The organism is Luteibacter sp. PvP120, from assembly GCF_054055715.1.
In genome coordinates this window covers 1-226,321 of the sequence record NZ_JBSRXP010000002.1, presented here as the reverse complement: position 1 = coordinate 226,321, position 226,321 = coordinate 1, and the positions used below count along the sequence as shown (strand labels likewise).

Below are 226,321 nucleotides of genomic sequence, written 5' to 3'. Positions count from 1 at the left end.
CCGACGCCCAAGCACTAGGCGCGGCATGGACCAGGGGAGTGAAACGACGGGGTCACCTGGCCCCGTCGCCGACGTGCGTCGCGTCGTCCTGTTCGACTTCGACGGCGTCATCGTGCGCCACCAGACGCTCGAGCTGTATTTCCGCGAGTGTCTTTCCGGCGCCGGTCGCTGGCGCCTGTTGCTCGGCCTGCCTTTGCTGCCCTTCGTTCCTTTGCTGCTGCCGACCGTGGCGGGCAGCCGCCTCCTCGGGCGCGTCTTCCTGCGCGTGGTGACCTTCGGCCGGCGGGAAGCCAGCTACCGTCGCCGGGTCGGTGCGTTCGCCAGGGTCTACGCGCGGCGCCCCGGCGTGTTCCTGCGCGATGCGGTGGCGACGTTGCGCCGGCACGTCGCCCTGGGCGACCGGGTCGTCATCGTCAGCGGCAACGACCTCACGATGGTCGAGTCCATCCTGGATGAGGTGAGTCTTGCTGGTTACGAACTGATCGCGTCGTCCACGCGCGGCGGCCCGCTGGGGGTGCACTTCACCGTGCACAACGTCGAAGGCATGAAGGTGCGCAATCTCGACAAGGCCGGCATCCCGCGGCCCTGGGCCCTGGCCTACAGCGATTCCCTGTCCGACCTGGCCATGCTGCGCGCCGCCGACAAGGCGGTGCTGGTCAATCCATCGCCCAAGATGGAGAGGAAGGCCCGCCGCGCCCTGGGCGATCGGCTGGACGTGCTGCACTGGTTCTGACCCACGTCCGGCCAGCGCCTCAGCGCAGGAAGTACGAGCCCAGCTGGTAGAGGCTGATACCCACGATCAGGCAACCCACCGCGACCATGACGTAACGGGGCGGCAGGTGCCTGACCAGCCACGCGGCGATCGGCGCGGCGATGACGCCGCCCGTGAGCAGGCCCAGCACGATGGGCCAGTGCTGCACGCCCATGTGGAAGATCAGCGTCGACGAGATGGCGATCGTCACCACGAACTCCGCCGCGTTCACCGTGCCGATGGTCTGCCGCACGTCCCCGCCCCTGGCCAGCAGCGTGGAGGTGGCGATCGGGCCCCAGCCACCCCCGCCGATGGCGTCGAGCAGCCCGGCGCAGAAGCCCAGGATGCCCTTGTGCCGGACCCGATGGCGCGAAACGGTGCGGCCCGTGGCGCGCACCAGCACCACCATCCCCAGGACCAGCAGGTAGGCATAGACGAAGGGCTTCAGCACGTCGCCGTCGACACTGGCCAGGAACCAGGCCCCCAGGATGCCGCCCACCACCCCGGGAATGGCCAGGCGGCGGAAGGTCTTCCAGTCCACGTTGCCGAAGAAGGCGTGGGCCCCGCCCGACACCCCGGTGGTGAACACTTCGGCCGTATGTACGGTGGCGCTCGCCACCGCCGGGGGCAGGCCGAGTGCGAGCAGCACGGCGTTGGACACGAGTCCATAGGCCATGCCCAGCGCGCCGTCGACCAGCTGGGCGAGCAGGCCGACGCCGGCGAAGATGAGGAACTGGCTCCAGTCCATGCGCCGTCGTTGTCGTGGATGGTGGGACACACCATAGCCCACCGACATGCGTGCCGGGAATGAAGGGGTTGCCCGTATCGCTTGCGTGCGACATCCCGCCGCCGCTAGCCTCGGCTTCCGACCCCTTGCGCGGATGCCCGATGTACCTCTCCTCCCTGCGTGAACTTGCGCTAGGCAGCCGGCTCAAGGCGCTCAGCGATCATTTCTACCAGGCGGTGGACGAGGTTTACCGGGCCTGTGACGCGGGCATCGAGTCGCGCTGGTTTCCGGTGCTGCGATTCCTGCGCGATGTCGGGCCCACCACCGTGACCGAAGTGGCCTCGGCCATCGGGCAGACCCATTCGGCGGTCAGTCAGCTGGCGGATCGACTGGTGGAGGCAGGCATGGTGGTTCGCCAGCGCGACCCGCGGGACGGCCGGCGCAGCGTGCTGGCGCTGACCGACGCGGGGGAGTCGGCGCTCGGTGCGTTGGGGCCGGTATGGCTATCCATTCGCCGCGGCATGGCGGCGTCCATGGGGGCCCGGGGGCTGGCGCTGCTGGAGGCGATCGACGGCTGCGAACAGGTCCTGGCCGAGCGTCCACTGGTCGCGGCTATCCTCGACCAGCGCGCGGCGCTGGCCAGCGAAACCGTGCGTATCGTTCCCTACGAGCCGGCGCTGGCACCGCATTTCCAGCGCCTCAACCAGCAGTGGCTGGAACGCCATTTCCGGGTCGAGGACGTCGACCGGGCCTTGTTCGCCGATCCGGAGGGGAAGGTGCTGGCCCGCGGCGGCACGATCCTGTTCGCGCTCTACGCCAGCGAAGTCATAGGCACCTGCGCCTTGCTGCACCATGGGGGCGGGGTCTACGAGCTGTCGAAAATGGGCGTGGACGAGAACTACCGAGGGCTGGGCGCGGGCCGCAAGCTGCTCGACGCGGCGATCGCCGACTACCGCGCCCGGGCGGGTACGGAACTGTTCCTGGAATCCAACAGCCGGCTGGCGAGGGCCCTGGGCATGTACCGGCGCGCCGGGTTCGAGTTGCAGCCGGCACTGCGTCCGGGCTCGCACTACGAGCGCGCGGACGTCCACATGATCTACCGGGGCGGCTGAGCCGCGCCCTGGGGCCTAGCGGGTGCCGCGCACCACGATGGTCTTGCCCGCCACGTCGATCATCCGCTCTTCCTCCAACTGCTTGAGCACGCGTCCCACCATTTCGCGCGAGCAACCCACGATCCGGCTGACCTCCTGGCGGGAGATGCGTATCTGCGTGCCGTCCGGGTGGGTCATGGCGTCCGGCTCCTGGCACAGGTCCAGCAGCGTGCGGGACACCCGGTTGGTCACGTCCATGAAGGCCATGCGGCTGACCTGGCGCGAGGTGCGCAGCAGGCGATGGGTCAGCTGGGAACCTATGGCGAACAGCAGCTTGGGGCATTCGGCGGCGAGCGGGCCCTCCAGTAGCTGGAACAGCCGCTCGTAACTGATCTCGGCCATCTCCACCGCGGTGCGGGTGCGCACCAGCGACTCGCGCTGGGCCTGCTCGACGAACAGGCCCATCTCGCCGATGAACTGCCCCCGGTTGATATAGGCCAGGATCAGCTCACGGCCTTCCTCGTCCTCGGTGCACACCGCCAGCGAGCCTTCGACCACGTAGTAGAGGGTGTTGGCCGGATCGCCCGGGCGGATGATCGCGGTCTTGCCGGGGTAGCGGCGACGATGGCATGCGTCCAGGAAGCGGCCCATCGCGATGGGGTCCGGCGCAAAGCCCGTCGGCGCTTGCGAACGTTCGAAAGCCTGTTGAAGCAAGTATTTGAGTTGGGCCACAGCTGATTCCGATGGGTCGCAATGGCATGGCAGCCCCGGATGAGTGTATGCCGACGGTTTTCCGTCAGGCGTCGCCTACTTGCCATGTGTCGGGACGATTATTGCAGACAACCGGGGCACAAAATCCACAAATTAAATCGATCCACCCCGGGCATGTTCAATTCCTGAGCTTCTTGCCTCATAATTTCACCCCCTCGGCGTAGGGACCCTTTGTCTTATGCCGTACACAAGCGCCGGGCAGAATGACGCCCCGTCGCTTACATCATCTGCGGGGACCCTAGCTGCTAACCCGCGTCTACTGCTGGCCGTTCCTCCCGGCCTCGGAGAGTCGCTGTGGTCAAACCGCTCCCCCGCCTTCGTCTGCAAGGTTTCAACAACCTCACCAAGGCGCTCAGCTTCAACATCTACGACATCTGCTACGCGGTGTCCGAACAGCAGCGACAGAATTACATCGAGTACATCGATGAGCAGTACGACGCCGATCGCCTGACCCAGATCCTCACGGATGTGGCCGAGATCATCGGCGCCAACATCCTGAACATCGCCCGCCAGGATTACGACCCGCAGGGCGCGTCGGTCACCATCCTGATCTCGGAAGAACCGGTGGTCGAGAAGCTGGGCCGCGACACCATCTCCGGTGCCGTCGTCGCCCACATGGACAAGAGCCACATCACCGTCCATACCTACCCGGAAACGCATCCGCACAACGGCATCGCGACGTTCCGCGCGGACATCGACGTCGCCACGTGCGGCGTCATCTCGCCGTTGAAGGCACTGAACTACCTGATCGACAGCTTCGAGTCGGACATCGTGATCGCCGATTACCGCGTGCGCGGCTTCACACGCGACGTGAAGGGCAAGAAGCACTTCATCGACCACAAGATCAATTCGGTGCAGGACTACCTCGCCAAGCACATCCGTCAGAAGTACGAGATGTTCGACGTGAACGTCTACCAGGAAAACATCTTCCACACCAAGATGCACATCAAGGATTTCGACCTCGACACTTACCTGTTCGAGGCCCAGGCCGACGATCTTTCCTTCAAGGAGCGCCAGCGCATCGAATCGCTGCTGCGCCGGGAAATCGAAGAGCTCTTCCACGGCCGCAACCTGATGTGATCCACGAAACCCCGCGAAAGCGGGGTTTTTTTTTGCCCGTCGTTTGTTCAGGCCGGCGCCGTCGCCCGGATGAAGTCGATGAAGGCGCGCAGGGGTGCGGGCACCAGGCGTCGTCCGGGGTAGTAGAGGAACGGTCCGGGGAATGACAGCCACCAGGGCGCCAGCACGGGTTCGAGCGCGCCGCTGTCCAGGTGCGGCCGCAGCCAGTCCTCGAACAGCATGACGATGCCCGTGCCGGCGATGGCCGCATCCACCGCGAGGTCGGCGGCACCGCCGATCCGGACCACCAGTGGGCCGGTCGGCTCGACCCAGACCGTCTCGCCGTCCTTTTCAAATTCCCAGGCGGGCATGTTGCCGCTGGCGAACCGCCCGCGCAGGCAGGCGTGCCCCAGCAGTTCGCGTGGGTGCGCCGGGCGGCCGTGGCGATCCAGGTACGCCGGCGAGGCGGCCGTGGCGAAGCGCTGGACCCGGGGGCCGATCGGTATCGCGATCATGTCCTGCTCCAGGCGCTCGTCGTAGCGGATACCGGCGTCGCAGCCGGCCGCGAGGACATCGACGAAGCTCTCGTCCGTGAGGACCTCGAGCCGGATATCCGGATAAGCCGCCAGGAAGGTTGGGACAAGGGCCGGCAGGACCAGCCGGGAGGCGCTCATGGGAACGTTCAGGCGCAGCGTGCCGGCTGGGCGGTCGCGGAAGCTGTTGACGACATCCAGCGCCTGTCCCACCTCGGCCAGGGCCGGCGCGAGGCGATCGAGCAGGCCGCGACCGGCCTCGGTCGGTGCCACGCTGCGCGTGGTGCGGTTCAGCAGGCGCACCCCGAGACGGGCCTCCAGCCGGCGGACCGCCTCGCTCAGGGCGGAGGCGCTGCCGCCGCTCAGGCGTGCCCCTTCGCGAAATCCGCCGGCCGTCGCGACAGTGACGAAGGCATGCAGGTCGCCGAGGTCCGCTTTCATGGTCATCTCCGATACGTTAATTGTGCGGAATGCGGGACGAGCCGTGCCGATTGTGCCCTCTTATCGGCTTATCCGTCGGTGCCTACGCTACGTACTCACTTAACCGGAGTTCTTCCATGACCACGATCCAGACGTCGGGCACCTTCCATTTCGGCGACCTTCCGGTCCATCGGCTGGGCTACGGGGCGATGCAGCTGGCCGGCCCGGGGGTGTTCGGCCCACCGAAGGACCGCGATGCCGCGTTGGCCGTGCTGCGTGCCGCCGTGGAACAGGGCGTGGACCATATCGACACCAGCGACTTCTACGGTCCGCATGTCACCAACCAGCTGATTCGCGAGGCCCTGCATCCGTACCGCGACGACCTGGTCATCGTGACCAAGATCGGCGCGCGCCGCGACGAGAAGGGCGGTTGGCTGCCCGCCTTCTCCCCGGGGGAGCTCACCGCCGCCGTGCACGACAACCTGCGCAACCTGGGCCGGGACGTGCTCGATGTGGTGAACCTCCGGGTGATGTTCGACACCCATGGCCCCGCGGAAGGGTCCATCGCGCCCATGCTGGAAACGGTGGCGGGCCTGCAGCAGCAGGGCCTGGTGCGGCACATCGGGCTGAGCAACATCACCCCGGCCCAGTTGGCCGAAGGCCGTGGCCTGTGCGACATCGTCTGCGTCCAGAACATGTACAACCTGGCCCAGCGCGCGGACGACGCGTTCATCGACGACCTGAAGGCGGCCGGTATCGCCTACGTGCCCTTCTTCCCGCTGGGCGGGTTCAGTCCACTGCAGTCGGATACGCTGAGCGGCATAGCCACGCGTCTGGGCGCAACGCCCATGCAGGTGGCCCTGGCGTGGTTGCTGCACCGCTCGCCGAACATCCTGTTGATCCCCGGCACGTCATCGGTCGCCCACCTGACCGAGAACCTGGCCGCCGCCGATCTCACGCTGGACGCCGATGTGCTGCGCGAACTGGATGCCGTGGGCAAGGCGGCCTGACCGGAGCCGCCTTCACGCACGCATGCCTAGGATGTCGGGCATGCGCGCGGTGCTGCTTTTCGTCCTCTTGCTGTCCGTCGTCGCCCTTGTCTGGACGAGGGGCTGGCGGCCGCCGGATCGTTACAACCCGTGGGCGCCGCTGGACCTCACTGCGCCACCGGATGTCTTTCTTCGCTACAAGCTGGATCGCCTCGGTGGCAACTCCGCGATGTGCCGGGCCGCCCTCCGGCATGCCGGCGCCGTCTTCGTTCCGCTGGTCGACCACGAGGAAGCCAGCGGCTGCGGCTGGAGCGATGCCGTGCGCGTGTCCGCCCTGGGCGAGGCGCGGCTGGGGTCGCCCGTCATGCTTACCTGCCCGTTAGCCGCCGCGATGGTGCTATTCGAGCGGAGGGCGCTACAACCGGGCGCCGGGGCGGCGTTCGGTTCGCCCGTGCGCGTGATCGAGCATGTGGGCAGCTACGCCTGCCGTAATGTCTATCACCGCAACGATGCGCCGCTGAGTCGCCACGCGCGGGCCGACGCGATCGATCTCACGGCGTTCCGCCTGGCCGATGGCCGGCGCATCGTCGTCGCGCGTGACTGGAGCGCCCCGCGCGAGGGGCTTTTCCTGCACGGGCTGCAGGCCGACGGTTGCGGTTATTTCGGCGCGTTGTTGGGGCCGGATTACAACGCCGCCCACCGCACGCACTTCCATGCGCAGGGAAGCGGCTACGGCGGTTGCCGCTAGATGCGGTAGGCCACGGTCTTCATCACGGCCGAGGCCGCCTGCATCAAACGGGGCAGGGGCCAGGGCAGCGCGATGCCGCCACGGGCCTGCGCCGCATCCGCGTGGCGCACCTCGTCTTCCTGCATGCGCGCGAGGATCGCCCGGGATCGTTCGTCCTGCGGCGGCAGGCGCGTGAGATGCTCGGCAAGATGCGCTTCCACCTGGCGTTCCGTTTCCACGACGAAACCCAGGCTGATCGGATCGCCGATGGCCGCGGCCGCGACACCGATCGCATAACTGCCCGCATACCACAGGGGATTGAGCAGGCTGGGGCGGCTGTCGAGCTGGCTGAGCCGCTCCGCACACCAGGCCAGGTGATCCGTTTCCTCGCGGGCGGCGTGCATCAGGTGTGCGCGGGTTTCGTCGGTGCGCGCCAGGGCGGCCTGGCCGACGTAGAGCGCCTGCGCGCACACCTCGCCCACATGGTTGATCCGCATCAGTCCGGCCGCGTGGCGGCGCTCCCTTTCCGACATCGGTGCCTCGGGCACGGTATCGCCGGGCGACGGACGCGCCGCTTCCGGCGAGCCCGCGACGGCCTCCATGGCGCGCTCCACACCGGCCAGCAGGCGATCGAGGGGGCTGAGCGTGCGAACGGACATGATCGAAAACTCCTGACGAAACGGGATACCTCACGTTACAATGCGCGGGTAACGGGAAAAGGTGAAGTCGCTGCGGCCGCTTGTCGCGCCAGTCGTCCTTTCGCTTCCCGAGGCTTGTGAAACGGGCCGTTCATCATGTTATGATTGTCGGCCCGAAGCTCACCTGCACGGTGGGCTTGCGCGATGAGGGAAAAGTCCGCTATTCTCTCGCGCCTTTGCTTTCACCGATTCCGTGTTCCGCCCATCAAGGCGGCAAACCAGGTATTTGAAATGAAAACGTTCACCGCCAAGCCGGAAAGCGTCAAGCGTGATTGGTTCGTGGTCGATGCCACGAACAAGACGCTCGGTCGTCTCTCGACCGAGATCGCGCGTCGCCTCCGCGGCAAGCACAAGCCCGAGTTCACCCCGCACGTCGATACCGGCGACTACATCGTCGTGATCAACGCCGAGAAGGTGGCCGTGACCGGTGCGAAGCTGGACGACAAGATGTACCACCGCTTCACCGGCTACGTCGGCAACCTGAAGACCACCAGTCTCAAGGATCTGCTCGCCACGCACCCGGAGCGAGTCATCGAAATCGCCGTCAAGGGCATGCTGCCGAAAAACCCGCTGGGTCGTGCCATGTACCGCAAGCTCAAGGTGTACGGCGGCGCCGAGCACCCGCATACCGCGCAGCTGCCCCAGGCGCTGGAAATCTAAGGAAACGACATGGCTACCCAGCAGAATTACGGTACCGGCCGCCGCAAGACCTCCGCCGCTCGCGTGTTCCTTCGCAAGGGCACCGGTGGTATTGTGGTCAACGGCAAGCCGCTTGATCAGTTCTTCGGTCGCGAGACCTCGCGCATGATTGTTCGTCAGCCGCTCGAACTTACCGAAAATGTCGATAAGTTTGATATCATGGTGACGGTGGCAGGCGGTGGCATTACGGGTCAGGCCGGTGCGATTCGTCTCGGCATCTCCCGCGCCCTCGTCGAATACGACGAAGCGCTGAAGTCGCCGCTGCGCAAGGCTGGTTTCATGACCCGCGACGCCCGTGAAGTCGAGCGTAAGAAGGTCGGTCTCCATAAGGCTCGTCGCGCCACGCAGTTCTCGAAGCGCTAATACCGCTTCAAAGTTCGACGCTTCAAGGTCAGAGCGCGTCGAAACCCGTTTTATTGGGAGATCGTCTAACGGTAGGACGACAGCCTCTGACGCTGTCTATCTAGGTTCGAATCCTAGTCTCCCAGCCAAACAAGAAAGGGCCCTGAGCAATCAGGGCCCTTTTCTTTTGTCTTGAGGATCGTTGCAGGCGTCGGTCGGACGATCCTCGGCGACACGCCGATCGTGGCACGCAATGATCGCCTCGGCGCGTCGGTGGAGTAGATCAGCGCGTGCGATGGCGCGTCGTGCGTCCATGACGGCCAGCCACGTGCAGAGCGTCAACGAAAGGATCGTCGAGCTCATGCACAGCAACAATGCGGCGCGCGCGGCTGATCGCGTGCGCGTGGATCGCGAATCATCCCTGCGGTCGGCCTCCGGGTGCCCTTCCCGGGCCCGCGCACGGTGCCTGGTGGCGATGGGACGCGTATAGGACAGCGTCACCGCAAAGCACGCCTGGTTCTGCAGCCAGCGCGCGGCATGTCGCGTTGCCATGGGACGGCATACGTGGGCGCCATCGAACAGCCACTGCCCTGTCCCGGCGCTTCCGCACCTCCGCGCCTGCCCGTCTGTGAGATCGGCGATCGGTGCGACGATGCGATAGCCGCGCTTGCGCACGGTAGCCACGTAGCGCGGTGCCCTCGCGTCGTCGCCCAGCCCCTTGCGCAGCATGGCGACCGCCTTGTGCACCGGATTGTCGCCATGGAATTCGCCGGGCCAGCAGCGATCGAGCAACCGGTCGATGCTGACGACATCGCCGGCAGCCTCGACCAGGCACAGGAGCACATCAAGATGCTTGGGCTCGAGTGACGTTCGCACCTCGCCGCGCTCCAGCACGGCCTGGCGCGGACGCACTGTCCAATCGCCCAACGTAAACGCATCGGTGGCGTCTCTAAGTGGTTTCATCGCTTGGTTGCGCCGATGACAACGGCCTTAACTCCTCGTCGACCATGGAAAAGTGGGGCTCGTAAGGTTTCCGGAAGGACAGGGCATGGCCGCGACGGCCACGCTCCGGCATTCCTCCCCCGGAAACATCCCCATGTCATCGATGTCCATGAATCCATGTGCCACCCAGTCGACACGCGCCCCGTCCATCCGTTTTCCTCCTGGCTCGGGTCCGGATGGACGTCTGAACGTCATTCTTGCGGACGAGCAGGCCGTCGTCCGCGAAGGTGTCGCCGCCTTGCTGACCAGGCACGCCGGCATCGCCATCGTCGGTAGCACCAGTGACGGCGACGAATGCGCGCGGCTCGGCATGCGCGACGACGCCGACCTCATCATCTTCGGCAGCCTGTCGGCAGGATCGCGTGGCATCGACGTCGTTCGTCGCATGGCCGCGTATCGGCCACGATTACGCATGCTGTGTCTCTCATCCCACGACGACGCGCCTTCAGTGCGCGCGGCGTTCGATGCGGGTGTGCACGGCTATGTGGCCAAGCGTTGTTCGTTCGCGGTGCTTGCCGAAGCCATCGAACACGTTTTTCGCTGCGGCTGTTACGTCAGTCCCGATATCGCGCATGTCCTCGTGGATGGTTTTCGTTCGCGATGCGGCATGCCGGATGCACGCGTCACCCGCCTCAGTGCACGCGAGCGCGAGGTGGCAAGGCTATATGCCGAAGGTCTCGGCACGCGCGAGATCGCTGCAAAGCTTCACCTCAGCATGAAGACGGTGGGCACGCATCGCGATCATGTGATGGAGAAGCTCGGCGTGCGTGGCATAGCAAGGCTGACGCGCTACGCCATTCGCGAGGGCCTGGTTGCGCTGGATGCGTGATCGATATCGTAGCCACCGTGCACCTAACTGCAAATCAGTGCGCGACCGATATGCGTGACGCGAGTGGTCGCGCATAGTTCACCCAACGGCAGACAACGCCAAGGAAAGCAAAGCATCATGGCCGATTTTCATCGATTCGCCCCCATTCTCTTCAAGCACGAAGGTGGTTACGTCAACGACCCGAACGATCCGGGCGGTGCCACGAACCGTGGCATCACGCTGGCGACATTCGCCCATTGCGCACGCGAGCTGCTGGGCATCGCTCCAACGATCGACGCCTTGCGCGAACTCACCGAGATGCAGGCGGCGACGATCTACAAGGCACTGTACTGGGACGCGATACGTGGTGACGAGTTCGCTTCGCAGCACCTCGCCAACATGGTGTGCGACTTCCAGGTCAACGCCGGAGCCGCTTCGGCGCGGCTGTTGCAACGCGTGCTCAACAGCCTCGGCGCGCAGCCGCGCCTGCATGTCGACGGCAGGGTGGGAAAAGCGACGATGAAGGCATTGCGGGAGGCGGATGCGCATCGTGTGCAGGCACTCTTCCAGGAAGGTCGTCGTGACTACTACCGCAACCTGGTGACGCTGCGGCCAAGCCTGGCGCGCTTCCTCAAGGGCTGGTTGCGTCGCGTGGATAGTTTCGACGTTGCCTCCGACACGACGCGGAGTGCCTGACCGATGCCCACGCAAACGCCATTACCCGGCCTGATCGAAGCCATGGCCAGTGCCGTCATCGACGCCCAGGATCGCATCGAGAAGCGGCAGATGGCTTACCTGGGCGACTATTTCGACGAGGACAACCGACCCAAGAGCATCGTGATCCGCATGCCGTCCATGCGTCCGGATGCGACAGAGGACGATGAAGACCTCTATCGCGCGCCATTGCTTCCCCTGGTATCCACGAACCTGCTGCGTATCAAGGATGTCGAGATCAGCTTCGATGTCGATATCGGCAGCCTCACCGACAGCGCCGCGGAGGCTGTATCCGAAGGCGACACCATCAAGGACGCGCTGGCCTGGGGGCGGCGTGGCGAGCGCAGGCGTCCCACCGTGCAGGTCGACACCACCATTCGTTCCAGCGAGCACAAGTCCGGCTCGGTGCACGTGGTGATGCGTGTGGAGGGTACCGATCCCACGGAAGGCACGGCGCGCCTCATGAACCACCTGGCACAGACCCAGGGCGTGTTCCAGACGTTCAGGTACGAGGAGTGATGCCACCCGCGTACCGGACCGTGATGCACATGGCGTGTGTCACGTCGTAAACCACAGAAAAGGAGCTTCACATGTCCGAAATGGTCAACATCGCCCAGCAATTCCAGGGCCTGCCGATGGGAGACCTCATCGGTGCGCCGCTAGGTGCCGCCTGCGACGCGCAGATCAAGCTCGCGCAGGCCACGGCGGACTTCATCCGCACCGTGGGTTTCCAGAAGAGCGCCGACGGCACCTCGGAAGAAACGCGTACCGCCGCGTTCCGCTTCAAGCGGCCGGTGATCAATCCCGACGGCACCAGCGGCGAGGAAGAAGTATCGATGGACGTGCCGCTGCTCTCCATCGTCAAGGTGCCCAACCTTGCGGTGAGCACGGTGGACATCACGTTCGACATGGAGGTGAAGTCGTCTTTCGCGGAAACCAATGAGAAGAAGAAAAACGCCGATTTCAGCGTGGAGACGGGGTTCAAGGTCGGTGCGTTCTCGCTGAACGCCAAGGTGGCCGGGTCGATGTCCTCGCACATGCAGAACACGCGTTCGTCGGACAACTCGGCCAAGTACCACCTCAACGTCAAAGCCGAGGACAAGGGTATGCCCGAAGGTCTGGCACGCGTGATGGACATCATGCAGACCGCGTGCGAGCCCCGGGTCAGGAGCCTGGCGCCGCCCGTCGCCGAGGGCAGGCAGGAACCGGCCACCGCCTGACGGTGACGTAGCGACCGCGACGCAGGGACGCGTCGCGGTTCATCACGCGAAGGAGTAACCATGTTCGATCTTTCCGACATCCGCTTCGTCAAGCGCATCGTCGTCGGCAGCAACAACCCGAGCCAGATGAGTACCGACGACCAGGTGGAAGAGGCAAGGGCGCTATTGAATCGCTGTCTGAGCGAGTCACCCAAGGGGAGCATCGTGGGCCTGGAAAAGAGTTTCACCATCCTGCAGATCGGCGAGCACCAGGTCGTGTTGCAGTGGATCTGCTACCACGTCGGGTTCACCCGAAAGCCCGTGTGGCTCGGCGACGAAAAGTAAATCAAAAGGAGGGAGGCGACATATGTCGATATCAATCAAAGGGCGCGTTGCGATGGCAATCGTCGCCGGTCTGTTCGTTTTCGATGCCGTGGCATCCGTTCCGCCACTCGCGAGCGGCACCATGTGGGCTGGCGTGGCGAACAGCACGAAAGGAAGGGCCATGCATGTGGTGGCGGGTTTCGATGGCGACTCGGTATCGCTTCGTTTCGGCGAGCCGGCGGCCTGCCGCATCGTTGCCACCCCGCTCGATGCGCATGCCGATGTCCACACCTTTCGTTTCAAGGTGTCGCAGAACGGCGGCGCGTTTTGCAGGCTGCTCTATCCGGGCGAGTTGACGCTTACGTCGTTGGCGACAGGATCGATCGGCGTGCGCTTCGATCGCGGCGAGATAGCCTGGAGCGGCACGCTGGAACGTGTCGGGGACCCATAAGGAGACGATGATGAGCATGGAAGGCATCGCAAGTCTGTGGTTGCTCATGGCGGCGGTGGGCGGCGCGATCATGCCGGTCGCGTTGTACGGCGGCAAGTCGCAGGGCAGGGCCATCGTTCGTGTGATCTGCGGCGCGATGCTCGCCGTGTTCCTGTCCCCTGCGCTCAACAAGCAGTACCTGCCCGATGCCGACCTCGACCTCAAGGCGGCCGTGGCATTCCTCGTCGGCTGCTTCGGCCTCAACGTGACGATCCTCGCGCAGAAGTTGCTGGATCAATATGGCGAAGCGGCAGCCAGTCGTTTTCTCGGTGGCATCTTCAAGGGAGCAGACAAGTGATCGTGGCACTCGTTCTCATCAACCTCATCTCGTGTTGCCTGATCGCGATCAGTGCCTTGTGGCTGGTCACCGATAGCACCAAGGCGAGAGGGGCTCGAATATGCTGCGGCATCATCTGCTGTGGTTCCCTGGTCAACGTGAACGCGTTGTGGGTGGCCTTCGCCAACATGCAACCCAGCCATCCCATGACGTGGCCGACCGAAGCCGTGCTCAATGTCGGGGCTGCGGTACTGCTCGGGCGCTGGGCTCTCAAGGGTTGGCTTGCACGCGCCACGGAGATCGAAACCACGCCTTGAGTGTTAAGAGACTCCAGCTGTGAGCGTATTCGGCAGCCGGCTCATGGCCGCCGGAAGCGTTGAGGGACAGTGGACGCGTCGGTCGTGGATGTCCCGCGACCGACGCGTTCCATCCAACCCCCAAAGGAGTCATCCATGTACAGCCATGTCCGTTCCACCCTTGCAGTTCTCGTGGTCGCCACGCTCGGTCTTGGCCTAGCCCATGCACAAAACCAGGCCCACGCCGCATCGTCGGGCCTCGGCCAGTCCTGGCCCGGCACCACCGACGTCAGCCTGAGTCCGAACTACCACGTCTACGTGTTCCAGCGCGGGACTACGCGCTACATCCAGGTCAACGACACCACGGGCAAGGTGCGGGGTGCCGTAGCCCGCACTCCCTATGCCCTGGTCGGTACGCCGGTCGGTTCGGATGCCACGAATGTGGCGACCCCGGACGAGCCGCTTCCGGTCGCCGCGAGCACATCTGGCGAGACGGTCTACAAGGATGAGACGGTGCAGGTATTCATCGCACCGCAGGCGGATGGAACCGTGCGGTTGATGGCGGCCCAGGCGGACTGCAAGAACGCATCGGAGTGCACATCCAAGGGCCCGTAACGATCAGAGGCGGTTTCAGCCGGTACGCGAACCCGCCCCCTGAATAGCCGGAACGTGGCTCGCCGCCAGGCGGCGAGCCACCCGGACGCCGAACAGCAGGGCGGTCGACAGCACGAAGGCAATCACCACCTGCGCGCGAATCATCGAAGGGTCCTGCAGTTCGAACGAGGTACTGGCCATGGCGGCGCTGGCCAGCAACCCCGTGATGGCCGTGCCGTGCCACCCGTGGCGCAGGGTCAGCGCAAGGATGGGAACAGCCATGGCGATACGTGCCACCTGCAGCCAGGCGCCTTCCGTCAACGAGGCGGCGACCATGGCGCCGACCAGGCATGGCACGGCGATCAACACCATGTCGCGCATGAGCGGGCTGGTCATCACGTCGCGGCAGTTCACCTTGTGTCCGGCATCGATCAGCCGCTCGCGCAGAGCGAGGATCGTAGGGGTCAGCGCCAGCGCACCGAGGTAGCATCCCAGCAGCCAGGCCAGGACGATCTGGGCAGTGAGATCGGGAGGGGGCGAGCCGTCGCCTGGCTTCACGGTCAGGTAGGCCACGATGTTGCCAGCGGTCACCGAAAGCGAACAAAGCAGCGTGGCGGTAAGGATCATGCCCATGTTGATCCTGCCGTCGGCGCGAAGCAGGGATGCCCGCCGCTGCACCCAGATCACGGCGGGCATGCACATGACGATCGGAGGAAACGAGTTGAGCACTGCCCACATCACGCCCAGCATGGAGGCGTGCAGCGCCGACATCTCGGCGATCGGCAAGAACTCGCCGACCGCCAGGGCCGGCCAGAAACGGCGGGGAACCAGCAGCAGGCACGCCAGACGCAGGCCAGCTGGGAGCATCCAGTGCGAGAACGAGACATTCCGGGTGAGCTCATAGCAGGCCGCATACGCGCCCGCCACGGCGATGCTACGCCCCCAGTCCAACGACTCCGTGTTGTTTGCTCTCACATCCGCCCCCACCAGCCTCCCGATTGGATCGATCGAAGTTGCCGGAAGCGGCACTTTCCACGATCCACGGTTCTAGTCTGAAGGGTTATCGGCGCCATCGCCATCGAATGGAGCGAAATTTGACAAATTTGCCGATTCGGCACGCGGAAGGCGCCCATCGCTACACTGGACCCATGATCGACGACGCGCATTTCACCCATGGATTGGCCGGCGACCAGCAGGTTCCCGACTGGCCGCCCCTGGCTGCAGACGAGGTCTCGTCGGTACTGGTGGGCTATCCGGCGCTGGGTGCGACGGGCCCCATCCTCTGGCACAGCCCACGTCCGCTGTCCGCGGCGGCCCGGGTCGCCACGGCGGGCGGCGAGGTCTTCGTCAAGCGGCATCACCGGCGGGTACGTGACGTCCTTACGCTGCGCGAGGAACATCGCTTCGCCGGGCATGTGCGCGCACGGGGCATACCCGTGCCGGCGGTGCTGGCCGACGCCGCGGGGCACTCCGCCGTCGCCCAGGGCGACTGGGTCTACGAGGTGCACCGATGCGCCACCGGCACGGACGTCTACCGCGATGCGTTCTCGTGGTCGCCCATCGGCGGCATCGCACACGCAAGGGTCGCCGGCGCCATGTTGGCCCGCCTGCACCTCGCCGCCGAGGGCTTCGACGCGCCCCAGCGGGGCACGCAGCTGCTGGTGGCCCGCGCGGACATCCTCGGCGCACGGGATGCGCTGGGTACGCTGGCGGCCCAGCTGCCGATGCGGCCGGCACTGGCGGCCTACCTGCACGAACGCGACTGGCGCAGCGAGATCGCGGCGGCCCTCCAGCCCTGGCAGGTGCGCTCTGCCGCCGGGATCGCCCGCCAGCCCCCCCTGTGGACACATGGCGACTGGCACGTGTCCAACCTGTGCTGGAGTGACGCCGGCGACGAGGCACGGATCACCGACGTGCTGGATTTCGGCCTCTGCGCACGCACCTTCGCCCTGTTCGACCTGGCCACCGCCATCGAGCGCAATGCCATCGCCTGGCTCGACCTGGGGCAGGAGGCGATCGCGCGTACCGACCTGGCGCTGGCCCTCGTGGAAGGTTACCGCTCCGTGCGGCCCCTCGGCGCGGACGACCTTGCCGTGCTCGCCGACGTGCTGCCGGTGGTCCACGTGGATTTCGCCCTCTCCGAAGTGGAGTATTTCGAAGGCGTCACGCGCCGCCGCGACCATGCCGACGTGGCTTACTACACGTTCCTCCTGGGTCATGCGCGGTGGTTCGCCGGCGATGAAGGGCAGGCGCTGCTCAAGGCCCTGCGCCACGCCGATCGTGCTTTCGTGGTTCAATAGGCGTTCTAGAAGCGGGGGTGCCGGGCGAATGCCGGGCTGAGAGAGTCCCTTGGAACCTGACCCGGTTAATACCGGCGTAGGGAGCTTGCTGCACCACGGACGTCCTTGCGGGCGGCGCGGTGCGCCGTCGCTTCGTTCCTGCCCACGAAGACGACGATGACCCTTGCCCGTACCCGCCTTGCCCTCGCCCTGATCGCGCTCGCCCCGTCGGCATGGGCGGCCGACGACACCGCGCCGCCCGCGCAGGCGCGCACCTTGCCCACAGTCGACGTGCACGCCAACACGGCGGACGGGTATCGCGCAGCGGATTCGCAGCTGGATACCTTCGGCAGCTTCGGCAGTGCCACGTTGCACGACACGCCAGCGGCCATCACCGTCATCACCCGCGCGCAGATCGACGATCGCCAGCCGCGTTCGCTGAGCGAACTGGTCCGCGGCGACGCCGCCATCAACGACAACTACGCGCCGGCCGGCTACTACCAGGACGTGTCCATCCGCGGTTTTCCGCTGGACCTTGCCACGGGTTTCCGCTTCAACGGCATGATCATGTCGGCGGAGCAGTTGCAGGCGCTGGAAGGCAAGGAGCGCGTGGAAGTGCTGAAGGGCCTCGGCGGCCTGGAGGCCGGCGTCGTCGAGCCGGGCGGGCTGATCAACTATGTCAGCAAGCGTCCGGCCGAGGTCCACACGCTGACGCTAGGCACCGACTCGCATGGTTCCGCGTACCAGGCACTCGACCTGGGTACATGGTTCACGCCCACGTTTGGCGTGCGCGTCAACGCCGCCAACGAAAAGACCCACGGCGTGGTCGAGCACACCGATGCCCGGCGCAGTTTCGTCTCGATCGGCGTGGACTGGAAGATCAGTGACCGGGCCACGTTGCTGCTGGATACCGACTACCAGACCAGCGGCGGTCGTTCGGTTTCCGGCTATCAGTTGCTGGGCGGTACCGATATCCCGCCGCAGCCGCATCGCACGCGGCTGCTGGGTTACCAGCCATGGCAGCGCCCGGTCGGCATCCATTCGAGCAATACGTCGCTTCGCTTCAATTACCGGTTCAGTGACACCTGGAACGCGCAGGTGTCGGCAGGACATAGCCATACGGCGATCGACGACAACGTCGCTTTCGCTTATGGCTGTTTTTACGCCGCGTCGTGCGCCTCGGGCGCCACGCCGGGTTATTTCTTCGCGCCCAACGGCGACTATGACGTCTACGACTTCCGCAGCCCCGACGACACGCGGCAGAACGACGAAGTGCGCGGCGTGGTCACGGGCAGTTTCGCCACGGGGGCGCTGGACCACGAGGTGAACCTGGGTGCCACGGCGTTCCGGCGTACCGTCGACCAGCGTCCCTACGTCTACGATTACGTGGGCACCGCCAACATCGACGATCCGGTGGTGCCCGTGTTCGATCCCTCGCCGAACCAGCCCGGCGCCTCGGTGCGCCGGCTGACCAGCTGGCAGCGCACGCTGTTCGCGATCGACCGGGTCCACCTGGGTGAGCAATGGCAGGTATTGGCTGGCGCGCGCCTGGTCCGGCTGGACGAGCGGGCGTATGACAGTGCCGGCGCCCTGGAGCGTGCCACCCGCCAGACGAAGACGCTGCCGCAGGCCGCCGTGCTGTGGCAGCCGACCGCACCGCTGACCACCTACGTAAGCTATGGCGAAGGCCTTTCGCTGGGCCGCGAGGCGCCGTACTGGACCTCCAACGGCGGCACGACGCTGGCGCCGCTGCATTCCCGCCAGGCGGAAGCCGGCATCAAGTACGCCGTGAACGATGCCCTGGACCTGCAGGCCGCGCTCTATCGCATTCGCCAGTCCTATCAGTTCGCGCGCCCCGACGGCACGGCGGAGGGCTTCACCTTCGTGCAGCAGGGGCAGGAGGTCCATACGGGCATCGAGATGAACCTGGCCGGCCGTGTCACCGATCGCCTGCGGATCACCGCCAGTGCCAACGTCATCCGCGCGCGCGCGGAAAACACCGGTGCACCCACCTACGAAGATCACCAGGTGGTCAACGTGCCGCGGTGGCGCACCGCCGTGTATGCCGATTACAGCCTGCCCTTCGCGCCCGGGCTCGCCGTCCTGGGCGGCTGGCGCTATGCCAGCAGCAACGTGGCCACGCCCGACGGTTCCACCCGGGTGCCGGCGTACCACGTGGTGGACGCCGGGTTGCGGTATACCACCGCCGTCGGCGGCCATGCGATGACCTGGCGCCTCAATGTCGACAACGTGTTCAACCGGTTCTACTGGCGTGACACGGGCACGTCCGGTGGCGATGCCTACCTGTTTCCCGGCCTGCCGCGCCTTGCGCGCCTGTCGGTGACGTATGAGCTTTGAGCTGTCGTGGTTCGAAGGTGCCGCTGCCCTGGTCAGCGCGGCGGCCGTGTGGCTGACCGCGCAGCGCCATCCCTGGTGCTGGCCCGTGGGACTGGTGTCCGTCGTTGCGTATGCGTGGATCTTCATCGACGCGAAGCTTTACTCGGACACGCTCCTGCAGGCGATCTTCGCGGCGTTGATCCTCTACGGCTGGCATCGCTGGCGTCGCCACCTGGACGACGACGGCCATGTGCGCGTCGCCGCGCTGGAGCCACGACGCGCCGCGCTGCACCTGGGGGTAGGCCTGGCGGCCGCGCTCGCGCTGGGCTACGCCATGCATCGCTGGACGGATGCGTCGCTTCCCTGGCTGGACGCCGGGCTGACCGCCTTCAGCCTCGTCGCACAGTGGTGGCAGGCACGTCGGCACGTGGCGGCCTGGTGGCTGTGGATCGTGGTCGACGTGATCTATGTGGGCGAATACGTGTACAAGGCCTTGCCTATCACGGCGGTGCTCTATGCCGCCTTCGTGGTGCTGGCGGTGATGGGCCTGCGCGCGTGGCGTCGCGTGCCCGTGGTCGGACCGGCGTCGGCAGCCTGAGCGGCCTCAGAGCTTGGGAATGCGGATGCGGCTGACCATCAGCGCACCGGATACGGCGAACATGAGCGACAGCGGATGCAACGTCAGCGTGGCCAGGCGCACGCTGCCCAGCCACAGCGCGTCGTGCAGTGCGCCGGCACCGGCCGCGGCGCAGAGTACCGCCACCAGCAGGATCGAGGTGGGGATGGGCGTGCCCTCGAAGTGGGTGACCTTGCCCTCGTCGTTGGCCAGTCCTTCCGCGGTGACGTTGTAACGGGCCAGGCGCGACACGCCGCAGCAGACGAACATGAGCAGAATGGCGCGGTCCAGGCCGCCCTGCATGCCGCAGCCGTAACCGATGACGGCGGGCGCGACGCCGAAGGAGATGACGTCGGCCAGCGAGTCCAGTTCACGGCCGAGCAACGATGCCCGCTGGCGCCAGCGGGCGATGCGCCCGTCGAGCACGTCGAACACCAGTGCCAGCAACACCAGTCCGCACGCCATGTACAGGTGCCACACACCGCCTTCCTGCAGGTAGGTCATGGTCGAGAACAGCGCGCCCACGCCGCTGGCTGCGTTGCCGAGCGTGAACCAGTCGGCCAGCGCGAAGTCGCGGATCATGGAGAACGGTCGCGGTTTCGGGTTCATCGGCAGGCTCGGGCGGGACGGGGCGCCAGTCTACAAGGGCCGGCGGTCGGCATGGCGTGCAGGCGGGTCGCAGGCGAAGACGCGCGATTTTTCAGAATCCTTCCATAGCCCGACGCGATATCGGCGGGCATGATGTTGCTGTCGCCGCCGGTGGCGCGGTGTGGCTCAAGGATTTGAGCCCGGCCGCCATCGGCGAACGTCAGCGGCCGGGCGTGGGACGCGTCCCGGCCGCTTCTTCCTTCAATGCCTGGGTGACGCACCCCAGTCGTTCGGGCCGAACTTCAGGTGAAGCACCGCATGCGTGGCGTCGTCACCCGGCGGCTTGTAATCCAGCGAGGTGCAGCCCGTCGCCAGCTGGCGCCTCGCCGCGGTCACCATGGTCTTGCTCATCTGTGTGGCGTACGTCGGTCCACCCGGTCGGGACATCGCGATGGCGATACCGAAGCCATCCGGGCTCACGCCGTCGGTGAAATCCGCCGGTGCGCGCTGGCCGCTGGGCAGGGCCACGATATCCATCTTTCGCCCGCAGCCGCCGACACTGACGATGTCCACGCCGTTGAGCAGGCTGCCGATGAATCCGTCCGCACGCTCGGCCAGGGAGTCGACCGCCTCCACCGTCGTGCTCAGCCGGATCTTGATGTAGTACAGCTTGCGATAGAACAGGTAGGCGCGCGAGGTGAGCATGTCCTGCTGTGCATCGAACACGATCGGCAGGAAGCGGCCCTGGAGTTTCCTGCCGCCCCCCAGTGCCGCCGTGTAGGGAGATTCGTCGCCCCACCACACGTTCCGGTAGATCTCCTGACGCTCCGCGTAGGCCACGGATTCGCGAAAATCGTCGGCGGCCTGCTTGAGCATTTTCGTCGTATCGCCTTCACCGGCGGGGTAGATGAAGACGTCGGCGATGATCCAGTCGGCATCGTCGAGGTGATAACGCAGCGATACACCGGCGGCGATGTCGCCCTCGTCCGCGTAGTTCTTCACGGCCATGAGGCTGGCGCCCGGGAGACGCTTGAGCGCGACGATCCAGGTGTCGTCGACGACACCGCGATGGCTCTGCGCATCGGGAAATACCATCGGTGGCGCCACGGGCGCCTCCTGCGCCATGGCACCGGATGCGCTTGCCAGGCCGAACACTACGGGAAACGCCTTCCACCGCCACATCGTCAAACCAACCCCTGAAAAATGGAACCCGATCCCCCTTGCGTGCACTATAGCCATCCGCCGGGCTCAGCGGGAGCGGGTGGATGCACGCAGGCGGCGGCGCAGGAATGCGAGTGTCAAGGCCTCCAGCTTGCGCGAGGCATGTGCCCCGGTCGGCGGCACATGCCGGTGCAGTTCGCCGTCCAGCCAACCCGCGAACACTTCCGGATGGATATACGAGGCGCGGCAGACCGCTGGCGTGTTGCCCAGTACCGCCGCCACCTGCTTGACCGCGCCGGCGAGGGTGGCGCGCAGTGCCGTGTCACCGCCTTTTTCGGGATGCGGCGTGCCGGCCAGCGTGGCCACCGCGTTCACCGTGCCGCCCCAGGTGCGGAAGTCCTTGGCGGTGAATTCGCCGCCGGTGACTTCGCGCAGGTAGTCGTTGACCATGCCGGAATCGACGGGCTGTCGGTGCCCCTCGTCGTCCAGGTACTGAAACAGGCGTTGCCCGGGCAATTCCTGCACCCGGCGCACCGCCTTGACCAGGCGCGGATCGTCCAGCTGAACATCGCGCCATTGCCCGCTCTTGCCGCGGAAATGGAAGTCGATACGGCCGCGGTGCACGGCGACATGGCGCGACAGCAAGGTGGTCAGGCCGAACGACTTGTTCTGCTTCGCATAGACATCGTTGCCGATGCGGATCATCGTTTCCTCTAGCAGGCTGACGATCAGGGCGAGCACCTTTTCCCGGGGCAGGCCGGGCAACGCCAGGTCCTTGCGCAGCCGCCGCCGCAGGGTGGGCAGCACCTTGCCGAACTCCAGGATGCGCTCGAACTTGCCGCGGTCGCGCACGTTGCGCCACTCCACGTGGTACCGGTACTGCTTGCGTGCCCGTGCGTCCCGTCCCGTGGCCTGCAGGTGCCCACGCTCGTCCGGGCAGATCCACACGCGGCTATACGCCGGCGGAATGGCCAGGGAGCGAATCCGGGTCAACACCTGCTCGTCGGTGATCCGTTTGCCGTTCGCGTCCAGGTAGGCGAACGCCCGGCCCCGCTTGCATCGCGTGATGCCCTGGTCGGTATCGCAGACGTAGACAAGGCCCGCCGCTTTCGCGTGGGCCTGTTCGGCGGAGACGACCACAAGGGCGTCGGAGGGCGGCTTTCGGGACATGGCCGGAGTGTGATCCGGCGGGCGATCAAGACCCGGTGAACGCGGCGTCAGCCCACGCGGCAGAACACCGCCTTGAGGTAACGGTTCTCCGGCACGTTGCTCGCCACCGGGTGATCCGCGCCGGCGCCATCCACGTGAAGGACCTGGATATCGCGGCCCGCGTTGAGGGCTACGCGACGGATCATCTCGAGGAAATCGTCCTCGCCGACCAGCCCGGTACACGAGCAGGTCAGCAGGATGCCGCCGGGGGCCAGCACATCCAGCGCCGTGCGGTTCATGGCGAAGTATTTCTTCAGCGCGTTGACCACCTGGTTGCGGTCGCGGGTGAGCTTGGGCGGATCGAGCACGATGGCGTCCCAGGTGTCGCCGCGGGCGATCGCGGCGCGCAGCCACTCGAACACGTCGCCCTGCTCGAAGCTGGCCTCGACATCGTTCATGCGGGCGTTCTCGCGTGCCACCTCGAGGATGGCGGCGTCCGCATCGACGCCGATGGCCGAGCGTGCGCCGGCCTTCATCGCGTGGACGGCAAAGCCGCCGGCGTTGCAGCACAGGTCCAGCACGCGGCGACCCTGGGCCAGCCGGGCGAAGCGCAGCCGGTTGTCGCGCTGGTCGGCGAAGAAGCCGGTCTTGTGGCCCAGCCCGGGTGCCGCGTGGAACGACAGGCCGTGCTCCTTCACGTCCACGGCGGCGGGGGCGTCATTGGAGCGTACGTCGAACGATTCCTGGCGCTGCACATGCTGCTCGGCGAACCAGTACAGCGAGGCATTGGGGAAGTGCCTCTGCAGCTCCGCATGGACGACCTCGCGGAAGCGCCACATGCCGGCGGCGAAATACTCCACCACGAGATGGTCGGCATAGCGGTCGACCACGAGGCCCGACAGGCCGTCGCCCTCGCTGTGCACCACGCGCCAGGCGTCGCTCACCTCGTCCAGGCGGAGCAGCCCGCGCCGCAGTTCCACGGCGCGCGCGATGCGTGCGGCGATCCAGCCCTCGTCGACGGCCTGGTCGGGATCCGTGGTGAGCAGGCGCAGGGCGACGCGGGCATGCCCGTTCCAGAAGCCGCGGCCGACGAAGCGGCCCTTCGCGTCGTGCACGTCGACGACGGTGCCGGGCGGCAGGCGATCGTCGGGCTTGACGATCTGGGCGGACCAGACCCACGGGTGGCCGGGCAGGCGGTCGGTCTTGAGGCGGATGACGGGCAGCGAGGACGTGTTCATCCGACCATGATAGCGGGGATGCCGCGGTTCAGCGGCCGAAACGAAGCACCAGCCAGGAAACCAGTGCCAGCACGTTGATGCCCAGGTGCGCGGCCGAGGGCCCGCCGAGCGCCAGCAGCCAGCCGTGCTCGGCGATGGCCCAGTCGAAGCCGAGATGCGGCGAGCGCTGCAAGGTCAGCGATACATTGGCGAACGCGCCGCTGGACAGCGCGTAGCTGAACACCGGCGTGGCCACCAGCGGCGCCTGCAGGAACTGCGCCCAGATGGACATCGAGGTGCCACGCCCGTCGTTGCTGGCCAGCAGCACGCCCGCCACGAGGATGAAGCCGAACAGCAGCACGCCCAGCACGGCGACGATGGCATCCACGCCGCTGAAGCGGCCGTTGAGCAGGCGCTCGAATTGGTGGACCAGGCCGAACAGGCCGCCGGCGATCTCGAACACGGCGATGACACGGGTGAAGAAGGAATTCAAAGGCGGTCTCCACGAAAACAGGGGGTACAAGGGCAGGAACGAAAAGGCGGGCGGGTATCAGAGCTCGTCGGCTATGTCGTGCAGGTCGGCGATGTGCTGTTCCCACCAGCGCGACTCGGCCGCGAAAGGAAACGCGGCGGGGAACGCGGGATCGTGCCAGCGCTCGGCGATCCATCCGGCGTAGTGCACCTGGCGCATCGCGCGCAAGGCCGGCACCAGCGCCAGCTCGGTGGGGTCGAAGTCACGGAACTGGCCGTAGCCCTCGAGCAGGGCATCCATCATGGCGTCGTCGCCGGCAAGCATCCACAGGTCCTGCACGGCCGGCCCCATGCGCGCGTCGTCCAGGTCGACGAAGTGCGGCCCCGCGTCGGTCCACAGCACGTTGCCGGGGTGGCAGTCGCCATGCAGGCGGATGCGGTGCACGGGTCCCACCGCCTCGATGCGGTTCGCCACGGCCTCCGCGACACGCTCGGCGGCATGGCGATAGGCGTCGAACAGATGGGCGGGCAACAGATCCGAGCCCAGCGTGGCCCGCACCGGCGCGTCGATCATCGTCGCCCGGTCCAGCGTGCCACGGGCACGGAATGGCTCGCGTGCGCCGAGGGCATGCATGCGGGCGAGCAGCCGGCCCAGCCACATGAGCTGGTCGGGCGATTCCAGCGAAGGCGCCCGCCCGCCGCGGCGTGGATACACCGCGTAGCGGTAACCGGCATGGACCAGCATGCTGCGACCTTCGAACACCAGCGGGTCCACCATCGGCAGTTCCGCCCCAGCCAGCTCGCGGGCGAAGGCGTGTTCCTCTTCGATGGCCGCATCGGTCCAGCGGCCCGGACGATAGAACTTCACCACTACGAAACCACCGTCTTCCAGTCCCACCTGGAAGACGCGGTTCTCGTAGCTGTTCAGCGTGAGCAGCCGGCCATCACTCCAGCGGCCCGTGGCATCCACGGCCGCGAGCACGACATCGGGTGAGAGGGCGGCGTAGGGCGCGCCTTCGCTCACGAGCGAAGGTTTCCCAGAGCACGGCCGTGCGCCGCGACCACGGCCATGGTCAGGCGTGACAGGCAGACCAGCTTGCCATCCTCGTCCTCGATGCGAATCTCCCACACCTGCGTGGTCCGGCCCAGGTGCGCCGCCCGCGCCGTGCCGGTCACCAGGCCACCGCGTACACCGCGGATATGGTTGGCATTGATGTCCAGGCCCACCGCCACCTGCTTCTCGACGTCCAGCGTCAGCAGGGCTGCCGAACTGCCCAGCGTTTCGGCCAGCACTACCGACGCGCCGCCGTGCAGCAGGCCGAACGGCTGCTGCGTGCGGTGATCCACCGGCATGGTGCCGCGCAGCCAGTCGTCACCCGAGGCGATGAACCGGATGTCGAGGGTTTCCATCATCGTGCCGCGGCTCCAGCCGTTGAGGCGGTCGAGGTCGACAGGGTGTTTCCAGATGGCCATATGCAGCGTCGTCCCATGGGCAAGCTGTCATTGTCCTACAATGTGCGGGTGCCCACCGTAACCCTGACCACGTCCGGCAAGCGCTTCGACGCCGACACCGACGAAACCGTGCTCGAAGCCGCGCAGCGTGCGGGCATCGCCTTGCCGTACTCCTGCCGTGGCGGCGTCTGCGGCAGTTGCAAGGCGACCCTCGTCGAGGGCGATTGCGGCTACCCGCACCATCCGCCCGTGGCGTTGTCCGCCTCGGAGAGCGAGCATCACGCCATCCTGTTGTGCCAGGCCGTGCCGCGTGGCGACATCGCCATCCGCGTGCGCGAGATCGCTTCGGTGGAGGACATTCCGCACCGCCGGCTGGACACGGCGGTGGCCGAGCGGCGCATGCTCGCCCCCGACGTGGTGGGTATCTGGCTGAAGCCCGTGGACGGCCAGCGCCTGAACTGGCTGCCCGGCCAGTACCTCGATGTCATCCTGGAAGACGGCAAGCATCGCCCGTTCTCGATCGCCAGCGGTCCGCGCCGCGATGGCCTGATCGAACTGCATGTGCGCCACGTGCCGGGCGGCGGGTTTACGTCCTGGGTCTACGAGTCGTTGCAGACCGGGGATCGCCTGGCCATCGAGGCGCCGCTGGGCACCTTCGTGCCGCGTGAGGATTCGGAGCGCCCGATGCTGTTCATGGCGGGCGGCACCGGCTTCGCGCCGGTGAAGGCCATCGTCGAGCACTTCATCGCGCTGGGCACGCGTCGCCCGATGCATGTGTACTGGGGCGCGCGTATCGCGGCCGACCTCTACCTGCGGGACCTGGTCCGCTCATGGGCCGACAAGGTGCCCAACCTGACCTTCACCCCGGTACTTTCCGATGCCGAAGCAGCTCGGGCCGGCGGCATGCGCGAGGGACTGGTGCATGAGGCGCTGCTGGCCGACCATCCGGACCTGGCCGGCGTGGACCTCTACATGAGCGGCCCGCCGCCGATGATCGCCGCCGGGCGGCAGCGGTTCGTCGAGGCGGGCCTGCCGGAAGACCGGCTGTATTTCGATTCGTTCGACCTGGCGCCCGACGTGCTGGATGCGATCCTGCGCAGCCGAGCGGGCATCCACGGCATGTAGTGACGCGCCGGGGCTACCGGTGTTCCGGAGGCTTTTAGCGTTTGCCCTTGGCCGTGGGCAGCTGCGCGGCCTGCCAGGCGTAGGTACCGCCCTCCAGCACGAACACGCGGGCGAAGCCGGCCTTGACCAGGCGGTTGGCGGCCTTGCCCACGCCACGGCCGTCCTTGTCGATCAGCACGACCGGCATCTCCCGGGCCTTGCTCAGGTCTTTGTGCGTTTCCGGATCGAACTGGCTCATGGCCACGTTTTTCGCGCCGGGCACGTGCGCTTTCTCGAAGTCCGCGCTGGCGGAGAGGTCGATGATGAGCGGCGTGTCGCGGTTGATGAGCTGGGTGAGCCCGGCCGGGGTCAGGCCCTTCCACTTGCGGAAGAGACGGGACACCTCACCGCCGATCAACACGGCCAGGATGACCACGAACAGCGCCACCAGCGCGGTATGGTTGCTCACGAACTCGGGCAACTTGTGCAGTACGTCGTTCATCGGGTCTTCCGCGTGCCAACAGGGCTAAACGGTCGATTATAGCGGCTTCAGTGCACCGTGAAGTCCGGCAGCCCGGTCATCAGCCGCCATTTGCCCTTCTCGCGGTCGTAATGCCAGCGCTGGCGGTCGACGATGCTGCGCTCCGCCTGCGTATTGATGTTGACGACACTGATCTGGACCACCTGCACCACTTCGTTTTCGCCGTCAGGGCGAGGGCCGCCGCCTTCGTCGTAGCCGGTGACGCGAAGCTGGGCCAGGCGACCCTGTTCGATCGAGCTGAGCGGATGCTCTTCGGCGTAGGTCGGGTCGATGTAGATCTGGGCACCCGTGAAATCGCCCCAGCGGATCGAGCCCGCATAATTCTGCAGGGTGGTCGTCAGCGCCTGGTTGCGCTTGTCCGTGGCGCAGCCGCTGAGGCTGAGCAGGGCGAAGCAAACAGCGGGCAGGGCAAATCGGCGCATGGCGGTGTCCTTCGGGGCGTCGGCCGGCATTATGCCCGGCGCTTGGCCACGAAGCGCGCGTCCATGCTGGCCAGCGGCTTGCCGTCGTCGCCCGGTACGATGCAGGTGAAGTCCGCGCGGGCGCGGCCCTTGCCGTCCAGCATGGCGAAGAACGAGGTCCAGCGCGCGCCGGGCGCCAGCCGGGCCTCGGCGCGCAGATCGGTCCAGACCGGGTCGAGGTAGCGCACCGTCGAATCGGCCACGAACACGTCGCAGTCGCTGCCACGCCGGCGCAGCATGGTCTCGACCAGGCTCCAGCACGCCAGGGTCATCAGGGTGACCAGGCTGCCGCCGAAGGCGCAGGCCTTGTCGTTGATGTTGGGCGCAAGCGGGGCCGTCATGACCAGGCGCTCGCCATCGAACTCGGCAAGGCGCACCTGCATGGCCTGCGCGAGGGGTATGCCGTCGAGGATGAAACGCTCGAGAAGGGCGAGATCGTGGGTTGTCGAGGTCATAAGCGGGCAAGTCTACGAGGCGAGGCAAACCGTTCGCATCCGTATGGCGACCCAACCTTCGGCATTGGTGCAGCCGACCCCATATTCCTATGCTCCCGTATCACCCGCAGGATGCCCCCACGTGAGCCGTACCCAGCCGCTTCGTAACGTCACGGTCGTCATCACCCGCCCCGCCGGCACGGCGGGGCCGATGAGCCGGCGTGTGCGCAAGCTGGGCGGCATTCCCGTCAGCGTGCCCGGCCTTTCCCTGCGTGCCACCGAGGACGCCAGCGCCGTGGACGCGGAACTGCGCCGGGCGCTGGAGGGCGACGTGCTGGTGTTCACCAGCCCCGCCGCCGTGCGCTTCGCTGCCGATGTCCTGCCTCTCGCCACCCGTGCGGTCGTCATCGCCGTGGGTCGCGGCACGGCCCGCGCCCTGCGCACCGCCAACCTGCCGGATGCCCGGTTTCCCGAGGCCTCGCAGAACAGCGAAGGCGTGCTGGGGCTGCCCGAACTGGCCGACATCCAGGGGCGTCACGTGGCCCTGATCGGCGCACCCGGCGGGCGCGGCGTGCTGCGTGAACAACTGGCGGCACGCGGCGCCCGGCTCAGCGAGATCCATGTGTACCATCGCGTGGCGCCGCGACTGGATCGCCGCCATATCGATCCCCTGCTGAAGCTCACCCGGCGCTCGGCGGTGCTGCTTTCCAGCGCCGAGGCCCTGGATCACCTGCACCGTGCGCTGATCGCGCCGGCCTGGCGCCGGCTGGTCCAGGCCGTGGCCGTGGTCAGCAGCGAGCGCCTGCGCGATATCGCCACGGCAGTGGGTTTCGAGCGTGTGGTGGTCGCCGATTCGGCCATGCCCTCGGATCTCCTCGCCGCAGCCAGCCAGGTGTCGTTCACGCGCCGTTGAGGGATGTAGTCCATGCGTTGGCGTATGGCCTGCTAGCATGCGCCCCATGACGACCGAGACCCCCCTGAGCGATTCCGTTCCGGCGCAGCCCGCCCCGGCCGCCGTGCCCCCGACCGCGCGCACCACGCGTGCGCCCGATCCCGCGCCGCGCCGCGGCAGCGGTGCACTGGCGATAGCGATCCTGTTCTCGCTGGCCGCGCTGGGTGTCGCCGGTTATGCGGGCTGGACCGTCTGGACCATGCGCCAGGACATCGGCGCCGCCAACGGCCTGCGTGGCCAGGTCGACACGCTGCAAGCCGCGGTGGACGGCCTGCGCGACGACAACGCCAATCTTCGCCGCCGCGTGGGCGATGCCGACGGCGTGAACCGCTCGGCGCGTGAGGCCATCCAGGGCATGTCCGAGCGTACGAAAAATCTCGAGGATGCGGTCGCCAACCTGTCCGAGCGCAGCCTCAGCGGCCATGACGCGATGCTGCTCGATGAAACCGAATCGCTGCTGCGCATGGCGAAGGAACGCTTCGCCTTGTTCGGTGACGCCAACGGGGCGCTGGCCGCCTATGACCTGGCCGACACGACGCTGGCCGCGGTGAACGATGCCGCGTTCTCCGCGGTGCGCCAAAGCCTGTCCGCCGAGCGCGAGGCGCTGAACGGGATCGCACCGCCGGCGCGGGCCAGCGATCTGGCGGCGCTGGCCGACCTGCGCGCGCAGCTGCCCACGCTGCCGCTGAGGAACACCGACACCCCGGCCGACGCCACGCAGGATCGCGGTTTCTGGCAGCGTGCCGGCGACGCACTCGGCAGCATCGTCAAGGTCAGCCATGACGACGGCACGCCGCTGGGCCTGGCGGACGATCGTATCGCTCGCGAACTGGCGGCCCTGGATGTCGCCAACGCCGAAGCGGCGGTGCTGGCCTATGACGACACGGGTCGGCAGGCCGCGCTCAAGCGCGTGGATGCCGCCCTGTCCGCCCGCTTCGATGCGGCATCGCCCGCGGTGCAGGCGGCCCGGTCGCGGGTGGCCGCGCTGCTCGCCAGCCCTTCGAAGGGTAACCAGCCTAAGCTTGGTGCCGCGCTGACCGAACTGCGCAGCCTCCGCTCGGTGCACGCCCTCAAGGGCGGTGACACCGCGGCCCCGGCCCATGCCGGCAGCACGTCGGCACCTGCCGCAACGGCGACTCCGGTGGCCCCCAACGCGACGCCCCCTGCCGCGCCCGTGCCCGCCACCTCGGCGGCGTCCGCGCCGAAGGCCACGCCATGAAGCTCTGGCGCTGGATCGTCGGTCTGATTCTCGTGGCGGCCATCGCCGCGTTCGCGTGGCACTGGGTGGCGGACGACCCGGGTTACGTGCTCATCCATCTGCGCGGCACCAATGTGCAGATGACCGTGGTCACGGCCGTGGCCATCCTCCTGCTGGCATGGGCCGCCATCACGCTGCTGGTCGCCCTGATCCGCTGGCCGTTCGGCGCCATGACACGGCGTCATCGCCACCTGAGTCGCCGGCGCCTCTCCGATGGCCTTGTCTCGCTGGTCGAAGGCCGCCACGGTGAAGCCGAGCGCGACCTCAACCGCGCGGCGCGTTATCCCTCGGTCCGTGGCCCGGCGCTGCTGGCGGCCGCGGAAGCGGCGGAGCGGCATGGCGAATCCACGCGTGCGCTGGAAACACTGGACCAGGCAGCGCAGGAAACGCCCCGTGCTGCGCGCGTGCTGCGCGCACGTCTGCTGCGTCGTGCGGGCCGGGCGGCGGAAGCCACGGCCTTGCTGGCGCCCGAGGCCGACAGCGGTGCGCTTACGCCCGCGGGCTGGATCGAATTCGCCGAGGCGTCGCTGGAAACGGGCGACACGCGTAACGCGCTGCGAGCCATCGAGCCGCTGCAGAAGAGCGGTGAACTGGGTACACGCGCCATGGCCGAGCTTGAGTCGCGCGTCGTGGCCGCGTACATCGCCGGCACGCCCGATGGTGCCTCGTTGTCCGCGGCGTGGTCGCAACTGCCGAAGGGCCAGCGCCGCCTGCCCGCCGTGGTCGACGCCTACGCGCGGCACGCTGCACGGCATGGCCAGACCATGGCCGCCATGGACGAGATCGAAACCGCGCTGCGTCGCGAGTGGTCGCCGACCCTGGTCGCGACATACGGCGGCATGGGCGCCGAAGACATCGACCAGCGGCTGCGCAAGGCGGAAGCCTGGATCGACACGCATCCCAACGATGCCGCCTTGTTGACCGCCGTGGGCCGCATGTGTGTGCGCGTGCGCCTGTGGGGCAAGGCCAGGCCGTACCTCGAGCGGGCGCTTGCCATCGCGCCGAGTGCCGACGCCTGGGAGGCCCTGGGCGACGTGTACGTGGGTGAGGATCACGCCGACATTGCCCAGCGTTGCTATCGCAATGCCCTGGCGCTTGCGCGTGGCGAGGCGACCGAGGCACTGCCCGAGGTGCGCACGCGTCGCATCGATACCCGCGTGACCGCAGTGGAAGAGCGCGACCAGCACGGCGTGCCGCGGCTGTCGCCCTGAATCAGCGAGGGGGCGCCGGCGGATGCCAGTGCCCCGCATCCGCGCAGCGATCGGCCCGTGTCTTGAGGCGTTTTACGTCCTCGGGTGATCGGTCTTTCAGCGCATCGGGTGCGTCCAGTTCGACGTAGAGTTCGACGCACTGGCGCGGCGTGTCCGCGGGCAGCGTGGAATAGCCGTAAGGTGCGGTACCGCCCTGGCGCAAGCCGGTGGAGACGAGGTTGGCGATGCCCACCAGCGCGGCCAACACGAATCCGCTGACGGTCAGCCGGGTGGACCGTTGCCCGGATCGCTGCCGTGCCCGGACCACATGGGCGGGCAGGTAGGCCGAATCCGGCGCGGCCATGCGCGTCAGCTCGTCGCGCGTCGAGGGCGATTGTGCGTCGAACAATGCCTGCCATGCGCTCAGCGTGGCCGCGGAAAGGTGCAGGCCGATCCAGGCCGGGTAGCGCTGGTGGAGTCGCGCCACGTCGGGCCAGTCTCGCAGCAGCGAGCGATCGAGGCCCGCTTCCGCACGGACGAAGCGTGCCAGCCACGCCTCGCGCCAGTCGCTGGCGAGTTGGGCCCAGGCGTCGCGCTGCACCATTACGGTTTCGATCCAGCGGCCGCGTTCGCCGAGGGACGCCAGGTGGCCGACCTCACGCCAGTGGCACTGCTCCTCCATCGCCGCGAACACCGCCGCGCGATGGCTGATGCGCTGCAGGCCGATCAGGTCGATCAGGTGTTCCTCGAAGCGTCCGGGCGCGTCGATGTACTGCGTGCGTACTTCCGCCAGGGCCTGCGTGAGCGATGTCGCCACTTCATCGGGCGTCTGCGCCGCCACGTCAGCGGCAAATCGCCAGGCCAGGGCAATCGTGGGATCGGTCGCGGAAGCGACGGCCTCGTCATCCACGTTTTCACCCGACGGGACGGCGACATCGGCCGGTGCGTTGCCGGACGGTGGTGCGTCGACAGGGTCGACCGCCTCGCACGGCATCTCCGCTGGCGCCTCGACGGCAGCTTCCGCTGCCGCAGCGTCGGCGGCCATGGCCTCGCACCACGCGCGGGCCGCCTCGTAAGCCTCGCGCAGGTGCGCAAACCCCCGCGGGTCCACCGCCGGGTCGATACGGCGCAGTGCGGCCGCATAGGCGCGGCGGACCGCCACGCGGTCGGCGTGCGCGGGCAGGCCCAGCGCCTCCAGGTGCCACGGTGTCGACGGGGGCGTGCTCATTCCGAGGGTGGCACGGCGAAGCGGTGGTCGTGTTCGATGGCGTCCACCGTTTCGCGGAACGCGGTACTGTCCCGGGAAATCAGCCGAGGGTCCTGGGTGGCCAGCACCTGCTCGAAGCGCAGGATGCGCTCGCCGAGACGCTCGCGAACTTCACCCAGCAGCTGTTCGTAGAGCCGGTCTGCCCGCGCCAGCAGGGTGCGGTTCTCCAGCGTGTCGCGCGGATGGATCTTGAGTTCGGCCAGTGCGGCCAGGCGCCGGGCCACCTCGTCGGCGGGCATGTGCGCATCGCCGCTCTCGATCACCGCGCGCGCCACCTCACCCGTGGCCACTACGGTTACTTCCACCTCGAGCAGGCCGTTGACGTCGTAGGTGAACCGCACATCCACGCCCTCGGCATGACCGGGGCCGGGCGACAGCGGCACGGTAACCTCGCCCAGCGCGATATTGTCGCGGACCATGCGTGACTCGCCCTGGTAGATACCGATGCGGATCTGCTTCTGCTGCGGCGATACCGGAACGAATCGCTGCACGCGGCTCACGGGCACTACGGCATTGCGTTCGATCACCGGCGCGTAGAAGCCGGGCGTCTGCGAGCCGTCGTCGAGGAAGCGGGCCACCTCGGTGCCGAGCGTGTAGGGACAGACATCCGTCATCACCCGCTCGTCGAGCGCCTTGTCCTTCATCTTCAGGCCGGCCTGCACGGCCGCGCCGAGGGCGACCACTTCATCGGGGTTGTGACCCACCGCGGGAAAACGGCCGAACATCCGCGTGACCAGCGCGCGGACCATCGGCATGCGCGTGGCGCCGCCGGCCAGCACGATGTTGTCCAGGTCGGCTGCGCGAATGCGCGCGTCGCGCAGGGCCCGCTCGATCGGGCGCCAGAGTCGGTTGAGCAGCGGCTGCGCCGCCGTCTCCAGCATGCCGGTGTCGACCGCAACCAGCACGGCGGTGTCCTGCCAGACCATCTCGAAGGCAACGCTTCCGCGGGTCGTCAGCGCATGTTTGGCGGCCTCGGCGCGGGCCGACAGGCGCTGCATGAATACGGCATCGTTACGCGCCGCTTCGGGCAGGCCCTGGGCAAAGGCGAGATCCACGATCAGTGCGGTGACATCCTCACCGCCGAGCATGTTGTCGCCGGCGCTCGCCCGCACTTCCATCACGCCGTCGAACATCTCCAGCACCGATACGTCGAAGGTGCCGCCGCCCAGGTCGAAGACCAGGAACTGGGTTTCGCCACCGTCGTCGTGCAGGCCATAGGCGAGCGCGGCCGCGGTGGGTTCGTTAAGCAGGCGCTCCACCTTGAGGCCGGCCAGTTCGCCGGCAAGACGCGTCGCCTTGCGTTGGGCATCGGAGAAATACGCCGGCACCGTGACGACCGCCTCGGTGACGGGCTGGCCGAGGTGAGACTCCGCATCCGCCTTCAGCGAGCGCAGCACGAGGGCGGACAGTTCTTCCGGGCGGTAGTCGCGGTCGCCCAGGCGCACGCAGCGCGTGCTGCCCATGTAACGCTTGAACAGCGAGGCGGTGAGTTGGGGATGGGTCTGCAGGCGCTCGCGGGCGGCTTCGCCGACCAGGACACGGCCGTCGTCGTCGATGCCCACGCAGGACGGCGTGATCGTGCGACCGAGCGCATTCGGTATGAGCCGAGGCACGCCGTCGACCCATGCGGCCACGAGGCTGTTGGTGGTGCCCAGATCGATCCCGACGATCATGTATCGCTTTCCCCCGGCGTCCATGGACCGCGTTGCGGCCCCGGCCGATCGACGGCCCTGGCGCCCCTTACAACACGGTCAGATTGGCGTAAGCGTAAACCAACCACTTGCTGCCGGCATCCTCGAAGTTCACCTGCACGCGCATGTGCGAACCCGCACCTTCGGCGCTGACGAGGGTGCCTTCGCCGAACTTCGGATGGCTGACGCGCTGGCCGAGGCGGATGGGCGAGGCCTCCTCCAGTGACGAACCACCCGAGAAGCGGTCGGCGTAGGCAGGACGCGACACCTGCACGCGGGGGCGCAGTTCGTCGATCAGCTCGGGCGGGATCTCGCCGAGGAAGCGCGAGGGCCGCGCCAGCATCTCGGTACCGTGCATGCGCCGGGACTCCGCATGGGAGAGGAACAGCCGTTCACGCGCGCGTGTGATGCCGACATAGGCCAGGCGGCGTTCCTCCTCGAGGCGGTTTTCTTCCTCGGTTGAGCGCTGGCTCGGGAACAGGCCTTCCTCCATGCCGACCAGGAACACCACAGGAAACTCCAGGCCCTTGGCCGAGTGCAGCGTCATCAGCTGCACGCAATCGTCCCAGGCCTCGCCCTGGCCTTCGCCGGCTTCCAGCGTGGCATGCGAGAGGAAGGCGGAGAGTTCGTTGAGGCCGGCGTCGATGTCCTCCGGCGTCATCTCGAAGCGGCTGGCCACGTTGACCAGCTCGTCGAGGTTCTCGACGCGCGCCTCGCCGTTGCCGCGCTTGTCGTTCTCGTAGAAATCGCGCAGCGTGGTGTGCAGGATCGCATGCTCGATCTGCTCGGCCAGGTTGAGCGCGGTGGGGGATTCGTCGCCGCTGACGTTGTCGTGGCCGCCGAACGTGCGCGCCAGGTTGTCGATCAGGCCGATGAACGCCTTCAGGGCGTTCTTGGCCCGCCCGGCCAGGCCGCCGATGGAGGCCTCGGTCAGCGTGGCTTCCCACATCGAGCTGCCGTCGCTGCGCGCACGGCGACGCAGTTCGTCGAGCGTGCGGTCGCCGATGCCGCGCGGAGGCGTGTTCACGGCGCGCTCGAACGCGGCGTCGTCGTGGCGGTTGGAGGCGAGGCGCAGGTAGGCCAGGGCGTCCTTGATCTCGGCACGCTCGAAGAAGCGCAGGCCCCCGTAGACACGGTAGGGCAGGTCGCGCTGGATCAGCTGTTCCTCGAAGTTGCGCGACTGCGCGTTGGAGCGATAGAGGATGGCGCAATCGCGCGCGTTGCCGTGTTCGGCCACGTGCTCGCGGATGCGCTCGATGACGAAGCGCGCTTCGTCCTGCTCGTTGTAGGCCGCGTACAGCGCGATGCGCTCGCCCGCGCCGCCGTCGGTCCACAGCTGCTTGCCCAGGCGCCCGCCGTTGCGCGCGATGACCGCGTTGGCGGCGTTGAGGATGGTGGACGTGGAGCGGTAGTTCTGCTCGAGGCGGATCGTCTTCGCGCCCTGGAAATCGCGCAGGAACTGCTGCACGTTCTCCACCTTGGCACCGCGCCAGCCATAGATGGCCTGGTCGTCGTCACCCACGACGAACACTTGCCCGGTGCTGCCCGCCAGCACGCGGATCCAGGCGTACTGCAGCGTATTGGTGTCCTGAAACTCGTCGATCAGCAGGTAGCGCCAGCGGTCCTGGTAGTGCTTGAGAACCTGGGGATCCTTCAGCCACAACTCGTGCGCGCGCAGCAGCAACTCGGCGAAATCCACCAGACCGGCGCGCTGGCACTGCTGCTCGTAGGCCTTGTACACCTCGACGAAGGTGCGCGTCACCGGATGGTCGCGGTGCTCGATGCCGTCGGGGCGCTTGCCTTCGTCCTTCCAGTTGTTGATCTGCCAAGCGGCCTGGCGCGGCGGGAAGCGCGCTTCGTCCAGCCCCATGCCGGCGATCACCCGTTTGATCAGGCGCTGCTGGTCGTCGGAATCGAGGATCTGGAAGCCTTCCACCAACCCGGCTTCACGCCAGTGGCGCCGAAGCAGGCGATGCGCGATGCCGTGGAAGGTGCCGACCGTGAGCCCCTGCGTGCCACCCGGGATGATGCCATCCAGGCGGGAGCGCATCTCGCCTGCGGCCTTGTTGGTAAAGGTGACCGCCAGGATGGCCCAGGACGGCACACGCTCGACCTGGGTCAGCCAGCCGATCCGGTTGATCAGCACACGGGTCTTGCCGGAGCCGGCGCCCGCGAGGATCAGGTAATGCCCGGGAGGGGCGCTGACGGCCTCCCGCTGGGCGTCGTTGAGGTCGTCGAGAAGGTGGGATACATCCATCCGCCTAGTGTAGCGAATGGGCTCCCACCTTGGCCCGGCTTAACGCTTCTGGGCGATACCTGCGACGGCGACGATGCCACCGATCACGATACCCGCGATACCCACCCACTGCGGGATGGACTTGTCATGGGTGGCCTCGATCTTGGCCGAGCCGATCGACGCGACAGTGTCGGTCTTCTGGTAGCTGCCGTTGCCGATGGTGACCCAGATACCTGCCGCGACAAGAATGATGCCGACGACGATAAGACCTGCGCGCATGTGTTTTTTCCCTGTTTTGATCGGTGGCGGGAGCATGCGTTGACGAATGTGAGGGCGGCGTGGGGATGGTCTGTGCTCGCTTGGAGCAATCACCACGTCACGCGCTGATTGAAGCCGCGAGTCTTCGTGAGAACACTCTCAATGTCCATATTTCTCAATATGTTAGGTGTTTACAGGGTGCCGGCTTATCGGCATGCTTCTCGACTCGGCAACGGAGGACGGTATGAGGACGTCAATGTCGAAGCGGTAGCCGAACTGGCGATATTGAGCCGATCGCATCGTGGCCGACGGTCGAACGCCAATACAGGTTGCTCAAGTAAGGAGACTAGATGGATGCAAGGAAGTACATCGTCACAGTGTCCGCAGCAGCGCCGCGGGCGTGGATGCATCAGGTCGATCAAGAAGACCTGGCCGAGCGGCGGGCTCGGGTCCAAGGAATGAGGTGCTGATGCGCGGCTTGCTACGACTGGTGATGGTCCTTGGCCTCGCGTGGTGTGTCGGGGGTTGTCACAACGAGTCGTTTCCTCCCCTTGCATGTGTGCCGTTTGATGCAAGCAAGGTAGGGCGGTCGGTGACCATTCCCGTAGCCGTTACACGAGCCAGCGCGAACATCGACCATGTTTACATGGTGGGATTTTACTTCCGTGACGAAAGCGAGGGTGGTCCTGCTGAACAAATGCGTGGATACCCGCCCAAGGTCAAGCTCTATCTTCGAGTCCATGTCTTTCATGAAACGGAGGGAGGTGAAATTCCAATCGTCGTCAACGATGGCGACTTCACTTATGACGTTGGCACTAGGACGTTTTCGTTTCCACCGACGATGCATGAGCGAGGGACCGACATCGCTTACGTATCTTCAAGTGGGTACCTCAAAGGCGTTGCGCACCGGGAGGTCGTGTCTTTCCGGTTTCCTGATTACGGGCGCTATCGAGTCGAGGTATCGACAGTCTCAGACATGCCGCTTTTAGACAAGGTCCCTACTTGGCTAACAGTCGAGCGTGAATTCCCGCATGGAAAGTAGCGCGGATATGGATACTCGACGTCGCGCAGTGACGACTCGTACTGCTGCGCCTGGAACTCGGGTTAGAAGGACTAAAAGAAAATGCTGAGAGCAGCGAGACGCGCGTTAGCCATTGGGATTGCATCCTTTTTCGTCACCGGTTGTGGTGGTGTTGGTCCGATGCAGAGTGCAGATTTTGCCTCGGATAAGCGAGGCGCTACTGTGTCGATTCCTCTGGAGGTTCTTCCTGGTGGCGCGTTCAACGTCAAAGATACTTACGTTCTGGCCTTGGGTTTCGACGCGTCGTCAGGAGATGTTGCGATCCAACAGTTCTTTGGCACGGCGCCAACAATGTCGACTATGCGGTTGCGCGTGAATCTGGTCCGCACCGAAGGCGGATGGGACGAGCATGTTCCATTTTCGACTTGTGCGTCTGCTCGTGCCATCCAGGCGTGCGATAGAAAGTACGTTTATGACGGATCGAAGGACCAGTCAGTCGTCTCGACGCTTCGGCAGCGAGGCATAGGTAGGAGTGAAGCGAATATGGAGATCGCCAGCTTCCGTTTCCCGTCCTTCGGGAAATACCGGATCGACTTGGAAGCCATCGACGATCAGCCCGCGCTTCGCGGTGTGCACACGAGTGTCTACGTAACGGTGCCTTTTGGGTACCCAAAATAAGGAGTTCTGGTGGGTAGCAAGCGATATACGGTGACTGTCCACGTCGCGAATCCTGGAACTCCAATGAATAGCGACAATGTGCCGCTCATGAATGAGGATGGTAGCCGTGCAACGTCTGTCCCAGGCCATATGTTCTACACCACTGATGACGGGCATCATCATGTACAGAGCTATGGGTTTGCACCGAAGCACCACGGCAGCATCATTGGAGAAGGTTACCGGTCGAAAACGGATAACGTCGATTACGAGAATCCGCGATATTCGCGCACGATGGAGATATCACGCCAACAATTTGATGTTCTGAACGAGTTCGGAAATGCTCCTGAGAAGTTTGGATTCGATATGACGTACAAGGATGTACGCAACAACTGCGTCGACTTTACGTGGGCAGCCTTGAATCACGCGGGAATTCAGCGCACCCATGGACATCTGGGTCATCTTGAAAACCATGGCGTCGATGGAAAACTTGGCTATCTGCCTGCCCTGGTGCCAGCTGACGTACAAACTATCCGCGACCCTATTCCGGGAAGTGATCTCAACAAGGAAATATTCCGCAAATTGCCAGCGAAAGCGTGGTGGCAGATTCCATTGAGTCCTCCCGAGATGGATTCCCGGTCGCCGAAAATCGGCGTGATAACCGATATCGATCCCTTCGAACGGCTCTACGCGGCAACGGTTGCCAACGATGACAAAACCTTTGAAGCGGTTGGCCAGGAATACCTGCAATCCCAGGAAGGCCAGGCTTTCCTGCAAGTCGGTCAGGAAGCGAACCGCCAGCAGGATCTGGCCGTACAACAGGCACAGGCACAGCAGACTCCGGTAATGAGCATGACGATGTAAGGAGCGGTACATGGACAAACAGGATGTGAGGTCGCTGGCAGTGAAGCTGGCGGCGGTGACGGACCGGATCGAGAAGCGCATGGACGGGGTGGCACGCGAGACGATGCGGGCAAGCCAGGCCATGGATCTGCAAGCGCGACAGTCGTTGGCGGCCTCGGAGCAGGTCTCGGAGGGCATCCGGCGCGCGGCCAGCGACGCGTTGGACGGCGGCACCCGTAAGGCGATCGAGCGATTCGGCGAGGTGGTGCGCGCATCGGAACGTCGGCTGGAGGGTGCAGCCCAGCGGCTTGAGGCGCGCATGCTTTCGGTGGGCAAGCTGCAGGCGGCTTTTGCGTGGAAGGCGTTCGCTGTGTCGGCGCTGGGGTCGGTCGCGTTGATCGGCGTGGCGGGCTATGCATTGTGGGAAGCGCATGAGGCATCGCGCGCCACGCGCTGGGTGAAGCAGATCAACGCCGCACAGACATCCGGCCGGCTCGGCCTCTGCCCGAGCGGTGGCGACCACGTTTGCGCGAAAGTCGACAAACGCTGGGTCCGCCTCGATCCGTGAGCGGCCGCCCCAGCACCAAAAAAGCTTTTTTACGTACGACTTGGCTTTACATCACCAGTTTATAATCATCGGTAACCCTGGACGTAAGTCGTGTGTCTGGCCGCTTGCGCCATGATCGATTCCCAATACGACTAGATGCTCATCGCCATGAGCAATGTCAAATCCTTGCAGCTGGTTTGCGCAATTGGCGGGTGAAGAAAAAGCCTGGCTGTAGGGAGTGGTAACCCGTACAGATGTCATGTCGCGAAAGCCGTTGGCGTGTTCTAACGGCTGGGCGCGCTCAATCGGAGCCTCATCGGGTCTCCTGGCAAACGAAAGAAAAAACCACATCGGTTCGGATACAGGCGCATATCCCACGTCGACTTTCAGGGCAGGTGGTAAGTAAACAGGTCGATACTCCCAAGCCGGAAATGCTGGCTTCTCGCCTGCGGTGGATGGTCTGAAGCAAACGCCGAAGGGCGCGGCGACGCCATCCGCGCACTTGAAGCGCTCAAAGAGCTGGGTTGGTGCTGTTAACTGACTTTGAGCTTCTGACTCATCGACAAGATGTAAAAGCTCGATGAAAGAATTTCGGAAGAAGAATCTCCGATTGGCAGTGCCTTGGCCCGGGTGTGCGTTCGGTGCTCCTTCGGTGAGTCCAAGGGCTGCCAGCGCATCAGCGCCTCGACCGTCATCATCCACACAGATAAAAATGTGATCCAGTTCCATCGTCGATTCCCTTTAGTCCTGTGACGTGATCGCCCAATTATGGGCTGTATCAACATCGCCGCCAAAACGCGCAGTTGTTTGGGCTGGTGGCAACCGTTTCGTTTGGCCAGTTCACTGAGCGGACGCCGCGTTCCCGGCCTCGAATACGTCTTCAAGACGATTCGCGCCGCCTTTCACGGTCATGGTGAAGGACCAAAAAAAACCCCGGAGGCCAGGGGAGCCGCCGGGGTGGGGTGGATAACCCGATCCAGGGGATGATCGGGTCGTCCTGAGGGTGGTCCCAGGGAGGTGGAACCCACCGATGGGACGCCGTTGCGTGCGCCCGAAGATATAGACGCCCGAATACGGACAAAGTTTCAGTCTGACCGAAAGAAAGTTGGGGAATAATTATTTTCCCTTCCCAATCAATCGGTTGTCAGTAGGCTCAGTGCGCCTCGTCCCAGTTCGCGCCCACGCCGATGTCTACCTGCAAGGGCACGCTGAGCGTGGCGGCCGCCGTCATGTGCGTTTCGATGCCGGCTCGGATCTCGTCAACCGCGTCCTCGCGTACTTCGAAGACCAGTTCATCGTGCACCTGCATGAGCAGGCGTACATCGTCGCGCGGGGCGATCCACGCGGCCACGACGATCATGGCGCGCTTGATGATGTCCGCGGCGGTGCCCTGCATGGGCGCGTTGATGGCCGCGCGTTCGGCGCCGGCACGGAAGGCCTGGTTACGGGAGGTGAGGTTGTCCAGGTACAGGCGGCGGCCGAACAGGGTCTGGACGTAACCGTCGCGGTGCGCCTGCTCGCGCGTGGCGTCCATGAAGGCACGCACGCCCGGGTAGCGGGCGAAGTACAGGGCCATGTAATCGGAGGCTTCGCCACGGTCCACGCCGAGCTGCTTGGCCAGTCCGAAGGCGCTCATGCCGTACATCAGGCCGAAGTTGATCGCCTTGGCGGCGCGACGCCGGTTGGTGGTGACCTCCGCCGCGGGCACGCCGAACACCTCGGCCGCCGTCGCGCGGTGCACGTCGCCACCGTCGCGGAAGGCGCGCACCAGGCCTTCGTCCCCGGACAGATGGGCCATGATGCGCAGTTCGATCTGCGAGTAATCGGCCGCGACGATGCGCCAGCCCGGCGGGGCGACGAAGGCCTGGCGGATGCGCCTGCCTTCCTCGGTGCGCACGGGGATGTTCTGCAGGTTGGGATCGGACGAGCTCAGCCTACCCGTGGCCACGGCGCCCTGGTGATAGCTGGTGTGCACGCGGCCCGTGCGCGGGTTGACGATGCCGGCCAGCTTGTCGGTGTACGTGGAGCGCAGCTTGGCGAGGCCCCGGTACTCCAGGATCAGGCGCGGCAGCTCGTGGGTCTCGGCGATCGCCTCCAGGGCTTCCTCGTTCGTGGACGGCTGGCCCGTGGGTGTCTTGACCTTCGCGGCCAGGCCCAGTTCGTCGAACAGTACGGCCTGCAGTTGCTTGGGCGAATCCAGGTTGAACTCGTGACCCGCCGAGGCATGGGCCAGCGTCTGCAGTTCGAGCATGCGCTTGCCCAGCTGCTGGCTCTGCAGGCGCAGCACGTGCGCATCGATCAAGACGCCGGTGCGTTCCATCTTCGCCAGCACGGGCACCAGCGGGATCTCGATGTCCTGGTAGACATCACGCAGCGACGGCTCGGCTTCCAGCTTCGGCCACAGCGCGTGGTGCAGGCGCAGCGTGATGTCGGCATCCTCCGCGGCGTAGCGGCAGGCCGTGTCGCAGTCCACCTGCGAGAACGGAATCTGCTTGGCGCCCTTGCCGGCCACCTGCTCGTACTTGATCGTGGTGTAGCCCAGGTAACGTTGCGCCAGGGAATCCATGTCGTGGCGCGTGGCGGTGGCGTTGAAGATGTACGACTCCAGCATGGTGTCGTGTGCCAGCCCGCGCAGTTCGATCCCGTAGTGCGACAGCACGTTGATATCGTATTTGCCGTGCTGGCCCACCTTGCGACGGCGCGGGTCTTCGAAGATCGGTTTGAGCGCGCCCAGCACGTGATCCCTCGGCAGCTGTGTCGGCGCGCCGGGATAATCGTGGGTGAGCGGGATGTACGCCGCCTTGCCCGGTTCCACCGCGAGCGAGACGCCGACGATCTCCGCCTGCATCGCATCGATGCTGGTGGTTTCCGTGTCGAAGGCGATCAGCGTGGCGGTCTCGAGCTTCTCCAGCCACGCGGCGAAACGGGCCTCGGTGAGGACCAGTTCGTACTCGCCCGCGTGCGACAGCGACGCGTCGGGGGTGGCGACGAGCGCGCCGGCCGGCGAAGCGGCGATGGCCCCGGCACCACGCACCGGCGCATCGACACCGGCGTCGAGATCCTTCAGCGCCGCCTTGAAGTCGTAGCGCGCATACAGCTCGCGCAGTGCTTCCACGTCGCGATCGCGCAGGGCGAGGTCCACGGGGGCGAATTCCAGCGGCACGTCGGTGCGGATCGTGACCAGTTCGCGCGATAGCGGCAGTCGCGGGATGGCCGCGCGCAGGTTCTCGCCGATCTTGCCGCCGATCTTGTCGGCGTTGGCGAGCAGGGCGTCGAGGTTGCCGTACTCGGCCAGCCACTTGGCGGCGGTTTTCGGGCCGCATTTTTCCACGCCCGGCACGTTGTCGATGCTGTCGCCCATGAGCGAGAGGTAATCGACGATCTGGTCCGGGCGCACGCCGAATTTTGCGATCACGCCGTCGGTATCCAGCGTGGTGTTGGTCATCGTGTTGATCAGCAGCGTGTGCTTGCCGACCATCTGCGCGAAATCCTTGTCGCCCGTGGAGATGATCGTGTCGATGCCCTGCTCGGCGGCCTGGCGGGCCAGCGTGCCGATCACATCGTCGGCCTCCACGCCGGGCACGCACAGGATGGGGAAGCCGAGCGCCCCGACGATCTTCATCATGGGCTCGACCTGGGCGCGCAGGTCGTCCGGCATCGACGGACGGTTGGCCTTGTACTCCGGGTAGAGATCGTCGCGGAACGTGCGCCCTGGCGCATCGCAGACGAACGCCACGTAGTCGGGGCCGGATTTCATCGTCGTGCGCAACATGTTGACGATGCCGAACAGTGCGCCCGTGGGCTCGCCGAAGGCGTTGGTCAGGGGCGGCAGCGCGTGGAAGGCGCGATACAGGTACGAGGACCCGTCGATGAGCGTGAGTGTAGGCATCCCCGGATTCTCTCATGGCCGGTCGCGCAGGGTTCGTTCACGTGGAAAGCCGGTGTCGCCTTGCTATTCTCGGCACCCCGCCAGGAGAGACATCCCATGAACCGCTCGCCCATCCTCGTCGCTGCGCTTGCCCTCGCCCTGGCGCTGCCTGCCTTCGCCCAGACCGCCACGAAGTTCGCGCCGCTGCCGCCGCCGCCGGGCCTGAACGATCCCGGCGTCAAACCCGGCGAGCCGGACCGCTCGGGCCAGAAGCCCGTGGACCGCCCAGTCACCTACGACGAGGCCCAGGACGGCAAGTCCACTCCGGCGACCTCCGATGCCCAGGGCGTGCGCTCGCCGGTCGACCTGCCGGCCATGCAGGACCACGGCGCAGTGGATGCGCGCGGCCAGCAGGCGCCGCAGGTGACCGTGCGCCAGCAGGGCGACGACCGCGTTGAGGAATACCGTACGGGTGGCCGGCTGTTCATGGTCGTGGTGACGCCCAAGAACGGCGTGCCGCAGACGTACATGGCCGACCCGGACGGCAAGTTGCACAACGACCCGAAGAACGGTCCGGTCAATCCGGTTTACTACAAGGTGTACGAATGGGGCGCGGCGCCCAAGCCCGTCGACAGGAACTGATCGACGAGCGCCAGCGTCATGCCCCTGGATCAGGGGGCGTGACGCTGGCCACGCCTGGTAGGACGCTCAGCCGTCCAGTTCGGGGTAGTGGCGGAAAATACCCGTGGTGTTGAATGGCACGCGGCGATCGGAGGCCAGGTAGGCGGCGATGTTCGGGCGGTCAGCCACACGCCGGGCCAGGTCGCGCAGCAGCGGCAGCTCCTGCTTCGCCATCGCTTTAGGGAACGCGTATTCCAGGCCCGCCATCAGTTGGAACAGCGACAGGTCGACGTAGGAATGCTGGTGCAGCACGAACCGGCCGCCACCACGCTCCAGTGCCTTCTCGAAATAGCCCAGGTATTTGGGAATACGCTGTTCGCGAAAGTCCTTCGCGCGCTTCTTCGCCTCGTCGCGCTGGTCCTCGTAGTACTGCGCCTTGGATACGGGGTGATGCGTATCGTGCGCCTCGGCCACGATATCGCTGACGGTCAGCTGGAGTTGATGGGCATACAGGCGCCTGGACTCGCTTTCCGGCACCAGGTCGTGTCGCGGGCCGAGGTACTGCAGGATATTGGCGACCTGCGCGATCACCAGGTGGCCTGACTTGAGGAACGGTGGCGCGAACGGCAGCGCACCCTCGTGCTGGCCTTCGAGGAAGGACGTCATCGCCTCGTTGCCTTCGACGCGTGCCACGTCGGTATACGTGGCGCCGGCATCCTCCAGGCACAGGCGGACGAATTCGCCGCGGCCCTGCAGTCCGGTCCAGTAGTAAAGCGCGTAGCTCATCGGCGGGCTCCTGCGGTAAAGCGCCGAGCATGCGCAACGCCCGTTTAAGTCCGCGTGAGCGCGATGTCGCGAAAGGCTTCCCATACCGTCTGCGCCGGGGGCGACAGCGAGCGCGCGCGACGCCGCACCAGTGTCACCGCGCGGCCGCGTCGTGGCGTGAGCGGCGTGGCGACCAGGCCGGAGCGCAGGGCATCCAGCGAAAGCCGGGGCGTGACGGTGATGCCGAGCCCTGCTTCCACCATGCGGAAGGCGGTATGGGGATGACCGACCTCGAGCACCACCCGCATGGGGATGTTCGCCTGCGCGAACGCGGCATCGATGAGGCGGCGGCTGCCCGATGCATGATCCAGCAGCACCAGCGGCTGGTCGGCCAAGGCCTCCCACGGCACGGTGCGACGCGTGGCAAAGGCATGGTCCGGGGGCGAGACCACGACGAACGGGTCCTGCATGAGGGTCTCGGTGTCGAATTCTTCCACCGTGGCCGGCTCCACCGTCAGGCCGAAGTCCACCTCGCCGCCACGCACGGCATCCAGCACCTGGGCCTGGTTCTGGTCGCGCAGGATGATCTCCAGCGCCGGGTGGTGCCGCGCGCACCAGGCGATGCAGGGTGGCACCAGCCCGGCCGCCAGGGTGGGCACCGCCGCGAGGCGGACACGGCCGCGTAACGGATCGGCCTGGGTGCGGGCATGCGCGAGCACCCCGTCCAGTTCGTCGAGCACCCGGGCCAGCGCCTGCTCCAGGTAGCGGCCGGCCTCGGTGGGCACGACCTCGCGCGTGCTGCGATCGAACAGGCGGACGTCCAGCTCGCTTTCCAGGTCGGCCACCAGGCGGCTGACGGCCGGCTGGGTGAGGTGCAGTGCCTCGGCCGCACGCCGGAAATGCCGCTGGTCCGCGACGGCGAGGAACGCACGCAACTGGCGCAGGGAGACATTCATGCGATTAATGTATCACCGGATCAGATAAAACGATTTGTCTTATCAAGCGACCGGCGCTGCAATGGGTGCCTCGATATTCCCAGGCTGATCGCCATGCGCCGTTTCCTTCCCGACGGATTCACCCTGTCCCTGATCGCCACTGTGGTCCTGGCCAGCCTGCTGCCCTGCCGCGGCGCTGCAGCCGGTGTGTTCGAGGTCGTGACCGACATCGCCATCGCCCTGTTGTTCTTCCTGCATGGCGCCAAGCTGTCCCGCGAGGCCGTGGTGGCGGGCATGACGAACTGGCGCCTGCACCTGACCGTGCTGGCCAGCACGTTCATCCTGTTTCCGCTGCTGGGCCTGCTGCTGAAGCCGATCCTGTCGCCACTGGTGACGCCGGACCTTTACCTGGGCATCCTGTTCCTGTGCACGCTGCCCTCCACCGTGCAGTCGTCCATCGCCTTCACCTCGATCGCGCGGGGCAACGTACCTGCGGCGATCGTCTCGGCCTCCGCGTCGAGCCTGCTCGGTATCTTCATTACGCCACTGCTGGTCGGCGCGATGATTGCCGGCACCGGGCAGGGCGGCCTGTCGTGGCATTCGGTCGGGGCCATCGTGCTGCAGTTGTTCGTGCCGTTCGTGGCCGGGCAGGTGGCGCAGCGCTGGATCGGTGGCTGGGTGCGTCGGCACGCCACGCTGCTGACGTATGTCGATCGCGGTTCGATCCTGCTCGTGGTCTACACCGCGTTCAGCGCGGCGGTGCTGCAGGGCCTGTGGCACCAGTTGCCGCCGCCGGTGCTGGGCGGACTGGTGGTGGTGAACATCGTGCTGCTGGCCTGTGCGCTGCTGGCCACGCGCTACGGGGCGCGGGCGCTAGGCTTCGCCGCGGAAGACGAGATCACCATTGTCTTCTGCGGCTCGAAGAAAAGCCTGGCGTCGGGCGTGCCGATGGCGAAGGTGTTGTTCGCCGGCCACCCGCTGGGGCTGATCGTGCTGCCAATCATGCTGTTCCACCAGATCCAGCTGATGACCTGCGCGGTGCTGGCGCGGCGCTATGCGCTGCGCCGCGACCCGGTGCAGGAGCTCAGTGCCGGAAGTGGCGCACGCCCGTGAACACCATCGCCATGTCGTTCTCGTCCGCGGCGGCGATCACCTCGCTGTCGCGCATGGAACCACCGGGCTGGATGACCGCACGGATGCCCGCGGCGGCGGCGGCGTCGATGCCGTCGCGGAAGGGGAAGAACGCGTCCGAGGCCATGGCGCTGCCGGGCACCGTGAGGCCGGCTTCCTCGGCCTTGATGCCGGCGATCTTCGCGCTGACCACGCGGCTCATCTGCCCGGCGCCGATGCCGACCGTGCGGTTGTCCTTCGCGTAGACGATCGCGTTGGACTTGACCATCTTGGCCACGCGCCAGGCGAACAGCAGGTCATCGATTTCCTGTGCGCTGGGCTGGCGCTTGCTGACCACGGTCAGTTCGTCGCGGCCCACCTGGCGGTGATCGGCGGTCTGCACCAGCAGGCCGGAGCCGACGCGTTTCACGTCGTGCGTATTGCGCCCTTCACCCGGCGGAATCTCGAGCACGCGCACATTCGCCTTCTTCATCGCTTCTTCCACCGCGCCCGCATCCACGGCCGGAGCGATCAGCACCTCGACGAACTGACGCTTCAGGATCACCTTCGCCGTGGCCGCATCCAGCGGACGGTTGAACGCGATGATGCCGCCGAAAGCCGAAGTGGGGTCGGTGGCATAGGCGAGTTCGTACGCGGCGAGCGGATCGGCGGCAACGGCGACACCACAGGGGTTGGCATGCTTGACGATGACGCAGGCCGGCGCATCGAACTGGCGCACGCATTCCCACGCGGCATCCGCATCGGCGATGTTGTTGAACGACAGTTCCTTGCCCTGCAGCTGGCGGAACGTGGCGAGCGTGCCGGGCGCGGGGTACAGGTCGCGATAGAACGCGCCGGCCTGGTGCGGGTTTTCGCCGTAGCGCAGGTCCATGACCTTGACGAAGCGTCCGTTGGACTGCTGCGGGAATTCGGCGCGCGAGGCGACGGTGGTGTGCGTGTCGTCGAGGGTCACGCCGGACAGGTAATCGCTGATGGCCGCATCGTAGCTGGACACCCGGTTGAACGCAGCCACCGAGAGCGCGAAACGCGTGGCGCGGGATAAACCGCCCCGGCCTTCGATCTCCGCGAGCGCGGCGTCGTATTGCGCGGGGTCGGTCAGCACGCCGACGTCGTTCCAGTTCTTGGCGGCGGCACGCAACATGGCGGGACCACCGATGTCGATGTTCTCGATCGCGTCATCCAGCGAGCATGCGGGATCGGCCACGGTGTGCTCGAACGGATACAGGTTCAGCACCAGCAGGTCGATCGGCAGGATGCCGTGCTCGGCCATCACGGCGTCGTCGGTGCCGCGGCGGCCGAGCAGGCCGCCGTGCACGCGCGGGTGCAGGGTCTTCACGCGACCCGCCATGATTTCCGGGAAGCCGGTGAGATCGCCCACATCGCGCACGGGGATGCCGGCATCGCGCAGTGCCTTGGCGGAACCGCCGGTGGAGAGGATGTCGATGTTCGCGGCCGCGAGGCGGCGGCCGAGTTCCGTCAGGCCCTGCTTGTCGGAAACGCTGACGAGCGCGCGGCGGACGGGAACGAGATCGGGCGTGGGCATGGGCACTTCCGGGGCGGAAAGCGCTCCATTATAGCCGCCCGGATGGCCGTGCGGCTTGGCCGTGGCGGCACTCAGGACAGGCCGTGGGCCGCCAGCTTCTTGCGGAGGGTGGCACGATTGATGCCCAGCGCGACGGCGGCGCGGCTCTGGTTGCCTTCGTGGAAGGCCAGCACCTCGCGCAGCAGCGGTCCTTCGACCTCGCGGATGACCAGGGCATGCAGGCCTTCACCGCCTTCGGTGTCGCCGATGTCGGCGAGGTAACGAAGCACGGTGCGGCTGACGCATTCGCTGAGGGCGCTCTGCATGGAGGTCTCGTTGGCGGCCTCGCCGGCAGTCAGTCTCACAGCGTTCAAGGCATTCCCCTCTCGCAGGCCGGGGCGCGGGTCCTCGGTCGGTTCTTGATGATGATGGTCGCTTGGGCTACGACTGGGACACGCCGTGAACGGGGGTCTGGCGTCGCGAAGGGAACCGAGTGTACTCGTCCCGGGCGGTGAAGTGCAGGCTTGCAAAAAGAAAATTTATTTGCCGGTTCAGTCGAACGAAAACGCGAAGGCGACCGCGCGCTGGCCCGGGTCTTGCACCTCGAACACCATCGCGGTAGTGGCCCCGCCAGGCAGGCCGCGCTCGCGCACATCCGCGTCGCCGACGTAATCGGCCGGCTGGAATCGCCGCATGGCCAGGCGTTGGCCGTTGGCGTCGGCAAGCACGATGGTGACGACGGGGTAGGGCTGCGCGAACGAGGCGTCGTTGCGTACGCTGGCAGTGATCAGCAGCCCGTCGCGCACGGAGGGATGCTGCTCGACATCGCGCGCCAGCAGGCGGAGTTGGGACGGCGCCGCGACCAGCGGGAGGTGGCAGCCGACGACGGCACAACCCGCCGCCAGCAGCGGGCCCACGGTGGGATCGGCGACGAGCACGTCGCGCTTGGCCCAGGCCAGCTGTGCGCCCAGGCCGAGCATCAGCGCCACGCAGACGACCACCCACATCGCGGTGCGCCACGAACGGCGCGGCCGTCGCGCGAACCGCGGCGTGAAGGTGAGGCCGGAGAAGTCAGTGGCGTCGTCGCCCGGGTCGTCGTCCGCCGGTGCGGGGGCGGCCGGCAACGGCTCGTCGGGCAGTGCGCGCGGGCGGAACACCGCCACGCCGGCCGTCGGCGGCTCGCGGTCCAGCGCATGTTCCTGAAGTCGCGTGAACGGCTCGGGCGGCAGCTGCGCCGCCAGGGTGCCGAGCGCGTTGAACACCGTGTCGCAATGCTCGCAACGCACGCAGCCGCAGGCGGGCACGAGCGCCGCGGCGTCGAGCTTGTAGACGGTGAGGCACTCGGGACACTGCGTGTACATCGTTCGATCATAACGTGCGGGCCCGCTAGAATCGTCTCCCCGTCCACCGATTGGCTATCCCATGCCCTGGCTCGAACTTTCCCTGACGATCCGCGCCGCCGAGCAGCCGCGCGTCGAAGCCGCGCTGGAGGACCTGGGCGCACTCTCCATCACCCTGCAGGACGCGGACGCCGAAACGCCCGATGAGGAAGCCATCTTCGAGCCGGGCGTGGGCGAGCTGCCCTTGTGGAACCAGATCGTGCTTAACGCGCTGTTCGAGGCGGACGCCGATCGTCGCGGCCTCACGGCGGCGATCGCCGACGACCTTCCCTTCATCGAGCCCGCGCAGATCGTCTGGCGCGACGTGGGCGACCAGGACTGGACGCGTGTCTGGATGGACGACTACAAGCCGATGCCCTTTGGTCGCCGCCTGTGGGTGTATCCGTCGAACATCGAACCGCCGGTCGATGGCGACATCGTGGTCGTCCGTCTCGATCCCGGCCTCGCCTTCGGCACGGGCACGCACCCGACCACGGCGATGTGCCTGGAGTGGCTGGACGGCCAGCAGCTGGCCGGCAAGTCGGTGCTGGACTTCGGTTGCGGATCGGGCATCCTCGCCATCGCCGCACTGAAGCTGGGCGCCGTGCGTGCCGTGGGCATCGACAACGACCCGCAGGCCATCGTCTCTTCGCACGACAACGCGGAGCGTAACGGCGTACAGGCCGACCTGGCCGTCTACCTGCCAGGCGAGGCGCCGGTCGAACTCGCCGACGTGCTGGTGGCGAACATCCTTGCCGGCCCCCTCGGCGAACTCGCGCCGACCTTCGCCGCGGCCGTGAAGCCAGGCGCACCGTTCGCGATCTCGGGCATCCTCTTTGGCCAGCACGAGGAACTGCTGACGCGCTATGCGGAATGGTTCGACAACCTGGAAATCCGCCAGCTGGAAGACTGGGTCCGCATCAGCGGCCTCCGGAAGCGTTGATTACCCCAGGGGATCCGCGTGGCGTAGGAGCGCACGATGTGCGCGACATGTGTTGAGGCCGAGACATGGAGTTGGCGCGCCAGCCCATGGTCACCGCGAAGACATGTCGCGCACATCGTGCGCTCCTACGACGGTCGCTGTTGCCGTTGTGGCACGGTTGCCGGTGCGCATGCAAAAAAAATCCCGCCGGCTGGCGGGATTTTCGTATCACGCCGCGGGCGGCGTTTCCTTTTGTTCGGCCATGCGTTTTTCCAGGTAGTGGATGTTCTGTCCACCGAGCTGGAAGCCGACGTCGGCCATGATGCGCTGCTGTAGCGGGATGTTGCACTTCACGCCTTCGATCACCGTCTCGTTCAGCGCCATGCGCATGCGCGCGATGGCGGTGGCGCGATCCGGGCCGTGCACGATGATCTTGCCGATCATCGAGTCGTAGTTGGGCGGGATGCGGTAGCCGTCGTACAGGTGGGTATCCACGCGCACGCCCGGGCCACCCGGCGCCTCGAAACGCTTCACCGTGCCGGGGCTGGGCATGAAGGTGTCGGGGTCTTCGGCGTTGACGCGGCACTCGATGGCATGGCCGGTGAGCACGATGTCTTCCTGACGGATGGACAGCTTCTCACCGCCGGCGATCAGCAGCTGTTCGCGCACGAGGTCGATGCCGGTGACCAGCTCCGTCACCGGATGCTCCACCTGGATGCGGGTGTTCATCTCGATGAAGTAGAAACGGCCACCTTCGAACAGGAACTCGAACGTGCCCGCACCGCGATAGCCGATACGCAGGCAGGCATCGACGCAGACCTTGCCGATTTCCGCGCGCAGCTCCGGCGTGATGCCCGGTGCCGGGGCTTCTTCCACCACCTTCTGGTGGCGGCGCTGCATCGAGCAGTCGCGTTCGCCCAGGTGGACGGCATTGCCCTGGCCGTCGGCCAGCACCTGGATCTCCACGTGGCGCGGATTTTCCAGGAACTTCTCCATGTAGACCTGATCGTTGCTGAAAGCCGCCTTGGCTTCCTGCTTGGTCATGACGATGGAGTTGGCGAGGTGGGCCTCGGTGCGCACGACGCGCATGCCGCGACCGCCGCCACCGCCGGACGCCTTGATGATGACCGGGTAGCCGATCTCCAGCGCGATACGCGCGTTCTCGTCCACGTCATCGCCCAGCGGGCCACCGGAGCCGGGCACGCACGGCACGCCGGCGGCCTTCATGGCGCGGATTGCCTCGACCTTGTCGCCCATCAGGCGGATGACGTCGGCGGTGGGGCCGATGAAGATGAAGCCCGACTGCTCGACCTGCTCCGCGAAGTTCGCGTTCTCGGACAGGAAGCCGTAGCCCGGGTGGATCGCGGCCGCGTCGGTGATCTCGGCGGCGGCGATGATCCGCGGAATGTTCAGGTAGCTTTCGGCGGAGGGACCCGGGCCGATGCACACCGATTCATCGGCCAGGCCGACGTGTTTCAGGTTGCGGTCCACGGTGGAATGCACCGCGACCGTCTTGATGCCCAGCGCGTGGCATGCGCGCAGCACGCGCAGCGCGATTTCGCCGCGGTTGGCGATGACGACCTTCTCGAGCATGGGTGTGGCCTCAGGCGATGACGAACATCGGTTCGTCGAATTCGACCGGCTGGCCGTTCTCGACCAGGACCGCGACGACCGTACCGGCCACGTCGGCTTCGATCTGGTTGAACATCTTCATGGCTTCGATGATGCCCAGCGTCTCGCCGGCCTTGACCTGCTGGCCCACGCTGGCGAACGCCGGTGAGCCGGGGGTGGAGGCGGCGTAGAACGTACCGACCATCGGCGCCTTGACCACATGGCCGGCCGGCAGGCCGGGTTCGGCGGCCGGAGCGGGCGCGGCAGCGGCGGCTACCGGTGCGGCGGCGACAGGCGCCGGCGCGGGCGGTGCCGCGTACATCGGCTGGGCGACGGCCGTGCCCTTGGGCACGCGTGACAGGCGGACGACTTCCTCGCCTTCCTTGATTTCCAGCTCCGCGAGGTTCGATTCCTCGAGCAGGTCGATGAGCTTCTTGATCTTGCGCAGGTCCATGGGGCAACCCTTAGTCAGTGGTGGAGGTGCGGGCGCCGGAGGGCGCGCCGCGAAGGGGATGTCAGGCGGCGGGCACCGCGAGGCGCAGCAACGCCGCTTCCAGCGCGAGGCGGTAGCTGTCGCCGCCGAAGCCGCAGATCACGCCGGCGGCGATGTCGGAAAGGTAGGAATGGTGCCGGAACGGCTCACGCGCATGCGGATTGGACAGGTGGATCTCGATGAACGGGATGGCCACGCCGGACAAGGCGTCGCGCAGCGCCACCGAGGTATGGGTGAACGCGGCGGGATTGATCAGGATCCAGGCCATGCCTTCGTCGCGGGCCTGGTGGACCCGCGCGATCAGCTCGTGCTCGGCGTTGGACTGGAACCAGCTGATGTCGTGGCCGGTGCCCTGCACGCGCGCCTGCAGCGACGCGTTGATGTCGGCGAGCGTCTCGCGCCCGTACACCGCGGGCTCGCGTACGCCGAGGAGGTTGAGGTTGGGTCCATGAAGGACGAGGAGCCTGGCCACTGTTCACCTGCCTTGGGTCCGGAGTTCCGGAACGCCGCGCAGTGTGCGCCTGTCGTCCCGCCTTGTCCAGTTCGGTGAAGATCGACGCAGTTCGCTGGAGATAGCGACTTTCCAGACGCCGCCGTATGGTCAGGCCTTGGGAAAGAGCGCGCGCCAGCCGTCGTGGCCGAGCGCGTCCAGGGTGGCCATGTTGGCTTCGAAGATACTTGCCGCGTCCGGGAACGCGGCCACCGCGCGGTCGATGCTGGCCTCGCGCAGCAGGTGCAGGGTCGGGAACGGTGAGCGATTCGTGTAGTTCGTGATGTCGTCAGGCGCCGTGCCTTCGAACTGGAAGTCCGGATGAAAGCTGGCGACCTGGATCTGGCCGTCCAGCGACAGCTCCGCGACGGTGTCGTCGGCGATCTCCAGGAAATCGTTGAAGTCCATGAAGTCGCCCAGCACGCGGGGATGGATCAGCAGCGTGGTGTCGACGACCTCCGGATCGGCGTCGCGCAGGAACTTCAGCTCGCGAACCAGTTCATCGTGCAGGGGTAGCGGCTGCTCGGCGTCACTGACCACGAAACGGACCTGGCCTTTCTTGTGCACCGCCTTGGCGAAGGGGCACAGGTTGAGGCCGATGACGGCGCGTTCGAGCCACTGGCGGGTGGCTTCGATCGTCTCGTCGGCGGTGGGCATAGGGTCCATGGGCAAGGGTCTCCGTGGGTTCAGGGCGCGAGCCACGACTCGATGTCGGCCGCGCTGAGCGGGCCGACCCGGCGTTTCATGATGTGGCCGTCCTCGCCGATGAGGACGCTGTAAGGCAGGACGCGGCGCGTATTGCCCAGCGACAGCGAACCGCCGGGCGACTGGCCGTCGATCAGCACGATCGGATAACCGACGGGCCGCTGCGCGAGGTAACGGCGTGCGTCCGCCGCGGTGTCCTCGGCCACCCCGAGGATCACGGCGCCCGAGGCGCCAGCGCCCATGCGCTCGTGGGCAGCGTCCAGCAAGGGCATCTCGCGACGGCAGGGCGCGCACCACGACGCCCAGAAATTGACCAGGATGCGTTTGCCGCGCCATTCGGACAGGCGATGCGCCGTGCCGTCCAGGCCGACGTAGACGGCATCGGGCGGCAGCTCCCCCGGCCCGGCCACCGTCACCCCCTCGGGCGGTGGCGGGTCCTGGAGACGGTGCTCGACATACCCGCCCAGCGCCGCGCCAGCAATGGCCAGCACCACGATCCAGAACGTCGGCCCGCGGGTCATGGGTGCGACGCGGTATCGAGCGCCCCGGCCACGGTGTCGTAGGTGAGCACCGTGGATAGCTTCCTGCCATCGCCGCCGCCCTTGGGGTAGACAACGTAGAGCGGCACGCCCACGGAATGGTATTGCTCCAGGAACGCCGCGATGGTCGGGTTCACGTCGGTCCAGTCGCCCTTCATGTAGACGGTGCCGGTGCGCTTGAGCAGGTCCTTGAAGGCATCGGTGTCCAGCACGGCTTTCTCGTTCGCCTTGCAGGTGATGCACCAGTCCGCGGTCATGTCGACCAGCACGGGCGTACCGGCCGCGCGCAGTTCCGCCAGCCTGGCCGGCGAGTAAGGCACCGAGCCATCGGTGGCCGTCGCCGTCGTGGTGGCGGCCGGCAAACCGTGCACCATCCAGAGGGCAGCCAGCGCGCCGGCGCCGAGCAAGGCCGTGAATACCCACGACAGCCCCGGGCGGCGGCTGCGGCCGTACCACCACAAGGCCATCGCCAGCAGCACGGCACCGACGAGCACCAGCGCCGTCGCATCGGCCCCGCGCTGCTTGGTCAGCACCCACAGCAGCCACACGGCGGTGAGGTACATCGGGAAGGCCAGCGCCTGTTTCAGGGTTTCCATCCAGCGACCCGGTCGCGGCAGCAGCCGGGCGATGGCTGGCACGAAACCGATCAGCAGGAAGGGCAGGGCGAGGCCCAGGCCCAGGGCGAGGAAGATCAGGAAGGCAACGGGCACGGACGCGGCGAACGCGAACGCGATGGCCGAGCCCATGAACGGCGCCGTGCACGGACTGGCCACCACGACAGCGAGCACGCCGGTGAAGAAGTCGCCCGAGGGGCCCGAGCGCGAGGCCAGGCCGCTGCCCAGGTTGCCCAGCGACCCGCCGATCTCGAACACGCCCGACATCGACAGGCCGACCGCGAGCATGACGTAGATCAGCAGGCCGATGGCGACCGGCTGCTGGAACTGCGCGCCCCACTGGATGCCGTGTCCGGCGGCACGGATGCCGACGATGACGACACCCAGCGCGGCGAAGGCGACCAGCACGCCTGCGGTGTACCAGAGCGCATGCTTGCGCGCGGCGGTCGGGCTCTCGCCGCTTTCCAGCACGGTGATGGCTTTCAGTGACAGTACCGGCAGGACGCAGGGCATCAGGTTCAGGACCAGGCCGCCGAGCAGGGCCAGGCCCATCGCGGCAAGGATGCCGACCGGTGCATCCGCGCCGGCCGGGACCAGGCCCTTGGGCGGCGGTGTCGGGGCGACGTCGGCGGGTGTCGTCGCCGGCGTGACGGTCGTCGCACTGGCCGGTGCGGCGACGACGACGGCGCCGGTAACCAGGTCGACATTGAGTCGGCGAGTCATCACCGGATAGCAGATGCCGTTTTCCAGGCAGCCCTGGTAGGACACGTCGAGCTGGAGCTTGCCGTCTTTCGCGGCACCCGCCAGCGGTACCGGCAGTTCCACCTGGTCGAAGTAGACGATGGTGTCGCCGAAATGCTCGTCGTGGTGCGCCGTGCCGCTGGGCCAATCAGGCTCGCCAGCGGTGACCCCGGCGGGCGATACGACCTCGATCTCGGTCTTGTCGCGGTAGAGGTAATAGTCCTTGGGCATCGTCCAGCGCAGCAGCAGCGCGTCGCCACCCTTGACCAGTGCCTCGAAGCGAAACGCCTGGTCGGCCGGGAGGGCCTGGGCATCCGTCCCGGGCAGCGTGGCGGGCTTGCCTAGCAGTGCGGCGCCGGCGCCGGGTGCCGTGGCTACCGTCGTTGTCGCTGGCGCCGCGGTATGGGCCGCCGGGATCGTCGAGGGCGCGCCGACGACGAGCTTGAGGTGCTCGGTATGCGGCGGGTAGCAGATCTTCGGCTCCACCTCGTGGCAGCCCTGGTACTGCACGTCCAGCGCCACCGTCTTCGTCGAGGCATCGGCCAGCGTGTAGGGCACGGTGGCCTGGATGTCCCCGTGGTAGATCTCCACGTCGCCCAGGTATTCGTCGTGCTTCTTCAGGCCGTCGGGCAGCGCCGGGGTACCGAGCGTCAGGGCCGCCGGATCGGTCGGCTTGATGACGATCCGCCCGCGGTAGAGGTAATAGTCCGGAGCGATGCGCCAGTGCAGCCCGACCTTGCCAGGCTGGCTGGCGTCGGCGGTGAGCTGGAACGCCTGGGTGACCGGCAGCAGGCCGTCCTCGGGATCCTGGGCAAGCGCGGGCAGCGTGGCGAGCAGCAGGACGAGGGCGACGAGGTTCCGCGTGAGGCGGGAAAGCGACGGCATGGGACTCTCCGGGAAGGCGTTGGACATTATGACCGGGCCGGCGCGCTCTGGCTTGCACGCGCCGTCCGGGCAACTATTTTCCGACCGCGCCCTTGAACCCGGCGTCCGCGCCGCCATCTGTCGAGCATCCAGAAAGACTTCCGGTTGACGTATTCTTCTGGCTAAAATTCTGGCACTCACCCTGGCCAAGTGCTAACAGGGTGGCAACAAATCCTTTCCCGTCAAACACATGTTTGGAGAAGTCATGAGCAAACTGCGCCCGCTGCACGATCGCGTCATCGTCAAGCGTCTCGAAGAAGAGCGCGTCTCGGCCGGTGGCATCGTCATCCCCGACAGTGCCACCGAGAAGCCCACCCGCGGCAAGGTCATCGCCGCCGGTACCGGCCTGCTGCTCGCCAGCGGCCAGCTCCGCCCGATGGGCGTGAAGGAAGGCGACGTGGTCCTGTTCGGCAAGTACGCCGGCCAGGAAATCAAGGTCGACGGCGAAGAGCTGGTCTTCCTGAAGGAAGACGACATCGTGGCGGTCCTGGAAGGCTGAGCTCAGCTCGCCTCGTCCACCGCGTTTTCTCTTATCTAAATATCCAAGGATTCAACGATCATGGCATCTAAAGAAGTCCGCTTCGGCGAAGACGTCCGCGCCCGCATGCTGAAGGGTGTCAACACCCTCGCCAACGCCGTCAAGGTCACCCTGGGGCCGAAGGGCCGTAACGTCGTGCTCGAGAAGAGCTTCGGCGCCCCGACCGTCACCAAGGACGGCGTCTCGGTCGCGAAGGAAATCGAACTCGCCGACAAGTACGAGAACATCGGCGCGCAGATCGTGAAGGAAGCCGCCTCGAAGACCTCCGACGTGGCCGGTGACGGCACCACGACCGCGACCGTCCTCGCCCAGGCGTTCATCCAGGAAGGCCTCAAGGCCGTGGCCGCGGGCATCAACCCGATGGACCTCAAGCGCGGTATCGACCAGGCCGTCATCGCGGCGGTCGGCGAGCTGAAGAAGCTCTCCAACCCTACCGCCGACGACAAGGCCATCGCCCAGGTCGGCACCATCTCGGCCAACTCCGATGCGAACATCGGCGACATCATCGCCACGGCGATGGGCAAGGTCGGCAAGGAAGGCGTGATCACGGTCGAGGAAGGCTCGGGCCTCGAGAACGAGCTGGACGTCGTCGAAGGCATGCAGTTCGACCGCGGCTACCTCTCGCCGTACTTCATCAACAACCAGCAGTCGCAGCAGGTTGAACTGGACGACCCGTTCATCCTCATCCACGACAAGAAGATCTCCAACGTCCGTGAGCTGCTGCCGGTGCTCGAAGCCGTCGCCAAGGCCGCCAAGCCGCTGCTGATCGTCGCCGAGGAAGTCGAGGGCGAAGCCCTGGCCACCCTCGTCGTCAACACCATCCGCGGTATCGTCAAGGTCGCCGCCGTCAAGGCGCCGGGCTTCGGCGATCGCCGCAAGGCCATCCTGGAAGACATCGCCAACCTCACGGGCGGCACGGTCATTTCCGAGGAAGTGGGCCTGGCGCTCGACAAGGCCACGATCACCGATCTGGGCCGCGCCAAGCGCGTCGTGATCACCAAGGAAAACACCACGATCATCGACGGTGCCGGCGATGCCGAAGGCATCCAGTCGCGCATCAAGCAGATCAAGGCGCAGATCGAAGAGACCTCGTCGGACTACGACCGTGAGAAGCTGCAGGAGCGCGTGGCCAAGCTGGCCGGCGGCGTGGCCGTCATCAAGGTCGGCGCCGCGACGGAAGTCGAGATGAAGGAAAAGAAGGCCCGTGTCGAAGACGCCCTGCACGCTACGCGCGCAGCCGTCGAAGAGGGCGTGGTCCCGGGCGGCGGCGTTGCGCTGATCCGTGCACTGAAGGCGCTGGAAGGCCTGAAGGGCAAGAACACCGACCAGGACCTCGGCATCGCGATCACCCGTCGCACGCTGGAGGCCCCGCTGCGCGCCATCGTCACCAACGCCGGTGAAGAAGCGTCGGTCATCGTCAACCAGGTCAAGGCCGGCGAAGGCAACTTCGGCTACAACGCTGCGACCGGTGAGTTCGGCGACATGATCGCCTTCGGCATCCTGGACCCGACCAAGGTGACCCGTTCGGCCCTGCAGTTCGCGGCCTCGGTCGCCGGCTCGATCATCACGACCGAAGCGGCCGTGACCGAAGTGCCGAAGAAGGACGACGGCGCCGGCCACGGTGGCGCGGGCGGCGGCATGGGCGGCATGGGCGGCATGGACTTCTAAGTCCCTGCCTTCCGGCTTGCTCCATGAGAGGCCCCGCGCAAGCGGGGCCTTTTTTATGCGCCGAGCAAATGCGTCTACCGATCAACCGTTTGCTATGTGCACGGCCTTAAACGCCTGGCGATCGGGCTTGCGATCCGCGGCGGGGAAGGCTTATCTGGGCGCTCATCCCACGCGCAGGAGCGCTATCCATGGCAAGGAAAGGCCGGTTTTGGTTGTTCATCGTTTTGACGTTGTCCGTCGCCTGTACACGGCAACCATCCCGCCCACCGCAGGCGCAGTCCGCAGGCGACGACGTCGCCGCCGCGCTCAACGCCCGTTATGACGACGTTCGATCGGTCTGTGACGGTGGCCAGCGTGCCGCGTACTTCTGCAGTGGCGTACTGATACGCAATGCGGCTCTGGGAGCGAGCTATCACTTCTGGAATCCTCGCCCCGACGACGAGTACTACGGTGTGTCGTTCAGTTATTTTCGCCGCGACGTCGGTTCGCGTGAACTGTTCGGCCAGACGGCAGGCTTCATCGCCGTACCCGCGGATCGCTGGAGCGAGGACGGTGGCTACGTGTGGCAGATGAAGTGCTCGTTTCCGTACGACGCCGTTACGAGCCTGGAGCGCGGCCCCTACGGATGCGGTGCCAGTGCGGATTATCCGGTCGACAGCCGGCCCTGCGCCGAGCAAGGCATCGTGACCACGCAAGCCTTCGCACAGCACTACCTCTCAGTGGCGCCCGAGCCGGAGAATCCACCCGATGCGTTTCGCCGTCGGGCATTGCACCAGTGCTCGTTCGGCGTGGATACCTTCTCGTTCGAGCTCAGTATCCTCGCTCGTCAGGGCGGCCGACTGGAGATTCCCTCGAGGCGTTACATGGAACTGATGATCGCGGAGTGGCCGCAGGACATTCCGGCCCGTCTGCCGATCGAGGCCATCTTCTACGCAGCCGAGCGTGGTGCCGCCGGCGTCGAGGAAGCGCGTAAGGGGCAGCGGGATTTCGCATCCGCGACAGGGCGTGTAGTGCCCATCGTGAAACTGGAAGGAAACGATGCCGTTCCCCCATTCAATTACAGCGAGAACGACCAGGCGCCTGAGCTCCGCCCTCGCTGATGTCTCGTTAGGCCAGGTGACGGGAGGATGACTCCTCCGGGTGGGCAGCATCGCCACCCGTCCTTTCGGAGTCATCGCCGGGCAAGCCCTGTCAGGCCATGGGCTCAGTACGAGATCGTGGCCGATGTCGCCGTGGTGCTCAGGCCGTAATTGCACTGGGGATTGATGCCGGAGGTGTTGCTGCCCTGCCACGGGGGCGACGCGACGCGCGTGTTGTTGCGGTCATACACCTGGATGTTGCGAAAGGTGATCGGGCCGCCGGGATACTCGCCGCAGGTGGAGACGTTGTAGACCTCCAGCACACCGCCGAAGACCCAGGTCAGGTCGGCATACGGGTTGGTGGTCAGCGAACTGGTCTTGCCCGTGGTGGTGTTGCGCGAGTCGATCTTCCACGTGGCGCACGCTTGGCCCGCCGCACAGGTGGAGTAAGTGTCGCCCACCACGGTATCGCCCGCGCTCGCCGGAATCGGATCGCTATGGAAGGTGGTGCCGTCGACACAGCAGTTCCAGCTGGCCAGCGTCCAGGCCTTGTCGTTGTAGCCGTTCCAGCCCAGTACCGGTTGGAGGATGGACTTCACCGTGGGCAGCTGTTCCAGGCCGGGGAAGAAATAGATGACCTGGTCGTCTTTCGTCGTGGGGGCGCTCGGCACCGTCCACGTGGCAACGATGCGGCCGATCGGTTTGCTGCTGGTGTAGTTCGCCGACTGCACCCAGCCGCTCTGTTCCGGTGGCGGCGTCGCCGTGCTGCGCAGCGTGCGCCGACCGTCGGCTTCGATGCGTTCACCCTGCAAGGTGTAATTGGCCTTGCCGCAGGTGGCTGCTTTTTCCATGGTGCCCGAGGCGCGGCGGATCATGCCGTTCGTTTGCAGTTCGTCCCCGGCATGCACGGTAGCCACGCAATCGGGGGAGAAATAGCCATTGGGTGTGACGACGTAATCGTCGGGGATGCCGGCCGGTTTGGCGCTGTCCGGCATCGTACCGACGCGGGTGAGCTGGGCCAGCGGTACCAATGTCGGCGTATCCGCCGCGGCGGCGCCCGCCGCGAGGGAGAACAGGGCAGCGATCATGCCTGCGCGCACCACGACCTTGCCGATGGAAGCGAACCTTTTCATGCGTACGACTCCTGCGTTGAAAGGGCGTCGTCCCTGTGCCGTCGACCAACGGTGGTCGGCGCGCGTCCCCCCGGCTCCCGCACCGCCATGGGTGCAAAACCAAGCTATCGCTGCGATGACAGGTGTTTCGTGATCCAGGGCACCGATAGCCGGCAGGGGCCTGCAATCACGCTGTAAATTCGGCACGCCTTCGCATTATGTTGCGAAAGCGGATCATTGCCCGGCGCCGGCTCCCGCCGCGGGTTCGGCATCGCCCTGACGAGGGGGAGTCGTCCCTGCGTCGGCAGGCGCATAGCTGGCTACCAGCGGATCAAGCTTGCGCTTCATCCGGAGCATCGCGATGTTCTTCATCGACGTGTCGGTGAACGCCAGCCCGGCGTCCTCGGCTGCCTCTTTCGCATCCGGGGCATGGGTCAGCGATGCCAGCTGCTGGCCCACAACCTGGGTGAGGGCGAAGTAGGGATCGTCGTGTATGCCGGCCTGCTCCAGCAGTTTGCCAGGCAGCATCCACGCCGCGAGATCGGCCTTGACGGGGGCCGGACCATCGCCGTGCGCGTCGATCAGCACGTAGGGCACGGTCTGCGTCAGCATCGTGTCGCCGTTGACGAAGCCGGCCTTGTCGTAGGTTTCGACCAGGGCGGGCAGGTGATCGCCATAGAACAGCAAAAGCGTCGGGCGCTCACGCTGCTTGAGCAGGGCGGCGAGACGTCCCAGCTCCGCGTCGGCGTGACGCATGTGATAGATGTAGTTGCGCAGCTGCAGCTTGGCATCGTCGCTGATGCCGTCGGGCACGGCGATGGCGTCGCGTTCCTTCGTGTCGATGTTCACCGACTTGTCGTACGGACCGTGGGCTTCCATGCTGATGGCGAAGACGAAGCGCGGCGGGCCGGCATCCTTCAGCTGGCTCATGATCTCGTCGGTCATCGCGCTGTCGGCCATGTACTCGCCGTCCTTGCGGAAATCCTTCGGGAAATCCGGCTGCGACACGAAGCGGTCGAAGCCCAGCGACTTGAATGCCGCGGTGCGGTTCCAGAACCCGGCGTCGTTGCCATGCACCGCGACGGTCTCGTAACCGTGCGAGCGCAGGACACGGACCATGCCCGGCATCACGCCCGCCTGCATCTGCAGGTAAGGAAACTGCATGGTCGGGAAGTAACGCAGCGACAACCCCGTCAAGACCTCGAACTCCGTGCGGATGGTGCCGCCGCCGAACGTTGGCACGTGCAGTTGCCCCGTGCTGGCGTGCTCGGCCAGGCGATGCAGGTTCGGCGCGAAGTCCTCGTGCTCGATCCCGCGGATGACACCGGGGTCGAAGAAGGATTCGCTCTGGATCACCACGATGTCCGGCGTCTGGCGTGCGTTGGTGGCGGCGCCGGCCATGTGCTGGCGCAGTTGGGCATCCGTGGCGGCAAGGAACTGCTGCGCCTCGGCCGGATCGGCCTTCTGCTTCCTGCCGGCATTCTGCAGGCGGAACTGCATGAGGGTGGTGACCACGCCGTTGTATCCGGCATTGGACGCGGCGGACCACGGCTGCATGCCCAGGCGGTCCTTGTTGTACATCGCCGACCAGGCCGGCACCCCCGCGGCCAGCGTGCCGATCAACGCGAACAGGGCCAGCCCGGAGACCAGGCGGCGGCCATGGGTGCGCCTTGCGAACAACGGTGGCTCGACGCGGGCGACCAGGACGATCAGCGCGACGACGCCGAGGATGGCCAGGTAGGGCAACGGGCTGGCGGGCAGGTAGCCGCCCAGGAGGTGCAGGCCGCCGTTCTTCAGCTGGCCCACCATGCGGAAATCGGCCGGCAGCAGGGGCGAGCCCAGGTTCTTCATCTTGATCGCGCTGACCGCCAGCACGGCACCCTGGACGAGGAAGGCGATGCCGAAGGACAACCAGGCGCGACGGGTGAGCACCAGCAGCAGCGAGGCCAGCAACAGCCCCGGCAGCGCATTGGCGAACAGGTGCCAGGGGCGCTCCGCCCACGCGCTGCTGGCGACGCCGGGATTGCCGTCGAGAAACCCCGTATAGAGGACGAACGCGACCGCCAGGCACAGCGGCAGGGCGACCCGTCCGGCGATGTCACGCCCATGTGATGAAAGGAGAGTCATAGCGTCCTCGTATCGCGCCCCTGTCGTGAGGGGATCGGGACTGTAACGTAATGGACATGAACCGGTTGTCAGGCGGTCATCGAAATGTCATGACAAAAAAGGTCATGATTCGCAAGAAAAACCTCAGTTTTGCGAACCCGGCCGCGACCGGTCCGCCTCGGGCACAATGACCATCCCATGAATGCTTCCACGCCAGCGCCACGCGAGAGTCCCGAACTCCGCGCCCTCATCGACCACCGCTATGCCGACGTCATGGCGGCATGCCGCGCGGCGCGCGTGCCGCTGCACGACGACGCCGGCGTGGCCGAGCGCATCCGCCGCACCTTGCTGGCCTCGGATTTCGCGTTCGATGTGCTGCGTCGCCAGCCGGAACTGCTGGCGCCTGCCGGCCTGGAACGCCTCCGCGGCAATCCGGATGCCAGCACCCGTGCCGCCTCGCTCGACCTGCCGGCCGACGAGGAGCGCAGCATGGCCATGCTGCGTCGTTTTCGTCACGCCGAGGCGTTGCGTATCGTGTTCCGCGACGTCAATGGCCTGGACGATGTGGACGACACCCTGGCCTCCACCAGCGCGCTGTACGAAACGTTGTTGTCGGCCGCCCTGCGTTGGTCCGAGCAGTCGCTGCACGCGCGCTACGGCCGCCCGCGCGACCCCGCCGGCGTGGAGCAGCGCATGGTGGTTGTCGGTTTCGGCAAGCTGGGCGGCAACGAGCTGAATTTTTCCTCCGATATCGACCTCGTGCTGGCCTACGCCTCCGGTGGCGAGACCGATGGCGCGCGCCCCCTCGACAACGGCGAGTACTTCATCCGCGAGACACGCCAGCTGGTGCGCCTGCTCGCCGAACCCACCGTGGACGGCATCTGCGCCCGCGTCGACCTGCGCCTGCGCCCGTTCGGCAACGCGGGGCGCCTGGCGCTTCCGTTCGCCGCGATGGAGCAGTACTACCAGCGCGAGGGCCGCGACTGGGAACGTTATGCCTGGATCAAGGCGCGTCCCGTGGCCGGCGACCGGGTCGCGGGCCGCGAACTGCAGGACATGCTGCGGCCGTTCGTGTATCGACGCTACCTCGACTACACGGCGTTCGCCGGCCTGCGCGAGATGAAGTCGCTGATCGATGCCGAGGTCGCACGCAAGGACCTGGCCGGCAACCTCAAGCTGGGGCCGGGCGGTATCCGCGAAATCGAATTCGTGGTGCAGCTCACCCAGATGATCCGCGGCGGGCGCGACCCCGCCCTGCGCGTGCGCGGGCTGCTGCCGGCCCTGCGTGCCTGCGAGGCGAAAGGTTACATCCCGGCGGCGCGGGCAAAGCTGTTGCGCGAGGCCTACCTGTTCCTGCGCCTGCTGGAGAACCGCGTGCAGATGCTGCGCGACGCGCAGACGCACGATATTCCCGACGACGAGCTGTCGCGCGAGCGTCTTGCCCTGGGCATGAATTACCCCTCGTGGAACGCGCTGGCGGAGGTGCTGGCCGGCCATCGCGATGCGGTGTCCGCCGAGTTCGCCGCGGTGCTGGTGCCGGAGGCCGGCGGCAAGGCGGTGGCGCCGGCGGCCGACGTCGAGTTATGGAACGCCGCCAGAGACGAATCACTCGTGGGCGAGACACTGGAAGCATCGGGTTTTCGTCCGGGCCACGATGTGGCCGCGGAGCTGGTGAAGCTGCCACGCGCGGCGTCGGTGCGATCGATGTCGGCACGCTCGTCCGAGCGGCTGGAGCGATTGATGCCGCAGCTGATCGGCGCGGCCCGGGGCAGTGCCTCGCCAGCGGCCAGCCTGTTGCGCATGCTTCGTCTCGTGCAGGCCGTGGCGCGCCGTTCGTCTTACCTGGCGCTGCTGGATGAGCAGCCCAGCGCGCGTCGCCGCGTGGCGCATGTCTTCGCCGACAGCGCGTTCCTGGCCGAGCGTGTCATCGCGCAACCGCTTCTGCTCGACGACGTGCTCGATCCGCGCATCGACCAGTTACCGCTGAAGCGCGCGGACATCTCGGCGGAGATGGCCCGCTCGCTCGGCACGCTGGACGAGCGCGACGCGGAGCACGAGCTGGAGCGCATCAACGAATTCCGCTCCAGCATCGCGTTCCGCCTCGGCCTGGCGTTCAACGACGGGCGGGCCGACGCAACGGCTACCGCGCGGCGCCTGGCCGGCCTGGCAGAGGCGGTGGTCGCGGCGGTGCTCGCCCTGGCCACGCGTGAACTGACCGCGCAGCACGGGCGCCTTCCCGGCGAGGGCAGCGGTTTCGCGGTGCTGGGCTATGGCAGCCTCGGCGGCGAGGAACTGGGTTTCGCCTCCGACCTCGATCTGGTGTTCGTCTACGACGGCAAGCGCGCCAACGCGATGAGCGACGGTCCACGTCCGGTCGACGGCACGCGCTGGTACCAGCGACTGGCCCAGCGGGTCATGCACTGGCTGAGCGCGCAGACCCACGCCGGCAAGCTCTACGACGTGGATACGCGCCTGCGCCCCGACGGCTCCAAGGGCTTGCTCGTGGCCAGCGTGGACGCCTTCGAGGCCTACCAGCGCGACCGTGCGTGGACCTGGGAGCACCAGGCGCTGCTGCGTGCCCGGCCGGTGGCGGGGGATGCGCGCGTCGGTGGGCTGCTGGCCGAGATCCGACGGGACATCCTTGCCACGCCGCGTGACGCCGCACGCGTCCTCGCTGAGGTGAGCGCGATGCGTGCGCGCTGGCGCGGCGAGCGCGATCGTTCCGACGGGGGGCATGTCGACCTGAAACAGGGCGGCGGCGCCTTGATCGACATCGAGTTCATCCTGCAGGGCATGGTGCTGGCGCATGCCGCCACGTGCCCGGCCATCCTGGATACGCCGGCCAGCAGTCCGCTGATCGACGTGCTGCGCGAGCAGGGCCTGCTGAGCCAGGCGCAGGCCGATACGCTGCATGTCGCGCATGCCGACCTGCTCCAGGCCGGCCTCGCCTGCACGCTGGACCTCCGTTCGCGCATCGCCACGCGCACGCCCTCGCTGGATCGGGTGCTCGCCGGGGTGACCCAGGTGGCGGGCGAGCTCGGTTTCGCCTTCGCCGCCACCGACGCGGCGTCCCGCCAGGCTGTCTGAAGATGGCGGCCGGCGTTATGCTGTGCGGCCGTCCACGGACCGATACCCCGATGACCCGACTGCCGCTGCTGATCGACACCGACCCCGGCGTGGACGACGCGCTGGCCATCCTGATGGCCCATGCGCACACCGATGTGACCGCCCTGACGGTTGCCGCCGGTAACGTCGGCCTGGGCCACACGGTGCGCAACGCCTGCACCCTCGTGGAGCTGATCGGCGCCACCACGCCGGTGTTCGCCGGTTGCCCGTCGCCGCTGGTGCGCGCCCCCGACGAGGACGCCGCGTTCGTGCATGGCGCGGACGGCTTCGGCGATGTCGGCTTCGCCGAGCCGGCCCACACGGCGCATGCCGAGCACGCGGCCCTCGCCCTGATCCGCCTGACCCGCGAGCGCCCGGGCGAGCTGACCCTGGTGGCGCTGGGACCGTTGACCAACCTGGCCCTGGCCGTGCGGCTCGATCCCTCGTTCCCCTCGCGCGTCAAGCGCCTGGTCGTCATGGGCGGCGCGGTGACGGGGCACGGCAACACCGGCCGGATACCCGCCGAGTTCAACATCGGCTTCGATCCGGAAGCCGCGCACGTCGTGTTCGAGGCCTTCGAGGGGTTCGACCTGGTCGACTGGGAAGCGACGGTCCGCCATGCCTTCCCCGACGAGGTCTACGACGGCTGGGTATCGGCGGGCGACCACCGCGCCGCCTTCTTCGAGAAGATCTTCGGCACGGCGCGCCGTTTCAACGCCGCCCACGAGCGCACGGGTTTCATCGCCGCCGACGCGCTGGCCATGGCCGTGGCGCTGGACCCCGCGATGATCGTCCGGGCGGAAACCCGCCATGTCGCCATCGAACTGGACGGGCGGCTGACCCGCGGCGCCACCGTGGTGGACTGGCAGGGCCGGCTGGGTGGGCGCCCCAACGCCCGGGTGGTGCTGGAAGTCGACCAGGATCGCTTCGGCCAGCTGATCGCCGGCGCCCTGGGCGCCGCGCCGACGGCGTCCGCCTAGGTATCCCTGCCCGCCGGTTGCGAAGGCCCGGGGTGCGGGCTACAATGCCGCTCTTTTCACCCCGCTATTTCTCAGGTTCAAGCCATGAAAGAGAACATCCATCCGAAGTACCAGCCGGTGGTCTTCCAGGACCTTTCCTCCGATTTCGCGTTCCTGACGCGTTCGACGATGTCCTCGAAGGACACCGTCAAGTGGGAAGACGGTAACGAATACCCGGTGATCAAGCTCGATATCTCGAGCCACTCGCACCCGTTCTATACCGGTAAGCAGAAGACGCTGGACGTCGGCGGTCGCGTCGACAAGTTCCGTCAGCGCTACGGCAAGAAGTAAGCAGCGACATCATCCGCGCGCCGCCTGCGGGGTGGCGTGTCGCGAGGATAGACGACACGGGGCAGGCTCAAGGCTTGCCCCGTGTCTTTTTGCGTGCGCGGTTTACACGCCGGGCTAACGGACGTTCGAAGAGCCTCTGTGTGATAATGGGGAACTTCGGTCGCGGGTTGCGACCGGTACGGCGCCTTCCCCAGGGGGCCGTTATCCCAACCATGGCTACGTCGTTTCCCCGAGGGGGAGGCGGCGGGAACAAAGCACAGAGGAGCTCGCCGTGTCCGACGCCAAAACCGTCAAATTGGTCGATGAATCCAACAAGCCCGTGAGCGAACTGCCGGTCATCGGCGGCACGCTCGGCGCCGAGTGCGTCGACATCGGCACGCTGTACAAGGACACCGGTTACTTCACCTACGATCCGGGTTACGGCAGCACCGCCAGCACCAAGAGCGCCATCACCTATATCGACGGCGACAAGGGTGTGCTGCTGTACCGCGGCTACCCGATCGAACAGCTGGCCGAGAAGTCCACCTTCCTCGAAACCTCCTACCTGCTGCTCAACGGCGAACTGCCGAACAAGACCGAATACGCCGCGTTCGAGCACGACATCACGCATCACTCGATGATGCACGAGAACCTGAAGTTCTTCCTGCGTGGCTTCAACCACGACGCGCACCCGATGGCCATGCTGGCCGGTTCCATCGCGTCGCTGTCGGCGTTCTATCACGACAAGCTCGATGTCGATAATCCGGAAGACCGCAAGCTCGCCGCCATCCGCCTGATCGCGAAGATGCCGACCATCTCGGCCGCCATCTACCGTCACTCGATCGGCTGGCCGACGCGTTACCCGCGCAACAACCTCGAGTACGTCACCCGCTTCCTGCACATGATGTTCGAAGTGCCGAGCGAGCCGCTCGAACTGAACCCGGTAGTCGCCAAGGCGCTCGACCTGCTGTTCATCCTGCATGCCGACCACGAGCAGAACGCGTCGACGTCCACGGTTCGCCTCGTCGGTTCCACCGGCGCCAATCCGTATGCGTCCATCGCCGCGGGTATCACGGCGCTGTGGGGCCCGGCACACGGCGGCGCCAACGAAGCCGTGCTCAAGCAACTCGAGGAAATCGGCTCCGCCGACAAGGTCGAGAACGCGGTCAAACGCGCGAAGGACAAGAACGATTCGTTCCGCCTGATGGGCTTCGGTCACCGCGTCTACAAGAACTTCGATCCGCGCGCGAAGATCATCCGCGAGATGTGCCACAAGGTGCTCGAGGAGCTCGGCGTCAACGACCCGCTGCTCGACGTCGCCATGAAGCTGGAAGAAGCCGCGCTGAAGGACGACTACTTCGTGGAGCGCAAGCTCTACCCGAACGTCGACTTCTACTCCGGCATCATCTACAAGGCACTGGGCATCCCCACCGAGATGTTCACCGTGATGTTCGCCATCGCGCGCACCTCCGGCTGGATCGCCCACTGGATCGAACAGCACGAAACCCCGGGCGCCCGCATCGGCCGCCCCCGTCAGATCTACACCGGCGCCGACGTTCGCGATTACATCCCGAACGACAAGCGCTAAAAAAAGGCCCGCAAATGCGGGCCTTTTTTTTAGCGCGGTAGGAGCGCACGCACGTGCGCGAACCCTCAGATCCCATCACGCGAATGAAGCCGAACGGCCGCATGTGCAGGCGTTTCCGTGAGCCCGGTGAACCTTGCAGGCCGCATGCGCAGGCGTTTCCGTGAACCCGGTCGGCGCCGGGTTTGCTTCGTTTTGCGCTCGGAAACGCCTTAATTTGTGCGAGGGGCGGCTTCATTCGACGTAGCAAGGTTCAGGGTTCGCGCACATCGTGCGCTCCTACCCGGCTAACAGGGCCTCGACCATCGACACGGTGGCGCGGCGCATGGGGCGCTCGTCCACACGGTCGAGCGGGGCCTGGCGCAAGGCGTCCATGGGCAGCACGGTAAGGTCGAACGGGATGCCGTCCGCGCCGAACAGCAGCACGGGGTGTTCGCTCTGCGCATCGTTGGACCAGCGCAGCCGACGGGTCTGGTTTTCCAGCGGGATGCCCTGTTCCTGCAGGAACAGCACAGGTGCCTCGGGATCGTCGCTGAAGAGATGCAGGCAGACGGCCGAGTGGTCGTCGGCGGTGCCTTCCAGCACGGCACCGACCAGTCGCGCATCGAAGCCGCGCAGGAAGCGCATCGCCTCGATCGCCGCCTCGCGGCGCGCCCGCAGGGCCTGGGGTTGTGTGTCGGCCTGGAACAGGCGCTGGTGCTCGCGCAGCGCGTCCTCGATCTCGTGGTTGCGCGGCAGCGCCTGGGTGTCGACGATACCCAGCCGCTCCGCGGCCTTCAGCTTCGCGTGGTGGAAGTCACGGATGCCATGCTCGCTCATCAGGCGGGCCGCCTCCTGGGCGACCAGGACGCGATGCCGCTGGGCCCTGTCCTGGGCATGGATCTTGTGGTGTTCGCCTCGTGCCATGACTCACCCCCGTGTGGTGTGTATGTGTACGTGTGCCGTCAGAAGATGTCGTAGGCGTGGTCCTGCTGTTCCTCTTCCTGCTTCTGTGCGGCCTGCTCGCGCAGGCGGTCGACATCTTCCACCTTCATGACTTCGCTCATGCCGCCCGGCGAGGGCAGGCCGGAGCCGGGATCGATCTGCACCGTGGCGATACCCGGGGGCATGGCCAGCGTATGTGACGGCTTGTCCTTCAGCACCGCGCCCATGTAATCCATCCAGATGGGCAGGGCCGCCTTGGCACCGAACTCGCCGCGACCCAGCGAACTGAAGTCGTCGAAGCCGACCCACACGGCCGTGGAGATGTCGCCGTTGAAACCAACGAACCAGGCGTCGCGGTGATCGTTGGTGGAACCGGTCTTGCCTGCCAGGTCGTCGCGACCGAGCGCACGTGCCGCCGAGCCGGTACCGCGCTTGATCACGTCCTGCATCAGCGAGGTGATCAGGTAGTCGTTGCGCACGTCGATCACATGCGGCGCCAGCTTCGGCGCCTGCGCCGTGTTGTCGTGGGCGTCGGCGGGCAGCACGGCATCGCCGGTACCGACACCGGCCGCAGAACTGCTGGCGGCGGGCTTGGCCGGGATCAGGGCCGTAGATGCCTGGGTGGGCGGGCCGGCCGGCGTGGGGTTCAGCATGCGCTCCTGGCACTCGGCACAGGCGCGCTCGGGATTGGCCACGTAAACCGGCTTGCCGTCGCGGTCGTCGATCCGCGAGATGAAATACGGTGTGATGAGGTAGCCGCCGTTGGCGAACACCGCGTAACCGCGCGCCATGCTCATCGGCGAGACGGAGGCCGTGCCCAGGGCGAGCGACAGGTTCTGCGGCAGGGCGTCCGGCGTGAAGCCGAAGCGCGTCATGTAATCGCGGGCGAAGCGGATGCCGATGGCATCCAGCAGGCGCACCGAGACCAGGTTCTTCGACTGGACCAGGGCTTCGCGCAAGCGCATCGGGCCGGCGAACTTGCCGTCGTCGTTGGCCGGCGTCCACATGCCGTCGGGGCGTGACGGGTCGGGGAAGGCCACCGGGGCATCGTTGACGATGGAAGCAGGCGTGAAGCCGCGCTCGAACGCCGCCGAATACAGATAGGGCTTGAAGCTGGAGCCCGGCTGGCGGGCGGCCATGACGGCGCGGTTGAACTTCGAGCGGACGAAGCTGAAGCCGCCGACCAGCGCACGGACGGCGCCGTCTTCCGGATCCAGCGAGACCAGGGCGGCCTGCACGGCGGGGATCTGGGTGAGGCGCCAGGGGCCCTTGGCCGGTTCCGGACGGGCCTCGGTGCTGACCTTGGCCGTGTCGGACGCACTGGCGTTCTCGGAGAGGTCGTCCTTTTCGCTGCGGATCAGGCGGACGATGTCGCCCCGCTTGAGCACGCTGTCCACCCGGGTGGGCGCGGCACCTGCACGGCCTTCGTTGACATAGGGGCGGGCCCAGGCGATCGATTCCAGGCTGATGGTCGCGGTTTCCTTCGCGGACAGGTACACCGTGGCCTCCTTCGCGCCCGTGGCCGTGACGATGCCCGGCATCATGCCGGCCACGCCCGTGTAGCCGGCGAGAACCCGGTCGTATTCGTCGGGACCGGCCTGTGCCGCCAGTTCCTCGTGGCCTTCCGGGCCACGGTAGCCGTGGCGGCGATCGTAGGCGGACAGGCGGCCGCGCAGGGCGTCGTTGGCAGCCGCCTGGCTGTCGCTGGGCACCGTGGTACGCACGACGTAGCCCTCGGTGAGCGCATCGTTACCCAGTTTCTCCAGCACCTGCTGGCGGACCATCTCGGCCAGGTACGGGGCATCCACCTCGATCTGCTGCTCGTGCGGGAAGGCGTCGTTCGGCTCCTTCACTGCCTCGTCGTATTCCGCCTTGGTGATGAAGCGGTTGGAGAGCATCTGGCCGAGCACCCAGTTCCGGCGGTTGACCAGGCGGGTGGGGTTGTTCAGCGGGTTGACCACCGAGGGCAACTGGAAGGTGGACGCCAGCGACGCGCACTCGGCCACGGTCAGCTGGTCGAGCGTCTTGCCGTAGTAATACGAGGCCGCGGCGGCCAGCCCGTAGGACCGGTGCCCGAGGAACATCTTGTTGATGTACAGCTCGAGGATCTGGTCCTTGGTCAGCTCGTTTTCCATGCGCAGGGCGATGAACACCTCGGTCAGCTTGCGCGAGTAGAGCTTCTCGGGGCTGAGGAAGAAGTTGCGGGCTACCTGCTGGGTGATCGTCGAACCGCCCGGGCCCTTGTCGCCGCCGGACAGGATCACGTGGATGCCGGCGCGGGCGATGCCGTGCCAGTCGACACCGGGATGGCTGTAGAAGTCGCCGTCCTCGGCCGATAAGACGGCATTCTTGAGGCGTGCGGGCACGTCGGCGATGTGCACCGGGATACGGCGGGTCTCACCGAACGAGGCGATCAGGCGTCCGTCCGAGCTCAATACTCGTAAGGGAACCTGCATGTGGTAATCACGTAGCACCGCCACGGAGGGAAGGCGCGGCGCCAGGAGCCAGTAGGCGACGCCGATGGCGCCTACCACGAAAAGGATGCCGGCCAGGGCGAGATACAGCCCGATGCGCAGCAGACGCTTGAGAATTCGCATGGAGGAAGGGGTTCACCGGCGTGAGGGTCGTGGCGGAGTATAGAGCTTCGCCGTCAGGTGGGGCGGTCGCCCCGGGTTCGACGGAAGGTGAGGGGTTTTCGCTAACCCAGTGACGCTATTTGTGAATTGGTGCCGGCAGGGCCCTAGCGGGCCGTTGCCAATCCGTTAAGATTTCGATCTAATGCCATCGCGCCGAAGACCAATTCCGACAAGGCGCGGGGAAGGGGGAAACGTGGGGCTCTTTACACCCAAAGCGGCGCCGCTCATCGGTGTCGATATCAGTTCGACCGCCGTAAAGCTGCTACAACTCAGTCAGGCCGGTGGGCGTTACCGCGTCGAGCATTATGCCGTCGAGCCGTTGCCGCCCAACGCTGTCGTCGAAAAGAACATCGTCGAGGTCGAGGCAGTGGGCGAAGCCATTCGCCGCGCTCTGGCCCGGTCCGGATCCAAGCTCAAGCACGCGGCCGCCGCCGTGGCGGGCTCGGCCGTGATCACCCGCATCATCCCCATGTCGGCCGATCTGTCCGAGGACGACCTCGAAGGGCAGATCCAGGTTGAGGCCAACCAGTACATTCCCTACCCGATCGAGGAAGTCAGCCTCGACTTCGAGGTGATGGGCCCGGTCCGCGACAACCCCGAGATGAACAACGTGCTCCTGGCGGCGTCGCGCACCGAGAACGTCGACATGCGCATCGCCGCGCTCGACCTGGGCGGCCTGACCGCCCGCGTGGTCGACGTCGAGGCCTTCGCCATGGAGAACGCTTTCGGCATGGTCGCCGACCAGCTCGCAGTGTCGCGGGACGCCCTGGTCGCCGTCGTCGATATCGGCGCCACCATGACCACCCTGGCCGTGCTGAAGAACCAGCGCACGATCTATTCGCGCGAGCAGGTGTTCGGCGGCAAGCAGCTGACCGACGAGATCATGCGTCGCTACGGCCTGTCCTACGAGGAAGCCGGCCGGGCCAAGCGCAAGGGCGGCCTGCCCGAATCGTACGAGATGGAAGCGCTGGAACCGTTCAAGGACTCGCTGGTGCAGCAGGTCAGCCGCCTGCTGCAGTTCTTCTTCGCGGGCAGCGAATACAGCCGCGTGGACCAGGTGGTGCTCGCCGGCGGCTGCGCCTCGATCGACGGCATCACTGAATTGCTCGAGCAGCAGTTGGGCGTGCCCTGCGTCGTCGCCAACCCGCTGGCACGCATGGCCCTGTCCAACCGCGTGCAGGCCCAGACGCTGGCCCAGGACGCCCCCGCGCTGATGATCGCCGTCGGCCTCGCCATGAGGAGCTTCGACTGATGGCACGGATCAACCTACTCCCCTGGCGTGCCGAGCGCCGCAAGCAGCGTGAGCGGGAGTTCTATATCCAGCTCGGCCTGGCCTTCGGTGCCGCCCTGGTCGTGCTGATCGGCTGGTCGCTGTGGATGGATGCCCGGATCGACAACCAGAACGAGCGGAACAGCTACCTGACAAGCGAGATCAAGCAGCTCGACGACCGTATCGAGAAGATCAAGGACCTGGAAAAGGTCCGCGCCGACCTGCTCCAGCGCAAGCAGATCATCGAGGAACTGCAGGCCAACCGCTCGCAGATGGTCCACCTGTTCGACGAACTGGTGAAAACCATCCCCGCGTCCGCGCGCCTGTCCGGCATGAAGCAGTCCGGCGATTCCATGTCGCTCGACGGCGTGGCGCAGTCCAACTCCAGCGTGGCCGAGTACATGCGCAACGTGGAAGCGTCGCCGTGGATGGGCCATGCGGACCTGCGCAAGACCGAAAACACCCATGACGCGTCGCGCATGCCGTATACGTTCGGCCTCGACGTGCACCTGAAGACCCCCGGCGACACCGCCCCGGCCGGCGCCTCGACGGCGGCCATGCCGACCGCAGCCGCGGTCCCCGCGCCACTGGCCCAGGCGGCGAAGGCGGTCACCGGCGCGCCGGCACCCGTCGCCACGGCGCCCGCCCGGCCCGCCACCACGACGATGCCGCCGGCGGCTACCCTGCCGGCCGCGGCCGCTTCGGCGGGAGTCAAGCCATGAAGTTCTTCGACGATCTGCGCAACCTCGACCGGCACAACGTCGGCGGCTGGCCGAAGCCCATCAAGACGTTCTTCACCGGCCTGGTCTTCGTCGTGGTGATGCTGGGCGGCTGGTATTTCCAGATCAGCAGCCAGCAGGACGACCTGGCCTCCGCCGAATCGCAGGAAGAGACCCTCAAGGGCCAGTTCTCGCAGAAGCAGGCCAAATCGGCCAACCTCGAGGCCCTGGAGCAGCAGCTGTCCGACATGCAGGACATGCTGCGCACGCTGCTGCGCCAGCTGCCCAGCAAGACGGAAATGCCCGAGCTGCTGATCGACATCTCGCAGACGGCGCTGGCCGCGGGCATCGAGACGGAGCTGTTCCAGCCCGGTCCGGAAACGCCCAAGGACTTCTACGCCGAGAAGCCGATCACGCTGCGGATGGTGGGCACCTACCACCAGTTCGGCACCTTCATCAGTGGGGTGGCCTCGCTGCCCCGCGTCGTGATTCTGACGCTGCACGACGTGTCGCTGAGCCCGAAGGCCGGTGACGCGAAGAATCCGGGTAACGGCCAGTTGGTGCTGCAGGGCACCGTGAAGACCTATCGCTACCTCGAGGACGACGAGACCCCGCAGGCGAAATCCAAGCTGCAGAAGGCGACGCCGTGATGAAACGCCATGACGCCTTGACCCGCCCGCTGGCCATCGCCCTGTTCGGCGCGCTCTCGTTGGCCGGCTGCACCAAGGGCACGTCCGACCTGCGCGAGTGGGTGGACGCCGAGAAGCACAAGAAGGGCGAGCCCATCCCGCCACTGCCCGTGATCCGCACGTTCGAAACCTTTGCGTACCAGGATCAGGGCGCGCGCGATCCCTTCAGCCCCAGCACGGCGGAGATGGACAGCAACGTCGCCAGCGGTCCGCGCCCGGACGAAAACCGGCCGAAGGAACCGCTGGAGATGTTCGGCCTCGACAGCCTGAAGATGGTTGGCACGGTTGGTGCTGGTGCCAGCCTGGAGGCGCTCGTGAAGGACCCCGGTGGCGTGATCCATCGGGTCCATCGCAACGAATACATGGGTCAGGCCTACGGTCGTATCACGTCCGTGGGTGAGGATCGGATCGATCTGGTCGAACTGGTGCCGAATGGCTCGGGCGGCTGGATGGAGCGCCCGGCAAGCATCGCGGTCGGCGAAAAATAAGAACTCGGGGATGACGCACATGACGACCAAATTGAATCATCCGCCGGGCAGCGCGCGTTACCGCGCGCGCCGCTGGATCCTCGGCACCGCACTGGCCATGGCGGGTGCCTTCGCCGGCACCGCCGCGGCGCAGAACACGCTGCAGAACGTGAGCTACGACGCGCAGCCGGGCGGCCGCATCGAACTGCGGCTGGCCTTCTCGGCGCAGGCGCCGACGCCGAAGGTCTTCACGACCAACAATCCGCCGCGTATCGCCATCGACCTGCCGGGCACCACCAACGCCTACAGCACCCGCCACCTCGACATCGGCAAGGGCTCGACCCAGGGTGTGTCGGTGATCTCCGCGGCCGGCAAGACCCGCGTCACGGTGGAACTGTTCCGCGAGTCGGCCTACCGCACCCGTGTGGAAGGCAAGACGCTTTTCGTCACCGTGAACAACGGACCGACCGGCGCGACGACCACCACCGCTACCGTGAGCGACCCGACCAAGGCGCTGCCTTCCAGCGCCGGCTCGCCGGTGTCCAACATCGATTTCCGTCGTGGCCAGAACGGCGAAGGCCGCGTCATGGTGACGCTGGGCGGCACCGGCACCACGCCGGAAATGCGCCGCGAAGGCGACCACGTGATCGTCAGCCTGGCTGGCTCGTCGCTGCCGCCGAAGCTGGCCCAGCGCCTGGACGTGCTCGACTTCGCCACCCCGGTACAGTCGATCGAGTCCAAGGCGTCGCCGGGCGGCGCCCGCCTCGACATCCGCACCAAGGGCGACGTGGACGTGTCGGCCTACCAGAGCGGTGCCGACTACGTGGTCGAGGTGGCCCCGAAGAAGGCCGCCGCGCCGACCGGCAAGGCCGCCAAGGGTCAGGACCCGACGTATTCGGGTTCCCGCCTGACCTTCAACTTCCAGGACATCCCCGTGCGTTCGGCGCTCCAGCTGATCGCCGACGAGGCCAAGCTCAACCTGGTCGCCTCCGACACCGTGGGCGGCAGCGTCACGCTGCGTCTGGTCAACACGCCGTGGGACCAGGCGCTGGACGTGATCCTGCGGGCCAAGGGCCTGGACAAGCGTCGTAGCGGCAACGTCATCTGGATCGCCCCGCAGGCCGAACTGGCCAGCTACGAGCAGAGCCTCGCCGATGCCCGCCAGAAGGCGCAGGATTCCGCGGAACTGGTCTCCGACTACATCCCGATCAGCTACGGCAAGGCCGAGGACATCGCCAAGCTGCTGACCCAGGGCAGCATGACCAGCACCGGCGGCGGCGCGTCCACCAGCGGCTCGCGCGGTTTCCTCTCCGGCCGCGGCAGCGTGTCGTTCGACGACCGCACCAACACGCTGCTGATCAACGATACGCCGGACAAGATCCGCGACCTGCGTGAGCTGATCGGCACGCTCGACCGCCCGGTCCAGCAGGTGCTGATCGAGTCACGCATCGTCGTGGCCACCGATACCTTTACCCGTCAGCTGGGTGTGCGCTGGGGCGTGCAGGCGTTCAACCACAACAACCCCAACCAGGTGACCGGCACCACGCCGGACCTGAGCAGCGGCACCAAGGGCACCGGCACGAGCGACCTGGTGACCCAGGTGCGGACGATCGATGCCACCAACGCCGCCGGCCAGGGCACCCTCGCCAACAACACGATCACCCTGCCGGGCGGCTACAACGTCAACCTGCCGGTGTCCAACCCGTCGGGCAGCATCGGCCTGGCGATCCTGGGTGCCAACTACCTGGTGGACCTGGAGCTTTCGGCCGCGCAGACCGAAGGCCGCAGCGAACTGATCTCCAGCCCGCGCGTGATCACGGCCAACCAGCAGGAAGCGATCATCAAGCAGGGCCAGCAGATCGGCTACGTGACCTACCAGGCGTCTAGCTCGGGCGGTGGCGCGCAGAACGCCACCGTGCAGTTCAAGGATGCCGTGCTCGAGCTGCGCGTGACCCCGACGATCACCGCCGACAGCCGCGTGTACCTCAAGATCAACGTCAAGAAGGATGCGCTGGCCCAGTTCGTCACCAGCCCGGGCGGCGGTTCGGTGCCGCAGATCGACACCCGCGAGATCAACACCTCGGTGCTGGTCGACAACGGCCAGACCGTGGTCCTGGGTGGCATCTACGAGATCACCAAGACCAACACGACCGACAAGGTGCCGGGCCTCGGCGATATCCCGGGCCTGGGCGTGCTGTTCCGCCGTACCAACCGCGGTAACAATAAGGCGGAGCTGCTGATCTTCGTGACGCCGCGCATCCTGTCCGACACGCTGCAGTAAGCAACTCGCGTTTCAAGGCGATATCGGGAGGCGGCCTTCGGGCCGCCTCTTTCGTTTGCGGGCAGGGCTCTCACCGAAAGCGGATTAAACTTCCCGGGCCGACTGTGGTCTCATCGGTCTTCCACCCGATACGAGATCCACCGATGTCCGAGACGCCGAACGCCACGACCCCGCTCCAGGAGGCCTTCCTCCGCCTGCGTGAGGAACTGACCCGCGGCATCATCGGGCAGCCCCACCTGGTGGAGTGCTTGCTGATCGCGCTGCTGGCCGATGGCCACCTGCTGGTGGAGGGTGCGCCCGGGCTTGCCAAGACGACGGCCATCAAGGCCCTGGCCACCCGTGTGGAAGCGGACTTCCACCGTATCCAGTTCACGCCCGACCTGCTGCCGGCCGACCTCACGGGCACGGACATCTTCCGCCCGCAGACGGGCAGCTTCGAGTTCGAGCGGGGGCCGCTGTTCCACAACATCGTGCTGGCCGACGAGATCAACCGCGCGCCCGCCAAGGTGCAGTCGGCCCTGCTCGAGGCGATGGCCGAACGGCAGATCACCATCGGTCGCCGCACGTGGCCGCTGCCGGACCTGTTCATGGTCATGGCCACGCAGAACCCGATCGAGCAGGAGGGCACGTTCGCGCTGCCCGAGGCCCAGCTGGATCGTTTCCTGATGCACGTGACCATCGGCTACCCGGACGCCGAAGCCGAGCTGGCCATCCTGCGGCTGGCGCGCCAGCAGGCCCGCGAGGCGATGCATCCCGTGCCGCCGCCGGCCTATATGTTGCGTCCCGCGGATGTCTTCGCCGCGCGCGACGCGGTACTCGCCGTGCACATGGCCGCGCCGCTGGAGCTCTACATCACCCAGCTGGTGGTCGCCACGCGCGAGGCCGGTAAATACGGTCCGGAGCTGGCGCGCTGGATCGCCTGGGGCGCCAGCCCGCGCGCCACCATCGCACTGGATCGCTGCGCCCGCGCGCATGCGTGGCTGGCCGGTCGCGACTTCGTCGTGCCCGAGGACATCCACGCCATCGCCCACGAAGTGCTGCGCCACCGCGTGCTGCCCAGTTACGAGGCCGAGGCGGAAGGCGTGCGCACCGATGCCGTGATCGATCGCCTGCTGGATCTCGTGCCGCTGCCGTGACCGTCGCCCCTGCCGTTGCCGATGGGCGCGTCCACGTGTCGTTGCCCGAACTCATCGCGTTGCGCTCCTGCGTGGCGCGCGCCCCGGCCCCCCAGGTCGTCTCGCGCGCGCCGCGCAGCGGGCAGCGCCCCGCGCGGCTGCACGGCCGTGGCATGGATTACGCGGAGTCGCGTGTCTACCAGGCCGGCGACGATGTCCGCCGCATGGACTGGCGCCTGACCGCACGCAGCGGCGTGGCGCATACGAAATTGTTCCAGGAAGAGCGCGAAGGCCGCCTGCTCGTGTTGCTCGACATGAATGCCAGCATGCGTTTCGGCACGCGTACCCGCTTCAAGTCGGTGCAGGCCGCGCGTGCCGCCGCGATCGCCGCGTGGTACGCGATGCGCGGCTCGGAACGCGTTGGCGTGCTCGCCTTCGGTGGCCAGCGCCAGCTCGTCCGGCCGCAGGGCGGTCCACGTGGTGCGCTGACGGTGCTCGGTGCCATCGCTGGGTGGGATGCGCTTCCGCCGGACGCCGACGAACCACTTTCGGGTGCCCTGCAACGCGCCGGTCGCCTCATGCACGGCGCGTCCCGGGTGCTGCTTGTCAGCGATGGTTTCGCCGTCGATGACGCGGCACGGGGGCGAATGCTCGGGCTGATCGGCAAGGCGGAGGTGTCGGTGCTGGGCGTGGCCGATCCGCTGGAACTGGCCGAGCCGCCGGCCGGCCGCTATCCGATCGCCTACCGCGGCACCCACTACGATCTGGCGCTGCAGGGCGACCGGCAACGTGCCGAGTTCGCGCGCGGACTCGGCGAGGGCCAGCGCAAGCTCACCGCGCTGGCGGGTGGCCTGGGCCTGCGTGTGCGCTCCATCGACACCAGCGAAGATCCCCTTGAAGCGATCGTCGCGTTGCTGGGCGCCAGCAGGAGGGCACGCTGATGCCCGACCAGGGTCCGGTACTGCGCGACATCCACGTGCCGCACGTGTCCGCCTGGTGGCCGCTGGCGCCGGGCTGGTGGGTGCTGCTCGGCCTGCTGCTGGTTGCGCTGGCAGCCGGCGCGATCGTCTGGCGTCGCCGCCGGGCGTGGCGCCGGCACGTGGACACGACGCTCGGCGAGCTGCGTGAGGCCCGTGCACGGCATGCCGCGGACGGCGACACCGCGTGCTTCGCCGCATCGGTCAGCCAGTTGCTCCGCCGTGTCGCCCGTATGCGTGACACCCGCAGTGTCACGCTGCGTGGGGAGGCATGGCGCGACGCATTGGTCGCGCTGGCACCGCGCAGCGATGTAACCCGTCTTGCGCAGCTCGATACCGCGATCTACCAGCCGGCCGCGTCGCTCGACGTGCCGGTCGTGGCGCGCGATGCGGAAGCCTGGATACGCGAGGCGATGCGTCGTCGTCCTTCGTCCGCCACGCCGGGGAGGGCATCGCATGTTCCTGCCTGAGTTTGCGTGGCCCTGGATGTTCCTTGCCTTGCCGTTGCCGTGGCTGCTGCGTCGCGTGTTGCGGCCGGTGCGGCCCGCGCAGGCGCTGAACCTGCCGCAGCCCGGGCTGGCGCTGACCCAGGCCGCGTCGATGCGGGCGCCGTTCGCGTCCACCCTGCTGCTCGCGCTGGCCTGGCTGTGCCTGGTCGCCGCCGCGGCGCGTCCGCAGCAACTGGGCCCGCCCGAGCCCCAACAGCGCAGCGGTCGCGCAATGATGCTCGCCGTCGATCTTTCCGGAAGCATGTCGCTTGACGACATGCGCCTGGCCGGTCGCGCGGTCACGCGCTTCGCCGCCGTGGAGGCCATCGCCGGCGACTTCATCGATCGCCGTGCGGGCGATGAACTCGGCCTCATCCTGTTCGGCTCGCAGGCCTATCTGGTCACGCCGCTCACTTATGACCTCGATGCCGTGCGTGCGCAGTTGCACGGTGCCGTGGTCGGACTGCCGGGTCGCGAGACGGCGATCGGCGATGCCCTGGCCGTGGCCGTAAAACGACTGGCCAGCCTTCCCGAGCAGGCGCGCGTGGTGGTGTTGCTCACCGACGGCGTGAACAACGCCGGATCCATCGCACCGCGCGAGGCGGCCCGTGCAGCGAAGGCGGCGGGCGTGCGCATCTACACCATCGGCATCGGTGCCACGGCAATGCGTGTCCCCGATTTTTTCGGTAGCCGCACGGTCAACCCGTCGGCCGATCTGGACGAAGGCATGCTCACCGATATCGCCAGGCAGACCGGCGGTCGTTTCTTCCGCGCCACCGACACCGATGAAATCGCGCAGGCGTATCGTGCCATCGACGCCCTCGAACCGTTGCCGCAACAAGGCGCCGCACTGCGTCCGCATATTGAATTGTTCCGCTGGCCGTTGCTGCTGGCGCTGGGTCTGCTGATGGTCGGCGCCGCGCCGCGCTACCTGGGCGGGAGCGCACGTCGATGATTCCCTCGATGGCCGACTTCCATTTCCTGCAGCCGCAGTGGTTGTGGCTGGCGCTGCTGGTTCCGCCGATCGCCTGGCTGGTCGGGCGCCGCGGTTCGTCGTCGCGTGCACTGTCGCGGCTGGCCGATCCCGCCCTGTTGCCCTATCTGCTCGACGGCACGCCCTCGGGCTCGCGCGGGCCGGCTGTCGCCGTGGTCGCTGCCGGGTTGCTCGCCGTGCTGGCCCTGGCCGGCCCTACCTGGAACCGGCAATCGCAGAAGCTCTTCGCCGAACACGCGGCGCAGGTGGTCGTGGTGTCGATGTCGCCGCACATGCTGGCCAAGGACATCGTGCCGGATCGACTCAGCCGCGTGCGCTACAAGGTCCGCGAGTTGTATGCGGCCAACCGCGACGGGATGAACGGACTGATCGCCTACACCGGCGAAGCCTTCATCGTCGCTCCGCTCACCACGGATGCGCACAGCGTGGACGACCTGCTGACGGCGCTCTCGCCGGACACCATGCCGGTGACCGGCGACGACCCGGCCAAGGCGATCGACATGGCGGCCGACCTGGTCCGTCATGCGGATCTTCGCGGCGGCTCCATCGTGCTCGTGACGGATACCGCCGATCGCTCGGCCGTGACGGCCGCGGCGCGTGCGCGCGCCGCCGGGGCACGCGTTTCCGTGCTCGGCGTCGGTACGGTGCGAGGCGGGCCAGTGCCAACGCCGGACGGCGGCTTCCTCAAGGACGATAGCGGCGCCATCGCCCTTGCGGCGCGTGACGACGCCGCGTTGTCGGCAGTGGCCGCTGCCGGCGGCGGTCGCTTCGTTCCGCTGGCGGATGGCGGCACCGATGTCGCCATCCTGGCCGGCATGCTGCACGACGACGGGCAGGGCAAGGCGGTGGACGGCGCACAGGCGGGCGCGTGGCAGGACCGCGGCCCGTGGCTGCTGCTGCCCCTGTTGCCGCTCGTCGCGCTGGCGTTTCGTCGGGGCTGGATGCTGGTCTTGTTGCTGGCCTGCCTGCCGTGGTCGCCATCGGCACGTGCCGACGGCGTGGTCGATGCCTTCCGCACGCCCGACCAGCAGGCCGCCGCCGCCCTGCGCGAAGGCGACGCCAAACGGGCGCAGGCGCTGGCGCGCAGCCCTGCCTTGCGTGGCGCGGCGGCTTACAAGGCCGGCGATTTCGCCACGGCACAGCACGCTCTCCAGTCCGGCACCGACACCGATTCGCAATACAACCTCGGCAATGCGCTGGCAAAGCAGCAGCACTACGAGGACGCGTTGGCGGCCTACGATCGCGCGTTGAAGCTCGATCCGCACAATGCGGACGCCGCCGCGAATCGCGCGGCGGTGGCCGACTTCCTCAAGAAGCAAAACGACGCTTCGAAAGACGGGAAAGACAAGCAGGACAGGAAGAATCAGCAGGGTAACAAGGACCAGCAGGGCAAGAACGGCAAGGACGGTCAGCAGGGCAACGGCGACAAGAACGACGCCGGCCAGCAGGACCCCAGGAACACGGGCGACGACTCTAAAAACTCATCCGGCAAAGACGGGAAAGATCCATCCCAGGGCAAGGACCAGCCGCCCGGCAAGGATGGCGAGAAGCCGGGTGACGACGGCAAGGACGGCAAGGAAAACAGTGCTTCCGGGAAGGACGGCGACAAGGGCACCGAGAAGGCGCAGCCGCCACAGGGCGATGCGGCCGCCAAGTCCGCGGCCGAGAAAGCGGAAGCCGAGCGTGCCCAGGAGGCGTTGAAGGAAAAGATGGACCAGGCCATGTCCGGGAAGGCCGCTGCGCAGGACGCGAAGAAGGACGATGGCAAGCCGCACGACCTGGGCGCATTGTCCGCCGGCGATGCGGCATCGAAACTGCCGCCCGACGTGCAACGCGCGTTGCTGCGCGTGCCCGACGATCCGGGCGGCCTGCTAAGAAGAAAATTCATGCTCGAGTACCAGCGTCGCCATGGTGCGGAGCCGGAGGAATGACGATGCGCCGCCTGCTCCTAGCCTGCCTGTTGCTTTGCCTGTCGTTCGTCGCCCTTGCGCAGGCGGTGGCGCCGACGGCGTCGCTGGATCGCACCTCGATCGATGCGGGCGATACCGTCACGCTCAACATCGAACTGGGCGATGCCGCCGGCGACACGCCCGACCTGTCGCCGCTCATGGCCGACTTCGTGGTGCTGGGTACCTCGACCAACCGCAGTCTCAGCGTCGTCAACGGCCGCCGCGAGGCGCACACCATTCTGGGCATCGCACTGCGGCCACGACGCGAGGGCCACCTGACGGTACCGGCCCTGATCATCGGCGGCCAGCGGACGCAGACGCTCACGCTGGATGTGTCGCCGGCCGGCAACGCGTCCAACGCGCCTGCGGACCGGCCCGTGGTACTGGAGGCCAAGACCGACCCGTCGCAGGCATACGTGGGTCAGCAGATCGACTACACGCTGCGCTTGTATTTCGCGGTCAACCTGGCCGACGGCCAGCTGGACGATCCCTCCGCGGAAGGCGCCGAGATCCGCCGCGTCGGCCAGGATGCTAATTTCCAGACCACCCGCGGCGGTCGCCGCTTCAATGTGGTCGAGCGGCATTACGCCATCTTCCCGCAGCATGCAGGCCCGCTGGAGATCCATCCGCCGAGTTTCCAGGGCACGGCGGTGGATGCCTCCGATGCCAGTGCGTTCTTCGGCACCGGTTCCCCGGTCAATGCCGTGGCCGAACGCAGCATCGTCCAGGTGCGCCCGCGGCCAGCCAGCGCCCCCGGCGGTGCATGGATTCCGGCGCGCGAACTGACGCTGGCGCTCGACGGCGTGCCGGCGGACGGCAAGGTGCGTGTGGGCCAGCCCATGACGCTGACGATGCGCGTCGATGCCACCGGCATGCCGTTCGAGGCGCTGCCGGCGCTGTCGTTGCCGACGCTCGACGGCGCGGACGTGTATCCCGACAAGGCGGTGACCGGTGGCGGCGCAAGCGGCCCGTGGATCACCGGGCGACGCCAGCAGGGCTTTGCCGTGGTACCGACGCGGCCGGGCACCCTGCATATTCCCGCCACGACGTTGCATTGGTGGAACGTGGTGACCGACACCGCGCAAGTGGCCACCTTGCCCGCGCGCGATATCGAGGTGGCGCCCGCGGCCGGTTCGGCCGCGACCCCTGTCGGCACGCCGCCCGCTGCCGCGGCGAACCCGCTGGCGGCAGGGTCCACTGCGTCTGCACCGCCCCCGTCGCTGCCTGCGACCGGCGTACCCTGGCGATGGCTGTTCGTCGGCGTGTGCGTGCTGTGGCTTCTCACCGTGGCTGCGTGGTTCGTCATGCGGCGTCGCAAGCCCGGCGCGTCACCTTCGGCGCGCCCGACCGCGGCGGCGCCCAGCCGTGAACGGCCGGCTCGCGAGGCCTTTCTCAAGGCCGCAGCGCATGCGGAGCCCGCCGGGATCGAGCGGGCGTTGCTGGGCTGGGCCGCCAGCGTGCAGCCATCCGCGCGGACGCTGGGTGCGCTTTCCGCGCTGCTGGCGCCGGGCCCGCAGCCGGCGGCGATCGACCAGCTGCAGCGCGCCCGCTTCGCCGGCGCGGAGGTGGATCGGGACGGCCTGCGTCAGGCGTTCGTGAATGGCTTCACCTGGAAAACGGCGCCGCGTGACGGCGACAGCACCGTGCTGCCGCCGCTTTACCCGCGCTAGCCGCGCAAGGCGTCGGCCAGCGCGGCGTCGTAAACGCGTGTCATGGCCGCGCCGAACGTGCAGAAGATGACCTCGGCAGGTGCCCAGGGCGCCTCGTGGACCGTCTGCACTGCCAGGCGGGCAGCGGCGTCGGGCGGATACCCGTAGATACCGGCGCTGATGGCGGGGAAGGCGATGGACCCCAGGCCGTGCTCCTGTGCCAGCCGCAGGCAGTCCTGGTAGCAGCCGGCGAGCTGGGCCGGCTCTCCGCGGGCGCCGCCATGCCACACGGGTCCCACCGTATGGATGACGAAGCGGGCCGGCAGAGCAAATCCCGGGGTGATCCGGGCTTCGCCGGTGGGGCAGCGTACGCCCCGGGGGTGCTCCGGCAAGGCCTGGCAGGCCGCCAGCAGCGCCGGGCCGGCGGCGCGATGGATGGCGCCGTCCACACCGCCACCGCCCAGCAGGGACGGGTTGGCGGCATTGACGACGGCATCCACCGCCAGGGTGGTGATGTCCGCCTCGCGAATGGTCAGGCCCATAAGGCAACTCCTTGTGACGGCACGGCGCCAATTGGCTACGATGGTCGTCTGTCAGTTCTGTATTGTCCCCGAAGGTTATGGCCGACCCGATCAAAGTTGAAGACATCTCGTTCGCCTACCTGATCAACGACGTGACCTTGCTGTTCCGCAAGCACTTCGATCGTCGGGCGGTGCGCTTCGGGCTGACCCGCGCGCAGTGGCGGGCCCTGAAGGCGCTGCATCGGCTGCCCGGCATGCGCCAGAACGAGCTGGCGGAACAACTCGACATGGAGCCGATCGCCGTGGGCCGGGTCATCGACCGCCTGCAGGCTGCCGGTTTCGTGGAGCGCCGGGCGGATCCGAAGGATCGCCGGGCCTGGCGGCTGCACGATACCGAGCAGGCGCGCGGCGTCATCGACGACATGGAAGAGATCGCGCGCGGCCTGCGTCGCGACGCCACCCAGGGCATCTCGCTGGACGAACTGCAGGTGATGCTGGCGGTCATGGACCGCATGAAGGAAAACCTCCAGGCGCTGGACGGGCCGGGCGAAGAAAACTGAGCCGACGGTCAACCGCCACGACGGATATGCGTTAGCGTTTACGGTTAATCGAAACCCCACACCCATGTCCGCGTCCCCGGATGCGGCGACCGAAGCCCGAAGGCTTCGGCCGGAGCACCCATGCAGCGATCCCCAGGGAAGAAGCTCGTCCTCATCGCCGGCCTGCTGGTCGTCGTCGCCGTGGGCATCGCGTTCTGGCGGCATGGGACGGGACACGACGACGCGCCGAAGACCCTCGGCGGCTCGCGTCCGACCGCGGCGACGCCGGTCAAGGTTGCCCAGGCGCAGCGCGGCGAGATCGACCTTTCGCTGAAGATCATCGGCCGCGCCGAAGCCTATTCCACCGTGGATGTGCGCTCGCGCGTCAGCGGTCAGCTCGAGACGCTGGCCTTCACGCCGGGGGCCCACGTGACGAAGGGCCAGTTGCTTGCCCGGGTCGATCCACGCCCCTTGCAGGCCGCGCTGGACCAGGCGCAGGGCCGGGTGGCCAGCGACCAGGCCCAGCTGACCAAGGCCGAGGCCGATCTGGGTCGTTACCAGAGCATGTTGGGCAAAGGGTTCGTCAGCCGCGCCGATTTCGACCTCTACAAGGCCAACCTCGGCGTGGCCCGTGCAGCGCTGGTCAGCGATCGTGCCGCCGTGCGGGCTGCGCAGACCCAGTTGGATTTCACGACGATCAAGGCACCGTTCGACGGCGTGACCGGTTCGCCGCTGGCCTGGCCGGGCGCCACCCTGGCGGCCGACACCACCGACATCGTGGTGCTCAACCAGGTCGATCCCATCCGCATCGCCTTCGCCATCCCCGAGGACAGCCTGGCCGCCGTGCGCAACAGTGCGCGTAGCGGCCCGCTGACGGTTCACGCGAAGATCCCCGGTGACACCGGCGCACCCCTGCAAGGCGATCTGGAATTCATCGACAACGCCGTGGACGTCACCACGGGCACCATCGTCCTCAAGGGGCGCTTCGCCAATGCGGATGCCCGGCTCACGCCGGGGCAGTTCGCCGAGGTGACACTGCCGACCACCCGGCTGCGCGACGCGATCAGCATCCCGGTGATCGCGCTGCAGAGCTCGTCCGCCGGCACGTTCGTCTTCGTGGTCAAGCCCGACCAGACCGTGGAGCAGCGCCCGATCACCACCGGTGCCACCACGGCCGACCGGGTGGTGGTGGACAAGGGCCTGCAGCCCGGCGAACGCGTGGTTACCGAAGGCCAGTTGCTGCTCGTCGACGGCGCCCCCGTGCGCGTCGACGAGGGATGAGGGCACGGGGATGAACCTGCCGGAACTCTGTATCCGTCGGCCGGTGATGACCACGCTGCTGATGGCCGCCCTGGTCATCTTCGGCATCGTGGCTTATCCCAAGCTGCCGGTGAACGAGCTGCCCAACGTCGATTTCCCGACGATCAACATCAGTGCCAGCCTGCCGGGTGCCTCGCCTGAGACCATGGCATCGTCGGTGGCGACGCCACTCGAGGCACAGCTGTCCACCGTGGCCGGCATCGATTCGATGACCTCGTCCAGTTCGCTGGGCTCCACCACGATCACGGTGACCTTCGCGCTGGATCGCAGCATCGATGGGGCGGCCCAGGACGTCCAGGCGGCCATCTCCGCCGCGCAGCGCCAGTTGCCCCAGGACATGCCGACCCCGCCGACCTATCGCAAGGTGAATCCGGCCGACGCACCCATCCTGTTCCTTACCATGCAATCGTCCACGTTGCCGTTGTCCACCGTGGACGACTACGCCGAGACCGAACTCGCCCAGCGCCTGTCGATGGTCGACGGCGTGGCCCAGGTCAGCGTGTACGGCTCGCAGAAATACGCCGTGCGCATCGCGGTGGACCCCGACCGGCTGGCCGCCACCGGCATCGGTGTCGACCAGATGGCCGCGGCGATCGCGTCCGCCAACGTCAACAAGGCCACGGGCTCGCTCAACGGCAGCCGCCAGTTGCTGTCCATCCGTTCGGACGGCCAGCTGATGCGCGCGGCGGATTACGCCCAGGTGGTGGTGGCGTACCGCAACGGCGCGCCCGTGCGCCTGTCCGATATCGCCGTGCCGCGCGACAGCGTGCAGGACGACCAGAAGGCCAGCTGGTTCAACGGCACGCGTGCCATCACGCTCGCCATCCAGCGGCAGCCCGGCGCCAACACGGTGGAAACCGTGGATCGCATCCTCGCGCTGCTGCCGGATTTTTCACGCACGCTGCCGCCTTCGGTGAAGTTGGACGTGATGTACGACCGTTCGGTGTCCATCCGCGACTCCGTGCACGATGTGCAGTTCACCCTGGTGCTCGCGGGCATCCTGGTGGTGCTGGTGATCTACCTGTTCCTGGGTAATGCGTCCGCCACGCTGATTCCCGCCGTGGCCCTGCCGATCTCGGTGCTGGGCACGTTCGGGGCCATGTTTGCGCTGGGCTACAGCCTGGACAACCTGTCGTTGCTGGCGCTGACACTGGCCGTCGGTTTCGTCGTCGACGATGCCATCGTGATGCTCGAGAACATCATGCGGCACATCGAGATGGGTGAGGCGCCTTACGAGGCCGCGATCAAGGGTGCCACCGAGATCGGCTTCACCATCTTCTCCATGACGCTGTCGCTCGTGGCGGTGTTCATCCCCGTGATGTTCATGGGGGGCATCGTGGGGCGCCTGTTCCACGAGTTCGCGGTGGTTATCAGCGTGTCCATCCTGATCTCCGGGTTCGTGTCGATCACGCTGACGCCCATGCTGTGCAGCCGCTTCGTCAAGGCGCACGCACACGACAAGCGCAGCCGTGTGGTGATCTGGTTCGATCGCGGGTTTGGCGCGGTGTCGGACGGCTATACGCGTACGCTGGCCTGGTGCATGCGCCATCCGCGCGTGGTTTTGCTGGTGTTCGCCGTGAGCCTCGTGGCCACGGGTGTGCTGTTCGTCGTCACCCCGAAGGATTTCATTCCGGCCGGTGACAGCGGCCAGCTGCGCGTGACGACCGAAGGGCCCACGGATATCTCGTTCAGCGCCATGTCGGCACGACAACAGGTGCTGGCGAAGATCGCCAAGGACGACCCGAACATCGAGGCGGTGATGTCGAGCGTCGGTGCCGGCGGCGCGCGCGCCACGGTTAACGCGGGCTCGCTCTTGCTGCGCTTGAAGGACCCCGCGGCACGCGGACACACCACCCCGGACGAGATCATCCAGTCGCTTCGCAAGCGCTTCGCCGACGTGCCCGGCATCCGTGCGTATATACAGAACCCGCCGGCGATCCAGGTGGGCGGTCGCCAGTCGAAGGCGCAATACCAGTACACGGTGCAATCGACCGACCTGAATGCGCTGTATGCCTGGTCGGGCAAGCTGGTCGCGGCGTTCCAGAAACTGCCCGGCTTCCAGGACGTCACCACCGACCTGGACCTCAACAGCCCGTCGATGGTGGTGACGGTGAACCGTGACAAGCTGGGCCCGCTGGGCCTGACGATGTCGCAGGTACAGACGGCCCTGGGCGACGCCTTCGGCGAGAACCAGATATCCACGATCTACGGCGCGGCCACGCAATACTGGGTGATCCTGCAGGTGGAACGTCGCATGCAGGACGATCCGGCGGTGCTCTCACGGCTCTACGTCACCTCGGACACGGGCAAGCTGGTGCCGTTGAGCACCGTGGCAAAGTTCGAGCGCAAGCCGCAGGTGCTCACGGTCAATCACCAGGGGCAGCTGCCGGCCGTCACCGTGTCGTTCAACCTCGCGCCGGGCGTGTCACTGAGCGATGCCGTGCAGCGCATCCAGCGTGCGACCACGGCGATGAACCTGCCGGGTACGCTCAGCGGCAGCATCCAGGGCACGGCGCAGGCGTTCCAGGACTCGGTGAAGGGCATGGGGCTGCTGTTGCTGCTGGCGGTGTTCGTGATCTACCTCGTGCTCGGCATCCTCTACGAGAGCTTCATCCATCCGTTGACGATCCTCTCGGGCCTGCCTGCCGCCGCCGTCGGCGCGTTGCTGACGCTGGTGCTGTTCCACGCGTCGCTGGATCTGTTCGCCTTCGTCGGCATCGTCATGCTGGTGGGCATCGTGAAGAAGAACGCGATCATGATGATCGACTTCGCGCTGGAGCGTCAGCGCGACGGCGGCGTCGCGCCACACGAGGCGATCTTCGAAGCCTGCCGCGTCCGTTTCCGGCCGATCATGATGACGACCATGGCGGCCTTCGCCGGCACGCTGCCGATCGCCCTGGGTATCGGCGCCGGCGCGGAGACGCGCCGGCCGCTGGGTCTGGCTGTGGTCGGCGGCCTGGTCGTGTCGCAGATCCTGACGCTGTACCTCACGCCCGTGATTTACCTCTACATGAACCGCCTGCAGGACCGTCTGTCCTCACGCCGCGGCGCTCCTGCGGATGCCGCCACCACCCCGGCCGCTGCTGTAGGAGCGCACGATGTGCGCGAAAAAAATTCACGATAACCTTTGATCGTGCGCGCCAGCTTCGAGGTTCGGCCTCAAAACATGTCGCGCACATCGTGCGCTCCTACGTGTGAGGGTCAGTCGTGCGCGCCGTCGCTGGCGAACGCGCCGGGGGCCGAGCCGAAATCGCCGTTCGCCTGCGCGGCCATGTACGCGAATGTGGCATACACCGCCACGTTCTGTGCCAGGGCCTTCGGGTCGATCTTGTCCAGCGTGTCGTTGGCGTTGTGGTGGTAGTCGAAGTAGTCGGTACCGTCCTGCGTAAGCGACAACGCCGCCATGCCCTTCGCGTGCATCTGCGAGAGGTCCGAGCCACCGCCGCCGGGCTTGCTGGCGTCATATGTAACGCCGATGGGCTCGAGCACCTTGGCGATCTGCGCGATCGCGTCGCGCGCTTCCGGCTTCACGCTGGCGGTCATGCGCCAGATGCGGCCCGCGCCGAAATCCGACTCCGTGCCGAGCTGGAACTTCGCCACATCCTTCGCATGGGCTTCGGCATACGCCTTGCCGCCCCACAAGCCCATTTCCTCGTTGGCAAAGGCGATGACGCGGATGGTGCGGTCCGGGCGTTGCGGCATGTCCTTGATCAGCTTGGCGGCGGCCGCGGCGATGGCCACGCCGGCACCGTCGTCGATCGCGCCCGTGCCGAGGTCCCAGGAATCCAGGTGACCGCCGATGGCCACGACCTGGTCGGGATGCTTGCGGCCGGTGACTTCAGCGATGACGTTGGCGCCTTCATACGTTCCGGCGAAGCCGACGTCCAGATCCAGGCGTAGCGTCACCGGTTTGCCTTCCTTGAGGATGCGTTCGAGCTGGTCGGCATCCGGCAGGGACAACGCGGCGGCGGGAATCGCCTGCTTCGGATCGGTGAAGCCGGTCACCCCGGTATGCGGCGTGCGGCTGTGCGGGTCGGTGCCGGCGGAGCGCAGCAGGAACGCCGCGGCGCCCATCTTCGCCGCGAGCACCGGGCCGCCGGTACGCGTGGCCGAACCCTTGCCGTAGTCGTGCCCGTCCTTCTGCTGTTGCATATGCGTGGACACGTAGACGATCTTGCCCTTGACGCTGGCGGGGTCCGCGCGCTTGAGCGCTTCCAGGTCGTCGAAGCCCACCACGTCGGCGGTCAGGCCGCCCGCAGGCGTGCCCGCTGAATACCCCAGCGCGGTCAGCGCCAGCGGCTGCGGGAACGGCGACACCACCTGGGCGTGCTCGCTGCGGCGCTGCCACAGCGGGTAGCTGACCTTCTCGGTATAGACCTTGTCGAAACCCATGGCCTTGAACTTCGCCACGGTCCAGGCGACGGCGCGCGCATCCGCGGCGCTGCCGGCCAGCCGTGCGCCCACCTCGGTGGTGAGGCCCGAGACGAAGGCATAGCCGGTGTCGTCGTTCATGGCGCGGTCACGCAGCTGGCTGGCAGCGGCGACGGCGTTGTCCGGGATGGCGGTGGCCTTGTCGGCGGCATGGGCGGAGAAGGCGAGTGCGACGCACGCGGCAAGCGCGTGCAGGCGGAACATGGAACGCATGGTGACCCCCGGGACGGTAAAGGTCGATTATGACCACGTCACGGGGTGCGCCCGCGTAGGTCGGAAGTCATGGGCCGGGTCGACGTGCCCGGCGAGGCTAGGACTGCGGCAAGGCCACCACGACGCGCAGGCCGCCCTCCTTGCGATTGCGCAACACGATGCTGCCGCCATGGTCCAGCACGATGGCGCGCACGGTGGCCAGGCCCAGGCCGATGCCGCCGGTGTCCCGGTTGCGCGAGGATTCGAGCCGGAAGAAGGGGGCGAAGACCTGCTGCTGCATGGTCTCGGGAACGCCCGGGCCGTCGTCGTCCACCTCCAGCAGGCACTCGCCATGGCCGGCGCGCAGGCGCAGACGGACGCGCTGCCCATATTTCAGGCCGTTCTCGACGAGGTTGACCACGGCGCGACGCAGGGCGACCGGGTCGCCGTCCAGCGTGACCGGCGGACCGGGCACAATCGAGACGTCGTAGCCGACATCGACCAGATCGTCGGCGACGCTCTCGACCAGGAGGCGGAAATCCAGCGGCTGCCGCTGCGTGCCCAGCGAACGGTCACGCATGAAATCCAGTGCCGCCGAGATCATGGTCTTCATCTCGCGCAGGTCGGCATCCACCTTGCTACCCAGCGGCTCCGGCAGTCCATCCAGACGGAACGACAGGCGTGTGAGCGGTGTGCGCAGGTCGTGCGCGATGGCGGCGATCATGTGCGTGCGCTCGTGCAGCAGGCGATTCACGCGCCCCTGCATGGTGTTGAAGGCATCCACGGCGCGCCGCATTTCCGGTGGGCCATCGCGCGGTACGGGTGGTGCACCGGTATCCGCACCCAGGCGTTGCGCCGCCTCCGCGAAGCGGTGGATGGGCGCGGACAGCGCGTGCGCGAACCACCAGGCCAGCGGCAGCAGGACCAGTACACCGGCACCCAACAGCCAGACTAGTTCTTCCTGGAGCAGGTTAGGGAAGGTCTCGCCCGGAACCCGCGCGACGCGCCAGCGCCCATCGGGCTGCTGCCAGCCGACCACCGAGGCGGCGCCCAGGGTCATCCGCATGCCGCCGCGGTGCCGGTCCATGCGACTGTCGGTGGCATAGACACGGAGGACATCGGGATGCACGCGCAGCAGCATGGCCAGGCGTGGCAGCAGGTGGGCCGACAGGCGCGCGTCCGTGCCGTCCGGCGCCACGGGCGCCGCCGCCTGCGTCAGTACGTCCAGATCCGCCGGTATCGGCGGCATGAAGTCCGCGCCCGGTGGCAGCATGCGCCGGTCGTCGCCGCCGGCGGCGTTCATGGCACGCGCGTCGGGGGTGGCCCCCGGGCTGGCGACACCCGCCGGGTCCGGCGGCATGTCGTCCATGCGCAGGGCGGCTACCACGTCGAACAGGCTGGCGATGGGCGGCAGCATCGGTGGTCGCCACGCAAGGATGCCCAGCCCGATGCCCGACGAGACCAGCAGGGCGCACACCGTCAACAGGAAGGTGCGCACGAAGATGGATGGTCCGGCCCCTCGGCTCACAATCGGGTCACCTTTGGCAGCAGCATGTAGCCCTCGCTGCGCACGGTACGGATCATTTCTTCCTGCGCCCTGTCGTTGAGCTTGCGCCGCAGCCGGCTGATCTGCGTGTCGATGGCGCGGTCGTACACCTCCGCGCGGCCGCCATGGACCAGGTCGAGCAACTGGTCGCGGCTGAGGATGCGCTGCGGGTGCTCGACGAACGCGCGGAGCAGGGCGAATTCGCCATCGGACAGGTTGATGAAGATGTCCGTGGGATCGCGCAGGTCGCGCCGCGTGACATCCAGCCGCCAGCCGGCGAAGCCGTACGGGCGTGCTTCCTCGGCATGCACCGCGTCACCCCGGCTGCTGCGACGGAGCAGCGCACGTACGCGGGCCAGCAACTCGCGCGGGTTGCACGGCTTGGCCAGGTAATCGTCGGCGCCCACCTCCAGGCCGATGATCCGGTCGGTGTCGCTGCCCAGGGCGCTGAGGATGATCACCGGAGGCCCCTTGGCCGCGGCGAGCCGCCGCGCGGCGCTCAGTCCGTCCTCGCCCGGCATCATCACGTCCAGCACGATGAGGTCGGGTCGCTCGCGCTCGACCGCTGCGGTCATGGCCGCGACGTTCTCCGCGGCACGCACGCGATAGCCGTGGCCGCCGAGGAAGCCGGTGATGAGCTCGCGCAGTTCGGGATCGTCGTCGACGACCAGGATGAGGGGATGCAGGTCCATGGACATGGGAATTAGATACCAGACGCGGGGACGCGGCGTTTGCCGACGCGGCAAAAGAACCGACACACAACGGACACACAGCGACATTCTTCCGTGACGCCAAACGCTTAGCGTAAGCCAACGCACACGCCATCCAGGGAAGACCATGAAGCCGCTTGCCGCGCCCCCGTGCCCACTTCCCTATCGGAATCGCCGCCTTGCCGTCCCTATCGCACGTTCTTGCCGAGTCGCCACCCGTCGACGAGGGTATCGCAACTAATCGCCTGCTGGCCCGCCGCTTCTGGCAGGCGCTGGTCGAGCGCGCCCCCAGCCGCTTCGAGACCAGTGCATTGATCGACGGGTATGCCGGGGAACGCCTGCGCCTGGGCGTCTTCCGCCACACCCCGCACGTGCTGACCGAGAACGCACTGCCCCCGGAGCACCGGCAAGCCGTGTTGCTCAGCCTGCAACTCGACGGCCGCGCACGCATCGAACAGCACGGCCGCCATGGCGACCTCGCCGCGGGCGACTTCTGTCTCATCGACCTGTCGCGGCCGTTCCGCCTGGAGGTCGGCCGGTGCACCGTGCAGGCGATCCATCTTCCGCTGGTGGCCCTGCGTGACGCCATTCCCCGCCTGGCCGACGTGGCGGCCATCGGCTTGCCGGGACACCTCGCCAGCGTCGGCTTCCTTCGTGTGTTGTTTCAGGAAATGTTCGCGCATCCGGCGGGCCTGACCGACGCGTTGGCCGACCGGCTGGCCGATGCCGTTCCGCATCTTCTTGCGGCAGCACTGGAATCGGTGGGTGCGGAAGGCGACGCCTTGCCTCGCCTGCGTCACTATCACAAGCGTCAGGTACGCCAGTACGCGCGCGAGCACCTGGCCGATCCCGAGCTGTGTATCGACATGATCGCGAAAGGCGTGGGCCTGTCGTCCAGCCACCTGTTCGACTTGTTTTCCGACGAAGGCCTGACGCTCATGCGCTGGGTGCGCCTGGAACGCCTGGCCCGCTGCCAGCGCGAGCTGGCCGATCCGCGACTGCGCCATCGGAGCATCGCGCATATCGCGCATGCCTGGGGCTTTGGCGACATGACCAACTTCAGCCGCTGCTTTCGCGATCACGTAGGGACGTCGCCGCGGCGGTTTCGCCAGGCCGCCATGCTCGGCCCGATACCCATGCTGGATGGTTCGGACGTCCAAACATCCAACGAATGACCGAATGATGCGGCAGTTTCCGCCGAATGGGTGCATGTTCTTAACACTAGATTGATGTCGTGGCCATGCGGCCACGCAACGTTCCGCATCGAACCACACGCCATGGGCAGTGGGGGAGAGCGCCTTGCCGGGCGCGCGCCTCGTGGCGTCGCACATCCTAAATTTCGGGGAGAGTTCCACAGTGAAGAATCCGACATCCATCCGGCTCAGCCGGATCAGCCTCGCGCTGGCGATGGCCCTGGGCAGCACCGGCGCCCTGGCCCAGTCGACCACCGGCAGCATTTTCGGCCAGGCGCCGGCCGCCGAAGGGGAAACCGTCCAGGCCAGGAGCAGCTCCGGCGTCACCCGCGAGGTGACCGTGGGTAGCGACGGCCGTTACACCGTGGGCTCGCTGCCCCTGGGCACGTATACCGTCTCCCTCGTGCAGGGCGGCAAGGTGGTGGACACCCGCAGTGACATCACGCTGCGAGTAGGCTCGGGTACCGAGGTGTCATTCGCGGCCGCCAGCGGTGCCACGACCAGCCTGGGCGCGGTCACCGTGTCGGCCAATTCGCTGCCGGCTATCGACGTGTCCAGCGTGGACGCGCGCACCGTGATTACCTCTCAGCAGCTGGCCCAGCTGCCGCTGGCGCGCAGCGCCGAAGCCATCGCGCTGCTGGCACCCGGCGTGGTGCCCGGCTACAGCGGCTTCACCAGCGGCACGACCGGCTCGTCGCTGGTGTCGTTCTCCGGTTCCTCCGTAACCGAGAACGCGTATTACCTCAACGGCTTCAACACCACCGACCCGCTCAGCGGTTTCGGCGGCATCAGCCTGCCTTACGGCGCCATCGACCAGCAGGAGATCCTCAGCGGCGGCTACGGCGCCGCCTACGGACGATCCGATGGCGGCGTGATCAGCCAGAGCGGTAAGCGCGGTACCGACGAATGGCACTTCGGCGCGCAGGTGCAGTGGACCCCGGCGTTCGCCCGCGGCACCAGCCCGAACAGCTACTACGTGACCGGCGCCAACGACGGCGAGATCTACCGTCGTTATTCGCAGAATAAATCGTGGGAAACCACCGAGAGCGCCTATGTCGGTGGCCCGCTGATCAAGGACAAGCTGTTCTTCTTCGCCGCGGTGGAAGGCGACAAGCGGTCCGGGGACAGCGTGGGTGCCGTCACCTCGTCGTACAACACGCAGTACCAGTACAGCAATCCGAAGTGGTACGCCAAGGTCGACTGGAACATCAACGACAACAACATCCTCGAGCTGACCGGCGCGTCGACGAAGACCTCGTACAAGGGCAACCTGTACAACTACGACTACGACACCAGGCAGACCGGCGACCTCAACAGCTTCGACACCTCGACCAAGAACAGCGCACAGGTGTCGATCGCCAAGTACACCAGCTATATCACCGACGACATCACGCTGACCGCCCTGTACGGCAAGCAGAAGATGACGTATTTCAGCCAGACACCGGGTTACGATCCGACGCTGACGTACATCAACGGCTCCGAGTTCGAGAACCCCGCCCTCACCGGCGGCACGCCGATCGTCAATTCGCAGACGGTTCTCACGGCGAACAATCCCGACCACCGCGCCACCAGCAACAACCTGCGCCTTGACCTGTCGTGGAAGCTGGGCGACCACACCATCACCGCCGGCATCGACAACCTCAACTCGCACGACATCGACGATGGCGAGACGGGCAGCGCCTGGCTCTACGGCTTCGGCGACCCGGCTACGCCGATCAGCGGCACGCCCTTCGTCGCCGCGCCCAACACGGGTGCGGGCGGCGAAACGGGTTACTACGTGTCCAAGTACCTGTACAGCACCTCGGCCTCGGTGCGGGTGAAGCAGCGTGCCCAGTACATCGAAGACAGCTGGCAGGTGGACGATCGCTGGCTGGTCAAGATCGGCCTGCGCAACGATCAGTTCACCAACTACAACCCGGACGGCGATGCCTACCTGCGCATGACCAAGCCGCAGTGGGCGCCGCGCCTGGGCTTCAGCTGGGACGTGCATGGCGACTCGTCGCTGAAGGTGTACGCCAATGCCGGTCGCTACTACCTCGCCATGCCGGCCTCGGTGGCGCTGCGTGCGGCGGCGGGCTCGCTGTACACCAACCAGTACTACACGTACACCGGTATCGATGCCAACGGCAATCCGACGGGTCTTACCCCGCTGGCTTCGTCCACCGGCGGCGCCGTGTCGGCCAACAACGAGTACGGTCAGGCACCGGATGCGAAGACGGTCGCTTCCAGCAACATCCGTTCCGAGTACCAGGATGAATACCTGCTGGGCTTCACCCAGCAGATCAACGCCGACTACGTCTGGGGCATGAAAGGCCAGGTGCGCAAGCTGCGCAACATCCTCGACGATATCTGCGATACGGGCACCATCGCGGCCAAGGCCGAGGCACTCGGCTACGACATCGATCCGACCACGCTCAACGGTTGCTACCTGTCCAATCCTGGCCGGGCCAACACCTACCGTGTCGTCAATCCGGCCGGTGGCTACTACAGCATCGACGTGACGAAGGAAGACTTCGGCATGCCGCACGCCAAGCGTAGCTACTACGGTCTGGAGACCTTCCTCGAGCATCCGTTCGACGGCACGTGGCAAGCCAAGATCGACTACGTGTACTCGAAGAGCTACGGCGACAGCGAAGGCCAGGTCCGGTCCGACATCGGCCAGTCCGACGTGTCGGCGACGGTGGACTGGGACTTCGGGAAGCTGATGGAGAACTCCAACGGCCTGCTGTCCAACGACCGCAAGCACCAGCTAAAGATCTACGGCTCGTGGCAGGTGGCGCCGGAGTGGATGCTCTCCGGCAACATCGCATTGCTTTCCGGTACGCCGAAGACGTGCCTGGGTTACTACGGTGCGGACGAGAGCAACCCGGTGGGCTACGGCAGCTATTACCACTACTGCGGTGGCGTGGCTTCCGCCCCCGGTGCGGCGGGTCGCCAGCCGTGGCAGCACATCGTGTCCTTGTCCGCCGAATACCGTCCGGTATGGGCTGACAAGAAACTTGGCTTCAACGTGATGGTCTACAACCTGTTGAACGAGTCGGTGGCGACGTCCACGTATGCCCTCTACGGCAACAGCAAGGCGCTCAACACCAACTACGACCGCATCAATTACTTCAGCACGCCGCGTTACGTCCGCTTCGGGATCAACTACGACTTCTGATCGGGCGTTTGGCTAGGTCATACCAACAATAAGCGCCGCGAGTCCCCCGACTCATCTACTGCGGCGCAACGATCTCCCCAGATAAGGCCGCCGGGCTCCCACCTGGCGGCCTCTTTTTTTTGTGCGTGGCGTTGGGCTTGGATCGCGGACATCGTCCGCTCCTACCGCGCGCGCATAGGCTCGGTGGCGGGTTAGGCGCGCGGGGGTTGCTGCTTGAGCAGGTCGCGGATTTCCGTGAGCAGCACCACGTCGGCGGCGGGAGCGGCGGGTTTGGCTTCTTCGCGGCGGGTGAGGCGGTTGATGGCCTTGACCACGAGGAAGATGGCGAACGCGATGATGATGAACTGGATCAGCACGTTGATGAACACGCCGTACTGGATGGCCACTTCGGCGGTCTTGTTCGCGGCGTCGGCAGGTTTGAGCACCCATTTCCAGTCGGAAAAATCGATGCCGCCGATCAGCCAGCCGATGGGCGGCATGATGATGTTGTCGACCAGCGACGTGACGATCTTGCTGAAGGCCGCGCCGATCACGACACCGACCGCCAGGTCGATCACGTTGCCGCGCAGGGCGAATTTCTTGAATTCCGCGACGATGCTCATGGGTGGTTCTCCTTGGGGGCGGGACGTCGAACGTAGAAATTAACGGTCGGGATGTAAGGAGTTCGCGAAGTCACACCCGGCGGCGTCGGACCCGCCGGTCTTGCGGACTCAGACCACCCGGCCTTCCAGCGTGGCGATGCCTTCGAGTGTGGCCCGGAAACGATCGCCTCGCACCAGCGCGGCCACACCGGCCGGGGTGCCGGTGTAGACGATGTCGCCTGCCTTGAGTTCGAACAGCCTCGACAGCGCGGCGAGGATCTCGGGCACGCCCAGCACCATCTCGCCCAGCATCGCCTGCTGGCGCAGCTCGCCGTTGATCTCCAGCGCGATGCGGGTGGTAGCGTCGGGCGAGACCTGATCGGCGGGCACCAGGGCGGAGACCGGTGCGGAGTGGTCGAAGGCCTTGGCGACGTCCCACGGTGCGCCCTTGGCCTTGGCCTGGGCCTGCAGGTCGCGGCGGGTCAGGTCCAGGCCCACGCCGTAGCCCCAGACCGTGGCGGCGGCCTGCTCGGTCGTGAGGTTCGAGCCGCCCGAGCCCAGCGCCACGACCATTTCCACCTCGTGGTGCAGGTCGTTCGTGGCCGAGGGGTAGGGCACGTCGGCGCCGTCGGTGACGAGGGCGTCCGCGGGCTTGGTGAAGAACATCGGATTGGCGGCATCGACCGAGGCGCCCATCTCGCGCGCGTGGTCTGCGTAGTTGCGGCCGATGCAGAAGACGCGGCGGACCGGGAAACGTTCGGTGCGCCCCGTGACGGGGATGCTCGGCGAGGCCGGCGCTGGGATGACGGTAGGCATGGGCAAAGGGTATCAGGTGACAGATGTCACGGCGGATGGCTGATGGGCGGAAGTGGTGCGGGTGCCACCCGGGCCGGATGATCGTGTTGCCGATCCGCATTGCCAGGGGCCAGGGAACATGAAAGCGAATGCCGAGCTGCTGCGCCAGCTCAAGATCGACCGGTCGCAGAAGGAATCGCCGGGGAGCGAAAACGGCAAGCCGGCGCGTATCGTCGGGTGGCTGCTCGGCATCGTGGTGGCGCTGCTCGCCCTCGGTGCCGTGGCCTGGTTCGTCGTTGCCCGGCGGCCTGTCGAAATCCAGCCTGCGCCGTCCCCCGCCTCGACCGCGACCGTGGCGCCGTCCTCTGCCGCGGACGTCGGCACCGTGCTGCAGGCCACCGGCTATGTCACCGCGCGTCGCCAGGCGACGGTGTCGGCACAGATCACCGGCACGTTGACCGAGGTGCTGATCGAGGAAGGCGACCGGGTAAAGAAGGGCCAGGTGCTGGCCCGGCTGGAAGACAACGCGCTGCGCGCCAGCCTCAAGGCCGGCCGTGCCACGGCCGCCGCGGCGCACGCCGGCGTCGCGCAGAGCCAGGCGCAGCTCGACCAGTCGCTGCGTGACGCGGATCGCCAGGAGGCGCTGGTCGCTCGCGGGCTGGTGTCGAAGCAGCAGGCCGAGCAAAGCCGCACCCAGGCCGCCACGTATCGCGCCCAGCTCGACACCTCACGCCGCCAGGCCGACGCGGCCGATGCGCAGGTGGGCGTGGGCCAGGTCAATCTCGACTACACCGTGGTGCGCGCGCCGTTCGATGGGGTGATCACCGACAAGGCGGCGCAGGTCGGCGAGATTGTCTCGCCCCTGTCGGCCGGTGGCGGCTTCACCCGTACCGGCGTCGGCACCATCGTCGACATGGATTCGCTGGAGATCGACGTCGATGTCAACGAAGCCTATATCGGCCGCGTGCGGTCTGACATGCCGGCCGAGGCCGTGCTGGATGCCTATCCGGACTGGAAGATCGGCGCCCATGTCATCGCCATCGTGCCCGCGGCCGACCGCGGCAAGGCAACGGTGAAGGTGCGCGTTGCGCTGGAGACGAAAGATGCCCGCATCGTGCCGGACATGGGTGCGCGCGTCTCCTTCCTCGAACGCCGCGCGACACCCGTCGCTGCCACCGCTGCCATCAGCACCGCTCCCTCCACCGCTTCCTCGCCCTGACCGTCCGGAGAACCTTGCCATGACTACCCTGATCGACATCCAGGACCTTTCCAAGGTCTACGAACGCGGCCGGCAGAAGGTCGAGGTGCTGCACGGCGTGAACCTCACGATCGAGGAGGGCGATTTCCTCGCCCTGATGGGGCCGTCCGGCTCGGGCAAGACCACGTTGCTGAACCTGATTGGCGGGCTGGATACGCCGACCTCCGGCAGCCTGGCCGTGGCCGGGGAGCGGATCGACCGGCTGGGTGCCGGTGCGCTGGCCCGCTGGCGCGCGGCGCACGTCGGCTTCGTCTTCCAGTTCTACAACCTCATGCCCATGCTCACCGCGCAACGCAACGTCGAGCTGCCGCTGTTGCTCACGAAGCTGACCGCCGCGCAGCGACGCACGAACGCATCGATCGCCCTGCAACTGGTGGGGCTCGACGATCGCGCGTCGCACAAGCCGTCGGAACTCTCGGGCGGCCAGCAGCAGCGCGTGGCCATCGCCCGCGCGATCGTCTCCGATCCCACGCTACTGGTATGCGACGAGCCGACGGGCGACCTGGACCGACAGTCCGCCGAGGACATCCTGGGGCTGCTGCGCGAGCTCAACCGCGAGCACGGGAAGACCATCGTGATGGTGACCCACGATCCGAAGGCCGCCGAGTATGCCAACCATACGCTGCATCTCGACAAGGGCAGCCTCGTCGATCACGCCGCGGCCTGACCGAGGAACTCCGCATGAAATACATGCACCTGATCTGGGCCGCGTTGTTCCGGCGCAAGACGCGTACCTTCTTTACGCTGGCGTCGATCCTTGCGGCCTTCCTGCTGTTCGGCATGCTGGATGCCACGCGCGCCGCGTTTTCCTCCGGCGACAGCGTAACCGGCGTGGACCGCCTGATCACCGCGTCGCGTTATTCGATCATCCAGTCGCTGCCGGCAAGCCTTTCCACGCGTATCCAGACGATCCCCGGCGTAAAAGCCGTGGGCGGGTCCAACTGGTTCGGGGGCATCTACCAGGACCCGAAGAACGTCGTGCTCAGCTTCGCGGTGAGTGACAACTACCTGGACATCTACCACGAGATCGACCTGCCGGCGGATCAGCGCAAGGTGTTCGAGGCCACGCGCACCGGCGCCATCGTGGGCGAGGCCCTGGCGAAGCGCTTCGGCTGGAAGATCGGCGACAAGGTGCCGCTGCAGTCGACCATCTTTCCGCAGCGCAACGGCGACAAGACCTGGCCGTTCGATATCGTCGGCATCTACACGCCGGCCCGTGGCGCGGCCAATGGCACCGATCAGCAGTTCTTCTTCCACCACAAGTATTTCGAGGACGCCAACGCCTTCCGTAGCGTCGGCACGACCGTGGGCTGGTACGCCGTGCAGCTGACCTCGGCGGACAAGGCCGACAGTGTCGCCAGGGCCATCGACGCGCTGTCCGCCAACTCCGATCACGAGACCAAGACGCAGACCGAGCAGGCGTTCAACGCCTCGTTCGCCAAGCAGCTGGGCGATATCGGCCTGATCGTCTCGGCCATCATGGGCGCGGTGTTCTTCACCCTGATCCTGCTGACCGGCAACACCATGGCGCAGGCCGTGCGCGAGCGCACCAGCGAGCTGGCCGTGCTCAAGACCATCGGTTTTTCCAGCCGCAGCGTGCTCGGCATGGTGCTGGCCGAGGGCATCCTGCTGCTGGTGCTTGGCGGCATGCTTGGCCTGGCCCTGGCGGGCATCGTGGTGCCCATCGTCGCCAAGGGCAGCGGCGGCATGCTCAATCTGCCGCCCATCGGCTTGCAGACCTGGCTCACGGGGCTGGCGCTCATGGTGGCGATCGGTGCGCTCGTCGGCGCCTTGCCCGCCCGCCGCGCCATGCGTCTCAACATCGTCGATGCGCTCGCCGGGCGCTGAGGAACCGTCATGAATCGCATCAAGAAAATTGGCTTCGGCCTGCTGACACTGCTGTTGGTCGCCGCCTTCCTCGGCGTATGGATCGCGTTGCCCTGGCAGGGCATCGTGGCACTGGGCCTCGCCTTCGCGGCGTGGATGGCACTCAGTCGACGCGGCCGGCAGACCTGGCAGGTGACCCGCGTGGGGTTGGCCACCGTGGTGCAGCGCCTGGGCTCGTCATCGGTCGTGGTGGTCGGTATCGCCGGCGTGGTCGGCGTGCTGGTGGCCATGCTGGCGATGAGCGACGGATTCGCCGAGACGCTGCGGGCCACGGGCAACGACCGCACCGCCATCGTGCTGCGCGGCGGTTCGCAATCGGAGCTCTACTCCGTCCTCGATCACGACAGCGCCAACGTGGTGATGCAGGCGCCGGGCGTGAAGAAGGACGCGAAGGGCCGGCCGATCGCCTCCGGCGAGTTGGTCGTCGTCGCCAACCTTCCCCGCAAGGCCGCGCCCGGCACCGACGCCAACGTGCCCATCCGCGGCGTCGGCGCCGATGCGTGGGCACTGCGCGAGCAGGTGAAGATCACCGCGGGACGCACGTTCCAGCCGGGCTTGCACGAACTGATCGTGGGCAAGGGCGCGCGTGCCCAGTTTGCCGGGCTGGATATCGGCAGGAGCATTCGTCTGGCCGGCCAGACATGGACGGTGGTCGGCGAGTTCGCGTCCCATGACGCGCTGGAATCGGAGCTGTGGGGCGATACGCAAAGCGTCGCCTCCGCGTACCGCCGCGGCAGCAGCGTGCAGTCGGTCACAGTGATGCTGGACTCGCCGCAGGCGTTCCCGGCCTTCCAGAAGGCGCTGGCGGCCGATCCGCGACTGAAGGTGGATGTCAGTACCACGCAGGCCTATTTCAGCAAACAGTCCGAAGGCCTGACCAAGGTGCTACGTGCCGTCGGCATCACGGTGGGCTTGATCATGGCGATCGGCGCCATCTTCGGTGCGCTCAACACCATGTTTGCCGCCGTGCAGGCGCGTGCACGCGAGATAGCGACGTTGCGGGCGATCGGTTTCCGCGGGCTGCCGGTGGTGGTGTCGGTGATGCTGGAGACGATGTTGCTGGCGCTGCTGGGCGGCTTGGTCGGCGCCGGCGTCGTCTGGCTGGTCTTCAACGGCTATACCGCCTCGACGCTGGGTTCGAATTTCAGCCAGGTGGTATTTCGTTTCCACGTGAGCGGCGCGCTGCTGTGGACGGGCATCAAATGGGCGCTGGCCATCGGCTTCATCGGCGGCCTGTTTCCCGCACTGCGCGCGGCGCGGGTGCCGGTGACCACGGCGCTGCGCGAGCTGTGAGTTCAGTCGGCCGGCGTGGCCTCGCCGGCCTCGCAGGTATCGCGTTCGAGGTTCCATCGTCCGTCCTGCGCATCGCAGGCGTCGATGTCGGACAGCCGGGCGTCCAGGTCGGCATACATGGGGTCGGTATCGGGCCGGAAACGCTGGCAGGACGCGATGGCCGCCACGCCGATACCCATGACCGTGAGACCGCGCGCGACGCACAGGCGTCGTCGGTACGCTTTCCGGTTACGCGTTGCCAGGCTGCCTGTCATGCCGTTCTCCCGTGAGTGAAACGGGCAGCGTAGGCGGGCGGTCGCGCACCGCCCATCGAATAATTCTCAAAAATGCGGGCGCAGGCGCAGGCCGAGAACCGCGTCACATTCGCTGGGGAGAAACTTAGGCCTTGCGTGTCCGCATCAGCGTAATGATGCCCACGCCCACGAGGATGATGGCCATGCCGGCAAGGTCGAACGGACCGACATGCTCGCCGGCCAGGGCCGCGCCGAACAGCACCGCCACGGGGGGATTTACGTAGGCGTAGCTGGTGGCCAGCGCGGGGCGCACCGTCTTGAGCACGTAGAGGTACGCGCTGAAGGCGACGATCGAGCCGAACACGATGAGGTAAGCCAGCGCGATCGTCGCACCGACCTGCGGGTGGTCGGGCAGGTGCTCACCGTGCAGCAGCGCGAGGATCGCCAGCGAGACGCTGGCACAGAGCATCTGCGCCGCGGTGTTCATCGGGCCCGAGGGCATGTCCTGGCGCTTGGACCATACCGAGCCGAAGGCCCAGGCCATGGCCGCGCCGATCAGGGCGATGGCGCCCAGCGGCGAGGCGGAAAGCCCGTCACCCAGGTTGAGCACCACGACGCCGACGAAGCCGAGCAGCAAGCCGACCAGCTCGCCACGCGTGGGCCATTCGCGATAGAGGCCACCGAAGGCGGCCGCGAACAGCGGCATGCTGGCGACCGCGACGGCGGCGATGCCGGAGCTGACCGACTGCTCGGCAAAGCACACCAGGCCGTTGCCGCCGGCGAGCAGCAGCGTGCCCACGATGGCGGCGTTGCGCCACTGGCGGGCGGTGGGCAACGCCACCCCACGGAGGCGCAGCACCGCGAACATCAGCACGCCGGCGACCGCGAAGCGGATCGACGCCAGCAGGAACGGCGGGTAGCTGACCAGCGCGTAGCGGATGCCCAGGTAGGTCGAGCCCCAGATCAGGTACATCGACAGCAACGACAGCGGCACCAGCCAGCGCGGGCCGGCCAGGGGAAGGGTGGGAGCGTTGGCGTGGCACGCGGCGTTGGACATGGGTAACCCGGGCAGGCACGCGCCGCCTCGTGCGGCGCGGAGCGGGAAAGATATCGCCGTGGCGCACGGCGCGGTAGCGAAACGTTTGCAGGTCAGGCTTGAGCGGTGCTCACGGCGCGTTCGATGGCCAGCAGCTGCCGCTTGATTTCCAGGCCCCAGCGCCAGCCGCCCAGGCTGCCGTCTTCGCGGATGATCCGGTGGCAGGGCACCAGCAGCGCCAGCTTGTTGCTGCCGCAGGCCCGCCCGATGGCGCGGGCCGCCTTGGGCACGCCCAGCCGCGCGGCAAGCTCACCATAGCTCAGCGTCTCGCCCTGCGGTATGCGCGTCAGGGCCTCCCACACCCGCCACTGGAAGGCCGTGGCGGCGACATCCAGTGGCGGCATGGCCGGGGTGTCGCCATGGTCCCAGCCCAGGTCGCGGCTGACCCGGGCGATGACCGCATCGAGCCAGTCGTCGCGCCCGGCGTCGACGCGCTCGTGCTCGGCCAGGGGGAACTCCGCCACCAGCCGTGCGTGCAGTGCGTCGTCGTCGGCACCCAGCGTCACCGCGCAGATGCCGCGCGCCGTGGTGGCGACCAGCAGGCGTCCCAGTGGCGTATCCGTGGTGGTGTAGCGAATGGCCGCCCCGGCGCCCCCGGCGCGGTAACTGGCCGGAGTCATGCCCAGGCGTCGGTCACTCTCTTCGTACACGCGGCTACCGGAACCGAACCCGGCTTCGTAGACGGCATCGGTGACGCTGGCCCCCTCGCGGAGCGCGCCACGCAGTTGGTCGAAGCGCCGCGCACGGGCGTATTCCGCGGGGCTGACACCGAAGCGGCGGCGGAAGGCGCGCTGCAGGTGGGTCGGGCTGAGGCCCGCGAGCGTGGCCAGGGTAGCGAGATCGCTGGCGCCGCCGCCGTCATCGAGCGCGGCACGGACCCTCTCCAGGGCATCGTCGGCGGTAGGGCGCATGGCGGGAACCTGGGTTTTAATCGTGGCCTCCGGCTAGGAGGGGCCAGCGTAGACGCGGGCCTGCGCCCGGCACTATCCGCTTCTTGCGTGGGCGGCCTTAATGATGAACCGGCTGGCGCTCGCGGATGACCACGAATTCGCCTTCCAGCACCTTCGGCTCGTGCGGTGCGCGCGTGGCCGAGGGTTGCGGCACGGGGCGCCCGCCGCCACGAGCCAGCTTCCACTGGCGGACGGCCAGGAAGACCAGGCCACCGGCAAGCATCACGCCGATGACGACCACGCCGAACACCAGCAGCACCCCGAGCACGGCCAGGCCGGCCACGACGGACAGGGCACGGGCCAGTGGGTTGCGGGAACGACGAAGGGGCGGGAAGACGAAGCGCATTGGTTAAAAATCCGTATGGCACAATGACATGCGTGGTTGCCGCTTTACCTTGGGGCAACCCACCCTCATAGACAAGTGCCATGACTCCCGACCTCTCCGCCGTACCCCTCTGCCTGCTGGCCGACATCCCCGATGGTGGCGCCGTCGAAGCCGAAGCCCTCGTGCAGGGCGAGGTGGAGTCGTTGCTGGTCTACCGCCACGGCGACGAGGCCCGCGCCTACCTCAACGTATGCCCCCATGCGGGCCGCCGGCTGGATTACGCGCCCGGGCGGTTCCTGGTCCGCAACGGCACGATCATCTGCGCGGCGCACGGCGCCACCTTTGCGGCCGACAGCGGCGACTGCACCCAGGGCCCCTGCCGTGGCGACCGTCTGCGTGCCGTGCCCGTCGCCGTGGTCGAGGGTGTGGTGCGCCTCGCGGCTGAGAAACCCCTCAGCGGTACATGAGGTTGATCACCACCAGGGTGATCACCAGCACCAGTACCGTCAGCGGCAGCCCCACGCGCAGGAAATCCTTCGCGCGATAGCCGCCGGGGCCCGCGATCATCATCAGGGCGGGGTGGCCCGAAGGCAGCAGGAAGGTATTGGACGACGACACCGCGACGATCAGCGCATAGGCCGATGGGTTGCCGCCCGTGCTGACCGCGACGCTGATCGCCAGCGGCACCATCATCACGGTGGCGCCGACGTTGGACATCACCTGCGAGAACATCAGGGTGAGCACGGCGATGCACAGCTGCAGCGTCCATTGCGGCGCGCCGCCGAGGATCGCCAGCACTTCCTGCGCCAGCCACGACGCGGTGCCGGTGGAATCCATCGACCAGCCCAGCGGGATCAGGCAGGCGGTGACGAAGATGGTCTTCCAGTTGATCGCCTTGTAGGCCTCGTCCATATTGAGCACGCCGGTGAGCAGCATGCCCACGGCGCCGGTCATCATGGCCACCGACAGGTCGAGGTGGGTGAACAGCGCCAGGCACTTGGCCAGCACGAAGAAGCCTACCGCCTGCCAGATCTTGCCGGGGCGCTGTTCTTCCTTGGGAATGTCGGTGACCACCACGAAGTCGCGGTCTTCCTCGGCCAGCAGCAGGTCGCGCCACTTGCTGTGCAGCACCAGGGTATCGCCGGCGCGCAGGCTGACCGCGCGCACATCTTCGCGGAACACCTCGTCGCCGCGGTTGACCGCCAGCACGGAGATGCCGAAGCGCTTGCGCAGGCGCAGCTCGCCTACGGTCTGCTTGATGAAGCGTGAGCTGGGCGGCACCACCGCCTCCGAAATACCGGCACGCGTGGTGTTGAACTGCTCGCCGAGCTGGCGCATGCGCATGGATACGCGACACAGCTGGTTGTTGGCGAACGCCTGGATGGCATCCTTGGGCGCCAGCACGCCCAGCACCGTGCCCACCCAGATCATCTGGTCGGAAGGCGGCGCCACGCGGCTCTCGTTGCCGTTCTTGATGGCCAGGATCAGCGGCGCGCCGTGCAGTTGTTCCACCTCGCCGATGCTCATGCCCACCAGCGGGCTTTCCGCCGTGACGGTGAGCTCCGCCGTTTCGCCCGCGATGCCGTAGGTGTCGGCGAAGTAGCTTTCCGTGCGGCCGGGCGTGACCTTCAGGCGCTCGTCCTCACGCTCGGGCAGCAGCTTGCGGGTGAAGAAGTAGAAGAACAGCACACCCACCACGGCCAGCACGAGGCCTACCGGGCTGACACTGAACAGGCCGAAGCGGGGGATGGTGTGCGCCCCGGGCGGCAGGTTGCTGTTGGCGCTGGCGATCAGGTCGTTCAGCACGATCAGCGGCGAGTTGGCGATCAGCGTGGTGTTGGTGGCCGTCAGGATGCAGAAGGCCATGGGCAGCAGCAGGCGCGACATCGGCACGCCGGTGCGGGCCGACAGCCGGCTGGTCACGGGGATCATCAGCGCGGCCAGCGCCTGACTGGGGATCACCGCGCTGAACAGGCTGGTGACCGAGTTGACCACCACGCCCAGGCGCGATTCCACGCCACGCGCCATGCGCATCACGAAGGCGGCCGTCAGGTTGAGCACCCCGGCGCGGTCCAGGCCGGCGCCCATGATCATGATGGCGATGATGGCGATAACCGCGTTACCGGCAAAGCCGTTGAACACCTGATCGCCGGGAATCAGGCCGGTGAGGCCGATGGTGACGACGACCAGCAGGGCGACGAGGTCGGCCCGGATCCACTCCAGAACGAGCATGAGCATGGTGAAGCCCACCAGGCCCAGCACGAGGATCATTTCAGGCGTTAGGGTCAGTGCCACGAGCCGGGGGCCCGGGTCCGGTCGTTGGAGGCGTGCGGTGGCATGGTGTTGCCAGGCGGCTATCGATGCCGCAAGAGTATACGCGTCGGGGGTGGCTCCCGGCTGAAGAAAAACGATGACCCGCGAGCCGCCGGGGCGGCCCGCGGGTCATCGTGCATCGTCAGCGGCTGAGGTTGCTCACCGCCAGGTCCACGATGGAATCGCCACGGCCGCTCATCACCGCCTTCAGCGCGTAGAGGCTGAAGCCCTTGGCCTGCTCGGCGGTGATCTTCGGCGGCATGGACAGTTCCAGCCGGTTGCTGACCACGTCCAGCAGCGCGGGGCCGTCGTGCGACAGCACCTCGGCGATGGCCGAGGGCAGGTCGCTGGCTCGGGCGACGCGGCGGCCATGGATGCCCATGGCGTTGGCCATGGCGGCGAAGTCGGGGTTCTTCAGCTCCACGCCGGTTTCCAGCAGGCCCGCGGCCTTCATCTCCATCTCGACGAAGCCCAGCGTGCCGTTGTTGAGCACGATGACCTTCACCGGCAGGCCTTCCTGGGCCAGCGTGATGAAGTCGCCCATCAACATGGTGAAACCACCGTCGCCGGAGAGCGAGATCACCTGCCGCCCGGGATGCGACGCCTGGGCGCCGATCGCCTGTGGCATGGCGTTGGCCATCGAGCCGTGCACCCACGAGCCGAGCAGGCGACGCTTGCCGTTCATCGCCAGGTAGCGCGCGGCCCACACCGTCGGCGTGCCGACATCGCAGGTAAAGATGGCATCGTCCTCGGCCAGCTCGCTGACCAGGCGGGTCACCTGCTGCGGGTGGATGAGGTCGTGGCCGGGTTCGATCCGGGCCAGTTCGTCCAGGCCTTCGCGGGCCCGCGCGTAGTGCGCCAGGCAGCGGTCGAGGTGTCCGCGCACGCGCCGGGGCTCGATCCGTGGCAGCAGGGCGCGGATGGTCTCGCCCACGTCGCCCACCACGCCCAGGTCCAGGCGGCAGCGTCGTCCGAGGTTCTCGGGGCGGATGTCCACCTGCGCGATCGTCGCGTCTTCCGGGTAGAACTGGCGGTACGGAAAATCCGTGCCCAGCATCAGCAGGGTGTCGCAGTCTTCCATCGCGTGGAAACCGGAGCTGAAACCGATCAGGCCGGTCATGCCCACGTCGAAGGGGTTGTCGTACTCCACGAACTCCTTGCCGCCCAGCGCGTGCACGATGGGCGACTTCAGCGCATCGGCCAGGGCGATCAGGTCGTCGTGCGCGCCTGCCGTGCCACGGCCGCAGAGCAGCGTGATGCGCTTGCCCGCGTTGAGCAGGTCGGCCAGGGCATCCAGCTCGCGTGCCGCCGGTACAACCTTCGGCGACGGCGGCAGCAGGCCGGCCACCGGGGTCACGGTCTTCACCGGCGACTTGCGCATGGCCACGTCGCCCGGGATCACCACCACGGCCACGCCACGCTGGCCGACGGCGGCGCGGATGGCGGACTCCAGCACGCGCGGCATCTGCGATTCGTCGGAGACCATCTCGCAGTACACGCTGCACTCGCGGAACAGCTCGGTGGGATGGGTTTCCTGGAAGTAGCCGCTGCCGATCTCGGCACTGGGAATGTGTGCGGCGATGGCCAGCACCGGCGTACGCGAGCGATGGCAGTCGAACAGGCCGTTGATCAGGTGCAGGTTGCCGGGGCCGCAGCTGCCGGCACAGACGGCCAGCTCACCGGTGAGCTGCGCTTCGCCACCGGCGGCGAACGCGCCGGCTTCTTCGTTGCGGACATGGACCCAGTCGATCCGCTGGCGCTCGCGCAGCGAATCGGTGATCGCGTTGAGGCTGTCGCCTACGACGCCGTAGATCCGGCGTACGCCGGCTTCTTCCAGGGTGGCCGCGATGAGGTCGGCAAGGTTGGCGATGGACATGGGGCACTCCGTGAACGCGAAGCCCCACGTTATGCGCCCTCGACGGTCAACGCACCGTCGTCGGGCGCGCCGCCGCTTGCCGCCGTTTCATTCGATCAGCCGTGCCACTCGTAGAGGTAGTCCCATACGCCGTGGCCCAGGCGCGTGCCGCGCCGCTCGAAGTGGGTCTCGATACGCCAGTCGGGCCGCTCGGCGGATTGGCCCGGACCGACGCGATTGCGCCAGCCTTCGGCGGCTTCCATCGTCTCGCGCATGTGCTCGGCGTAGGCCTCCCAGTCGGTGGCCAGATGCAGCAGGCCGCCGGGTGCCATGCGCGAGGCCAGCAGCTGCACGAACGCCGGCTGCACCAGGCGACGCTTGTTGTGGCGCTTCTTGTGCCAGGGATCGGGGAACCAGATCCGCACTTCCGACAGGCTGCCCGGCGGGATCTCGTGCTCCAGCACCTCGACGGCGTCGTGCTTATACAAGCGCACGTTGGTCGCGTCGCGCGCGGCCAGCACGTTCATCAGGCGGCCGACACCCGGCCCGTGCACTTCCACGCCGATGTAGTCGCGCGCGGGGTCATGCTCGCTGGCCCAGGCCAGCGCCTCGCCGTTGCCGAAGCCGATTTCCAGCACGCGCGGCGCATCGCGCCCGAAGACGTCGCCGGGATCGCGCACGCTGCCGTGGTAGTCGAGGCCGAAGCGGGCCCAGTGGTCGTCGAAGGCGCGCTGCTGCGCGGGCGTCATCCGGCCTTCGCGCAGCACGAAGCTGCGGATACGGCGGTAAAAGGGGGCGTCGCCGGCGGCGTCGTCGCGGCTGTCGTCGTCGGGGGTGGTCTGCATGCGCCTAGTGTAACGTCAGCGCCCGTTGTTCCACCCACCGCCGCGCATGGGGATGCCCGTGCCGGGCTGGTTCCCGCTGCCCATGCCCGTGCCGGGTTGCGGCGCGCGGCTGTTGGTCGTGCCGGTGCCCGGCTGCACGGGGCGCACGTCGTCGTGCCCGCTGCTCCAGCCCGGATTGCCGTTGTTCCAGCCGTTGCCGTGGTCGGGCCGGCCGTGGTTCCGGTTGCGATCGCGATCGTAACGGTCGTCGTGGTCATAGCCATTTCCGTAGCCGACGCCGTAGTTGCCCCCGTAGTAGCCGCCGTAGCCGTCGTTGTACGGGGCGTCACGGTCGCGGTCGTAGCCGTCGTCGACCACCGTGGCCCGGTCGCCCGCATAGAGGTGTGGGGGCTGTGGGAGGGTGGCGGTGCTCACGGTTTCCCGGCGCACCGGAGCGGCGGGGCCGGAAATGTAGCTGACCCCCGGCTTGGGCATGTCAGCGGTGGACACCGTGCGCGACTGCGCGGAGGCGGCGCCAGCGGCACACAGCGCGAGCGCCGAGAAAGCGGAAAGCGTTAGTGCGCGATGCATGAGCCGACCCTCGTCAGATTCCCCGGCACGATTATGCGCCGGTCCTTGGGGGGCCGGGTGAGGGCGCCGGGAGGCGTTCAGGTGGACGCCACCTTTCGCGGGTGGGGGGTCTCGTATTACCATCGGTAACCGATGCGGGTGTAGCTCAATGGTAGAGCTGTAGCTTCCCAAGCTACTGACGAGGGTTCGATTCCCTTCACCCGCTCCAGCTTTCCTTCGAGCCCTTGGGGCACAAGGGTTGCAGGCAATCAGCGATATCCGGAAACGGCCTTCAAAAAGGTATCGTTTGAGGTATCGCCCTCGTGCCAAAGCTCCTTTTCCTGCATCGCCCTGCCGGACTCTATGCCCGCTTCTGTGCGCCTGCCGACCTTCTCTCCGCCGTCGGCTCCCGCTTCTGACGCCGCTGTTCCGCAACGCTGATGCATGGCGGGTTCTGGATGCTTCGGTCGCCCTGTTTCGGCTGGCGCTGCGCGCGTTTCTATGGGTAAGGCCGCTGCATTGAGCGACTACCTCACCCACCATGCAGCCAGCTCATGTCGGCGACGTGGCGGGAAACGTTCGGCTCGCGGCCGCCGGGCCGTGCTAGTAGCCGTCCACCGAAATCGTCATCACGGAGCCGCCGCGCACCGGGTCGTCACCGAGCACCAGGTGGACTTCCTGGCCCTTGTCGTCATTGCCCACGGTGATAGTTGCGTCGATTTTTGCAAGGAAAACACCTCTCTTGCGCGCCCCGCCCGTAAGGCACTCTACGACTTCCTCGGCGTTTCCACCGGGGAACTCCATCGAGCCAAGCTGGATGAGTGCCGCGCAAAAGGGCTTCGCTGGCTCATAACCGTCGTGCGCGCACGCTTTTCACCTAGGGAGAACCCCGTCTGGTCCGAGGTCTTGAATGATGAACCCCAGATCGCATTGAAGGCGATCTTGCGCGTCTCGCCAGCATGTACGGAATGCACGAAGGACTTCAACGGATCGCACAAGCGCTTGTCTGCGGCAAACGATGGCCGCGCAGCGACGCTCATCATCAACACGGCCATCAGGATGCGCAACCGTTCGTGAAGCATAAGGTGCCTCTTCGTCAGCGCGTTTCGTTCATCACTCACCCGCAGGCGGTTCCCACAGTTCAACCTTGTTACCTTCCGGGTCGATCACCCAGCCGAACTTGCCGTGCTCGGAGTCATCGACTTTATCGAGAACATCGCAGCCCTCCTCGCGAAGAACCGCGATCAGCGAATGCAGGTCATCCACGCGATAGTTGATCATGAAGGTGTGCCCATCAGACACCTGCTCATCCGCGCCGGATGAAATCGACCAGACGGTCGTCCCGTTGATCGGATTGCCGTCGCCGTCGTCCCATCGGAAGGCCGTGCCGCCCCATGCCTGGACATCGATGCCGAGGTGCTTCTGGTACCACGCCCTGAGGGCGGGCGCATCCTTGGCCTTGAAGAAAATGCCGCCAACACCGGTGACTCGTTTCATATGGAACTCCAGGGTAGGCTGAGCTGTAGCTGGCAGACTTAAACCGCGAGATACCGCACGGTAGCGCTACAGGTTCGCGGACGCTTTGCGCTCCGTTACTTCAGCCGCGCCCTTTCATGAACATCACAATGAGAACGATGCAGAACAAGACCATCGCCAAAAGCCGCGCGATCCACGGAACGATAAGCCAGCCGCCGAGCATGCCAACGATCTTGCTTGCCACGCTGCTATTCAATACGCGATCGCTCTTGACCTGCCCGCGCACGGGATGGCCGCAGTGTGGACAAGCCGCCGCTTTGTCGGACACATCGTGTCCGCATTCTGGACATTGAATCAGTGCCATAGTTGATCCTCGCGTAAGACCTTGAGTTCACCCAGTTACTGCTTGCGAACGATGCTTGCCTTGTGCGTCAGATTGCGAGGTGCCATGCATTTGTCGCATCAGGCAGAGGTATCGCTACGACCCGGTTTCGTGATGCACTACGGACCACGGGATCATGACACGGGAAGATCGAGTGATGCGGACACTACCGTTGTGGTTGTCGATAGGGCTTCTGGTCGGCTGCGGCGCGTCGGATGATAGGGAGCACGCGGTCGCCGCGCCGCCGCCGGTGCGCCATGAAACGCTGCGCGACGTGCCGCCGCCTGCGCGCGACGTTACCGCGACTAACGACACTGCCGCCGCCGCTACGGCGCCCGTCCCCGACTTCCCGGTCATCCCGCCGATCGTCGTGCCGGATATCCTGGGCGTGACCCCGGCGCAGCGGGCGCTCGAAGCATCGATGAAGGATGCCATCGATCCCGTCGCCGGCATCAGCGTGGCGCCTGCGCGTTGCGGCACCGACGGCACACTGGTCAACGACGGTGGCATCACCAGCGTGGATGCACAGGGCAACCTGCTTCGCAACGGTAGGGACGGCGTTTTCAAGATCGGTGCCGATGGTACCGGCACGGCCAACTTCGAGGGTGGCGTGGTCAGCGTCAACGCCGATGGCAGCGGCACCATCAACGGGTCGGTGGGTGACGGCGCCGACGCGATCGTGCAGGTCCATGCCGATGGATCGGGTACGTACAACGGTCCCGCTGGCATCATCAGCCTGGACGGCAAAGGGGCGGGCACCTGGAACGGCAAGGGCGGCGTGATCCAGAACCACGGCGATGGCAGTGGCTCATGGAACGGCCCCGAGGGCCTGGTGACCATCAACGCGGACGGCTCGGGCACCTGGAACGGTCCCCACGGGCTGCTTCACAACAACGGCGACGGCACCGGCCAGATAGGTACCCCGCCGCATCCCGTGACGATGGCGCCGCTAGCCAGGGTGGTGCCAGCGGGACGCTTCCCCCCGATAAAGCGGTTCGCGCCGCCCGGCGCGCCGTGCGGCTACCTCATCACCTTGAGCGATCGTGTGTTGTTCGATTTTGACAAGTCGGCGATACGCCCGGACGCCGCGCGCATTCTGGATGCGCTGGCCGGCGCCCTGTCCCATGTGCAGGCACGCGACATGGAGATACGCGGCCATACCGACAGCAAGGGGAGCGACGACTATAACCAGCAGCTGTCGGAGCGACGGGCGGTGTCGGTCCGCGACGCCTTGGTCCAGCGTGGGTTGTCGATCGGGGCCACGGCAAAGGGTTACGGGGAGTCAAAACCCGTCGCCCCGAACGAAGTCGACGGCAAGGACAATCCCGCCGGACGGCAAGCGAACCGGCGCGTCGAGGTATTCGTCCGGACCTAGGGCGGCGTTTCCCCGGTCAGGATGACCATGCAGCTTCGTTCGTCAGGAGCCGATCCGGTTGTCCTTTCCGTAGTCTTCGACGACGGCGGTGCCGTCCTGCTGGGTGATCTCGTTGTTGCTGCCGTGCAGCGTGGCCGAGCGGATGGACAAGGCGCGCAGGCGCGTTTCGCGGCCCGGTACGCGCAGCTCATCGACATGGCCGACCTGGAAAGTGCCACGCTCGCCAAAGATCTCGACAGTCTTCAGGTCGCTCGTTGTGACGACCTGAGCATTGGCGCCGACCACCCTCAGACCTTCCGCATGCTCGATCTGCAGATTTCCGTAGGCACCCAGCAGCGCGATCATGCCGCAGTGGCCACGCAGGATCAGGGTCGCATGCTGCCCGGTGATATCGACGTTGCGATTCTCACAGTTGATCGTGCCGGTGGTCGAGGTAACCGACAGGGTCTCGCGTTCACCGTGGCCGTCCCCGGCCTGCATCGATGCCACGGAGGGCACGGATGCAACCGGTGGTGCGGGATCGACCTGCGGTGCAGCGGGCGGTGCAGCGGTGCTGTCGGCCGACGATGTCGATGGTTGGGTGCACGCGGCAAGCGCTAACCATGACAGGTAAAAAAGCGGGCGAAGCGTCATCGCGATCTCCTTGTGGGCCAGGCCCTTTCCGCACGGTGGCGGGGAGTGCCGATAGTGCTTGGCGTACCGGGAATCGTCCAGTTACCGCCAAGCGATCGTTCATCGTTCGCGTGGGAGACGAGGCTGGGTGACGCTGACAAAGAAAAGGCGACGGTAAAAACCGTCGCCTTTGTCGATGCTTGCCGGGTAACCGTCCGGCCCCGGCAAGACCGGAACGCGTCCCTGCGTTACGGCATTCGCTCGATCGCGGTGGCGATCAGCGCAGGCGGTCGTCCACGACCACGACATACCGGCGGCCGGCCAGCGCACCGCCAAGGGCAGCGGCCATCGCACCAAGGATCAGCGCAATCGCACCGCCCAACGACGCCTTGGCGGCAGCCTTGGCCGCGGCATCCGCCGCTTCGCGAGCCTTGACCTCAGCCTCGGCCTTCGCCTGCGCGATCTTGGCCTTGGTCTGCTGGTACTGGGTGATCCAGGTGTCCACCCGCTGCTCGGCTTCCTGCTGCGACACACCGGTGCGTGCCATCACCACGTTGACCAGGGCCTGCTTGTCCGCCTGCTGCACGGTGTCGCTACCCGAGGTGATGATGCGCTGCGCCACGGTCTGCACGTCTTCGCCCGTGTCGCCGTTGGCCTGGTTCTGCGCCGCGTCGTTGAGCTGGTTGGCCGCGCCGTTGGCCTGCTGCTTGAGCGCGTCGGGCTGCAAGGCGGGCTTGCCCGTCTGCGCCAGCAGCTGCTGGGCCTGGCCCTTCAGCGAGTCCATCGTGATGCCGCTTTCCTGCAGCTGATTCTTCGCTGCGTCCACGACGGGACCCGCGGCGGCGGCAATACCGCTACCGGCCACGGTCGCGACTGCACCGGCCGCCGTGGCCCCACCCTTCACGATGGACGTGACAGCGGTGGCCACCAGGTACGCGCCCAGAAGACTGGCCAGACCCCAGGCGACGAGGCCGTGGAGCATGGCGTCCGTCCGCCCGGGCGCACCCGCAAGGTGTCCGGCGACCCAGCCGCCGGTGAACAGGGCCAGTACGCTACTGACGCCCCACCAGACCGCGGCACCGATGCCTACGCTGGAGGCATCGGGCGAATCATGGGCCATTGCGTCGGTTGTGCTGAAGCCGATGCCTGCGCCAATAAGGCTGAGGACGAGCTGGATGACCACAGCCATGATGACGCCGGCAAAGATCGACCCCCACGAGATACGACGGATAAGTGCCACGTCGCCTTCTGTAATGCGGGAGCCTACGGGGGCGTTGTAGCCGGATTCGGAGCGGATGGTGTTCATGGAAGTCCTTTTGGCCATCGGCCAGATGAGATGAGCCGGCGTCGTTCTTTAGGGCGATCCGGTGGTGTGCGGTGACAGTGTCCTGAGGCCCGTGAGCGCCTCGTGTGGACGGCGTGTCGTCAGGTATCGCACCATCCGCGCAGGGCGGACCCCAGGTGCCATCCGCACCTGGCGAGCCCGGGATCGCCGAGTCTAAAAAACGAGCACAAGCGGCATCATCCGGTGTAAAGGACTAAAAGCCATCACTCCACGTGATAAAGCACCGCAGCACCGGGCTTGGCCTCGAAGGCGGGCACGGTACGCTGCTTCAGCTCCACGCCCTGGGTGTTCCACACCAGGGTGTCCGAGGGATACGCATCCTTACGGGTCATCGCGTCGATCTGCTTCACGATCACCTCCGAGCTGCCTTTCACTTCCGGGTTCCACTCGAATACGCCGACCCGGCCGTAAAAGACGGCGGGTGCGTCGGCATCGAGGCGACGATCGGGGCACATCACCAAACCGCGCTCGAGCATGACGCGGAGTGCGCCGACGGGCGTGGCCGTGACGGTAGGCGTAGTGCGATCCGCGCTATGGCCCGGACAGACGTTCGCGGAGCGGGTGACCATCTTTTCCACGACTTCGCGATCGGATTGCGCGAACGCGGGCAAGGCGAGCAGCGACAGGGCGAGCAGGGACACGCAGCGTAGGTGCTTCATGGGAATGACTCTCCGGCCTGAGTGCAATGGAGTGTATCCACGTAAACGACGGTTACAAAGCCTGTCGAATTTCTGTGAATTCACCGGTCGTCAGTGCGCCTCTGCGCAATTTATAAAGTGCGAACGAGACATCTATGCGGTATTCGTCGCATTTGGCGTCGAATGCCGCCCATGCATGAGTGCCCCGCATCATCTTTCGATTCACCCTCAATATTTGTTACCGCGCGCCGATAACCGAGGAATATCAAGCATGACAACCGCAACGGATTTTGCCTCTATTAAATCGGTAACTTCCACTTTTTTCGGAAAGGGCAGTGCCAGCACTTCTAAAAGATAATTGCCAAAATGAAAAAGAACCACATGAGTGTCACGCAGCGACTGTTGATTACGTTTTCACTCTTTTCTGCCGCGCTCATTGCATTGGGTATTGTCGCTATCACGGTGACTTCCGGCTTTCAATCTCGCTTTGAATATGTCCAGGTCAATGCTATTCCCTCGATCAAGGATCTGGGGAAACTGATAGATCAGAGCAACGAACTTTCTATTCTTCTCTACGTGCATCAAAGCCAGACAGATGACAAGAAGCTGCCAGACGTGGAAGCGCGCATCCAGCACCAGATATCAGGGCTGAAGGAGCTGACGAAGTACTACCTAGCGAACGACATTTCGAGCGCGGAAGACGAACGACTGACGCACGTGGCTTTTGACAACATCCGAAAGGTCGAAGAAAAGCTGCCTGCCTTTCTGGCCGCGTCCCGGGCACATAACGATGCAGTAAGTCTTCCCCTTGTCGAAGGCAATGACGGTATTGGTAGTGCGATTCGCCAGCTCATTTCGGACTATCAGAAACAGCTTGTCATCAACATCGAGATCGGCGAGGACCTGCGCGTCACCAACCACAGCATCTTCAGCAAGACCGTCTGGGGTATTGCCGCGGGTGTCTCGGCCACCATCTTGCTGCTTGGCTTCTTCGCCTTGGTCACCATTCTTCGGGTGCGCAGAAGTCTTCGGGATATCGGAAACACCATGACGGTTGCAAGCGAGCGCCTCGACCTTACAGTCAGCGCCGATGCAACCCGCAGTGACGAAATAGGCACCATGGCGCGGGCGTTCAACAGCCTGATGCAACGGGTGTCCGAAGCGCTCGTCTCGGTAAACGTCGCCTCCCAGTCGGTCAGCAGCGCGTCGGCTCAAATTGCAGCGGGCAATGAAGACCTTTCATCGCGAACCGAACAGCAGGCCGCTTCTTTGGAAGAGACTGCTGCCAGCGTGACCGAATTGCATGAGACCGTCCGGCAGACCGCCGACAACACGCGTCAGGCAAGCCAGCTGGCGGATAGCATGAACGACTTGTCGAAGAAGAGTGCGTCATCGCTCGATACGATGCTGGGCACCATGGGTAACATTCGCCATAGCTCGCGCAAGGTCAACGACATCATCACGCTGATCGAAGGCATTGCCTTCCAGACCAACCTCCTGGCTCTGAATGCCGCGGTGGAAGCGGCACGTGCGGGTGAGCATGGCAGGGGCTTCGCTGTCGTTGCCGGCGAGGTAAGAATCCTCTCCCAGAATTCCACGAAGGCTGCACGAGAGATCAAAGCACTGATTGGTGCCTCGAACGACCTGATTGAAGAAGGCGTCAATCAGGCGAGCGACGTGGGCGAGAACATGAACTCCATGGGTGTGGCCATCCAGCAGGTCACTCATCTCGTCAACGAGATCGCCGCGGCGGCAACGGAGCAAAGCCAGGGCATCGGCCAGGTGCGTCAGGCGGTCAACCAGATGGATGACGTCACCCAGCAGAACGCCGCGCTGGTGGAAGAAGCCTCGGCTGCCTCCAAATCGTTGAAGGGGCAGGCCGATGCACTTGCCAGGCTGGTTGGAGAATTTCGCGTCAGTCACGACGCCGAGCAGCGTGAGACATTGGCTGAACCCCTGCCACCGCTAGCCGTGCTGTTGCCGGCATAAACGTAGACAGCGCAGCCATGGCTGCGCTGTCGTCTGCCAGCACATGCTCGCGGATCGGGTCAGGTTTCCTATCCACTGATATACCGTTTGGGCAGGGCACTTTGGGCGAACACCTCGGCATAACGCCTGCGACCGGCTCGCGTCGGTCCGATAATGTGCATGAGCATCGCCCAGCGGACGGGGTCGCGCGTTGCGCCGATACCTCCGATGCGTGGACCGCCGCCCAGACATCGCCGCACGTACCGCAGCAGGCTCGTGCCGGTCGATACATCCAGCACGATGAGACCGGTCGCGCGGGCAAGACGCTGGGGCAGCAGGCGCGAATAGTTGCCTTCCATCACCCAGCGGTCTTCCGCGATGGCGGCATCATGCAGTGCCTGAAAGGCTTCGTCGTCCCGAAGCGTCCACGGTGTACCCGGCACGTGCCGCAACTGGTCGAGGTGCACACACGTCAGATCATTGGCGCACGCAATGGTGTGCGCCAGGGTTGACTTACCCGCATTGGATGGCCCAAGGATGCAGATGCGCGGGCCGAGTTCGTTCATCAACACCCTGTCACCCTCGTTCATTACGCCATGCGACCCCCGAGCCTCCGACACTACGGTTCGCCCAGACATTGTCGCACCAGCATCGATCCTGATCGATGGCGCCCCGTTCAAAAACGGGCCGATAGTCCAACATAGAACTGGCGATCGGGTGTTTCACGGGTCATGCCGACATTGGCCCCCACATCGACCTGCCAGGCGGGCGTGACGAGGTAGCTCAGCGCCACATCCGCCGAACGCTGGCGTACCGTGCCAGAGGGATCGCGGTTGACCAGGTCCCACACTTCCACGGCGAGCGTCATCCGGCTACCCAGCGGGTGCGCGACGTTGACCAGGTTGACCAGCGCCGCATGGTGACCCGAGCCATCGAGATCGGCCAGCACATCCACTTCGGGGCCCAGCGTCAGTGCGAAGCCGCCCGGGAGCGGAACCGCGACAGGCAGGGCGACGCCGCCTTCCCAACGATCGTTACCGATGCCATGCGCTGCGGTAGGCGCTTTGACGAAGGGGATGACTGCTACGGAGACAGCATCGGTATCGACAAACCGATGCTTCAGGCGCAGATAGGCGTCGCCACGACCGGACGCGTGGCTGCGCGCATCGCTTGCGTGGTCGCGCATATCCACGGCGATGTGCGGCGACCAGCTGAGTTGTATGTCGGTTTTATCGTCGAGCCCATACTTCAGCGTCGGATTGATGATGTTGACCGTACGCGTGGTTGTCGAAGCCTGATGATCGCGCGTGGTGTTGCCGATATCGATTTCGACCTGGGCGGAACCGGCAGGCACGGTGCACGTCGAGTTGGCCTTGGTCGGCCGGTCGGTGCAGATGGGCGTTGCGGCATCGTCGGCGAAGGATGGTGACGACATGGCCACCAGGACCATCGCAAGACAGGCGGCCAGCGCAGGCGTCCGATGGCGGAGGCGGGGATATGGATTCATGGCGTGCGGGATATCGGAGGCAATCGGTGCCGGTACACGCAAGTTATTGCGAGACGCCGTAAAAGCAATAGGTTTCCTGGACGGGATGCCGTAAACAACGCGCAAACTTACGGTTCGTCGCGCGTGCGATCGGCGTTACAGTTCGGCCGGACATTTTCCGGAGAAGGTCATGGGCAGACACGTCGCGGGTTATGGGGTCCTGCTGGTCATTGGTGCGTTGCTGGCGCAGGCAGTGCATGCCGACGACTGGCCGAAAGACGCCTCGGGGCGGCCGGCCTCGGGCGAGGCTATGGTTCAGGTCACCGTTGACCCTGACGGACATGCGAGTCATGCCCGGATCGTTCGCACGACGGGCAATGCGGACCTGGACCGCAAGGCGCTGTCAGTCGTCGAGGCGCACGCCTTCAACCCACCCGTCCAGCATGGGACCCGACGGAGTGTCGAGGCGATCGTACCGGTCAAGCTCGATCCCTCCGGAGCCGCGGTGGCGCATGCCCCTGTGGCGCCCCAAGCCTAGAGAAAGAAGACAGAACCCGTGTAGGGGAATGCCTACACAACTGTAGGGCGTAGGCCTACACCGCTCCTGGTCGCTCTTATCCATAATCCTGCGGACGACGACCGCCTGAGCAGAAGGATCAAGGACGATGTGGGCACTCCAGCATCTGGAAAACAGCCAATGGGCGTTGCACGGCGTGCGCGCCGCGGCGGCGGCCTTCCCCTGGTGGCGTCAGTACTGCGCCCGCTGGAATCCAACGCGCCGTCGGATCTGGATCGCGGCGGGTGTCGTTCTTACCCTGGTGTGCCTGGGTTTTTTGGCCCATGACCTCTACATGCCGTCGCCTACCGGCGTCGGCTTCGACGAGTCCTGACGGCGCGCAGCACGCAGCGTCGTTCACGAAAGCGTACAGGTAACACGCCTACCCTCGCCGGATTCTTCCTCCCGGTGACTCATGCCTGCCACCCTTTCCCGTCAGCTCTTTCTGGTCTGGGTGCTGATCCTTGCCGGCTGCGTCGGCATGGCCGGTTTGCTCTTCGCCGCCTGGCAGCAGTCCGGCAGCATGCAGCTTGCCCAGGCGCGACAAACCCTGGACACCGATTGCGCGTCCCTGGTCGCCCGCTATAACGGCGCCAGTGCGGACGCACGCTCGGAGTCGCTGGCCAACGGCCTTGCCAATGTCGTGGTCCAGCTGGTGCTGGCTGACCAGGATGGCATCGAGGGCGGCGTGTGGGACAACCGCACGGGCTTCGTCGCCTATGCCTACCCCACGTACCAGGGATCGGGCAGCAAGTCCGACGTGCCGGACGCGGAGCGGGGCAACCTGGTGACGACGGCCGCGGCGGCCCTGTCACGGCACGAGAAGGTCGGCTATACCCGTTCCGGAAAGCGCGAGTCGCTGTTGATCGCCGCCTGCCCGATCGACGCGTACCGTGCGGGATGGACGATGACCCACCTGGCCCATGCACCGGGCCGCTCGTCCGGATTGTTCGCCGCGGCGGCAGGCGTACTGCTGGCCCTGGCGCTCGCTTCGGCCGGTGCGCTGGGCGCCATCATGCGCCGCTGGTCACGACGCTTTGCTGCGGTGGAGCATGCGCTCGCGCACAGCGACGCCATTCCCGACCTGCCGCGAACGGGTGCGCCGGAGCTGGATCGTCTGGGTGAGACGGTGGTTGGCTATGCGACCCGGCTCGCCGAGAGCCACCGCGAGGCGGCCACGCTGGCCAGTCACCTCAGCCGTCATGAGCGCCTGGCCTCGCTGGGCCGCATGACCGCCACCGTGGCGCACGAGATCCGCAACCCTATTGCCACCCTGCGCCTGGCCGCCGAGAACGCGCTGGCGGTCACACCCGAAGCGTTGTCCCCGACCACACACGCCTCGCTGGACCTGATGCTGGCGCAGGTGGGCAAGCTGGACGCCCTGGTGGAGACGCTGTTGCGCATGGTGCAGCCGGTGCGCGTGGAGCGCACCGAGGTGGACATCGCCGACTGGGCCGGTCGTGTGCTGGCCGAGCTGGGCGACGGGCAAACCGCCGTCGCACTGCGCGTCGGCGATGGGGCGACCACCTGGTCGCTCGATCCGGCGCAGATGGAGCGTGCGGTCGACAACCTGCTGCGCAATGCGCTGCGTCATCGTGCTGCCGGCAGTATCGTCAACTGGTCCATCGAGACCATGGATGGTCGCCTGGTCATGATCGTCACCAACGTAGGCGAGCCGATGTCGCAGGAGGTGCGCGACCATCTGTTCGAGCCGTTCGCCACGGATCGCATCGACGGTAACGGCCTCGGGCTGGCATTGGTGCGCGATATCGTCGAAGCCCATAACGGAACCGTCGGCCATGCATGGCACGACGGCCAGACCGCCTTCCGCGTGGAGCTGCCATGGCGCTGATCCTGCTCATCGACGACGATCGTGATTTCGGCGCGACGTTGGCTGTCACCCTGGGTTCGATGGGGCACGAGGTGATCGTGGCGACGGACGGCAGCGCAGGGCTGGCCATGCTGGCCGACGCGCCGGTCGAACTCGCCTTCGTCGATTACCGCATGCCGACGATGGACGGCATCAGCTTCCTGCGCCAGCGGCAGGCCGACGATCGCCTCAGCGCCATTCCGGTCATCATGCTGACCGCCTTCGCGTCGGGCCAGAACACCATCGACGCCATGCGCCTGGGTGCCTTCGATCACCTGACCAAGCCGATCGGGCGGGCCGAACTGGCCGAGATCGTGGCGCGCGCGCTGGCCTCCGGCCATCGGACCAGCGTGCCGGCGGTGGCGGCCGACGACACCGAGCTGGCGGGCAGCAGCCAGGGTATGCGCCAGGTGCAGAAACGCATCGGACTGGCCGCCGCCAGCGACGTGCCGGTGCTGATCACGGGCGAGACGGGCACGGGCAAGGAGCTGGTCGCGCGCGCCTTGCACCGGGCCAGCCCGCGCGCCGCCCGGCCGTTCGTCGCGGTGAACTGCGCGGCCATCCCCGCCGACCTGCTCGAGAGCGAACTGTTCGGACACCGGCGCGGCGCGTTCTCCGGCGCCACCACGGAGCGCGAAGGCTATTTTCGTGAGGCCGACGGCGGCACGCTGCTGCTGGACGAGATCGGCGACATGCCGCTGTCCATGCAGGCGAAACTGCTGCGCGTGTTGCAGGAGGGCGCCGTGACACCGCTGGGCAGCAGCCAGCCGGTCCGCGTGGATGTCCGCGTGCTGGCCGCCACGCACCGCCGCATCGGCGACCTCATCGCGGCAGGCACGTTCCGAAGCGACCTGTTCTATCGCCTCAACGTGCTGCCGATCGAACTGGGCGCGTTGCACGAGCGCCCCGAAGACATCCCGGCGCTGGCGGATCGTTTCCTGCGGGAAGACGGCCGGCCCGGCAAGCAACTCACCGAAGCCGCCCTGGCGCTTTTGCAGGCGTATGCGTGGCCGGGCAACGTGCGCGAGCTGCGCAATGTGATGGAGCGTTGCCGTGTACTGGTGGCGGGCCAGCGCATCGACGCGGCGGATCTCGCGCCGATGCTCAACACGGCCGCGCCCGCCGTGGCGATCGCCGCCGATGCCGCGCCGGAGAGCCTGCCCGATGCCGTGGCGCGCCTCGAGCGCACGATGATCGTCGACGCCCTGCGCGAGGCGCAGGGCAACCGTGCCGAGGCAGCCAGACGCCTCGGTATCCGGCGCCAGCTGCTCTACCGCAAGCTGGTGGATTACGGGCTGGAATGATGTCCCGCGGGCGGACACCCGGGTGTCCCGGAAAGGGACATCGCGACCTGCACTCGCTGCGCGCGGCCGCGCCATGCGGCGTCCAGAGGGTTGGCACGGCGCATGCATCGACCTTGATGCGGCCTCCCCACCGCACCTCGGAGTCGAACATGAAAACTCGCGTTCTTTCCTTTGCCATCCTCGCCGCTTGCGGCGGCATGACGGCCGCTGCTGCCGCCGTCGCTCCGTCGCCCACCGCGCCCCGGCCCGTCGTGGCGGCCCAGGCCCAGCCGCCGGCACCGGACCAGGCGGCTCCGCTGCCACCGCCGCCCCCGCCGCCGATGACATCGTCCCAGCGCAGCGTGCAGCTGAGCGGTCGCATTGCCCGCTTCCTGGTCAACCCGAACGGCGAGGTGGACGGCGTGCTGCTTGCCGACCACACGCAGGTCGATTTCCCGCCGACTCTCGGCGCGTCGCTGACCGCCAAGGCCAGGACGGGCGACCGTCTCGACATCGACGGTTTCCGTGTGGGTACGTTGCCGCTGGTCCGAGCCGCCTCGCTCGGCCTGCCCAATGGTGACAAGCTGGTCGATACGCCGCCCGCCGTTCCGCCGGCACCCCCCGTTCCGCCGGCTCTCCAGCCGATGGATGCGCAGGGTCGGGTGACCCAGGCGCTGCTGGGGCCCATGGGCGAGGTCAACGGCGTGGTCCTCGACAGCGGCCCGATCGTGCGGGTCCCGCCGCCGGCTGCGGTGGACAATCCCTTGCTGCAACCGGGCGCGCGCCTGAGCGCCAAGGGTTTCGGTGTGGAGTCTCCGTTCGGCAGGGCCATGCAGGCCACGGCGATCGGCGCTTCCCCCGGCACCGAACAGCCGCTGGTGCAGCCGCCGCAGCCGGGTCAGCTCCCGCCGCCGCCGCCCGCCCCTCCGGCGCCCCCGCAGACGGTGCCGGGTCCGTCCAACACGGTGGGCATGGTTCCGCCGCCCGTCCGCTAAGCCGATCACCGCGTTACACGGCCGCCCGTTTTACGGGCGGCCGTCCTGCTTTCCTTTTTTACTGGAGATACCCATGCATCATCTCGACCCCGATCGCCTGCCGGTGATCCGCGGCGCCCTGGACCGTTTCCTCCTCAACGGTCACGGTCTCATCGACGGCCTGTTGCTCGATGACGGCATGGAGGTGCACACGCCGCCGCACCTTTCCGCCGCGATCGAGAAAGCCATCAGGCCCGGCGTGACCATCGAGGTGCGTGGCGTGGCGCTGCGTGACGTCGATCTCGTGGTGGCCGTCGCCATCGACCCGCCCCGTGGCAAGCGCATCATGGACGAGGGTCCCGGCAAGGGACACGACAAGCCGAAAGTGGCCGATGACGGTTCGCGCTGGTCGTACGAGGGCACCGTGGAGCGGTTGCTGCACGGTCCCAAGGGCAACGTGCACGGCGTGCTGCTGGACGATGGCGTGATCGTGCGCATCCCGCCCCATGCCGCCGATGCGCTGTCGAAGCATCTCGTGGTCGGCCGGGGTATCGGCGTGGAAGGCCGCTGGCTGGATACGCCGCACGGCGCGGTGATCGAAGCCGACAGCCTCGGCAAGGACGCGGGCTCCGTGACGGCGTTGCCGAAGAAGCCCAAGCCCAAGCACTGATCCAGCCGCTTCCGCGCCCATGAAAAAGGGCGGCGCGTCGATGAGTCGACGCGCCGCCCTTTTTTCGTGGCCTCAGCCGCCCTGCATGGCCGCTTCGGGGATACGCACCGCACGGGCCCGGCTCGGGAACGCGTGCCGCACGATGCGCCAGATCACCTGGCCGAACTGCTTCGGCAGCGAGCCGGTGTTGTAGTGCTGGCCGTACCGCGCGCAGATCTGCTTCACTTCCACGGCCATGGCTGCGTAGCGGTTGGCCGGCAGGTCGGGGAAGAAGTGATGCTCGATCTGGTGGCTGAGGTTGCCCGACATCACGTTGAGCAGCTTGCCGCCGGCGATGTTCGACGAGCCGCGCAGCTGGCGCAGGTACCAGTGGCCGCGGGTTTCGTTGCGGATGGTTTCCTTCGGGAACACTTCCGCATCGGCGGTGAAGTGGCCGCAGAAGATGATGACGAAGGTCCACACGTTGCGCATGCCGTTGGCCACCATGTTGCCCAGCAGCACCGGCAGGAAGAACGGGCCCGCCAGCAGCGGGAACACCAGGTAATCCTTGAGCAACTGGCGACCCATCTTGCGGCCGACCGGACGGAACGCCCGGCGCAGCTCGGCACCCTTCATCTTGCCGGCGAACCAGCGGCCCACGCGCAGGTCCTGGATCGCCACGCCCCACTGGAACAGCAGCATGAAGACCACCGCGATGAACGGCTGCATCAGGTAGAACGGGCGCCAGCGCTGTTCCGGGAAGATGCGCAGCAGGCCGTAACCGATGTCGTCGTCCATGCCGCGCACGTTGGTGTACGTGTGGTGCTGGAAGTTGTGCGTCTTGCGCCAGGCATCGCCCGTGGCGACGATGTCCCATTCGTAGGTCTTGCCGTTGAGCTTCGGGTCGCCCATCCAGTCGTACTGGCCGTGCATCACGTTATGGCCGAGTTCCATGTTTTCCAGGATCTTCGACGCACCCAGGCACAGCACGCCCAGTATCCACGCGGGTACCAGTACGGCGTGCACGAAGGCACCGAGGAAGAGCAGGGCGCGGCCAGCGACGCCGGTCCAGCGCACGGCGGCCACGATGCGGCGGATATAGCGTGCATCGCGTGCGCCGACATCCGCCGTGACGCGTGCGCGCAGGGCGTCCAGTTCGTCGCCGAACGACTGCAGCTCGGCAGCGGAAAGAATGCGGTTGGTGATACGGGCCATGTGATTTCCTTAGAGGTCCAGGACCAGATCGGTGCTCGGCGCGCTGACGCACAGGCGTACCTGGGTCGACGGTTCACCGTTGTGTGCGCCGGTCAGCGTGTGCCGTACCGTGCCTGACTCGCGTCCACAGACGCAGGTGTTGCAGATGCCCATGCGGCAGCCGTGGGCGGGGCGAAGGCCCTGCGCTTCCAGGCCTTCCAGCAGCGACTGGCCGCGGGCGAGGGTGAGGGTGCGACCGCTCCGCGCCAGATGGACCTGGACCTCGCCTTCTTCGCCGTCCACCAGGGCCGGTGCGCTGAACGCCTCGGCATCGAATCGCGCCACGCGGCCTTCCAGTCGCGCGCGGGCGGCCTGGATGAAGCCGCCGGGGCCGCAGGCCAGCACACGGCGCGAGGCAAGGCCGTCCACCGAGGTCAGCGCGATGGCGTCGATGCGCTCGTCGGGGTGGCTTTCGTCGCGCGTCAGCAGGGTGCGCAACCGCAGGCGCGGATGGGCGGCGGCCAGGGCCTGCAACTCGTCGACGAAGCAGAGTTCATCGCGCTGCCGGGCCCAGTACATCAGGTCGACCTTGACCGGCATGCCCTGCGCGGCCAGCGAACGGACCAGTGCGCGCATCGGCGTGATGCCGCTGCCGGCGGCCAGCAGCAGCAGGTCGTCGCGCGGGGCGGCAAGCGTCATCTCGCCGAATGCCTGGCCGAGCGTGACCACGTCGCCGATCCGTGCCTTGCTTGCCAGGTGCCCGCTGACCAGGCCCCCCGGCATGGCCTTCACCGTGATGGCCAGTGTGCCGTCGACCAGGGGGGTGGGGCTGTAGCTACGGACCAGCCGACGACCTTCGATCTCCACGCCGACGTTGACGTGCTGACCCGGCAGCATGCCGCGCCAGTGGCGATTGGGCCGTAGCACGAGGGTCACGGCATCCCGGCCGGCCGGCGCGCGCGAGAGCAGGCGCGCCATGGGCTGTTCGAGGGTCCACAGTGGATTGAACCGGGTGGCCCAGAAGTCGAACAGGGCGGGGGACACGGCACGCCGGACGGCGCGCTGCAGGCGGGGTGGCTTCGGAACGGGGAGGGCGTTCATGCCTTCACTATACGCCCATGTTTACGAATGTCTATACAGTTGTGCAGTGGCGGGGAGGAGTATGATCGGGCCTTGCCCGCCACCGCTGCCTCATGACATCCATCATCCTCACCCCGTCCCTGGCCAACCCGACGCTGCCACGCAAGGTCGGTATCGCCCGTGAGGACCTCCTGGCCGCCGCGCTGAAGCTGATCGGCCCCAACCGCAGCCTCTCCACGGTCAGCCTGCGCGAGGTGGCCCGCGAGGCGGGCATCGCCCCGAACAGTTTTTATCGTCAGTTCCGTGACATGGACGAACTGGCCATCGCGCTCATCGACCTGGCCGGTCGTTCGCTGCGCACCATCATCGGCTCGGCGCGCGAACGCGCCACGTCCACCGACCGCAGCGTCATCCGCGTCTCGGTCGAGACGTTCATGGAGCAGCTGCGCGCCGACGACAAGCTGCTGCATGTCCTGCTGCGCGAGGGCGCGGTGGGCTCGGACGCCTTCAAGCGCGCGGTCGAACGCGAGCTGATGTACTTCGAGGACGAACTGCGGGTCGATCTGATCCGCCTAGCCGCTGCGGAGCACGCCACCCTGCACGAGCCGGCGCTGGTGTCCAAGGCGATCACCCGCCTGGTCTTCGCCATGGGCGCGGTGGCCATGGACCAGCCGCCCGAGCACGATCCGCAGGTGATCGAACAGATCGCCAAGATGTTGCGGATGATCATCACCGGGTCGCGCGTGCTGGACCAGACGGGCGGTTAGGTCCCTCTTCCCGGCAGGCGCCACTGGGGACGCGCCGAATCGGCCTGACGAATCATCGACACGTGGTGGCCGATGATCGCGCGGTCTCATTCCTTAGCCGCCGCCAGGGCCTGCCATGTCCGAAACCATCTTCGAAGCGTTGCGCGAAAGCCACGCGACCCAGCGCTCCCTCGTGCGCAAGCTGCAGCGCTCGGAGCCGGGCCCGCACCGTGTGGAGTTGTTCACCGCCCTGCGTATCGAGCTGGCGGCGCACGAGGCGGCGGAGGAACGCTACCTCTACGTGCCCATGCTGATGGACGATCGCGGGCTGCATTCATCCCGCGACGCCCTGGCCGATCACCATAAGATGGACGACCTGATCGAAGAGATGCAGACGCGCAGCCATGCGGGTCGCAGCTGGACGGCCAACCTGGCGAAGCTCTCGGAAGAGCTGCACGACCATCTGCGCGAAGAGGAAAAGATCTTCTTCCAGTTGGCCGGCAAGATCCTCAAGGAGCCGCAGAAGACCAGCCTGGCGAAGAAATATCGCAAGGATTTCGCCGCGCACGAGAAGCGCCTGCGCGCCGAGTGACCCGTGACGTCGCCGCCGGCACCGGCCCGCGGCGATCCGGCAAGCCGCGGGTTTGCCTGGTCTGGCGCATGATGTGACCATCGCGCGCTTTCAGGGACAGGAGAGTCCATTGCTCAAGACACTTATCTGGCGACCGCTGCAACGACTGGTCGACTTCGTCGCGGGCTCGGCCGTGGGTGGCCTGGTGCTGATGGGATCGGCGGCGCTTGCCATGGCGGTGGCCAACTCGCCCTGGGCGCCCGTGTATTTCGCGGCGTTGCACGCGTCGGTCGGGCCATTGAGCGCTCTGCACTGGATCAACGATGGCCTGATGGCGGTGTTCTTCCTGCTGGTGGGCCTGGAGATCAAGCGCGAGTTCCTCGACGGCGAACTGGCCTCCAACCCGTTGCGTGTGCTGCCGGGGCTTGCGGCGCTGGGCGGAATGATCGTGCCCGCGGCGATCTACCTCCTGGTCAATCGTGGCGATGCCGCATCCATGCGTGGCTGGGCCATTCCCTCGGCCACCGACATCGCCTTCGCGCTAGGCGTGGCGGCCTTGCTGGGCAGCCGGGTACCGGCCTCGCTGAAAGCCTTCCTCGCCGCCCTGGCGATCATCGACGACCTGGGTGCGGTGGTCATCATCGCGGTGTTCTACACGCCGGGGTTGTCCACGCTCTACCTCGGCCTCGCCGTGCTGGCTGTTGCGATCATGGCGCTGATGAATCGTTTCGGGGTTGCCCGGCTGTGGCCTTACCTGCTGCTGGGTGCCGTGCTTTGGGTCCTCGTGTTGAAGTCCGGCGTCCACGCGACGCTGGCGGGCGTGGCGACGGCGCTGTGCATTCCGCTGGCCGATCGCCAGGGTCGCTTGCCGTCGGACGACGATTGCAGCCACTCCCCGCTGCTGCGCCTGGAGCATGCCTTGCACCGGCTCGTGCCGATCACGGTGCTGCCGCTGTTCGGTTTTGCCAACGCCGGCATTTCCTTCGCGGGGGTGGGGTTGGCGCAGTGGCTGGCGCCCACCACGCTGGGCGTCGGTCTGGGGTTGCTGCTGGGCAAACTGGTGGGCGTGTTCGGCGCTGCGTGGCTGGCGATCCGGCTGGGCTGGGCGCGGATGCCGCGGGCCGCGTCGCGCATGCAGCTGTTCGGTACCGCTTTGCTATGTGGCATCGGCTTCACGATGAGCCTGTTCATCGGCATGCTGGCCTTCCCCGACCATCCCGATGTCCAGGACGAAGTGAAGCTGGGTATCCTCGCCGGTTCCCTGCTGGCGGGACTCGCCGGATGGGTGGTGCTGCGTACGGCACCCGCTTCCCCGGACGCGGAGTTCGACGACGGCTGACGCCGTAACGCCTTGTGCATCGCGGTATGCTTCGGGGTGAACGTTCATCCCTTCGAAGGAGCCTTTCGTGGCCGATCGCAAAGACATCGAATGCTGGCTCACCGATATGGACGGCGTGCTGGTGCACGAGAACAAGGCCTTGCCGGGCGCCCCCGAGCTGATCCGGCAATGGCGCGACCAGGGCAAGCCCTTCCTGGTTCTGACCAACAATTCGATCTTCACCCCGCGCGACCTCAGCGCGCGGTTGCGCACCTCGGGCATCGACGTGCCGGAAGATCAGCTGTGGACCTCGGCGCTGGCGACGGCCGCTTTCCTGAAAGCCCAGTCCCCCGGTGCCTCCGCGTTCGTCATTGGTGAGGCGGGCCTGACCACGGCGCTGCACGAGGCCGGGTTCATCATGACCGACACCGCACCCGACTACGTGGTGCTCGGCGAAACGCGCACGTATTCGTTCGAGGCGATCACCAAGGCCATTCGCCTGATCGGCGCGGGTGCCCGCTTCATCGCCACCAATCCCGACGTGACCAGCCCCAGTGCCGAAGGGCCGTTGCCGGCGACCGGTGCAGTGGCGGCGCTCATCACCAAGGCGACGGGTCGCCTGCCTTACATCGTCGGCAAGCCGAATCCCATGATGTTCCGCTCGGCCATGAACAAGCTGGGCGCGCACTCGCACAATACGGGCATGATCGGCGATCGCATGGATACCGACGTGGTGGCCGGCATCGAGGCCGGCCTGCACACGGTGCTGGTGCTCAGCGGCATCGCCGACCGGGCCGAAGTGAATCGTTATCCCTTCCGCCCGGCGGAAATCCTCGATTCGGTCGCGGACCTGCTCGAGGGCTGAGGGTCGCTTACTTCGAGGGCTTGGCGGCGTCCACGGGGGTGGGCGCCTCCACCTTCGGCAGCGTCATCTTCTGGCGCTGCGTATCGATGCGGCGCTCGCGCGCAGGCAAGTCGAGCTTTTGCGGCCTGCCGCTGGCCAGGGCCTCCATGATGCCCTCGACGATCAGCACGTCGATCAGGCCTTCCTGGCCGTCCGGCTCAGGATCCTCGTTGCCGAGGATGCATTCGGAGAAGTATTTCAGCTCGCCGCCGAACTGGTCGGTGACCGGGGGGCTGACCGTTTCCTGCGTATCGCCGATGCTGACCGTCTGCTCCAGCGACTTGCCATAGGTGAAGCAGGGACGCATGTGGACGCTGCCCTTGGTGCCTGCGGCGTAGAACGCGTCCACGGCGTGGCCGTAATACGACACAGAGAACAAGGCCACCCGGTGACCGGGGAAACGCAGCGTCACCGCCACGGTATGGTCGAAATCGCCCAGCCCCGAGTCCGGGTGACGCAGCCCCACGGCCGACACCACCTCGATCGGATCGGCATCGAACACGTAGCGCGCGGCATTGATGGGGTAGGGGGCCATGTCGAACACCGGGCCGGCCTTCGCGCCGTTGGTCGCACGATGGTTCTTCGGGTCGACCATCTGGGCGAACGTCGCGCTGAAGGTGTGCACCTGGCCCAATTCGCCCGAACGGATACGGTCGATCAGCGACAGCGTGGACGGCTCGAAGTGGAGCCGGTAGGCCACCATCAGCCTGGCGGTCGACGCCGCCGCTGTCGCCAGGATCTCGCGGCTGGCCTCGCTGCTGATCTCCAGCGGCTTTTCCACCAGCACGTGGATGCCGGCCTTCAGCGCGGGAATGACGAATTCGGCGTGCCGCCAGTTGGGCGTGGCGATGTACAACGCGTCGATCTTGCCGGAGGCGAGTAGCTCGTCGAACTGGTCGTAGCTGTAGACGCTGTCGATGCCGTACCGCTCGCCCACCTTGGCCGCCTTGGCCGTGTCGCTACTGACCAGCGCCGTGACGACGGAGTTACCCGTGTGGTCCACACCGGGCAACATCGCTTCCTGGGTGATGTCGCCCAGGGCAACGAAACCATAGCGGACCTTGCGGTCGGTCGGGGTGGGAGTGGTTACGGACATCGGATGCTCCTTGGATATCGAGCATCCAGTATGGAATCGCAGGTGTTCATGGCACGTGGTAAACAGGCGAACAAAACCGTGAAAGCCTGCCGCAGGCGGCAGCCCACATTGCTTCCACACGGCGACCTGCCAGAATGGCGCGTCCCGGAGAAACCCATGTCCCACGCGCCCGCCCCCAAGTTGCCCGCTGCGGCGGAAGCCCGTCGCCTGGCGGCGCTGTCGTCGTTCGGCATCCTCGATACCGAGAAGGAAGGGCCTTTCGAGGACATCGTCCGGATCGCGTCCTACGTGTGCCAGGCGCCCATATCGGTGGTCAACCTGATCGATGCCGAGCGGCAGTGGTTCAAGGCGGAGATCGGGCTGGGCGTGCGTGAGACGCCGCTGGACACCTCGCTGTGCGCCCATGCGATCCTCGAGCACGATCTGCTGGTCGTTCCCGACACCACGCGCGATACCCGGTTCGCCTTCAATCCGCTGGTCACCGGCGAGCCGGGACTACGGTTCTACGCGGGGGCGCTGCTCAAGACCGCGGACGGCCTGCCGCTGGGCACCGTGTGTGTCCTGGATACCAAGCCGCGCACGCTCGACGACTTCCAGCTCGACACGCTGCGCCGGCTGGCCCGGCAAGTGATGTCCCAGCTGGAGCTGGGCCGCATGCTGCGCCGCTCGGAGCGGCGTGGCGATCACCTTGCGCGCCTGGTGGCGACCGCCGGCCACGACCTCAAGGCGCCACTGCGCGCGGCGCTCTACGCGATCTCGCGGGTGCGCGGCTCGGTGCCCGACGACCAGCTACCCCGCCTGGACGGGGCCAGCGCCGACCTGCTCGGCATGGACCAGCAACTGAACCGCCTGCTGGCGGCCACGCGCGTGGATGCCGGCGGCGACACGGTGGAGTTGACCCCGGTGGTGCTGGGAGACGTCTTCGACGCGCTGGACACCACCTGGCGACGGGCGGCGCAGCGCAAGCGCGTGGCGCTGACGATCGAGCCCACCACGGCGGTGGTGCTCGCGCATGGGCTGCTGCTGGAGACGGTGCTGGGCAACGCCTTGTCCAACGCCGTGAAGTACACCCCCGAGGACGGCACGGTACGCATGGCGGCGCAAGCCATCGACGGCAAGGTCATCATCGATGTCGAGGACACCGGCTGCGGCATCGCGCCCGACAAGGTCGAGGAACTGTTCGCCGCGTTCCGGCAGGCCGACCCGCAAGCCGAAGGCCTGGGACTGGGCCTGTGGCTGGTGCGGCAGAGCGCGGACGCGCTGCGCGCGGAAGTCCGCATCCTTCCGCGGGAAGGTGGCGGCACCTGTTTCCGGGTGGTCCTCGACGAGGTGTCGGGCTCGCCGGCCGCTGAAACGGCCTGAGCCCACCCCACGTCCGGTTCAGAACGTCGCACCGATCGACAGCGTCGCGAAGTCGTGGTCGGCCAGCGTGTCGTACGTGGGATGCCCGAGATAGTTCGTGTAGGTAAGGTTGGCGAACCAGGTGGTGTCCAGGGTCGCGCCCACCCCCAGGGTGACCTGCCTGCGGCCGCCCACCAATTGGCCGTCCACCGAATAACCATGCACGTCCTGGCCGATGCCCAGGCTGGGCGACACCACCCAGCCGTGCGCCACGGGATAGGCCAGCGCGGTCTTTAGTCGATAGCCCCAGGCAGACCGCGTGTAATAGCCGCCGTCGTGGCAGCCCGCGGGGTTCTGGATGGCGGTACAGGCGCCGCCGTAGCCCTCGCTGGAAAAGCCCCAGTGGAAGCCGCGCCCGTAGCGCACGTCGGTCAGGCTGGGCAGGTCGGTATGGCTGTAGGCCAGCTCGGCGGCAAAGCTGCCGCTGGCCGCGCCCAGCACTCCGGTGAAGGCCCGCGTGGTGTTCAACAGCAACTGCGTGCGGTCGTGGCGGTCGGAGCCTGCGAGCACGCCGCCCGGCGGCAGGCGTGGGTTGCGAGCCCCGATGGGGCCACCGCTGCGCGTCAGCGCGGCGAACATGTCGGCGGTATTGATCTGCACCGGCAGGTCCTGCGTGTAGCTGGCCTCGCCCGCGATCTTCCAGGCGCCCACGCGTGTGCTGGCGGAAACGCCCCAGAGACGGATGTCGTCGGGGTAATCCCACAAGACGTGGATGGAAGAAAGCCGTGCGGACAGCTGGGCGTCCGCCAATGGCGCGCCGGCCGCCAGCAGCAGGGGCACGACGGCGTTGTTCTGCTGCGCGGGATCGATCGTCGTGGCGTCGAGGATCGGCAGGCGCGAGTTGTAACGCATGTAGTACACGGCCAGGTTGGTTGCCGGGCGATCGAAGGTGTAGCGCAGGGTGGCGCCGTACTGGCCGTGGTCACTGCCATCGCGTGTGTCCGCGCGGGGCAGCACGCCACCGACCGCATACTGGTAGCCGTCGCTAAGCCACCGCCCGGCACCCGGGCTGTAGGCGTTGATCGGGTAATAGGCGTTGCTCTCGATACCGCCGCAGCCCGGGTCCACGCCCAGGTCGGTGCCGGAGAAGAACGTGCCGCAGGGGTCCAGTTCAGCGGGGCGCCACTTCCACTGGTAGAACGCTTCCACACTCCAGTGCGGATCGAAGGTCAGCTTGCCCCAGAGCATCTCGACCGGCAGTTGCGCCTCGGTGGCCGGATCCGTCCCGGGCCGGTGCAGCGTGGTGTAGTCGGTGGGGTTCACCTGGTTCACGCCCTGCATGAACAGGCCTTCGCCCCATTTCACCGTCTGCTTGCCCAGTCGCAGGTCGAGCGCCGCTTGGTCGTCCAGCGCGAAGTGGCCGTACACATAGGCGTTGAGCCACATGAAGCCGGAGAAACGATTGGACCGGGACAAGCCGTGATCGTCCAGCGGCCGGTCGGCGGCGAATGCGCTGGCGCCGCTGCCCTGCGGCACGTCGTGGTGTTCGAGCGTGGGGTCGTACCAGGCACGCGCGCTGGCGGCGAGGCCGATGTTCTCGTACTTCAGGTCCAGTGCGCTGGTGACCTTGAACAGGCTGGCATAGACATCGTTCTTGCCGTAGTTGAGGTTGCCGTCATCGGCGGTGTCGGCGCCATCGCCGCCCTTGGGCTTGCCGTCGGATCGGAAGCCCTTGCCGATCAGGTGCTTCGACGGATCGTTCAGGCGCACGCCGGCACCTGCCACGATGCGGGTCTTGAGTGTGCCTTTTACCTGGCCATCGGCGAGCGTGAAGTCGGTGGCGTGCAAGGCGGTGGCGAACAGCGCCGTCAGCGGGGCCGCCGCGAGTAGCCATCGGCGTGGATGCATCGTTGGTTCCCTGGAAAGCTTGACGGCATTCTAGACATGGCAGCTATATTGGGCGCAAGGCGTCTGGACGTCCGTCTTCTGCGACTTTCGTCGCAGCTTTACTCGTTTCCCCCTCGTATCCGGCGAATACCGCTCATGAGTGCAACCCTTCCCGATGACACCGTCGACGCGCGCCCCCTGGATCGCCGCGATGCGAAAACGCTGGTGCTTTCCGCGCTCGGCGGCGCGCTGGAGTTCTACGACTTCGTGATCTTCGTGTACTTCGCGAAGACCCTCGGCCACCTGTTCTTTCCGCCGGGCGGCTCGGACTGGCTGGCGCAGCTTCAGGCCTTCAGCCTGTTCGCCGTGGCCTACCTTGCCCGCCCGCTGGGCGGCATCGTCATGGCGCACTTCGGCGATCGCGTCGGCCGCAAACGCATGTTCACCCTCAGCGTGTTCCTGATGGCGGTGCCGACGCTGTTGATCGGTGTACTGCCCACCTACGCCAGCATCGGCCTGTTCGCGCCGGTATTGCTGACCTTGCTGCGCGTGGTGCAGGGCGTGGCCATTGGCGGCGAAGTACCCGGCGCCTGGGTCTTCGTGTCGGAGCACGTGCCCTCGCGTCGCAAGGGCCTCGCCGTGGCCAGCCTTTCCGCGGGCCTCACCTTCGGCATCCTGCTGGGCTCGTTGCTGGCCGCCTACCTCAACGCGCACATGTCGCCCGAGGCGCTGATGGACCATGGCTGGCGCATCGCCTTCATCCTGGGCGGGGTGTTCGGTTTCATCGCCGTCTACCTGCGTCGCTGGCTCAGCGAAACACCCGTGTTCGCACGCATGCGCGAGCGTCGGCAGCTGTCCGAGGAACTGCCGGCGTGGGTAGTGGTGCGCGACCATCTGCCGGGCGTGCTGCTGTCGATGGCCGTCACCTGGGTACTCACGGCAGCCATCGTGGTGGTCATCCTGATGACGCCCACGCTGATGCAGACGGCGTTCCACGTCGATGCCGTGCGGGCGTTCACCGGCGGCAGCATCGGCGCGTTCACCCTTTGCCTGGGATGTGTCGGTGGGGGCTTGCTGGTGGACTGGCTGGGCCGCGGTCGCGCCATGCTCATCGCATCGGTGGGCCTCATGCTAAGCACCTACGCGCTGTATTTCGACCTGCAGGCCGGTGGCGCCCACCTGTATCCGTTGTATGCGCTGGCCGGGGCCTTCGCCGGGGTGGCGGGCGTCGTGCCCGCCGTGCTGGTCGCGGCGTTTCCCGCCCCGATCCGTTTCTCGGGCATTTCCGTGTCCTACAACGTGGCCTATGCGATCGCGGGCGCGGTAACGCCGCTGGTCGTGGGCTACCTGGCCAGGGCGGCCGGCGGCATCGGCCCGGCGCACTATGTTGCGCTGGTGTCGTTGGTCGGGGTCGCCGCGTCCGTCTACATGATCGTGGACAAGCGCCACGCCGTGTGGTCCTGACCCCAACGCAGCGCGGGGCTTCACATCGATTTCATGCGGGTGACGGCGTGGCGCGGTGCCATCGGCGTCAACCCGGTTGCGCGCCGGTCCGGGCTTGGGCATGCTTTCCTCATCGTGCACCGTCCCTGGTGACGGCCACGACGGTTTCCCGCATTCCCTTTCGTCCCCTACACGTCGCACCAGACCCATGACTGATGTCATCACCCTTGGCTGGCGCGAACGGCTCGCACTTCCGTCGCTCGGCGTCACCGTCCTCAAGGCCAAGCTCGATACGGGCGCGCGCACCTCGTCGCTGCACGTCGAGTGGCTGGAGGTGGACGAGCGCGCCGATGGCGCATGGTTGCGCTTCCAGGCGCGGACCACCCGCAAGGGCGGGTTGTCTGAGCCCTGCGAGGCGAGGGCGACCGGCCGGCGCAACGTCACCGATTCAGGCGGTCATCGCACCACGCGCTGGTTCATCGAAACCGAGATCGAACTCGCCGGTCGCCGCTTCATGGCGGAGGTGAACCTGACCGATCGCCGGCACATGCTTTTCCCCCTTTTGCTCGGCCGGACGGCGCTCTTCGGGCGCTTCCTGGTCGATCCCGCGCTTTCCTATTCGCAGACGCCGCGCCGCGTCGTCCGGGACCATCCATGAAGCTGACCATCCTGTCGCGCAACGCGCGGCTGTATTCCACGCAGCGGCTTGTCGAGGCGGCGCGCAAGCGGCGCCACACCGTGCGTGTGATCGACCCCCTGCGTTGCTACATGAGCATCTCGCCGGGATCGTTCGCCATCCATTTCAAGGGCAAGCCGCTGGGCCCGGTGGACTGCGTCATTCCCCGGATCGGTGCCTCCAGCACCTTCTACGGCACCGCGGTGCTGCGCCAGCTGGAGCAGATGGGCGTCTACACGCCCAACCCCTCGGACGCGGTGCTGCGCGCCCGCGACAAGCTGCGGTGCCTGCAACTGCTGGCGTCCCGTGGTATCGACATGCCGCTGACCGCCTTCGGCGACAACCCCGACGACACCTCCGACCTGCTGGCGATGCTCGGCGACCCGCCGCACATCATCAAGCTCAACGAGGGCACCCAGGGGGCGGGCGTGGTGCTGGCGGAGAAGAAATCGGCCTCGCAGAGCGTGATCGAGGCGTTCCGCGGGTTGTATGCCAACTTCCTCGTCCAGGAGTTCATCCGTGAGGCCAACGGCAGCGACCTTCGCTGTTTCGTGGTCGGCAACGAGGTGGTCGCGTCCATGCAGCGCTCGTCCGCGCCGGGCGAGTTCCGGGCCAACCTGCACCGTGGCGGCAGCGCCGCCCAGGTGGAACTGTCCGACGACGAGCGACGGGTGGCGATCGAGGCCGCGTCGGCGCTGGGCCTGGAGGTGGCGGGCGTCGACCTGCTGCGTTCCTCGCGCGGCCCGCTGCTGCTGGAGGTCAATGCGTCGCCGGGGCTGGAGGGTATCGAGGGCAGCACCGGCGTCGACGTGGCCGGCGCCATCATCGCGCACTGCGAGGAACGCCTGGCCGCCCGGCCGGCCGTGCCGAAGGCACGCAAGCCCAAGGCGCCCAAGGGATTAACAGCGATTTAAACGGTGCTGACCTATAAAGGTTCCACTGTGATTCCGCGGGGCGGAATGACGGTATCGGGGCAGTAGTTCTTTCGGCCCGGGCGGTCCTTCCGCCCGGGCCTCTCTTTTAGTGCTGTCCGCTTCACGGGTTCCCCGTTAAGCTTGCTGTCGCAATACTTGCAAGATTCACAAGAGCGACCGCCCAACGGAGTGCCGCATGCGCGTCCTGGTCATTGAAGACAACACCGACATCGCGACGAACATCGGGGATTACCTCGAGGATCGCGGCCATGTCGTCGATTTCGCCGGAGACGGCGTCACGGGCCTGCACCTGGCCGTGGTCCACGACTTCGACGTCATCGTGCTCGATCTCACCCTCCCGGGCATGGACGGCCTGGACGTCGCCAAGAAATTGCGCCACGAGGCGCACAAGCAGACGCCCGTGCTGATGCTGACCGCCCGCGACTCGCTGGAGCACAAGCTCACCGGCTTCGAGTCCGGCGCGGACGACTACATGACCAAGCCGTTCGCGCTGCAGGAACTTGCGGCCCGGCTGGAGGTGCTTGCGCGCCGGGGCAAGGGCCCGCAAAGCCGTGTCCTCAAGGTCGGTGGCCTCACCTACAACCTCGACACCCTCACGGTCAGCCGCGAGGGCAAGTCGATCCAGCTCAACCCGATCGGCCTCAAGCTGCTGCAGGCCCTGATGGAAGCCAGCCCGTCGGTGGTCACCCGTCAGGACCTGGAACAGCGCGTCTGGGGCGAGGAACTCCCCGATTCCGATTCCCTGCGCGTGCACATCCACGGCCTGCGCGCCGCGATCGACAAACCCTTTGAAAAACCGTTGATCCACACGCGTCACGGTATTGGCTATCGCATGGTCGATCCGGATGCGGTCCAGACGTAAGCTTCGTTTCCGCCTCATCGTCACCTTCGCGCTGTTCGGCTTCGGCCTCAGCGCGCTGTTCGCGTACGCGGCCGTCAACATCCGCACCCGCGTCGAAGAGCAGCTGATCAACTCCGCGTTGCAGGACGAGGTGGACTCGATCAACGCGAAGGTCCGCGCCAACCCGGCCGAGCGCCCGCCGTTCGACATCATCAAGGGTGCGACCTTCAGCGACCGCACGCTCTACAAGGCGCCGCTGAACTGGCAGTCGCTGGAGACGGGCGTGCACGACGTGTACGAGGATGGCAAGGACGGCAAGCCCCGGCATTACAAGGTGGCCGTGCGGCGTGAGGACGGCATCATCAGCTTCATCCAGTTCGACGTATCCCGCGACGAGCTGGGCAAGCGTCAGCTGGTCACCAGTGTGGTCGCGGCGGTGTTCCTGTTCGGCCTGTTCTCGCTGGTGCTGGGCGTGTGGCTGTCGTCGCGTGTGCTTCGCCCGGTGACTGACCTGGCCCGCCGCCTGCGCGACTTCCGCCGGGTGGGCAAGGCCGAGGCACTGGCGCCGCACTTCGCCGACGACGAGGTGGGCGAGCTGGCCGTAGCGCTGGACGAATACGCCATGCGGCTGACCTCCGTGGTGGAGCGCGATCGCGAGTTCAACTCCGATGTCAGCCACGAGCTGCGCACGCCGCTGGCGGTCATCGCCAGCACCACCGAATTGCTGCAGGGCTCACCGGACCTGACCGACAAGCTGCGCGAGCGGCTCAAGCGCATCGAGCGCGCGTCGCGCCAGGCCACCGAGCTGATCGAGGCCTTGCTGCTGCTGTCGCGCGCGGAACGCCGCGGCCCCACGCGCGGCGAGACCACCGACGTGGCCAAGGTGTCGGCGGACGTCATCGAGAGCCAGCGCCCCCAGATGGGCATGAAGCCCATCGAGATCGAGCTGATCGCGGACGGCAGCGTCACGGTGAATGCGCCGGCCTCGGTCCTGTCGGTGGCGCTGACCAACCTGATCGGCAATGCCATCAAGTACACGATGGAAGGCAAGGTGACGGTGCGCGTGCTCGACGGCCGCGTCGACGTGATCGATACCGGCCCCGGCATCAAGCCGGAAGACGCCGAAAAGCTGTTCCAGCGCGGCATCCGCGGCGAAAGCGCTACGGGCGGCGGTGCCGGCCTGGGCCTGGCGATCGTGCGTCGCCTGTGCGAACTGTACGACTGGGACGTGTCGCTGCGGCCGCGCCCCGACATGGCCGGCGCAATCTCGACCATCGACTTCCGCTGACGTAGCAACAATAGCTGTCACCAAGCTTTCATTTTACTGTCGCACCATCTGGGGCTTCACGGCGCGAGAAGGGCGGTCCTCAGGGGAGGCACATGCCGCGGCGCCCGAGCATGTAAGGACGCCCCTTGTTCAAGTATTCCGCTTTGGCCGTTGCCCTGGGCATGGCCCTCGCCTCCGCCGCGTACGCCACGGATAACGACACCACACCGCCGCCTGCGACCACCGGCGCCACCGCCGGACGCGAGAAGGCTCAGGACCTGGACACGGTGTCCGTCATCGGCAGCGGCGAGACGCGCCAGGTGCAGCGCCTGCGGACCACCGACCAGAAGGCGTTGCCGCCGGGTACCAGCCTGCAGAAAGTGCTCAACACCTTGCCGGGCGTCAACGCGCAGTCCGCCGACGCGCTGGGTACCAACGAGCAGTCCATGACGCTGAGCCTGCGCGGCTTCAGCGGCACGCGCCTGGGCTATACCCTCGACGGCATGCCGTTGGGTGACAGCGCGTACAACAACTACAACGGCCTGTCGATCAACCGCGCGCTGATCTCCGAGAACTTCGCCGGCGCGGAGCTTTCCGAAGGCATCGGCAACCTCGGTACGCCCTCCACCAGCAACCTGGGTGGCACGATCGCCTACAGCTCCAACGACCCGGCGAAGACGATGGGTGGCCGCGTGGCCCAGACCTTCGGCAGCGACGCCAACCGTCGCACCTTTGCCCGCTTCGATACCGGCGAGCACGACGGTTTCTCGATGTACCTGTCGGGCGCGCGCACCACGTCGGACCTGTGGAACCACCAGAGCGTGTACAACGGTTCCACCACCAAGCAGTTCAACGGCAAGGCGGTGTGGGATTTCGACTGGGCGCGTTTCACCGCCTTCGCCGACACCTCGCGTACCTCGCAGGCGGATTATTTCTACCTGTCCAAGAGCGAGCTGGCACGCGGGCTGGGTTACGACTGGGGTGGCTACGCCCCCAACTGGCAGCGGGCCATCGGCAAGGCGTACTGCAATGCCGGCACCCTGAATGCGCGGCGCTGCGACCGCAGCGGCGCGGACACGGATGCGGACGGTGCCTTCACCGCGGGGCAGATCCTGCGTGACGACAACCTGTACTACCTCGCGGGCGATTTCTTCCCCAGCGACACGGTGACCCTGCACGCCCAGGTCTACCATCACGAGGACGCCGGCGAAGGCCACAACTGGAACAGCGGTACCTACTCGTATCCGGGTACGCCGCAGCAGTTGCCGATCATCTTCCGCAACACGCTCTACACGATCAACCGCTCGGGCGCGATCCTCTCGGCCGCGTGGGACTTCGCCAACCATCATCTCGAAGGCGGCGTCTGGTACGAGCACAACATTTCCAGCGCCTCGCGCTACAGCAGCTACGTCACCGGTCCGCGCGACCTCAGCGGCAGGATCGACACCCAGCCCAACCTGGGCGTGTTCGACCAGCGCACCGTGTGGAACACGCGGCAGGCCTTCCTGCAGGACACCATGCGTTTCCTCGACGATGCGCTGACCGTCGACGTGGGCGTGAAGAGCCCGCATGTCACCTCCGACGCGCAAGCGCTGCCGGGCGTGGCCAGGACACCGATCAGCCCGACCTCCAACAACCAGTTCGCCACCGGCAAGCTGAGTGCGAGCAAGGCCTTGCTGCCGCAGTTCGGTGCGCGCTACAAGCTGGCCGAGGGCCAGGAAGTGTTCGCCAGCTTCGCCAAGAACATCGCCATGTTCCAGGGTGGTTTCAAGCTCGGTCCGCAGGCGGTCAGTCAGTCGATCTGGAACAGCCAGGGCGACCTGAAGCCGGAGAAGTCGCGCAGCCTCGAGGCCGGCTACCGTCTGGAGCGCGACGGCTTTGCCGCATCGCTGGCGGCCTACGACGTGCGCTTCGACAATCGCCTGCTGCAGTACAACCCGTGCGATTCGCGCCAGCCGGTCGGCGCCAATTGCGGCAACCGCTTCTACAACGTGGGCGGCGTGAACAGCCGTGGCGTGGAAGCCACCTTCGTGTGGCAGCCGACCGATCACCTGCGCTGGTACAACTCCGCGTCGTACAACCGCTCCACCTATGCCGGTGACTATACGCAGGCCGGCGTGGTGCAGCACACCCGCGGCAAGACGCAGACGGACACGCCGGGGCGGCTGCTGGCCACGCAACTCGACTGGAACCAGGGCCCCTGGTTCGCCTCGCTGCGCGGCAAGTACACCGGTGAGCGCTTCTACACGTACACCAACGACCAGGGCTTCGGCGGCTTCACCACCTGGGACATGTCGGCGGGTTACGACTTCGGTGCGTTCTCCGTGGCCAGGGACGTGCGCCTGACGCTCAACGTGACCAACCTCACTAACAAGCGTTACGCCAGCAACCTGGATTCGAGCGCCTTCGTGCCGAGCGACCCGAACGGTACCGCCTATGTCTTCCACGCGTCGGCACCGCGCCAGCTGTTCGCCACGCTGGACGTGCGGTTCTGATGCGTCGGCTCATCGCGGGCCTGGTCGCCAGCCTGGCGCTCGGCGGCCTGTCGGCACAGACCCTCGAGCTGCGCGTGCCCGACCTCGCGGCGACGCCGCTGCCGCGCAGCGTCGACATGGGCGGTGTCACCTATGTCGACCACGGCCTGGTGGCCGCGGGCTCGCTGCCTGCGGGCACGGTGGATTTCCTCGGTGACACGCTGGGCTCGTTCTCGTCGCTGGCGATCCAGCCGGGCACCTGGAAACGGGAGGGCGATACGTACACCGGCGTGTTGTGGACCTTGCCGGATCGCGGGCGCAACGACCCCGAGCACCAGCTTTTCTTCGACTACCGGGCGCGACTGCACCGCTTCAGGCTCACCCTGCGCCTGGGCGACACGCCGCAACTGACCTTGCTGCCGGACGGCGGGCGGGAACTGCGCGACTTCGATGGCCGGCCCTTCACCGGCGCCGAGCCGGGGCAGGGTACCCGTAGCGAGCATGGCATCGTGTTGCCGTCACCGGCGAAGGGGACGGGGGCCGGCAAGGTGTCGCTGGACGCCGAGTCGTTGCAGTTCACGCCCGATGGCGGTTTCTACGTCGGCGACGAATACGCGGCCAACGTATATCGCTTCGACCCGCGTGGACGACTCACCGGCATCGTGGTGCCGCCGCTCGCGGTGCGCCCGCGGGATGCCGCCGGTCGCCCGGACTTCACCTCGCTGCGTCCGCCAGCCACAGGCCGGCGCAACAACCAGGGCGTGGAAGGCATGGCGCTGTCGCCCGACGGCACGCGCCTGTTCGTGGTGCTGCAAAGTGCCCTGGTGCAGGACAGCGCGCCCGGCGACGCGTCCGGCCGCACGCTCGCGCGCGTGGTCGTCTACGACACGAGCCGCACCACGGTGCCGTCGACGCCCATCGCGCACTACGTGGTGCGCCTGCCGTCCTATACCGATCGGGGTGACGGCGGCAGCCCGAACCGCACCGCGGCGCAGAGCGAGATCCGCGCGCTCGACGACCATCGGTTCCTCATGCTGGCTCGCGACGGCAGTGGCTACGGCGCCGAGCGCAGGCGGCCCATCGTCTTCAAGAGCATCCTGCTGGTGGATACCGACGGCGCCACCAACCTCGCGGGTACGCCGTACGAAACCGCCGCCACGCCGGTCATCGATGCGCACGGCATGTTGCGTACGGACATCCATACGGCCACCACGCGGCCGTTCGTGAACCTGCTGGACCCGGCCAACCTGGCCCGTTTCGGCCTCGGTGTGCAAGCGGACGAGGCGGGCAAGGCACAGCTGTCGGAGAAATGGGAGGCGATGGACCTGGTGCCCGCACTCGATCCCGCGCATCCCGACGACTGGTTCCTGCTGGTCGGCAACGACAACGACTTCATCGCGCGGCACTGTGTCATGGACGGCCAGCGCTGCGATTCGGACATCGACAACGACAACCGCATCCTCGTGTACCGGCTGAGCTTGCCGGGCATGCGTTCCGCCACCGCTCCCCACCACCGATAAGGGTTACGCGCATGATGAAACGTACGGTTCTCTCGCTGCTTTCGGCGAGCCTCCTGCTGGGCTCGTTCGCCAGCCACGCCAATAGCCCGGCCTATGTCGACAGCAAGGAATACAAAGTGCTGCTGGACGCGTCGCGCTTCGCCAGCAACCCGTCCAGCGCGGCCGGTACGCTGCTGCAGAACCTGTCCACGCGCCTGAGCGCGCTGGGCTTCGACAAGACGGTCGGCGGCGGCTTCACTGCGGGCAACCGTGACACGCTGGCCTATTACGACACGGCGCACAGCTGCGCGCTGATGAAGGCGGGTTACTCGGTGCGCACGCGCGCCGGCGACGACCTGGACATCCAGTTCAAGTTCCGCCATCCGGATGAGGAACTGTCTTACGCCACGGACGTCTCCGGCGCGGGCAAGAACAAGAAGACCAAGCTGGAAACGGACGTCACCCCCGGCGGTCTCGTGCTGGCGCATTCGACCAAGCAGGATGCGACGACCACGCCGGGTACGGTGGCGGACCTGATCAAGCAGTTCCCCGGCGCATCCGCGTTGTCGTCGCTGTCGTCGTCCACGCTGTCGAAGGTGGCCGGCGTCACCGTGACACAGCAGGAATACGACGGCCCCACCGCCGACCTGGGCCAGTCCGTGGCCGAGTTCACGCTCACGTTGTGGTACGTGGACGGTGCAGCCACGCCGGCCCTGGCCGAGTTGTCGTTCCGCGTGGACGCGGATGCGGACAAGTACTTCACCACGCCGGTGCTGCAGCGCTCGCAGGTGCTGAATACGGCAATGGGCTCGATCGGCAACGGCTGGAACATCGCCAACGACGGCGGCAAGACGAGCTGGCTGTACGCCTATCGCTCGTCGTCGTTCCCGAACGGCTTCTGTAACTGATTCACCCCTGAGGGGGGCCTTCGTGGCAGCTGGTGGCGTTGCACAGGATCTCGATCGGTGCACCGCCACTGTCGCAACGGCTGAAGAAGTGGGCGTTGTCTCCGTCCACGCTGCGCACGCGCAGCATCCGCTCGCACTGGTGGGCGGATGCCACGTCCTGCGCCGCTTCGAACATCGGCTTGCCGATGCGGTTGTCCAGGGCGGCCAGGCCGTACTCGGCCTTCACTGGCGCGGCTGGCGCGGCCATCGACGCCGATGAGGGCACCGCCCCGCGCTGCGGTGCGGTCACGCGGGCTGCGACAGCGTCGGCATGGGCCGGTGCAACACTGGCCGGGGCGACCATGGCGTCGTCGGGGGCCCGTAGCGCCGGCGCTTCAGTCACGAGCAGCTTGCTCTCGCGCACGCCTTTCTGGCCCTTGGTTTCGTCTACACGGTGCAGCAGCGAGCTGGCTGCCCACATGCCGACCTTCACCTCCTGCCAGACGTAGTACACCTGGCCCGCGGTGGTGGCCAGGGAGAGGGTGGAGTCCGTTTCGCCCTTGGACGTAATGATGTGGTTGCCGCCGAGAACGGCAACTTCAAGGAAGCTGTTGGGACCGGTGTCGCCCACGGCGATGCCATCGACGAGTACCGGAAGCTTGATCGCGGTGCCGAGGATCTCGTTGCGGTAGATGTAGACCACGGCCTTGTCCGGCACCGGTGCGAAACGCTTCGCCCGCGCGTCGGCGTCCTGGCCGGCCTTGTGCACGCTGGCGCAACCGCTGACGGCGCACGCGGCGGCTATCGCCCAGACGGCGACCTGTTGGACCTTCATGTGTTTTCCCCCTGTGGAATGCGGAACATCGCGCGCAGGGCACACCCCTGCGCGCGATGTTTTATCACAACGGTTCGAGCCAGCCCCAGCGGTCGGTCGTCTTGCCACTGAACAGGCCGAAGAACAGTTCCTGCAGGCGGCGCGTGATCGGACCGGCCTTGCCGGTGCCGATCTGCTTGCCGTCGACCGAGCGGATGGGCGTGACTTCCGCCGCCGTGCCGCACATCAGGATCTCGTCGGCCAGGTAGAGGTACTCGCGCGGCAGGTCGCGCTCGATCACCTCGAGGCCTTCCTCACGGGCGAGCGTCATCAGCGTGTGGCGCGTGATGCCCGTGAGGATCGACGCACTGGCCGGAGGGGTGTGCAGCGCGCCGTCGAAGACCAGGAACAGGTTCTCGCCGGCACCTTCGCTCAGCAGGCCCGTGGAGGCCAGTGCGATGCCTTCGCCGAAGCCGAGGCGACGTGCCTCGCGGGCGATCAGCTGGCCGGACAGGTAGTTGCCGCCGGCCTTGGCACCGGCCGGGATGGTGTTGGGCGCGAACCGCTGCCAACTGGAGACGCAGGCTTCGATGCCGTTCTCCAGGGCCTCGGGGCCGAGGTAGGGACCCATGGGCCAGGTGGCGACGGCCACGTCGGTCGGGCAGTCGGCGGAGAGGCCGAAACCGCCCAGGCCACGGAACGCGACCGGGCGCAGGTAGGCCGCCTGCAGGTCGTTCTTCTTGACTACCTCACGGCACGCGGCCGCAAGCTCCTCAATCGAATATGGAATCTCGATGTCGTAGATCTTCGCGGACAGGTACAAGCGCTTGAGGTGGTCGGTGAGGCGGAAGATCGCCGCGCCGTCCGGCGTCTTGTAGCTGCGGATGCCTTCGAAGACCGAAGAGCCGTAATGCAGCGCGTGGGCCATGACGTGGACGGTGGCATCGCGCCAGGGCTTGATCTGCCCGTTCTGCCAGATCCATTCGGGGTAATTCTGCGACATGTGAGCGCTCCGGAGGGGACCGCCCATGATAACGGGTGCCAGCCGGCGGCACATGGCGCGTTGCGTCAGGGCATCGGTGGAAGACTCAGGGCCGCGGGCGCAGCCACAGGCAACCCGAGTCGCGGACCACGTCGAAATGCGCATGCCGTGTGGCGAGCCCGCCGCCGGGTACGGAGGTCGCCACGTCGATGCCCGCCGCCTCGTCGCCGTCCAGCGACACCAGCGGCTGACGGATGAGCGCCTCGATGCCGCGCATGCCCTCGGTCGCGCTTTGCCCGGAGGCATTCCACAGTACGAGGCCGCCGATGCGGTTGGCGCTTTTCAGGGCGAAGCCCTGGGCGATGCCGGTGCGCAGGTCCGCCAGGCTCTTGGCGCAGAGCAGCCCCGCCGTGGCGCCATCGGCGGCGGCTCCGCCGGGACGTGCCGACGTGGCCGCGGGCGGCAGGACCGGGGTGGCACCGATGGTCGCGCAGGGCTGGTCGGTAAAGGCCGGGCGCCCGTCCGTCCCCACACAACGATGGATAGCCGTCTGCGCGGCGGCAGGTACGGCGATCGCAAGCAGGGTGCAGAGGATGGGAAGGACGCGCTGACGGTTCACGGGAGGCATGCGAGGAAGGGGGTGACCATCGTCTCCCACGACGCCTCCACGGACGGTGACGGACGGCAACGGAGGGCGAGGGGCGCGACCGGTCCGGTAGGGGGGCTCTGGTAAAGTGGCACATCCCACCACGCAGCGGCCCACACCTTCATGGCCCCGACCCCCGCCGACACGTCGCGCTTGCCGATCTCCCTGTGCGTCATCGCGCAGAACGAAGCCGACCGTATCGTCGCCTGCCTCGCCTCCGCCGACTTCTGCGACGACGTGGTCGTCGTGGACGGCGGCTCCCTGGACGCGACCGTCCCGCTGGCCGAAGCGGCGGGCGCGCGCGTGATCCACCGCCCGTTCGACGGCTTCCGTACGCAGAAGGATTTCGCCGTGGCCGCCGCGCGGAACGACTGGGTGCTTTGCCTGGACGCGGACGAATGGGTGGACCCCAGTCTTCGTGCGGCGATCCTGGCCCGCTTCGCCAAGGGCACCGGCGACACCGCCGCGTTCCGCATCGTCCGGCGCAACCGCTTCCTCGGCAAGGTGATGAAGCACGGCAACGCGGGCTCCGATCGTGTCGTGCGCCTGTTCGACCGGCGCACCGCGGGCTGGCACGGTGCCCGCGAGATCCACGAGTCCGTCGTGGTCAACGGCCGCACGGAAGCCATCGACGGCTGGCTCGACCACGATCCCTACCGGTCGTTGTCGGCCATGCTGGCCAAGCAGGAACGCTACGCGCACCTCATGGCCGAAGAGGCCTTCGCCAAGCGCAAGCGCACGGGCCTGGCGCAGATCGTGCTCAGTCCCGCGTTCCGTTTCCTCAAGGGCTATGTCTTCCGCGGCGGCTTCCTCGACGGCTGGCGCGGGCTGATCTATGCCCTGCTGCGCGTGGAATACGTCCGCCGCAAGTACGTGAAGCAATACCTGCTGCAGAAGGGCTTCAAGCCCTGACGATCACCGGGCGAACAGGGCCGCGCGATCGCGCCAGGCCTTGTAGCGACGCACGGGATTGAGCGGTTTGCGCCCGAGCCGCGCCGCGCCGGTAGCGAGCATGGCGTCGGTCGCATCGAGCACACGCTCGCTCGAACGCCCGTCGCGGTAGGGGTGGATGTCGTCGCCGTGGGCCTTGAGCGCCGCCATCAACGCTGCCGGGTGCGACAACGCCACGTGGATGGCCGCATCCACGTCGGCCGGCGTCGCCACGTCCAGCATGAACGGCTCGGGCCGCCGGTTCGCCACGGTGACCACCGGTTTGTCCTGCACCGCGAATTCGTGGATCACCGACGAGGTGTCGCAGACCAGCACGTCCGCGGCGCGTTCCATGTCGATCAGGCGCTCGGCATCCAGGTAGCGCGCATTGGGCGCCTCCAGCGCGCGATAGGCCTGGATGAGTTCCGGCTCGGATTTCGGGTGCAGTGTCAGCAGCCACTGGCGGTCGCCACGGGCGATCAGCGAACGCAACGTCTCCTGCATCGCCGGTGCGCAACTGAGGCGATGACTGAAAGTGGAGGCGAACATCACCACCGGTCGACCATCGCGTGCCATCAGTGGGCTGGGCTCGGGGCCGAACAGGGGATCGAGCTTGGGCCAGCCCGTCTCGACCACGGCAAAATGACCGTGCTGCGCCGCCAGCGCCTGGAAGGGCAACGTCGTCGCGGGCCCCTGCGTGGTGTACAGATCGAAAAAACCGCGGATGGCGAAGTGGCCGCGGTCCGGCTCACGCTTGTTCGCGTTGAAGCCGTGAAACACCTGCACCTTGAGCCCCGGGATGCCGGGTGGCGCCCAGTTCGCAGCGCAGAACGTCGCATCCGGCGCGAAGGCGCGTGCTTCGGACAGCTGGCGCAGGCGCACTTCGTCGTTGCCCAGCCGCGCCGCCACGGCATCGGTCGTCAGCCAGCGCACCGCGATACCCCGCGCCATGGCAGCCGCTGCCAGGGGGCGCAGGATCGGCAGCGCATAGGCCTCGGTGGCGAACATGACGCAGGCACGCATGCAGGAATTCCTGGTGGGTCGGTGAACGGGCCGAAGTATAGAAGACGACGCCTCTATAACCGGTCGAGCACCGCCGTCGTCGCGCGTGCGCGATTGATCGTGTAGAAGTGCAGGCCCGGTGCGCCGCCGTCGATCAATCGGCGGCACAGTTCGGCGACTACGTCTGCTGCCAGTTCACGTACCGCTGCCGCGTCGTCGCCATGGGCCTGCATGCGCTTGACGATCCACCGCGGAATCTCCGCGCCGCACTGCTCCGAGAACCGGCGCAGCTGGCTGAAATTGGCGATCGGCATGATGCCGGGCACGATGGGGATGCTCACGCCGAGGCGGGTCACGTCTTCCACGAAGCGGAAATATGCGTCGGCATTGAAGAAATACTGCGTGATCGCGCCATCCGCGCCCGCGTCCACCTTGTCCCGGAAATGGCGCAGGTCGGCCAGGGCATTCTCCGCCTGCGGGTGCGTCTCGGGATAGGCCGCCACCTCGATGTGGAAGTGATCGCCGCTGTGCTCGCGTATGAAGGCGACCAGCTCCGCGGCATAGCGGAAGTCGCCTGGCGTGGCCATGCCTGAGGGAAGGTCGCCGCGCAGGGCGACGATGCGCCGGCAGCCCGAGGCCTTGTACGTGTCGAGCAGTTCGCCGATCTCTGCCCGCGTGCCGCCCATGCAAGACAGGTGCGGGGCCACCGACAGCCCGTGCTCCTGGCGCAGCTGTTTCACGGTCTTATCCGTGTAGCTGAGGGTCGAGCCGCCGGCACCGAAGGTCACCGAGACGTAGTCCGGCTCGCTCTTCTTCAGTCGGCTCACCGCGGCATCGAGCTGGACGCGCTGCTCTTCGGTCTTGGGCGGGAAGAATTCGAAGCTGATCGCAGGCATGGTCGGCATCCAGGAGGGTCGCTGCCATTGTATATATCTTTATATCTCGATGGAAAGATGCTTGTTAGGGAAGGTGCCTCCGCCCTGTTGCACGTCCGTTCAACCGATAGCCTCTAGAAACGAGGCATCAAGGAGACCCGTCATGATCGCTTCCCTCGCAATCACTACGCTCATCGCTACCAAGGGACTCGCCGCCACCACCGGCGCTTCTGCCCCTCCACCCACCGCCTGCCACGCCGAAGACCTCGCCGTGCGCACCGACGCGGGCGACGGCGAATTCAACGGTATGTCACACGGCGGCACGCGGCTGATCGTGCGCAACACGGGCCACACGCCTTGCCTGCTTCCCGGCCTGCCGACCGTCGTGTTCCTGGATGCCTCGGGCGCCGAGCAACCGACCCTACGCAACGCACCTCCCGGCATGCATCCCGGTCCCATCGTGTTGCCGGTGCGGGTTGCGCCAGGCGCAGAGGCGGTGACCACCCTGCGCTGGATAAGTGGTGAGGTTTACGATCGGAGCCGCTGCTTCACCTCGGCGCGTGTCCGCGTCCGTTTCGGCGCTACTGCCATGATCGAGGGGCCCATGCAGGCCCACGTTTGCACGCAGGGCGATGCGCCGGCCAAGGTCGAGCAACCGCCGATGACATCGAAGCCATAAAAAAGGTTCTTCGCGCGTTACCGGGGAGGAGGTGTCGGGCGGTCACCCTCTGCGCTCGAGCAGCGGCCGCAAGCGGCCGAACTCGCTCAGAGGATGACCACCCGACACCTCCCTGACGACTGAGGTCCCGGTGCGGAGAGCAACGCTCGCGGCGTCGCACGGAGCGGCATCGCCAGGGTAGCGCCCGAAGTCGCCGCTGCTTTGCTCTCCACGCCCGTTTGCCTCTGTCGTCGCAGAGGTGCTGGGTGGTTACGCTCTGAGCGAGTTCGGCCGCTTGCGGCCGCTGCTCGAGCGCAGAGTGTGACCACCCAGCGCCTCATCGCCGCGCCATACGAGCGACGCGCTCTGGCTCTGGCTTCGGCTTCGGTACGGCCCCGGTCATGCGTGTAGAACCAAAAAAAGGCGCCCGAGGGCGCCTTTCTTTTCAACGATAGGAACCGTCGATCAGTAGCGGTAGTGATCCGGCTTGTACGGGCCTTCCACCGGCACGCCGATGTAGTCGGCCTGATCCTTGGTCAGCACGGTCAGCTTCACGCCGATCTGCGCGAGATGCAGGCGGGCCACTTCTTCGTCCAGCTTCTTCGACAGGCGGTACACCTTCTTCTCGTAGGTGTCCTTGTTCTTCCACAGGTCGATCTGCGCCAGCGTCTGGTTGGAGAAGCTGTTCGACATGACGAAGCTCGGGTGGCCGTGGGCGCAACCGAGGTTGACCAAGCGACCTTCGGCCAGCATGTAGATGCTGTTGCCCGTAGCGAAGGTGTAGCGATCCACCTGCGGCTTGATCGTCTCGCGGGTGACATCCTTCGCGCCGTTCAGGCGATCGATCTGGATCTCGTTGTCGAAGTGGCCGATGTTGCAGACCAGGGCGTTGTTCTTCATCGCCGCCATGTGCTCGAGCGTGATGATGTCCTTGTTGCCCGTGGTGGTGACATAGATGTCACCCAGGCCCAGGGTCTCTTCGATCGTGGTGACCTGGAAGCCTTCCATCGCGGCCTGCAGGGCGTTGATCGGGTCGATCTCGGTGACGATCACGCGGGCACCGAAGCCCTTGAGCGAATGGGCGCAGCCCTTGCCGACGTCGCCGTAACCGCAGACCACGGCGACCTTGCCGGCCACCATGAGGTCGGTGGCGCGCTTGATGCCGTCGGCCAGCGACTCGCGGCAACCGTAGAGGTTGTCGAACTTGCTCTTGGTGACCGAATCGTTGACGTTGATCGCCGGGATCAGCAGCTTGCCGGCTTCGGCCAGCTGGTAGAGGCGATGCACGCCGGTGGTGGTTTCCTCGGAGACGCCCTTCCACTCGGCGGCCACCTTCTTGAACCAGCCCGGACGCGCGGCAGCCGTCTTCTTGACCAAGTCCTTGATGACCTGCTCCTCGTGGCTGCCGCTGGGGGTGTTGACCCAGTCGCTGCCGTCTTCCAGCTCCACGCCCTTGTGGATGAACAGGGTGGCGTCGCCACCGTCGTCCACGATCAGCTGCGGGCCCAGCTCACCCGGGTGGGTCAGCATGTCCAGCGTGCACTCCCAGTACTCCTCCAGCGACTCGCCCTTCCAGGCGAACACCGGCAGGCTGTCGGCGGCGAGGGCCGCGGCAACGTCGTCCTGGGTGGAGAAGATGTTGCAGGAGGCCCAGCGCACGGACGCGCCCAGCTCGCGCAGGGTCTCGGCGAGCACGGCCGTTTCCTTGGTCACGTGCAGCGAGCCCGACAGGCGCACGCCCTTGAGCGGCTTTTCGTTGGCGTAGCGGGCGCGGATCTGCATCAGGCCCGGCATTTCCTCTTCCGCCATGCGGATGCGGCGGCGGCCGAGGGCGGCCTGCGAGATATCGCGGACCTTGAAATCGTCGAAGGCTTGGTCTTTGGTAACGGCGTTCATCTGGCGTAGCTCCGGAAGTTCACGGGGGCGCCGTTTGGTGGGACGCCGCGTCGAGCCTGGCCAGGGGACGATGCCCATGGTCGCAGCGCCCCTCGACGGGCAAAACGGTCCGGCGATTATATCGCGGAATCCGGATGCAAGGATGAACACGTTTTTCGGTACTCTCGGGGTTTCGTCCTACGTGAGAGTCCGATGGAAGCTGCGCGCGATCCCGAATTCCTGCCCCACGACGGCCCCCTGCGCGAGGACGTGCGCCGCCTCGGTGCCCTGGTGGGCCAGATGCTGGCCGAGCAGGGCGGTCAGCCCTTCTTCGAACGGGTGGAGCATGTGCGCACCGCGGCCATCCACCGCCGACGCAGCGGGGCCGCCGTGGACGCCCTGGCCGACACCCTGACCGGACTGGAGGCCGCCGATGCGGAGTCCCTGGCCCGCGCCTTTGCCACCTACTTCCAGGCGGTGAACACCGCCGAGCGCGTGCATCGCATCCGGCGCCGCCGTGACTACCAGCGCGAGGGTGGGGCGGCCCAGCCCGAGTCGCTGGCCGCCGTGTTGGCGCGGCTGAAAAAGGACGGGGTCGGTCGTGAGGAACTGGCCTCGCTGCTGGACCGGCTCGACGTGGAGCCGGTGTTCACGGCGCATCCCACCGAGGCCGTACGCCGGTCGTTGCTGGAGAAGGAACAGGAAATCGTCCGCGCGCTGGTCGACGAGTTCGATCCCACGCGTACGCCCCAGGAACGCCGTGACGACGACGCACGCATCCTCATGGCGCTGTCCTCGGGCTGGCAGACCGCCGAGGCGTCGCCGGTGCGACCCAGCGTCCAGGACGAGTTCGACCACATCAGTTTCTATATCGCCAGGCCGATCTACCGCGTGTTGCCGGCCCTTTACGAGTCGCTGCAGCAGGCGATCGACGAGACCTACGGCGAAGGCGTCACGATCCCCCGCCTGCTCCGCTTCGCCACCTGGGTGGGTGGCGACATGGACGGCAATCCCAACGTCAACGCCGATACCGTCGCTGCCACGCTGTCCGCACAGCGCGCACTGGTGCTGGAGCGTTACCTCGAAGACGTCACGGCGCTGGGCCGCCTGCTCAGCCAGACCGACGATCGCGTGACCCTGGACGATACGCTGGCGCGGCGCCTGCAGACCTACCGCGACGATCTTCCCGAGGCGGCGGCGCGCATCCGCCCCCGTCACGCCGATATGCCCTACCGCACCTTCCTGGCGTTCGTCGCGGCCCGCCTGGAGGCGACGCTGCACGAGACGGCGCAGGCCTACCCGGATGCCGATGCGTTCATCGACGACATCGCGCTGATCGAGCGAAGCCTGCTCGATCACGACGGTCGCCATGCCGGCGCCTATGCGGTCGGTCGCCTGCTATGGCGCGCACGCACGTTCGGCTTCCACCTGGCCCGCCTGGACGTGCGCCAGGATGCGCGCGTGCACGACGAGGCGCTGGGCGCGCTGCTCGACGATGCCGAGTGGGCGCAGCGCGACACCGGGGCACGGGTGGAGGCCCTGCGGCCGTATGCCTCCGGCGAGCGCGCCTTCGCGGCCGGCGACGGCCATGAGGCGGCGGAGATGCTTCGCGCCGTGTTCGCGACGCTGGCGGACGCGCGGCAGCGCTACGGCACCGAGGCCACCGGCCTCTACATCATCAGCATGGCCGAAACCGCGGCCGATGTGCTGGCCGTGCTGGCGCTGGCGCGTCGGGGCGGCCTGGTCGACGACGGTCGCGTGCCGCTCGACGTGGCCCCGCTGTTCGAGACCATCGACGACCTTGCCGGCGGCGCGGCGACCTTGCAGGCGCTGCTGGACGACCCGGTCTATCGCGAGCACCTGAAGGCTCGCGGCGATCGCCAGTGGGTGATGCTCGGCTATTCCGACAGCGGCAAGGATGGCGGCACGGTGGCCTCCAAGTGGAGCCTGCAGCGCGCCCAGGCCGAATTGCTCGACGTAGCCGCGAAGGCCGGCATCCGTGTCGCCTTCTTCCACGGCCGCGGTGGCTCGGCCAGCCGAGGCGGCTCGCGGATCACTCCCGCGCTGATGGCCTCGCCGCGGGGCTCGGTCGGCGGTGTGCTGCGGGTGACCGAGCAGGGCGAGGTGATCCATCGCAAATACGGTATCCGCGCATTGGCCGTGCGCAACCTGGAGCAGACCCTGGGCGCCGTGATGCGCGCCTCGTTGCGTCCGCGCGAGACCGAGACCCGTGAGGCCGGCTGGAAGGACGTCATGGCCCGCCTGTCCGACGAAAGCCGCAAGGCCTATCGCGCCTTCGTCGATACGGAGGGTTTCGTCGACTATTTCCGCGGCGCCACGCCGATCGACGTGATCGAGCGCATGACCCTCGGCTCTCGCCCTGCGCGTCGGCGCAGCATGAAGGGCGTGGAAGACCTGCGCGCCATTCCCTGGGTGTTCTCGTGGACGCAGTGCCGTGCCGTGCTCACCGGCTGGTACGGTCTGGGCAGCGCGCTGGACGCCGTGGCGAAGGAGTGTGGCGAAGACGACCTGGTCCGCATGGCCCATGAGTGGCCGTTCTTCTCGACGATGCTCGACGATGTGGAGATGGTGCTGGCCAAGGCCGATATCGACATCGCGGAGGCGTTCTCCCGCCTGGCCGGAACGCTGCACGAGCGGTTCTTCCCGATGATCCGCGCCGAATTCGAGCGCACGGTGGCCTGGGTGCTGAAGCTGAAGGGCGCCAGCGAACTGCTGGCCGGTGACCCGCGGCTGGCTACGTCCATCCGCCTGCGCAACCCGTACGTGGACCCGATGAGCCTGCTCCAGGTCGACCTGCTGCGTCGCTGGCGCGCGACGGAGGGTAAGGACGAGGCGCTGCTCAATGCCCTGGTGGCCTGCGTCAATGGCGTGTCGCAGGGGTTGCAGAATACGGGGTGAGGGTGGGGTGGGGCGCGGCAACGGAGGGGGTGCCGCGTTGCCGCCTTGTTGGCTTTTCGCGCACATCGTGCGCCCCTACCGGTGGCGACGGTGGGGCTTGCCGCGTCGTCGCTTTGTTGGCTTTTCGCGCACATCGTGCGCTCCTACCGGGGCGAGGCCGGGTAGGAGCCCACGATGTGGGCGATGCTTTTAACGCCGCTTAACCCGATCCCCTCAACCCTCGAGCTCTTCCCACCGCGCGAACGCCACATCCAATTCGGCCTGCAGCTTTGCCAGTTCCTCGTTGGCGCGGGTGATGGCGGCGGCATCCTGCTGGTAATACTTCGGGTCGTTCATCGCCTCGGTGCGCTTCGCGATCTCGGTCTCGAGCTGCTCGAGCTTTGCCGGCAGCAGGTCCAGTTCACGCTGCTCCTTGAAAGACAGTTTCTTCTTCGGCGCGGCCGGGGGCGGCGTTGCCGCGGCGGGCGCCGGCGCGGAGGCCTTTGCGCTGGCGGCGCGGGCCGCCTCGATGGCCGGCTTCTGGCGCAGCCAGTCGCTGTAGCCGCCGATGTACTCGCCGACTTCGCCGTCGCCTTCCAGCACCAGCGTGCTGGTAACCACGTTGTCGATGAAGTCGCGATCGTGCGACACCAGCAACAGCGTGCCGGTGTATTCGTTGAGCAATTCTTCCAGCAGTTCCAGCGTCTCGACGTCGAGGTCGTTGGTCGGTTCGTCCATCACCAGCAGGTTGGACGGCTGCGCGAACAGCTTGGCCAGCAGCAGGCGGTTGCGCTCGCCACCGGACAGACGGGTGATCGGCGCGCGTGCGCGCTCGGGCGAGAACAGGAAGTCCTGCAGGTAGCCGATGATGTGCTTGCGCTGCCCGTTGAGCTCGATGTATTCGCGCCCCTCGGCCACGTTGTCCAGCGCGTTCGCGGTGTCGTCCAGCGTGGAGCGGTGCTGGTCGAAATAGGCGATCTGCAGGCTGGTGCCCAGCGTGGATTCGCCGGTTTGCGGCTTCAGCTCGCCCAGCAGGATCTTCAGCAGCGTGGACTTGCCCGCACCGTTGGGTCCCATGATGCCGACGCGGTCGCCGCGCATGATGGTGGTGGACAGGTCGCGTAGCAGCGTGCGGCCGGCGTAGCCATGGGTGACGTGCTTGAGGTCGACCACCTTGCGGCCCGAAGCCTGCGCACTGCCCAGGGTGATCTTGGCCGTGCCGGTCTGCTCGCGACGCTCGGCGCGCTCGCGGCGCAGGGCCTTCAGCGCGCGGACGCGGCCTTCGTTGCGGGTGCGGCGCGCCTTGATGCCCTGGCGGATCCACACTTCTTCCTGGGCCAGCTTGCGGTCGAAATGTGCGGTGGCCTGTGCCTCGGCGTGCAGGCGTTCCTCGCGGCGGCGCAGGTAGTTGTCGTAGTCGCCCGGCCAGCTGGTGACGTTGCCGCGGTCGATCTCGACGATGCGGGTGGCCAGTGCGCGCAGGAAGCTGCGGTCATGGGTGATGAAGACGATGCTGCCGGCGAAGCCCTTGAGGAACGTTTCCAGCCAGGCGATCGCCTCGATGTCCAGGTGGTTGGTCGGCTCGTCCAGCAACAGCAGGTTCGGGTCGCGGACCAGCGCCTGGCCAAGCAGCACGCGGCGCTTCATGCCGCCGGAGAGGTCGGCGAAGTCGGTCTCGGCCGGCAGTTCCAGCCGCTCGATGACCTGCTGCACGCGGGAGTCCAGGTCCCACGCGTTGTGGGCCTCGATCTGCGCCTGGACGTCGCCCAGGGCATCCATGTCGCCTTCTTCCAGCAGGTGGTGGTACCGCGCAAGCAGGTGGCCCAGTTCGCCCAGGCCCTCGGCCACCACGTCGAAGACACTGCCGGTGGTGTCCTGCGGCACTTCCTGCGTCAGCCGCGCGATGCGCGTACCGCCCTGCAGGCGGATCTCGCCGTCCTCGGCATGGATCTCGCCGGCGATGAGCTTCATCAGCGTGGACTTGCCCGCGCCGTTGCGCCCGACCACGCAGACGCGCTCGCCCGCGTCGAGGGAGAGGTTCACCTGTTCAAGCAGGAGCGGGCCGCCGACGCTGTAGTCGACATTGAGCAATTGGATAAGAGACATACCCGCGATTGTAACCGGGTCGCGGGGCACGGGGTGGACGGCGGTGGTGTACGAGAACGCGGCATGAGGGAGGCGTAGGAGCGCACGATGTGCGCGAAAAGCCCCCAAGGCGGCGACGCGGCGGCGTGGCGACGAGGCGACCCGGCGACGAGGCCTCGCGGCCACGAGGCCACGCGGCACCCCCATCGCGCACATCGTGCGCTCCTACGGGGAGCCGTCGCCGGCCGTCGGGCTCACCCCAGATCGAGGGTATAGCGGGTGTGCTGGCGCCAGGGGGTGCCGGGGCGCAGCACGACCGCCTCGGCCTCGGGGCTGTTGATCTGGTCGGGAAAGGCCTGGGTTTCCAGGGCAAAGCCGGCAAACGGCCCGTAGGCCTCGCCGTGGCGACCGGGTTGGCCGGTAAGCTTCTGCCCGCTGTAGAACTGCAGCCCGGGGCGATCGGTCGCCACGGTCAGTCGGCGGCCGCTGGAGGGTTCGCTGACCACGGCCACCGTGCGCGGAGTCGCGCCGGCCGGGCCCTGCGGCACGTAGCAATGGTCGAACCCGCCGACCAGGCGCAGCTGGGGATCGGGCCAGTGCAGGCGTGAGCCGATCGGGGCGGCCTCGCGGAAATCGAAGGCCGTGCCGGCAACATGCTGGCGTCCCACGGGGATGGCGCCGGCATCGATCGCCAGGAACTCGTCGGCGTCGATCCGCAGCATATGGTCGCGGATATCCGGCCGGCGGTCGTTGAGATTGAAATAAGGATGCGCGGTGAGGCTGAGCGGCGTGGGTGCGTCGCTGGTGGCCAGATAGACCAGGTCCAGCGTGCCCTCATCGTCCAGGTGTACCTGCAGTTCCACGCTCACCTCGCCGGGAAAGCCGCCGTCGCCTTCGGGGGAGACCAGTCGCAACACCAGCGAATCGCCGTCCGGTTCGACATCCCAGCGCTGCACGTGGAAGCCCTCGTGGCCGCCGTGCAGGTGGTTGCCGCCATCGTTGCGGTCCACGCGGTAGTCGATGCCGTCCAGCCGGAACCGGCCGCCACGGATGCGGTTGGCCCAGCGGCCCACGATGGCGCCCATGTAGGCGTCGGAGGCGAGGTATTGGGCCGCGTCGGCGTGGCCGAGCAGCACCTCGCCCATCCGGCCCTGGCGATCCGGCGACTGCCAGGAGAGCAGGGTGCCGCCCAGGTCGGCGATGTCGACCTGCGCGCCGCGGGCGTTGCGCAGGGTCCAGCGATGGAGCGGGCGGCCGTCGGGGAGGTGGCCCCAGGCGGTGGCGTTGGATACGGGCATGGATGAAGCGTTCCCTGCGGAAGGCGGTCAGGTGGCCGCCGTCTTGCGATGGAGGTCGAGGTATTGGCGTGGCGTGCAGTCGTACTCGCGACGGAATACCGCATACATGTATTGCAGCGACGTGAAACCGCAGCGCAGCGCGATGTCGCCCAGCGGCACCTCGGAGTGCGCGATCAGGTCGCAGGCGGTGTCCAGCTTGTGCTTGAGGATCACCTGGTGGACGGTCTGCTTCAGCTCGCGCTTGAAGTGTTCCTCGAGCACGGTGCGGGACACGCCCACGTAGTCGGCCACCTGTTCGGTCTTGATGCCCAGGCAGCCGTACTGGCGGATGTAGTGGCTGGCGCGCATGACGTGCGGGCTGCGCATCGGCTGGAACCGGCTGGACACCTGCACGTTGATGCCCACCGGGGGCACCAGCACGCGCGAGGCCGAGCAGTCCACGCCGCGCAGCATCTGGTGCAGCAGGTGGGCGGCGGTGCGACCCATTTCCTCCGCGCCCTGGATCACGGAAGTGAGTGGAATGCGGGTGAGCAGCTGCGCCATGGGGTCGTTGTCGATGCCGACGATGGCGATCTGTTCGGGCACGGCGAAACCGCCCATCACGCAGGCCTGCAACAGCTGGCGCGCGCGCGCGTCGGTGACCGCGATGATGCCGATCGGCTTGGGCAGCTCCGCCAGCCAGGTGACCAGTTCCTCGACCGCATGGCCCCAGCCGCCCGCGCTGGTGGGTGAGCCCTCGTACACCACGCCCTCCACCGATTCCTCGTCGACCATGGCCTGGAAGGCGTGCTCGCGCTCCTGCGCCCAGCGGCTGCCGGGGCTGCGGGGAATGCCATAGAAGGCGAATCGCGTCAGCCCCTGCTCGATCAGGTGATCGTAGGCCAGGCGCACGAGGCGGACGTTGTCGGTGGCGATGTAAGGCACGCCGACCGGGTAATCGGCGGCATCGCGGTACGAGCCGCCCACTGCCACCACGGGGATGTGCAGGTCGCGCAGGGCATCCGGGGCTTCGGGGTCGTCGAAGTCGGCGATGACGCCGTCGCCGCGGAACAGGTGGATGTCGCGCATGCGGCTGCGGAAGTCCTCTTCCATGAAGAGGTCCCATTCCACCCGCGTGCTGTTGAGGTAATGCCCGATGCCGGCGATGACCTGGCGGTCGTACACCTTGTTGGCATTGAAGAGCAGGGCGATGCGGTGCGGTGCCATGGCCGCGAAAACTAGCAGGAATCGCCGTTTCCGGCCATGACGCAGCGCGGCAAAGAAAAGTACCGGGGTGGCGAGGGAAATCGCAATTGCGCCGGATGCCCCGGGCTAGTCAGCATCGACACGATTCGTCCCCACGTTTGTCAAGGATTCGTTATGTCGTACTTTTCCCATATTCCCAACATCGCCTTCGAGGGCCCCGGCTCGGACAACCCGCTGGCGTTCCATCACTACGATGCGAAGAAGCAGATCCTGGGCAAGAGCATGGCCGAGCACCTGCGCCTGGCCGTCTGCTACTGGCACACGTTCGTATGGCCGGGCTCCGACGTATTCGGCGCGGGCACGTTCGAGCGTCCCTGGCAGACCGCCGGCGATCCGATGAGCAAGGCCCGCGAGAAAGCCGACGCCGCCTTCGATTTCTTCTCGCGCCTGGGCACGCCGTTCTACACCTTCCACGACACCGACGTGGCACCGGAAGGCGCCAACCTGGCCGAGTACCGCAACAACTTCGCCGCCATGGTCGATGTGCTGGAAAAGAAGCAGGCCGAGACCGGCGTCAAGCTGCTCTGGGGCACCGCCAACGTGTTCAGCAACCCGCGTTATGCCGCCGGCGCCGCGACCAACCCGCAGCCGGAAGTGTTCGCCTATGCGGCTACCCAGGTGCGCCACGCGATGGAAGCCACGCACCGCCTTAAGGGTGAGAACTACGTGCTGTGGGGCGGCCGCGAGGGCTACGAGACCCTGCTCAACACCGATCTGAAACGCGAGCGCGCACAGCTGGGCCGTTTCCTCCAGATGGTGGTGGAACACAAGCACAAGCTGGGCTTCAAGGGCACGATCCTGATCGAGCCCAAGCCGCAGGAGCCGACCAAGCACCAGTACGATTACGACAGCGCCACGGTCTACGGCTTCCTCAAGGATTTCGGGCTGGAAAACGAGATCAAGACCAACCTCGAAGCCAACCACGCCACGCTGGCGGGGCATTCGTTCCAGCACGAGGTGGCCACCTCCATCGCGCTGGGCCTGTTCGGCTCCATCGACGCCAACCGTGGCGATCCGCAGAACGGCTGGGATACCGACCAGTTCCCCAACAGCGTCGAGGAACTCACGCTGGTGACCTACGAGATCCTCAAGGCCGGCGGCTTCACCACGGGCGGCTACAACTTCGACACCAAGGTGCGTCGCCAGAGCAGCGCGGCGGAAGACCTCTTCCACGGCCACATCGGCGGCATCGATGCGCTGGCGCTCAGCCTCGAGCGTGCGGCGAAGATGATCGAGCGCGATGCCATCGCCGATTTCAAGGCGAAGCGCTACGCGGGCTGGGATGCCGAGCTGGGTGCGAAGATCCTCAACGGCGGGTTTACCCTCGCATCGCTGTCGGATGAAGCCATGACGCGGGACATCCAGCCGAAGCATGTCTCCGGCGGCCAGGAGTTGCTCGAGAACATCGTCAACCGCTATATCTACGGCTGACAGGGAACCCGTGATGGACGCACAGGAACGCATGTACCTAGGCATCGACCTCGGCACCTCATCGGTCAAGGCGGTGCTCATCGACGATACCGGGGCGGTGCGGGCCAGTGCCTCCAGCCCGCTGGAGGTATCCCATCCCAAACCGCGCTGGTCCGAGCAGGACCCGGCCACCTGGTGGAGCGCGACCGAAGCGGCCGTGGCCGAGGTGCTCGAGGGCACCGATGCCCGCCGCGTGGCCGCCATTGGCCTGTCCGGGCAGATGCACGGGGCCACGCTGCTGGATGCGGACGATGCCGTCCTGCGTCCGGCGATCCTCTGGAACGACACCCGCGCCGATCGCGAATGCCTCGAGCTGGAGAACGTGCCCGGGTTCCGCGAGATCACCGGCAACGTGGCGTTCCCCGGGTTCACCGCGCCCAAGCTGGCCTGGGTGCGCAAGCACGAGCCGGATGTCTTCGCCCGGGTGGCGAAGGTGCTGCTGCCGAAGGATTACCTGCGGCTCCGGTTGACCGGTCAGTACATGACCGATGCATCGGATGCCGCCGGTACCCTCTGGCTGGACGTGCGCAAGCGCCAGTGGAGCGACGCGATGCTGGCCGCCACCGGCCTGGATCGCTCGCACATGCCGGCGGTGTTCGAAGGCAGCCAGCCGGCCGGCCGGCTGAGCCAGGCCCTGGCCGACCGCTGGGGCATGGATACGGTGCCAGTGGCCGCAGGCGGCGGTGACAACGCCGCCGGCGCCGTGGGCGTCGGCATCGTGCGCAGCGGGCAGGCGATGCTATCGCTGGGTACGTCGGGTGTGTACTTCGCTGTTTCCGACGGTTTCCGGGCCAGTCCCGAACAGGCGGTGCACAGCTTCTGCCACGCCCTGCCCGATACCTGGCACCTGATGTCGGTGATGCTCAACGCGGCCAGCTGCCTGGACTTCACCGCGCGGCTCACCGGCTTCACCGACGTGCCGGCCCTGCTCGCCGAGGCGGAGGCTTCCGGTCTCAAGCCGGACGGCCCGATGTTCCTGCCTTACCTCACCGGCGAACGCACGCCGCACAACGACGCCCACGCCCGCGGTTCGTTCACGCACCTGGTGCCTGGCACGTCGCGCGCCGACCTGGCTAACGCCACCCTGGAGGGCGTTGGCCTGGGCCTGCTCGACGGCCTGCTCGCCGTGGAGTCCACCGGCCTGGTGGCCGACGAGGTCACGGTGATCGGTGGCGGTTCGCGCAGCGCCTACTGGACCCAGATGCTGGCCGACATACTCGGCAAGAAGCTGGTGCTTCGCAGCGGTGGCGAGGTGGGTCCGGCCCTGGGCGCGGCGCGCCTGGCCCGGCTGGCCGTCGATACCGACGCCACGCTGGACGAGGTCTGCCCGATGCCCGAGGTGACCGCCGTGCGGGAGCCCGATGCAGCGCGTCATGCATATTTCCTGCAAACGCGTCACCCTCTGTTCCGCCGCTCGTACGAGCGTTTGAAGCCGCTGTATTCCGACGCCCCCTGAGGCGCGTTTTTTCCACCCCGAACGGGGGTGTACCCAAGCATGGAGATGAGCATGAAGCAGAAGGCCCTATACACCCTACTCGCCGTTTCAATGGTCGGCGCCGGCATCTTCGGCGCGCCGCAGGCGCACGCCAGCAAGGAGAAGCCGGTGATCGGCTTCTCCATCGACGACCTGCGCGTGGAGCGCTGGACCAAGGATCGCGACTACTTCAAGGCCGCGGCCGAAGCCAAGGGCGCCACCGTGTCCGTGCAGTCCGCCGATGCCAACGAGCAGAAGCAGATCCAGCAGATCGAGGGCCTGATCGCACGCAAGGTCGACGTCATCGTCATCGTGCCGTTCAACGCCAAGACGCTGACCAACGTGGTCAAGTCGGCCAAGGCGGCCGGCATCAAGGTCATCTCGTACGACCGCCTGATCCTGGGTGCGCCCGTGGACGCCTATATCTCGTTCGACAACGACAAGGTCGGCCAGATGCAGGCACAGGGCGTGGTCGACGCCACCGGCGGCAAGGGCAACTACTTCCTGCTTGGCGGCGCGCCGACCGACAACAATGCCAAGATCCTCCGCGAGGGCCAGATGAAGGTCATCGACCCGCTGGTCAAGAGCGGCGCGGTGAAGATCGTCGGTTCGCAGTGGACCAACGAGTGGCTGGCCGCCAATGCGCAGAAGATCATCGAGAACGCGCTCACCGCCAGCAAGAACGACATCCAGGGTATCGTCGCCTCCAACGACGGCACCGCGGGTGGCGCCATCGCCGCGCTGAACGGCCAGAAGCTGGCCGGCAAGGTGGCCGTGTCGGGCCAGGATGCCGACCTCGCCGCGATCAAGCGGATCAAGGCCGGTACGCAGACCATGACGGTGTACAAACCGATCAAGACGATCGCCACGGACGCCGCCAACCTCGCCGTCGACCTCGCCCAGGGCAAGACGCCCAACTTCACTTCGAAGATGAACAACGGCACCGGCGACATCAACACCATCCTGCTGTCGCCGACGGCGCTGACCAAGGCCAATGTCGACCTGGTGGTCAAGGACGGCTTCTACACCCAGGCGCAGGTCGGCCAGTAAGGCGTCAGGCGCAGGGCGTTAAAGCGTAAGATCGGGACGCCCCGCCCTGGTGCGGGGCGTCGCCATGAGAGAGGAACACCGTGAGCGAATACCTGTTCGAGATGCGCCAGATCGTCAAGGAGTTTTCCGGCGTGCGCGCGCTCAATGGCATCGACCTGGCCGTGCGGCCCGGTGAGTGCGTCGGCCTGTGCGGCGAGAACGGCGCCGGCAAGTCCACCTTGATGAAAGTGCTTTCCGGCGTGTATCCCTACGGCACCTGGGAAGGCGAGATCCTGTTCGACGGCAAGCCGCTGCAGGCGCAGTCCGTGCGCGACAGCGAACACGCCGGCATCGTCATCATCCACCAGGAGCTGATGCTGGTACCGCAGCTCTCCGTCGCCGAGAACATCTTCCTTGGCAACGAGATCCGCAAGTTCGGCGGCGTGATGGACTATGACGCCATGTACGCCAAGGCCGAAGCCCTGCTGGCCCGGCTGAAGCTGAAGGATGTCAACGTGGCGGCCCCGGTCATGAACTACGGTGGCGGCTACCAGCAATTGTTCGAGATCGCCAAGGCGCTGGCCAAGAATGCGCGCCTGCTGATTCTCGACGAACCTTCCTCGTCGCTCACCTCGTCCGAGACCGACACGTTGCTGTCGATCATCGAGGACCTGAAGCGCGACGGCGTGGCCTGCGTCTACATCTCCCACAAGCTGGATGAAGTGGCGCGGGTCTGCGATACGGTCACGGTCATCCGCGACGGCAAGCACATCGTCACGAAGCCCATGAGCGAGATGACCACGCACTCCATCATCACCGCGATGGTGGGGCGCGAGATCGAGAACCTGTTCCCGAAGATGGACCACGACATCGGCGAGGTGATCTTCGAGGCGAAGCACGTCACCTGCTGGGACGTGGCCAACCCGAACCGAAAGCGGGTCGACGACATCTCCTTCGCCGTGCGTCGCGGCGAGATCCTCGGCATCGCGGGGCTGGTGGGTGCAGGCCGCACGGAGCTGGTCTCGGCCATCTTCGGTGCCTACCCGGGCCGCTACGAAGCGGAACTGGTGCTGGAAGGCAAGCCGGTGAAGATCCGCTCGCCCGAGCAGGCGATCAAGGCCGGCCTGTCGCTGGTGCCGGAAGATCGCAAGCGCCAGGGCATCGTGCCGCTGCTGGGCGTCGGCGACAACATCACCCTGGCCACGCTGGCGCATTACGCGCACGCCGGCCAGATCGACCGCCAGGCCGAGCTGCAGGTGGTCGACGCCGAGATCAAGCGGCTGCGGGTGAAGACCGCCAGCCCCGAACTGGCCATCGTCGGCCTGTCCGGCGGCAACCAGCAGAAGGCGGTGCTGACCAAGATGCTGCTGCCCGGGCCGAAGGTGCTGATCCTCGACGAGCCCACGCGCGGCGTGGACGTCGGCTCCAAGTACGACATCTACAAGCTGATGTTCGAGCTGGCCGCGAAAGGCGTCGCCATCATCATGGTGTCCTCGGAAATGCCCGAGGTGCTCGGTGTGAGCGATCGCGTGCTCGTCGTTGGCGAGGGCAAGCTTCGCGGCGATTTCAAGAACGTCGGCCTCACCCAGGAACAGGTCCTCGAGGCTGCGATCTCCCATGCCGCCGAAGGCCCCGCTCACGCGGCCTGATCCTTCGAACCCTTTCACGCGCCACCACGGAAGCTCCTCCATGCAGGCCCAGCAAATCCAGCAACTGTTCGTCCGCTACAAGATCCTCGCGCTGCTCATCGCCGTCGCGCTCATCTGGGTGTTCTTCCACGTCAAGACCGACGCGGCGTTCATCACGCCCGGCAACCTGTCCAACCTGTTCCGGCAGATGGCCATCACTGGCATGCTTGCCTGCGGCATGGTATTCGTCATCATCGCGGGCGAGATCGACCTCTCGATCGGCTCGCAGCTCGGCCTGCTGGGAGGCGTCGTCGCCATCCTCACGGTCAACCAGGGCTGGGGCACATGGCCGTCCATCGGCGTGGTGATGCTGCTGGGCCTGGCCATCGGCGCGTTCAACGGCTTCGTGGTCACGAAGATGCGCGTGCCGTCGTTCATCGTCGGCCTGGGCGGCATGCTGGCGTTCCGCGGCATCGTGCTCTACATCACCGGCAGCTCCACCATCGCGCCGGCACCAGACGACCTGATCCAGCTGGGCCAGGGCTTCGTGCCCGTGGAGATGTCGCGCTGGATCGGCGGCGTCATCTTCCTCGCCATGGTTGCGTTGACCGTCCGCCGTCGGCTGCGCCGGTCGAAGCTGGGCCTCCAGCAGGCCGCGACGTGGATCGACGTGGTCAAGCTGGTCGCGATCGGTGCGGTCATCTTCGCCTTCGTGCGCACACTCAACGACGCCAACGGCATCCCCATTCCGGTGATGATCCTGCTCGGGCTGCTGGCGGTGTTCACCTACGTGTCGACGCAGACCGTGTTCGGCCGCCACATCTACGCCGTGGGCGGCAACATGGAAGCCACGCGCCTGTCCGGCGTCAACGTGGCCCGGGTCAAGCTGGTGGTGTTCGCGCTGATGGGCCTGATGTGCGCCTTCGCCGGCATCATCACGGTGGCGCGCACGGGCTCCGGCTCACCTTCCGCCGGTACCGGCGGCGAACTGGACGCCATCTCGGCCTGTTTCATCGGCGGCACGTCCATGCGCGGCGGTTCCGGCACGGTCTACGGCGCGCTGATCGGCGCCCTGGTCATGGCCAGTCTGGACAGCGGCATGCAGCTGATGGACGTGGACAATTCCTGGCAGATGATCATCAAGGGCGCCATCCTGGTCCTCGCCGTGTGGGTCGACGTCCTGTCCGGCTCCAACCGCAACGGCTGATCACCAAAAACGACCCTGTAGGAGCGCACGATGTGCGCGATGGGGGGTGTCGGAATATATAAACCTTCCGCATTACCCGTTCGCGCACATCGTGCGCTCCTACGTGGGTTGGCTGTGGCTTGTTATTTGTCGAGGTTGCGGGCCAGCTTCAGGTGCTGCTTCAGCGTCGGCAGGGTCTTCTTCGCGAACGCCTGCAAGTCCTTGTTGGACCCCTTCTCGGCTTCCACCTCGAAGATCGCCACGGCCTTTTCGTGGTCGGCCACCATCACCTTGGCGAACTCCTTGTCGAAGGCCGCACCATTCATGCGCTTCAGCGCATCGATGTCCTTCTGGTTGGCCGGCGGCGGTGCTTCCGCGGTGGCATAACCGCGATCGCCCGCAGCGAGGCTTTTCAGTTCCTCGCCCGCCTTGGTGTGGTCGTCGATCATCTTCTGGCCGAACGCCTTGACCTTCGCCGAGCCGGCGTTGGTCTGGGCCAGCTTGCCCAGTTCGACCTCGGTCAGGCCCGCGCCGCTGGCGTTGGTGACGAAGCCGGCGTCGGTGGCGCTGCCACCCTTGGAATCCTTGACCTGGGCATGGGCGGCGAAGGGCAGGGCGGCTACGAGCAGCGTGGCGGCGAGGAAGCGGGGCAGGGTACGGGACATGGTGGATCCTCCGATAACAGGTCCCAGATGTCGCATTCCGGCCATGAAAGGCTCGTGACCTTGTCGCCCCGCACGGGTGCCCCGGACTACCGCGCACCGCCCACGCCGCCCACGCCGCCAAAGAAAACGGGCGCCCGAAGGCGCCCGTTCCGTATCGCGTGTCGCCTCGAAATTACTTGACGCGGGCCACCTTGGCGCCGAGGCCGGCGGCCTCGCGCAGGATCTCGGCCTTGTCGGTCTTCTCCCACGAGAACGCCGTGAACGTGTTGCCGTTCTTGTCGGTGATCTCGTAGGGCTTGCGGCCGAAGTGGCCGTTGGAAGCCGTCGGCTGGTACATCGGGTGCACCAGGTCGAGCATCTGGATGATGCCGTACGGGCGCAGGTCGAAGTGCTTGCGGATCAGCTTCTCGATCTTGTCGTCGGCGATCTTGCCCGTGCCGAAGGTGGTGACCGAGATGGAGGTGGGCTCGGCCACGCCGATGGCGTAGCTGACCTGGATTTCGCAACGGTCGGCCAGGCCGGCGGCCACGATGTTCTTGGCGACGTAACGCGCGGCGTAGGCGGCCGAACGGTCGACCTTGGACGGATCCTTGCCCGAGAACGCACCGCCACCGTGACGGGCCCAGCCGCCGTAGGTGTCGACGATGATCTTGCGACCGGTGAGGCCGCAGTCGCCCACGGGGCCGCCGATCACGAACTTGCCGGTCGGGTTGATGTGGAACTTGGTGCCTTTGTGCAGCAGCTTGGCCGGCAGCACCGGCTTGAGGATCAGCTCGCGCACGCCTTCGATCAGGTCCTTCTGCTTCACGTCCGGATCGTGCTGGGTGGAAAGCACGACGGCGTCGATGGCGACCGCTTCGCCGTTCTCGTAACGCAGGGTGACCTGGCTCTTGGCATCCGGGCGCAGCCACGGCAGCGGCGAGTTCTTCTTCTTGCGGACCTTGGTCTGCTGCTCGACGAGGCGATGGGCGTAATGGATGGCCGCCGGCATGTATTCGGCGGTCTCGTTGGTGGCGTAGCCGAACATCAGGCCCTGGTCGCCAGCGCCCTGTTCTTCCGGCTTCTTGCGGTCCACGCCCTGGTTGATGTCCGGCGACTGCTTGCCGATCAGGTTGAGCACGCCGCAGGTCTCGCCGTCGAAGCCGACGTCCGAGGAGTCGTAGCCGATGTCGAGGATGACCTTGCGGGTCAGCGCTTCCAGGTCGATCCAGGCGCTGGTGGTGATTTCGCCCGCGACGATGGCGACACCGGTCTTCACCAGCGTCTCGCAGGCCACGCGTGCACGCGGGTCCTGAGCCAGGATGGCGTCCAGGACGGCGTCGGAGATCTGGTCGGCGATCTTGTCCGGGTGGCCTTCGGAGACCGACTCGGAGGTGAAGAGGTAATTGCTCATCGAGGGTATATATCCTTCTTTACGGATAAAGAGATAAATGGGGCGCGCCATGATACACCCCCCATCACCGGTTTGCAGCGGGGGAGGGTACGCCTCGATGGTGACGATTGCATGGATGTTCAGGGGCGGGACCCGGTCTACGGGCCCGCACGCTTTTTTGGGGGGGTAGGAGCCCACGATGTGGGCGAACCCTCAGGTCACGCTCGGCGAATGAAGCCACACATCGCATCCACGCGAGCGTTGCCGTGAGTCGAACGAAGCGGCTTTTGAAGCGTTTTAAAGCCGCACCAGGCGAGTCTAAAAACGCTCGCCTGGGCACGAGGTCGGCTTTTTTCGCCCCTAGCTACGTAGACGGTTCGCCCACATCGTGGGCTCCTACCGGTCCCTTTTATGCCGCCGTCGTCAGCCTCTCCCGGGCCGTCCGGGCTACCGAGACCATGCCTTTCAGGGCTTCGGCCACCTCTGGCCAGTCACGGGTCTTCAGTCCGCAATCCGGATTGACCCACAACTGGTCGGGTCGCAGCACCCTAAGTGCCCGGTCCAGCAGGTCGGCCATCTCGGCCTCGGCCGGCACGCGGGGCGAGTGGATGTCATAGACCCCGGGACCGATGCCGTTCGGGTAGCGGAAGCGGGTGAAGGCATCCAGCAGTTCCATGCGCGAGCGGCTGGTCTCGATGGAGATGACATCCGCATCCATGGCCGCGACGGCCTCGATGATGTCGTTGAACTCCGAGTAGCACATGTGGGTGTGGATCTGGGTGGCGTCGCTGACGCCGCCGGCCGTGATCCGGAACGCGTCCACCGCCCAGGCGAGGTAATCGGCCCAGTCGGCGCGATGCAGCGGCAGGCCCTCGCGCAGCGCGGGCTCGTCGATCTGCACGATGCCGATGCCTGCTTTTTCCAGGTCGTGCACCTCGTCGCGCAGGGCCAGCGCGATCTGCCGGCAGACCTCGGCGCGGGGCAGGTCGTCGCGCACGAACGACCACTGCAGCATGGTCACCGGGCCCGTCAGCATGCCCTTCATGGGCTTGTTGGTCAGCGATTGCGCGTAGCTGGACCAGGCGACCGTCATCGCCGCCGGCCGGGCCACGTCGCCGTAGATGATCGGCGGCTTGACGCAGCGCGAGCCGTAGCTCTGCACCCAGCCCAGCGAGGTGAACGCATAGCCCTGCAGCTGCTCGCCGAAATACTCCACCATGTCGTTGCGCTCGGGCTCGCCGTGCACGAGGACATCCAGCCCTATCTCGTCCTGGAAGGCCACCGCGCGGCGTACTTCGTCACGCAGCACGGCCTGGTAGGCCTCGTCGTCCAGCTTGCCGGACCGGTGCGCGGCACGCGCGAGCCGCAGGTCGGCGGTCTGCGGGAACGAGCCGATGGTGGTGGTGGGCAGGTCGGGCAGCCCGAAGCGCTCACTCTGCACGTTGGCCCGGAACGCATAGGCCGAACGGCGCTGGCCGAACTGCGGTGTCAGCCCGCGCACGCGCGTACGCACCTCGGCGCGCACCACGTCGGGCGAGCGGCGACGCGCCTCCACCGTATCGTGCTGGCGGGCGAGCACGCGTTGCGCGGCCTCGTCGCCGGTCGCGGCATCGGCGTAGCGGCGCAGTTCGACGATCTTCTGCCGGGCGAACGACAGCCACTCGCCGATCGCGCCGGGCAGGCGCTTTTCCTCGGCGGCGTCGATGGGCACGTGCAGCAGCGAGCACGAGGTGGACAGCCAGAGTCGATCGTCACCCAGGCGCTTGCGTGCATGGGCGATGCGCGGGCCGATGATTGCCGGGTCGCTCAGCCAGATGTTGCGGCCGTCCAGTACGCCGGCGGACAACACGCGCCCGGCGGGCAGCGCGTCGATCACCGCGTCCAGTTGCCCCGGAGCACGGGCCAGGTCCACGTGCAGGCCGGCCACCGGCAACGACGTGGCCAGGGCCAGATTGGCCCCCAGGTCACCGAAATAGGTGGCCAGGAGGATGCGTCCGCGCGTGCGCTCGCCGATGGCGGCGTACGCCGACCGGTACGCCGCCTGCCAGGCCGGGTCGAGGTCCAGCACGAGGGCCGGTTCGTCGACCTGCACCCAGTCGGCGCCGGCTTCCGTCAGCGCGTCGAGCAAGCCGCTCCAGGCCGGCAACAGGGCATCCAGCAGGGCCAGGGGGTCGCTGCCGTCCACGGTCTTGGCCAGGCGAAGGAAGCTCAGCGGGCCCAGCAGCACCGGGCGCGCCGTATGGCCCGCGGCCACGGCCTCGCGGTATTCCGCCACCGCCTTGTCGGCCCGGGTAGCGAAGACCTGGCCCGCATGCAGTTCCGGAACGATGTAGTGGTAGTTGGTATCGAACCACTTGGTCATCTCCAGTGCGTGCAGGTCAACCGTGCCGTCCTGGCGACCGCGTGCCATGGCGAAGTAGCCCGCCAGGGCGTCCCGCGCATGCAGGTCGCGGTAGCGCTCGGGGATGGCATCCACCGCGACGGCGGCATCGAGCACATGGTCGTAGAGGGAAAAGTCGTTGACCGGCACGCTGTCGGCGCCGGCCTCGCGGGCGAGTTGCCAGTGCCGCTCGCGCAGCTGGCGGGCGACGGCGAGCAGGGCCTCGCGGTCGCTATCGCCCCGCCAGTGGCTTTCGAGCGCGCGCTTGAGTTCACGGCGTCTGCCGATGCGGGGAAAACCGGGGTAGGTAACGTGTGGCATGTGGATACGTCCTCTTCGTGGCAAAGAGGAGGGAAGGGCGGCCCGCTGCCGGACACGCGCGCGCCGCCGCACGCAGGTGCACGGCGTCGTGGGTGTCATGCGGCGTACCGTCGACCTTCGCCCCCGCGGGCGAACCGGGCCACCACGCGGGCGCGGTGGGTCCAGGTCGTGCGGAGCGCGCGTACCCATGACGGTACGCGTGCTCAGGCCGGCGGCAGGTCTTCGGGCTCGTGGATGTGGCACCGGAACAGGTGCCGCCTTGCGCGTCGCTTCCCGGATCGTTGTTCGATCCAGTGCCTGTGACGCGTTCGTCTCCACATACCGCTGCGGGGCAGCGCCGGATTCGCACCGGCTTCCCTCTTAGCTTTTATCTTTCCATTCGAATAGAGAGATAAAGACCGCTGGCGAGCGAAGACTAGCCTGCGTGGTGGGGGCAGGTCAACGCGTCGGGATGCATCGCCTCGACACGCCGGCCGCGAGGATGCGCCAGGACATCGGCGGGAGGCGGGACATGGCGGGACGACACATCGTGATGGCGACGGTCGGGTCACAGGGCGACCTGTTTCCCTTCCTGGCCGTGGGCCGGGAGTTGGCGGCGCGCGGACACCAGGTCACCGTGGCCGCGCACGCGATCCATCGCGAGGCGGTGGCGGATGCCGGTTTGCGCTTCCTCCTGGCCAGCGGCATCGCCGAGCCGGCGGACAAGGCCGCCTTCGCCGCGCGCGCGTTCCACCCGCTGCGTGGCCCCCGCTTCGTCGTTCGCGACCTGGCTGCCGCGGATGTGGCGGCAAGCTACCAGGCCCTGGCGCCCGTCTGCACTGAGGCGGATGCCATCGTCACGACCACACTGGCCTTCGCCGCGCAGATCCTCGGGGAAACCACGCATGTCGCCTGGCTGTCCGCGGTGCTGTCGCCGGCCGCGTTCCTGTCGGCGTACGATCCGCCCGCCACGGGCCTGGCCATCCTCGACCGCTTCCTGCGCACCACGCCACGACGCGGCGCCTGGCTTCGTCGTATGGCCGAGCACGTCACGGCACCGTGGACGCGCCCGGTGCGCCGATTCCGCCAATCGCTCGGCTTGCCGCCGGTCTCGGCAGGGGGTGATCCCTTCCACCGCGGGCAGCACGCGCGCGATGGCGTGCTAGCCATGTATTCGCCGTTACTCGGGCAGGCGCCGGCCGATGCGCCGGCGCATACCCTGGTGACGGGCTACTGCCGTTACTCTCCCTCCTTGGGCAGCCTGTCGCCGCCATTGATGGCGTTCCTCGACGCCGGCGAGCCACCGCTGGTGTTCACGCTGGGCTCGGCGGCGGTCCACGCGGGTGAAGGCTTCCTTCGCGAAAGCATGGGCGCCGCCGCGATGCTGGGCCGACGCGCCGTACTGCTGACGGGATCACCGGAAATGCGTTCGCGTCTGCCGACCGTGCTGCCCGATGGCGTGCTTGCCGTCGAATACGCCCCGCACGGCGCCCTGTTCGAACGTGCCGCGGCCGTCGTGCACCACGGCGGCGTAGGCACCACTCAGGAAGCCCTCCGCGCCGGTTGCCCCTCCCTGGTCGTGCCGCATGGGTTCGACCAGCCGGACAACGCGGCGCGGGTGGTTCGACTCGGCGTGGGGGCCGTGTTGCCAGCGTCGCGCTATCGCGCGGATCGCGCCGCCGCGAGGTTGCGCGTGCTGCTTGCCGATGAAGGCGTCGCCCTGCGCGCGCAACACGCGGCCACGGCCATCCGGGCGGAAACGGGTGCGTCTCGGGCCGCCGACGTTATCGAACGGGCGATCGAAACGCGGCGGCATCCACGCTCACCTTCGATAGCGAGCTGATCGCAAACGCCACGCTTCAGCGCGCAGCGGTTACGCGTCATTTGGAAGGCAGGCTTCATTCGAAGCCCGCAATGGCCCTGGGCGTATAAGCGCCCTCCAGCGTGGCGATCTCGTCGGCGGTCAGCGTAAGCTCGATCGCCGCCACGGCATCGTCCAGGTGCTGCGGCTTCGATGCGCCCACGATCGGCGCGGTGATGCCTTCGCGCTGCGCGACCCATGCCAGCGCTACCTGTGCGCGCGGCACGCCGCGCGCCTCCGCCACCTTCTTCACCGCGGCGACGATGGCACGGTCGGCGTCTTCCGTGCCGCCGTAGAGCGTGTTGCCGAACACGTCGCTCTGCTGCCGGGTGCTGCCTTCGTCCCAGTCGCGCGTCAGCCGTCCGCGTGCCAGCGGGCTCCACGGCAGCAGCGCGATGCCTTCGTCGATGCAGAACGGCATCATCTCGCGCTCTTCCTCGCGCTGCAGCAGGTTGTAGTGGTCCTGCATGCTGACGAATTCGGTCCAGCCATGCAGGCGCGCGGTGTAGATCATCTGCGCGAACTGCCACGTATACATCGACGACGCGCCGAGATAACGCGCCTTGCCGGCCTTGACCACGTCGTGCAGGGCTTCGAGCGTTTCCTCGATCGGCGTATCCGGGTCGAAACGATGGATCTGCAGCAGGTCGATATAGTCGGTTCCCAGGCGGGCGAGCGAATCATCCACCGAGTGGAAGATCGCCTTGCGTGACAGGCCCCCGCCGTTCGGCCCCTTGTGCCAGCGGAAGAACGTCTTGGTGGCGATCACCACTTCGTCGCGGCGTGCGAAGTCGCGCAGCGCGCGGCCGACGATTTCCTCGGAGGTGCCGTCCGAGTAGGCATTGGCGGTATCGAACGTATTGATGCCCAGGTCCAGCGCCTTGCGCAGGAAGGGGCGGCTCTGCGCTTCATCCAGCGTCCATGTGTGGTTGCCGCGGTCGGGCACGCCGTAGGTCATGCAACCCAGGACGACGGGGGAAATCTCCAGGCCGGTACGGCCGAGTTTCGCGTAACGCATGGGTAGGGACTCCATGGAAAGAAACAGCGATCTTGGCGGATGTCACGTGGACGTGGCATAGAGCTCCCGTGACATCACGGCCGCTGCTTGTGGCGTCTTCGCGACGCCGCTCGACCGAATATAGTCTTCGAAATCTTTCGATGGCGCGCTTGAAAGCGTCGTGCATGCCCCTATGTCATGCGCACGACGCTATGGTGTCATCCCTGCCAACCTTTGAAGAGCGCCACCCCATGTTCCGTTGCAAGCACGATTTGAAGCACCGCCTATCGATCGCCCCTGGGGCGCGTCGCGGGTGCGCGCGCTTCGTGCGGTGCGGCACGCCGTCCTAGGCGGCCGGCGCCAGCAGCCTGTCGAAAGCACCCGCAAGGGTGCTTTTTTTTTGATTTTTTTTCGTCGTCTCCGGAGTGCACGTGCCATGAAGAACCGCCGCGACCCCCGATCCTGACCCGTCCGGCTCCGCCAGGGGCGGCGGTCGTCGGATCGGGGAGTGCCTCGCTTGCCCCCTCGTCCACGCCCCTGGCGATCCCTTCAGGACACTGTCACCCATGAACACCGTCAACCGCGATACCCGCATTCCCGTCGACCGCTGGCGCAACCTTGGCATCATCGCGCACGTGGACGCAGGCAAGACCACGCTCACCGAGCGCCTGCTTTACGCCTCCGGCGCGATCCATCGCACGGGTGAGGTGCACGACGGCGCGACCACCACCGACCACATGGAGCTCGAGCGCGAGCGCGGCATCACGATCGGTGCAGCGGCCGTGCGCGCGCAGTGGACGCCGGATGGCGGCGAGCCGCATCGGCTTACCCTTATCGATACCCCGGGACACATCGATTTCGCGATCGAGGTGGAACGTTCGTTGCGCGTGCTCGATGGCGCGGTCACCGTCTTTTCCGGCGTGGCGGGCGTGCAGCCGCAATCGGAAACGGTGTGGCACCAGGCACGCCGCCATGGCGTGCCGCTCATGGCGTTCGTCAACAAGATGGATCGCCCGGGGGCGGACTTCGACGCCGTGGTCGCGCAGATGCGGGACACGCTGGGCGCCCGCCCTTGGGTCGTCGCGCGGCCGGTCATCGAGGCCGAACACATGACCGGCCTGGTCGACCTGGTCGGTGAGCGCACGTGGCGCTTCGATGCCACCGGCGCGGCGGGCGTGCACGCGTGGGATGCCGCCGAGCGCGCCGTCCATGCGGCTGCGCGTGCAGACCTCGTGGCCGCGGTGGCCGATCACGACGATACGCTCGCCGCCCTTTGGCTGGCGGACGAGCCGATCACGGCGAACGAACTGCGCGCGGCGTTGCGCCGGGGCACGTTGGCGGGCCTCGGTTCGCCGGTGTTGCCGGGCTCCGCGTTCCGCAACGTCGGTATCGAGGCGTTGCTCGATGCGATGGTCGACTATCTACCGTCGCCGCTGGATCGTCCGCCCGTGGTCGCGCATACCGACGACGGTGACATCGCGGTGCTGCCCGACGCGCAGGCGCCCCTGGCGGCGCTGGTCTTCAAGGTGGTTCATCAGGCGCATGGCCCGCTGGCGTTCGTTCGTATCTATGCCGGATGCCTGCGCGTCGGCGATGCGGTGTGGCGCAGCGGCACCGATCGCGTCCAGCGCGTGGGCCGGCTTGCCGTCGTGCGCGCCGACGAAACCGACGCCGTCGAGTTCGCCGAAGCGGGCGACATCGTGGCCGTCGCCGGCTGGAAAGACGTCGCCACGGGCGAAACGCTGGCCGATCCGCATCGCCCGGTAAGGCTGGAGACGATCCAGGCGCAGCCGGCCGTGCTGTCGTGGCGGTTGTCGCCGGAACGCTCCGCCGACCTGCTCAAGCTCGGCAACGGGCTGGCGCGACTGGCGCAGGAGGACCCGTCGTTTCGCGTGGGCACCGATCCGGATACCGGTGAGACGCTGGTCTGGGGTATGGGCGAGCTGCACCTGGAGGTCACGGTCGAGCGCCTTCGCCGCGAATGGGGTGTGCCGGTACGTACCGGTTTCCCGCGCGTGGCCTACCAGGAAACCCCGGCGAAGGCCTCCGGTCCGGTCGAAGGCAAGCTGGCCAAGCAGACCGGTGGCAGCGGGCAGTACGCGCGCGTCGTACTGTCGCTGGCACCGACCGGCGAGGCGGGCAACCGCTTCGAGGACCGCAGCACCGGCGGCGTCATTCCGAAGGCCTTCCAGTCGGCCGTGGAGAAGGGCGTGCGGTCGGCGCTGCTCGAGGGCCCGCGTGGCCACCCCGTGGTCGGTGCCGGCGTGACGGTGCTCGACGGCCAGGCGCACGCGGTGGACTCGAACGAGGCCGCTTTCCATCGTGCTGCGCAGATGGCGGTGAAAGCCGCGTTGGAGGCGACGGGCACGGTGCTGCTGGAGCCGGTGATGCGGGTATCGGTCACCACCCCGGGCACGGCCGTCGGCGATGTGCTCGGCGACCTGCAACGTCGCGGCGGGCATATCGTCCAGCTCACGGAGGCGCAGGCGCGCACGACGATCGAAGCCGACGTGCCGCTGGCCCGGCTGGATGGCTACAGCACGGCACTGCGGTCCCTGAGCCAGGGGCGCGCCTCGGCCACGGTGGCATTCCACGCCTACCGTCCGGCGTCCGCGCAGGAGGTGTCGCACGCGGGGCGTGCTGCCGTTAGTCTTGGCGGATGATTGCCTATCCCGATGCCGTGATGCGGTTGCTCGCCGAGTGCAGGACGCTGAGCAGTGAGCATCCAGGGCTCGACAAGGCGGCGGGGCGTGTCCTCGCCGCCGATGTCGTCAGCCCGCTGTCGCTACCCGGGTTCGACAACGCGGCCATGGATGGCTACGCGTTGCGTGCCCCCGGCGCGTCCATCGCCGCCGGTTCCGGATACCGCGTGGCCGCCATGCATGCCGCGGGCGATGGCGCATTGGCCTACCCCGAGGCGGAATGTTGCGAGATCGCCACCGGCGCGCGCATGCCGGAAGGCTTCGACACCGTGGTGCCGCTGGAGCGCTGTGAACGCGACGGCGATCGCGTGCATTTTCTTGCGGACGAACCGCGGGGCCAGAACGTGCGTACCGTCGGTGGGGACCTCCGTGCGGGCAGCGTCGCCTTGCACGCCGGCCGGCGTATCGATGCGGCGGCCGTCATGCTGCTGGCCGCGCTGGGCATCGATGGCGTCGATGTCGTACGGCGGCCGCGGGTGGCCGTCATCGCCACGGGCAGCGAGTTGCATCCCGCCGGTGCGCTGCCGCCCGGTGGCATCCACGATTCCAACGGCCCGTTTCTCGCCGCCAGCCTGTTGCGCTGGGGCGCCGAGCTGGTCGTCCGTCAGCGGGTACCCGATGTCGGAACGGCTTTCCATGAGGCCATCGCCGACGCTCTTGCGGCCGGTGTGGACCTGATCGTCACCACGGGTGCCGTGTCGGCCGGTCGGTTCGACTTCGTTCCCACCACGCTTTCGGCACTCGGCGCGCATACCCTGTTCCACAAGGTGGCGATGCGGCCGGGCAAGCCCTTGCTCGCCGCACGCTTCGACGCCGGCCCGCTGGTGCTGGGCCTGCCGGGCAACCCCATGGCCGTCGCGGTCGGCTATCGCTTCTTCGTGGCGCCGGTGCTACGCGCGCTGGCGGGCTTGCCTCCCGAACGCCCGCAGCGCGTGCGCGTCGCGGAAGGCGTCAGCTTGCGCGAGGGCCTGCATCACTTCGCCCTCGGTCGATTCATCGATGACATCGATGGCGAAACGAGGGTATGCGTCATGCCGGCTCAGGCCGCCTACCGCATCGTGCCGTATACGCAGGCGGACACATGGTTGTCCGCGGCGGATGCGTTCAACGGAAGGGTGGATGCGTGGCCCCTCGACCCGGCGGACGCCCGATGATCCTCGGCCTGGTGCTTGCCGGCGGACTGTCCTCGCGCATGGGGCGTGACAAGGCCGCACTGGTGATCGACGGTGCCACGCTGTTGCAGCGAGCGATCCTTGCACTGCACGCCGCCGGCGCGGCCATCGTCACGGTCAGCGGCGATCGGCCTGGTGGCATCCCCGACCGCTGGCCTCGCAGCGGCCCCGTCGGCGGTATCGCCAGCGTGGTCGACCATCTGCCTAACGGCGAATTGCTCGTGGTGCCCGTGGACATGCCGCACCTGGGCGAGTCCCTGCTCGCGCCCTTGCTGGCGTCGGCAGGCACCCATGCCACGAGTTGCTGGCAAGGCCACCCCCTGCCGATGCGCCTGCGCCTGGATGCGATGTCACGCACGGCGCTTGCGGAGCTGATGACCCGACCCGGGCGGGCGTGTTCGGTCGCGGCCTTGCAGTCGCGGCTGGGCGTCGCCGCGCTGCCGCTCGACAACGCGGTGACGCCGCGACTGGTCAACTGCAACACACCCGATCAATGGCGCGAGGCGACGGCATGAGAGTGCAGCTGGAGAACCACACCATCCGCGTGCGCGTCGACGAGGACGAGCTGGCTGTCCTGCTGGAAGACGTCGCCTTGCTGGGCTCGACGGCGTTCGGCACGGTGTTCACGATGCGCTACGCGGTGGATGCCACCGATGGCACGGCATGCGTGCTGTCCGGCGATGCTCACGAGTGGCGGATGGAAGTGCCGCGCAAGGCGTTGCAGGAACTGCATGCGCGGCTGCCGAGCAAGGACGGCCTGGTGTTCGAACTACCCGGTCATGAGACCGTGGCCACCACGGTGCGATTCGATGTCGACGTGAAGGACAGCCTGCGTCGGCGGCGCGGTTGATCCAGCCCGCTAAAGCACCCGCTGCGGTCGCGTATAGACGTTGAAACGTCCCGGTCGCGCAAAGCCCACCAGGGTCACGCCGCAGTCGGCGGCCAGGTGCACCGCCAGCGCGGTAGGAGCCGAGATAGCCACTACCACCGCGATACGCGCGACGGCCGCCTTGGTCACCATCTCGTAACTGGCGCGGCTGGTCAGCACCACGAAGCCGTGGTCGGTGTCGATGCGCGCGGCCAGCAGTGCGCCGATCAGTTTGTCCAGTGCGTTGTGCCTGCCGACGTCCTCGCGCACGCTCAGCAGGGTGCCGTCCGGCAAGGCCCAGGCCGCCGCATGCACGGACCCGGTGAACGCGTTGATGGGTTGCGACCCGCGCAGGGAGTCCAGGGCGTGCTCGATGGCGGCGGGCGTGATCGACGGCCCCGTGCCGACCGGCGCCGGATGACGAACCACGTCTTCCAGTTCGCGGCTGCCGCAGATGCCGCAGCCGCTGCGCCCGGGCAGGGTGCGTGATGCCGGTTCGACAGGTCGCTCGCGCCGCGCATGGTCCACGGTGCGCACGTCCACCGTGACGCCCTCGAGTACGTCGTGGATGTCGATCGACGTGATCTCGTCGATCGACGCCACCTTGCCTTCGGTCAGGGCGAAACCGCGGGCGAAATCCTCGAGGTCGTGCGGCGTGGCCATCATGACCGCGAACGGTTCGCCGTCCACATGCATCGCCACCGGCACTTCCTCGGCCAGTCTGTCGTCGTCCTGGGTGGCCACGCCGCGCTCGAAGCGCAGCACGGGCCGCGTCACCCATCCCGCTGCCGGCGGGCGATCAGGCAACGGCATGCGTCACCGCGCGCTCGATGCGCACGGGCACCGATTTGTAAGCCGGCGTGCCGGAGCGTCGATCGTGGCTTTCCAGGGCGATCAGTGCGTTGCCCTCGGGGTAATACATGGCCACGGAGCCCGGCGCGATGTCGAAGGCCACTGCCGTGAACCCGCGCACGGCACGTGCCTTGCCGTCGGCCACGTTGGCGCCCGTGGCGAACACGTCGATGCGATCGCCGTGTTTCAGCCCGCGCGCGGCGAGGTCGTCGGCGTGCAGGAAGATGACGTCACGCCGACCGGTCACGCCGCGGTAGCGATCGTTAAGGCCGTAGATGGTGGTGTTGTACTGGTCGTGCGAGCGGATGGTGGTGAGCATCAGGTCGCCCTCGGCCAGCGGCGCATCCTCGTCCAGCCCGCGTGCAAGGAGGAAATGCGCGCGGCCGTCCGGCGTGTCCCAGGCGCGCTCGCTGGCGGCGACGCGCAGGCGGAAACCGCCGGGTGCACCGACCCGCCGGTTGAAGTCGCGGAAGATGGGAAACACCTTCTCGATGTCGTCGCGGATCAGGTTGTAATCGCCGACCAGGCGGTCCCAGTTCACCCGCGTGGCGGGCAGGGTGGCCTTGGCGATCCCGCCGACGATCCACGGCTCGGAGCGCAGGTGTTCCGACGCGGGTTTCAGCGTGCCGGCGGACGCATGCACCATCGACATGGAATCCTCCACCGTGACCGCCTGCGGCCCGGTGGCCTGCTCGTCCAGTTCGGTGCGGCCCAGGCAGGGCAGGATGAACGACTGACGGGCCAGGATCAGGTGCGAGCGGTTGAGCTTGGTGGCGATGTGCACGGCAAGGTCGAGGCCGCGCATGGCGGCGAAGGTTTCCTCGGTGTCGGGCATGGCCACGGCCAGGTTGCCGCCCAGCGCCACCAGCGCCTTCGAGCGGCCTTCGCGTATGGCGATCACTGCGGCGACGGCATCGTGTCCGTGCGCGACCGGTGGCTCGAAGCCATAGGTGGCGCGAAGGCCCTCGTTGAGCGCAGCGTTCGGCTTCTCGGTGATGCCCACCGTGCGGTCGCCCTGCACGTTGCTGTGGCCGCGCAGCGGGCAGATGCCGGCGCCTTCGCGGCCGATGTTGCCGCGCATCAGCAACAGGTTGGCGATCTGCTGGACGTTCTCGGTGCCGTGCGCGTGCTGGGTGATGCCCATGCCGTAGCAGACGATCACCTTCGACGCCCGGGCGTAGATGGATGCCGCGTGCTCGACCTCCGCGCGCGTCAGGCCGGAGGTGCGTTCGATGGCCGTCCAGTCGGTCGCCTCGATGTCGGCGACCAGTGCCTCGAAACCGGTGGTATTCGCGGCGATGAAATCCCGGTCGATCACGCCCGGCATGCCCTCGGCGAGGGCTCTGGCGTCTTCGACGAGCAGGTACTTCATCATGCCCTTGAGCACCGCCACGTCGCCGCCGATCTTCAGCTTGTAATAGGTGGAGGCGATGCGTACGGCGCTGTTGGTGAGCATCTCCACCGGGTGCTGCGGCGAAGTGAAACGTTCCAGGCCCCGCTCGGGCAGTGGGTTGAGCACGACGATGGGCACGCCGCGCAGCGATGCCTCGCGCAAGGTCGAAAGCATGCGCGGGTGGTTGGTGCCCGGGTTGTGGCCGATGCAGAAAATCGCGTCGCAGTGATCGAAATCCTCGAGTGTCACCGTGCCCTTGCCCGAGCCCAGCGACTCCGGCAGGCCCACGCTGGTGGCCTCGTGGCACATGTTGGAGCAGTCGGGGAAATTGTTCGTGCCGTATTCGCGAACGAACAGCTGGTAAAGGAACGCCGCCTCGTTGGAGGCGCGCCCCGACGTGTAGAACTCGGCCATGTCCGGCGAGGGCAGCGCGCGCAGGGCGGCGCCGATGCGCGCGAACGCGTCGTCCCAGGCGATCGGGCGATACGTGTCGGTGTCGGCGTCGTAGGCCAGGGGATGGGTCAGCCGGCCCAGGCCCTCCAGGGCATAGTCGGTCAGGTTCCACAGGTCGGCGACGGTATTGGCCGCGAAGAACTCCGGCTTGACCCGTTTTGCCGTGGCTTCCCACGACACCGCCTTGGCGCCGTTCTCGCAGAACTCGAACGAGGAGGTTTCCTTCGGATCGGGCCAGGCGCAACCGGGGCAATCGAAGCCCTTGGGCTGGTTGACCTTATGCAGCGCAATGGACTCGCGGGCAAGGGCCATCTGGCCGCTGAGCGCGCGGGCGACCGCGCCGAGCGCGCCCCAGCCGCCTGCCGCGCCGTCGTAGGGCTCGATGCCGGGAATGTCTTTCTCGCTCATGCCTGTGCCTCAGGTTGACCCGCCTGGCGCCATTCTACGCGCCTGCATCGGCGAGGAAATTGAACCGCGACCGACGGCATTCACGCGGTCTTGCCGGGTGCTGCCCCAACCTCCGCGCCGCTCGGCGCCCCTCCCCGTCGCCAGGAAGAATCGAACGTGCCAGCCCAACCGCTCGCAACCGTGCTGCACGATGGTGCGCCCGCGCCGCGTGGACTTCCCATCGGCGATCTCCGCGGCTTCGGCCGCGTGGGCGACGATGCATCGATCACCTGTCTGGCCCTCGACCGTGCGCGGGGTCCCTTGCAGCCGTCGCACCCCGACCGTGCCCTGCTGGCGCTGCACACGGACGCCCCGGTCGAGTGGACGGCCGCGTACGTGCCCGGCACCCAGGTGCTCGAAACCGCCGGACGCATGGCGACGGGCGAGGTGCGCGTGGTGGACTTCATGCCGCTGGCCGAAGGCCGCCCGGGACAGGGCGAGTCGGTACCGGCGGGGCGTTTCGTTCGCCTGGTGAGCTGCACGGAAGGCGAGGTGGCGTTTGGGCTTGTGTGCGCTGTCGCGGTGGACGCCGCGCCCGCCTTGGAAGCGCGCACCGTGGACGGCTGGTACGTGGCGTGTTCGCGGCCGATGGACTTCGCCGACGAACTGGCGGTGACGCACGTGCGGCTTGCCGCCGGCGAAAGCATGGCCATCGTGCTGGCCGCCGCACCGGTGGACGGCGGTGCCGCCCTGATCGCGGATACCTTGCATGGCCTGGGCGACACCATCCATTACTGGACCTGGTGGAGCGACCGCTGCCGTTACAAGGGTCCCGACTTCGAGGAGCGGCTGCGCGAGGTGCTGGCGCTCAAGCTGTGCTGCGTGCCCGGCGGCGGCATCGTGGGTGAACATCCCGGCACGGGCGGTTTTGCCGCGGCGCCGCTGGTGGAATGCTCCCGCGCGGCGGCCCGTTTCCTGGACCTGGGTTATCGCCAGGAATGCGTCGACCTGCTGAACCACGTACACGGCCAGCGGTCTGCCGTGGACCAGGTCAGCTGGGCCTCGGACGACGGCTTCGCGGACACCCTGGCCCGTTATGTCGAGCGTTATGGCGATGCCGGTCTGCCGGAGGGATTGCGCCAGGCGGTCATCTCCCCGGATACCCCGTTGCAGCAACGGGCCGTGTAAGGCCGACGCTCGGGTTACGCCGCCAGCGAAACGCCGGCGGCCAGTGCATCGAAATACTCGCGCATGAGCCGCAGCTGCGACGCGGCATCCTCCGCCTGGTTGACCACGTGGCGGAAGGCGGCATTTTCCGGGCGGTCCTTCGCGTACCAGCCCAGGTGCTTGCGGGCGATGCGCACGCCCATCCGTTCGCCGTAGAACGCATAAAGCTGTTCGAGATGGCCGGCGAGGATGTCGCGCACCTCGGCAGGTGACGGCTCGGCAAGAAAACCGCCGGTCTCCAGATGGTGAGCGATCTCGCGGAAGATCCACGGCCGGCCCTGCGCGCCGCGACCCACCATGATGGCGTCCGCGCCGGTGGCGGCCAGCACCTGCCGCGCCTTCTCCGGCGAGGTGATGTCGCCGTTGGCCATGACCGGAATGCCAACCGCCGCCTTGACGGCGGCGATGGTGGCGTATTCGGCCTCGCCTTCGTACTTGTCGGCACGCGTGCGTCCGTGCACGGCCAGCGCCGCGATACCGGCGTCCTCGGCGATGCGCGCGATGGTCAGCGCGTTGCGGTGTTCCCGGTCCCAGCCGGTGCGGATCTTCAGGGTGACCGGCACGTCCACGGCACGGACCACGGCGTGCAGGATGCGCGCCACCAGGGGCTCGTCCTGGAGCAGGGCAGAACCCGACCACACGTTGCAGACCTTCTTGGCCGGGCAACCCATGTTGATATCGACCAGCTGGGCGCCGTTGTCGGCGTTGTACTTCGCGGCCTCGGCCAGCATGCCGGGGTCGTAGCCGGCGATCTGCACGCTGACCGGCTCCGGCTCGCCCTCGTGGTCCATCCGGCGCAGCGATTTGAGGGTGTTCCACAGGCGCGGATCGGACGCGGTCATCTCGGACACGGCCAGGCCGGCGCCCATGCGCTTGCACAGGAGCCGGAACGGTTTGTCGGTCACGCCCGCCATGGGCGCGAGCACCACATGGGGCGCGATAGAGTAAGGGCCGATGCGCATGGCGCGATTTTACGCGATCCGCGGCACGACCGTCGGCGGGCCCGACGGGTCGGGATCAAGTCCCACGCCGGCCTGCCGATATGCTTCCATGGCACCAAGGGGCTGACGCCGGATCATGGGTACGGGTGTGGAACAGGACATCTGGGAGCGTAAATACCACCTCGCACTGGAGAGGATGGAGCGCGACGAGCGCGATTTCCGTGACCTGGAAGAGGGCCTGCGCCGCCTCGCCGTGCGCCTGGCTGCCCTCGCCCGTGGCCAGGGCAGCGATATCGACAGCCTGCTCGACCGGCTGAACGAGGCGCTGCGCGATTCCCCCCAGCCCGCCCTGCTGGATACCCTGCTGGAGTCCTTGTCGGAAGCCGTGGCGGGGCTGGATCGCCTGCCGCCCGCGGTGAACGACGACGCCCCGGCCGCGCCCCCTGTCTCCGTCGCGGCGGTCGAGGCCCCAGCACCGCCAGCCCTGCAGGAAGACGGCAAGGTGGTGGCGTCGCTGCGTACGGATATCGCCCGTCTGCAGGACCTGCTGGCTGCGGTCAGCGCACGCCTAGGCGACATGACCCGTTACCTCGCCGCCGAACTGGCCTACGGCGAGGCCGCCGCGGGTGGCCGCGAACTGGATGCCACGGTGCGCGAGGAAATGCGCGCGCTCGGCGAAAGCACCCTCACCGCGACAGATCTGGGCGCCCTGCAGGCGGAGGTGAACGCGCGCCTGTCGCTGATCGACACGCACTTCCGCGAGTACCGCGAACGCGAGGACGCCCGCATGGCCGCCTACCGCGATCGCGCGGAGCGCATGCGCGACCGTGTCGAAGAGCTGGAAACCCAGGCAAGCTCGCTGCAGGATTCGTTGCGCCGCGAACACGCGCTAGCGCTGACCGACCTGCTCACCGGCCTGCCCAACCGGCTGGCCTACGAGCGTCACATCGAAGCGGCCCAGGCGCGGATGCGTGAAACGGGCACGTCGCTCTGCCTAGCGGCGCTCGACATCGACCATTTCAAGACGATCAACGACAGCCTCGGCCACGCCGCGGGCGACGCCGTGCTGCGCATCGTTGGCCAGACGCTGACCCGCGAGCTCGCGGATGCGACGTTCGTGGCGCGTTACGGCGGCGAGGAATTCGTCGTGGTATTCAGCGGCAGCGAGCGCGATGCCGCACTCCAGTCGGCCCAGGGGCTGTGCGCCCTCGTGGCCTCGCTCGCGTTCCATGCCAGCGGCAAGCCGGTCACCGTGACCATGTCCGGCGGCGTCGCCTGCTTCGGCCTGAACGACACGTCCACCGAGGTGTTCGAACGCGCCGACCGGGCCCTATATTCGGCAAAACGCGCAGGCCGCAATCGCTGCGAGGCAGGCTGATCCAGCCTTGGCGCACGCCGCACGATGTACCACGTGCTTGTAGGAGCGCACGATGTGCGCGACATCTTCTCGCGGTAAGGTCTTCGTGTGCCGTGTGCCGTGTGCCGTGTGCCGTGTGCCGTGTGGCGTGGAGCAAGAGCCGGCGGGTAGCCCCCTCGGGGCCACGCCTGCGGCGACCCGCTAAGGAAGGGCCGCTGGCGCGGCCGTATTCTTATTGCCCTTCGGGCCCGGGTCGGGCTTCGACCGGGGATTTTCGATTCGCCATCCATGGCTCAGCGAAAATGGCCGGCCGTCCAGGCCGGCCCCCTTCGGGCCTTGTCCGTTCGAATCCCTCGCCTGCGGCTACCGGCCCCGAGGGGGCTACCCGCCGGCTCTTCCCAAGACTGAGGTGGGTTGTGACGCGGGCGGTCGCAGACGTGCGGGGTATGGCGTCGCCGCTTTGTTGGCTTTTCGCCCACATCGTGGGCTCCTACCCCAAGGGTAGGTAGGTCGCAGGTGTAGGGCAGGTTGTGGCATATCCAACGCCTGATCTGCCGGCTGGGGGTAGGAGCGCACGCACGTGCGCGAACCCTCGACGTACCTAAGGCGACCGATGCCATGCACACCAGGCAAGCGAGCGTTCCCAGCAACGAAGCGAAACCCCGCTCTTCGCTCTCCCCACACGCAACCTTACAGTTGGAAAGAGCCGGCGGGTGCCACCCTCGGGGCCGGTAGCCGCAGGCGAGGGATTCGAACGGAAAAGGCCGCGAAGCGGGGCCGGCCCGGACGGCCGGCCGTTTTCGCGAGACAGGGATGTCGAGTCGAAAACCCCCGTTCGAAGCCCGACCCGCCCCGTAGGGGAATATACAAACGGCCGCGGAGCGGCCCTCCCTAGCGGGTCGCCGCAGGCGTGGCCCCGAGGGTGGCACCCGCCGGCTCTTGCTCCACGGCCCACGGCCCAAGGCCCAACACGATGCCGAAGGCGAGCCTCTAAATCCACCCGCAAAAACGAAAAAAGCCGCGCAGGCGACAGGGAGCAACTCCCCGCCGCCCGCGCGGCCGTTTTCGCACAAACCTGACGGAAGATCAGTCGCGGCGTGCGAGCAGCATGCCGACGAGGATGCCGACGCCGAAGCCGCTCAGGATCGCGCCGAGCGGGCGGTGGGCAACCGCGTCACGGACGGTGTCGACGGCTTCGCCGGCCTTGGCCTGGACGCGGCCGGCCGTCTCACGGATGGCGCCTTCGCCTTCCATGCCGTGATCGCCCACGAGGGCGCCGGCGGCACGCTGCACACGGCCGCCGACGGTGTTGGCGGCGCCGCGGATCTGGTCTTCGTTCATGGTTTTATGCTCCAGGTGGGTTGGACGAGGGCCGACAGTGCCTTGTCGTAAGTGCACGAAGCGACAAGACCTCGTCGACTCCGTTCATTCACCGGGTCCATGCGGCGACGCGTCATAATCGTGGCCTTCCGGTTCGATGAAAGGTTCATCCGCCCATGGAAGCGAAAAAAGACAAGCCGTCCTCGTTCGGCGCAGCCGCCAGGCCTGCGGCGGTCGTGACGCGGGGCCATGTCCGTTTCACCGTGCTTACGCCGCGGTTGCTGCGGCTGGAATGGAGCGAGGAGGGTCGGTTCCGCGATGGCCGTACGCAGGTGGTCGTGCACCGTGACCTCGATGTGCCGGCGTTTCGGGTGACCGAGGACGACACGTCTCTGCAGATCGACACCGATCGCCTCAGCCTGCGCTACGACAAGGCCGGCGGGCGTTTCCAGGCCGGCAATCTCTCGATACGCCTGCATGGGAAAGACGACGCGGACATCGTCTGGCATCCGGGCGACGTGCAGACCGCCAACCTGGGTGGCACGTACCGCACGCTGGACCGTTACGACGGCGACACCTGGCAGGACGGCAGCACGCTGCCGCTGGAACAGGGTCTGATCGCCCGCGATGGTTGGCATGTGGTCGACGATACCGAAAGCTTCGGTCTGGACGACGACGACTGGGTGACGGCGCGTCCGTCCGGCGAGCGCCAGGATCTGTATTTCTTCGGGTACGGGCACGACTACACGGCGGCCCTGGCCGATTTCGCGGCGATCGCCGGGCCGCAGCCGATGCCGCCACGGTTCGTGTTCGGCTACTGGTGGTCGCGCTACTGGAATTATTCGGACCAGGAACTGCGTACGCTGGGTGCGCGCTTCGTCAAGGAACGCATTCCCCTGGACGTGCTGGTTCTGGACATGGACTGGCACACCACGCCCGGGCTGTCGTTGCGCCCGGGACACGAGGAAAAGGATGTCTTCGGCGAACAGTCGGGCTGGACCGGCTACACGTTCAACCGCAGCCTGTTTCCGGACCCGGTCGCGTTCATGCAGTGGGCGCATGGCCAGAAGCTGCGCGTGACGCTCAACCTGCACCCCGCCTCGGGTGTCATGCCCCACGAGGAAAAGTACCAGGCGATGGCCGATGCGCTGTCGTGGGATACCTCCACGCAGGCGCCCATCCCCTTCGAGGGCACGTCGCGTTCGTACATGCGCGCCCTGTTCGACACGGTGCTCCATCCGCTGGAGCACGAGGGTGTCGACTTCTGGTGGCTCGACTGGCAGCAGTGGCCCGAGTCGAAAGCCCATCCGGGACTGTCCAACACCTGGTGGCTCAACCACGTGTTCTTTACCCAGATGCAGCGCGAGGGCGACCGGCGCGGTCTGATCTACCATCGCTGGGGCGGCCTCGGTAATCATCGTTATCCGATCGGGTTCTCCGGCGACAGCGTGATCTCCTGGACCTCACTGGCCTACCAGCCGCACTTCACCGCCATGGCGTCCAACGTGCTGTATGGGTACTGGAGCCACGACATCGGCGGGCATACCTTCCACAAGCACATCCCGCGCCCGGAGCGGCACCTGGAGCCGGAGCTCTACGCGCGCTGGATGCAGTTGGGCGTGTTCAGTCCGGTGCTGCGCACGCATTCGGCCAAGGAGGCCAGCCTGCACAAGGAGCCCTGGCATTTCGGGCCGCCCTATGGCGATGCCATCTTCGCGGCCATCCGCCTGCGCTACCAGCTGGCGCCGTATATCTATGCCGCCGCGCGGCAGGCCTACGAGACCGGCCTGTCCATCGTGCGGCCCATGTATTACCACTGGCCCGAGCACGACGAAGCGTACACCCACCCCTCGCAATACATGTTCGGCAACGACCTGCTGGTGGCGCCGGTGACGGTGCCCGTGGGCGCCGACGGCACCGCGCCGTTTCCGGTCTGGCTGCCGCCGGGTCGGTGGTACAGCCGCGATGGTGCCGACGTGTTCGAGGGTGGCCGTGTGCTGGCGCAGTGCTACACCCTGGAGGAAACGCCGGTGTTCGTGCGTCACGGCAGCGTCGTTCCGCTTTACCCGGAAGGCATGCGCGACCTGGCCAATGTGCCGGACGAGCTGATCCTGCAGGTGTTTCCGGGCGCCGAGGGTCACGCCGAACTTTACGACGACGATGGCGAGAGCCAGGGCTACCGGCGTGGCGAGTGCTCGCGTATCCGCGTGCAAAGCCGCAAGGATGCCACCTCGCACCGGTTGCACATCGCCCGCAGCGAAGGCGACTTCCCAGGCAAGCATCCGGTTCGCTCGTACATCGTGCAGTTCCTCGATGCGGGCATGCCGGACAGCGTGGAAGTGGACGGGCGCGTGCTGCCGTACAGCGCGCAGCCGAAGCAGGGCACGTGGTTGTTCGACACGGCATGGTTGTGCATCCGGATCGATCTCGGCCCGGTGAGCATGGACGAGGCGCACGAGGTCATCGCTCATGTCCGTCCGGCGCATGTGCCGCCGTCGGGTCTGCTGCGACGCATGCGCCGTGCGGCCGACGCGGTGCTCTACCTCAAGCAGGTATGGGGCGACATCTCCGCGCTGCCCGACGAGGTGGACCTTGCCAGCCAGGCGTCTCGCGTACTCGCCTATGCGGTGGAGCAGGGTGACGAGGCCGGGCGTGGCGATCGCTTCATGGTGGCGGTGGCCGCGTTCGAGTCCCGCTACGCGGCGCTGCCGGCGAGCGTGGCGGCAACGCCGATCGACGATGCGCTCAAGCGCGGCTTCGTCGACGTGCTGGGTCGCTGAGCATGCGTCTCCGCCGCGGCTCGTGGCTGTCGCCGTTGCTGTGGGGCGCGATGGCCTTCGCGGCTGTTTTCGCGGTGCAGGCACAGGCACAGCCGCCCGTGCGGGTGGGTTCCAAGGCGGACAACGAAGGCGCGGTGCTTGGCCAGATCGTGCTGCAGGTGCTGCGCCATGCGGGCATTCCCGTAATCGATCGTACGCAGCTGGGTCCCACCTCGATCGTGCGCCGGGCCCTGCTCAATGGCGATCTGGACGTCTATCCTGAATACACCGGAAACGCCGCCTTCTTCTTCCATCGGGAAAGCGACCCGGCCTTTCGTGACGCGGCGCAGGCGTGGGCCCTTGCCGCATCGCTGGATGCGGCGGCGAACCGGCTGGTCTGGCTGCGCCCCGCGCCGGCCGACAATCACTGGGCGATCGGCGTGCGCGCCGACCTTGCCCATACCCGCGGGCTGCGCACGCTCGACGACTTCTCGCGCTGGGTGCGTGGGGGTGGCGATGTCTACCTTGCCGGATCGGCCGAGTTCGTGGAAAGCGATGCCGCTTTGCCGGCGTTCCAGTCGGCGTATGGATTCACGCTGCGTGGCGACCAGTTGCTGGTACTGGCCGGCGGCGACACGTCCGCCACGATCAAGGCCGCGGCCGAAGGAACCTCCGGCGTCAATGCCAGCATGGTCTATTCCACGGACGGCGCACTGGCCGTCACCGGACTGGTCGTGCTCGACGATCCGAAGCATGTGGAAATGGTCTATCAGCCAGCCGCTGTGGTGCGCGACGAGACGCTACGGCGCTACCCGGCCATGCGAGCTTCCCTGGAAGCCGCATTCAGGCCGCTGACCGTCGAGGTGTTGCGCCGGCTCAACGCGCGCACGCAGATCGGTGGCGAGCAGGCATCGGCCGTGGCGGCGGATTACCTGCGCACGCAGGGCCTGTTGTGACGGTGCGGGGTGCGGCGTTGCCGGTGATCGTGCTGACGGGAGCGGGAGCGCTTGCCGCCGTGTTCGCCGACTTCCTGCATGTCGCGCCGAACCGCCTTCTCAGCGGTCCCGCGGCCAGTCCGCACGTGTGGGCGCTGGCGGCGGTATGGCTCCTGGCGGGCGCGTTGGGCACGGTGCGCGTGCCGGGGCGCACGTTCATCACCGCGGTATTGGCGTGGGCCGGCGTGGTCGGCTTGCCGCTGCTGGCCGGCATGGACGCGCGGGCCCTGCTGGAGGGCGCCGCGACCGGCACGCGTATCCAGCTGGGCACCGGGTTCTGGGTGATGTGGCTCGCGGCGACCTTGCTGCTGCTGGACCGGCTGGCCGCGATGTCCCGGCCGGTGCGAGTGCTTGCGTGGGTCGGCGTGCCGGTGGCACTGGCCGGTATGGCGATGGCCGGGACGTTCGATAGCCTGGCGTTGCTGCGCGAATACGCGGCGCAACGCGCGCCGTTCGCCGAAGCACTGCTGACGCATGTGCTGCTCGCGGCCGCCACGCTGGCGATAGCGCTGCCGATCGGTGCGCCGCTGGGCTGGTGGGCATGGCGAACGCGGCGTACCGACGGGGCGCTGGTCGGCGTGCTGGCGTTCCTGCAGACGGTGCCCTCACTGGCCTTGTTCGCCTTGTTGATCGGGCCGTTCGCGTGGCTGGCCGGCAGGTGGCCCGCGCTGGGTGCGCTGGGTTTCGGTGGCACGGGGGCCGCACCGGCGGTGTTCGCGCTGGTGCTGTATGCGCTGTTGCCGGTGGTCCGCTACACCGTGGCCGGGCTGGATGCCACGGCGGCGGACACGCGCGAGGCGGCGCGCGGCCTGGGCATGACCCGGCTGCAGGTGCTGCTGCGCGTGCAATTGCCGCTGGGCTGGCCTGTGCTGCTGGCCGGCTTGCGCATCGTGGCGGTGCAGACGGTGGGGCTGGCGGCGGTTGCCGCCCTGATCGGCGCGGGTGGGCTGGGCCGGTTCGTTTTCCTCGGCATCGGCCAGGGTGCGACGGACATGGTGCTGCTGGGTACGCTGACCATCATCGCACTGGCGCTGGCGGTCGATCTTTTCTTCCAATCGTTGCTCGTGCTGACGGAGCGCCCTGCATGATCGAGTTCGAGCACGTTCGCACGTCGTACGGTACGCAGGTCGTCATCGACGATCTCTCGCTGCGTATCGAAGCGGGCGAGTTCTTCGTCCTGGTCGGGCCATCGGGTTCGGGCAAGTCCACGCTGCTGCGCACCGTCAACCGGCTGGAACGGGTGGACGCGGGCAGGGTGCGTGTGGACGGCAAGGATGTCGCGACGGTCGATGCGGAAACGCTGCGCCGGGGCATCGGTTACGCCATCCAGTCGGTCGGCCTGTTTCCCCATCGCACCGTGGGCGAAAACATCGCCACGGTGCCGCGCCTGCTCGGTTGGAGCGATGCCGACATACGTGCCCGCGTTGGCGAACTGATCGACCTGCTGCACCTGGACGAGCCCGGCATGGTGGATCGTTATCCCGATACGCTGTCCGGTGGGCAGCAACAGCGTGTCGGCGTGGCGCGCGCCCTGGCCGCCCGCCCCCCGGTCGTGCTGATGGACGAGCCGTTCGGCGCACTGGATCCGCTCACGCGCGAATCCCTGCAACGCAGCCTCAAGGCGATACAGCGCGACAGCGGCACCACGTTGCTGTTCGTCACGCACGACATGGACGAGGCGTTCGGCCTCGGCGACCGGATCGGCCTGATGCTGGAGGGCAGGCTGGCCCAGGTGGGCACGCCGTTGCAACTGATCCGCGAGCCGGCGGACGATCGCGTGCGCACGTTCGTCGGCGGTGCGCGGGTGCGCCTGCGTGAGCTGGCCGTGCGGTCGGTGCGCGAGGTGCTGCGCGGCGGTGAGTCCGTGGACGGTGACCCGCTGGATATCGACACGTCGCTGCAGGACGTGCTGGCGGCCATGCTTGCGCAGGGGCGTGACTGCCTGCCGGTGGACGAGGGCGGCCGCCGGGTGGGCGTGGTCCGCCTGGGCGACCTCGTGGCGCCGCCTGCATGAGGGGGCTGCTGCCCGCCGTGGTCCTGCTGGCGTTGGTGCTGGTGCTGCCGCACGCGGCACCGGTGTTCCATGCGGGATGGCCGGCGCTGAGTCATCCGGTCTACGTGCGTACGTCGTTCGCCATGCTGACCCTGTCCCACCTGGGGCTGGTGCTCGTTGCCACCGCGGTCGCGACGATCGCCGGGCTGTCCCTCGGTGTGCTGGTGACGCGTCCGGTCGGCCGGTCGCTGCTGCCCACGGTGCGTGCGGTGGCGGTGATCGGGCAGACGTTTCCACCGGTGGCGGTGTTGGCCATCGCCGTACCGCTGCTCGGTTTCGGCGCGGCGCCGACCTTGCTGGCCCTGGCGTTGTACGGCGTGCTTCCGGTGCTCGGACAGACCGTCGCGGGGCTGGACAATGTACCCGCGGCTGCGCTGCATGCCGCCGACGGCATGGGCTACGGCCGCTGGCGGCGCCTGCGGGAGATCGAACTGCCGCTGGCCGTGGGGCCGATCATGGCCGGCGTACGTCTGTCGGCCATCGTCGGCGTGGGCACGGCGACCATCGGTTCGACCGTCGGTGCCACGACGCTGGGCTCGCCCATCGTCGAGGGCCTGGTCGGCAACAACACCGCTTACGTTATCCAGGGCGCCTTGCTGGTCGGTGCACTGGCACTGACCCTGGACGGTGCGCTGCAAGCCCTGGAACGCCGCCTCACTCGTAGGCCTCGAACGCTGTAGGAGCGCGCGCTTGCGCGCGACATCGTTTCGCCGTGACCATCGGGGTGGCGCGCCAGCTCCGGGGCTGTCGCGAACACATGTCGCGCGCATGCGCGCGCTCCTACATGGCGTCGTCGTTGTTCAGGACGTCGTCGTTGCCCAGGGCTTTGTCGTTGTGCAGGGTGTTGTCGTTGTGCCGCCGCCGGCGCGTTGGGACGCCGGCGGCGGTTGCTTACCAGATTTTGACGCGCTGCTTCGGATCGAGGTACAGCTTCTGCCCGGGCTTCGCCTTGAACGCGTCGTACCAGGGGTCGAGGTTGCGCACCGTCTGCGCGCGGAACTCGCCGGGTGCGTGGCCATCGCCGATCACCTGGGCGCGCATTGCCGCGTCGCGGGTCTTGCTGCGCCACGATTGCGCGAAGGCAAGAAAGAAGCGCTGGTCGCCGTCCAGGCCGTCGATCACCGGGGCGGGCTTGCCGTGGAGGCTTTCCTTGTAGGCGGCATAGGCGATGGTGAGTCCGGAAAGATCGGCGATGTTCTCGCCCAGGGTCTGTTGGCCGTTGATGTGCAGGCCGGGCAGCGGTTCGTAGGCGTTGAACTGTTCGACCAGGCGCTGGCCCGCATCCTTGAAGTGCTTCTGGTCGGCGTCGGTCCACCAGTTGGCGAGGCGGCCCTGCGCGTCGAACTCGGCGCCGGTGTTGTCGAAGCTGTGGCTGATCTCGTGCCCGATCACGGCGCCGATCGATCCGTAGTTGGATGCGGCGTCCGCTTTCGGATCGAAGAACGGGGCTTCCAGGATGGCTGCCGGGAAGTTCAGCGCGTTCTGCAGCGGCAGGTTCACCGCGTTGACCGTCTGCGGTGTCATCCACCATTCGTCGCGATCCACGGGCTTGCCCAGCTTGGCCACCTGGTGGCGGTATTCGGCCAGTTCGGCGCGCTGGTGATTGCCCAGCGCATCATCCGGACGAATCTCCAGCGTCGAGTAGTCGCGCCAGGTGTCCGGGTAGCCCACGCCAACCTTGATGGTGGCGATCTTGGCCTTGGCCTTCTGTCGGGTGGCGGGTGACATCCAGGTGAGCGTGTCGACACGCGCATCGAATGCCTTCAGGATGTTCTTCACCATGTCCTGCACTTCGCTGCGCGACGACGCCGGGAAGTATTGCTTCACGTAGATCTGGCCCACGGCATCGCCCAGGTCGCTGTCGACGCGGCCGATGCCACGCTTCCAGCGGTCGCGCTGCTGTGGCGTGCCCGTGAGTACCTTGCCGTAGAAGCCGAAGGCGAGGTCGTCGTACACCTTGGGCAGCAGGCCGGACGCGTTCTCGTTGATGGTGTGGAAACGCAGCCAGGCCTTCCAGGTGTCCAGCGGCTCACTGGCGACCAGCGCGGCGAACTTCGTCACCGTGCCGGGCTGCCAGACGATGAAGGTCGGCTGGTCGTCGAGCGCGGCCGCCTTGAAATACGCGTTCCAGTCGATGCCGGGCGCCTTGCTGGCGAAGGCGGTGCGCGGCCACGGGTTGTTCGCCTTGTGGATGTCCTCGCTGTCCACGATGGATTCCTGCGCCTGGGCGATCTTCGTCTCCAGGGCCATGACGGCCTTCGCCTTGGCGGAGGCGTCCGGCGTGCCGGACTGCTTCAGCACCGCCTCGACGTAGGCGGCGTACTTCGTCCGTGTGTCGACCATGTCCTTGTCGGTTTTCAGGTAGTAGTCGCGATTGGGCATGCCCAGGCCGCCCTGCAGCAGGTAGGGCATGTTGCGCGTCGGATCATCGAGGCCCTGGGCGACGAACAGGCCGAGCAGGTGACCGGTGTCGAGGTTGGTCGCGTTGATCGGGTCGACGTCGGCGCGCAGCTGCGCGCCCAGGGCGGTCGACAGGGCGGCCTTGTCCCCGATCGCGTCGATCGCGTCCAGTGCGGGTTTGAGCGGGGCCAGGCCGGCCTTCTCGATCGCCGCCTGGTCCATGTACGCCTTGTAGTAATCGGCGATCAGGCGCTGGTTGCTGCCCGCCGCCGGATGGCCTTCGCCCGCGGCCTTGATCAGCTCGGCGTTGCGTTTCTCGGCCTTCTCGAACACCTCGAGGAACACGCCGGTGCTGGCACGGTCGGCCGGGATCTGCGCGGTCTTGCGCCAGTTACCGTTGGCGAAGCCGTCGAAGTCGTCGCCGGGCTGCACCGAACGGTCCATGCCCTTGAGATCGACGCCCACGGGCTGCGCGGCCATCGCCGCGGCGGAAGCGAGGCCGCAGGAAATGGCGGTCGCGAGAATCCGGTGGAGGTTTGCCATGGACGAGTCCTACGAAGGAAAGGGCGCCCACCATAAACCGGGAACCGTCCCGTGTGTGCATGACCGATGCGCCAGGGCGGCAGGCACCGACCCGCAGGAAAGCCCAACCGGGGTTGTGCCCTAATGATCGTCCGGCCCCGCAAGGGGGTCGGCACGGGCGGGCCGCGGGTCAACCCCGGCCTGTCCGGACCTTCCATCCATGGCTAGCAGATCTTTAGGGAGATCCACTATGAACGCACGCTTCGAACTCACGGGGCCACAGACCGATATCGCCAGCTACCCCACCTGGACCCAGGACATGGTGTCCTCTTGCGAGGATGCCCGACGACAACTCGTCCGCCACGACATGTGGGAAGCGATGAAGACGGCGACGCTCGATCCGGTGACCACTCGTAACTTCATGGTCGGTGTGTGGCCGGTCATCGAGCGGTTTCCGGGCTACATGTCGCACAGCCTGCTCAAGACGCGGTACGGCCGCAGCCCGGGCGACGACCTGGCCCGCCGCTGGCTGGTGCGCAACATCCGCGTGGAGCAGAACCACGCCGAGTACTGGCTCAACTGGGCCGAGTCCGCCGGCGTGTCGCGCCAGGACGTCCTGACGGCCGAGCCGCCCAAGGGCAGCCAGGTGCTGGCCAACTGGTGCGAGGAGGTCAGCAGGGACGATTCCCTCGCCGCAGGCATCGCGGCTACCAACTACGCCGTGGAAGGGGCGACCGGGGACTGGTCGCAGATCATCTACGACAGTCAGGCCTACGCGGCGAGCCTGCCGATTTCGGGCCGTAAAGCCGGCCTGCGTTGGCTTCAGCTTCACGCGGCGTATGACGATACCCATCCATGGGAAGCGCTCGAGATCGTCTGTACCCTGCTGGGATCGAACCCCCCGGTGGACCGGATCGAGCACATCAGGGAGTGTGTCCGTCGCAGTTACGTGGGCATGAGCATCACGCTCGACCGTTGCATGGATGGCGCGGCCCCGGTTCGCACGTCGAACGTGGTTGCCGCGTAACTCGCATGTTGGGCGTCTTATAGCGCAATATCAGGTTAGTGCGAGACCCGAGGAAGCGATGCGTCGTGTAGATGCCATTCACCCCCAACCGCTGTCGAGGCGCCTCAGGCCGCTGGCCTATGCGCTCGTGGCCGTCGTGGGCCTCGTTCTCGCGTTGACGTGGGTTGCCCTGCAGACCCAGGTGACTCTCGCCGGTTTCCTCAACGGCGAGAGTCTTTGGGCCAAGGCGCAGAAACAGGCGGTGATCGACCTGGACGAATATGCCGCGCATGGCCGGCCGGGCGATCTGGCCGACTTCCGCCGCAACTTCGCCGTGCTGATGGCCGACCGCGGGTCCCGCGACGCCATTGCCAGCGGCCGCTACAGCAAGGAGGCCGTGGAAGAGGGTTTCGCCCAGGGCGGTGTCATCCCCGAGGCCATTCCCGGCATGGTCTTCATTTTTCGTCACTTCGACGGCATGCCCTATGTCCGCGAAGCCATCGCCCAGTGGCGCTCGGTGGACAGCAGCCTGGCGGAGATCGACCAGATCGCCAACCGCCTGGAGCACGCCTACAGCGGCGGCGTGCCGTCACAGCAGCTCCTGGATGACGAGCGCCGACGCATCGGTGCGCTCAACAGCTACATCGAACCGCGCGCGAAGGCCTTCTCGCTGTATATCGCCAACGGCGCCTCGTGGCTGGGGCGGGTGCTGTTCTTCACCGTGCTGGGTGTGGCGGCGCTGGCGTCACTGCTATGGCTGGGCATGGCCCAGCGGATACTCGCCAGCATCCGCGGGACCGAGGAACGCTACAGCCTGCTGTTCGACAGCGCCGCGGATGCGATCTACATGGTGGACGAGGCCTCCGGGCGCATCCTGGACGCCAACCATCGCGCCGCCGCGTGGGCCGGTTGCCAGCCGGGTGAGCTGATCGGCATCCGGCTGGCCAGCCTGTTCGTCGAGGGATCGGTGTATGCCGGCGTGGGTTCGCTGCGCAACGGCGACGGCAGCGTGCGGCCGGTGGAGACCCAGAGCAGCCTCGTCGTGTGGGGCTCGCGTCACGTATCGCAGGCTATCGTGCGGGACATTTCCGACCGGGTGGCCATGGAGCAGGAGCGCAAGATCGCCTCCGAAGCGCTGGCCAGCATCGCCGAGGGCGTCATCATCGCCGATGCCGACCGGCGGGTGACGACGGCCAACGCGGCGCACACCAAGCTCACCGGCATCCCGCTGCAGGCGTTGCGTCGCACACGCTTCGACGCGACCCGCAGCCTGCCCGACGGCCGTCCGCTGCCGCAAAGCCTCTGGGACGACATCGCGGCCGGCGACAACTGGCTGGGCGAGGTGGAGAGCCGGCGCGCCGACGGCACCACCTATCCGGAGATGCTCAGCATCAGCACCATCCGCGACAGCGAAGGGCGCCCGCAGCACTACGTGGCCGTCGTCTCCGACATCACCGCGCGTAAGGCCGACCGCCAGCGCCTGCAGCACATGGTCAACCACGACCCGTTGACGGGCCTGGTGACCCGCTCGGAATTCGAACGGCGCTGCGCCGAGGGCATCACGCGGGCCGCCCACCAGCGCGGGGCGGTCGCCGTGCTGTTCGTCGACCTCGACGCTTTCAAGGTGGTGAACGACAGCTACAGTCACGCCACCGGCGACGCCCTGCTGATGCGTGTGGCCGAGCGCATCCGCGCCCAGCTCGCGCCGCACGATGTTGCCGGGCGCATCGGCGGCGACGAGTTCACCGTGCTGCTCGCCGACCTGCGCTCGCGCGAGGAAGCCCTCACGGTGGCCGAGGCGATCCTTGCCGCGCTCGCCCGGCCGTTCGACCTGGGCGACTACGAGCTGTTCGTCAGCGCCAGCATCGGCATCGCCGGTTACCCGCTGGACGGCAACGACGCGGTCACGCTGATCGCGCATGCCGACGCCGCCATGTACGTGGCCAAGACCGAGGAACGCAACGCGCTTCGGTTCTACACGCCGAAGATGCACGCCGATGCGCGACGCCGCCTCAAGCTGGCGTCCGAACTGCGCCAGGCGCTGTCGCGCAAGGAATTCGTGCTGGTGTTCCAGCCCAGCGTGGAAATGAAAACCGGACGCATCGTGGCGGTGGAAGCCCTTATCCGCTGGCGCCACCCCGACCGCGGCAACGTGCCGCCGGACGAGTTCATTCCCATCGCGGAAAGCCTGGGCCTGATCCGCCAGATCGACCATTGGGTGCTGGGTGCCGCGTGTGCGCAACTGAAGCGTTGGAACGATGCCCACCTGCCGTCGCTGCGCATGGCGGTGAACGTGTCCGCAAGTTCCTTCGGTCATCCGGACTTCCTGCCGGCCGTGAGCGAGGCGCTGCGCACGGCTGGCATCGCGCCGGAGCGCCTGCTGGTGGAATTGACCGAAAGCGCGATCCTGCGCCTGGGTGAAGACACCGAACGCTCGATGCAGTCCTTGCACGACCTGGGTGTGGGCGTGGCCATCGACGACTTCGGTACCGGCTATTCGTCGCTGGCCTACCTCAAGCTGCCCGCGGTGGCGTATCTCAAGATCGACCGTTCATTCGTCACCGGCCTGCCGGACAACGGCAACGATGTGGCGATCACCGAGGCGATGGTGGCCATCGCGCGCAGCCTTGACCTGCATACCATCGCCGAAGGCATCGAAACCGAGGCGCAGCACGAATTCCTGCTGCGTGCCGGTTGCCAGGAGGGGCAGGGCTTTCTTTATTCGCGACCGCTGCCGCCCGACGAGATCGAACGACTGCTGGCGCCGAACAAGGCGGCCGGCGGCAAGCGGCTGTCGCTGGTGCCGCCGCGCAGGGCATGATCGATCGGGGGCTTCGCATCGGCATGACCGGGCCCCATGTACAACGGTCGACGTACCCGCGCTAAGGATGCCCCGTGCCCCACGATTCCCTCGTTTTCCTGTTCGACGTCGACAACACGCTGCTCGACAACGACCGCTTCGGCGCCGACCTCGCGGCGCGCCTCGAGCACGCCGTCGGTGTCGACGGCCGCGACCGTTACAACGCCATCGACAAGGAGATCCGCAGCCAGGTCGGCTACGCGGACTACCTCGGCGCGCTGCAGCGGTTGCGCGGCAACGACGGCGCCACGCCGTACATGGACCTCGCCTTCTTCCTCCTCGATTACCCGTTCGACGAACGTCGTTTCACCGGCGCGCTGGAGGCCGTGGACCATGTACGCACGATGGGACGGCCGGTGATCATGTCCGACGGCGACACGGTGTTCCAGCCGCGCAAGATTCGCCGCGCCGGCCTGTGGGACGCCTTCCGCGGCGACGTACTGATCTACGTGCACAAGGAGGACATGCTCGACGACATGCAACGTCGCTACCCGGCCGACCATTACGTCATGGTCGACGACAAGCCGCGCATCCTCGTGGCAATGAAGAAGCTCATGGGCGACAAGGTCACCACCGTCTTCGTCAGGCAGGGCCACTACGCGGCGGCCGCTGGCGCCGACCTCGAAGCCACTCCGCCGGATATCACGATCGACGCCATCGGCGACCTGGCCTCGATGCCCGCCGATAGGTTTTCCCGCGCCACCTGACCCGCCGGGAACGCCATGACGGCGCATCCGGCGGGGGGCATCCGGCTGGGTGGGGGGGTGCATCCGGCTGGGGTGGGTAGGAGCGCACGCACGTGCGCGAACCCTCAGCCCCGAACCGAGGCGAATGAAGCCGAACGTCTAAACGAGTCAGCGTTTCCGTGCATCCGACGTGCGCTCGTCAGACGCCCAAAACCGCCCGCATCCCGCATGAGTACGGCATCGTTCGCCTTATATACGCTGAGGGTTCGCGCACGTGCGTGCACTCCTACAACGACGAACCCTCGAACCCGCGTCCCTCACCCCGCGTCGAACGCGCCGCGTATCCACTCAGCGGTATCGCCTTCGAAGGCCAGCACGTCGAAACGACACGGACGATGGGCGTCGTGCGGATGCCAGCCCAGCCACAGGTGCGCGGCGCTGATCAGCTTGCGGCGCTTGGCGGCGGTGACCGAGGCTGCGGCGCCGCCAAAGCGGGCATTGCGTCGGTAGCGCACCTCGACGAAGACCAGGATCGGGCCTTCGCGCATGATCAGGTCGATCTCGCCATGGCGGCAGAGGAAGTTGGCCTGCACCAGTCGCAGGCCGCTGGCTCGCAGAAACGACAACGCCGCGCCCTCGAAACGATCTCCGGTGGCGCGGCGCGGTGTGGCGGTCTTCGTTGGTGCGGTCACGCGAACCTCCCGGTTCGCGCCGGCGGGATCAGGCCCCGCCGCTTTCCACGCTGGGGGCCGTGGCCGGCGCTTCGAGCTCCAGGCTACCCGCGACCGGACGGGCCACGCCGTCGGCGAAGCGCGCCCAGATGAGTACGCGCCGTACCCGGCCGAACTCATCCGCCACCAGCTGGCCCGTCGCGCCCGGCAGGTAGCTGCCCGGGTGGCCGCGCATCCAGTCGATGTAGGGCACCAGGCCCCAGGCATCCATGCCGAAGGCGAACAGGCGTGCGGTGACGCCGCGCGTTGCCGGAATGGCGTTGCTCAGCTCGCTGCGCCGGGCGAGGCCCGGCTGGGCGTCGAACAGCCAGGGCGCGTCGCAGAATTCCACGCCTTCCAGGTCGCGATCCGCGGTCGGATCGTCGCTGCCCCCATAGACATGGGAGGTGGCGAAGACGGGCAGGGTGTTCTTGGCCAGGCGCAGCTGCGGGATCAGCAGGCGTGCCTGGGGCGGCTTCATGCTGATGAAGACGCCGCTGGTGTCGGGGTCCTGGCCGACCGGCTCGGACAGCTGCGAGGCGAAGTCGATGCTGCCGGAGTCGAGGGTGATCTGGGCCGCCAGCGTACCGCCGCGCGCCTGCCACTCCGCCTTGAAGGCATTGCCGGCACGACGGGCGAAATCGTCCGTGGACACGATGACGGTGGCCGTCTTCATGCCCCGGTCGGCCATGTGGTCGGCCACCTGCGCGCCTTCGGTCTCCGGCAACAGGCCGAATTCATTCGCGCCCGACGGCGGCAGGTTCTTGTTGTCGTTGGGATAGTTCAGCGTGAGCATCGGCGCGGGCAACGCGCCCTTGGCAAAGATGGCCGACACGCCGTCACGGTTGAGCGGGCCGACAACGAAGCGCGCGCCCTCGGCTACGGCCTTGTCGTAGGCAGCCACCGCGTGCGCGGCGTCGTTGCCCGAGTCGTACACGGCAACCTCCGGACGCGCGGCACCGGTGCGACCGGCATCCACGTAGTTGGTAAAGAAGCCGTCCCGGATGGCGGCGCCGGCACCGGCGAGCGGGCCACTCAACGGCAGTAGCAGGGCCACCTTGCCGGGCACCTTATAGCCTTCCCTCACGCCCTTGTCGCCGCTGACCGTGCCCACGGCCTGGTCGAGCACGGCCGGCGAGCGGGACACGCTGCCGAGCTGCGACTGCGCTTCCACCACCCACGGCTTCATGGGGTCGTTGGCGGACAGGGCGGCGCTGCGGTCGGCCAGCGGCTGTGCGCCCAGGCCGGTCAGCAGGGCGAGGATCTGCTGGCGGTTCTGCTCGCGGTCGATGCCGCGCAACTGGCCGTCCAGCTCCACCCGGGTTTGCGCCGCGCTCCACGGGTCGTTCGACGCGGCCTGCGCACGCGCGCGAAGCTCGGCCAGCCGCTGCGCCACCTGCGGCGATACGCGGGTGGAGGGCTTGCCAGTCAGCGACAGCGCCGTGGCCGGATCGTTGTTCTTCAGGGCGATTTCGGCGCGCAGCGCGTCCAGTCGCAGCGAGTCTTCGCCTTCCAGCCGCGTGCGGCGGATATCGGCCACGATGGGCGCGGCCCGATCCAGCGCGCCTTCCTGGCGGTACGACTCGGCAGCCAGCAGCTTGTAGTAGTCGCGGCGATCGCCGTCCTGCGCGGCCAGGGCGAGGTAGGCCTGGGCGGCCTGATCGAACTGGCCCTTGATGTACATGGCCTGCGCCGCCTGCGTCGCCTCACCCGAAGGAGCGGCACCCTGTGGCTGGACGCCGCCCTGGGTCACGCAGCCGGCCAGGCCGGCGCAGATCAGGAGGCCGAGGATCGAGGCACGAATCGGTCGCATCGCTAGTGATTCCTTGATGGGCACGTCGGCCCCCTGGCGGCGCCGAAACGACCGGATGATAGCCCATCGCCCCGCGAGGCCCGCGTGAGGCAGGACGGAGCTTACGTCCCGTAGAGCGCCTTGCGTGGCGCGCCGGTGATGGCGGCGGCGAGCTTGGCCGCCCGGGCGGGCGGCAGTTCGTCCTTCAGGATGGCGAAGACACGCAGTCCCTCCGCCAGGCGCTCGTCTTCGCCGGCCTCGCGACCGGCCACCATCACCACGAACTCGCCGCGCTGCTGGTTCGGGTCGGCCGCCACGCGCTCGACCAGCGCCGCCAGCGAGCCGTCCAGCACCGTTTCGAACATCTTGGTCAGCTCGCGCGCGACCACGGCTTCGCGGTCGGCACCGAACGCCTCCCGCATGTCTTCCAGGGATTCGAGGATGCGATGCGACGACTCGTAGAAGATGAGCGTGCGCGACTCACCGGCAAGCTCGGCGAGGCGCGCCCGCCGGGCCCCGGCCTTGGCCGCCAGAAACCCCTCGAAGACGAAGCGGTCGCTGGGCAGGCCGGCCACCGACAGCGCGGCGATCACGGCGCTGGGACCGGGTACGGGGCTGACCCTCAATCCCGCAGCGCGGGCGGCACGCACCAGGCGGAAGCCCGGGTCGCTGATCAGGGGCGTGCCCGCATCGGACACCAGCGCCACGTCGTCGCCGGCTCGCATGCGTTCGACGAGGCCGTCGACGGCGGTGCGCTCGTTGTGGTCGTGCAGGGCCACCAGTGGCGTGTCGATGCCGAGGTGCTGCAAGAGCGGGCGGGTGTGCCGGGTGTCTTCCGCGGCGATGACCTTCACCCGCCGCAGCGTCTCGATGGCGCGGGCGGCGATATCGTCGCGGTGACCGATGGGGGTGGCGACGACATGGAGCGTGCCGGGGCGGGGCTGGGTCATCGGTGCATCCGGTGGGCGTGGCTGGGCATTGTAGAAGTGGATGAGGGGGTATGGAGCTTTGGGAGCAGGAGCCGACGGGTTGGCGGCGGCAAGAGCCGGCGGGTGCCACCCTCGGGGCCACGCCTGCGGCCACCCGCTAGGGAAGGGCCGCTGGCGCGGCCGTTTATTTGATTGCCCTACGGGCCCGGGTCGGGCTCCGAACGGGGGTTTCCGATTCGCCATCCATGGCTCAGCGGAAACGGCCGGCCGTCCTGGCCGGCCCCCTGACGGGCCTTTTCCGTTCGAAGCCCTCGCCTGCGGCTACCGGCCCCGAGGGTGGCACCCGCCGGCTCTTCCTGACACTGAGGTTGCGTGTGGGGAGAGCGAAGAGCTGGGTTTCGCTTCGTTGTTGGGAACGCTCGCTTGCCTGATGCGCACGGTATCAGCCGCCTTGGGTGGTGTTGAGGGTTCGCGCACACGCGTGCGCTCCTACACACAGCCGGTGGATCAGACGTTGAATAGACCGACCCTACCTCCGGCGTAGGAGCGCACGATGTGCTCGAACAACCAAAACAAAGCGCTGACGCCGTACCCCGACCGCTACTCGTTCACCCCACGCGCTGCTCGCCCAACACGCCACCTCAGTTTGAGGAAGAGCCGGCGGGTAGCCCCCTCGGTGCCGGTAGCCGCAGGCGAGGGCTTCGAACGGAGAAAGCCCGAAGGGGGCCGGCCAGGACGGCCGGCCGTTTCCGCTGAGACAGGAGGTCGAATCGGAAACCTCCGTTCGAAGCCCGACCCGGGCCCGAAGGGCAATAGACAAACGGCCGCGGAGCGGCCCTTCCCTTTCGGGTCGCCGCAGGCGTGGCACCGAGGGGGCTACCCGCCGGCTCTTGCTCCACGGCCCAAGGCCCAACGCGATGCCAAAGGCGAGCCCCAAGCCATCGCCGATATCGCGTTATGCCGTACAATCCGGGCTGGAGTCGGCCGGACAGTCGCGTCGCGCCTTCGGGCGTATCGAGGAAAGTCCGGGCTCCATAGGGCAGGGTGCCAGGTAATTCCTGGGCAGCGTGAGCTGACGGCCAGTGCAACAGAGAGCAGACCGCCGATGGCCCCGCAAGGGGATCAGGTAAGGGTGAAAGGGTGCGGTAAGAGCGCACCGCGTGCGGGGACAACGTCGCATGGCACGGTAAACCCCACCCGGAGCAAGACCAAATAAGGGGACTATGACGTTGCCCGCGTCGTCCCCGGGTAGGTTGCTGGAGCCTGGCGGTGACGCCAGGCCGAGAAGAATGACTGTCGCGTCGCAAGACGTACAGAACCCGGCTTACAGGCCGACTCCTTCTCTTCTTGTGACGGCGCCGTCTCGCGACGGCGCCGTTTTCGCGTGTGGAAAACGGGTGATTGCCGTCGTCACATCGGTGGAGGACGGGTTGAGTGAACGTGAGTTCAGCCCCGCCGTCCATTTCACGCGGCGCACACAACGTAAATCGCGGCGTGATTCGCAAAAAACTCCACTGATTCAACCACCTCCCGCCCCTTCCTCATAAACGGCTGGAATTGGTCATGAACCTGCCCTTTCTCCTTGATTCACAAGAAAAATTTCCTTGACAGTCTCAGGTGCCGAGACTATCGTGGGCCCCAGTGTGAAATCGTGGGTTTCGGTGGGGCGGCCAGCAGACAATGTTCCAAGGTGAGACAGCCATCACGATCGACGACAAGGGTCGTCTGACGATCCCGACCTCGTATCGGGATCTGGTGGCCGACGCCTGCGCGAACCGTCTGGTGATCACCTACAACCCCTTCGATGCCGGTTGCCTCTGGATCTTTCCGTACGCGGAGTGGGAACAGGTGCGCGACCAGGTCAACGCGCTGCCCAGCGTCAAGGCCGTCCATCGCGCGTTGCAGATGAAGCTGGTGGGTGCCGCGTCCATCGTCGAACCCGACGGGGCCGCACGCATCCTCCTCCCATCCAGTCAGCGGGCGGCGGCGGGGCTGGAGAAAAAAGCCGTCCTGCTGGGCATGGGCAACAAGTTCGAGCTTTGGAGCGAACAGGCCCATCTCGCGAAGATCCGCCAGACCATCGGCGAAGAAGACATCAGCGACGACATGGCGGAACTGCGGTTGTGACGACGAACTAATTCGAGGTGCTGGTGGAACGGGAGCGGGATGTGGCGATGGCGGGGCGCGATGTGCACATCCCGGTGATGCTCGACGAAGCGGTGGAGGGCCTCGCCTTGCGCGGGAACGGACGCTATCTGGATGGGACGTTCGGTCGCGGGGGCCATGCCTCGGCGATCCTTGCCCGTCTCTCCGCCGAGGGCCGTCTGTTCCTGATGGATCGTGACCCGTCGGCTATCGCCGTGGCCGAAGCCGGCCTGGCTACCGACCCGCGCGTCGCGCTGCGCCACGACAACTTCGCCACCATGGGCGAATGGCCAGAGCTGGCGGAAGGCCTCGACGGCATCCTGCTCGATCTTGGCGTGTCCTCGCCGCAGCTGGACGATCGCAGCCGCGGCTTCAGCTTCATGGCCGACGCGCCGCTGGACATGCGCATGGATACCACGCGCGGTATCAGCGCCGCCGACTTCCTCGCCGAGGCCTCGGAATTCGATATCGCCGACGTGCTCTGGCGCTTCGGCGAGGAGCGCTTCAGCCGCCGTATCGCCAAGGTGATCGTCGAGCGCCGTGCCACCGCGCCCATCACGCGCACTGCGGAACTGGCCGAACTGGTCGCCGGTTGCGTCGGTCGCCGCGAGCCGGGGAAGAATCCCGCCACGCGCACGTTCCAGGCCCTGCGCATCCGGGTCAACGCCGAACTGGATTCCGTCGAGCGTGGCCTGGAGGCTGCCCTCGAACTGCTCACCATCGGTGGTCGCCTCGCCGTGATCAGCTTCCATTCGCTGGAAGATCGCACGGTGAAGCAGTTCATTCGCTCGCACGAAGGCCGTGTGCAGGGCAGCCGTCGCGGCCCGCCGACCGAAGCGAAGCTGGCCCGGCTGAAGTCGGTCGGCAAGGCGATTTTTCCCTCCGACGCCGAAGTGGCCGCGAACCCGCGTTCGCGTTCCGCCGTGCTGCGCGTCGCGGAGAAGCTTGCATGAAGGTCTTCGGCGCCATCTGCCTCTCCCTCCTGCTGCTGGCGGTCATCGCCAGCGCTATCGGGGTGGTGTGGACGCGCCACGAAAGCCGCGTGCTGTTCGTCGAACTGTCGCGGCTGCAAAGCCAGAAGGACGACCTGGGCGTGGAGTACGGTCGCCTCGAACTGGAGCAGGCCACCTACGCCGAGCCCAGCCGCATCGATGCCGACGCGCGCGGCAAGCTCGGCATGTTCACGCCGAAGCCGCAGGACATCCAGCTGGTGCGTCGATGAAGGCCCGCTACGGCAAGCCCGTCGTGCCCAGCCGCCGTCGCGGCCAGGGCCCCAGCCCGCGCAAGCGCATGACCGTGATCGTCGCGCTGTTGTGCGTGGCCGCGTCCGGCCTGGTGGTGCGCGCGTTCGACCTTCAGGTGGTCCGCAAGCAGTTCTACCAGGACCAGGGCGATGCGCGCTTCCTGCGCGAGATGCCCATCGCCGTGTCGCGCGGCACCATCTTTGATCGCAACGGCGAGCCGCTGGCCGTGTCCACGCCGGTCGCCTCGATCTGGGCCAATCCGCCGGAAGTGCTGGAGAACGCCGACCGCATTCCCGAGCTGGCCAAGGCGCTGCACGTCGACGCCGACGACCTGAAGCAGAAGATCGAACAGCGTGCGGACAAGGAATTCATGTACATCGCCCGCCAGCTGCGTCCGGAAGACGCGCAGGCGATCGTCGACCTGAAGATCCCCGGCATTTCGTCGCAGCGCGAATACCGTCGTTACTACCCGTCGGGCGCGGTGAACAGCCACATCCTCGGCTTCACCAACATCGACGACCACGGCCAGGAAGGCCTGGAACTGGCCTTCGACGAATGGCTGTCGGGCAAGCCCGGCGCCAAGCGGGTCATCCGCGATCGCATGGGTCATGTGGTGGAAGACGTCGAGCTGGTGCGCGAGCCGCAGCCGGGTCGCGACATCACGTTGTCCATCGACCGCCGCATCCAGTACCTGGCGTATAGCGCGTTGAAGGATGCGCTGGACAAGAACAAGGCCGACTCCGGCTCCATCGTGGTGATGGACGTCCATACCGGCGAAGTGCTGGGCATGGCCAACCTGCCGTCGTTCAATCCCAATGCCGTGCGCGGCAGCTCCCCGGGCGACCGCCGCAACCGCGCGGTCACCGACGTGGTCGAGCCGGGCTCGACGATGAAGGCCTTCACCATGGCCGCCGCGCTCACCAGCGGCAAGTACACGCCCACCTCGCCCATGATCGAAACCTCGCCGGGCACCTGGATGATGGGCGGACACCCCGTGCGCGACACGCACAACTGGGGCACGCTCACGCCCACCGGCGTCATCACCAAATCGTCCAACGTCGGCGCCGCCAAGATCGCGATGACGCTCGACACCGATTTCCTCTACTCCATGTGGAAGTCGTTCGGCATCGGCAACAGCACGGGCAGCGGATTTCCCGGTGAAGCGGCGGGTTACCTGCCTGTCAGCCGCACCTGGAAGCCGATCGAAAAATCGCGCATGGCCTACGGCTACAACCTGAGCGTGACGCCGCTGCAGCTGGCCACCGGCTACGCGGCGATCGCCAACGGCGGTGCGCTGCGCGCGCCCAGCTTCATCAAGGGTGCGGACAACCCGCCCAACCAGGTGATCACCCCCGAGGTGGCGCACGAACTGGTCCGCATGCTGGAAACCGTGCTGCAGCCGGGCGGCACCGGCTACGGTTTCGCTTCCGTCGCCAACTACAGCGTGGCCGGCAAGACCGGTACCTCGCACAAGTTCTCCGTGGGCGGATATTTCGCGAAGAACTACATCTCGCTCTTCGTCGGCATGATTCCGGCGAGCAACCCGCGCCTGGTCACCGTGGTGGTCATCAACGATCCGCAGGGCGGCCATTACTACGGCGGTTCGGTAGCCGGTCCCGCGTTCGCGCAGGTGATGGAAGGCGCCGTGCGCCTGCTCGATATCCCGCCGGACAACGTGGGTCGCTGGTATGTCGGCGGTCCCAGCCAGGGCGGCCTGATCGGCACGGCCAACGCGCCGCCGCCGCAGGCGGACGACAGCGCGGCGGAAGAGGTGGTGCCGTGACCCTCGCCCTTACCGACCTGCTCCGCGATATCGCCGACGCCCCGGGCGCCGGCGATATCGTCGTGTCCGGTCTCTCGCTGGATTCGCGCGAGGTGACGGCCGGCCAGGCCTTCGTCGCCCTGCGCGGCGGCAAGGGCCATGGCATCGACTTCGCCGCGACGGCCGTGGCGCAGGGCGCCGCCGTGGTGCTGGCCGAGCCGCCGTTTGCCGCGGTGGAGCCCGGCGTGCCGGTGATCGCCATCGATGGTCTGCGTGAGAAGGCCGGTGCGCTCGCCGCCCGCTTCCATGGTGATCCGTCGGCCGCGCTCGACGTGGTCGGCGTGACCGGCACCAACGGCAAGACCTCCACGGTACAGCTGATCGCGCAGGCGCTGGCGTTCCTCGGTCGCAAGCCGGCCACCATCGGCACGCTCGGCGCGGGCCTGCACGGTGCGATCGCCGAGGGCGAGCGGACCACGCCGGACGCCATCAGCATGCAGGCCCGCCTGGCCGAATTCCGCGATGCCGGTGCCACGCACGTGGCGATGGAAGTCTCCTCGCATGCGCTGGAGCAGGGCCGTGTCAACGCCGTGGCGTTCGACATCGCCGTGTTCACCAACCTCACCCGCGACCACCTGGATTACCACGGCACGATGGAAGCGTATGGCGCGGCGAAGGCCCGCCTGTTCGCGTTCCCGGGCCTGGCCGCCGCGGTGGTCAACATCGACGATCCGTTCGGCGCGAAGCTGGCCAAGGGCCTGCCGGAAGGCGTGGTCCGGCTGCGCACGTCCATGGCCACCGACAGCACTGCGAAGGATGCCGAGGTACGCGCGGACATCGTGGTCACCTCGGCCAAGGGCCTGTCGTTCAACCTGGACACCCCGTGGGGCATGCGTACGGTGCGCAGTGGTCTGCTGGGCCGGTTCAACGTGGCCAACCTGCTCGCCGTCGCCGCCGTGCTCGGCGCGCTGGGCGAGCCGTTCGAGCGTATCCACGCCGCGCTGGAATCCCTGCAGCCGGTGAACGGACGCATGAGCCGTCTCGGCGGCGACGGGCGCAAGCCGCTGGTGGTCGTGGATTACTCGCACACGCCCGATGCCCTCAAGCAGGCGCTGCTGGCGTTGCGTTCGCATACCAAGGGCAAGCTGATCTGCGTGTTCGGCGCCGGCGGCGACCGCGACCAGGGCAAGCGCCCGCTCATGGCCGCCATTGCCGAGCGCCTGGCCGATGTGGTGATCGTCACCGACGACAACCCGCGCACCGAAGACGGCGACGCCATCGTCGCCCAGATCGTGGCCGGCTTCGCCCATCCCGACACCGCGATGGTGGAGCGCGACCGCGCCCAGGCTATCGCCCTGGCCCTGGCCGATGCAAAGGCCGACGACGTCGTGCTCATCGCCGGCAAGGGTCACGAAACCTATCAGGAAGGCCCGGACGGCAAGCGGCCGTTCGACGACTTCGCCGTCGCCCGCGAGGCGATGGAATCCGGCAAGAAAGGAGCCCGCGCATGATGCGCCTGTCCGCCGTCGCCCTCTGGACCCGCGGCCGCCTGCATGGCGCCGATGTCGAGGTGAGCGGCTTCTCGATCGATACCCGTACGCTGAAGGCCGGCGACCTGTTCGTGGCGCTGCCCGGCGAGCGTGTGGATGCGCATGACTTCGTGGCCGCCGCAGCGGCGCGCGGTGCCGTCGCCGCGCTGGTCACCCGTCCGGTCGACGCGTCGATCCCCCAGGTGATCGTCGACGACACCCAGGCCGCCCTGGGCGATCTGGCCAGCGCCGCGCGTGCCAACAGCCATGTCCGTGTCGTCGGCATCACTGGTTCCAACGGCAAGACCACGGTGAAGACGCTCACGGCATCGATCCTCTCGCGCCACGGCCGCACGCACGTCAACGCCGGCAACTTCAACAACGAGATCGGCATGCCGCTGACCTTGCTGGCGATGCCCGAAGGCACCCAGTACGCGGTGCTGGAGATGGGCGCCGGCAAGCCGGGCGACATCGAGTACCTGGCCGCCATCGCGCGCCCGGATATCGGCCTGGTGACCTCCATCGCACCCGCGCATCTGGAGCGGATGGGCACGCTGGAAGGCGTGGCCGAGACCAAGGGCGCGCTTTACCAGATGCTGTCGGCCGATGGCGTGGCGATCATCAACGCGGACGACGAGCGCTTCGGTGGGTTGTTCACCAACCTGGCCGGAGCGCGCCGGGTGCTGCGTTACGCGCTGAACCATCGTGCGGACATCGGCGCGGATATCGTCGAGGAACGCATCGACGGCACCCATTTCGTGCTGTCCACGCCGCACGGTGACGGCGATGTCCACCTCCCGCTGCCCGGTCGGCACAATGTGGCCAATGCGCTGGCCGCCGCGGCGATCGCCATCGCGCTGGACGTGCCGGTGGCGCGCATCGTCGAGGGCCTGGAGCAGGTTCCGCCCGTGGCCGGACGCCTCCAGCGTGAACCGATGGCCGGTGGCTGGACGCTCATCGACGACAGCTACAACGCCAACCCCGGTTCCGCCGCCGCCGCGATCGACACGCTGGCGCTGGCCCAGGGCGAGCGCTGGCTGGTGCTCGGCGACATGGCCGAGCTGGGCCCGGATGCGCTGGCGCTGCACGCCGGCATCGGCGATCTCGCGCACCGCCGCGGCATCGAACGCCTGCTCGCCACGGGTGCCAAGAGCGCGGCGGCCGTCGAGGCGTTCGGTGCGGGCGCACAGCATTTCGCAACGCAGGAGGCGCTGATCGAAGCGGCCTGCGTGCAGGTCCACGAGGGCGTTACCTGCCTCGTGAAGGGGTCACGTTCCTCCGGCATGGACCGGGTCGTGGCGGCGATGAAGAAATACGCTGAAGGAGCCTCCGATGCTGCTTGAACTGGCGGAATGGATGGCTCGGCACTTCACGTCCGTACATCTTTTCCAGTACATCACCTTTCGCGCGATCATGGCCGCGCTCACGGCGCTGTCGGTCTCGCTGCTGCTGGGTCCGTTGCTGATCCGCAAGCTGGCCGCGCTGAAGGCGGGGCAGGTGGTGCGCAGTGACGGTCCGCAGACGCACCTTTCCAAGGCCGGCACGCCGACCATGGGCGGCCTGCTGATCCTGTTCGCCGTGGGCATCGCCACGCTGCTGTGGGCCGACCTGTCCAATCGCTACGTGTGGGTGGTGCTCGCCGTGACGCTGCTGTTCGGCGTGATCGGTTTCTACGACGACTACCGCAAGCTGGTGCTGAAGGACAGCCGCGGGCTGGCCAGCCGCTGGAAATACTTCTGGCAGTCGGTGTTCGGCCTGGGTGCCGCGGTGTTCCTCTACCAGACCCACCAGTTGCCGGCGGAGACCGCCCTGTACGTGCCGCTGTTCAAGCAGGTGGCGATCCCGCTCGGCCTGCTGTTCATCGTAGTGGGCTATTTCATCATCGTCGGGTTCTCCAACGCGGTGAACCTCACCGATGGCCTGGACGGCCTGGCCATCATGCCGAGCGTGCTGGTGTCCGGTGCGCTGGGCATCTTCGCCTATCTCGCCGGCAACAAGCTGTTCTCCGAATACCTCGGCATTCCCGCCATACCGGGTGCCGGTGAGCTGGCCATCTTCTGCAGCGCCCTTTCCGGAGCCGGCCTTGGCTTCCTCTGGTTCAACACCTACCCCGCGCAGGTGTTCATGGGCGACGTGGGCGCACTGGCCATCGGCGCGGCGCTCGGCTGCGTGGCGCTGATCGTGCGCCAGGAAATCGTGCTGCTGGTGATGGGGGGCGTGTTCGTCATGGAAACCGCCTCGGTGATGCTCCAGGTCGGCAGCTTCAAGCTGCGCGGCAAGCGCATCTTCCGCATGGCACCGATCCACCATCATTTCGAATTGAAGGGCTGGCCCGAGCCGCGGGTCATCGTCCGTTTCTGGATCATCAGCGTCGTGCTGGTGCTCATCGGTCTCGCCACGTTGAAGGTGCGCTAAGCGATCATGTTCGGCTTCGGAAACAAACAGGCCAAACGCCGTCAGGGCCCCCGCGGGAGCTTCGATCTCCCGTTGCTCCTGGCCGCGCTCGCCCTGGCGACGCTGGGCGTGATCATGGTCACGTCCAGCTCGATCGCGGTGGCAGACGGCTCGCACCAGGGTGCCTTCTACTACCTCAAGCGCCACCTCGTGTTCCTCGTGCTGGGCGGCTGCCTGGCCGCGGCCGCCATGCGCACGGAACTGAAGGTGCTGGAAAAGCACAGCTTCCTGCTGCTGCTGTTCGGCGTCATCATGCTGCTGATGGTGTTCCTGCCCGTGTTCGGCATGCGCATCAACGGCGCGCGCCGCTGGGTGAACCTGCTGGTGACCAGCTTCCAGCCCGTGGAAGCGGTGAAGCTGATCCTGGTCGGCTACCTGTCCAGCTATCTGGTCCGTCATCGCGAAGGTGTCGAATACGACCTCTTCGGCGTGGTCAAGCCGGTAGGCGTGGCGGGCCTGATCGTGCTGCTGCTGCTGGCCCAGCCCGACTTCGGTTCGGCCGCGCTCGTGGTTGCCACCACGGTGGGCATGGTATGGCTGGCCGGCGCGCGCATGCGCAACCTGCTGGTGCTGGCGACGCCGCTGGTGCCGGCGCTGATCTACGCGGCCACCGCCGAGGATTACCGCATCAAGCGCCTGACGTCCTTCCTCGATCCGTGGAAGGATCCGTTCAACGACGGTTTCCAGTTGACCCAGGCACTGATCGCCGTGGGCCGTGGCGAATGGACTGGCGTGGGCCTGGGTTCAAGCGTGCAGAAGCTGTTCTACCTGCCCGAGGCGCACACCGACTTCATCCTTGCCGTGCTGGCCGAAGAACTCGGCCTGGCCGGCATCGTCACGGTGATCTTCCTCTATATCGTGTTGGTGGGCCGCGGCCTGTATATGGGCCTCAAGGGCGTCGAGCTCGGCCAGCGCTTCTCCGGTTACGTGGCCTACGGCATCTCGCTGATGCTGGGCTTCCAGGCCATGGTGTCCATCGGCGTGAACCTGGGCGTGCTGCCGACCAAGGGTCTGACCCTGCCGCTGATCAGCTCCGGCGGCTCGTCGGTGCTGATGACCTGCGCCATGGTCGGCGTGCTGCTGCGCGCCACCTTCGAGATCAATCGCGCGGAAGACGCGCGACAGACCGCCGTGCGCCTGCCGGCCAACGCCGTGCCGGATTCAGCGGCATTCGGGGGTGCGGCATGACGCGCCCGGTGCTGATCATGGCCGGCGGTACCGGCGGCCACATCTTCCCCGGCCTGGCCGTGGCCGACGAACTGCGTTCGCGCGGCGTGCCCGTGGCCTGGCTGGGTGCCGAAGGCGGCATGGAAACCCGCGTGGTGCCCGCGCACGGCCTGGACCTGCACACCATCGCCGTCGGCGGCTTGCGCGGCAAGGGCCTGAAGACGCGCCTCATGGCGCCGGTGATGCTGGTTCGCGCGTTGCTGGCATCGCTCGCGCTGCTGCGTCGCCTGCGTCCGGCCTGCGTGCTGTCGATGGGCGGCTACGTGGCCGGCCCGGCCGGCGTGGCCGCGCGCCTCGCGGGCATCCCGCTGGTGGTGCACGAGCAGAACGCCGTGGCCGGTTTCACCAATCGCAAGCTTGCGGGCTTTGCGCGCAAGGTGTTGACCGGCTTTCCGAACGTACTGCCCAACGGCGAGTGGGTCGGCAACCCGGTGCGTTCACGCATCGCGGCGTTGTCGCCGCCCGAGCTGCGCATGACCGGTCGCACGGGCCGTCCGCGCCTGCTCGTGCTGGGCGGCAGCCTCGGTGCGCGCACGTTGAACATGGCCGTGCCCGCGGCGCTCGCTGAGCTTCGCCGGATGGCCGACAACGGGCAGGGCGACCGGCTGGAGCCGGAAGTAGTGCACCAGACCGGTGAGCGCGGCCTCGAAGACGCCCGTGCTGCCTATGCCGAGGCTGGTATCGCGGCCAACATCGTCGCCTTCATCGACGACATGGCCGGTGCCTACGAGTGGGCCGACATCGTCGTCTGCCGGGCCGGCGCACTGACCGTGGCCGAACTCTGCGCCGCCGGCCTCGAAGCGCTGCTGGTGCCTTTCCCGCATGCCGTGGACGATCACCAGACCGCCAATGCGCGGGCGATGGTCGATGCCGGCGGTGCGCGGCTGGTGGCGGACGCCACCCTTGCACAGAGCGATGCGCGCGACATGCTCGCCCACCTGCTGTCCGACATGCTGGCCGATCGCCGGCAGATCCTTTCCGCGGCCATCGCGTCCCGCACGCTGGCCAAGCCCGACGCCGCATCCACGATTGCCCGTCATTGCATGGAGGTTTCCGCATGACGCCCGGTCGTTTGCGCGCCCACGACGATTTCATGACCTCGTTCCGCCGTGTCCACTTCATCGGCGTAGGCGGCGTCGGCATGAGCGGCATCGCCGAGGTGCTGTCCAACCTCGGTTACAGCGTGTCCGGCTCCGATCGCGCGCCTTCGGCCACCACCGCGCGCCTGGCCGGACTCGGTGTCACGGTCTGCATCGGTCACGAAGCGGCCAACATTGACGGCGTGGACGTGGTCGTCACCTCCAGTGCCATCCGCCAGGACAATCCCGAACTGGTCGCCGCGCTCGCCGCGCGCATCCCCGTGGTGCCGCGTGCGGAAATGCTCGGCGAGCTGATGCGTTTCCGTCGTGGCATCGCCATCGCGGGCACGCACGGCAAGACCACCACCACCAGCCTGGTCGCCAGCGTGCTGGCCGAGGCCGACTACGATCCGACCTTCGTGATCGGTGGTCAGCTCAATGCCGCCGGTGCCAATGCGCGCCTGGGCACGGGCCAGTACCTCGTGGCCGAAGCGGACGAGTCGGACGGTTCATTCCTGATGCTGTCGCCGGTCATGGCGGTGGTCACCAACATCGATGCCGACCACCTCGAAAACTACCAGGGCGATTTCGCGCTGGTGAAGAAGGCTTTCAGCGATTTCCTGCATCGCCTGCCGTTCTACGGCATGGCGGTGCTGTGCATCGACGACGAGGAAACCGCGAAGCTGGCCCAGGACACCTCGCGTCGCGTGATGACCTACGGCGTGGAGAACGCCAGCGCAGACGTCACGGCCACCCACGTCCGCCAGGTCGGCTTCGAGATGCACTTCGATCTGCACCTGCCGGGTATGGACGGTACGCTGCCGGTGACCCTCAACCTGCCTGGCCGGCATAATGTGCAGAACGCGCTGGCCGCGGCCGCCGTCGGCTGGCAGCTCGGCGTCGAGGCAGAAGCGATCGCGCACGCGCTGGCACGCTTCGAAGGCGTGGGCCGTCGCTTCCACCGGCGCGGCGAGATCGCGTTGGACAGCGGCAGCGCCTTGCTCGTGGACGATTACGGTCACCATCCGCGCGAGCTGGCCGCGGTGTTCGCCGCCGCGCGCGGCGGCTGGGCCGATCGCCGCCTGGTCGTGGCCTTCCAGCCACACCGCTACAGCCGTACGCGTGACCTGCTCGACGATTTCGCCAACGTGCTGGCCGAGGTCGACGTGCTGGTGCTGACCGAGGTGTACCCGGCAGGCGAGTCGCCCATTCCGGGCGCCGACGGCAAGGCACTGGCCCGTGCGATCCGTGCCCGCGGCAAGACCGACCCGGTGCTGGTCGACCATCCGCGCGACCTGCGCGACACGCTGTCGGCGCTCGCGCGCGACGGCGACCTGATCATGCTGCTCGGCGCCGGCGACATCGGCGCGGCGGCCATCGACCTGGCCGGTGTCGGCCACCTGAGGACCTCTCCGTGAACCGCTCCGACCGCTTCCCCCGCATCGTGAACGACGCCGCCGGTTTTGGTCGCGTGGCCGTCGTGCTGGGTGGCAACTCCGCCGAGCGCGAGGTGTCGCTCGACTCCGGCCGTGGCGTCCTCGAGGCGCTGCGTTCGCTCGGCGTCGACGCGCATCCCATCGATGGCATTCCCGCTTTGCTGGATGCGGTACGCGCCGGTCATTTCGCCCGTGTGTTCAACATCCTGCACGGCGCAGGCGGCGAGAACGGCGAGCTGCAGGGTGCCTTGCAGTCGCTCGGCGTGCCTTATACCGGTTCCGGCGTACTCGGTTCGGCGCTGTCGCTGGACAAGGTGCGCGCCAAGCAGGTGTGGATCGCACTCGGCCTGCCCACGCCGAAATTCAAGGCGTTGCCACGTGGCGCGGACGTGCATGCCGCGGCCCGCGAGGTCGGTTTTCCGCTGATCGTGAAGCCGGCCTGGGAAGGCTCCAGCGTGGGCATCACGCGCGTGTTCGACGAAGCCGGCCTCGACGCCGCCGTCGAGCTGGCCCGCCGTTATCCGGGCGACATGCTGATGGAAACGCTGATCGAGGGCGACGGCAGCGAAGGTGGGGAGTTCACCGTCGGTATCCTGGGTCGCGAAGTGCTGCCCACGATCAAGATCGTGCCCAAGGGCGAGTACTACGACTACAACGCCAAGTACGTGGCCGAAGACACGCAGTACATCGTGCCGGGCCTGTCGGGCGAGGCGGAAGACGCCATGCGCGCACTGGCGCTGCGCGCCTTCGACGCGCTCGACTGCTTCGGCTGGGGCCGCGTCGATGTGATGCGCGACCGCCATGGCAAGAACTGGCTGCTCGAGGTGAACACCGCGCCGGGCATGACCTCGCATTCGCTGGTGCCCAAGGCGGCCGCCGTCGCCGGGCTGAGCTATGCGGAACTTTGCTGGCGCGTGCTGGAAACCTCGATGGAACGGGAGGCTGCCCGCGCATGAGGGGTTCAGCCGCCACGCGTCTGGTTGCCTGGGGCATCGCCATCACGTTGGTGGTGCTGCCCGTGGTCGGCGTCATGCAGGGCTGGTTCGCCGCCGGCCGCTGGCCCGTCACGCAGCTGAAGGTGGAGGCGGAGTTCGCCCATGTCAGTGCGGAGCAGATCCGCAGCGCCGTGCTGCCGAGCCTCGGCAAGGGCTTCTTCGCCACCGATCTGGAAGCCGTGCGCCACTCTATCGGCAGCCTGCCGTGGGTGGAGTCGGTGGAAGTGCGCAAGCGCTGGCCGGATACCCTGCTGGTCCGCATCTACGAACGGCAGCCGTTCGCGCGCTGGAACGAGGATCGCCTGATCAGCCGGCAGGGTCTGGTTTTCGATGCACCGGGCGCCGACCAGATGGGCGACCTGCCGCGCCTGCGCGGACCGGATTCGCGACTGGCCGAGGTGGTGAGCTTCTACGCGCAGGCGCAGAAATCGTTCGAAGGCCGCACCGGCCTGTCGATCGTCGGCGTCAGCCTCAGCGAGCGTGGCAGCTGGAGCGTCACCGCGGAAAGTGGCGCGGAAATCGTGATCGGCGATCGCGAGCAGGCCGACCGTCGCCTGGCGCGGTTCCTCGATGTCTACCCCCAACTCGTCGCCGGTCGGCACGGCGGTTTCGCCTACGCCGACCTTCGTTACACCAACGGATTCGCCATCCGGTGGCCGCAGCCGGAAACCACGGCCACACCCAAGGTCGGAAGTTGAGCAGGATCATGAGAAACAAGAACGACAAACAGCTCGTCGTCGGCCTCGACATCGGAACGTCGAAGGTCGTCGCGATCGTCGGCGAATACGAGCCGGGCGAACCGATCGAAGTGATCGGCATCGGCACGCACGTGTCACGTGGCATGAAGCGCGGCTCGGTGGTGGATATCGAGTCGACGGTGCATTCCATCCAGCGTGCGGTGGAAGAGGCCGAGCTGATGGCCGGCTGCGACATCCGCTCGGTCTACGCTTCCATCTCGGGCAGCCACCTGGAAACGCGCAACTCGCACGGTACCGCGGCCATTCGCGACCGCGAGGTCATGGCCGCGGACCTGGAGCAGGTGCTGGAAGCCGCCAGCGCGGTAGCGATCCCTGCCGACCGCAAGGTGCTCTACAAGGAATCGCAGGAATACCGTATCGACGGACAGGACGGCATCCGCCATCCGGTCGGCATGAGCGGCGTGCGCCTGGAAGCCAGCGTGCACCTGGTCACGGGTGCGGCCAGCGCAGTGCAGAACATCTCCAAGTGCATCCAGCGTTGCGGGTTGTCGGTCGACGAGCTGGTGCCGGCCGCGGTGGCCAGCGCGAAAGCGGTGCTGACCGAGGACGAGCTCGAACTCGGCGTGTGCCTTGTCGACATCGGCGCGGGTACCACCGATATCGCCATCTATACGCAGGGCGCGATTCGTTACACCAAGTCGCTGCCGGTCGGCGGCGACCAGGTGACCAACGACATCGCCTACGGTGTGCACACACCCACCGCTCACGCGGAAGAGATCAAGATCAAATACGCGTGCGCGCTTGCGCAGCTGGCGCATGCGGAAGAAACCATCCAGGTCCCCAGCGTCGGCGATCGCCCGCCGCGGCGCCTCGCACGACAGGCATTGGCCCAGTCGGTGCAGGCCCGCTACGAGGAAATCTTCGAGATGGTGCAGGACGAACTGCGCCGCTCGGGTTACGAAAGCCTCGTCGCCGCCGGCATCGTGCTGACCGGTGGCGCGTCGCGGATGGAAGGCGCACTCGAGCTTGCCGAGGAAATCTTCCACAAGATGGTGCGCGTCGGCGTGCCCCAGCATGTGTCGGGCCTGGGCGACGTGGTCTCCACGGAGCTGCATTCCACGGGCGTCGGCCTGCTGTTGCACGGGTCGCGCTCCACGGGTGCCGCTCGCCACACGCATTCCGCCGCCGGCAATGTCGGCAGCATGGTCGAGAAGTTCCGAAGCTGGTTCACCAAGAATTTCTGAGCGTCGTATCGAATTAGTCGGTGCCCGATGGAAGGGGGGCGCCGGGGCAGCAGGATGGCCCGCAACCCATGGCCGACAGGAGTCGGGCAAGGGACATAAACCAAAAAAACTAAAAGTTCTGCGGAGGACGGGAAATGTTTGAACTCATCGAAAAGCTGGCACCGAATGCGGTCATCAAGGTCATCGGCGTGGGTGGTGGTGGCGGTAACGCCGTGGCCCACATGGTCAATTCCAATATCGAAGGCGTCGAGTTCGTCGTCGCCAACACCGACGCTCAGGCGATGAAGAGCTGCGCCTCGCGCACACACCTCCAGCTGGGTGGCAACGTCACCAAGGGCCTGGGCGCGGGCGCCAATCCGGAAGTCGGCCGCCAGGCCGCGCTGGAGGACCGCGAGCGCATCGAGGAAATGCTCGAAGGCGCGGACATGGTCTTCATCACCGCCGGCATGGGCGGCGGCACCGGCACGGGCGCTGCGCCGGTCGTTGCGCAGCTGGCCAAGGAAAAGGGCATCCTGACCGTCGCGGTCGTGACCAAGCCGTTCCCGTTCGAGGGCCGTCGTCGCATGCAGGTGGCCCTCAAGGGTATCGAGGACCTCTCCCAGCACGTCGACTCGCTGATCACCGTGCCGAACGAGAAGCTGCTCTCGGTGCTGGGTCGTGAAGTCACCCTGCTCAACGCGTTCAAGGCCGCCAACGACGTGCTCCAGGGCGCCGTGCAGGGCATTGCCGACCTGATCACGGCCCCGGGCCTGATCAACGTCGACTTCGCCGACGTGCGCACGGTCATGAGCGAGATGGGCATGGCGATGATGGGCTCCGGCACGGCCCGCGGCGACGACCGCGCCCAGGCCGCCGCCGAGGCCGCGATCAACAACCCGCTGCTCGAGGACGTCAACCTGGCCGGTGCCTGCGGCATCCTGGTCAACGTCACTGCCGGTCCGAACCTGACCATGCGCGAGTTCGACGAGATCGGTCGCGTGATCCACGACTTCGCCTCGGAAGACGCGACCGTGGTGATCGGCACCTCGCTGGACCCGGAAATGCAGGACGACGTCCGTGTCACGGTGGTCGCCACCGGCCTCAACCGCGTCGGCGCCACGGCCAAGCAGCCGGTTCGCCAGCCGGTGCAGCAGCAGGTCGAGATGCGCCAGCGTCCGCGTCCGGTGGTGCTGCGCACGGGTACCGGCAACGAAGTGGTCGACTACGCGCAGTCGGATGCCGTGCCGTCGGTGCGTTCGGAGCCGGCCCCCTCGAAGAACGCCGAGCCGGCGATCGATTACCTCGACATCCCGGCTTTCCTGCGTCGCCAGGCCGACTGACGCACCACCCCAAGGCACGTTAAGGACAACGTGAGGACGACCCGGCACGACGCCGGGTTGACCGACGCTCCGCCGCCGTCCCGTCCGGGCGGCGGAGCGTCCCCGCTTCGCCGACGGAAAGCGGACCGTATTTCAGCAGCTTGTAAATGATTGAGAGGACGAACTATTCAGTCGCACGGGCGGTGAGAATCGCCTGTCCTTCATGCTGAAGGAACAGTGAAGCGACACTGGACTGTACCGTCTGGTTTGTTTATTCACAGGTTAAGACTGTGTTAGCATGACCGCTACTTTAGGCTGCTGCCAACAAGGTTCGACCCAACATGATCAAGCAGCGCACGCTCAAGAACATCATTCGCGCCACGGGCGTCGGTCTCCATACCGGCGACAAGGTGTATATGACGCTTCGTCCGGCCGCGCCGAACACGGGTATCGTGTTCCGCCGCACCGACCTGAATCCCCCGGTCGAGCTCAAGTCCCGCCCGGAAAACGTCGGTGACACGCGTCTTTCAACGACGCTGATCCAGGGCGAGGTTCGCGTCTCGACGGTCGAGCACCTGCTCTCCGCGATGGCCGGCCTGGGCATCGACAACGCATATGTCGACCTGTCGGCACCGGAAGTGCCGATCATGGACGGCAGCGCCGGCCCGTTTGTTTTCCTCATCCAGTCCGCTGGTATCGAGGAACAGGACGCGGCCAAGCGTTTCATCCGCATCAAGAAGCCGGTGATCGTGAAGGACGGCGACAAGTGGGCCAAGCTGGAGCCGTTCGACGGTTTCAAGGTCGGCTTCTCGGTCGAGTTCGACCACCCGCTGTTCAACAAGCGCAACTCGCAGGCCGAGATGGATTTCTCGACGACCTCGTTCGTCAAGGAAGTCAGCCGCGCCCGCACGTTCGGCTTCATGCGTGACATCGAAATGCTCCGTGAGCGCAACCTCACGCTGGGCGGTTCGATGGACAACGCCGTAGTTCTCGACGACTACCGTGTGTTGAACGAAGACGGCCTCCGTTACGACAACGAGTTCGTCAAGCACAAGATCCTCGACGCCATCGGCGACATCTACATGCTCGGCCACAGCCTGATCGGCGCGTACTCTGCGCACAAGTCGGGGCACGAGCTCAACAACAAGCTTCTCCGCAGCCTGATGGCCGATGCCGCGGCGTGGGAAGAAGTCAGCTTCAAGGACCCGGCCAAGGCGCCGATCTCCTACGCCCATCCCGCCCAGGCGGTTTAAGCGAAGCCCGACGACATACAAGCGACCCGAAAAACCCGCCCGCCGAGGCGGGTTTTTCGTTTGTTCGCGCATGCGTCGTAGGAGCGCACGATGTGCGCGACATCTTTTCGCGATAAGGTTTTCGTGTGCCGTGTGCCGTGTGCCGTGTGCCGTGTGCCGTGTGCTCTGGCGCAAGAGCCGGCGGGTAGCCCCCCCCCGGGGCCACGCCTGCGGCGACCCGGATGAAAGGCCGCTGGCGCGGCCGTGTACCTGATTCGCGCACATCGTGCGCTCCTACCCGCGCCACATCCGGGTCGGGCTTCGCCCGGGGATTTTCGATTCGCCATCCATGGCTCAGCGAAAATGGCCGGCCGTCCTGGCCGGCCCCCTTCGGGCCTTATCCGTTCGAAGCCCTCGCCTG

The 226,321-nt window shown here is 67.1% G+C and carries 202 protein-coding genes, 2 tRNA genes, 1 other RNA gene and 3 riboswitches (1 of these 208 cut by a window edge); of the genes, 122 read left to right on the top strand and 83 right to left on the bottom strand.

Annotated features, from left to right (window positions below; all coding sequences use genetic code 11):
• Both trpC and ACVKN3_RS04945 read left to right on the top strand, forming a co-directional pair.
• Window positions 1-18: the 3' end of an indole-3-glycerol phosphate synthase TrpC gene (trpC, locus tag ACVKN3_RS04950; protein ID WP_354513775.1), read on the top strand. 822 nt of this gene lie to the left of the window's left edge; only the last 18 of its 840 coding nucleotides appear in the window; the start codon falls outside the window, past its left edge; its stop codon occupies window positions 16-18.
• A 55-nt stretch (window positions 19-73) separates the two neighbouring features.
• Window positions 74-733 (top strand): HAD family hydrolase, encoded by a 660-nt coding sequence (locus ACVKN3_RS04945; RefSeq protein ID WP_051938482.1) that lies wholly within the window; start codon window positions 74-76, stop codon window positions 731-733.
• A gap of 19 nt (window positions 734-752) precedes the next feature.
• Here the strand turns inward: ACVKN3_RS04945 and ACVKN3_RS04940 are convergent, their stop codons facing one another.
• The gene (locus ACVKN3_RS04940; RefSeq protein WP_285404081.1) at window positions 753-1,499 is read right to left on the bottom strand and encodes a sulfite exporter TauE/SafE family protein; all 747 of its coding nucleotides are present in this window, start codon (window positions 1,497-1,499) and stop codon (window positions 753-755) included.
• 140 nt (window positions 1,500-1,639) lie between these two features.
• Here ACVKN3_RS04940 and ACVKN3_RS04935 point away from each other — a divergent pair, with 140 nt between their 5' ends.
• A complete protein-coding gene (locus ACVKN3_RS04935; RefSeq protein WP_354513778.1) occupies window positions 1,640-2,590 on the top strand; it encodes a bifunctional helix-turn-helix transcriptional regulator/GNAT family N-acetyltransferase in 951 nt (316 codons plus the stop codon).
• 15 nt (window positions 2,591-2,605) lie between these two features.
• Here the strand turns inward: ACVKN3_RS04935 and crp are convergent, their stop codons facing one another.
• On the bottom strand, window positions 2,606-3,220 hold the full coding sequence (gene crp / locus ACVKN3_RS04930; protein WP_216165444.1) for a cAMP-activated global transcriptional regulator CRP: 615 nt from the start codon (window positions 3,218-3,220) through the stop codon (window positions 2,606-2,608).
• Between the two features lie 414 nt (window positions 3,221-3,634).
• On the opposite strand from crp, the gene speD reads away from it, so the two are divergent.
• On the top strand, window positions 3,635-4,420 hold the full coding sequence (gene speD, locus ACVKN3_RS04925) for an adenosylmethionine decarboxylase (RefSeq protein WP_036109987.1): 786 nt from the start codon (window positions 3,635-3,637) through the stop codon (window positions 4,418-4,420).
• 47 nt (window positions 4,421-4,467) lie between these two features.
• Here speD and ACVKN3_RS04920 read toward each other — a convergent pair whose 3' ends face one another.
• Window positions 4,468-5,352 carry a LysR family transcriptional regulator gene (locus ACVKN3_RS04920; RefSeq protein WP_285404343.1) on the bottom strand — a complete coding sequence of 295 codons (885 nt, stop codon included), beginning with the start codon at window positions 5,350-5,352 and terminating at the stop codon, window positions 4,468-4,470.
• Window positions 5,353-5,489: 137 nt separating this feature from the next.
• Between ACVKN3_RS04920 and ACVKN3_RS04915 the strand changes: the two genes are divergently transcribed.
• Together ACVKN3_RS04915 and ACVKN3_RS04910 are read left to right on the top strand one after the other, a co-directional pair.
• Entirely contained in the window at window positions 5,490-6,362 is an 873-nt protein-coding gene (locus ACVKN3_RS04915) for an aldo/keto reductase family oxidoreductase (protein ID WP_354513781.1), read from the top strand.
• Window positions 6,363-6,402: 40 nt separating this feature from the next.
• On the top strand, window positions 6,403-7,089 hold the full coding sequence (locus ACVKN3_RS04910) for an extensin-like domain-containing protein (RefSeq protein WP_354513783.1): 687 nt from the start codon (window positions 6,403-6,405) through the stop codon (window positions 7,087-7,089).
• On the opposite strand, the gene coq7 is transcribed toward ACVKN3_RS04910, so the two are convergent.
• Window positions 7,086-7,727, bottom strand: coding sequence for a 2-polyprenyl-3-methyl-6-methoxy-1,4-benzoquinone monooxygenase (gene coq7, locus ACVKN3_RS04905; protein ID WP_285404065.1), 642 nt, complete (start codon window positions 7,725-7,727; stop codon window positions 7,086-7,088). The genes ACVKN3_RS04910 and coq7 overlap by 4 nt on opposite strands.
• Window positions 7,728-7,997: 270 nt before the next feature.
• On the opposite strand from coq7, the gene rplM reads away from it, so the two are divergent.
• The 3 genes from rplM to ACVKN3_RS04890 all read left to right on the top strand — a co-directional run bounded on the left by rplM (window position 7,998) and on the right by ACVKN3_RS04890 (window position 8,956).
• Complete coding sequence (gene rplM / locus ACVKN3_RS04900; protein ID WP_036109995.1) at window positions 7,998-8,426, top strand: 50S ribosomal protein L13; 429 nt, start codon at window positions 7,998-8,000, stop codon at window positions 8,424-8,426.
• Window positions 8,427-8,435: 9 nt separating this feature from the next.
• A complete protein-coding gene (gene rpsI, locus ACVKN3_RS04895; protein ID WP_036138010.1) occupies window positions 8,436-8,828 on the top strand; it encodes a 30S ribosomal protein S9 in 393 nt (130 codons plus the stop codon).
• Window positions 8,829-8,882: 54 nt separating this feature from the next.
• A tRNA-Gln gene (locus ACVKN3_RS04890) sits at window positions 8,883-8,956 on the top strand.
• Window positions 8,957-8,978: 22 nt separating this feature from the next.
• On the opposite strand, the gene ACVKN3_RS04885 is transcribed toward ACVKN3_RS04890, so the two are convergent.
• Entirely contained in the window at window positions 8,979-9,701 is a 723-nt protein-coding gene (locus tag ACVKN3_RS04885; protein WP_354513786.1) for a winged helix-turn-helix domain-containing protein, read from the bottom strand.
• A gap of 202 nt (window positions 9,702-9,903) precedes the next feature.
• Here ACVKN3_RS04885 and ACVKN3_RS04880 point away from each other — a divergent pair, with 202 nt between their 5' ends.
• The 9 genes from ACVKN3_RS04880 (at window position 9,904) to ACVKN3_RS04840 (ending at window position 14,532) form a co-directional block, all read left to right on the top strand.
• Window positions 9,904-10,638: a response regulator transcription factor gene (locus tag ACVKN3_RS04880; protein ID WP_354513788.1), complete on the top strand. Its 735-nt coding sequence runs from the start codon at window positions 9,904-9,906 to the stop codon at window positions 10,636-10,638.
• A 117-nt stretch (window positions 10,639-10,755) separates the two neighbouring features.
• Entirely contained in the window at window positions 10,756-11,313 is a 558-nt protein-coding gene (locus tag ACVKN3_RS04875; protein WP_354513790.1) for a glycoside hydrolase family 108 protein, read from the top strand.
• Window positions 11,314-11,316: 3 nt separating this feature from the next.
• The gene (locus ACVKN3_RS04870; RefSeq protein WP_354513792.1) at window positions 11,317-11,850 is read left to right on the top strand and encodes a DUF2589 domain-containing protein; all 534 of its coding nucleotides are present in this window, start codon (window positions 11,317-11,319) and stop codon (window positions 11,848-11,850) included.
• A 71-nt stretch (window positions 11,851-11,921) separates the two neighbouring features.
• Window positions 11,922-12,551: a DUF2589 domain-containing protein gene (locus tag ACVKN3_RS04865; protein ID WP_354513794.1), complete on the top strand. Its 630-nt coding sequence runs from the start codon at window positions 11,922-11,924 to the stop codon at window positions 12,549-12,551.
• A gap of 60 nt (window positions 12,552-12,611) precedes the next feature.
• Window positions 12,612-12,875 (top strand): hypothetical protein, encoded by a 264-nt coding sequence (locus ACVKN3_RS04860; RefSeq protein ID WP_285405080.1) that lies wholly within the window; start codon window positions 12,612-12,614, stop codon window positions 12,873-12,875.
• 52 nt (window positions 12,876-12,927) lie between these two features.
• A complete protein-coding gene (locus tag ACVKN3_RS04855; protein ID WP_285405082.1) occupies window positions 12,928-13,305 on the top strand; it encodes a hypothetical protein in 378 nt (125 codons plus the stop codon).
• Window positions 13,306-13,315: 10 nt separating this feature from the next.
• A complete protein-coding gene (locus ACVKN3_RS04850; RefSeq protein WP_036137994.1) occupies window positions 13,316-13,642 on the top strand; it encodes a hypothetical protein in 327 nt (108 codons plus the stop codon).
• On the top strand, window positions 13,639-13,938 hold the full coding sequence (locus ACVKN3_RS04845) for a hypothetical protein (RefSeq protein WP_354513798.1): 300 nt from the start codon (window positions 13,639-13,641) through the stop codon (window positions 13,936-13,938). Before ACVKN3_RS04850 ends, ACVKN3_RS04845 begins: the two co-directional genes overlap by 4 nt.
• A 135-nt stretch (window positions 13,939-14,073) precedes the next feature.
• On the top strand, window positions 14,074-14,532 hold the full coding sequence (locus ACVKN3_RS04840; RefSeq protein ID WP_354513800.1) for a hypothetical protein: 459 nt from the start codon (window positions 14,074-14,076) through the stop codon (window positions 14,530-14,532).
• A 15-nt stretch (window positions 14,533-14,547) separates the two neighbouring features.
• Here the strand turns inward: ACVKN3_RS04840 and ACVKN3_RS04835 are convergent, their stop codons facing one another.
• Window positions 14,548-15,462, bottom strand: a complete 915-nt coding sequence (locus ACVKN3_RS04835) for an MASE1 domain-containing protein (RefSeq protein WP_354513802.1) — start codon at window positions 15,460-15,462, stop codon at window positions 14,548-14,550.
• Window positions 15,463-15,659: 197 nt separating this feature from the next.
• Here ACVKN3_RS04835 and ACVKN3_RS04830 point away from each other — a divergent pair, with 197 nt between their 5' ends.
• The 3 genes from ACVKN3_RS04830 to pnuC all read left to right on the top strand — a co-directional run bounded on the left by ACVKN3_RS04830 (window position 15,660) and on the right by pnuC (window position 19,725).
• A complete protein-coding gene (locus ACVKN3_RS04830) occupies window positions 15,660-16,811 on the top strand; it encodes a phosphotransferase enzyme family protein (protein WP_456991296.1) in 1,152 nt (383 codons plus the stop codon).
• 3 nt (window positions 16,812-16,814) lie between these two features.
• Window positions 16,815-16,911, top strand: a riboswitch (TPP riboswitch).
• A 56-nt stretch (window positions 16,912-16,967) separates the two neighbouring features.
• Window positions 16,968-19,148, top strand: a complete 2,181-nt coding sequence (locus ACVKN3_RS04825; protein ID WP_354513806.1) for a TonB-dependent siderophore receptor — start codon at window positions 16,968-16,970, stop codon at window positions 19,146-19,148.
• On the top strand, window positions 19,138-19,725 hold the full coding sequence (pnuC, locus tag ACVKN3_RS04820; protein WP_285405092.1) for a nicotinamide riboside transporter PnuC: 588 nt from the start codon (window positions 19,138-19,140) through the stop codon (window positions 19,723-19,725). The genes ACVKN3_RS04825 and pnuC overlap by 11 nt, the downstream gene beginning before the upstream one ends.
• 6 nt (window positions 19,726-19,731) lie before the next feature.
• Here the strand turns inward: pnuC and pssA are convergent, their stop codons facing one another.
• The 7 genes from pssA to ACVKN3_RS04785 form a co-directional block, all read right to left on the bottom strand.
• Window positions 19,732-20,352 (bottom strand): CDP-diacylglycerol--serine O-phosphatidyltransferase, encoded by a 621-nt coding sequence (gene pssA, locus ACVKN3_RS04815; protein ID WP_285405094.1) that lies wholly within the window; start codon window positions 20,350-20,352, stop codon window positions 19,732-19,734.
• Between the two features lie 240 nt (window positions 20,353-20,592).
• Window positions 20,593-21,438, bottom strand: a complete 846-nt coding sequence (locus tag ACVKN3_RS04810; protein WP_354513808.1) for a hypothetical protein — start codon at window positions 21,436-21,438, stop codon at window positions 20,593-20,595.
• Between the two features lie 141 nt (window positions 21,439-21,579).
• Window positions 21,580-22,662: a DNA topoisomerase IB gene (locus tag ACVKN3_RS04805; RefSeq protein WP_354513810.1), complete on the bottom strand. Its 1,083-nt coding sequence runs from the start codon at window positions 22,660-22,662 to the stop codon at window positions 21,580-21,582.
• A gap of 47 nt (window positions 22,663-22,709) precedes the next feature.
• Entirely contained in the window at window positions 22,710-23,879 is a 1,170-nt protein-coding gene (locus ACVKN3_RS04800) for a class I SAM-dependent rRNA methyltransferase (protein WP_354513812.1), read from the bottom strand.
• A gap of 28 nt (window positions 23,880-23,907) precedes the next feature.
• Entirely contained in the window at window positions 23,908-24,351 is a 444-nt protein-coding gene (locus tag ACVKN3_RS04795; RefSeq protein ID WP_285405101.1) for a hypothetical protein, read from the bottom strand.
• A 57-nt stretch (window positions 24,352-24,408) separates the two neighbouring features.
• Entirely contained in the window at window positions 24,409-25,353 is a 945-nt protein-coding gene (locus ACVKN3_RS04790) for a serine/threonine protein kinase (protein WP_354513814.1), read from the bottom strand.
• The gene (locus ACVKN3_RS04785; protein ID WP_285405104.1) at window positions 25,350-25,802 is read right to left on the bottom strand and encodes a hotdog fold thioesterase; all 453 of its coding nucleotides are present in this window, start codon (window positions 25,800-25,802) and stop codon (window positions 25,350-25,352) included. Before ACVKN3_RS04785 ends, ACVKN3_RS04790 begins: the two co-directional genes overlap by 4 nt.
• Between ACVKN3_RS04785 and ACVKN3_RS04780 the strand changes: the two genes are divergently transcribed.
• The gene (locus tag ACVKN3_RS04780; protein WP_354513816.1) at window positions 25,803-26,906 is read left to right on the top strand and encodes a 2Fe-2S iron-sulfur cluster-binding protein; all 1,104 of its coding nucleotides are present in this window, start codon (window positions 25,803-25,805) and stop codon (window positions 26,904-26,906) included. It begins immediately after the preceding gene.
• Between the two features lie 34 nt (window positions 26,907-26,940).
• On the opposite strand, the gene ACVKN3_RS04775 is transcribed toward ACVKN3_RS04780, so the two are convergent.
• From ACVKN3_RS04775 to ACVKN3_RS04765, 3 genes are read right to left on the bottom strand one after another with little or no spacing between them, the layout of a single operon-like run.
• Complete coding sequence (locus ACVKN3_RS04775; protein ID WP_285405108.1) at window positions 26,941-27,387, bottom strand: rhodanese-like domain-containing protein; 447 nt, start codon at window positions 27,385-27,387, stop codon at window positions 26,941-26,943.
• Window positions 27,388-27,434: 47 nt separating this feature from the next.
• Window positions 27,435-27,848, bottom strand: coding sequence for a hypothetical protein (locus ACVKN3_RS04770; RefSeq protein WP_354513818.1), 414 nt, complete (start codon window positions 27,846-27,848; stop codon window positions 27,435-27,437).
• A gap of 29 nt (window positions 27,849-27,877) precedes the next feature.
• Window positions 27,878-28,342: a YiiD C-terminal domain-containing protein gene (locus tag ACVKN3_RS04765; RefSeq protein WP_036137968.1), complete on the bottom strand. Its 465-nt coding sequence runs from the start codon at window positions 28,340-28,342 to the stop codon at window positions 27,878-27,880.
• Between the two features lie 121 nt (window positions 28,343-28,463).
• Here ACVKN3_RS04765 and ACVKN3_RS04760 point away from each other — a divergent pair, with 121 nt between their 5' ends.
• Genes ACVKN3_RS04760 through ACVKN3_RS04750 form a run of 3 tightly spaced genes read left to right on the top strand, consistent with a single transcriptional unit; the run spans window position 28,464 to window position 31,742 of the window.
• Window positions 28,464-29,234, top strand: coding sequence for a uroporphyrinogen-III synthase (locus tag ACVKN3_RS04760; protein WP_285405114.1), 771 nt, complete (start codon window positions 28,464-28,466; stop codon window positions 29,232-29,234).
• 46 nt (window positions 29,235-29,280) lie between these two features.
• Entirely contained in the window at window positions 29,281-30,492 is a 1,212-nt protein-coding gene (locus tag ACVKN3_RS04755; protein ID WP_354513821.1) for a uroporphyrinogen-III C-methyltransferase, read from the top strand.
• Window positions 30,489-31,742: a heme biosynthesis HemY N-terminal domain-containing protein gene (locus ACVKN3_RS04750; protein ID WP_354513823.1), complete on the top strand. Its 1,254-nt coding sequence runs from the start codon at window positions 30,489-30,491 to the stop codon at window positions 31,740-31,742. Before ACVKN3_RS04755 ends, ACVKN3_RS04750 begins: the two co-directional genes overlap by 4 nt.
• Before the next feature lies 1 nt (window position 31,743).
• Here the strand turns inward: ACVKN3_RS04750 and ACVKN3_RS04745 are convergent, their stop codons facing one another.
• From ACVKN3_RS04745 to ACVKN3_RS04730, 4 genes are all read right to left on the bottom strand, one after another.
• A complete protein-coding gene (locus ACVKN3_RS04745) occupies window positions 31,744-32,949 on the bottom strand; it encodes a hypothetical protein (protein WP_354513825.1) in 1,206 nt (401 codons plus the stop codon).
• Complete coding sequence (locus ACVKN3_RS04740; protein WP_354513827.1) at window positions 32,946-34,661, bottom strand: molecular chaperone HscC; 1,716 nt, start codon at window positions 34,659-34,661, stop codon at window positions 32,946-32,948. The genes ACVKN3_RS04745 and ACVKN3_RS04740 overlap by 4 nt, the downstream gene beginning before the upstream one ends.
• A 67-nt stretch (window positions 34,662-34,728) precedes the next feature.
• Window positions 34,729-36,936 carry a DNA helicase II gene (gene uvrD, locus ACVKN3_RS04735; protein ID WP_036137954.1) on the bottom strand — a complete coding sequence of 736 codons (2,208 nt, stop codon included), beginning with the start codon at window positions 36,934-36,936 and terminating at the stop codon, window positions 34,729-34,731.
• A gap of 39 nt (window positions 36,937-36,975) precedes the next feature.
• Entirely contained in the window at window positions 36,976-37,194 is a 219-nt protein-coding gene (locus tag ACVKN3_RS04730; RefSeq protein ID WP_036137951.1) for a hypothetical protein, read from the bottom strand.
• A 571-nt stretch (window positions 37,195-37,765) separates the two neighbouring features.
• On the opposite strand from ACVKN3_RS04730, the gene ACVKN3_RS04725 reads away from it, so the two are divergent.
• The 4 genes from ACVKN3_RS04725 to ACVKN3_RS04710 all read left to right on the top strand — a co-directional run bounded on the left by ACVKN3_RS04725 (window position 37,766) and on the right by ACVKN3_RS04710 (window position 40,259).
• Window positions 37,766-38,215 carry a hypothetical protein gene (locus tag ACVKN3_RS04725; RefSeq protein ID WP_354513829.1) on the top strand — a complete coding sequence of 150 codons (450 nt, stop codon included), beginning with the start codon at window positions 37,766-37,768 and terminating at the stop codon, window positions 38,213-38,215.
• A gap of 81 nt (window positions 38,216-38,296) precedes the next feature.
• Window positions 38,297-38,872, top strand: a complete 576-nt coding sequence (locus ACVKN3_RS04720; RefSeq protein WP_354513831.1) for a hypothetical protein — start codon at window positions 38,297-38,299, stop codon at window positions 38,870-38,872.
• 63 nt (window positions 38,873-38,935) lie between these two features.
• A complete protein-coding gene (locus ACVKN3_RS04715) occupies window positions 38,936-39,712 on the top strand; it encodes a hypothetical protein (protein ID WP_354513833.1) in 777 nt (258 codons plus the stop codon).
• Window positions 39,713-39,722: 10 nt separating this feature from the next.
• Complete coding sequence (locus ACVKN3_RS04710; protein ID WP_354513835.1) at window positions 39,723-40,259, top strand: hypothetical protein; 537 nt, start codon at window positions 39,723-39,725, stop codon at window positions 40,257-40,259.
• A 51-nt stretch (window positions 40,260-40,310) separates the two neighbouring features.
• Here ACVKN3_RS04710 and ACVKN3_RS04705 read toward each other — a convergent pair whose 3' ends face one another.
• Both ACVKN3_RS04705 and polA read right to left on the bottom strand, forming a co-directional pair.
• A complete protein-coding gene (locus ACVKN3_RS04705; RefSeq protein WP_354513837.1) occupies window positions 40,311-40,967 on the bottom strand; it encodes a VOC family protein in 657 nt (218 codons plus the stop codon).
• Window positions 40,968-41,391: 424 nt separating this feature from the next.
• Window positions 41,392-44,127 (bottom strand): DNA polymerase I, encoded by a 2,736-nt coding sequence (polA, locus tag ACVKN3_RS04700; protein WP_354513839.1) that lies wholly within the window; start codon window positions 44,125-44,127, stop codon window positions 41,392-41,394.
• A 96-nt stretch (window positions 44,128-44,223) separates the two neighbouring features.
• Here polA and ACVKN3_RS04695 point away from each other — a divergent pair, with 96 nt between their 5' ends.
• Window positions 44,224-44,748 (top strand): DUF2782 domain-containing protein, encoded by a 525-nt coding sequence (locus ACVKN3_RS04695; protein WP_285405131.1) that lies wholly within the window; start codon window positions 44,224-44,226, stop codon window positions 44,746-44,748.
• A 66-nt stretch (window positions 44,749-44,814) separates the two neighbouring features.
• Here ACVKN3_RS04695 and ACVKN3_RS04690 read toward each other — a convergent pair whose 3' ends face one another.
• Together ACVKN3_RS04690 and ACVKN3_RS04685 are read right to left on the bottom strand one after the other, a co-directional pair.
• The gene (locus ACVKN3_RS04690; RefSeq protein WP_354513841.1) at window positions 44,815-45,513 is read right to left on the bottom strand and encodes a glutathione S-transferase; all 699 of its coding nucleotides are present in this window, start codon (window positions 45,511-45,513) and stop codon (window positions 44,815-44,817) included.
• Between the two features lie 44 nt (window positions 45,514-45,557).
• Window positions 45,558-46,448: a LysR family transcriptional regulator gene (locus ACVKN3_RS04685; protein WP_354513843.1), complete on the bottom strand. Its 891-nt coding sequence runs from the start codon at window positions 46,446-46,448 to the stop codon at window positions 45,558-45,560.
• Between the two features lie 93 nt (window positions 46,449-46,541).
• Between ACVKN3_RS04685 and ACVKN3_RS04680 the strand changes: the two genes are divergently transcribed.
• Window positions 46,542-47,540, top strand: coding sequence for a bile acid:sodium symporter family protein (locus ACVKN3_RS04680; protein WP_456991284.1), 999 nt, complete (start codon window positions 46,542-46,544; stop codon window positions 47,538-47,540).
• Here the strand turns inward: ACVKN3_RS04680 and purH are convergent.
• The 3 genes from purH to ACVKN3_RS04665 form a co-directional block, all read right to left on the bottom strand.
• Window positions 47,512-49,101 (bottom strand): bifunctional phosphoribosylaminoimidazolecarboxamide formyltransferase/IMP cyclohydrolase, encoded by a 1,590-nt coding sequence (gene purH / locus ACVKN3_RS04675; protein ID WP_354513845.1) that lies wholly within the window; start codon window positions 49,099-49,101, stop codon window positions 47,512-47,514. The genes ACVKN3_RS04680 and purH overlap by 29 nt on opposite strands.
• 71 nt (window positions 49,102-49,172) lie before the next feature.
• A complete protein-coding gene (locus tag ACVKN3_RS04670; RefSeq protein WP_369926472.1) occupies window positions 49,173-49,454 on the bottom strand; it encodes a helix-turn-helix domain-containing protein in 282 nt (93 codons plus the stop codon).
• A 177-nt stretch (window positions 49,455-49,631) separates the two neighbouring features.
• Complete coding sequence (locus tag ACVKN3_RS04665) at window positions 49,632-50,441, bottom strand: zinc-ribbon and DUF3426 domain-containing protein (protein ID WP_354513847.1); 810 nt, start codon at window positions 50,439-50,441, stop codon at window positions 49,632-49,634.
• A gap of 61 nt (window positions 50,442-50,502) precedes the next feature.
• Here ACVKN3_RS04665 and prmA point away from each other — a divergent pair, with 61 nt between their 5' ends.
• Window positions 50,503-51,402: a 50S ribosomal protein L11 methyltransferase gene (gene prmA, locus ACVKN3_RS04660; protein ID WP_354513848.1), complete on the top strand. Its 900-nt coding sequence runs from the start codon at window positions 50,503-50,505 to the stop codon at window positions 51,400-51,402.
• A 207-nt stretch (window positions 51,403-51,609) separates the two neighbouring features.
• On the opposite strand, the gene accC is transcribed toward prmA, so the two are convergent.
• The 6 genes from accC to ACVKN3_RS04630 all read right to left on the bottom strand — a co-directional run bounded on the left by accC (window position 51,610) and on the right by ACVKN3_RS04630 (window position 57,459).
• Window positions 51,610-52,974 (bottom strand): acetyl-CoA carboxylase biotin carboxylase subunit, encoded by a 1,365-nt coding sequence (accC, locus tag ACVKN3_RS04655; protein WP_354513849.1) that lies wholly within the window; start codon window positions 52,972-52,974, stop codon window positions 51,610-51,612.
• Window positions 52,975-52,984: 10 nt separating this feature from the next.
• Complete coding sequence (accB, locus tag ACVKN3_RS04650; protein ID WP_285405141.1) at window positions 52,985-53,446, bottom strand: acetyl-CoA carboxylase biotin carboxyl carrier protein; 462 nt, start codon at window positions 53,444-53,446, stop codon at window positions 52,985-52,987.
• Window positions 53,447-53,507: 61 nt separating this feature from the next.
• On the bottom strand, window positions 53,508-53,957 hold the full coding sequence (gene aroQ / locus ACVKN3_RS04645) for a type II 3-dehydroquinate dehydratase (protein ID WP_285405143.1): 450 nt from the start codon (window positions 53,955-53,957) through the stop codon (window positions 53,508-53,510).
• 129 nt (window positions 53,958-54,086) lie between these two features.
• The gene (locus ACVKN3_RS04640; RefSeq protein ID WP_354513850.1) at window positions 54,087-54,641 is read right to left on the bottom strand and encodes a DUF1415 domain-containing protein; all 555 of its coding nucleotides are present in this window, start codon (window positions 54,639-54,641) and stop codon (window positions 54,087-54,089) included.
• 20 nt (window positions 54,642-54,661) lie between these two features.
• The gene (locus ACVKN3_RS04635; RefSeq protein WP_285405147.1) at window positions 54,662-55,201 is read right to left on the bottom strand and encodes a TlpA family protein disulfide reductase; all 540 of its coding nucleotides are present in this window, start codon (window positions 55,199-55,201) and stop codon (window positions 54,662-54,664) included.
• Window positions 55,198-57,459, bottom strand: a complete 2,262-nt coding sequence (locus tag ACVKN3_RS04630) for a protein-disulfide reductase DsbD family protein (protein WP_354513852.1) — start codon at window positions 57,457-57,459, stop codon at window positions 55,198-55,200. The genes ACVKN3_RS04635 and ACVKN3_RS04630 overlap by 4 nt, the downstream gene beginning before the upstream one ends.
• A gap of 244 nt (window positions 57,460-57,703) precedes the next feature.
• Between ACVKN3_RS04630 and ACVKN3_RS04625 the strand changes: the two genes are divergently transcribed.
• From ACVKN3_RS04625 to ACVKN3_RS04615, 3 genes are all read left to right on the top strand, one after another.
• Window positions 57,704-57,997 carry a co-chaperone GroES gene (locus tag ACVKN3_RS04625; RefSeq protein WP_036110126.1) on the top strand — a complete coding sequence of 98 codons (294 nt, stop codon included), beginning with the start codon at window positions 57,704-57,706 and terminating at the stop codon, window positions 57,995-57,997.
• A gap of 60 nt (window positions 57,998-58,057) precedes the next feature.
• A complete protein-coding gene (gene groL, locus ACVKN3_RS04620; protein ID WP_285405152.1) occupies window positions 58,058-59,704 on the top strand; it encodes a chaperonin GroEL in 1,647 nt (548 codons plus the stop codon).
• A 212-nt stretch (window positions 59,705-59,916) separates the two neighbouring features.
• Window positions 59,917-60,804: a hypothetical protein gene (locus ACVKN3_RS04615; RefSeq protein ID WP_354513855.1), complete on the top strand. Its 888-nt coding sequence runs from the start codon at window positions 59,917-59,919 to the stop codon at window positions 60,802-60,804.
• A 104-nt stretch (window positions 60,805-60,908) separates the two neighbouring features.
• Here ACVKN3_RS04615 and ACVKN3_RS04610 read toward each other — a convergent pair whose 3' ends face one another.
• Window positions 60,909-61,916, bottom strand: a complete 1,008-nt coding sequence (locus ACVKN3_RS04610; protein WP_354513857.1) for a hypothetical protein — start codon at window positions 61,914-61,916, stop codon at window positions 60,909-60,911.
• A 213-nt stretch (window positions 61,917-62,129) separates the two neighbouring features.
• Window positions 62,130-64,022: an LTA synthase family protein gene (locus ACVKN3_RS04605; RefSeq protein WP_354513859.1), complete on the bottom strand. Its 1,893-nt coding sequence runs from the start codon at window positions 64,020-64,022 to the stop codon at window positions 62,130-62,132.
• Window positions 64,023-64,199: 177 nt separating this feature from the next.
• Between ACVKN3_RS04605 and glnE the strand changes: the two genes are divergently transcribed.
• From glnE to ACVKN3_RS04585, 4 genes are all read left to right on the top strand, one after another.
• On the top strand, window positions 64,200-67,088 hold the full coding sequence (gene glnE, locus ACVKN3_RS04600; RefSeq protein ID WP_354513861.1) for a bifunctional [glutamate--ammonia ligase]-adenylyl-L-tyrosine phosphorylase/[glutamate--ammonia-ligase] adenylyltransferase: 2,889 nt from the start codon (window positions 64,200-64,202) through the stop codon (window positions 67,086-67,088).
• A gap of 50 nt (window positions 67,089-67,138) precedes the next feature.
• The gene (locus ACVKN3_RS04595) at window positions 67,139-68,086 is read left to right on the top strand and encodes a nucleoside hydrolase (RefSeq protein WP_285405162.1); all 948 of its coding nucleotides are present in this window, start codon (window positions 67,139-67,141) and stop codon (window positions 68,084-68,086) included.
• Between the two features lie 84 nt (window positions 68,087-68,170).
• Window positions 68,171-68,416 (top strand): type B 50S ribosomal protein L31, encoded by a 246-nt coding sequence (locus ACVKN3_RS04590; protein ID WP_036137903.1) that lies wholly within the window; start codon window positions 68,171-68,173, stop codon window positions 68,414-68,416.
• A 271-nt stretch (window positions 68,417-68,687) separates the two neighbouring features.
• Window positions 68,688-69,983: a citrate synthase gene (locus ACVKN3_RS04585; protein ID WP_285405166.1), complete on the top strand. Its 1,296-nt coding sequence runs from the start codon at window positions 68,688-68,690 to the stop codon at window positions 69,981-69,983.
• Window positions 69,984-70,259: 276 nt separating this feature from the next.
• On the opposite strand, the gene ACVKN3_RS04580 is transcribed toward ACVKN3_RS04585, so the two are convergent.
• The gene (locus ACVKN3_RS04580) at window positions 70,260-70,886 is read right to left on the bottom strand and encodes a hypothetical protein (RefSeq protein WP_354513863.1); all 627 of its coding nucleotides are present in this window, start codon (window positions 70,884-70,886) and stop codon (window positions 70,260-70,262) included.
• A 38-nt stretch (window positions 70,887-70,924) separates the two neighbouring features.
• On the bottom strand, window positions 70,925-73,501 hold the full coding sequence (locus tag ACVKN3_RS04575; protein ID WP_036137894.1) for a penicillin-binding protein 1A: 2,577 nt from the start codon (window positions 73,499-73,501) through the stop codon (window positions 70,925-70,927).
• A gap of 232 nt (window positions 73,502-73,733) precedes the next feature.
• On the opposite strand from ACVKN3_RS04575, the gene ACVKN3_RS04570 reads away from it, so the two are divergent.
• The 11 genes from ACVKN3_RS04570 (at window position 73,734) to ACVKN3_RS04520 (ending at window position 86,159) form a co-directional block, all read left to right on the top strand.
• On the top strand, window positions 73,734-74,792 hold the full coding sequence (locus ACVKN3_RS04570; protein ID WP_036137892.1) for a pilus assembly protein PilM: 1,059 nt from the start codon (window positions 73,734-73,736) through the stop codon (window positions 74,790-74,792).
• On the top strand, window positions 74,792-75,532 hold the full coding sequence (locus ACVKN3_RS04565; protein ID WP_285405171.1) for a PilN domain-containing protein: 741 nt from the start codon (window positions 74,792-74,794) through the stop codon (window positions 75,530-75,532). The genes ACVKN3_RS04570 and ACVKN3_RS04565 overlap by 1 nt, the downstream gene beginning before the upstream one ends.
• Complete coding sequence (locus tag ACVKN3_RS04560; protein WP_036137887.1) at window positions 75,529-76,179, top strand: type IV pilus inner membrane component PilO; 651 nt, start codon at window positions 75,529-75,531, stop codon at window positions 76,177-76,179. Before ACVKN3_RS04565 ends, ACVKN3_RS04560 begins: the two co-directional genes overlap by 4 nt.
• Window positions 76,179-76,706 carry a pilus assembly protein PilP gene (locus ACVKN3_RS04555; RefSeq protein ID WP_036137885.1) on the top strand — a complete coding sequence of 176 codons (528 nt, stop codon included), beginning with the start codon at window positions 76,179-76,181 and terminating at the stop codon, window positions 76,704-76,706. Before ACVKN3_RS04560 ends, ACVKN3_RS04555 begins: the two co-directional genes overlap by 1 nt.
• Before the next feature lie 19 nt (window positions 76,707-76,725).
• On the top strand, window positions 76,726-78,966 hold the full coding sequence (pilQ, locus tag ACVKN3_RS04550) for a type IV pilus secretin PilQ (protein WP_354513866.1): 2,241 nt from the start codon (window positions 76,726-76,728) through the stop codon (window positions 78,964-78,966).
• A 143-nt stretch (window positions 78,967-79,109) separates the two neighbouring features.
• Window positions 79,110-80,102: an AAA family ATPase gene (locus ACVKN3_RS04545; protein WP_036137882.1), complete on the top strand. Its 993-nt coding sequence runs from the start codon at window positions 79,110-79,112 to the stop codon at window positions 80,100-80,102.
• Window positions 80,099-81,022 carry a DUF58 domain-containing protein gene (locus ACVKN3_RS04540; protein ID WP_354513868.1) on the top strand — a complete coding sequence of 308 codons (924 nt, stop codon included), beginning with the start codon at window positions 80,099-80,101 and terminating at the stop codon, window positions 81,020-81,022. The genes ACVKN3_RS04545 and ACVKN3_RS04540 overlap by 4 nt, the downstream gene beginning before the upstream one ends.
• A complete protein-coding gene (locus ACVKN3_RS04535) occupies window positions 81,022-81,528 on the top strand; it encodes a DUF4381 domain-containing protein (RefSeq protein WP_354513870.1) in 507 nt (168 codons plus the stop codon). Before ACVKN3_RS04540 ends, ACVKN3_RS04535 begins: the two co-directional genes overlap by 1 nt.
• Window positions 81,521-82,501: a VWA domain-containing protein gene (locus ACVKN3_RS04530; RefSeq protein WP_036143508.1), complete on the top strand. Its 981-nt coding sequence runs from the start codon at window positions 81,521-81,523 to the stop codon at window positions 82,499-82,501. The genes ACVKN3_RS04535 and ACVKN3_RS04530 overlap by 8 nt, the downstream gene beginning before the upstream one ends.
• Entirely contained in the window at window positions 82,498-84,471 is a 1,974-nt protein-coding gene (locus ACVKN3_RS04525) for a tetratricopeptide repeat protein (RefSeq protein ID WP_354513872.1), read from the top strand. Before ACVKN3_RS04530 ends, ACVKN3_RS04525 begins: the two co-directional genes overlap by 4 nt.
• Window positions 84,472-84,473: 2 nt before the next feature.
• Window positions 84,474-86,159, top strand: coding sequence for a BatD family protein (locus ACVKN3_RS04520; protein ID WP_354513874.1), 1,686 nt, complete (start codon window positions 84,474-84,476; stop codon window positions 86,157-86,159).
• Here ACVKN3_RS04520 and ACVKN3_RS04515 read toward each other — a convergent pair.
• On the bottom strand, window positions 86,156-86,680 hold the full coding sequence (locus tag ACVKN3_RS04515; protein ID WP_354513876.1) for an O-acetyl-ADP-ribose deacetylase: 525 nt from the start codon (window positions 86,678-86,680) through the stop codon (window positions 86,156-86,158). The two genes, ACVKN3_RS04520 and ACVKN3_RS04515, sit on opposite strands and share 4 nt — an antisense overlap.
• 77 nt (window positions 86,681-86,757) lie before the next feature.
• Between ACVKN3_RS04515 and ACVKN3_RS04510 the strand changes: the two genes are divergently transcribed.
• The 3 genes from ACVKN3_RS04510 (at window position 86,758) to ACVKN3_RS04500 (ending at window position 91,642) form a co-directional block, all read left to right on the top strand.
• Entirely contained in the window at window positions 86,758-87,219 is a 462-nt protein-coding gene (locus tag ACVKN3_RS04510; RefSeq protein ID WP_285405187.1) for a MarR family winged helix-turn-helix transcriptional regulator, read from the top strand.
• A gap of 120 nt (window positions 87,220-87,339) precedes the next feature.
• The gene (locus ACVKN3_RS04505) at window positions 87,340-88,479 is read left to right on the top strand and encodes an efflux RND transporter periplasmic adaptor subunit (RefSeq protein ID WP_354513878.1); all 1,140 of its coding nucleotides are present in this window, start codon (window positions 87,340-87,342) and stop codon (window positions 88,477-88,479) included.
• A 10-nt stretch (window positions 88,480-88,489) separates the two neighbouring features.
• Window positions 88,490-91,642: an efflux RND transporter permease subunit gene (locus ACVKN3_RS04500; protein WP_354513880.1), complete on the top strand. Its 3,153-nt coding sequence runs from the start codon at window positions 88,490-88,492 to the stop codon at window positions 91,640-91,642.
• A gap of 77 nt (window positions 91,643-91,719) precedes the next feature.
• On the opposite strand, the gene ACVKN3_RS04495 is transcribed toward ACVKN3_RS04500, so the two are convergent.
• The 3 genes from ACVKN3_RS04495 to ACVKN3_RS04485 all read right to left on the bottom strand — a co-directional run bounded on the left by ACVKN3_RS04495 (window position 91,720) and on the right by ACVKN3_RS04485 (window position 95,379).
• Entirely contained in the window at window positions 91,720-93,153 is a 1,434-nt protein-coding gene (locus ACVKN3_RS04495) for a M20/M25/M40 family metallo-hydrolase (RefSeq protein ID WP_456991464.1), read from the bottom strand.
• A gap of 106 nt (window positions 93,154-93,259) precedes the next feature.
• Window positions 93,260-94,669: an ATP-binding protein gene (locus ACVKN3_RS04490; protein ID WP_285405195.1), complete on the bottom strand. Its 1,410-nt coding sequence runs from the start codon at window positions 94,667-94,669 to the stop codon at window positions 93,260-93,262.
• Window positions 94,666-95,379 (bottom strand): response regulator, encoded by a 714-nt coding sequence (locus tag ACVKN3_RS04485; protein WP_036143505.1) that lies wholly within the window; start codon window positions 95,377-95,379, stop codon window positions 94,666-94,668. The genes ACVKN3_RS04490 and ACVKN3_RS04485 overlap by 4 nt, the downstream gene beginning before the upstream one ends.
• Before the next feature lie 197 nt (window positions 95,380-95,576).
• Between ACVKN3_RS04485 and ACVKN3_RS04480 the strand changes: the two genes are divergently transcribed.
• Window positions 95,577-96,572: a helix-turn-helix domain-containing protein gene (locus tag ACVKN3_RS04480; RefSeq protein WP_285405197.1), complete on the top strand. Its 996-nt coding sequence runs from the start codon at window positions 95,577-95,579 to the stop codon at window positions 96,570-96,572.
• A 232-nt stretch (window positions 96,573-96,804) separates the two neighbouring features.
• Window positions 96,805-99,750 (top strand): outer membrane beta-barrel protein, encoded by a 2,946-nt coding sequence (locus ACVKN3_RS04475; RefSeq protein WP_456991461.1) that lies wholly within the window; start codon window positions 96,805-96,807, stop codon window positions 99,748-99,750.
• A 191-nt stretch (window positions 99,751-99,941) separates the two neighbouring features.
• Here the strand turns inward: ACVKN3_RS04475 and mscL are convergent, their stop codons facing one another.
• Window positions 99,942-100,352 carry a large-conductance mechanosensitive channel protein MscL gene (gene mscL / locus ACVKN3_RS04470; protein WP_036137856.1) on the bottom strand — a complete coding sequence of 137 codons (411 nt, stop codon included), beginning with the start codon at window positions 100,350-100,352 and terminating at the stop codon, window positions 99,942-99,944.
• Between the two features lie 108 nt (window positions 100,353-100,460).
• On the bottom strand, window positions 100,461-101,147 hold the full coding sequence (locus ACVKN3_RS04465) for a fumarylacetoacetate hydrolase family protein (protein ID WP_354513886.1): 687 nt from the start codon (window positions 101,145-101,147) through the stop codon (window positions 100,461-100,463).
• A 118-nt stretch (window positions 101,148-101,265) separates the two neighbouring features.
• Between ACVKN3_RS04465 and ACVKN3_RS04460 the strand changes: the two genes are divergently transcribed.
• Genes ACVKN3_RS04460 through ACVKN3_RS04445 form a run of 4 tightly spaced genes read left to right on the top strand, consistent with a single transcriptional unit; the run spans window position 101,266 to window position 105,564 of the window.
• Window positions 101,266-102,345, top strand: a complete 1,080-nt coding sequence (locus ACVKN3_RS04460) for an efflux RND transporter periplasmic adaptor subunit (RefSeq protein WP_354513888.1) — start codon at window positions 101,266-101,268, stop codon at window positions 102,343-102,345.
• Between the two features lie 19 nt (window positions 102,346-102,364).
• Window positions 102,365-103,051 (top strand): ABC transporter ATP-binding protein, encoded by a 687-nt coding sequence (locus ACVKN3_RS04455; RefSeq protein WP_354513890.1) that lies wholly within the window; start codon window positions 102,365-102,367, stop codon window positions 103,049-103,051.
• A 14-nt stretch (window positions 103,052-103,065) separates the two neighbouring features.
• Window positions 103,066-104,232, top strand: a complete 1,167-nt coding sequence (locus tag ACVKN3_RS04450; protein WP_354513892.1) for an ABC transporter permease — start codon at window positions 103,066-103,068, stop codon at window positions 104,230-104,232.
• Window positions 104,233-104,241: 9 nt separating this feature from the next.
• The gene (locus ACVKN3_RS04445) at window positions 104,242-105,564 is read left to right on the top strand and encodes an ABC transporter permease (protein ID WP_354513894.1); all 1,323 of its coding nucleotides are present in this window, start codon (window positions 104,242-104,244) and stop codon (window positions 105,562-105,564) included.
• A gap of 2 nt (window positions 105,565-105,566) precedes the next feature.
• Here ACVKN3_RS04445 and ACVKN3_RS04440 read toward each other — a convergent pair whose 3' ends face one another.
• The 4 genes from ACVKN3_RS04440 to ACVKN3_RS04425 form a co-directional block, all read right to left on the bottom strand.
• Window positions 105,567-105,818, bottom strand: a complete 252-nt coding sequence (locus tag ACVKN3_RS04440) for a hypothetical protein (RefSeq protein WP_354513896.1) — start codon at window positions 105,816-105,818, stop codon at window positions 105,567-105,569.
• Between the two features lie 124 nt (window positions 105,819-105,942).
• Window positions 105,943-106,854, bottom strand: a complete 912-nt coding sequence (gene yedA / locus ACVKN3_RS04435; RefSeq protein WP_354513898.1) for a drug/metabolite exporter YedA — start codon at window positions 106,852-106,854, stop codon at window positions 105,943-105,945.
• 92 nt (window positions 106,855-106,946) lie between these two features.
• On the bottom strand, window positions 106,947-107,804 hold the full coding sequence (locus tag ACVKN3_RS04430; protein ID WP_354513900.1) for a methylated-DNA--[protein]-cysteine S-methyltransferase: 858 nt from the start codon (window positions 107,802-107,804) through the stop codon (window positions 106,947-106,949).
• A gap of 97 nt (window positions 107,805-107,901) precedes the next feature.
• Complete coding sequence (locus tag ACVKN3_RS04425; protein ID WP_354513901.1) at window positions 107,902-108,189, bottom strand: hypothetical protein; 288 nt, start codon at window positions 108,187-108,189, stop codon at window positions 107,902-107,904.
• An 80-nt stretch (window positions 108,190-108,269) separates the two neighbouring features.
• Between ACVKN3_RS04425 and ACVKN3_RS04420 the strand changes: the two genes are divergently transcribed.
• Window positions 108,270-108,635, top strand: coding sequence for a Rieske (2Fe-2S) protein (locus ACVKN3_RS04420; protein ID WP_285405209.1), 366 nt, complete (start codon window positions 108,270-108,272; stop codon window positions 108,633-108,635).
• Here the strand turns inward: ACVKN3_RS04420 and ACVKN3_RS04415 are convergent.
• From ACVKN3_RS04415 to ACVKN3_RS04400, 4 genes are all read right to left on the bottom strand, one after another.
• Window positions 108,622-110,439, bottom strand: a complete 1,818-nt coding sequence (locus tag ACVKN3_RS04415; RefSeq protein WP_285405299.1) for an SLC13 family permease — start codon at window positions 110,437-110,439, stop codon at window positions 108,622-108,624. The two genes, ACVKN3_RS04420 and ACVKN3_RS04415, sit on opposite strands and share 14 nt — an antisense overlap.
• A 184-nt stretch (window positions 110,440-110,623) precedes the next feature.
• On the bottom strand, window positions 110,624-112,357 hold the full coding sequence (gene poxB, locus ACVKN3_RS04410; RefSeq protein WP_354513903.1) for a ubiquinone-dependent pyruvate dehydrogenase: 1,734 nt from the start codon (window positions 112,355-112,357) through the stop codon (window positions 110,624-110,626).
• Window positions 112,358-112,452: 95 nt separating this feature from the next.
• Window positions 112,453-113,181 carry a tRNA (guanosine(46)-N7)-methyltransferase TrmB gene (gene trmB / locus ACVKN3_RS04405; protein ID WP_354513905.1) on the bottom strand — a complete coding sequence of 243 codons (729 nt, stop codon included), beginning with the start codon at window positions 113,179-113,181 and terminating at the stop codon, window positions 112,453-112,455.
• Between the two features lie 15 nt (window positions 113,182-113,196).
• Window positions 113,197-113,751, bottom strand: coding sequence for a hypothetical protein (locus ACVKN3_RS04400; protein WP_354513907.1), 555 nt, complete (start codon window positions 113,749-113,751; stop codon window positions 113,197-113,199).
• A gap of 134 nt (window positions 113,752-113,885) precedes the next feature.
• On the opposite strand from ACVKN3_RS04400, the gene ACVKN3_RS04395 reads away from it, so the two are divergent.
• A tRNA-Gly gene (locus tag ACVKN3_RS04395) sits at window positions 113,886-113,959 on the top strand.
• 290 nt (window positions 113,960-114,249) lie between these two features.
• Complete coding sequence (locus ACVKN3_RS04390; protein WP_456991264.1) at window positions 114,250-114,807, top strand: hypothetical protein; 558 nt, start codon at window positions 114,250-114,252, stop codon at window positions 114,805-114,807.
• Window positions 114,808-114,843: 36 nt separating this feature from the next.
• On the opposite strand, the gene ACVKN3_RS04385 is transcribed toward ACVKN3_RS04390, so the two are convergent.
• Window positions 114,844-115,227: a VOC family protein gene (locus ACVKN3_RS04385; protein WP_354513911.1), complete on the bottom strand. Its 384-nt coding sequence runs from the start codon at window positions 115,225-115,227 to the stop codon at window positions 114,844-114,846.
• 100 nt (window positions 115,228-115,327) lie between these two features.
• Window positions 115,328-115,570, bottom strand: coding sequence for a zinc ribbon domain-containing protein (locus ACVKN3_RS04380; protein ID WP_285405226.1), 243 nt, complete (start codon window positions 115,568-115,570; stop codon window positions 115,328-115,330).
• Between the two features lie 175 nt (window positions 115,571-115,745).
• Here ACVKN3_RS04380 and ACVKN3_RS04375 point away from each other — a divergent pair, with 175 nt between their 5' ends.
• Complete coding sequence (locus tag ACVKN3_RS04375; RefSeq protein ID WP_456991261.1) at window positions 115,746-116,963, top strand: OmpA family protein; 1,218 nt, start codon at window positions 115,746-115,748, stop codon at window positions 116,961-116,963.
• A 42-nt stretch (window positions 116,964-117,005) separates the two neighbouring features.
• On the opposite strand, the gene ACVKN3_RS04370 is transcribed toward ACVKN3_RS04375, so the two are convergent.
• The 3 genes from ACVKN3_RS04370 to ACVKN3_RS04360 form a co-directional block, all read right to left on the bottom strand.
• Window positions 117,006-117,596: a DUF3060 domain-containing protein gene (locus ACVKN3_RS04370; RefSeq protein WP_285405228.1), complete on the bottom strand. Its 591-nt coding sequence runs from the start codon at window positions 117,594-117,596 to the stop codon at window positions 117,006-117,008.
• A 256-nt stretch (window positions 117,597-117,852) separates the two neighbouring features.
• Window positions 117,853-118,881, bottom strand: coding sequence for a hypothetical protein (locus ACVKN3_RS04365; RefSeq protein WP_354513914.1), 1,029 nt, complete (start codon window positions 118,879-118,881; stop codon window positions 117,853-117,855).
• A gap of 242 nt (window positions 118,882-119,123) precedes the next feature.
• A complete protein-coding gene (locus ACVKN3_RS04360) occupies window positions 119,124-119,555 on the bottom strand; it encodes a hypothetical protein (protein ID WP_354514021.1) in 432 nt (143 codons plus the stop codon).
• Window positions 119,556-119,924: 369 nt separating this feature from the next.
• On the opposite strand from ACVKN3_RS04360, the gene ACVKN3_RS04355 reads away from it, so the two are divergent.
• Window positions 119,925-121,547 carry a methyl-accepting chemotaxis protein gene (locus ACVKN3_RS04355; RefSeq protein WP_354513915.1) on the top strand — a complete coding sequence of 541 codons (1,623 nt, stop codon included), beginning with the start codon at window positions 119,925-119,927 and terminating at the stop codon, window positions 121,545-121,547.
• Window positions 121,548-121,615: 68 nt separating this feature from the next.
• Here ACVKN3_RS04355 and ACVKN3_RS04350 read toward each other — a convergent pair whose 3' ends face one another.
• Complete coding sequence (locus ACVKN3_RS04350; protein ID WP_354513917.1) at window positions 121,616-122,092, bottom strand: P-loop NTPase family protein; 477 nt, start codon at window positions 122,090-122,092, stop codon at window positions 121,616-121,618.
• A 110-nt stretch (window positions 122,093-122,202) separates the two neighbouring features.
• Window positions 122,203-122,961, bottom strand: a complete 759-nt coding sequence (locus tag ACVKN3_RS04345; protein WP_354513919.1) for a transporter — start codon at window positions 122,959-122,961, stop codon at window positions 122,203-122,205.
• 241 nt (window positions 122,962-123,202) lie between these two features.
• On the opposite strand from ACVKN3_RS04345, the gene ACVKN3_RS04340 reads away from it, so the two are divergent.
• The 6 genes from ACVKN3_RS04340 (at window position 123,203) to ACVKN3_RS04315 (ending at window position 128,365) form a co-directional block, all read left to right on the top strand.
• Window positions 123,203-123,550, top strand: a complete 348-nt coding sequence (locus ACVKN3_RS04340) for an energy transducer TonB (RefSeq protein WP_285405233.1) — start codon at window positions 123,203-123,205, stop codon at window positions 123,548-123,550.
• A 127-nt stretch (window positions 123,551-123,677) separates the two neighbouring features.
• Window positions 123,678-123,902 (top strand): hypothetical protein, encoded by a 225-nt coding sequence (locus ACVKN3_RS04335; protein ID WP_036137792.1) that lies wholly within the window; start codon window positions 123,678-123,680, stop codon window positions 123,900-123,902.
• Window positions 123,903-123,983: 81 nt separating this feature from the next.
• Entirely contained in the window at window positions 123,984-125,420 is a 1,437-nt protein-coding gene (locus ACVKN3_RS04330) for a sensor histidine kinase (RefSeq protein WP_354513922.1), read from the top strand.
• Entirely contained in the window at window positions 125,411-126,742 is a 1,332-nt protein-coding gene (locus ACVKN3_RS04325) for a sigma-54-dependent transcriptional regulator (RefSeq protein WP_354513924.1), read from the top strand. Before ACVKN3_RS04330 ends, ACVKN3_RS04325 begins: the two co-directional genes overlap by 10 nt.
• Window positions 126,743-126,891: 149 nt before the next feature.
• Entirely contained in the window at window positions 126,892-127,716 is an 825-nt protein-coding gene (locus tag ACVKN3_RS04320) for a hypothetical protein (RefSeq protein ID WP_354513926.1), read from the top strand.
• 73 nt (window positions 127,717-127,789) lie between these two features.
• Window positions 127,790-128,365, top strand: coding sequence for a hypothetical protein (locus ACVKN3_RS04315; RefSeq protein ID WP_354513928.1), 576 nt, complete (start codon window positions 127,790-127,792; stop codon window positions 128,363-128,365).
• 72 nt (window positions 128,366-128,437) lie between these two features.
• Here the strand turns inward: ACVKN3_RS04315 and ACVKN3_RS04310 are convergent, their stop codons facing one another.
• Both ACVKN3_RS04310 and ACVKN3_RS04305 read right to left on the bottom strand, forming a co-directional pair.
• Complete coding sequence (locus ACVKN3_RS04310) at window positions 128,438-129,559, bottom strand: fatty acid desaturase family protein (RefSeq protein WP_354513930.1); 1,122 nt, start codon at window positions 129,557-129,559, stop codon at window positions 128,438-128,440.
• Between the two features lie 9 nt (window positions 129,560-129,568).
• Window positions 129,569-130,639 (bottom strand): ferredoxin reductase, encoded by a 1,071-nt coding sequence (locus ACVKN3_RS04305; RefSeq protein ID WP_354513932.1) that lies wholly within the window; start codon window positions 130,637-130,639, stop codon window positions 129,569-129,571.
• A gap of 92 nt (window positions 130,640-130,731) precedes the next feature.
• Here ACVKN3_RS04305 and fabR point away from each other — a divergent pair, with 92 nt between their 5' ends.
• The 4 genes from fabR (at window position 130,732) to ACVKN3_RS04285 (ending at window position 134,118) form a co-directional block, all read left to right on the top strand.
• Window positions 130,732-131,385: an HTH-type transcriptional repressor FabR gene (gene fabR / locus ACVKN3_RS04300; RefSeq protein ID WP_285405240.1), complete on the top strand. Its 654-nt coding sequence runs from the start codon at window positions 130,732-130,734 to the stop codon at window positions 131,383-131,385.
• Window positions 131,386-131,500: 115 nt separating this feature from the next.
• Window positions 131,501-131,956, top strand: coding sequence for a hemerythrin domain-containing protein (locus ACVKN3_RS04295; RefSeq protein WP_285405241.1), 456 nt, complete (start codon window positions 131,501-131,503; stop codon window positions 131,954-131,956).
• Between the two features lie 109 nt (window positions 131,957-132,065).
• Window positions 132,066-133,274 carry a Na+/H+ antiporter NhaA gene (gene nhaA, locus ACVKN3_RS04290; protein ID WP_354513934.1) on the top strand — a complete coding sequence of 403 codons (1,209 nt, stop codon included), beginning with the start codon at window positions 132,066-132,068 and terminating at the stop codon, window positions 133,272-133,274.
• A 67-nt stretch (window positions 133,275-133,341) separates the two neighbouring features.
• Window positions 133,342-134,118 carry an HAD-IIA family hydrolase gene (locus tag ACVKN3_RS04285; protein ID WP_036137774.1) on the top strand — a complete coding sequence of 259 codons (777 nt, stop codon included), beginning with the start codon at window positions 133,342-133,344 and terminating at the stop codon, window positions 134,116-134,118.
• A gap of 7 nt (window positions 134,119-134,125) precedes the next feature.
• Here ACVKN3_RS04285 and ACVKN3_RS04280 read toward each other — a convergent pair whose 3' ends face one another.
• Window positions 134,126-135,253, bottom strand: a complete 1,128-nt coding sequence (locus ACVKN3_RS04280) for a Gfo/Idh/MocA family protein (protein ID WP_354513937.1) — start codon at window positions 135,251-135,253, stop codon at window positions 134,126-134,128.
• 156 nt (window positions 135,254-135,409) lie between these two features.
• Between ACVKN3_RS04280 and ACVKN3_RS04275 the strand changes: the two genes are divergently transcribed.
• Window positions 135,410-136,615 carry a GAF domain-containing sensor histidine kinase gene (locus ACVKN3_RS04275; RefSeq protein WP_285405244.1) on the top strand — a complete coding sequence of 402 codons (1,206 nt, stop codon included), beginning with the start codon at window positions 135,410-135,412 and terminating at the stop codon, window positions 136,613-136,615.
• A gap of 18 nt (window positions 136,616-136,633) precedes the next feature.
• On the opposite strand, the gene ACVKN3_RS04270 is transcribed toward ACVKN3_RS04275, so the two are convergent.
• A complete protein-coding gene (locus ACVKN3_RS04270; RefSeq protein ID WP_285405267.1) occupies window positions 136,634-138,502 on the bottom strand; it encodes a DUF1302 domain-containing protein in 1,869 nt (622 codons plus the stop codon).
• Between the two features lie 135 nt (window positions 138,503-138,637).
• On the opposite strand from ACVKN3_RS04270, the gene ACVKN3_RS04265 reads away from it, so the two are divergent.
• The 8 genes from ACVKN3_RS04265 to ACVKN3_RS04230 all read left to right on the top strand — a co-directional run bounded on the left by ACVKN3_RS04265 (window position 138,638) and on the right by ACVKN3_RS04230 (window position 148,524).
• Window positions 138,638-139,945: an MFS transporter gene (locus tag ACVKN3_RS04265; RefSeq protein ID WP_285405269.1), complete on the top strand. Its 1,308-nt coding sequence runs from the start codon at window positions 138,638-138,640 to the stop codon at window positions 139,943-139,945.
• A 187-nt stretch (window positions 139,946-140,132) separates the two neighbouring features.
• Complete coding sequence (locus ACVKN3_RS04260; RefSeq protein ID WP_285405271.1) at window positions 140,133-140,582, top strand: ATP-dependent zinc protease family protein; 450 nt, start codon at window positions 140,133-140,135, stop codon at window positions 140,580-140,582.
• Window positions 140,579-141,514 carry a 30S ribosomal protein S6--L-glutamate ligase gene (gene rimK / locus ACVKN3_RS04255; RefSeq protein WP_285405273.1) on the top strand — a complete coding sequence of 312 codons (936 nt, stop codon included), beginning with the start codon at window positions 140,579-140,581 and terminating at the stop codon, window positions 141,512-141,514. Before ACVKN3_RS04260 ends, rimK begins: the two co-directional genes overlap by 4 nt.
• A gap of 196 nt (window positions 141,515-141,710) precedes the next feature.
• Window positions 141,711-142,397, top strand: a complete 687-nt coding sequence (locus ACVKN3_RS04250) for a response regulator transcription factor (protein ID WP_036110317.1) — start codon at window positions 141,711-141,713, stop codon at window positions 142,395-142,397.
• Complete coding sequence (locus tag ACVKN3_RS04245; RefSeq protein ID WP_036137760.1) at window positions 142,381-143,664, top strand: sensor histidine kinase; 1,284 nt, start codon at window positions 142,381-142,383, stop codon at window positions 143,662-143,664. Before ACVKN3_RS04250 ends, ACVKN3_RS04245 begins: the two co-directional genes overlap by 17 nt.
• A 161-nt stretch (window positions 143,665-143,825) precedes the next feature.
• The gene (locus ACVKN3_RS04240; RefSeq protein ID WP_354514023.1) at window positions 143,826-146,138 is read left to right on the top strand and encodes a TonB-dependent receptor; all 2,313 of its coding nucleotides are present in this window, start codon (window positions 143,826-143,828) and stop codon (window positions 146,136-146,138) included.
• Complete coding sequence (locus tag ACVKN3_RS04235; RefSeq protein ID WP_354513940.1) at window positions 146,138-147,637, top strand: esterase-like activity of phytase family protein; 1,500 nt, start codon at window positions 146,138-146,140, stop codon at window positions 147,635-147,637. Before ACVKN3_RS04240 ends, ACVKN3_RS04235 begins: the two co-directional genes overlap by 1 nt.
• 11 nt (window positions 147,638-147,648) lie before the next feature.
• The gene (locus tag ACVKN3_RS04230; protein WP_354513942.1) at window positions 147,649-148,524 is read left to right on the top strand and encodes an immunoglobulin domain-containing family protein; all 876 of its coding nucleotides are present in this window, start codon (window positions 147,649-147,651) and stop codon (window positions 148,522-148,524) included.
• A gap of 1 nt (window position 148,525) precedes the next feature.
• Here ACVKN3_RS04230 and ACVKN3_RS04225 read toward each other — a convergent pair whose 3' ends face one another.
• From ACVKN3_RS04225 to ACVKN3_RS04215, 3 genes are all read right to left on the bottom strand, one after another.
• Window positions 148,526-149,338, bottom strand: a complete 813-nt coding sequence (locus tag ACVKN3_RS04225; RefSeq protein ID WP_354513944.1) for a DUF2846 domain-containing protein — start codon at window positions 149,336-149,338, stop codon at window positions 148,526-148,528.
• Window positions 149,339-149,402: 64 nt separating this feature from the next.
• Window positions 149,403-150,320 carry a branched-chain amino acid transaminase gene (locus ACVKN3_RS04220; protein ID WP_036137753.1) on the bottom strand — a complete coding sequence of 306 codons (918 nt, stop codon included), beginning with the start codon at window positions 150,318-150,320 and terminating at the stop codon, window positions 149,403-149,405.
• 85 nt (window positions 150,321-150,405) lie between these two features.
• Window positions 150,406-150,918, bottom strand: coding sequence for a DUF4124 domain-containing protein (locus ACVKN3_RS04215; RefSeq protein WP_354513946.1), 513 nt, complete (start codon window positions 150,916-150,918; stop codon window positions 150,406-150,408).
• Window positions 150,919-151,068: 150 nt separating this feature from the next.
• Here ACVKN3_RS04215 and ACVKN3_RS04210 point away from each other — a divergent pair, with 150 nt between their 5' ends.
• The gene (locus tag ACVKN3_RS04210) at window positions 151,069-151,857 is read left to right on the top strand and encodes a glycosyltransferase family 2 protein (RefSeq protein ID WP_354513948.1); all 789 of its coding nucleotides are present in this window, start codon (window positions 151,069-151,071) and stop codon (window positions 151,855-151,857) included.
• Window positions 151,858-151,860: 3 nt separating this feature from the next.
• On the opposite strand, the gene ACVKN3_RS04205 is transcribed toward ACVKN3_RS04210, so the two are convergent.
• On the bottom strand, window positions 151,861-152,898 hold the full coding sequence (locus tag ACVKN3_RS04205) for a CDP-glycerol glycerophosphotransferase family protein (protein WP_354513950.1): 1,038 nt from the start codon (window positions 152,896-152,898) through the stop codon (window positions 151,861-151,863).
• A 53-nt stretch (window positions 152,899-152,951) separates the two neighbouring features.
• The gene (gene metF / locus ACVKN3_RS04200) at window positions 152,952-153,773 is read right to left on the bottom strand and encodes a methylenetetrahydrofolate reductase [NAD(P)H] (RefSeq protein WP_354513952.1); all 822 of its coding nucleotides are present in this window, start codon (window positions 153,771-153,773) and stop codon (window positions 152,952-152,954) included.
• Window positions 153,774-153,915: 142 nt separating this feature from the next.
• Here metF and ACVKN3_RS04195 point away from each other — a divergent pair, with 142 nt between their 5' ends.
• Window positions 153,916-154,431 carry a DUF4232 domain-containing protein gene (locus ACVKN3_RS04195; RefSeq protein WP_354513954.1) on the top strand — a complete coding sequence of 172 codons (516 nt, stop codon included), beginning with the start codon at window positions 153,916-153,918 and terminating at the stop codon, window positions 154,429-154,431.
• A gap of 444 nt (window positions 154,432-154,875) precedes the next feature.
• Here the strand turns inward: ACVKN3_RS04195 and ahcY are convergent, their stop codons facing one another.
• On the bottom strand, window positions 154,876-156,306 hold the full coding sequence (gene ahcY / locus ACVKN3_RS04190; RefSeq protein WP_285405511.1) for an adenosylhomocysteinase: 1,431 nt from the start codon (window positions 156,304-156,306) through the stop codon (window positions 154,876-154,878).
• An 18-nt stretch (window positions 156,307-156,324) separates the two neighbouring features.
• Window positions 156,325-156,406: riboswitch (S-adenosyl-L-homocysteine riboswitch) on the bottom strand.
• A 92-nt stretch (window positions 156,407-156,498) separates the two neighbouring features.
• Between ahcY and ppc the strand changes: the two genes are divergently transcribed.
• On the top strand, window positions 156,499-159,204 hold the full coding sequence (gene ppc, locus ACVKN3_RS04185) for a phosphoenolpyruvate carboxylase (RefSeq protein ID WP_354513956.1): 2,706 nt from the start codon (window positions 156,499-156,501) through the stop codon (window positions 159,202-159,204).
• 213 nt (window positions 159,205-159,417) lie between these two features.
• Here the strand turns inward: ppc and ACVKN3_RS04180 are convergent, their stop codons facing one another.
• The 3 genes from ACVKN3_RS04180 to ACVKN3_RS04170 form a co-directional block, all read right to left on the bottom strand.
• Entirely contained in the window at window positions 159,418-161,289 is a 1,872-nt protein-coding gene (locus tag ACVKN3_RS04180; RefSeq protein WP_036137740.1) for an ATP-binding cassette domain-containing protein, read from the bottom strand.
• Between the two features lie 233 nt (window positions 161,290-161,522).
• Window positions 161,523-162,566 carry an aldose epimerase family protein gene (locus ACVKN3_RS04175; protein WP_354513959.1) on the bottom strand — a complete coding sequence of 348 codons (1,044 nt, stop codon included), beginning with the start codon at window positions 162,564-162,566 and terminating at the stop codon, window positions 161,523-161,525.
• A gap of 27 nt (window positions 162,567-162,593) precedes the next feature.
• Entirely contained in the window at window positions 162,594-163,772 is a 1,179-nt protein-coding gene (locus ACVKN3_RS04170) for a XylR family transcriptional regulator (RefSeq protein ID WP_036137735.1), read from the bottom strand.
• 153 nt (window positions 163,773-163,925) lie between these two features.
• On the opposite strand from ACVKN3_RS04170, the gene xylA reads away from it, so the two are divergent.
• The 5 genes from xylA to ACVKN3_RS04145 all read left to right on the top strand — a co-directional run bounded on the left by xylA (window position 163,926) and on the right by ACVKN3_RS04145 (window position 170,619).
• Window positions 163,926-165,242, top strand: coding sequence for a xylose isomerase (xylA, locus tag ACVKN3_RS04165; protein WP_036137734.1), 1,317 nt, complete (start codon window positions 163,926-163,928; stop codon window positions 165,240-165,242).
• Window positions 165,243-165,255: 13 nt separating this feature from the next.
• Window positions 165,256-166,737 carry a xylulokinase gene (gene xylB / locus ACVKN3_RS04160; RefSeq protein WP_345782907.1) on the top strand — a complete coding sequence of 494 codons (1,482 nt, stop codon included), beginning with the start codon at window positions 165,256-165,258 and terminating at the stop codon, window positions 166,735-166,737.
• 51 nt (window positions 166,738-166,788) lie between these two features.
• Window positions 166,789-167,805: a D-xylose ABC transporter substrate-binding protein gene (gene xylF / locus ACVKN3_RS04155; protein ID WP_221174271.1), complete on the top strand. Its 1,017-nt coding sequence runs from the start codon at window positions 166,789-166,791 to the stop codon at window positions 167,803-167,805.
• Window positions 167,806-167,885: 80 nt separating this feature from the next.
• Window positions 167,886-169,433: a xylose ABC transporter ATP-binding protein gene (locus ACVKN3_RS04150; RefSeq protein WP_285405523.1), complete on the top strand. Its 1,548-nt coding sequence runs from the start codon at window positions 167,886-167,888 to the stop codon at window positions 169,431-169,433.
• Between the two features lie 40 nt (window positions 169,434-169,473).
• A complete protein-coding gene (locus tag ACVKN3_RS04145; RefSeq protein ID WP_051938464.1) occupies window positions 169,474-170,619 on the top strand; it encodes a sugar ABC transporter permease in 1,146 nt (381 codons plus the stop codon).
• Between the two features lie 122 nt (window positions 170,620-170,741).
• On the opposite strand, the gene ACVKN3_RS04140 is transcribed toward ACVKN3_RS04145, so the two are convergent.
• The 3 genes from ACVKN3_RS04140 to metE all read right to left on the bottom strand — a co-directional run bounded on the left by ACVKN3_RS04140 (window position 170,742) and on the right by metE (window position 175,336).
• On the bottom strand, window positions 170,742-171,263 hold the full coding sequence (locus ACVKN3_RS04140) for a DUF4142 domain-containing protein (protein ID WP_354513962.1): 522 nt from the start codon (window positions 171,261-171,263) through the stop codon (window positions 170,742-170,744).
• Between the two features lie 172 nt (window positions 171,264-171,435).
• Window positions 171,436-172,656 (bottom strand): methionine adenosyltransferase, encoded by a 1,221-nt coding sequence (metK, locus tag ACVKN3_RS04135; RefSeq protein ID WP_285405528.1) that lies wholly within the window; start codon window positions 172,654-172,656, stop codon window positions 171,436-171,438.
• A gap of 388 nt (window positions 172,657-173,044) precedes the next feature.
• Complete coding sequence (gene metE / locus ACVKN3_RS04130; protein WP_354513964.1) at window positions 173,045-175,336, bottom strand: 5-methyltetrahydropteroyltriglutamate--homocysteine S-methyltransferase; 2,292 nt, start codon at window positions 175,334-175,336, stop codon at window positions 173,045-173,047.
• Between the two features lie 196 nt (window positions 175,337-175,532).
• A riboswitch (cobalamin riboswitch) is annotated at window positions 175,533-175,754 on the bottom strand.
• A gap of 93 nt (window positions 175,755-175,847) precedes the next feature.
• Here metE and ACVKN3_RS04125 point away from each other — a divergent pair.
• Complete coding sequence (locus ACVKN3_RS04125; RefSeq protein WP_354513966.1) at window positions 175,848-177,158, top strand: glycosyltransferase; 1,311 nt, start codon at window positions 175,848-175,850, stop codon at window positions 177,156-177,158.
• A gap of 55 nt (window positions 177,159-177,213) precedes the next feature.
• Here the strand turns inward: ACVKN3_RS04125 and ACVKN3_RS04120 are convergent, their stop codons facing one another.
• On the bottom strand, window positions 177,214-178,194 hold the full coding sequence (locus ACVKN3_RS04120; protein ID WP_354513968.1) for an aldo/keto reductase: 981 nt from the start codon (window positions 178,192-178,194) through the stop codon (window positions 177,214-177,216).
• A gap of 545 nt (window positions 178,195-178,739) precedes the next feature.
• On the opposite strand from ACVKN3_RS04120, the gene fusA reads away from it, so the two are divergent.
• From fusA to ACVKN3_RS04100, 4 genes are read left to right on the top strand one after another with little or no spacing between them, the layout of a single operon-like run.
• Window positions 178,740-180,836, top strand: coding sequence for an elongation factor G (gene fusA / locus ACVKN3_RS04115; RefSeq protein ID WP_285405536.1), 2,097 nt, complete (start codon window positions 178,740-178,742; stop codon window positions 180,834-180,836).
• Window positions 180,833-182,029 (top strand): molybdopterin molybdotransferase MoeA, encoded by a 1,197-nt coding sequence (locus tag ACVKN3_RS04110; protein WP_354513970.1) that lies wholly within the window; start codon window positions 180,833-180,835, stop codon window positions 182,027-182,029. The genes fusA and ACVKN3_RS04110 overlap by 4 nt, the downstream gene beginning before the upstream one ends.
• Window positions 181,999-182,562, top strand: a complete 564-nt coding sequence (mobA, locus tag ACVKN3_RS04105; RefSeq protein ID WP_354513972.1) for a molybdenum cofactor guanylyltransferase — start codon at window positions 181,999-182,001, stop codon at window positions 182,560-182,562. The genes ACVKN3_RS04110 and mobA overlap by 31 nt, the downstream gene beginning before the upstream one ends.
• Entirely contained in the window at window positions 182,559-182,897 is a 339-nt protein-coding gene (locus ACVKN3_RS04100) for a hypothetical protein (protein ID WP_354513974.1), read from the top strand. Before mobA ends, ACVKN3_RS04100 begins: the two co-directional genes overlap by 4 nt.
• Before the next feature lie 9 nt (window positions 182,898-182,906).
• On the opposite strand, the gene fdhD is transcribed toward ACVKN3_RS04100, so the two are convergent.
• Together fdhD and ACVKN3_RS04090 are read right to left on the bottom strand one after the other, a co-directional pair.
• Window positions 182,907-183,728 (bottom strand): formate dehydrogenase accessory sulfurtransferase FdhD, encoded by an 822-nt coding sequence (gene fdhD, locus ACVKN3_RS04095; RefSeq protein WP_354513976.1) that lies wholly within the window; start codon window positions 183,726-183,728, stop codon window positions 182,907-182,909.
• Window positions 183,715-186,021, bottom strand: coding sequence for an FdhF/YdeP family oxidoreductase (locus tag ACVKN3_RS04090; RefSeq protein WP_354513978.1), 2,307 nt, complete (start codon window positions 186,019-186,021; stop codon window positions 183,715-183,717). Before ACVKN3_RS04090 ends, fdhD begins: the two co-directional genes overlap by 14 nt.
• Before the next feature lie 156 nt (window positions 186,022-186,177).
• On the opposite strand from ACVKN3_RS04090, the gene ACVKN3_RS04085 reads away from it, so the two are divergent.
• Window positions 186,178-187,188, top strand: a complete 1,011-nt coding sequence (locus ACVKN3_RS04085; protein ID WP_354513980.1) for a glycoside hydrolase family 15 protein — start codon at window positions 186,178-186,180, stop codon at window positions 187,186-187,188.
• A gap of 14 nt (window positions 187,189-187,202) precedes the next feature.
• Here ACVKN3_RS04085 and dusB read toward each other — a convergent pair whose 3' ends face one another.
• Window positions 187,203-188,189, bottom strand: coding sequence for a tRNA dihydrouridine synthase DusB (gene dusB / locus ACVKN3_RS04080; RefSeq protein ID WP_285405548.1), 987 nt, complete (start codon window positions 188,187-188,189; stop codon window positions 187,203-187,205).
• A 115-nt stretch (window positions 188,190-188,304) separates the two neighbouring features.
• Between dusB and ACVKN3_RS04075 the strand changes: the two genes are divergently transcribed.
• A complete protein-coding gene (locus ACVKN3_RS04075; RefSeq protein WP_354513982.1) occupies window positions 188,305-189,546 on the top strand; it encodes a GGDEF domain-containing protein in 1,242 nt (413 codons plus the stop codon).
• 1,065 nt (window positions 189,547-190,611) lie between these two features.
• Here the strand turns inward: ACVKN3_RS04075 and ACVKN3_RS04070 are convergent.
• Entirely contained in the window at window positions 190,612-190,866 is a 255-nt protein-coding gene (locus ACVKN3_RS04070) for a CsbD family protein (RefSeq protein ID WP_036137703.1), read from the bottom strand.
• Between the two features lie 155 nt (window positions 190,867-191,021).
• On the opposite strand from ACVKN3_RS04070, the gene ACVKN3_RS04065 reads away from it, so the two are divergent.
• Genes ACVKN3_RS04065 through ACVKN3_RS04045 form a run of 5 tightly spaced genes read left to right on the top strand, consistent with a single transcriptional unit; the run spans window position 191,022 to window position 197,332 of the window.
• Window positions 191,022-193,625, top strand: a complete 2,604-nt coding sequence (locus ACVKN3_RS04065) for a glycoside hydrolase family 31 protein (protein ID WP_354513984.1) — start codon at window positions 191,022-191,024, stop codon at window positions 193,623-193,625.
• 2 nt (window positions 193,626-193,627) lie between these two features.
• A complete protein-coding gene (locus tag ACVKN3_RS04060) occupies window positions 193,628-194,560 on the top strand; it encodes a glycine betaine ABC transporter substrate-binding protein (protein ID WP_354513986.1) in 933 nt (310 codons plus the stop codon).
• Window positions 194,557-195,687, top strand: coding sequence for an ABC transporter permease (locus ACVKN3_RS04055; protein ID WP_354513988.1), 1,131 nt, complete (start codon window positions 194,557-194,559; stop codon window positions 195,685-195,687). The genes ACVKN3_RS04060 and ACVKN3_RS04055 overlap by 4 nt, the downstream gene beginning before the upstream one ends.
• Window positions 195,684-196,613, top strand: coding sequence for an ABC transporter ATP-binding protein (locus tag ACVKN3_RS04050; RefSeq protein ID WP_354513990.1), 930 nt, complete (start codon window positions 195,684-195,686; stop codon window positions 196,611-196,613). The genes ACVKN3_RS04055 and ACVKN3_RS04050 overlap by 4 nt, the downstream gene beginning before the upstream one ends.
• Window positions 196,610-197,332, top strand: a complete 723-nt coding sequence (locus ACVKN3_RS04045; RefSeq protein ID WP_354513992.1) for an ABC transporter permease — start codon at window positions 196,610-196,612, stop codon at window positions 197,330-197,332. The genes ACVKN3_RS04050 and ACVKN3_RS04045 overlap by 4 nt, the downstream gene beginning before the upstream one ends.
• Window positions 197,333-197,543: 211 nt before the next feature.
• Here the strand turns inward: ACVKN3_RS04045 and ACVKN3_RS04040 are convergent, their stop codons facing one another.
• Entirely contained in the window at window positions 197,544-199,595 is a 2,052-nt protein-coding gene (locus ACVKN3_RS04040; RefSeq protein WP_354513994.1) for a M13 family metallopeptidase, read from the bottom strand.
• A 229-nt stretch (window positions 199,596-199,824) separates the two neighbouring features.
• Between ACVKN3_RS04040 and ACVKN3_RS04035 the strand changes: the two genes are divergently transcribed.
• The 3 genes from ACVKN3_RS04035 (at window position 199,825) to ACVKN3_RS04025 (ending at window position 204,147) form a co-directional block, all read left to right on the top strand.
• Window positions 199,825-200,601, top strand: coding sequence for a TenA family transcriptional regulator (locus tag ACVKN3_RS04035; protein WP_285405564.1), 777 nt, complete (start codon window positions 199,825-199,827; stop codon window positions 200,599-200,601).
• A gap of 58 nt (window positions 200,602-200,659) precedes the next feature.
• Complete coding sequence (locus ACVKN3_RS04030; protein WP_354513997.1) at window positions 200,660-203,401, top strand: putative bifunctional diguanylate cyclase/phosphodiesterase; 2,742 nt, start codon at window positions 200,660-200,662, stop codon at window positions 203,399-203,401.
• A gap of 74 nt (window positions 203,402-203,475) precedes the next feature.
• Window positions 203,476-204,147 (top strand): HAD family hydrolase, encoded by a 672-nt coding sequence (locus tag ACVKN3_RS04025; RefSeq protein WP_354513999.1) that lies wholly within the window; start codon window positions 203,476-203,478, stop codon window positions 204,145-204,147.
• Between the two features lie 296 nt (window positions 204,148-204,443).
• Here ACVKN3_RS04025 and ACVKN3_RS04020 read toward each other — a convergent pair whose 3' ends face one another.
• From ACVKN3_RS04020 to rsmI, 3 genes are all read right to left on the bottom strand, one after another.
• The gene (locus ACVKN3_RS04020) at window positions 204,444-204,818 is read right to left on the bottom strand and encodes a YraN family protein (protein ID WP_285405571.1); all 375 of its coding nucleotides are present in this window, start codon (window positions 204,816-204,818) and stop codon (window positions 204,444-204,446) included.
• Between the two features lie 28 nt (window positions 204,819-204,846).
• Window positions 204,847-206,649: a penicillin-binding protein activator gene (locus ACVKN3_RS04015; RefSeq protein ID WP_354514001.1), complete on the bottom strand. Its 1,803-nt coding sequence runs from the start codon at window positions 206,647-206,649 to the stop codon at window positions 204,847-204,849.
• Between the two features lie 101 nt (window positions 206,650-206,750).
• Window positions 206,751-207,578: a 16S rRNA (cytidine(1402)-2'-O)-methyltransferase gene (gene rsmI, locus ACVKN3_RS04010; RefSeq protein WP_036137679.1), complete on the bottom strand. Its 828-nt coding sequence runs from the start codon at window positions 207,576-207,578 to the stop codon at window positions 206,751-206,753.
• Between the two features lie 955 nt (window positions 207,579-208,533).
• On the opposite strand from rsmI, the gene rnpB reads away from it, so the two are divergent.
• The 16 genes from rnpB (at window position 208,534) to lpxC (ending at window position 225,921) form a co-directional block, all read left to right on the top strand.
• Window positions 208,534-208,900, top strand: an RNA gene (gene rnpB, locus ACVKN3_RS04005) — RNase P RNA component class A.
• 337 nt (window positions 208,901-209,237) lie between these two features.
• Window positions 209,238-209,684, top strand: coding sequence for a division/cell wall cluster transcriptional repressor MraZ (mraZ, locus tag ACVKN3_RS04000; RefSeq protein ID WP_036137675.1), 447 nt, complete (start codon window positions 209,238-209,240; stop codon window positions 209,682-209,684).
• 47 nt (window positions 209,685-209,731) lie between these two features.
• Complete coding sequence (rsmH, locus tag ACVKN3_RS03995) at window positions 209,732-210,655, top strand: 16S rRNA (cytosine(1402)-N(4))-methyltransferase RsmH (RefSeq protein WP_285405329.1); 924 nt, start codon at window positions 209,732-209,734, stop codon at window positions 210,653-210,655.
• On the top strand, window positions 210,652-210,924 hold the full coding sequence (gene ftsL / locus ACVKN3_RS03990) for a cell division protein FtsL (protein ID WP_036137674.1): 273 nt from the start codon (window positions 210,652-210,654) through the stop codon (window positions 210,922-210,924). The genes rsmH and ftsL overlap by 4 nt, the downstream gene beginning before the upstream one ends.
• A complete protein-coding gene (locus ACVKN3_RS03985) occupies window positions 210,921-212,729 on the top strand; it encodes a peptidoglycan D,D-transpeptidase FtsI family protein (RefSeq protein WP_285405327.1) in 1,809 nt (602 codons plus the stop codon). Before ftsL ends, ACVKN3_RS03985 begins: the two co-directional genes overlap by 4 nt.
• Window positions 212,726-214,219 (top strand): UDP-N-acetylmuramoyl-L-alanyl-D-glutamate--2,6-diaminopimelate ligase, encoded by a 1,494-nt coding sequence (locus ACVKN3_RS03980; protein ID WP_354517442.1) that lies wholly within the window; start codon window positions 212,726-212,728, stop codon window positions 214,217-214,219. Before ACVKN3_RS03985 ends, ACVKN3_RS03980 begins: the two co-directional genes overlap by 4 nt.
• On the top strand, window positions 214,216-215,580 hold the full coding sequence (locus ACVKN3_RS03975; protein ID WP_036137668.1) for a UDP-N-acetylmuramoyl-tripeptide--D-alanyl-D-alanine ligase: 1,365 nt from the start codon (window positions 214,216-214,218) through the stop codon (window positions 215,578-215,580). The genes ACVKN3_RS03980 and ACVKN3_RS03975 overlap by 4 nt, the downstream gene beginning before the upstream one ends.
• Window positions 215,570-216,652, top strand: coding sequence for a phospho-N-acetylmuramoyl-pentapeptide-transferase (gene mraY / locus ACVKN3_RS03970; RefSeq protein WP_036137665.1), 1,083 nt, complete (start codon window positions 215,570-215,572; stop codon window positions 216,650-216,652). The genes ACVKN3_RS03975 and mraY overlap by 11 nt, the downstream gene beginning before the upstream one ends.
• A 6-nt stretch (window positions 216,653-216,658) precedes the next feature.
• Window positions 216,659-217,879 carry a putative lipid II flippase FtsW gene (gene ftsW, locus ACVKN3_RS03965; protein ID WP_036137663.1) on the top strand — a complete coding sequence of 407 codons (1,221 nt, stop codon included), beginning with the start codon at window positions 216,659-216,661 and terminating at the stop codon, window positions 217,877-217,879.
• Window positions 217,876-218,979: an undecaprenyldiphospho-muramoylpentapeptide beta-N-acetylglucosaminyltransferase gene (gene murG, locus ACVKN3_RS03960; RefSeq protein WP_354517439.1), complete on the top strand. Its 1,104-nt coding sequence runs from the start codon at window positions 217,876-217,878 to the stop codon at window positions 218,977-218,979. Before ftsW ends, murG begins: the two co-directional genes overlap by 4 nt.
• Window positions 218,976-220,415 (top strand): UDP-N-acetylmuramate--L-alanine ligase, encoded by a 1,440-nt coding sequence (gene murC / locus ACVKN3_RS03955; protein ID WP_285405318.1) that lies wholly within the window; start codon window positions 218,976-218,978, stop codon window positions 220,413-220,415. The genes murG and murC overlap by 4 nt, the downstream gene beginning before the upstream one ends.
• On the top strand, window positions 220,412-221,389 hold the full coding sequence (locus tag ACVKN3_RS03950) for a D-alanine--D-alanine ligase (protein WP_354517436.1): 978 nt from the start codon (window positions 220,412-220,414) through the stop codon (window positions 221,387-221,389). The genes murC and ACVKN3_RS03950 overlap by 4 nt, the downstream gene beginning before the upstream one ends.
• Entirely contained in the window at window positions 221,386-222,126 is a 741-nt protein-coding gene (locus ACVKN3_RS03945; protein ID WP_036137653.1) for a cell division protein FtsQ/DivIB, read from the top strand. Before ACVKN3_RS03950 ends, ACVKN3_RS03945 begins: the two co-directional genes overlap by 4 nt.
• A gap of 8 nt (window positions 222,127-222,134) precedes the next feature.
• On the top strand, window positions 222,135-223,370 hold the full coding sequence (ftsA, locus tag ACVKN3_RS03940; protein WP_036137650.1) for a cell division protein FtsA: 1,236 nt from the start codon (window positions 222,135-222,137) through the stop codon (window positions 223,368-223,370).
• A gap of 134 nt (window positions 223,371-223,504) precedes the next feature.
• Window positions 223,505-224,689, top strand: coding sequence for a cell division protein FtsZ (gene ftsZ, locus ACVKN3_RS03935; RefSeq protein ID WP_036137648.1), 1,185 nt, complete (start codon window positions 223,505-223,507; stop codon window positions 224,687-224,689).
• 320 nt (window positions 224,690-225,009) lie between these two features.
• A complete protein-coding gene (lpxC, locus tag ACVKN3_RS03930) occupies window positions 225,010-225,921 on the top strand; it encodes a UDP-3-O-acyl-N-acetylglucosamine deacetylase (RefSeq protein ID WP_036137646.1) in 912 nt (303 codons plus the stop codon).
• The last annotated feature ends 400 nt before the right edge of the window (window positions 225,922-226,321 follow it).

What these genes read in the sequence shown, in the direction of transcription:
- ACVKN3_RS04940 (WP_285404081.1), bottom strand. Translation starts at nt 1,499, where the DNA reads ATGGACTGGAGCCAGTTCCTCATCTTCGCCGGCGTCGGCCTGCTCGCC.
- ACVKN3_RS04935 (WP_354513778.1), top strand. Translation starts at nt 1,640, where the DNA reads ATGTACCTCTCCTCCCTGCGTGAACTTGCGCTAGGCAGCCGGCTCAAG.
- crp (WP_216165444.1), bottom strand. Translation starts at nt 3,220, where the DNA reads ATGGGCCGCTTCCTGGACGCATGCCATCGTCGCCGCTACCCCGGCAAG.
- ACVKN3_RS04915 (WP_354513781.1), top strand. Translation starts at nt 5,490, where the DNA reads ATGACCACGATCCAGACGTCGGGCACCTTCCATTTCGGCGACCTTCCG.
- ACVKN3_RS04910 (WP_354513783.1), top strand. Translation starts at nt 6,403, where the DNA reads ATGCGCGCGGTGCTGCTTTTCGTCCTCTTGCTGTCCGTCGTCGCCCTT.
- coq7 (WP_285404065.1), bottom strand. Translation starts at nt 7,727, where the DNA reads ATGTCCGTTCGCACGCTCAGCCCCCTCGATCGCCTGCTGGCCGGTGTG.
- rplM (WP_036109995.1), top strand. Translation starts at nt 7,998, where the DNA reads ATGAAAACGTTCACCGCCAAGCCGGAAAGCGTCAAGCGTGATTGGTTC.
- rpsI (WP_036138010.1), top strand. Translation starts at nt 8,436, where the DNA reads ATGGCTACCCAGCAGAATTACGGTACCGGCCGCCGCAAGACCTCCGCC.
- ACVKN3_RS04880 (WP_354513788.1), top strand. Translation starts at nt 9,904, where the DNA reads ATGTCATCGATGTCCATGAATCCATGTGCCACCCAGTCGACACGCGCC.
- ACVKN3_RS04875 (WP_354513790.1), top strand. Translation starts at nt 10,756, where the DNA reads ATGGCCGATTTTCATCGATTCGCCCCCATTCTCTTCAAGCACGAAGGT.
- ACVKN3_RS04870 (WP_354513792.1), top strand. Translation starts at nt 11,317, where the DNA reads ATGCCCACGCAAACGCCATTACCCGGCCTGATCGAAGCCATGGCCAGT.
- ACVKN3_RS04865 (WP_354513794.1), top strand. Translation starts at nt 11,922, where the DNA reads ATGTCCGAAATGGTCAACATCGCCCAGCAATTCCAGGGCCTGCCGATG.
- ACVKN3_RS04860 (WP_285405080.1), top strand. Translation starts at nt 12,612, where the DNA reads ATGTTCGATCTTTCCGACATCCGCTTCGTCAAGCGCATCGTCGTCGGC.
- ACVKN3_RS04855 (WP_285405082.1), top strand. Translation starts at nt 12,928, where the DNA reads ATGGCAATCGTCGCCGGTCTGTTCGTTTTCGATGCCGTGGCATCCGTT.
- ACVKN3_RS04850 (WP_036137994.1), top strand. Translation starts at nt 13,316, where the DNA reads ATGAGCATGGAAGGCATCGCAAGTCTGTGGTTGCTCATGGCGGCGGTG.
- ACVKN3_RS04840 (WP_354513800.1), top strand. Translation starts at nt 14,074, where the DNA reads ATGTACAGCCATGTCCGTTCCACCCTTGCAGTTCTCGTGGTCGCCACG.
- ACVKN3_RS04830 (WP_456991296.1), top strand. Translation starts at nt 15,660, where the DNA reads ATGATCGACGACGCGCATTTCACCCATGGATTGGCCGGCGACCAGCAG.
- ACVKN3_RS04825 (WP_354513806.1), top strand. Translation starts at nt 16,968, where the DNA reads ATGACCCTTGCCCGTACCCGCCTTGCCCTCGCCCTGATCGCGCTCGCC.
- pnuC (WP_285405092.1), top strand. Translation starts at nt 19,138, where the DNA reads ATGAGCTTTGAGCTGTCGTGGTTCGAAGGTGCCGCTGCCCTGGTCAGC.
- pssA (WP_285405094.1), bottom strand. Translation starts at nt 20,352, where the DNA reads ATGAACCCGAAACCGCGACCGTTCTCCATGATCCGCGACTTCGCGCTG.
- ACVKN3_RS04805 (WP_354513810.1), bottom strand. Translation starts at nt 22,662, where the DNA reads ATGTCCCGAAAGCCGCCCTCCGACGCCCTTGTGGTCGTCTCCGCCGAA.
- ACVKN3_RS04800 (WP_354513812.1), bottom strand. Translation starts at nt 23,879, where the DNA reads ATGAACACGTCCTCGCTGCCCGTCATCCGCCTCAAGACCGACCGCCTG.
- ACVKN3_RS04785 (WP_285405104.1), bottom strand. Translation starts at nt 25,802, where the DNA reads ATGGCCATCTGGAAACACCCTGTCGACCTCGACCGCCTCAACGGCTGG.
- ACVKN3_RS04780 (WP_354513816.1), top strand. Translation starts at nt 25,803, where the DNA reads ATGCAGCGTCGTCCCATGGGCAAGCTGTCATTGTCCTACAATGTGCGG.
- ACVKN3_RS04775 (WP_285405108.1), bottom strand. Translation starts at nt 27,387, where the DNA reads ATGAACGACGTACTGCACAAGTTGCCCGAGTTCGTGAGCAACCATACC.
- ACVKN3_RS04770 (WP_354513818.1), bottom strand. Translation starts at nt 27,848, where the DNA reads ATGCGCCGATTTGCCCTGCCCGCTGTTTGCTTCGCCCTGCTCAGCCTC.
- ACVKN3_RS04765 (WP_036137968.1), bottom strand. Translation starts at nt 28,342, where the DNA reads ATGACCTCGACAACCCACGATCTCGCCCTTCTCGAGCGTTTCATCCTC.
- ACVKN3_RS04755 (WP_354513821.1), top strand. Translation starts at nt 29,281, where the DNA reads ATGACGACCGAGACCCCCCTGAGCGATTCCGTTCCGGCGCAGCCCGCC.
- ACVKN3_RS04750 (WP_354513823.1), top strand. Translation starts at nt 30,489, where the DNA reads ATGAAGCTCTGGCGCTGGATCGTCGGTCTGATTCTCGTGGCGGCCATC.
- ACVKN3_RS04745 (WP_354513825.1), bottom strand. Translation starts at nt 32,949, where the DNA reads ATGAGCACGCCCCCGTCGACACCGTGGCACCTGGAGGCGCTGGGCCTG.
- ACVKN3_RS04740 (WP_354513827.1), bottom strand. Translation starts at nt 34,661, where the DNA reads ATGATCGTCGGGATCGATCTGGGCACCACCAACAGCCTCGTGGCCGCA.
- uvrD (WP_036137954.1), bottom strand. Translation starts at nt 36,936, where the DNA reads ATGGATGTATCCCACCTTCTCGACGACCTCAACGACGCCCAGCGGGAG.
- ACVKN3_RS04730 (WP_036137951.1), bottom strand. Translation starts at nt 37,194, where the DNA reads ATGCGCGCAGGTCTTATCGTCGTCGGCATCATTCTTGTCGCGGCAGGT.
- ACVKN3_RS04720 (WP_354513831.1), top strand. Translation starts at nt 38,297, where the DNA reads ATGCTGAGAGCAGCGAGACGCGCGTTAGCCATTGGGATTGCATCCTTT.
- ACVKN3_RS04715 (WP_354513833.1), top strand. Translation starts at nt 38,936, where the DNA reads ATGAATAGCGACAATGTGCCGCTCATGAATGAGGATGGTAGCCGTGCA.
- ACVKN3_RS04710 (WP_354513835.1), top strand. Translation starts at nt 39,723, where the DNA reads ATGGACAAACAGGATGTGAGGTCGCTGGCAGTGAAGCTGGCGGCGGTG.
- ACVKN3_RS04705 (WP_354513837.1), bottom strand. Translation starts at nt 40,967, where the DNA reads ATGGAACTGGATCACATTTTTATCTGTGTGGATGATGACGGTCGAGGC.
- polA (WP_354513839.1), bottom strand. Translation starts at nt 44,127, where the DNA reads ATGCCTACACTCACGCTCATCGACGGGTCCTCGTACCTGTATCGCGCC.
- ACVKN3_RS04695 (WP_285405131.1), top strand. Translation starts at nt 44,224, where the DNA reads ATGAACCGCTCGCCCATCCTCGTCGCTGCGCTTGCCCTCGCCCTGGCG.
- ACVKN3_RS04690 (WP_354513841.1), bottom strand. Translation starts at nt 45,513, where the DNA reads ATGAGCTACGCGCTTTACTACTGGACCGGACTGCAGGGCCGCGGCGAA.
- ACVKN3_RS04685 (WP_354513843.1), bottom strand. Translation starts at nt 46,448, where the DNA reads ATGAATGTCTCCCTGCGCCAGTTGCGTGCGTTCCTCGCCGTCGCGGAC.
- ACVKN3_RS04680 (WP_456991284.1), top strand. Translation starts at nt 46,542, where the DNA reads ATGCGCCGTTTCCTTCCCGACGGATTCACCCTGTCCCTGATCGCCACT.
- purH (WP_354513845.1), bottom strand. Translation starts at nt 49,101, where the DNA reads ATGCCCACGCCCGATCTCGTTCCCGTCCGCCGCGCGCTCGTCAGCGTT.
- ACVKN3_RS04665 (WP_354513847.1), bottom strand. Translation starts at nt 50,441, where the DNA reads ATGTACACGCAGTGTCCCGAGTGCCTCACCGTCTACAAGCTCGACGCC.
- prmA (WP_354513848.1), top strand. Translation starts at nt 50,503, where the DNA reads ATGCCCTGGCTCGAACTTTCCCTGACGATCCGCGCCGCCGAGCAGCCG.
- accC (WP_354513849.1), bottom strand. Translation starts at nt 52,974, where the DNA reads ATGCTCGAGAAGGTCGTCATCGCCAACCGCGGCGAAATCGCGCTGCGC.
- accB (WP_285405141.1), bottom strand. Translation starts at nt 53,446, where the DNA reads ATGGACCTGCGCAAGATCAAGAAGCTCATCGACCTGCTCGAGGAATCG.
- ACVKN3_RS04640 (WP_354513850.1), bottom strand. Translation starts at nt 54,641, where the DNA reads ATGGACCCTATGCCCACCGCCGACGAGACGATCGAAGCCACCCGCCAG.
- ACVKN3_RS04635 (WP_285405147.1), bottom strand. Translation starts at nt 55,201, where the DNA reads ATGACCCGCGGGCCGACGTTCTGGATCGTGGTGCTGGCCATTGCTGGC.
- ACVKN3_RS04630 (WP_354513852.1), bottom strand. Translation starts at nt 57,459, where the DNA reads ATGCCGTCGCTTTCCCGCCTCACGCGGAACCTCGTCGCCCTCGTCCTG.
- ACVKN3_RS04625 (WP_036110126.1), top strand. Translation starts at nt 57,704, where the DNA reads ATGAGCAAACTGCGCCCGCTGCACGATCGCGTCATCGTCAAGCGTCTC.
- groL (WP_285405152.1), top strand. Translation starts at nt 58,058, where the DNA reads ATGGCATCTAAAGAAGTCCGCTTCGGCGAAGACGTCCGCGCCCGCATG.
- ACVKN3_RS04610 (WP_354513857.1), bottom strand. Translation starts at nt 61,916, where the DNA reads ATGAAAAGGTTCGCTTCCATCGGCAAGGTCGTGGTGCGCGCAGGCATG.
- ACVKN3_RS04605 (WP_354513859.1), bottom strand. Translation starts at nt 64,022, where the DNA reads ATGACTCTCCTTTCATCACATGGGCGTGACATCGCCGGACGGGTCGCC.
- glnE (WP_354513861.1), top strand. Translation starts at nt 64,200, where the DNA reads ATGAATGCTTCCACGCCAGCGCCACGCGAGAGTCCCGAACTCCGCGCC.
- ACVKN3_RS04595 (WP_285405162.1), top strand. Translation starts at nt 67,139, where the DNA reads ATGACCCGACTGCCGCTGCTGATCGACACCGACCCCGGCGTGGACGAC.
- ACVKN3_RS04590 (WP_036137903.1), top strand. Translation starts at nt 68,171, where the DNA reads ATGAAAGAGAACATCCATCCGAAGTACCAGCCGGTGGTCTTCCAGGAC.
- ACVKN3_RS04580 (WP_354513863.1), bottom strand. Translation starts at nt 70,886, where the DNA reads ATGGCACGAGGCGAACACCACAAGATCCATGCCCAGGACAGGGCCCAG.
- ACVKN3_RS04575 (WP_036137894.1), bottom strand. Translation starts at nt 73,501, where the DNA reads ATGCGAATTCTCAAGCGTCTGCTGCGCATCGGGCTGTATCTCGCCCTG.
- ACVKN3_RS04565 (WP_285405171.1), top strand. Translation starts at nt 74,792, where the DNA reads ATGGCACGGATCAACCTACTCCCCTGGCGTGCCGAGCGCCGCAAGCAG.
- ACVKN3_RS04560 (WP_036137887.1), top strand. Translation starts at nt 75,529, where the DNA reads ATGAAGTTCTTCGACGATCTGCGCAACCTCGACCGGCACAACGTCGGC.
- ACVKN3_RS04555 (WP_036137885.1), top strand. Translation starts at nt 76,179, where the DNA reads ATGAAACGCCATGACGCCTTGACCCGCCCGCTGGCCATCGCCCTGTTC.
- pilQ (WP_354513866.1), top strand. Translation starts at nt 76,726, where the DNA reads ATGACGACCAAATTGAATCATCCGCCGGGCAGCGCGCGTTACCGCGCG.
- ACVKN3_RS04545 (WP_036137882.1), top strand. Translation starts at nt 79,110, where the DNA reads ATGTCCGAGACGCCGAACGCCACGACCCCGCTCCAGGAGGCCTTCCTC.
- ACVKN3_RS04535 (WP_354513870.1), top strand. Translation starts at nt 81,022, where the DNA reads ATGCCCGACCAGGGTCCGGTACTGCGCGACATCCACGTGCCGCACGTG.
- ACVKN3_RS04525 (WP_354513872.1), top strand. Translation starts at nt 82,498, where the DNA reads ATGATTCCCTCGATGGCCGACTTCCATTTCCTGCAGCCGCAGTGGTTG.
- ACVKN3_RS04520 (WP_354513874.1), top strand. Translation starts at nt 84,474, where the DNA reads ATGCGCCGCCTGCTCCTAGCCTGCCTGTTGCTTTGCCTGTCGTTCGTC.
- ACVKN3_RS04515 (WP_354513876.1), bottom strand. Translation starts at nt 86,680, where the DNA reads ATGGGCCTGACCATTCGCGAGGCGGACATCACCACCCTGGCGGTGGAT.
- ACVKN3_RS04510 (WP_285405187.1), top strand. Translation starts at nt 86,758, where the DNA reads ATGGCCGACCCGATCAAAGTTGAAGACATCTCGTTCGCCTACCTGATC.
- ACVKN3_RS04505 (WP_354513878.1), top strand. Translation starts at nt 87,340, where the DNA reads ATGCAGCGATCCCCAGGGAAGAAGCTCGTCCTCATCGCCGGCCTGCTG.
- ACVKN3_RS04500 (WP_354513880.1), top strand. Translation starts at nt 88,490, where the DNA reads ATGAACCTGCCGGAACTCTGTATCCGTCGGCCGGTGATGACCACGCTG.
- ACVKN3_RS04495 (WP_456991464.1), bottom strand. Translation starts at nt 93,153, where the DNA reads ATGTTCCGCCTGCACGCGCTTGCCGCGTGCGTCGCACTCGCCTTCTCC.
- ACVKN3_RS04485 (WP_036143505.1), bottom strand. Translation starts at nt 95,379, where the DNA reads ATGGACCTGCATCCCCTCATCCTGGTCGTCGACGACGATCCCGAACTG.
- ACVKN3_RS04475 (WP_456991461.1), top strand. Translation starts at nt 96,805, where the DNA reads ATGGCCCTGGGCAGCACCGGCGCCCTGGCCCAGTCGACCACCGGCAGC.
- mscL (WP_036137856.1), bottom strand. Translation starts at nt 100,352, where the DNA reads ATGAGCATCGTCGCGGAATTCAAGAAATTCGCCCTGCGCGGCAACGTG.
- ACVKN3_RS04465 (WP_354513886.1), bottom strand. Translation starts at nt 101,147, where the DNA reads ATGCCTACCGTCATCCCAGCGCCGGCCTCGCCGAGCATCCCCGTCACG.
- ACVKN3_RS04460 (WP_354513888.1), top strand. Translation starts at nt 101,266, where the DNA reads ATGAAAGCGAATGCCGAGCTGCTGCGCCAGCTCAAGATCGACCGGTCG.
- ACVKN3_RS04455 (WP_354513890.1), top strand. Translation starts at nt 102,365, where the DNA reads ATGACTACCCTGATCGACATCCAGGACCTTTCCAAGGTCTACGAACGC.
- ACVKN3_RS04450 (WP_354513892.1), top strand. Translation starts at nt 103,066, where the DNA reads ATGAAATACATGCACCTGATCTGGGCCGCGTTGTTCCGGCGCAAGACG.
- ACVKN3_RS04445 (WP_354513894.1), top strand. Translation starts at nt 104,242, where the DNA reads ATGAATCGCATCAAGAAAATTGGCTTCGGCCTGCTGACACTGCTGTTG.
- ACVKN3_RS04440 (WP_354513896.1), bottom strand. Translation starts at nt 105,818, where the DNA reads ATGACAGGCAGCCTGGCAACGCGTAACCGGAAAGCGTACCGACGACGC.
- yedA (WP_354513898.1), bottom strand. Translation starts at nt 106,854, where the DNA reads ATGTCCAACGCCGCGTGCCACGCCAACGCTCCCACCCTTCCCCTGGCC.
- ACVKN3_RS04430 (WP_354513900.1), bottom strand. Translation starts at nt 107,804, where the DNA reads ATGCGCCCTACCGCCGACGATGCCCTGGAGAGGGTCCGTGCCGCGCTC.
- ACVKN3_RS04425 (WP_354513901.1), bottom strand. Translation starts at nt 108,189, where the DNA reads ATGCGCTTCGTCTTCCCGCCCCTTCGTCGTTCCCGCAACCCACTGGCC.
- ACVKN3_RS04420 (WP_285405209.1), top strand. Translation starts at nt 108,270, where the DNA reads ATGACTCCCGACCTCTCCGCCGTACCCCTCTGCCTGCTGGCCGACATC.
- ACVKN3_RS04415 (WP_285405299.1), bottom strand. Translation starts at nt 110,439, where the DNA reads ATGATCCTCGTGCTGGGCCTGGTGGGCTTCACCATGCTCATGCTCGTT.
- poxB (WP_354513903.1), bottom strand. Translation starts at nt 112,357, where the DNA reads ATGTCCATCGCCAACCTTGCCGACCTCATCGCGGCCACCCTGGAAGAA.
- trmB (WP_354513905.1), bottom strand. Translation starts at nt 113,181, where the DNA reads ATGCAGACCACCCCCGACGACGACAGCCGCGACGACGCCGCCGGCGAC.
- ACVKN3_RS04400 (WP_354513907.1), bottom strand. Translation starts at nt 113,751, where the DNA reads ATGCATCGCGCACTAACGCTTTCCGCTTTCTCGGCGCTCGCGCTGTGT.
- ACVKN3_RS04385 (WP_354513911.1), bottom strand. Translation starts at nt 115,227, where the DNA reads ATGAAACGAGTCACCGGTGTTGGCGGCATTTTCTTCAAGGCCAAGGAT.
- ACVKN3_RS04380 (WP_285405226.1), bottom strand. Translation starts at nt 115,570, where the DNA reads ATGGCACTGATTCAATGTCCAGAATGCGGACACGATGTGTCCGACAAA.
- ACVKN3_RS04375 (WP_456991261.1), top strand. Translation starts at nt 115,746, where the DNA reads ATGCGGACACTACCGTTGTGGTTGTCGATAGGGCTTCTGGTCGGCTGC.
- ACVKN3_RS04370 (WP_285405228.1), bottom strand. Translation starts at nt 117,596, where the DNA reads ATGACGCTTCGCCCGCTTTTTTACCTGTCATGGTTAGCGCTTGCCGCG.
- ACVKN3_RS04365 (WP_354513914.1), bottom strand. Translation starts at nt 118,881, where the DNA reads ATGAACACCATCCGCTCCGAATCCGGCTACAACGCCCCCGTAGGCTCC.
- ACVKN3_RS04355 (WP_354513915.1), top strand. Translation starts at nt 119,925, where the DNA reads ATGAAAAAGAACCACATGAGTGTCACGCAGCGACTGTTGATTACGTTT.
- ACVKN3_RS04350 (WP_354513917.1), bottom strand. Translation starts at nt 122,092, where the DNA reads ATGAACGAACTCGGCCCGCGCATCTGCATCCTTGGGCCATCCAATGCG.
- ACVKN3_RS04345 (WP_354513919.1), bottom strand. Translation starts at nt 122,961, where the DNA reads ATGTCGTCACCATCCTTCGCCGACGATGCCGCAACGCCCATCTGCACC.
- ACVKN3_RS04340 (WP_285405233.1), top strand. Translation starts at nt 123,203, where the DNA reads ATGGGCAGACACGTCGCGGGTTATGGGGTCCTGCTGGTCATTGGTGCG.
- ACVKN3_RS04335 (WP_036137792.1), top strand. Translation starts at nt 123,678, where the DNA reads ATGTGGGCACTCCAGCATCTGGAAAACAGCCAATGGGCGTTGCACGGC.
- ACVKN3_RS04330 (WP_354513922.1), top strand. Translation starts at nt 123,984, where the DNA reads ATGCCTGCCACCCTTTCCCGTCAGCTCTTTCTGGTCTGGGTGCTGATC.
- ACVKN3_RS04325 (WP_354513924.1), top strand. Translation starts at nt 125,411, where the DNA reads ATGGCGCTGATCCTGCTCATCGACGACGATCGTGATTTCGGCGCGACG.
- ACVKN3_RS04320 (WP_354513926.1), top strand. Translation starts at nt 126,892, where the DNA reads ATGAAAACTCGCGTTCTTTCCTTTGCCATCCTCGCCGCTTGCGGCGGC.
- ACVKN3_RS04315 (WP_354513928.1), top strand. Translation starts at nt 127,790, where the DNA reads ATGCATCATCTCGACCCCGATCGCCTGCCGGTGATCCGCGGCGCCCTG.
- ACVKN3_RS04310 (WP_354513930.1), bottom strand. Translation starts at nt 129,559, where the DNA reads ATGGCCCGTATCACCAACCGCATTCTTTCCGCTGCCGAGCTGCAGTCG.
- ACVKN3_RS04305 (WP_354513932.1), bottom strand. Translation starts at nt 130,639, where the DNA reads ATGAACGCCCTCCCCGTTCCGAAGCCACCCCGCCTGCAGCGCGCCGTC.
- fabR (WP_285405240.1), top strand. Translation starts at nt 130,732, where the DNA reads ATGACATCCATCATCCTCACCCCGTCCCTGGCCAACCCGACGCTGCCA.
- ACVKN3_RS04295 (WP_285405241.1), top strand. Translation starts at nt 131,501, where the DNA reads ATGTCCGAAACCATCTTCGAAGCGTTGCGCGAAAGCCACGCGACCCAG.
- ACVKN3_RS04280 (WP_354513937.1), bottom strand. Translation starts at nt 135,253, where the DNA reads ATGTCCGTAACCACTCCCACCCCGACCGACCGCAAGGTCCGCTATGGT.
- ACVKN3_RS04275 (WP_285405244.1), top strand. Translation starts at nt 135,410, where the DNA reads ATGTCCCACGCGCCCGCCCCCAAGTTGCCCGCTGCGGCGGAAGCCCGT.
- ACVKN3_RS04270 (WP_285405267.1), bottom strand. Translation starts at nt 138,502, where the DNA reads ATGCATCCACGCCGATGGCTACTCGCGGCGGCCCCGCTGACGGCGCTG.
- ACVKN3_RS04265 (WP_285405269.1), top strand. Translation starts at nt 138,638, where the DNA reads ATGAGTGCAACCCTTCCCGATGACACCGTCGACGCGCGCCCCCTGGAT.
- ACVKN3_RS04260 (WP_285405271.1), top strand. Translation starts at nt 140,133, where the DNA reads ATGACTGATGTCATCACCCTTGGCTGGCGCGAACGGCTCGCACTTCCG.
- rimK (WP_285405273.1), top strand. Translation starts at nt 140,579, where the DNA reads ATGAAGCTGACCATCCTGTCGCGCAACGCGCGGCTGTATTCCACGCAG.
- ACVKN3_RS04250 (WP_036110317.1), top strand. Translation starts at nt 141,711, where the DNA reads ATGCGCGTCCTGGTCATTGAAGACAACACCGACATCGCGACGAACATC.
- ACVKN3_RS04245 (WP_036137760.1), top strand. Translation starts at nt 142,381, where the DNA reads ATGCGGTCCAGACGTAAGCTTCGTTTCCGCCTCATCGTCACCTTCGCG.
- ACVKN3_RS04240 (WP_354514023.1), top strand. Translation starts at nt 143,826, where the DNA reads ATGGCCCTCGCCTCCGCCGCGTACGCCACGGATAACGACACCACACCG.
- ACVKN3_RS04235 (WP_354513940.1), top strand. Translation starts at nt 146,138, where the DNA reads ATGCGTCGGCTCATCGCGGGCCTGGTCGCCAGCCTGGCGCTCGGCGGC.
- ACVKN3_RS04230 (WP_354513942.1), top strand. Translation starts at nt 147,649, where the DNA reads ATGATGAAACGTACGGTTCTCTCGCTGCTTTCGGCGAGCCTCCTGCTG.
- ACVKN3_RS04225 (WP_354513944.1), bottom strand. Translation starts at nt 149,338, where the DNA reads ATGAAGGTCCAACAGGTCGCCGTCTGGGCGATAGCCGCCGCGTGCGCC.
- ACVKN3_RS04220 (WP_036137753.1), bottom strand. Translation starts at nt 150,320, where the DNA reads ATGTCGCAGAATTACCCCGAATGGATCTGGCAGAACGGGCAGATCAAG.
- ACVKN3_RS04210 (WP_354513948.1), top strand. Translation starts at nt 151,069, where the DNA reads ATGGCCCCGACCCCCGCCGACACGTCGCGCTTGCCGATCTCCCTGTGC.
- ACVKN3_RS04205 (WP_354513950.1), bottom strand. Translation starts at nt 152,898, where the DNA reads ATGCGTGCCTGCGTCATGTTCGCCACCGAGGCCTATGCGCTGCCGATC.
- metF (WP_354513952.1), bottom strand. Translation starts at nt 153,773, where the DNA reads ATGCCTGCGATCAGCTTCGAATTCTTCCCGCCCAAGACCGAAGAGCAG.
- ACVKN3_RS04195 (WP_354513954.1), top strand. Translation starts at nt 153,916, where the DNA reads ATGATCGCTTCCCTCGCAATCACTACGCTCATCGCTACCAAGGGACTC.
- ahcY (WP_285405511.1), bottom strand. Translation starts at nt 156,306, where the DNA reads ATGAACGCCGTTACCAAAGACCAAGCCTTCGACGATTTCAAGGTCCGC.
- ppc (WP_354513956.1), top strand. Translation starts at nt 156,499, where the DNA reads ATGGAAGCTGCGCGCGATCCCGAATTCCTGCCCCACGACGGCCCCCTG.
- ACVKN3_RS04180 (WP_036137740.1), bottom strand. Translation starts at nt 161,289, where the DNA reads ATGTCTCTTATCCAATTGCTCAATGTCGACTACAGCGTCGGCGGCCCG.
- ACVKN3_RS04175 (WP_354513959.1), bottom strand. Translation starts at nt 162,566, where the DNA reads ATGCCCGTATCCAACGCCACCGCCTGGGGCCACCTCCCCGACGGCCGC.
- ACVKN3_RS04170 (WP_036137735.1), bottom strand. Translation starts at nt 163,772, where the DNA reads ATGGCACCGCACCGCATCGCCCTGCTCTTCAATGCCAACAAGGTGTAC.
- xylA (WP_036137734.1), top strand. Translation starts at nt 163,926, where the DNA reads ATGTCGTACTTTTCCCATATTCCCAACATCGCCTTCGAGGGCCCCGGC.
- xylB (WP_345782907.1), top strand. Translation starts at nt 165,256, where the DNA reads ATGGACGCACAGGAACGCATGTACCTAGGCATCGACCTCGGCACCTCA.
- xylF (WP_221174271.1), top strand. Translation starts at nt 166,789, where the DNA reads ATGAAGCAGAAGGCCCTATACACCCTACTCGCCGTTTCAATGGTCGGC.
- ACVKN3_RS04145 (WP_051938464.1), top strand. Translation starts at nt 169,474, where the DNA reads ATGCAGGCCCAGCAAATCCAGCAACTGTTCGTCCGCTACAAGATCCTC.
- ACVKN3_RS04140 (WP_354513962.1), bottom strand. Translation starts at nt 171,263, where the DNA reads ATGTCCCGTACCCTGCCCCGCTTCCTCGCCGCCACGCTGCTCGTAGCC.
- metK (WP_285405528.1), bottom strand. Translation starts at nt 172,656, where the DNA reads ATGAGCAATTACCTCTTCACCTCCGAGTCGGTCTCCGAAGGCCACCCG.
- metE (WP_354513964.1), bottom strand. Translation starts at nt 175,336, where the DNA reads ATGCCACACGTTACCTACCCCGGTTTTCCCCGCATCGGCAGACGCCGT.
- ACVKN3_RS04125 (WP_354513966.1), top strand. Translation starts at nt 175,848, where the DNA reads ATGGCGGGACGACACATCGTGATGGCGACGGTCGGGTCACAGGGCGAC.
- ACVKN3_RS04120 (WP_354513968.1), bottom strand. Translation starts at nt 178,194, where the DNA reads ATGCGTTACGCGAAACTCGGCCGTACCGGCCTGGAGATTTCCCCCGTC.
- fusA (WP_285405536.1), top strand. Translation starts at nt 178,740, where the DNA reads ATGAACACCGTCAACCGCGATACCCGCATTCCCGTCGACCGCTGGCGC.
- ACVKN3_RS04110 (WP_354513970.1), top strand. Translation starts at nt 180,833, where the DNA reads ATGATTGCCTATCCCGATGCCGTGATGCGGTTGCTCGCCGAGTGCAGG.
- ACVKN3_RS04100 (WP_354513974.1), top strand. Translation starts at nt 182,559, where the DNA reads ATGAGAGTGCAGCTGGAGAACCACACCATCCGCGTGCGCGTCGACGAG.
- fdhD (WP_354513976.1), bottom strand. Translation starts at nt 183,728, where the DNA reads ATGCCGTTGCCTGATCGCCCGCCGGCAGCGGGATGGGTGACGCGGCCC.
- ACVKN3_RS04090 (WP_354513978.1), bottom strand. Translation starts at nt 186,021, where the DNA reads ATGAGCGAGAAAGACATTCCCGGCATCGAGCCCTACGACGGCGCGGCA.
- dusB (WP_285405548.1), bottom strand. Translation starts at nt 188,189, where the DNA reads ATGCGCATCGGCCCTTACTCTATCGCGCCCCATGTGGTGCTCGCGCCC.
- ACVKN3_RS04075 (WP_354513982.1), top strand. Translation starts at nt 188,305, where the DNA reads ATGGGTACGGGTGTGGAACAGGACATCTGGGAGCGTAAATACCACCTC.
- ACVKN3_RS04070 (WP_036137703.1), bottom strand. Translation starts at nt 190,866, where the DNA reads ATGAACGAAGACCAGATCCGCGGCGCCGCCAACACCGTCGGCGGCCGT.
- ACVKN3_RS04065 (WP_354513984.1), top strand. Translation starts at nt 191,022, where the DNA reads ATGGAAGCGAAAAAAGACAAGCCGTCCTCGTTCGGCGCAGCCGCCAGG.
- ACVKN3_RS04060 (WP_354513986.1), top strand. Translation starts at nt 193,628, where the DNA reads ATGCGTCTCCGCCGCGGCTCGTGGCTGTCGCCGTTGCTGTGGGGCGCG.
- ACVKN3_RS04050 (WP_354513990.1), top strand. Translation starts at nt 195,684, where the DNA reads ATGATCGAGTTCGAGCACGTTCGCACGTCGTACGGTACGCAGGTCGTC.
- ACVKN3_RS04045 (WP_354513992.1), top strand. Translation starts at nt 196,610, where the DNA reads ATGAGGGGGCTGCTGCCCGCCGTGGTCCTGCTGGCGTTGGTGCTGGTG.
- ACVKN3_RS04040 (WP_354513994.1), bottom strand. Translation starts at nt 199,595, where the DNA reads ATGGCAAACCTCCACCGGATTCTCGCGACCGCCATTTCCTGCGGCCTC.
- ACVKN3_RS04035 (WP_285405564.1), top strand. Translation starts at nt 199,825, where the DNA reads ATGAACGCACGCTTCGAACTCACGGGGCCACAGACCGATATCGCCAGC.
- ACVKN3_RS04030 (WP_354513997.1), top strand. Translation starts at nt 200,660, where the DNA reads ATGCGTCGTGTAGATGCCATTCACCCCCAACCGCTGTCGAGGCGCCTC.
- ACVKN3_RS04015 (WP_354514001.1), bottom strand. Translation starts at nt 206,649, where the DNA reads ATGCGACCGATTCGTGCCTCGATCCTCGGCCTCCTGATCTGCGCCGGC.
- rsmI (WP_036137679.1), bottom strand. Translation starts at nt 207,578, where the DNA reads ATGACCCAGCCCCGCCCCGGCACGCTCCATGTCGTCGCCACCCCCATC.
- mraZ (WP_036137675.1), top strand. Translation starts at nt 209,238, where the DNA reads ATGTTCCAAGGTGAGACAGCCATCACGATCGACGACAAGGGTCGTCTG.
- rsmH (WP_285405329.1), top strand. Translation starts at nt 209,732, where the DNA reads ATGGCGGGGCGCGATGTGCACATCCCGGTGATGCTCGACGAAGCGGTG.
- ftsL (WP_036137674.1), top strand. Translation starts at nt 210,652, where the DNA reads ATGAAGGTCTTCGGCGCCATCTGCCTCTCCCTCCTGCTGCTGGCGGTC.
- ACVKN3_RS03985 (WP_285405327.1), top strand. Translation starts at nt 210,921, where the DNA reads ATGAAGGCCCGCTACGGCAAGCCCGTCGTGCCCAGCCGCCGTCGCGGC.
- ACVKN3_RS03975 (WP_036137668.1), top strand. Translation starts at nt 214,216, where the DNA reads ATGATGCGCCTGTCCGCCGTCGCCCTCTGGACCCGCGGCCGCCTGCAT.
- mraY (WP_036137665.1), top strand. Translation starts at nt 215,570, where the DNA reads ATGCTGCTTGAACTGGCGGAATGGATGGCTCGGCACTTCACGTCCGTA.
- ftsW (WP_036137663.1), top strand. Translation starts at nt 216,659, where the DNA reads ATGTTCGGCTTCGGAAACAAACAGGCCAAACGCCGTCAGGGCCCCCGC.
- murG (WP_354517439.1), top strand. Translation starts at nt 217,876, where the DNA reads ATGACGCGCCCGGTGCTGATCATGGCCGGCGGTACCGGCGGCCACATC.
- murC (WP_285405318.1), top strand. Translation starts at nt 218,976, where the DNA reads ATGACGCCCGGTCGTTTGCGCGCCCACGACGATTTCATGACCTCGTTC.
- ACVKN3_RS03945 (WP_036137653.1), top strand. Translation starts at nt 221,386, where the DNA reads ATGAGGGGTTCAGCCGCCACGCGTCTGGTTGCCTGGGGCATCGCCATC.
- ftsA (WP_036137650.1), top strand. Translation starts at nt 222,135, where the DNA reads ATGAGAAACAAGAACGACAAACAGCTCGTCGTCGGCCTCGACATCGGA.
- ftsZ (WP_036137648.1), top strand. Translation starts at nt 223,505, where the DNA reads ATGTTTGAACTCATCGAAAAGCTGGCACCGAATGCGGTCATCAAGGTC.
- lpxC (WP_036137646.1), top strand. Translation starts at nt 225,010, where the DNA reads ATGATCAAGCAGCGCACGCTCAAGAACATCATTCGCGCCACGGGCGTC.